This window comes from Streptomyces sp. NPDC086835 (assembly GCF_044745705.1).
Taxonomy (GTDB): domain Bacteria; phylum Actinomycetota; class Actinomycetes; order Streptomycetales; family Streptomycetaceae; genus Streptomyces.
Genome location: NZ_JBIVAU010000010.1, coordinates 173,535 through 354,226, shown reverse-complemented (window position 1 = coordinate 354,226; position 180,692 = coordinate 173,535). Strand labels below are relative to the sequence as shown.

The 180,692-nt window shown below is 69.4% G+C and carries 163 protein-coding genes, 3 tRNA genes and 3 pseudogenes (1 of these 169 only partly in view); 81 read left to right on the top strand and 88 right to left on the bottom strand.

Annotation, left to right across the window (positions count from 1 at the left end; translation table 11 throughout):
• Positions 1-96: 96 nt before the first annotated feature.
• The 4 genes from ACIPJI_RS29520 to ACIPJI_RS29505 form a co-directional block, all read right to left on the bottom strand.
• Complete coding sequence (locus tag ACIPJI_RS29520; protein ID WP_159689553.1) at positions 97-279, bottom strand: hypothetical protein; 183 nt, start codon at positions 277-279, stop codon at positions 97-99.
• A 12-nt stretch (positions 280-291) separates the two neighbouring features.
• Positions 292-867 (bottom strand): PadR family transcriptional regulator, encoded by a 576-nt coding sequence (locus ACIPJI_RS29515; protein WP_356623364.1) that lies wholly within the window; start codon positions 865-867, stop codon positions 292-294.
• Between the two features lie 113 nt (positions 868-980).
• The gene (locus tag ACIPJI_RS29510; protein WP_402249808.1) at positions 981-1,865 is read right to left on the bottom strand and encodes a septum formation family protein; all 885 of its coding nucleotides are present in this window, start codon (positions 1,863-1,865) and stop codon (positions 981-983) included.
• 178 nt (positions 1,866-2,043) lie between these two features.
• A complete protein-coding gene (locus ACIPJI_RS29505; protein ID WP_402249806.1) occupies positions 2,044-4,092 on the bottom strand; it encodes an FAD-dependent oxidoreductase in 2,049 nt (682 codons plus the stop codon).
• Between the two features lie 411 nt (positions 4,093-4,503).
• On the opposite strand from ACIPJI_RS29505, the gene ACIPJI_RS29500 reads away from it, so the two are divergent.
• The 5 genes from ACIPJI_RS29500 (at position 4,504) to ACIPJI_RS29480 (ending at position 8,124) form a co-directional block, all read left to right on the top strand.
• The gene (locus ACIPJI_RS29500) at positions 4,504-4,722 is read left to right on the top strand and encodes a hypothetical protein (protein WP_402249805.1); all 219 of its coding nucleotides are present in this window, start codon (positions 4,504-4,506) and stop codon (positions 4,720-4,722) included.
• Between the two features lie 268 nt (positions 4,723-4,990).
• Positions 4,991-5,782, top strand: coding sequence for a DUF4239 domain-containing protein (locus ACIPJI_RS29495; protein ID WP_307707449.1), 792 nt, complete (start codon positions 4,991-4,993; stop codon positions 5,780-5,782).
• A 125-nt stretch (positions 5,783-5,907) separates the two neighbouring features.
• A complete protein-coding gene (locus ACIPJI_RS29490) occupies positions 5,908-6,996 on the top strand; it encodes an LLM class flavin-dependent oxidoreductase (RefSeq protein WP_402249803.1) in 1,089 nt (362 codons plus the stop codon).
• Positions 6,993-7,604 carry an FMN reductase gene (locus ACIPJI_RS29485; protein WP_356623370.1) on the top strand — a complete coding sequence of 204 codons (612 nt, stop codon included), beginning with the start codon at positions 6,993-6,995 and terminating at the stop codon, positions 7,602-7,604. Before ACIPJI_RS29490 ends, ACIPJI_RS29485 begins: the two co-directional genes overlap by 4 nt.
• 67 nt (positions 7,605-7,671) lie before the next feature.
• Positions 7,672-8,124, top strand: coding sequence for a universal stress protein (locus tag ACIPJI_RS29480; protein ID WP_356623371.1), 453 nt, complete (start codon positions 7,672-7,674; stop codon positions 8,122-8,124).
• 70 nt (positions 8,125-8,194) lie between these two features.
• Here ACIPJI_RS29480 and ACIPJI_RS29475 read toward each other — a convergent pair whose 3' ends face one another.
• From ACIPJI_RS29475 to ACIPJI_RS29465, 3 genes are all read right to left on the bottom strand, one after another.
• Positions 8,195-9,052, bottom strand: coding sequence for an ABC transporter permease (locus ACIPJI_RS29475; protein WP_307707445.1), 858 nt, complete (start codon positions 9,050-9,052; stop codon positions 8,195-8,197).
• The gene (locus ACIPJI_RS29470; protein ID WP_356623372.1) at positions 9,049-10,017 is read right to left on the bottom strand and encodes an ATP-binding cassette domain-containing protein; all 969 of its coding nucleotides are present in this window, start codon (positions 10,015-10,017) and stop codon (positions 9,049-9,051) included. Before ACIPJI_RS29470 ends, ACIPJI_RS29475 begins: the two co-directional genes overlap by 4 nt.
• Before the next feature lie 231 nt (positions 10,018-10,248).
• A complete protein-coding gene (locus ACIPJI_RS29465; RefSeq protein WP_356623373.1) occupies positions 10,249-10,653 on the bottom strand; it encodes a hypothetical protein in 405 nt (134 codons plus the stop codon).
• A 191-nt stretch (positions 10,654-10,844) separates the two neighbouring features.
• Here ACIPJI_RS29465 and ACIPJI_RS29460 point away from each other — a divergent pair, with 191 nt between their 5' ends.
• From ACIPJI_RS29460 to ACIPJI_RS29450, 3 genes are all read left to right on the top strand, one after another.
• Positions 10,845-11,870: an endonuclease/exonuclease/phosphatase family protein gene (locus ACIPJI_RS29460; protein WP_402249801.1), complete on the top strand. Its 1,026-nt coding sequence runs from the start codon at positions 10,845-10,847 to the stop codon at positions 11,868-11,870.
• A 162-nt stretch (positions 11,871-12,032) separates the two neighbouring features.
• Positions 12,033-12,302: a DUF2630 family protein gene (locus ACIPJI_RS29455; protein WP_307710433.1), complete on the top strand. Its 270-nt coding sequence runs from the start codon at positions 12,033-12,035 to the stop codon at positions 12,300-12,302.
• A 79-nt stretch (positions 12,303-12,381) separates the two neighbouring features.
• Positions 12,382-14,343: an FUSC family protein gene (locus ACIPJI_RS29450; RefSeq protein WP_402249800.1), complete on the top strand. Its 1,962-nt coding sequence runs from the start codon at positions 12,382-12,384 to the stop codon at positions 14,341-14,343.
• A gap of 48 nt (positions 14,344-14,391) precedes the next feature.
• On the opposite strand, the gene ACIPJI_RS29445 is transcribed toward ACIPJI_RS29450, so the two are convergent.
• Complete coding sequence (locus tag ACIPJI_RS29445) at positions 14,392-14,796, bottom strand: RNA-binding S4 domain-containing protein (RefSeq protein WP_307707441.1); 405 nt, start codon at positions 14,794-14,796, stop codon at positions 14,392-14,394.
• A 231-nt stretch (positions 14,797-15,027) separates the two neighbouring features.
• On the opposite strand from ACIPJI_RS29445, the gene ACIPJI_RS29440 reads away from it, so the two are divergent.
• Both ACIPJI_RS29440 and ACIPJI_RS29435 read left to right on the top strand, forming a co-directional pair.
• Complete coding sequence (locus ACIPJI_RS29440; RefSeq protein ID WP_402249799.1) at positions 15,028-16,500, top strand: APC family permease; 1,473 nt, start codon at positions 15,028-15,030, stop codon at positions 16,498-16,500.
• 60 nt (positions 16,501-16,560) lie between these two features.
• Complete coding sequence (locus ACIPJI_RS29435; protein WP_402249798.1) at positions 16,561-17,517, top strand: hypothetical protein; 957 nt, start codon at positions 16,561-16,563, stop codon at positions 17,515-17,517.
• Positions 17,518-17,530: 13 nt separating this feature from the next.
• On the opposite strand, the gene ACIPJI_RS29430 is transcribed toward ACIPJI_RS29435, so the two are convergent.
• Positions 17,531-19,579, bottom strand: coding sequence for a PhoX family protein (locus tag ACIPJI_RS29430; protein ID WP_402249797.1), 2,049 nt, complete (start codon positions 19,577-19,579; stop codon positions 17,531-17,533).
• 273 nt (positions 19,580-19,852) lie between these two features.
• Between ACIPJI_RS29430 and ACIPJI_RS29425 the strand changes: the two genes are divergently transcribed.
• Both ACIPJI_RS29425 and metG read left to right on the top strand, forming a co-directional pair.
• Positions 19,853-21,469: a VWA domain-containing protein gene (locus ACIPJI_RS29425; protein ID WP_402249795.1), complete on the top strand. Its 1,617-nt coding sequence runs from the start codon at positions 19,853-19,855 to the stop codon at positions 21,467-21,469.
• Positions 21,470-21,620: 151 nt separating this feature from the next.
• Positions 21,621-23,237, top strand: a complete 1,617-nt coding sequence (gene metG / locus ACIPJI_RS29420) for a methionine--tRNA ligase (protein ID WP_356623380.1) — start codon at positions 21,621-21,623, stop codon at positions 23,235-23,237.
• 178 nt (positions 23,238-23,415) lie between these two features.
• On the opposite strand, the gene aspS is transcribed toward metG, so the two are convergent.
• Positions 23,416-25,188, bottom strand: a complete 1,773-nt coding sequence (gene aspS, locus ACIPJI_RS29415) for an aspartate--tRNA ligase (RefSeq protein WP_402249793.1) — start codon at positions 25,186-25,188, stop codon at positions 23,416-23,418.
• 139 nt (positions 25,189-25,327) lie between these two features.
• Between aspS and ACIPJI_RS29410 the strand changes: the two genes are divergently transcribed.
• Complete coding sequence (locus ACIPJI_RS29410) at positions 25,328-27,454, top strand: SpoIIE family protein phosphatase (protein WP_402249791.1); 2,127 nt, start codon at positions 25,328-25,330, stop codon at positions 27,452-27,454.
• Here the strand turns inward: ACIPJI_RS29410 and ACIPJI_RS29405 are convergent.
• The 3 genes from ACIPJI_RS29405 to ACIPJI_RS29395 form a co-directional block, all read right to left on the bottom strand.
• On the bottom strand, positions 27,382-28,449 hold the full coding sequence (locus tag ACIPJI_RS29405) for an AI-2E family transporter (protein WP_402249826.1): 1,068 nt from the start codon (positions 28,447-28,449) through the stop codon (positions 27,382-27,384). The genes ACIPJI_RS29410 and ACIPJI_RS29405 overlap by 73 nt on opposite strands.
• A 161-nt stretch (positions 28,450-28,610) precedes the next feature.
• Complete coding sequence (locus ACIPJI_RS29400) at positions 28,611-29,567, bottom strand: pirin family protein (RefSeq protein ID WP_402249789.1); 957 nt, start codon at positions 29,565-29,567, stop codon at positions 28,611-28,613.
• A gap of 155 nt (positions 29,568-29,722) precedes the next feature.
• Complete coding sequence (locus ACIPJI_RS29395) at positions 29,723-30,175, bottom strand: SseB family protein (RefSeq protein ID WP_005314710.1); 453 nt, start codon at positions 30,173-30,175, stop codon at positions 29,723-29,725.
• A 132-nt stretch (positions 30,176-30,307) separates the two neighbouring features.
• Between ACIPJI_RS29395 and ACIPJI_RS29390 the strand changes: the two genes are divergently transcribed.
• On the top strand, positions 30,308-32,134 hold the full coding sequence (locus ACIPJI_RS29390; protein WP_356623383.1) for an acyl-CoA dehydrogenase: 1,827 nt from the start codon (positions 30,308-30,310) through the stop codon (positions 32,132-32,134).
• 189 nt (positions 32,135-32,323) lie between these two features.
• Positions 32,324-33,619, top strand: a complete 1,296-nt coding sequence (locus ACIPJI_RS29385; protein WP_356623384.1) for a M18 family aminopeptidase — start codon at positions 32,324-32,326, stop codon at positions 33,617-33,619.
• Positions 33,620-33,808: 189 nt separating this feature from the next.
• On the opposite strand, the gene ACIPJI_RS29380 is transcribed toward ACIPJI_RS29385, so the two are convergent.
• Positions 33,809-35,620, bottom strand: coding sequence for an NHL domain-containing thioredoxin family protein (locus ACIPJI_RS29380; RefSeq protein WP_307707430.1), 1,812 nt, complete (start codon positions 35,618-35,620; stop codon positions 33,809-33,811).
• A gap of 132 nt (positions 35,621-35,752) precedes the next feature.
• Between ACIPJI_RS29380 and ACIPJI_RS29375 the strand changes: the two genes are divergently transcribed.
• Together ACIPJI_RS29375 and ACIPJI_RS29370 are read left to right on the top strand one after the other, a co-directional pair.
• Positions 35,753-36,409 carry a hypothetical protein gene (locus ACIPJI_RS29375; protein WP_402249786.1) on the top strand — a complete coding sequence of 219 codons (657 nt, stop codon included), beginning with the start codon at positions 35,753-35,755 and terminating at the stop codon, positions 36,407-36,409.
• 128 nt (positions 36,410-36,537) lie between these two features.
• Positions 36,538-37,029 carry an LURP-one-related family protein gene (locus ACIPJI_RS29370; RefSeq protein WP_356623388.1) on the top strand — a complete coding sequence of 164 codons (492 nt, stop codon included), beginning with the start codon at positions 36,538-36,540 and terminating at the stop codon, positions 37,027-37,029.
• A gap of 43 nt (positions 37,030-37,072) precedes the next feature.
• Here the strand turns inward: ACIPJI_RS29370 and ACIPJI_RS29365 are convergent, their stop codons facing one another.
• On the bottom strand, positions 37,073-37,879 hold the full coding sequence (locus ACIPJI_RS29365; RefSeq protein WP_356623389.1) for a carbon-nitrogen family hydrolase: 807 nt from the start codon (positions 37,877-37,879) through the stop codon (positions 37,073-37,075).
• A 167-nt stretch (positions 37,880-38,046) separates the two neighbouring features.
• On the opposite strand from ACIPJI_RS29365, the gene ACIPJI_RS29360 reads away from it, so the two are divergent.
• The gene (locus tag ACIPJI_RS29360; protein ID WP_356623391.1) at positions 38,047-38,871 is read left to right on the top strand and encodes a maleylpyruvate isomerase family mycothiol-dependent enzyme; all 825 of its coding nucleotides are present in this window, start codon (positions 38,047-38,049) and stop codon (positions 38,869-38,871) included.
• A gap of 76 nt (positions 38,872-38,947) precedes the next feature.
• Here ACIPJI_RS29360 and ACIPJI_RS29355 read toward each other — a convergent pair whose 3' ends face one another.
• The 5 genes from ACIPJI_RS29355 to pdhA (ACIPJI_RS29335) form a co-directional block, all read right to left on the bottom strand.
• Positions 38,948-40,255 carry a nitrate/nitrite transporter gene (locus ACIPJI_RS29355; RefSeq protein WP_402249783.1) on the bottom strand — a complete coding sequence of 436 codons (1,308 nt, stop codon included), beginning with the start codon at positions 40,253-40,255 and terminating at the stop codon, positions 38,948-38,950.
• Positions 40,252-40,905, bottom strand: coding sequence for a GntR family transcriptional regulator (locus ACIPJI_RS29350; protein WP_402249781.1), 654 nt, complete (start codon positions 40,903-40,905; stop codon positions 40,252-40,254). Before ACIPJI_RS29350 ends, ACIPJI_RS29355 begins: the two co-directional genes overlap by 4 nt.
• Before the next feature lie 160 nt (positions 40,906-41,065).
• A complete protein-coding gene (locus tag ACIPJI_RS29345; RefSeq protein WP_402249780.1) occupies positions 41,066-42,496 on the bottom strand; it encodes a dihydrolipoamide acetyltransferase family protein in 1,431 nt (476 codons plus the stop codon).
• 14 nt (positions 42,497-42,510) lie between these two features.
• Positions 42,511-43,491: an alpha-ketoacid dehydrogenase subunit beta gene (locus ACIPJI_RS29340; protein WP_307707422.1), complete on the bottom strand. Its 981-nt coding sequence runs from the start codon at positions 43,489-43,491 to the stop codon at positions 42,511-42,513.
• 2 nt (positions 43,492-43,493) lie between these two features.
• A complete protein-coding gene (gene pdhA, locus ACIPJI_RS29335) occupies positions 43,494-44,645 on the bottom strand; it encodes a pyruvate dehydrogenase (acetyl-transferring) E1 component subunit alpha (RefSeq protein ID WP_037774160.1) in 1,152 nt (383 codons plus the stop codon).
• 327 nt (positions 44,646-44,972) lie between these two features.
• Between pdhA (ACIPJI_RS29335) and ACIPJI_RS29330 the strand changes: the two genes are divergently transcribed.
• The 3 genes and pseudogenes from ACIPJI_RS29330 (at position 44,973) to ACIPJI_RS29320 (ending at position 47,199) form a co-directional block, all read left to right on the top strand.
• Positions 44,973-45,638 (top strand): response regulator transcription factor, encoded by a 666-nt coding sequence (locus tag ACIPJI_RS29330; RefSeq protein ID WP_356623396.1) that lies wholly within the window; start codon positions 44,973-44,975, stop codon positions 45,636-45,638.
• 122 nt (positions 45,639-45,760) lie between these two features.
• Positions 45,761-45,985, top strand: a pseudogene (locus ACIPJI_RS29325) (pyridoxamine 5'-phosphate oxidase family protein); the annotation flags it as partial.
• Between the two features lie 206 nt (positions 45,986-46,191).
• A complete protein-coding gene (locus ACIPJI_RS29320; protein WP_402249778.1) occupies positions 46,192-47,199 on the top strand; it encodes a phosphotransferase in 1,008 nt (335 codons plus the stop codon).
• Positions 47,200-47,239: 40 nt separating this feature from the next.
• Here the strand turns inward: ACIPJI_RS29320 and ACIPJI_RS29315 are convergent, their stop codons facing one another.
• Positions 47,240-48,778, bottom strand: a complete 1,539-nt coding sequence (locus tag ACIPJI_RS29315; RefSeq protein WP_402249776.1) for a protein kinase — start codon at positions 48,776-48,778, stop codon at positions 47,240-47,242.
• Positions 48,779-49,148: 370 nt separating this feature from the next.
• Here ACIPJI_RS29315 and ACIPJI_RS29310 point away from each other — a divergent pair, with 370 nt between their 5' ends.
• From ACIPJI_RS29310 to ACIPJI_RS29285, 6 genes are all read left to right on the top strand, one after another.
• Positions 49,149-50,753 carry a protein kinase gene (locus tag ACIPJI_RS29310; protein WP_402249774.1) on the top strand — a complete coding sequence of 535 codons (1,605 nt, stop codon included), beginning with the start codon at positions 49,149-49,151 and terminating at the stop codon, positions 50,751-50,753.
• 388 nt (positions 50,754-51,141) lie between these two features.
• The gene (locus tag ACIPJI_RS29305; RefSeq protein ID WP_356623401.1) at positions 51,142-51,516 is read left to right on the top strand and encodes a hypothetical protein; all 375 of its coding nucleotides are present in this window, start codon (positions 51,142-51,144) and stop codon (positions 51,514-51,516) included.
• Positions 51,517-51,599: 83 nt separating this feature from the next.
• Entirely contained in the window at positions 51,600-52,247 is a 648-nt protein-coding gene (locus ACIPJI_RS29300) for a PadR family transcriptional regulator (protein WP_356623403.1), read from the top strand.
• Positions 52,248-52,597: 350 nt separating this feature from the next.
• A complete protein-coding gene (locus ACIPJI_RS29295; protein WP_402249772.1) occupies positions 52,598-53,359 on the top strand; it encodes an ABC transporter ATP-binding protein in 762 nt (253 codons plus the stop codon).
• Positions 53,356-56,220, top strand: coding sequence for an FtsX-like permease family protein (locus ACIPJI_RS29290; RefSeq protein WP_402249770.1), 2,865 nt, complete (start codon positions 53,356-53,358; stop codon positions 56,218-56,220). The genes ACIPJI_RS29295 and ACIPJI_RS29290 overlap by 4 nt, the downstream gene beginning before the upstream one ends.
• 145 nt (positions 56,221-56,365) lie before the next feature.
• The gene (locus ACIPJI_RS29285) at positions 56,366-56,908 is read left to right on the top strand and encodes a bacterial proteasome activator family protein (protein WP_005314769.1); all 543 of its coding nucleotides are present in this window, start codon (positions 56,366-56,368) and stop codon (positions 56,906-56,908) included.
• Positions 56,909-57,027: 119 nt separating this feature from the next.
• Here the strand turns inward: ACIPJI_RS29285 and ACIPJI_RS29280 are convergent, their stop codons facing one another.
• The 7 genes from ACIPJI_RS29280 to pdhA (ACIPJI_RS29250) all read right to left on the bottom strand — a co-directional run bounded on the left by ACIPJI_RS29280 (position 57,028) and on the right by pdhA (ACIPJI_RS29250) (position 65,116).
• Complete coding sequence (locus ACIPJI_RS29280; protein WP_356623407.1) at positions 57,028-58,017, bottom strand: NAD(P)H-quinone oxidoreductase; 990 nt, start codon at positions 58,015-58,017, stop codon at positions 57,028-57,030.
• 10 nt (positions 58,018-58,027) lie between these two features.
• A complete protein-coding gene (locus ACIPJI_RS29275; RefSeq protein ID WP_356623468.1) occupies positions 58,028-59,083 on the bottom strand; it encodes a potassium channel family protein in 1,056 nt (351 codons plus the stop codon).
• A gap of 20 nt (positions 59,084-59,103) precedes the next feature.
• On the bottom strand, positions 59,104-60,531 hold the full coding sequence (locus ACIPJI_RS29270; RefSeq protein ID WP_402249768.1) for a molybdopterin molybdotransferase MoeA: 1,428 nt from the start codon (positions 60,529-60,531) through the stop codon (positions 59,104-59,106).
• A complete protein-coding gene (locus ACIPJI_RS29265) occupies positions 60,528-61,427 on the bottom strand; it encodes an NTP transferase domain-containing protein (protein ID WP_356623409.1) in 900 nt (299 codons plus the stop codon). The genes ACIPJI_RS29270 and ACIPJI_RS29265 overlap by 4 nt, the downstream gene beginning before the upstream one ends.
• A gap of 88 nt (positions 61,428-61,515) precedes the next feature.
• On the bottom strand, positions 61,516-62,973 hold the full coding sequence (locus ACIPJI_RS29260; protein ID WP_402249767.1) for a dihydrolipoamide acetyltransferase family protein: 1,458 nt from the start codon (positions 62,971-62,973) through the stop codon (positions 61,516-61,518).
• On the bottom strand, positions 62,973-63,977 hold the full coding sequence (locus tag ACIPJI_RS29255; protein WP_005314791.1) for an alpha-ketoacid dehydrogenase subunit beta: 1,005 nt from the start codon (positions 63,975-63,977) through the stop codon (positions 62,973-62,975). Before ACIPJI_RS29255 ends, ACIPJI_RS29260 begins: the two co-directional genes overlap by 1 nt.
• Entirely contained in the window at positions 63,974-65,116 is a 1,143-nt protein-coding gene (pdhA, locus tag ACIPJI_RS29250; RefSeq protein WP_307710429.1) for a pyruvate dehydrogenase (acetyl-transferring) E1 component subunit alpha, read from the bottom strand. Before pdhA (ACIPJI_RS29250) ends, ACIPJI_RS29255 begins: the two co-directional genes overlap by 4 nt.
• Positions 65,117-65,345: 229 nt before the next feature.
• Here pdhA (ACIPJI_RS29250) and ACIPJI_RS29245 point away from each other — a divergent pair, with 229 nt between their 5' ends.
• A complete protein-coding gene (locus ACIPJI_RS29245; protein ID WP_307710428.1) occupies positions 65,346-65,888 on the top strand; it encodes an Lrp/AsnC family transcriptional regulator in 543 nt (180 codons plus the stop codon).
• A 51-nt stretch (positions 65,889-65,939) separates the two neighbouring features.
• Here ACIPJI_RS29245 and ACIPJI_RS29240 read toward each other — a convergent pair whose 3' ends face one another.
• The gene (locus ACIPJI_RS29240) at positions 65,940-66,533 is read right to left on the bottom strand and encodes a TetR/AcrR family transcriptional regulator (RefSeq protein ID WP_307707410.1); all 594 of its coding nucleotides are present in this window, start codon (positions 66,531-66,533) and stop codon (positions 65,940-65,942) included.
• Complete coding sequence (locus ACIPJI_RS29235) at positions 66,530-68,068, bottom strand: 3-hydroxyacyl-CoA dehydrogenase (RefSeq protein WP_402249765.1); 1,539 nt, start codon at positions 68,066-68,068, stop codon at positions 66,530-66,532. The genes ACIPJI_RS29240 and ACIPJI_RS29235 overlap by 4 nt, the downstream gene beginning before the upstream one ends.
• A 122-nt stretch (positions 68,069-68,190) precedes the next feature.
• Between ACIPJI_RS29235 and paaN the strand changes: the two genes are divergently transcribed.
• Complete coding sequence (gene paaN / locus ACIPJI_RS29230; RefSeq protein ID WP_356623415.1) at positions 68,191-69,867, top strand: phenylacetic acid degradation protein PaaN; 1,677 nt, start codon at positions 68,191-68,193, stop codon at positions 69,865-69,867.
• A 134-nt stretch (positions 69,868-70,001) separates the two neighbouring features.
• Here paaN and ACIPJI_RS29225 read toward each other — a convergent pair whose 3' ends face one another.
• Genes ACIPJI_RS29225 through ACIPJI_RS29215 form a run of 3 tightly spaced genes read right to left on the bottom strand, consistent with a single transcriptional unit; the run spans position 70,002 to position 72,501 of the window.
• Positions 70,002-70,661 (bottom strand): TrmH family RNA methyltransferase, encoded by a 660-nt coding sequence (locus tag ACIPJI_RS29225; protein WP_356623417.1) that lies wholly within the window; start codon positions 70,659-70,661, stop codon positions 70,002-70,004.
• Positions 70,658-71,836, bottom strand: a complete 1,179-nt coding sequence (locus tag ACIPJI_RS29220; RefSeq protein WP_402249763.1) for an HTTM domain-containing protein — start codon at positions 71,834-71,836, stop codon at positions 70,658-70,660. Before ACIPJI_RS29220 ends, ACIPJI_RS29225 begins: the two co-directional genes overlap by 4 nt.
• On the bottom strand, positions 71,833-72,501 hold the full coding sequence (locus ACIPJI_RS29215) for a DUF5819 family protein (RefSeq protein WP_373465310.1): 669 nt from the start codon (positions 72,499-72,501) through the stop codon (positions 71,833-71,835). Before ACIPJI_RS29215 ends, ACIPJI_RS29220 begins: the two co-directional genes overlap by 4 nt.
• A 390-nt stretch (positions 72,502-72,891) precedes the next feature.
• On the opposite strand from ACIPJI_RS29215, the gene paaA reads away from it, so the two are divergent.
• The 6 genes from paaA to ACIPJI_RS29185 all read left to right on the top strand — a co-directional run bounded on the left by paaA (position 72,892) and on the right by ACIPJI_RS29185 (position 77,810).
• The gene (gene paaA, locus ACIPJI_RS29210; protein ID WP_307707404.1) at positions 72,892-73,860 is read left to right on the top strand and encodes a 1,2-phenylacetyl-CoA epoxidase subunit PaaA; all 969 of its coding nucleotides are present in this window, start codon (positions 72,892-72,894) and stop codon (positions 73,858-73,860) included.
• Positions 73,857-74,147: a 1,2-phenylacetyl-CoA epoxidase subunit PaaB gene (paaB, locus tag ACIPJI_RS29205; protein WP_159689704.1), complete on the top strand. Its 291-nt coding sequence runs from the start codon at positions 73,857-73,859 to the stop codon at positions 74,145-74,147. The genes paaA and paaB overlap by 4 nt, the downstream gene beginning before the upstream one ends.
• Before the next feature lie 32 nt (positions 74,148-74,179).
• A complete protein-coding gene (gene paaC, locus ACIPJI_RS29200) occupies positions 74,180-74,920 on the top strand; it encodes a 1,2-phenylacetyl-CoA epoxidase subunit PaaC (protein WP_402249823.1) in 741 nt (246 codons plus the stop codon).
• Positions 74,914-75,432 carry a 1,2-phenylacetyl-CoA epoxidase subunit PaaD gene (gene paaD / locus ACIPJI_RS29195; RefSeq protein WP_402249760.1) on the top strand — a complete coding sequence of 173 codons (519 nt, stop codon included), beginning with the start codon at positions 74,914-74,916 and terminating at the stop codon, positions 75,430-75,432. The genes paaC and paaD overlap by 7 nt, the downstream gene beginning before the upstream one ends.
• Positions 75,433-76,488, top strand: coding sequence for a 2Fe-2S iron-sulfur cluster-binding protein (locus ACIPJI_RS29190; RefSeq protein ID WP_402249758.1), 1,056 nt, complete (start codon positions 75,433-75,435; stop codon positions 76,486-76,488).
• Positions 76,489-76,667: 179 nt separating this feature from the next.
• Positions 76,668-77,810, top strand: coding sequence for an acyl-CoA dehydrogenase family protein (locus ACIPJI_RS29185; RefSeq protein ID WP_356623424.1), 1,143 nt, complete (start codon positions 76,668-76,670; stop codon positions 77,808-77,810).
• A 44-nt stretch (positions 77,811-77,854) separates the two neighbouring features.
• Here ACIPJI_RS29185 and ACIPJI_RS29180 read toward each other — a convergent pair whose 3' ends face one another.
• From ACIPJI_RS29180 to ACIPJI_RS29165, 4 genes are all read right to left on the bottom strand, one after another.
• Positions 77,855-78,199 (bottom strand): rhodanese-like domain-containing protein, encoded by a 345-nt coding sequence (locus ACIPJI_RS29180; RefSeq protein ID WP_307707400.1) that lies wholly within the window; start codon positions 78,197-78,199, stop codon positions 77,855-77,857.
• 106 nt (positions 78,200-78,305) lie between these two features.
• The gene (locus ACIPJI_RS29175; RefSeq protein ID WP_402249756.1) at positions 78,306-79,163 is read right to left on the bottom strand and encodes a hypothetical protein; all 858 of its coding nucleotides are present in this window, start codon (positions 79,161-79,163) and stop codon (positions 78,306-78,308) included.
• Positions 79,164-79,196: 33 nt separating this feature from the next.
• The gene (locus tag ACIPJI_RS29170) at positions 79,197-80,699 is read right to left on the bottom strand and encodes a DUF2252 domain-containing protein (protein ID WP_402249755.1); all 1,503 of its coding nucleotides are present in this window, start codon (positions 80,697-80,699) and stop codon (positions 79,197-79,199) included.
• Positions 80,700-80,987: 288 nt separating this feature from the next.
• Positions 80,988-81,071, bottom strand: a tRNA-Leu gene (locus ACIPJI_RS29165).
• A gap of 337 nt (positions 81,072-81,408) precedes the next feature.
• Here ACIPJI_RS29165 and ACIPJI_RS29160 point away from each other — a divergent pair.
• From ACIPJI_RS29160 to pknB, 6 genes are all read left to right on the top strand, one after another.
• Positions 81,409-82,245, top strand: a complete 837-nt coding sequence (locus ACIPJI_RS29160) for an FhaA domain-containing protein (protein WP_402249753.1) — start codon at positions 81,409-81,411, stop codon at positions 82,243-82,245.
• A gap of 10 nt (positions 82,246-82,255) precedes the next feature.
• Complete coding sequence (locus tag ACIPJI_RS29155) at positions 82,256-82,768, top strand: FHA domain-containing protein (protein ID WP_005314841.1); 513 nt, start codon at positions 82,256-82,258, stop codon at positions 82,766-82,768.
• A 141-nt stretch (positions 82,769-82,909) separates the two neighbouring features.
• Positions 82,910-84,403, top strand: a complete 1,494-nt coding sequence (locus tag ACIPJI_RS29150) for a Stp1/IreP family PP2C-type Ser/Thr phosphatase (RefSeq protein ID WP_356623431.1) — start codon at positions 82,910-82,912, stop codon at positions 84,401-84,403.
• Between the two features lie 25 nt (positions 84,404-84,428).
• Positions 84,429-85,856, top strand: a complete 1,428-nt coding sequence (locus ACIPJI_RS29145) for an FtsW/RodA/SpoVE family cell cycle protein (RefSeq protein WP_159689727.1) — start codon at positions 84,429-84,431, stop codon at positions 85,854-85,856.
• Positions 85,853-87,313, top strand: coding sequence for a peptidoglycan D,D-transpeptidase FtsI family protein (locus ACIPJI_RS29140; RefSeq protein ID WP_402249750.1), 1,461 nt, complete (start codon positions 85,853-85,855; stop codon positions 87,311-87,313). Before ACIPJI_RS29145 ends, ACIPJI_RS29140 begins: the two co-directional genes overlap by 4 nt.
• Positions 87,314-87,482: 169 nt before the next feature.
• Entirely contained in the window at positions 87,483-89,507 is a 2,025-nt protein-coding gene (gene pknB, locus ACIPJI_RS29135; protein ID WP_402249748.1) for a Stk1 family PASTA domain-containing Ser/Thr kinase, read from the top strand.
• 81 nt (positions 89,508-89,588) lie between these two features.
• On the opposite strand, the gene ACIPJI_RS29130 is transcribed toward pknB, so the two are convergent.
• Genes ACIPJI_RS29130 through ACIPJI_RS29105 form a run of 6 tightly spaced genes read right to left on the bottom strand, consistent with a single transcriptional unit; the run spans position 89,589 to position 93,935 of the window.
• Positions 89,589-90,266: a class E sortase gene (locus tag ACIPJI_RS29130; protein ID WP_402249746.1), complete on the bottom strand. Its 678-nt coding sequence runs from the start codon at positions 90,264-90,266 to the stop codon at positions 89,589-89,591.
• A gap of 27 nt (positions 90,267-90,293) precedes the next feature.
• Positions 90,294-91,574: a class E sortase gene (locus ACIPJI_RS29125; protein WP_402249745.1), complete on the bottom strand. Its 1,281-nt coding sequence runs from the start codon at positions 91,572-91,574 to the stop codon at positions 90,294-90,296.
• Positions 91,571-92,209 carry an aminodeoxychorismate/anthranilate synthase component II gene (locus ACIPJI_RS29120; RefSeq protein WP_402249744.1) on the bottom strand — a complete coding sequence of 213 codons (639 nt, stop codon included), beginning with the start codon at positions 92,207-92,209 and terminating at the stop codon, positions 91,571-91,573. The genes ACIPJI_RS29125 and ACIPJI_RS29120 overlap by 4 nt, the downstream gene beginning before the upstream one ends.
• Complete coding sequence (locus tag ACIPJI_RS29115; RefSeq protein ID WP_307707391.1) at positions 92,206-92,379, bottom strand: hypothetical protein; 174 nt, start codon at positions 92,377-92,379, stop codon at positions 92,206-92,208. The genes ACIPJI_RS29120 and ACIPJI_RS29115 overlap by 4 nt, the downstream gene beginning before the upstream one ends.
• A gap of 56 nt (positions 92,380-92,435) precedes the next feature.
• Entirely contained in the window at positions 92,436-93,134 is a 699-nt protein-coding gene (locus ACIPJI_RS29110) for a class E sortase (RefSeq protein ID WP_402249742.1), read from the bottom strand.
• A gap of 33 nt (positions 93,135-93,167) precedes the next feature.
• On the bottom strand, positions 93,168-93,935 hold the full coding sequence (locus ACIPJI_RS29105) for a DUF881 domain-containing protein (RefSeq protein ID WP_356623441.1): 768 nt from the start codon (positions 93,933-93,935) through the stop codon (positions 93,168-93,170).
• Between the two features lie 140 nt (positions 93,936-94,075).
• On the opposite strand from ACIPJI_RS29105, the gene crgA reads away from it, so the two are divergent.
• On the top strand, positions 94,076-94,333 hold the full coding sequence (crgA, locus tag ACIPJI_RS29100; RefSeq protein ID WP_159689758.1) for a cell division protein CrgA: 258 nt from the start codon (positions 94,076-94,078) through the stop codon (positions 94,331-94,333).
• Between the two features lie 272 nt (positions 94,334-94,605).
• Here crgA and ACIPJI_RS29095 read toward each other — a convergent pair whose 3' ends face one another.
• Together ACIPJI_RS29095 and ACIPJI_RS29090 are read right to left on the bottom strand one after the other, a co-directional pair.
• A complete protein-coding gene (locus ACIPJI_RS29095; protein WP_402249740.1) occupies positions 94,606-95,505 on the bottom strand; it encodes a rhomboid family intramembrane serine protease in 900 nt (299 codons plus the stop codon).
• 101 nt (positions 95,506-95,606) lie between these two features.
• Positions 95,607-96,134, bottom strand: coding sequence for a peptidylprolyl isomerase (locus ACIPJI_RS29090; protein WP_307707387.1), 528 nt, complete (start codon positions 96,132-96,134; stop codon positions 95,607-95,609).
• Positions 96,135-96,409: 275 nt separating this feature from the next.
• Between ACIPJI_RS29090 and ACIPJI_RS29085 the strand changes: the two genes are divergently transcribed.
• Positions 96,410-97,087: a DUF5324 family protein gene (locus ACIPJI_RS29085; protein ID WP_356623444.1), complete on the top strand. Its 678-nt coding sequence runs from the start codon at positions 96,410-96,412 to the stop codon at positions 97,085-97,087.
• Positions 97,088-97,591: 504 nt separating this feature from the next.
• On the opposite strand, the pseudogene ACIPJI_RS29080 reads toward ACIPJI_RS29085, so the two are convergent.
• Positions 97,592-97,898: pseudogene (locus ACIPJI_RS29080) on the bottom strand (DUF6344 domain-containing protein); the annotation flags it as partial.
• A gap of 731 nt (positions 97,899-98,629) precedes the next feature.
• Between ACIPJI_RS29080 and ACIPJI_RS29075 the strand changes: the two are divergent.
• The 5 genes from ACIPJI_RS29075 to ACIPJI_RS29055 are packed head-to-tail and all read left to right on the top strand — an operon-like array spanning position 98,630 to position 102,852.
• Entirely contained in the window at positions 98,630-99,445 is an 816-nt protein-coding gene (locus tag ACIPJI_RS29075; protein WP_402249821.1) for an ABC transporter ATP-binding protein, read from the top strand.
• Entirely contained in the window at positions 99,442-100,290 is an 849-nt protein-coding gene (locus tag ACIPJI_RS29070) for an ABC transporter permease (protein WP_229835284.1), read from the top strand. Before ACIPJI_RS29075 ends, ACIPJI_RS29070 begins: the two co-directional genes overlap by 4 nt.
• Positions 100,291-100,302: 12 nt before the next feature.
• On the top strand, positions 100,303-101,283 hold the full coding sequence (locus ACIPJI_RS29065) for an LLM class flavin-dependent oxidoreductase (RefSeq protein ID WP_189473181.1): 981 nt from the start codon (positions 100,303-100,305) through the stop codon (positions 101,281-101,283).
• The gene (locus ACIPJI_RS29060) at positions 101,276-101,908 is read left to right on the top strand and encodes a flavoprotein (protein ID WP_402249737.1); all 633 of its coding nucleotides are present in this window, start codon (positions 101,276-101,278) and stop codon (positions 101,906-101,908) included. The genes ACIPJI_RS29065 and ACIPJI_RS29060 overlap by 8 nt, the downstream gene beginning before the upstream one ends.
• Positions 101,905-102,852 (top strand): hypothetical protein, encoded by a 948-nt coding sequence (locus ACIPJI_RS29055; protein ID WP_402249736.1) that lies wholly within the window; start codon positions 101,905-101,907, stop codon positions 102,850-102,852. The genes ACIPJI_RS29060 and ACIPJI_RS29055 overlap by 4 nt, the downstream gene beginning before the upstream one ends.
• A gap of 129 nt (positions 102,853-102,981) precedes the next feature.
• Here the strand turns inward: ACIPJI_RS29055 and ACIPJI_RS29050 are convergent, their stop codons facing one another.
• The 3 genes from ACIPJI_RS29050 to ACIPJI_RS29040 form a co-directional block, all read right to left on the bottom strand.
• Positions 102,982-103,365, bottom strand: a complete 384-nt coding sequence (locus ACIPJI_RS29050) for a helix-turn-helix domain-containing protein (protein WP_229835282.1) — start codon at positions 103,363-103,365, stop codon at positions 102,982-102,984.
• Between the two features lie 491 nt (positions 103,366-103,856).
• A complete protein-coding gene (locus ACIPJI_RS29045) occupies positions 103,857-105,134 on the bottom strand; it encodes a M16 family metallopeptidase (protein ID WP_402249734.1) in 1,278 nt (425 codons plus the stop codon).
• A gap of 138 nt (positions 105,135-105,272) precedes the next feature.
• Positions 105,273-106,586 (bottom strand): M16 family metallopeptidase, encoded by a 1,314-nt coding sequence (locus ACIPJI_RS29040; protein ID WP_402249733.1) that lies wholly within the window; start codon positions 106,584-106,586, stop codon positions 105,273-105,275.
• A 193-nt stretch (positions 106,587-106,779) separates the two neighbouring features.
• Here ACIPJI_RS29040 and lxmK point away from each other — a divergent pair, with 193 nt between their 5' ends.
• The 5 genes from lxmK to ACIPJI_RS29015 all read left to right on the top strand — a co-directional run bounded on the left by lxmK (position 106,780) and on the right by ACIPJI_RS29015 (position 110,018).
• Complete coding sequence (lxmK, locus tag ACIPJI_RS29035; RefSeq protein WP_356623453.1) at positions 106,780-107,913, top strand: class V lanthionine synthetase subunit LxmK; 1,134 nt, start codon at positions 106,780-106,782, stop codon at positions 107,911-107,913.
• The gene (locus ACIPJI_RS29030) at positions 107,910-108,890 is read left to right on the top strand and encodes a T3SS effector HopA1 family protein (protein WP_356623455.1); all 981 of its coding nucleotides are present in this window, start codon (positions 107,910-107,912) and stop codon (positions 108,888-108,890) included. The genes lxmK and ACIPJI_RS29030 overlap by 4 nt, the downstream gene beginning before the upstream one ends.
• A gap of 18 nt (positions 108,891-108,908) precedes the next feature.
• On the top strand, positions 108,909-109,244 hold the full coding sequence (locus tag ACIPJI_RS29025) for a transposase (protein WP_402249731.1): 336 nt from the start codon (positions 108,909-108,911) through the stop codon (positions 109,242-109,244).
• A 280-nt stretch (positions 109,245-109,524) separates the two neighbouring features.
• Complete coding sequence (locus ACIPJI_RS29020) at positions 109,525-109,716, top strand: LxmA leader domain family RiPP (protein ID WP_189473172.1); 192 nt, start codon at positions 109,525-109,527, stop codon at positions 109,714-109,716.
• 101 nt (positions 109,717-109,817) lie between these two features.
• A complete protein-coding gene (locus ACIPJI_RS29015) occupies positions 109,818-110,018 on the top strand; it encodes an LxmA leader domain family RiPP (RefSeq protein WP_189473171.1) in 201 nt (66 codons plus the stop codon).
• Positions 110,019-110,092: 74 nt separating this feature from the next.
• Here ACIPJI_RS29015 and ACIPJI_RS29010 read toward each other — a convergent pair whose 3' ends face one another.
• The 3 genes from ACIPJI_RS29010 to ACIPJI_RS29000 form a co-directional block, all read right to left on the bottom strand.
• Complete coding sequence (locus ACIPJI_RS29010; protein WP_356623469.1) at positions 110,093-110,389, bottom strand: transcriptional regulator; 297 nt, start codon at positions 110,387-110,389, stop codon at positions 110,093-110,095.
• Positions 110,390-110,442: 53 nt separating this feature from the next.
• Positions 110,443-110,907, bottom strand: coding sequence for a hypothetical protein (locus ACIPJI_RS29005; RefSeq protein WP_356623459.1), 465 nt, complete (start codon positions 110,905-110,907; stop codon positions 110,443-110,445).
• Positions 110,908-111,071: 164 nt separating this feature from the next.
• Positions 111,072-111,392 carry a hypothetical protein gene (locus tag ACIPJI_RS29000; protein WP_356623460.1) on the bottom strand — a complete coding sequence of 107 codons (321 nt, stop codon included), beginning with the start codon at positions 111,390-111,392 and terminating at the stop codon, positions 111,072-111,074.
• Positions 111,393-111,691: 299 nt separating this feature from the next.
• Between ACIPJI_RS29000 and ACIPJI_RS28995 the strand changes: the two genes are divergently transcribed.
• Positions 111,692-113,464 (top strand): ABC transporter ATP-binding protein, encoded by a 1,773-nt coding sequence (locus ACIPJI_RS28995; RefSeq protein ID WP_402249819.1) that lies wholly within the window; start codon positions 111,692-111,694, stop codon positions 113,462-113,464.
• A 146-nt stretch (positions 113,465-113,610) separates the two neighbouring features.
• On the opposite strand, the gene ACIPJI_RS28990 is transcribed toward ACIPJI_RS28995, so the two are convergent.
• Positions 113,611-113,683 (bottom strand) — tRNA-Ala (locus ACIPJI_RS28990).
• A 188-nt stretch (positions 113,684-113,871) separates the two neighbouring features.
• On the opposite strand from ACIPJI_RS28990, the gene ACIPJI_RS28985 reads away from it, so the two are divergent.
• Both ACIPJI_RS28985 and ACIPJI_RS28980 read left to right on the top strand, forming a co-directional pair.
• The gene (locus tag ACIPJI_RS28985; RefSeq protein WP_307707377.1) at positions 113,872-114,420 is read left to right on the top strand and encodes a DNA-binding protein; all 549 of its coding nucleotides are present in this window, start codon (positions 113,872-113,874) and stop codon (positions 114,418-114,420) included.
• Between the two features lie 49 nt (positions 114,421-114,469).
• Positions 114,470-115,795 carry a serine/threonine-protein kinase gene (locus ACIPJI_RS28980; RefSeq protein ID WP_402249728.1) on the top strand — a complete coding sequence of 442 codons (1,326 nt, stop codon included), beginning with the start codon at positions 114,470-114,472 and terminating at the stop codon, positions 115,793-115,795.
• 38 nt (positions 115,796-115,833) lie between these two features.
• Here ACIPJI_RS28980 and ACIPJI_RS28975 read toward each other — a convergent pair whose 3' ends face one another.
• From ACIPJI_RS28975 to ACIPJI_RS28965, 3 genes and pseudogenes are all read right to left on the bottom strand, one after another.
• Positions 115,834-117,243: a hypothetical protein gene (locus ACIPJI_RS28975; protein WP_402249726.1), complete on the bottom strand. Its 1,410-nt coding sequence runs from the start codon at positions 117,241-117,243 to the stop codon at positions 115,834-115,836.
• Between the two features lie 442 nt (positions 117,244-117,685).
• Complete coding sequence (locus tag ACIPJI_RS28970) at positions 117,686-117,820, bottom strand: DLW-39 family protein (RefSeq protein WP_003958712.1); 135 nt, start codon at positions 117,818-117,820, stop codon at positions 117,686-117,688.
• Positions 117,821-119,008: 1,188 nt separating this feature from the next.
• A pseudogene (locus tag ACIPJI_RS28965) lies at positions 119,009-119,515 on the bottom strand (GntR family transcriptional regulator); the annotation flags it as partial.
• A gap of 159 nt (positions 119,516-119,674) precedes the next feature.
• Here ACIPJI_RS28965 and ACIPJI_RS28960 point away from each other — a divergent pair.
• Positions 119,675-119,854, top strand: coding sequence for a helix-turn-helix domain-containing protein (locus ACIPJI_RS28960; protein WP_402249724.1), 180 nt, complete (start codon positions 119,675-119,677; stop codon positions 119,852-119,854).
• A gap of 74 nt (positions 119,855-119,928) precedes the next feature.
• Positions 119,929-121,011, top strand: coding sequence for a tyrosine-type recombinase/integrase (locus ACIPJI_RS28955; RefSeq protein ID WP_402249722.1), 1,083 nt, complete (start codon positions 119,929-119,931; stop codon positions 121,009-121,011).
• 55 nt (positions 121,012-121,066) lie between these two features.
• Here the strand turns inward: ACIPJI_RS28955 and ACIPJI_RS28950 are convergent.
• From ACIPJI_RS28950 to dnaA, 9 genes are all read right to left on the bottom strand, one after another.
• Positions 121,067-121,143, bottom strand: a tRNA-Ile gene (locus ACIPJI_RS28950).
• Positions 121,144-121,225: 82 nt separating this feature from the next.
• Positions 121,226-121,807 (bottom strand): DUF3566 domain-containing protein, encoded by a 582-nt coding sequence (locus tag ACIPJI_RS28945; protein WP_307710423.1) that lies wholly within the window; start codon positions 121,805-121,807, stop codon positions 121,226-121,228.
• An 87-nt stretch (positions 121,808-121,894) separates the two neighbouring features.
• Positions 121,895-124,519 carry a DNA gyrase subunit A gene (gene gyrA, locus ACIPJI_RS28940; RefSeq protein ID WP_356622355.1) on the bottom strand — a complete coding sequence of 875 codons (2,625 nt, stop codon included), beginning with the start codon at positions 124,517-124,519 and terminating at the stop codon, positions 121,895-121,897.
• Positions 124,520-124,560: 41 nt separating this feature from the next.
• On the bottom strand, positions 124,561-126,630 hold the full coding sequence (gyrB, locus tag ACIPJI_RS28935) for a DNA topoisomerase (ATP-hydrolyzing) subunit B (protein WP_307707373.1): 2,070 nt from the start codon (positions 126,628-126,630) through the stop codon (positions 124,561-124,563).
• A gap of 310 nt (positions 126,631-126,940) precedes the next feature.
• Positions 126,941-127,501, bottom strand: coding sequence for a DciA family protein (locus ACIPJI_RS28930; protein WP_356622354.1), 561 nt, complete (start codon positions 127,499-127,501; stop codon positions 126,941-126,943).
• Positions 127,498-128,625: a DNA replication/repair protein RecF gene (gene recF / locus ACIPJI_RS28925; RefSeq protein ID WP_356622353.1), complete on the bottom strand. Its 1,128-nt coding sequence runs from the start codon at positions 128,623-128,625 to the stop codon at positions 127,498-127,500. The genes ACIPJI_RS28930 and recF overlap by 4 nt, the downstream gene beginning before the upstream one ends.
• Before the next feature lie 57 nt (positions 128,626-128,682).
• Positions 128,683-129,561: a phosphogluconate dehydrogenase (NAD(+)-dependent, decarboxylating) gene (gnd, locus tag ACIPJI_RS28920; protein ID WP_159689825.1), complete on the bottom strand. Its 879-nt coding sequence runs from the start codon at positions 129,559-129,561 to the stop codon at positions 128,683-128,685.
• A 101-nt stretch (positions 129,562-129,662) separates the two neighbouring features.
• Positions 129,663-130,793 carry a DNA polymerase III subunit beta gene (gene dnaN, locus ACIPJI_RS28915; protein WP_005314958.1) on the bottom strand — a complete coding sequence of 377 codons (1,131 nt, stop codon included), beginning with the start codon at positions 130,791-130,793 and terminating at the stop codon, positions 129,663-129,665.
• 814 nt (positions 130,794-131,607) lie between these two features.
• A complete protein-coding gene (dnaA, locus tag ACIPJI_RS28910; protein WP_402249719.1) occupies positions 131,608-133,350 on the bottom strand; it encodes a chromosomal replication initiator protein DnaA in 1,743 nt (580 codons plus the stop codon).
• 360 nt (positions 133,351-133,710) lie between these two features.
• Here dnaA and rpmH point away from each other — a divergent pair, with 360 nt between their 5' ends.
• The 9 genes from rpmH (at position 133,711) to ACIPJI_RS28865 (ending at position 140,595) form a co-directional block, all read left to right on the top strand.
• Positions 133,711-133,848 carry a 50S ribosomal protein L34 gene (gene rpmH / locus ACIPJI_RS28905; protein ID WP_014047156.1) on the top strand — a complete coding sequence of 46 codons (138 nt, stop codon included), beginning with the start codon at positions 133,711-133,713 and terminating at the stop codon, positions 133,846-133,848.
• Between the two features lie 18 nt (positions 133,849-133,866).
• Positions 133,867-134,238, top strand: a complete 372-nt coding sequence (rnpA, locus tag ACIPJI_RS28900) for a ribonuclease P protein component (RefSeq protein ID WP_005314963.1) — start codon at positions 133,867-133,869, stop codon at positions 134,236-134,238.
• Entirely contained in the window at positions 134,235-134,597 is a 363-nt protein-coding gene (yidD, locus tag ACIPJI_RS28895; protein ID WP_307707368.1) for a membrane protein insertion efficiency factor YidD, read from the top strand. Before rnpA ends, yidD begins: the two co-directional genes overlap by 4 nt.
• Positions 134,598-134,600: 3 nt before the next feature.
• Entirely contained in the window at positions 134,601-135,899 is a 1,299-nt protein-coding gene (gene yidC, locus ACIPJI_RS28890) for a membrane protein insertase YidC (protein ID WP_402249716.1), read from the top strand.
• 12 nt (positions 135,900-135,911) lie between these two features.
• Positions 135,912-136,427 (top strand): protein jag, encoded by a 516-nt coding sequence (locus ACIPJI_RS28885; RefSeq protein ID WP_402249714.1) that lies wholly within the window; start codon positions 135,912-135,914, stop codon positions 136,425-136,427.
• Positions 136,428-136,540: 113 nt separating this feature from the next.
• Positions 136,541-137,257, top strand: coding sequence for a 16S rRNA (guanine(527)-N(7))-methyltransferase RsmG (rsmG, locus tag ACIPJI_RS28880; RefSeq protein ID WP_307707366.1), 717 nt, complete (start codon positions 136,541-136,543; stop codon positions 137,255-137,257).
• 233 nt (positions 137,258-137,490) lie between these two features.
• Positions 137,491-138,564, top strand: coding sequence for a ParA family protein (locus ACIPJI_RS28875; protein WP_307710422.1), 1,074 nt, complete (start codon positions 137,491-137,493; stop codon positions 138,562-138,564).
• Positions 138,561-139,658, top strand: a complete 1,098-nt coding sequence (locus ACIPJI_RS28870) for a ParB/RepB/Spo0J family partition protein (protein ID WP_307707365.1) — start codon at positions 138,561-138,563, stop codon at positions 139,656-139,658. Before ACIPJI_RS28875 ends, ACIPJI_RS28870 begins: the two co-directional genes overlap by 4 nt.
• Before the next feature lie 319 nt (positions 139,659-139,977).
• Positions 139,978-140,595, top strand: a complete 618-nt coding sequence (locus ACIPJI_RS28865; RefSeq protein WP_402249712.1) for a GNAT family N-acetyltransferase — start codon at positions 139,978-139,980, stop codon at positions 140,593-140,595.
• A 77-nt stretch (positions 140,596-140,672) separates the two neighbouring features.
• On the opposite strand, the gene trxA is transcribed toward ACIPJI_RS28865, so the two are convergent.
• The 7 genes from trxA to ACIPJI_RS28830 all read right to left on the bottom strand — a co-directional run bounded on the left by trxA (position 140,673) and on the right by ACIPJI_RS28830 (position 150,211).
• Complete coding sequence (trxA, locus tag ACIPJI_RS28860; protein WP_037774197.1) at positions 140,673-141,005, bottom strand: thioredoxin; 333 nt, start codon at positions 141,003-141,005, stop codon at positions 140,673-140,675.
• A 52-nt stretch (positions 141,006-141,057) separates the two neighbouring features.
• Complete coding sequence (trxB, locus tag ACIPJI_RS28855; protein ID WP_307707363.1) at positions 141,058-142,032, bottom strand: thioredoxin-disulfide reductase; 975 nt, start codon at positions 142,030-142,032, stop codon at positions 141,058-141,060.
• A gap of 124 nt (positions 142,033-142,156) precedes the next feature.
• Positions 142,157-142,546: a hypothetical protein gene (locus ACIPJI_RS28850; RefSeq protein WP_402249709.1), complete on the bottom strand. Its 390-nt coding sequence runs from the start codon at positions 142,544-142,546 to the stop codon at positions 142,157-142,159.
• A gap of 512 nt (positions 142,547-143,058) precedes the next feature.
• Complete coding sequence (gene sigM, locus ACIPJI_RS28845) at positions 143,059-143,763, bottom strand: RNA polymerase sigma factor SigM (protein WP_356622350.1); 705 nt, start codon at positions 143,761-143,763, stop codon at positions 143,059-143,061.
• Between the two features lie 27 nt (positions 143,764-143,790).
• Positions 143,791-145,545, bottom strand: coding sequence for a protein kinase family protein (locus ACIPJI_RS28840; protein ID WP_356622349.1), 1,755 nt, complete (start codon positions 145,543-145,545; stop codon positions 143,791-143,793).
• A gap of 148 nt (positions 145,546-145,693) precedes the next feature.
• Positions 145,694-147,838: a murein biosynthesis integral membrane protein MurJ gene (murJ, locus tag ACIPJI_RS28835; protein ID WP_402249706.1), complete on the bottom strand. Its 2,145-nt coding sequence runs from the start codon at positions 147,836-147,838 to the stop codon at positions 145,694-145,696.
• Positions 147,839-147,883: 45 nt separating this feature from the next.
• Positions 147,884-150,211 carry a DUF6049 family protein gene (locus ACIPJI_RS28830; RefSeq protein ID WP_402249705.1) on the bottom strand — a complete coding sequence of 776 codons (2,328 nt, stop codon included), beginning with the start codon at positions 150,209-150,211 and terminating at the stop codon, positions 147,884-147,886.
• A 178-nt stretch (positions 150,212-150,389) separates the two neighbouring features.
• Between ACIPJI_RS28830 and ACIPJI_RS28825 the strand changes: the two genes are divergently transcribed.
• Complete coding sequence (locus ACIPJI_RS28825) at positions 150,390-151,856, top strand: CCA tRNA nucleotidyltransferase (protein WP_402249703.1); 1,467 nt, start codon at positions 150,390-150,392, stop codon at positions 151,854-151,856.
• 93 nt (positions 151,857-151,949) lie between these two features.
• Here ACIPJI_RS28825 and ACIPJI_RS28820 read toward each other — a convergent pair whose 3' ends face one another.
• From ACIPJI_RS28820 to ACIPJI_RS28805, 4 genes are all read right to left on the bottom strand, one after another.
• On the bottom strand, positions 151,950-152,456 hold the full coding sequence (locus ACIPJI_RS28820; RefSeq protein WP_307707356.1) for a hypothetical protein: 507 nt from the start codon (positions 152,454-152,456) through the stop codon (positions 151,950-151,952).
• A gap of 56 nt (positions 152,457-152,512) precedes the next feature.
• Entirely contained in the window at positions 152,513-153,772 is a 1,260-nt protein-coding gene (locus ACIPJI_RS28815) for an MFS transporter (protein WP_356622345.1), read from the bottom strand.
• Between the two features lie 76 nt (positions 153,773-153,848).
• Positions 153,849-154,931, bottom strand: coding sequence for an inositol-3-phosphate synthase (locus ACIPJI_RS28810; protein ID WP_307707354.1), 1,083 nt, complete (start codon positions 154,929-154,931; stop codon positions 153,849-153,851).
• A gap of 60 nt (positions 154,932-154,991) precedes the next feature.
• Positions 154,992-155,705, bottom strand: coding sequence for a helix-turn-helix transcriptional regulator (locus tag ACIPJI_RS28805; RefSeq protein WP_356622344.1), 714 nt, complete (start codon positions 155,703-155,705; stop codon positions 154,992-154,994).
• Positions 155,706-156,064: 359 nt separating this feature from the next.
• On the opposite strand from ACIPJI_RS28805, the gene ACIPJI_RS28800 reads away from it, so the two are divergent.
• Both ACIPJI_RS28800 and ACIPJI_RS28795 read left to right on the top strand, forming a co-directional pair.
• Entirely contained in the window at positions 156,065-158,737 is a 2,673-nt protein-coding gene (locus ACIPJI_RS28800) for a transglycosylase domain-containing protein (RefSeq protein WP_356622343.1), read from the top strand.
• Positions 158,738-158,857: 120 nt separating this feature from the next.
• Positions 158,858-160,399 (top strand): glycosyltransferase family 87 protein, encoded by a 1,542-nt coding sequence (locus ACIPJI_RS28795; RefSeq protein ID WP_402249700.1) that lies wholly within the window; start codon positions 158,858-158,860, stop codon positions 160,397-160,399.
• Between the two features lie 64 nt (positions 160,400-160,463).
• Here the strand turns inward: ACIPJI_RS28795 and ACIPJI_RS28790 are convergent, their stop codons facing one another.
• The 3 genes from ACIPJI_RS28790 to ACIPJI_RS28780 form a co-directional block, all read right to left on the bottom strand.
• Positions 160,464-161,495 (bottom strand): alanine racemase, encoded by a 1,032-nt coding sequence (locus ACIPJI_RS28790; protein WP_307707350.1) that lies wholly within the window; start codon positions 161,493-161,495, stop codon positions 160,464-160,466.
• Between the two features lie 76 nt (positions 161,496-161,571).
• The gene (locus ACIPJI_RS28785; protein WP_005315017.1) at positions 161,572-162,690 is read right to left on the bottom strand and encodes a peptidoglycan bridge formation glycyltransferase FemA/FemB family protein; all 1,119 of its coding nucleotides are present in this window, start codon (positions 162,688-162,690) and stop codon (positions 161,572-161,574) included.
• Positions 162,691-162,850: 160 nt separating this feature from the next.
• A complete protein-coding gene (locus ACIPJI_RS28780; protein ID WP_307707349.1) occupies positions 162,851-163,165 on the bottom strand; it encodes a hypothetical protein in 315 nt (104 codons plus the stop codon).
• A 271-nt stretch (positions 163,166-163,436) separates the two neighbouring features.
• Here ACIPJI_RS28780 and rpsF point away from each other — a divergent pair, with 271 nt between their 5' ends.
• The 4 genes from rpsF to rplI all read left to right on the top strand — a co-directional run bounded on the left by rpsF (position 163,437) and on the right by rplI (position 165,145).
• On the top strand, positions 163,437-163,727 hold the full coding sequence (gene rpsF, locus ACIPJI_RS28775; protein WP_004950685.1) for a 30S ribosomal protein S6: 291 nt from the start codon (positions 163,437-163,439) through the stop codon (positions 163,725-163,727).
• Positions 163,728-163,801: 74 nt separating this feature from the next.
• The gene (locus ACIPJI_RS28770; RefSeq protein WP_307707348.1) at positions 163,802-164,401 is read left to right on the top strand and encodes a single-stranded DNA-binding protein; all 600 of its coding nucleotides are present in this window, start codon (positions 163,802-163,804) and stop codon (positions 164,399-164,401) included.
• A gap of 42 nt (positions 164,402-164,443) precedes the next feature.
• The gene (gene rpsR / locus ACIPJI_RS28765) at positions 164,444-164,680 is read left to right on the top strand and encodes a 30S ribosomal protein S18 (protein ID WP_005315025.1); all 237 of its coding nucleotides are present in this window, start codon (positions 164,444-164,446) and stop codon (positions 164,678-164,680) included.
• An 18-nt stretch (positions 164,681-164,698) separates the two neighbouring features.
• Complete coding sequence (rplI, locus tag ACIPJI_RS28760) at positions 164,699-165,145, top strand: 50S ribosomal protein L9 (protein WP_005315027.1); 447 nt, start codon at positions 164,699-164,701, stop codon at positions 165,143-165,145.
• 113 nt (positions 165,146-165,258) lie between these two features.
• Here the strand turns inward: rplI and ACIPJI_RS28755 are convergent, their stop codons facing one another.
• Complete coding sequence (locus tag ACIPJI_RS28755; protein ID WP_402249696.1) at positions 165,259-166,596, bottom strand: MATE family efflux transporter; 1,338 nt, start codon at positions 166,594-166,596, stop codon at positions 165,259-165,261.
• 438 nt (positions 166,597-167,034) lie between these two features.
• On the opposite strand from ACIPJI_RS28755, the gene dnaB reads away from it, so the two are divergent.
• The gene (gene dnaB, locus ACIPJI_RS28750) at positions 167,035-168,513 is read left to right on the top strand and encodes a replicative DNA helicase (RefSeq protein WP_005315032.1); all 1,479 of its coding nucleotides are present in this window, start codon (positions 167,035-167,037) and stop codon (positions 168,511-168,513) included.
• Positions 168,514-168,576: 63 nt separating this feature from the next.
• On the top strand, positions 168,577-169,050 hold the full coding sequence (locus ACIPJI_RS28745; RefSeq protein WP_402249695.1) for a hypothetical protein: 474 nt from the start codon (positions 168,577-168,579) through the stop codon (positions 169,048-169,050).
• Here the strand turns inward: ACIPJI_RS28745 and ACIPJI_RS28740 are convergent.
• Positions 168,980-169,813 (bottom strand): EamA family transporter, encoded by an 834-nt coding sequence (locus tag ACIPJI_RS28740; protein ID WP_402249816.1) that lies wholly within the window; start codon positions 169,811-169,813, stop codon positions 168,980-168,982. The genes ACIPJI_RS28745 and ACIPJI_RS28740 overlap by 71 nt on opposite strands.
• A 143-nt stretch (positions 169,814-169,956) precedes the next feature.
• Here ACIPJI_RS28740 and ACIPJI_RS28735 point away from each other — a divergent pair, with 143 nt between their 5' ends.
• Positions 169,957-170,826: a LysR family transcriptional regulator gene (locus ACIPJI_RS28735; protein ID WP_356622337.1), complete on the top strand. Its 870-nt coding sequence runs from the start codon at positions 169,957-169,959 to the stop codon at positions 170,824-170,826.
• Between the two features lie 111 nt (positions 170,827-170,937).
• Here the strand turns inward: ACIPJI_RS28735 and ACIPJI_RS28730 are convergent, their stop codons facing one another.
• The gene (locus ACIPJI_RS28730; RefSeq protein ID WP_307707345.1) at positions 170,938-171,354 is read right to left on the bottom strand and encodes a VOC family protein; all 417 of its coding nucleotides are present in this window, start codon (positions 171,352-171,354) and stop codon (positions 170,938-170,940) included.
• A 9-nt stretch (positions 171,355-171,363) separates the two neighbouring features.
• Positions 171,364-171,738 carry a helix-turn-helix transcriptional regulator gene (locus ACIPJI_RS28725; RefSeq protein ID WP_199782752.1) on the bottom strand — a complete coding sequence of 125 codons (375 nt, stop codon included), beginning with the start codon at positions 171,736-171,738 and terminating at the stop codon, positions 171,364-171,366.
• Positions 171,739-171,952: 214 nt separating this feature from the next.
• Between ACIPJI_RS28725 and ACIPJI_RS28720 the strand changes: the two genes are divergently transcribed.
• The 3 genes from ACIPJI_RS28720 to ACIPJI_RS28710 all read left to right on the top strand — a co-directional run bounded on the left by ACIPJI_RS28720 (position 171,953) and on the right by ACIPJI_RS28710 (position 176,485).
• Positions 171,953-172,363, top strand: coding sequence for a VOC family protein (locus ACIPJI_RS28720; RefSeq protein ID WP_356622336.1), 411 nt, complete (start codon positions 171,953-171,955; stop codon positions 172,361-172,363).
• Between the two features lie 214 nt (positions 172,364-172,577).
• Positions 172,578-174,968, top strand: a complete 2,391-nt coding sequence (locus ACIPJI_RS28715; protein ID WP_402249692.1) for an ATP-binding cassette domain-containing protein — start codon at positions 172,578-172,580, stop codon at positions 174,966-174,968.
• Between the two features lie 134 nt (positions 174,969-175,102).
• The gene (locus ACIPJI_RS28710) at positions 175,103-176,485 is read left to right on the top strand and encodes a serine hydrolase domain-containing protein (RefSeq protein WP_402249690.1); all 1,383 of its coding nucleotides are present in this window, start codon (positions 175,103-175,105) and stop codon (positions 176,483-176,485) included.
• A gap of 109 nt (positions 176,486-176,594) precedes the next feature.
• Here the strand turns inward: ACIPJI_RS28710 and ACIPJI_RS28705 are convergent, their stop codons facing one another.
• The 3 genes from ACIPJI_RS28705 to ACIPJI_RS28695 form a co-directional block, all read right to left on the bottom strand.
• Positions 176,595-177,062 carry a MarR family winged helix-turn-helix transcriptional regulator gene (locus ACIPJI_RS28705; protein WP_307707341.1) on the bottom strand — a complete coding sequence of 156 codons (468 nt, stop codon included), beginning with the start codon at positions 177,060-177,062 and terminating at the stop codon, positions 176,595-176,597.
• Positions 177,063-177,178: 116 nt separating this feature from the next.
• On the bottom strand, positions 177,179-178,033 hold the full coding sequence (locus ACIPJI_RS28700) for a GNAT family N-acetyltransferase (protein ID WP_307707340.1): 855 nt from the start codon (positions 178,031-178,033) through the stop codon (positions 177,179-177,181).
• 4 nt (positions 178,034-178,037) lie between these two features.
• Positions 178,038-178,583, bottom strand: coding sequence for a DUF2269 domain-containing protein (locus tag ACIPJI_RS28695; protein ID WP_402249688.1), 546 nt, complete (start codon positions 178,581-178,583; stop codon positions 178,038-178,040).
• Positions 178,584-178,660: 77 nt separating this feature from the next.
• On the opposite strand from ACIPJI_RS28695, the gene ACIPJI_RS28690 reads away from it, so the two are divergent.
• The gene (locus ACIPJI_RS28690; protein ID WP_307707338.1) at positions 178,661-179,302 is read left to right on the top strand and encodes an HAD family phosphatase; all 642 of its coding nucleotides are present in this window, start codon (positions 178,661-178,663) and stop codon (positions 179,300-179,302) included.
• A 14-nt stretch (positions 179,303-179,316) separates the two neighbouring features.
• On the opposite strand, the gene ACIPJI_RS28685 is transcribed toward ACIPJI_RS28690, so the two are convergent.
• Both ACIPJI_RS28685 and ACIPJI_RS28680 read right to left on the bottom strand, forming a co-directional pair.
• On the bottom strand, positions 179,317-179,796 hold the full coding sequence (locus ACIPJI_RS28685) for an NUDIX domain-containing protein (RefSeq protein WP_307707337.1): 480 nt from the start codon (positions 179,794-179,796) through the stop codon (positions 179,317-179,319).
• 61 nt (positions 179,797-179,857) lie between these two features.
• Positions 179,858-180,692, bottom strand: partial view of a LysR family transcriptional regulator gene (locus tag ACIPJI_RS28680; RefSeq protein WP_307707336.1) — the 3' portion only. The gene runs 56 nt beyond the window's last position; only the last 835 of its 891 coding nucleotides appear in the window; the start codon falls outside the window, past its right edge — the gene reads right to left on this strand; the stop codon is at positions 179,858-179,860.

The window sequence follows — 180,692 nt, the reverse complement described above, 5'->3', positions numbered from 1 at the left end:
TCCACACCTACAACCATCACCGCTGCCACACCGCACTCGCAGGCCAGCCGCCCATCAGCCGCGTGAACAACGCTTCAGATCAATACACCTAGGGCGTCACGTCAGCGTGATGAACAGACCCAGCGTCAGTACGGCGATCCCGCATCCGTACAGCGCCGTCGTCACGGAGCGGGCCTCCGCGGACGGGTCGGCGCCGTCGGCGCGGGCGAGGCCGACAGCGGATTTGAGCAACAGGGCGAGAGCAGCCACGCAGAAGGCGGCCATCAAGGTGTCCGTCACGCGGCGACGATCTCACGGCCCGTCAAGTGCCGCATGTCGGGAGGGTCCGTCCTCGGGATCCCTGAGCTCGGCCAGGGTGTCCGTCAGCCACTTCGTCCAGAACGTCTCGAGTTCGATGCCGCCCCGCAGCACCACATGGCGCAGCCGGTCCTGCCTGGTCACCCGGCGCTCGGGCGGGAAGTCACGCTGCTCGAACGCCAGGTAGTCGTCCAACTGGGCCCGGTGCAGCTCCAGGTGGCGTACGAGCTCCGCCTCCATGTCCGCACCGCCCACCACCGCCGCCGCGCGCAGCCGCAGCAGCAGTGGGTCGCGGATCTGCCGGGGGTCCTCGGGGCGGGTCACCCAGGCCGTCAGTTCCTCCAGGCCGGCGGGCAGGACCTCGTACTCCTTCTTCTGCCCGCGGGCCGGCTGCTCGGACGGCAGCTCCCGGATGTGGCCGGCCTGCTCGAGCTTGCCCAGCTCCCGGTAGATCTGCTGGTGGGTCGCCGACCAGAAGTAGCCGATCGACCGGTCGAACCGGCGGGTCAGCTCCAGGCCGGAAGAGGGCTTCTCCAGCAGGGCGGTGAGGATGGCGTGCGGCAGGGACATGGCCGCATCGTAGGACTCGCCTCACCGCGGGCCGTCACGCGCCCGGCCCACGCGGGACCGGGCGGCGGGACCGGCGCCCCGGCGGACGCGGGCCCCGCTCGCTCCGGCGGGCGTCAGCCCGCCCAGACCTCGGCGTCGTCGGCCGGGACGGTGGTGGCCAGGCCGAGTTCCTTGCGCGCGGCGACCGTCCCGTTCGGGTCGAGGCCGGTGAAGGCCGGGTCGTAGGCGACGTAGAACGCGTCGGCGTCGGCGGCGTTCGCGGCCTTCTTCCAGTGTCCGGCGATCTTCTCCAGCTGCGCGCGCAGCTTGCCGGTCTCCACGCCCTTGATGTCCTTCATGCCCGCGATGTGCGTGTCGAGGGCGGCGGCGACGGCCTTGGCCTGGGCCTTGTAGCCGTCGAGGTCCTCCTCGACGTTCTCCGCCTCGGGCTGGGTCGTCCACAGCGCCTCGTAGACGGCGTTGGCGCCCTTGAGGTACGCGGTCTGCTCCGGCTTCGACGCCTCGGGACCCGCCTTCAGCGAGCCGGTGAGCTTGCCCGTCTCCTGGGTGTAGCTGCAGCTCACGGCGCGGTCACCGGTCGCCCAGCTCTCGCTGGTCGGCGTGTAGTAGAAGATCTCGACGCCCTTGGGCAGCGCCCAGGTGTCCGGCGAGAACTTCTGCGCCTCTGCCGGGCACCGCTCGTCCGCGATCGCCCAGATCGCGTCGTTGCCGGGGAAGGTCTTGCCTTCGTCGAGCGTGAACTCGCCGACGACCTCGGCCTGGTGCGGCTCGGCGCAGGGCACGACCTCGATGGCGACCGCTTCGCCCTCGGTGGCCTTGCCGTTCGGGTTGTAGCAGTCCCCCGGGTTGAGGGAGAACACGGACCGCTGCCGGGCCACCTTCTTCGCGCCGTCCTTGGCGTTGTCGACGACTTCCGAGCACCCCACCGCGCCGACCGCGAGCAGAGCGACGACGGCGGATATACCGCGCAGGGAACGGGACAGGGAGCGGACTGCCATGACGCGTACATCCTCTTACGAAAGTCTTATGAATGTCGTGCGCATGGTATGCCACCCCTGTGACCGGACCGTGGGCGCGGGCCAGGTGGCCAGGAGGGTCGCGAGCGGGTCGCCTCCCGGCCGGACACCGAGGTCAGGGCGGCGCGTCGAGTCCGCCGCCCCGACCGGGGTCGCGCGGTCAGAGCGTGGCCGCCAGCCGGGTGCCCTGGTCGATGGCGCGCTTCGCGTCCAACTCGGCGGCCACGTCCGCCCCGCCGATGAGGTGCACGGTCCGGCCGGCCGCGGCGAGCTCGTCGTACAGACCGCGCTGCGGCTCCTGGCCGGTGCAGAGCACGACCGTGTCGACGGGCAGCACGGACGCGGTGCCGTCGACGGTCAGGTGCAGGCCCTCGTCGTCGATCCGCTCGTAGGTGGCGCCCGCCGTCATCGTCACGCCGCGGTGCTTGAGTTCCGTGCGGTGGATCCAGCCCGTCGTCTTCCCGAGGCCGGCGCCGACCTTGCTGGTCTTGCGCTGGAGGAGGTGCACGGCCCGCGGCGGGGCCGGGCGCACGGGCTTCGTCAGCCCGCCGCGGGCCGCGTAACCGGTGTCGACGCCCCACTGGCGGAAGTACGTCTCCGGGTCCTGGCTCGCGCCCTCGCCGCCGTCGGTGAGGAACTCCGCGACGTCGAAGCCGATCCCGCCGGCGCCGATGACGGCGACGCGCTCGCCGACCGGGGCTCCGTCGCGCAGCACGTCGAGGTAGCTGACGACGCTCGGGTGGTCGATGCCGTCGATCTCAGGGGTGCGGGGCGTGACGCCGGTGGCGACGACGACCTCGTCGAAGTCGGCGGCCGGAAGGTCGTCGGCGCCGACGCGGGTGCCGAGACGCAGGCGGACGCCGCGCTCCGCGAGCTGGGTGCGGAAGTAGCGGAGGGTCTCGTCGAACTCCTCCTTGCCCGGGACGCGCTTGGCGATGTTCAGCTGGCCGCCGATCTCGTCCGCGGCGTCGAAGAGGGTCACCTCGTGGCCGCGCTCGGCGGCGGAGACGGCGCAGGCGAGACCGGCGGGGCCGGCGCCGACCACGGCGACGCGCTTCTTCAGCCGGGTGGGCGCGAGGACCAGTTCGGTCTCGTGGCAGGCACGCGGATTCACCAGGCAGGAGGTGATCTTCAGGTTGAAGGTGTGGTCCAGGCAGGCCTGGTTGCAGCCGATGCAGGTGTTGATCGCGTCCGCGCGGCCGGCCCGCGCCTTGGCCACGAACTCGGGGTCCGCGAGGAACGGGCGGGCGAGGGACACCATGTCGGCGCGCCCGTCGGCGAGCAGCTCCTCCGCGACCTCGGGCGTGTTGATCCGGTTGCTCGTCACCAGCGGCACCGAGACGGCGCCCATCAGCTTCTTGGTCACCCAGCTGTACGCGCCGCGCGGCACGGACGTCGCGATGGTGGGGATACGGGCCTCGTGCCAGCCGATGCCGGTGTTGATGATCGTGGCGCCCGCCGCCTCGATCTCCTTGGCGAGCGTCACGACCTCTTCGAGCGAGGAGCCGCCGGGCACCAGGTCGAGCATGGAGAGCCGGTAGATCAGGATGAAGTCGGTGCCGACCGCCTCGCGCGTGCGGCGGACGATCTCCAGGGGAAGCCGGATGCGGTTCTCGTAGCTGCCGCCCCAGCGGTCGGTGCGGTGGTTGGTGGCGCTCGCGATGAACTCGTTGATGAAGTAGCCCTCGGAGCCCATGATCTCGACGCCGTCGTAGCCCGCCGACTTGGCGAGGGTGGCCGTCCTGACGAAGTCCTCGATGGTCTCCTCGACCTCGGCGTCGGTCAGGGCGTGCGGCACGAACGGGCTGATGGGCGCCTGGATCGCGCTCGGCGCGACCAGGTCCTGGTGGTAGGCGTACCGGCCGAAGTGGAGGATCTGCATGGCGATCCGGCCGCCCTCGGCGTGCACGGCGTCGGTGACCAGGCGGTGCTGCGCGGCCTCTTCGTCGGTGGTCATCCTGGCGCCGCCCTCGTACGGGCGGCCGCGGTCGTTGGGCGATATGCCCCCGGTGACGATGAGGCCGACACCGCCGCGGGCGCGCTCCGCGTAGAAGGCGGCCATGCGCTCGAAGCCGCGCTCCGCCTCCTCGAGGCCGACGTGCATGGAGCCCATCAGGACCCGGTTGGGCAGGGTGGTGAACCCGAGGTCGAGCGGGCTCAGCAGATGCGGGTACGGCGTCGGGCCGGCCGTGGTGGTGCTCGTGCTCATCGGTCCTCCTCGCGCGGGGTGTCGACTGAAGTTCTAGCCGCCCCGAGGGGCCTTTTGCAACAAAGTGCAAAATGATCCGCACCACAGCGCGCCCAAGCGGTCGAATGAACTCACTAATCATCCAAACGGGTGATTTTGCTCATACGACACCTTCCTGGACCTCTACCGTGGCGTCGTGGCGGGATGGCAGCACGTGAGCGCACTGGGGGTCGCGGCGATTCTCGGAACACACGGGGTGGGGATCGTTGCCGCCACGTCCGGGAATGCCGGTGGATCCGGGCATGCCGACTTATCGGTGGCCGCATCCGATCATGAAGCCGCGCCGGAGCACAGCACGGAGCCGAACCTGTCGGTGTCGGTGGCGGTACCAGGGCTGATCGGCGTCGGGCTGTCGGTGACCATCGGCCTGGAATGCCCGCCCGAGCCCACGCCGACACCACCCCCGCCGCCCACTCCGCCGGCGCCACCGTCGCCCGGACCCCCCGGGACGACCGCGCCTTCGCCACCGCCGACCCCTGCGCCTACGCCCTCGCCGCCCCCGTCGCCCGCGCCGCTGCCGTCGCCGTCCACCGAACCTCCGGCCCCGCCCGTGGTGAGGACCGAGACACCCCCGGCCCCGGCGCCGCCTGAACCGGCGGCCCCCGTCCCGCCCGCCGCTGCTCCCGCACCGCCGGCCCGCGGGGAGGCCGTCGCCATCCGCACGTACCGCCCCGCGACCGGGGGAGTCGAGCCCGCCGACGGTACGCCCCTCACGATCCTGATGCTGGTCACCACCACTCCGGCCGTGCTCGCCGCGGCCCTGCTGCGCCCCCGCTCGCAGTCCGCCGCCAACCGGCGCGGCCGGGCCTGATCCGCACCCCCGCACCTCCCAGACCTCACCTCACCACCGGAGACCCCCATGTCCGAATGGCTGGTCCTGGCCATCGTGATGGCCGCCGCCTGCGCCGTCGTCCTCGTCGTCACCCTCCTCAGCCAGCGCACCCGTGGCGCCGCGGCGGAGACGGGCATCGAGGAGCGGGAGGCCCCGGAGACACCCGATGTGCTCGAGTACATGGTGATGATGGTCGGCGTCGTGTACGCGATCGTGCTCGGTCTCGCCATCGCCGGCGTCTGGGAGGCGCGCGGGGCGGCGCAGGACGCCGTCCGCACGGAGGCGCAGGCGCTGCACGAGGTCACCCAGCGCGCCCAGGTCTATCCGGCCGACTTCCGCGACCGGCTCCGGGCGGACATCGATGTCTACGTCTCGGAGGTCGTCGAGACCGAGTGGCCCCGGATGATCGACCACAAGGAGCTGTCGCCGCGCGGGACGGAGCTGCTGGCGGCCGTGCGCACCGACGTGGCGGAGCGCGAGCCGAAGAACGAGCTGGAGGCCCAGGCCTATCAGCCGATGCTCGACCAGGTGGCGGCCGCGGAGGACGCACGCAACGCCCGCGCGTCGGGTGCCGAGGAGACGCTGCCGGGCATCGTATGGTTCGGCCTGATCAGCGGGGCCGCCGTCACGATCGGACTGATCTTCACGATGCAGATCGGGCGTTCGTTCCGGGAGCTGCTGCTCGCCGGTCTCTTCAGCGCACTGATCGCGTTCCTCCTTTTCCTCGTGTGGGACTTCGACGCACCCTTCGGCCGGTCGGGCTCCGAGTCGGCGGACGCCTTCCGCCAGCTCTTCCCGGGAGCAGCCGGTCCGAGCTGAGGCCCGCGGGCGGCGGCGGGACGGGCGACGTGGGCCGGCGGGGGGGCCGGAATAGGCGCCGGGGTGTCGCGGTTGAGCGGTACAGTTAGTTCAACGTTCAACCAAGCCCGAGAGGTGGACACGTCATGCAGTTCGGCATCTTCACGGTCGGCGACGTCACGCCGGACCCGACCACCGGCCGTACGCCGAGCGAGCACGAGCGGATCAAGGCGACGGTCGCCATCGCCCGCAAGGCGGAGGAGGTCGGTCTCGACGTCTTCGCGACCGGCGAGCACCACAACCCGCCGTTCGTCCCCTCGTCACCGACCACCCTGCTCGGGCACGTCGCCGCCCTCACCGAGCGGATCACGCTCTCCACCTCGACCACGCTGATCACCACCAACGACCCGGTGAAGATCGCCGAGGACTACGCGTACCTCCAGCACATCGCGGACGGCCGCGTCGACCTGATGATGGGCCGCGGCAACACCGGCCCGGTCTATCCGTGGTTCGGCAAGGACATCCGCCAGGGCATCGCCCTGGCCGTGGAGAACTACGCGCTTCTCCACAGGCTGTGGAGGGAGGACGTCGTCGACTGGGAGGGCAAGTTCCGTACGCCTCTCCAGGGCTTCACCGCGACCCCGCGACCGCTCGACGGTGTCCCGCCGTTCGTGTGGCACGGCTCGATCCGCTCCCCCGAGATCGCCGAGCAGGCCGCGTACTACGGCGACGGCTTCTTCCACAACAACATCTTCTGGCCCATGTCCCACACCAAGAAGATGGTCGCTCTGTACCGGCAGCGGTTCGCGCACCACGGCCACGGCGCGCCCGAGCAGGCCATCGTCGGGCTGGGCGGCCAGGTCTTCATGCGCAAGAACTCGCAGGACGCGGTGCGCGAGTTCCGTCCGTACTTCGACAACGCGCCCGTCTACGGCCACGGCCCCTCCCTGGAGGACTTCACCGAGCAGACACCGCTGACCGTCGGCTCCCCGCAGCAGGTCATCGAGCGCACGCTCGGCTTCCGCGACGCGGTCGGCGACTACCAGCGCCAGCTGTTCCTGATGGACCACGCGGGACTGCCGCTCAAGACCGTCCTCGAGCAGCTCGACATCCTCGGCGAGGAGGTCGTGCCGGTGCTGCGTGAGGAGTTCGCCAAGCTGCGGCCGGCCGGAGTCCCGGAGACCGCCCCGTTGCACCCCGCCGCCCTCGGCCGGACCACGAAGGAGACGTCATGACGCAGACAGCAGGGCCCATGAACCTCGTCGTCGTATCGGCCGGGCTGGGGGTCCCCTCCTCCAGCCGGCTGCTGGCCGACCGGATCACCGAGTCCGTGCGCCGGGAGCTCGCGGGCGGGCGCGAGGTGCGGGTGACGGTCGTCGAGTTGCGCGACCTCGCCGTGCCCATCGCCAACAACCTGGTGACCGGCTTCCCGGCGGAGCCGCTCGCCGACGCGATCGACACGGTGACCGGCGCCGACGGGCTGATAGCCGTGACGCCCGTGTTCACCGCCTCGTACAGCGGACTGTTCAAGTCGTTCTTCGACCTGATCGAGCCCGACGCGCTCACCGGGAAGCCGGTCCTGATCGCGGCGACCGGCGGGACCGCACGGCACTCACTGGTCCTGGAGCACGCGCTGCGGCCGCTGTTCGCCTACCTGCGGGCGCTCGTCGTGCCGACCGCCGTGTACGCGGCCTCCGAGGACTGGGGCGGTTCGGGCGATCCGATGACCGACACCCTGCCCGACCGCATCGCCCGCGCGGGCCGCGAGCTCGCCACTCTGATGGCCTCGCGAACCACCGCCGAACCGGACCACGCCACGGCAACGGCCGACCTGTTTGCGTAGATTTACGTAGGCTTGCATCGGCTACGGCCGGAGGGCCACGGGCCAGGCGGCTACGGAGGTGGCGGACATGACGGACACGACCGGCACGGCGGGCAGGATCGTCGTGGGCGTCGACGGCTCTGAGCCGTCGATCAGGGCCCTGCGCTGGGCCGTACGGCAGGCGGGGTTGACCGGGGACTCCCTGGAAGCCGTCATCAGCTGGGAGTACCCGGCCGCCGGCTGGGCCTCGATGGTCGCCGCCATCCCGACCGACTTCGACCCGGAAGGGCTGGCGGCCAAGATCCTCGACGACACGTTGGAGCAGACGCTCGGCGCCGAGGCCGCAGCCGCCATCACCCGTACCGTCCTGGTCGGCAACGCGGCGCAGGCTCTGATGGACAGGGCCGCCGGCGCCTCGCTGGTGGTCGTCGGCGACCGGGGCTACAGCGGCTTCAAGGCGACGCTGCTCGGCTCCGTCGGCCTGCACCTCTCCCAGCACGCGCCCTGCCCGGTCGTCGTCGTACGCGGCGAGAGCGACTGAGCGCGCCTTCTGACGGCGACGCCCCCGGCCTCTTCACGGGCCGGGGGCGTCGCCGTTGCGGCAGGCCGGGTCACTTGCGGTTGTAGAGGCGCATCGTGACCGTGCCGAAGACGACCACGAGCACGGCCGACCAGCCGAGCGACCAGGCGATGTCCGCCGCCGGCCAGTTGCCCGCCATCAGCTCACGCACCGCGGTGGAGACATGGGTGACAGGGCTGTTGTTGACGAAGGCCTGGAGCCAGCCGGGCATCGTCCGCGGGTCGACGAACACGTTGCTCAGGAACGTCATCGGGAAGATGACCATCATGCTGACGCCCATCACCGACTTCTCGGTGCGCAGGAGCAGACCGAACATCGTCCAGATCCACGAGAACGCGAACGAGAAGACCATCAGCACCGCGATACCGAGGACGATGCCCACCGGCCCGCCGTCGGGGCGGTATCCGATCATCATGCCGACGGCCAGCATCACGACCGAGGCGATCAGATAGCGCACCACGTCGCCGAGCAGATAGCCGACCATCGGCGCGGGCCGCCAGATCGGCAGCGTACGGAACCGGTCGAAGACGCCCTTGGAGATGTCGTTGTTGACGGCGACACCCGTGTACATCGTGATCATCACGACGCTCATGGTCAGGATGCCGGGCAGCAGGAACTGGATGTACGCGTCGACGGAGCCGGCGATCGCACCTCCGAAGAGGTACGTGTACATCAGCACCATCATGATCGGGAACGCCGTCACGTCGAAGAGCTGCTCCGGCACATGCTTGATCTTGAGCATGGCGCGCCAGCCGAACGTCAGCGACGCCGACCACGCACTGGGCCTCGGGGGCCGCTCCGCGGCCACCAGCAGCGAGGCGAGGTCCTCCGCCTTCGGTGCTTCGAATTCCAGCTCGCCGGGGTCCTTGGTGGTGGTCGCGGTACTCATGCGGCCTCCCCCTTCTTGTCGGTCAGGGCGAGGAAGACCTCGTCCAGGCTGGGCTGTCCCAGCGCGAAGTTGTCCACGGTGATGCCCGAGCGGGCGAGCTCGGCCAGCGCGTGCGCCGCCTGCTCCGCCGCGCCGCGTTCGGTGCCCTGGCCGTTGACCCGGGCGGTGAGGGCGACCGGGTCGGTGTCGAGCAGCACCTCCGCGCCCAGCGCCTCGGCCAGCACCCGCTCGGCCGCCGGCCGCTGATCGGCGTCGCGGAGCCGCAGGTGCACGGCCCCCGACCCGACGGAGGCCTTCAGCTCGCCCTTCGTGCCCTCGGCGATGACCTTGCCGTGGTCGATCACGGCGATGCGTGAGGCGAGGTGGTCGGCCTCGTCGAGGTACTGCGTCGTCAGCAGCACCGTCGTCCCCTGGGAGACGACGGCCCGCACGATGTCCCAGACCTGGTTGCGGCTGCGCGGGTCGAGGCCGGTGGTGGGCTCGTCGAGGAAGAGCAGGTCGGGGGTGTTGAGGATGGACGCGGCGATGTCGATACGGCGCCGCATGCCTCCCGAGTAGTTCTTCACCTGCTTGCCGGCTGCCTCGCGAAGGCCGAACGCCTCCAGCAGCTGGGCGGCCCGGTCCCGGGCGGCCGGCTTGGCGTGGCCGAGCAGCCGTGCGAGCAGCACCAGGTTCTCCGTGCCCGTCAGGTCCTCGTCGACGGAGGCGTACTGCCCGGTGAGGCTCACCCGGCTGCGGACCGCGTCGGCGTCCTTCTGCACGTCCTTGCCGAAGACGCGGGCCTCACCGCCGTCCGGACGCAGCAGGGTGGCGAGCATCCGGACCGTGGTCGTCTTGCCGGCGCCGTTCGGTCCGAGAACTCCGTAGACGGTGCCGGCCGGCACCCGCAGGTCGACGCCGTCCACGGCGCGGTTGTCGCCGAAGACCTTCACCAGTCCGGTGGTCTCGATTGCCAGATCAGTCATCGTCAGTCCTTCGGTCCCTTCGTGCCCGTGCAGTAGAGACGCCGTCGGGTGCGGGAAGTCATCGGTCGGGCGCGAAATCATCGCCCGGGCCCGGCGGTGCCTCGCACAGCGGCGCCCCACCCGGACCGGCCGGCCCCGGCGGGACGCTCGCGGCCCCGGGCGGCATCGCGTCGGCGGGCCGCCGTTGGCGGCCCGCCGATCGAGGTTTCCTTGCCCGGGACCCGGCCTGTCTCACTCCCGCGTGTAATAGAAGTAGAAGGCCATGGCGGCCACACCCGCCCCGACCGCCACGCCGATCCCGGCGGCCCGCAGGACGCTCCCTCCGGCAAGGCTGATCAGGAAGCCGACCGTCGCCGCGGTCAGGGCCCCGTAGGCCAGGGCGCGTAGTTCGCGCGGCAGGGCGTGCTGGATGCGCATCAGCGCGAAGAACAGCGCGGCCAGTACGACCGCGGTGATCACTCCGAGGATCCACTGGCCCCCGGTCGCCACGCCGTCGTTCTGGGCCCGCTTGATGAACGCTGCCCAGATGCCGAAGACGACGCCCAAGGCGATAGGCAGCGCCCAGGCGGCGGGACTGTGGTGCTGTCGTTCTGAAGACCGGCGCCGGCGGTGCGGCATCGCTGCGTGTGCGGCCATGGCGGAACGCTCCTTCCCTCTTCCCCCGCGCCTCTTCAGGGCACACCCGCGGGCAGCCGCAGGCAAGTCCTGGGAGGAACGGACCAGGACCGGCCCCGTGTCGCGGGGTCGTCCGCAACGAACCCGCGGAAACGGGCGTCTCATGTCCCGGGGACCACACACGTCCCGTACGCAGAGGCTCGGAGGCCGATTTGGACAGGGCGACCTGGCAGGGCACGGAGGAGGACGGGGCCACGCCCCCGTACGGCACGGGCGGGTCCGGCGCACGGCGCACCGCGGGATGGCTCGCCGCGCTGCTGCTCCTCGTCCCCACCGCCGTCGCCGCCTGCCGTGCAGCGGACACGGACGGTGTCACGCCCGTCCCGCAACTGCTCGCGTTCCTGCCGTGGCTGCTGCTGCCCGCCGGCGCCGCCCTGCTCCTCGCCCTGCCGTCGCGCAGCCGCTTCCTCGCGGGCTGGGCGGTCGCGGTGCTCGCGGTCACGGGGTGGTTCGTCAGGCCCTACGACACCGGGCTGACCGAGAAGCCACCCGGTCCCGTCGTCGCCCGCCTCGACGTGCTGACCTCGAACGTCGAGTTCGGGCAGGCCACCGGGGCGCTGGTGGCAACGCTCCGCCGCGAGCAGCCGGACATCGTGTTCGTCCAGGAATGCGACCACGCGTGCGCCGACACCCTGGAGACGGACGTGCCGCGTGCCGACTACCCGTACCGCCATGTCGTGGCGGACTTCTCCGCTGCCGGTTCCGCGATCCTCAGCAGGCATCCGCTGCGCCCCGCCGCCGGTGTCGACAGCACCCTCGCCATGCCGGGGGCCGTCGTCGACGTCGCCGGGCGTGAGGTCGGCCTCCAGCTCGCGCACCCTCTGCCGCCGGTCCCTGACGCAGTGGACGACTGGCGCCGGGAACTGGGGCTGCTGCGCGACCACGCGGCCCGCACGAAAGGCTCGCCGACCGTCGTGGCGGGCGACTTCAACGCCGGACACGACCACGCCGCCTTCCGCCGCATCCTCCGGGCGGGCGGGCTGAGCGACAGCGCCACCCTCGCCGGCGCCGCCCGCACCCCCTCCTGGCCGGCCGCGCTGCGCCGCCCGCTGGGCACACAGATCGACCATGTGCTGGTCAGCGACGACTTCTCGGTGCGCCGGGCCCGCTTCCTGGACCTCCCGGACACCGACCACCGCTCGCTCCTCGTGGAACTGGAACTGCACGATGTGCGCTGACGGCCGGTGCGAGCGAAAGTGGGTACGTGGTGCGGGACGGCGGGCCACCGGTCAGGAGGCACGCGGATGCGCGCCTCGCGCCGTGACCGTGTGACCGGCTCACCGCCGAGGACGGCGCACCGGGCACAGAACACCTGCACGACGGACCACGGAGCGGACGCCATGGACCACGAGCAGAAGAACGAGCAGGTCGACGAGCAGATCATCGACGACATCGGGAACCTCGTCGCCGAGGAGCGGGCGCTGCGCGACCGTTCCACCGACCAGCGCGGCCTCGGCCCCGACGACCAGGCCCGGTTGCGTCAGCTGGAGATCCGGCTCGACCAGTGCTGGGACCTGCTGCGCCGGCGCCGCGCGAAGGCCGAGTTCGGGGAGGACCCCGGCACGGTGCGGGAACGGCCCGCCGAAGAGGTGGAGAACTACCGCAGCTGAGCACGGCCGACCCCCGCCCGCGGTGGGCGGGTCGCGGTGAGGCTTGCGCCGGGCGGCCCGTTCGGGGTCTCTTGAAGCCATGGGACCACGCGAGGACGGCAACGGCGGCCGCACGGGGCGTCTGACGCCGCCGGACTGGCTGACGCACGGTCTGCGGCCCGCGTCCGTGCCCGTCCCCAAGGCCGCCATCGGCCGTGCCGCCGTAGCCCTCGCCGCGCCACTGGCCGTCGGTCTGGCGACGGGGCACCCCGAATACGGCGCGCTGGTGTCGATGGGCGCCCTGGCCGGTGTCATCGGCGACACCGCCGACGCCTACCGGATGCGTCTGCTGAACATCGCCGTCCCGCAGTTCTTCGGAGCGGTCGGCGTGACCCTCGGCATCCTCGTCCACGGGGAGGGATGGGTCGCGGTCGGTGCGCTCACGCTCGTCGCGCTCGTCTCCGGCATGATCTCCTCCATCGGCGCGGTGGCCTCCGTGTCCGGGCTGCTGCTCCTGCTCAACGCCGTGGTGGGGGCCGGGCTGCCGATGCCGGGACCCTGGTGGAAGGCCCCGCTGCTGCTCACGCTCGGCGGGCTGTTCGTCCTCGTACTGACGCTGCTGGCCTGGCCGGTGCGTGCCCGGGTCCCGGAGCAGGCGGCGGTCGCCGCGACCTACCGCAGCGTCGCCGCGCTGCTGGCCGCCGCGGGCACCACCGACTACGACGTCCGCCGTCAGGACGTCACCCAGTCACTCAACACCTCCTACGACCTCGTCCTGGCCCGGCGTGCCCGCGACCACGGCCGGCGGGGCGGGCTGGTCCGGCTGCTCGCCCAGCTCAACGTGGTCGTCCCGCTCGTCGAGGCGGCGGCCGCCGCGCACCTTTACGGGCGGGCCTCCCGGCGGCCCGAGATCGCTGCGGCGGTCCGCGAGTTGGCCGACTCGGTGGAGCAGGGGCGCACCACCGCGCCCGAGTTGGTGCTGCCCGACCCCGAAGGCCCGGCCGACCGTGCCGTGAACAGCGCCCTGCGCCACGCGTCGGCAGTCGTCCACCGGACCGACCCGGACCCGGCGGGTGTGGACGACCGGCTGGGCCGGCCCGCGGCGCTCGGCGTCAGGGCCCGGCAGGCGGCCCGCAACGTACTGCTGTCGGAGCCCTCGTGGCGTTACGGGCTGCGGCTCGCGCTCTGCATCGGGCTGGCGCAGACACTGGTGTCGCTGGTCCCGGTCACCCGCTCCTACTGGGTGGCCCTCACCGTCACGTTCGTCCTCAAACCGGACTTCGGCTCGGTGTTCTCCCGCGCCGTGCTGCGCGCGCTCGGCACGGCCGCCGGTCTCCTCGTGGCGGCCGCCGTGCTGGCCGCGGTGGAGCGCGGCTGGTGGGATGTGCCCGTGATGATGGTCCTCGCGGCGCTGATCCCGGCGTTCTCCGTCAAGGGCTACGCCTTCCAGACCGCGGCGATCACCCCGGTGATCCTCATGCTGTCGGACATCCTCAACCACGAGGGCTTCCACCTGGTGCTGCCGCGTCTGGTGGACAGCCTCATCGGGTGCGCCGTCGTGCTGGTGGCCGGCTATCTGATGTGGCCGGAGAGCTGGCACACCCGGATCGGGGACCGGCTCGCGCAGTGCGTGGAGGACACGGCGCACTACGTGGCGTCCGCGTTCGGCGGCACGGGCCATGTCGAGCGGGCGCACGCCCGGCGGCGGATCTACCGCGACCTGTCCTCCGTGCGTTCCGAGTTCCAGCGGGCCCTGACCGAGCCGCCGCCGACCGGCGCGCGGGCCGCCGCGTGGTGGCCGCTGGTCGTCGCCGCCGAGCGGATCGTGGACGCGACGACAGCGGCACGGGTCCGCGTCGACCACGGCGCCGATGCGCCCGGCGCCGCCGAGGTCACCGACATCGAGCGGCAGCTCCGCGAGCTGGCGGACGGGCTGCGCTCGAGCGAGGTGCTGGTCGAGGTGCGGGCGGATCTACCGGGCGACGAGGAGGGTGTGCTGGCGCCGCTGCGCCAGGAGGTGCGGGCGGCGCGGGCGATCGCGTCACCCGCGCCGAGGTCGTGAGGCCCGCTCCGCCGCGGGTGCTCCCCGTCGTGCTCGGCGCCGGACCGGTCAGCCCTTGTGCCGGGCGCCGTGCAGCCGCTCCAGCTCGCGCCGGTCGCGCTTGGTCGGACGGCCGGCCCCGCGGTCACGTACCGCCGCCGGGGCGGCGAACTCCTTGGGCGGGGGCGGCGGGCTGTTGTCCACGTACGCCTCCGCCGCGACCGGCGGGCCCACCCGCTTCCGCAGGATCTTCGAGACGACCACGAGACGCTCGCGCCCGGCGTGGAACAGCCGCACCTGGTCCCCGACGCGCAGCGCCTGAGCGGGCTTGACGCGCTCGCCGTTGACACGTACATGGCCTGCGCGGCAGGCGGCGGACGCCTGCGAGCGGGTCTTGGTGAGCCGTACGGACCAGATCCACACGTCGACGCGTACGGTCCCCTCGCCTGACGTGGACGCTCCCTCTGCAGCCATGTCCTGACTCTACGACCCGCGGCCGCTCCGGGGCACGGACCCGTGCGGACGGGAGCGGCCCCCGCACCCTCGGCCCGTGGGGACGGGAGCGGACCCCGCCCCCTCACCCGTGTGCACACATCCGACTACGATGCGCACGATCCCCCGGGACGGAGCCTTCTCTCCGTACGGGCGACCCCTTTCTGATGCGCCGGCACATTCCGCGCGGCACAAGGGCATTCGGAGACTTCTATGCGCAGCAGCTCCGGCAGAGGGCTCCGGCCCAATGTCCTCGGGACGTTCGACACCGTCGTCATGGCCGTGGCCGGCAGCGCCCCCGCCTATTCGATCGCGGCGACCACGGCGGTGCTCGTCGCCACGGTCGGACTCGCCGGGCCCGCGGCGCTGCTGTACTGCGCGATCCCCATGCTCGGCATCGTCCTCGCCTTCGGCAGGCTCGGCCGTATCGACGTCAACGCGGGCGCCGGTTACTCCTGGGTCGGGCGGACCCTCCACCCCTTCCTGGGATTCCTCTCCGGATGGGCGCTGGTCGTCTCGACGACGATCTTCATGGTGGCGGGTTCGCTGCCCGCGGGCGCGATGACCCTGGCGCTCTTCGCCCCGGATCTCGCCGACGACCGGTTCCTCGCCACGGCCGTGGGGGCGGCGTGGTTCCTCGCGATGCTGCTCGTCGTGCTGGGCGGGGCACGGCTGACAGTGCGTGCCCAGCTGCTCCTGACCGGCACCGAGCTGGCGATCCTGCTTTTCTTCGTCGGGGCCGCCGTGCTGCACGAGGGCGCCGCGACCGCCTTCGACTGGTCCTGGTTCGGCTTCTCGCACTTCGACGGGCCGGCCGGCTTCGCCTCCGGGGCGCTGATCGCCACCTTCTACTACTGGGGCTGGGACGTCACCGGCAACCTCAGCGAGGAGACCCGGAACAGCCGCCGCACCGCCGGGCTCGCCGCGCTCGTCGGGGTGGGGATCGTCTTCCTGCTGTTCGAGGCGTTCACGATCGCCGTCAACGTCGTCCTGACGTCCGGCGAGATCCAGGCGGCCGGAGCGAACGTGCCGGCCGTGTTCGGGGCCGCCATCTGGCCCGGTGTCGGCGGAAAGCTGCTGGTCCTGGCGGTGCTGCTGTCGACCGTCGCCACGCTGGAGACGACACTGATCCAGGTCACCCGCTCGCTGTTCGCGATGGGCCGCGACCGGACGATGCCCGCGGCGCTGGGTCTGGTCCACCACCGCTGGAACACACCCTGGGCGGCCGTGACGGTCGTCGGCGTGGTCGCCCTCGCCATGTTCGTGGCCTCCACGGCACTCGGCTCCGTCGCCGACGTGGTCGCGGCGGCGGTCGCCGCGATAGGCCTCCAGATCACCTTCTACTACGGGCTCGCCGGGATCGCCGCCGTCGTCGCGTACCGCCGAATGCTGCTGGTGTCCGTGCGCGAGTTCGTGCTCGGCGGCGTCTGGCCGCTGCTGGGCGCGCTGTTCATGCTGTGGATCTTCTTCGAGTCGCTCGGTGAGCTGAGCGGCGCGTCGATCGCGATCGGTCTCGGCGGTCTCGCCTCCGGACTCGTTCCGATGGTCCTCTACTGGCGGCGGGGCAGCGCGTACTACCGGCCGGCCCGGCTGGACGCGGCCCGTGCCGTCGCCGGGGACGGCACGGGCGACCGCGGCCCCCATGGCGGTGACTACGCCGACAAGGCGCTGGCCACGGACTTCTGAACGCCACCGGGACCGCTGAAGGCCCGGCGCACGAACGCACCGCCGAGGGGAGTGACGCAGATGGCCGTCCGCCGCCGCTTCGTACCCGACTTCGATCCCGCCTTCGGGGACCGTCCCCTGGCCGACGCTCTGCACGACATCGTCATCGGCCGCTGGCAGGGTGTTCGTGACCTGCTGCACGCCACCGGCGACGACTGGCCGCTGCGCACCCACCGGATCCGGCTGCTCGCCCACGCGGCCGCCGGGTCCTCCGCGGCCGAGATATGGCGGGCCGCGGAACCGGACCGCCCTGACACCGCGGTCCTGAGCGCCGCCACGGAGGTCGTGCGCGCGTTCCAGCGGGTGATCGCCACGGGCCGCGGCGGAGCCGACCGCGCACGGCTCGACGCCGCGGTACGGGCCTGCCTCACCGCCGCCGACGCCCACCCGGCCGACCCCATGCCGTGGGTGTCGCTGCTGACGGTGGCCCGGCTGTACGAGGACGGGGTCCCCCGCCGTGAACTGCGCGGCTGGTGGGACGAACTGCGCCGGCGCGACCCGTACAACGTCGAGGGCCATGTGCAGCTGCTGCGCTACCACTCGGCCCGCTGGCACGGCACGCACGGCAGGATGTACGACTTCGCCCGCGACGCGGCCGGCGCGTCACCTCCGGGCTCCTCGCTGCCGGTGCTGGTGCAGATCGCCCGCGCGGAGGAGTACCGGTACGTCGCCGACGCCGCGCAGGGCCGGGTGGTGCGCGGATTCGACCAGCACTGGAAGCACGAGCTGGCGATCAGGGAGATCCGCCGCACCTGGGAGCGGTGGGTCCTGTGGCGGACGGACGGACCCGTCGCGCCCCAGGAGATCGGGGAGCTCAACTACCTCACTCACGCCGCGTGCCTCGCGGGACTGCGGCAGGAGGCGGGCGGACTGTTCACGCTGCTCGGCACCAGGGCGGCGTATCTCCCCTGGGCGTATACGGGAGACGCCGCCGAACAGTTCACGAGGTGGCGCGCACAGGTGGGCGCCACCTCGTGAATCCGCTGCCTGGTCAGGCGCCGATGTTCCCGCCGTCCTTGCGGTAGACGGCGACGACCGAAGGGCGGACCAGCTTGCCCGGTCCGTCGGGCCAGGCGCTCGCGGGCTTCTCGACGGACGCGCCGTCGACCTCGCCCGGGTGCTGCACCGCCACCAGGACACGGCGGTCCTGGATGATCGGCCCGCAGGTCTCCGCGCCGATCGGCACGGTCAGGAACTGCTTCAGTTCACCACGGCGCTCTCCCTGCGTCGCCACGCCGAACAGGCCGTCGTGGGTGCCGAGCGCGTTGCCGTCCGTGGAGAGCCACAGGTTCCCGTGCGGGTCGAACGCCACGTTGTCCGGGCAGGAGATGGGGCTGACCCTGTCCTTCGGGAAACCGGCGAAGTAGGTCGCCGGGTCGTTCGGGTCGCCGGCGACCAGGAAGAGACGCCAGGCGAAGCCGTCCGACGCCGGGTCGTCCCAGTGCTCGGCGAGCTCGAGGACCTGGCCGTGCTTGTTGCCGTTGCGCGGGTTGGCCTCGTCCGCGCCCGCCTTGCCGGCGGCGCCGCGGTCCTTGTTGTTGGTGAGCGCCACGTACACCCGGCCGGAGCGGGGGCTCGGCTCGACGTCCTCGGGGCGGTCCATCTTCGTCGCGCCGACCTTGTCACCGGCGAGACGGGTGAAGACGTACACCTCCTCGGCGGTCATGCCGGGCACGTGCGACACGTTGCCCGTCGCGAGCGGGATCCACACGCCGGAACCGTCGAACTCGCCGTCGTTCGGGAGCTTGCCGGTGCCGTCGATCTCGGCGGCGGGGCTGTCGCCGGTCAGCTTGGCGACGTACAGGGTGCCCTCGTCGAGGAGCGTGCGGTTGTGCTCGCGCGCGGCGCGGCTGTCGCCCTTCTTCATCCGCTTCGAGGAGACGAACTTGTAGAAGTAGTCGAAGCGCTCGTCGTCGCCCATGTAGACGACGGGCCGGCCGTCGGCGGTGAGCCGGGGCTGCGCGGCCTCGTGCTTGAACCGGCCCAGCGCGGTGCGCTTGGCGGGCGTGAAGTCCGGGTCGAACGGGTCGAGCTCGACGACCCAGCCGTGGCGGTGGACCTCGTTGGGCTCCTGCTTGACGTCGAAGCGCTTGTCGAAACGCTCCCACTTGCGCTCCGTGGCGCCGGAGCCGATGCCGTAGCGCTTGTCCGTCGCGCTCGAGCCGTTAGCGAAGTACTGGTTGAAGTTCTCCTCGCCGTGGAGGGTGGTCCCCCACGGGGTGGTGCCGCCGGCGCAGTTGTTGAGCGTGCCGAGCACCTTGGTGCCCGACGGGTCGGCGGAGGTGCGCAGCAGCGCGCCGCCGGCGGCCGGGCCGGTGACCTCGAACTCGCTCGTGGCGGTGAGACGGCGGTTGAGCGGGTGGCGGTTCACCGGGGTGAGCTTGCCGGAGCGGTGCTCCTCCTGGACCACGACGACGGACAGACCGTGCGCGGCCCAGGCGATCTCGACCTGCTCGCGGGTCGGGTTCTCGGGGTCGTACCCCTTGAACATCAGGACCTCGTCCGTGTACTCGTGGTTCGCCACGAGGACCTGGCGGCCACGCTCGCCCGGGAGCGGGAGCAGGCTGAGGAAGTCGTTGTTGTAGCCGAACTGGCCGGCCTGCGCCTTCGCCGACTGCCGGTCCGGGTCGAAGGCGGGGGCACCGCGGAGGATCGGCTCTCCCCAGCGGATGACCACACTCTGCGCGTACCCCTCGGGGACGGTGACCTTGTCGTCCTTGTTGGGGGCGACGGGCGAGAAGCGCAGGCCCCGGGCGCCGTCCACCCTGCCGGCACTCGGCTTGCGGCCGGAGGCTTCAGCGGGAGTGGCTGCCTGGACGACGGCCGAGCCGCCGGCCGCGGCGGCGACGGTCACGACCGCGGCGGCGCGCATCATCGAACGGCGCGACAGGGCGCTCGCTATGACATCACCGACGTACTCGTTGTCGCTGGTGTTCGGGACCTCGTGGAAGCAGGCGTCGCCGCAGCGGTAACGGCAGGTGAGGGCGGAACGTCCACCCGCGTGCGGAGTGGTGGTCAACAGCGGCAGCAGTTTGCGCACTTCGTCCTCCTTCGGCGCACCTGCGCCGACATGGTGTCGGAATGATTCCGGCCATGACGTTAGAGGCGCACATCTGCACGGCGGCGGACGCGAGGTGAACGAGGGATGAATGGGGCACGGCCGGGGCCCGGTTGCGGTGTGTGGAACGGTCGGGTGGGTGCCCTCCCCGGAGCCGCGCCGGGCGGCCGCTAACCTTACGTGTCCGCCCTGGCCTTGTTGCCCCGGGCAGGAGCGGACAGTCACCGCACCCAACTCATGTGAAAGGCCTCGCCCATGGGTATTCGGAGCATGCTGCGCAAGGTGTTCGGACGCGACCGTGATGAGCGTAACGAGTCGGCGGCACCCTCCGTTCCGGCCCAGAGCGAGCGCACGGAACCGGCCAAGGACACGTCCACCGCGACGGTCCCCTCGCAGCCCCCCACCGACCGGGCGGCAGACCTGGTCTCCGCCGCGTTCGACAACCCGGCCCCGCGCCACCGCCCCACGTCGGTCCCGGCCCAGGGCACATCGCCGGAGCCGAGCGTCTCCACCGACGCTGCCGAGCCGAAGCCGGCCGCGGCGGAGAAGGCTGCTGAGGTCGAGATCGCCGAGGACACGGCAGTGGTGGCTGAGGCCACTGAGGTCGAGCCCGTCGAAGACAAGGCCACCGAGGTCGAGGCCCCGGTGACCGAGCCCACGCCTGAGAAGACCGCCGCCGACGAGGCTGCCGTTGTCGAGGCCGCCGAGGACAAGGCCGCTGAGGTCGAGACCGCCGAAGACACGGCCCCGGTGACCGAGCCCGCGGCTGAGAAGGCCGCCGCGGACGAGGCTGCCGTTGCCGAGGCCGCCGAGGACAAGGCCGCTGAGGTCGACTCCCCGGCGGCGGACAAGGCCGCCGCTGAGGACGAGGTCGCCGAGGCCGAAGCCTCCGAGGTCGTCGCGCCCGAGGAGCCCGTCGCCGCCGAGACTGTCGCCGCTGACCCGGCCGCGGCCGAGCCCGAGGCCGCCGCGAAGGAGCCTGAGGCCGCCGAGTCCGAGGCGCCCGAGGTCACCACGTCCGACGAGCCCGCGCCCGCCGAGCCCACCGCTACCGACGAGCCCACCGTCACGGAGCCCACCGAGCCCGTCGCCGCCGCGGACGCCGTCGTGGCCGACGCCGAGGAGCCCCAGCCCGAGGCCGACGCGGTCACCGAGGTCGCAGAGGCCGACGAGACCGCGGCCGACGAGCCCACCGTCACCGACGGGCCCGCCGGGCGCGCCGCGATCGGGCTCGCGCGGGTCAAGGCGCGGGCGCCGAAGCTGGTGGACGCGTACAAGGCCGCCGGCGCCGCCCTCAAGAAGGCGGAGCTCACCGGGGCGCGTGCCCACGTGTACCTCGTGCTCGACCGGTCCGGATCCATGCGCCCGTTCTTCAAGGACGGCAGCGCCCAGCGCCTCGGGGAGCAGGCTCTCGCGCTCTCGGCGCACCTCGACGCCGACGCGACCGTCGACGTCGTGTTCTTCTCGACCGAGATCGACGGCACCGGCGAGCTCACCCTCGACTCCCACGAGGGCCGCGTGGACGAGCTGCACGCCGGGCTCGGCCGTATGGGCCGTACGAACTACCACCTCGCCGTCGAGGAGGTCCTCGCCCTGCACGCGAAGAAGAAGACCGACGCCCCCGCGTTCGTGATCTTCCAGACCGACGGCGCCCCCGAGTCGAAGACCGCTGCCACCGCCGCGCTCGCGGCGACCGCCGGCAAGCCGGTCTTCTGGCAGTTCGTGGCGTTCGGCGAGCACGACGCCAAGGCCTTCGACTACCTGCGCAAACTCCAGGTGGACAACGCCGCCTTCTTCCACGCCGGCCCGGCGCCCCTCGAGCTCCCGCACGCGGAGCTGTTCAAGGGGATCCTCGAGGTCTGGCGGCCGTGAGCACGACCCGGCGGTGACCCCCGGTGACCCCCGGTGACGTCCGGGCGGGCGCTCAGAGCGTCCGCCCGGACGTCACGGAGGGCGCCGGACGTCACCCGTGCCCCCGGCACGCGTGTGAGTCGATCTTCTCGGGCCCGATAGGATTTCGACCATGGCGGCCACTGGATCCGAGAAGCATGGGGGCGAAGGCGTGAAGGCTTTCTACGTTTCGACCCCTATTTACTACGTCAACGACGCTCCTCACCTGGGCCACGCCTATACGACCGTCGCAGGCGACGTGCTCACACGCTGGCACCGTCAGCGTGGCGAGAAGGTGTGGTACCTCACCGGCACGGACGAGCACGGTCAGAAGATCATGCGCACCGCGGAGGCGAACGGCGTCACGCCCCAGGAGTGGTGCGACAAGCTCGTCGAGGAGGCCTGGAAGCCCCTCTGGGAGCACCTGAATATCAGAAACGACGACTTCATCCGCACCACGGAGAAGCGGCACACGGACCGTGTGCAGGAGTTCGTGCAGGACCTGTACGACAAGGGCGAGATCTACAAGGGCGGGTACGAAGGCCCGTACTGCGTGGGCTGTGAGGAGTACAAGCTCCCCGGCGACCTCATCGAGGCCGAGGACGGCACCAAGCTGTGCCCGATCCACAAGAAGCCGGTGGAGATCCTCAAGGAGGAGAACTACTTCTTCAAGCTCAGCGAGTACGGCCCGAAGCTGCTCGACTTCTACGCGGCGAACCCGGACTTCATCCAGCCCGAGTCGGCCCGCAACGAGGTCGTGAACTTCGTCAAGCAGGGCCTTCAGGACCTGTCCATCTCGCGCTCGACGTTCGACTGGGGCGTCCCGGTCCCGTGGGACGAGAAGCACGTCATCTACGTGTGGATCGACGCGCTCCTCAACTACGCCACCGCTGTCGGCTACGGCTCGAACCAGGCGAAGTTCGACGAGACCTTCCCGGCCGACGTCCACCTGGTGGGCAAGGACATCCTGCGCTTCCACGCGATCATCTGGCCCGCGATGCTGATGGCGCAGGGCCTGCCGTTGCCCGGCAAGGTCGCGGCCAACGGCTGGCTGATGGTCGGCGGCGAGAAGATGTCGAAGTCCAACCTGACCGGCATCAAGCCGCAGGACCTGACGTCGCACTTCGGTGTGGACGCGTACCGCTGGTACTTCCTGCGCGCCATCGCATTCGGCCAGGACGGTTCGTTCTCCTGGGAGGACTTCACCGCCCGGTACACCTCCGAGCTCGCCAACGACTACGGCAACCTCGCCTCCCGCGTGGCGGCGATGGTCGGCAAGTACTTCGACGGTGCGCTGCCCGCGGCCACGGCCTCGGGTGAGGCGGAGAAGGCCGTCCAGGACGGCCTGGCGAAGGCGGTCGCGGAGGCCGACCGGAAGATCGGCGAGGAGCTGGACTTCCAGAGCGGCATCCTGAGCGTCTTCGAGTTCGTGAAGCAGGTCAACGGCTACATCACGGAGCAGGAGCCGTGGAAGGTCGCGAAGGACGACTCCCCGGAGGGCCGGGCGCGCCTCGCGACCATCCTGTACACGGCGGCGGAGTCCCTGCGCGCGGTCGCGGTCCTGCTCAACCCGGTCATGCCGGAGACGTCCCAGCAACTGTGGGACTCCCTGGGCGCCGAGGACCCGCTGGGCGCTCTCGCGGACCAGAAGGTCCAGGAGGCCGGTGAGTGGGGCAAGCTGCCCGCCGGAGCGACGGTGACGAAGGGCGCGGTCCTGTTCCCCCGCCTGGAGGAGCCGAAGAAGGCGTAGCACCACGCCGAAGAACGACCGGTCCCGCGTCCGCAGAGGTCGCGGGACCCGCGAGGGCCCGGACCACGTCGTGGTCCGGGCCCTCGCGTTTCGCGCACCTTCCTGCCGCCCCGGCACGAAGAAGGGCCCCGGAACCTTGAGGTTCCGGGGCCCTTCTTGGTGCGGCGCTCGTGCCGTACTACTCGCCGGACTTGGCGACCGGCTTGCGCAGCTGGATGTTCAGCTCGCGCAGACGGGCCTCGTCCAGCTCGGTCGGCGCGCCCATCAGCAGGTCCTGCGCGTTGCCGTTGAGCGGGAACGCGATCGTCTCGCGGATGTTCGGCTCGTCGGCCAGCAGCATCACGATGCGGTCGATGCCGGGGGCGATGCCACCGTGCGGCGGGGCGCCGTACTCGAAGGCGCGGAGCATGCCTGCGAACTCGTGCTCGACGGTCTCACGGGAGTAGCCCGCGATCTCGAACGCCTTGAACATGATCTCGGGCTCGTGGTTCCGGATCGCACCGGAGGACAGCTCGACGCCGTTGCAGACGATGTCGTACTGCCAGCCCAGGATGTCCAGCGGGTCCTGGGTCTCCAGGGCCTCGAGACCGCCCTGCGGCATGGAGAACGGGTTGTGCGAGAAGTCGATCTTGCCGGTCTCCTCGTCCTTCTCGTACATCGGGAAGTCGACGATCCAGCAGAACCGGAAGACGCCCTCCTCGAAGTGGCCGGCGCGCTTGGCCGCCTCGACGCGGACGGCGCCCATGATCTTGGAGACCTCGTCGAAGTCACCGGCGCCGAAGAAGACGGCGTGGCCGGGGGCCAGACCCAGACGCTCGGTGAGGACCTTGACGTTCTCCTCGGTGAGGAACTTGGCGATGGGGCCGGTCAGGGCTCCGTCGTTGCCGACGCGGACCCAGGCGAGGCCCTTGGCACCCTGCTCGACGGCGTAGTCGCCGAGGCCGTCGAAGAACTTACGGGGCTGATCGGCGGTGTCCGGCACGGCCAGGGCGCGGACGTGCTTGCCGGCGAAGGCCTTGAACTCCGAGCCGGCGAAGACGTCGGAGATGTCGACGAGCTCCAGCTTGGCGCGCAGGTCCGGCTTGTCGGAGCCGTACTTCAGCATCGCCTCGCGGAACGGGATCCGCGGGAAGGGGGAGGTGACGTGGCGGCCGCCGCCGAACTCCTCGAAGATCTCCGTCATCAGCTTCTCGATCGGCTGGAAGACGTCCTCCTGCTCGACGAAGCTCATCTCGACGTCGAGCTGGTAGAACTCGCCCGGCGAGCGGTCGGCGCGGGCGTCCTCGTCGCGGAAGCACGGCGCGATCTGGAAGTAGCGGTCGAAGCCGGAGATCATCAGCAACTGCTTGAACTGCTGCGGGGCCTGCGGCAGCGCGTAGAACTTCCCGGGGTTCAGCCGGGACGGGACGACGAAGTCGCGCGCGCCCTCGGGGGAGGTCGCGGCGAGGATCGGGGTCGCCATCTCGTTGAAGCCGAGGGCGGTCATCTTGTGCCGGATGGCGGAGATGACGGCGGTGCGCAGCATGATGTTGCGGTGCATGCGCTCGCGGCGCAGGTCGAGGAAGCGGTACTCGAGGCGGCGCTCCTCGTTCACGCCGTCGTCGGCGTTGATGGTGAACGGGATCTGCTTGGCGGCGCCCAGGACCTCTACCTCGGTGGCCTCGACCTCGATCTCACCGGTGGGCAGCTCGGGGTTGACGTTCTCGGCGCCGCGGGAGACGACCTTGCCGTCGACGCGGACGACGGTCTCCTTCGTCAGCTTGTCGAGAACCTCGGCGGCCTTGGTGCCGGGCCGGGCGACGAGCTGCGTGATGCCGTAGTGGTCACGCAGATCGATGAAGAGGATGCCGCCCAGGTCGCGCCGATTGTGCAGCCAGCCGCTCAGCCGGACGTCGGCTCCGACGTCAGAGGCGCGGAGCTCGCCGCAGGTGTGGGACCTGTACCGATGCATCGTCGTTCATCCAGTCTTAGCGATTCGGGGTGGGCACAACCGTTGCAAGGTTACCGCCCGGCATCTCCCCCGCCCATTGACATAGACGCGACAGCCTCCCGGCACGTCACAACTGTGATGATCGGAATAAAGTGAACCAATGGGTACGGAGGATGTTCTCGCCGCGATCGCGACCGGCGTCTGGCGATGGGACACCACGACCGGCACGGTCACCCTCGACGCCGAGGCGGCCCGGCTGATCGAGCTCGCCGCCGGGGCCGGCGACGTCCCCGCATCCGCCGTACGCGCCCGTTTCCACCCCGTCGACTGGGGCGAGATCAACGGCGTCATCTCCGTGGCCGTCACCGAGGGCACCCTCGCCGAGGCCAGACTCAGGGTCGTGGACGGGACCGGACGGGTGCTGCGCACCGTCCGCAGCCGCACCAAGGCGCGTGCGGAGGGCGAGGGCTACCTGCTGATCGGCACCCTCCAGGAGGTGGCGGAGCCCCATCCGGGCACGACGGCCGCCAAGACACCGGTCACCGGTGACTGGCGCCGTCACCGTGAGGCGTTCCTGCTGGACGCGGGCCGCGCCCTCGCGGAGGCCCGGTCCACGGCCGAGGTGCTGCGGGTCGCCTCCTCCCTGTCCATGCCCGGCTTCTCACCGGACGGCCTGGCGGTCTTCGGCGTGGCCGGCGACCATCTGACGATCACCGGCCACCACGGGCACAGCGCGGAGGACGAGCAGCCGTTCACGGACCTGCCGCTCGACACCGACTACCCGGCCGCCGAAGTGGTGCGGACAGGGCGGGCCGTCTATCTGCCGACCCCGGGCGACTACCGCCGTCGTTACCCCGTCACCTGGCCCCTCGCCCAGCGTTTCGGCCGCCGGTCCTGGGCGTTCCTGCCCCTGATCGTCGCCGGCCGGACCATGGGTGCCTGGATGGCGGCCTTCCGCCATCCGGTCGCCTTCACGCCCGACGAGCGCTCCGTCCTCACCACGGTCGCCCGGATGCTCGCCCAGGCGCTGGCACGCGCCGAGGTCGCCGAGACCGAGCGTGAGCTCTCGCTCGGACTGCAGCGCTCGATGATGCCCCAGCTCGGCCCGGAGATCCCGGGCATGGCGGTGGCCGCACGGTACGTGCCGACCGGCGGCGGACTTCAGGTCGGCGGCGACTGGTACGACGTGATCCCGCTCCCCTCCGGGCGCACCGCCCTGGTCATCGGGGACGTCCAAGGACACGACGTACGGGCCGCCGGGCTGATGGGTCAGCTGCGGATCGCCCTGCGCGCGTACGCCTCCGAGGGCCACCGGCCGGACGCGGTCCTCTCGCGCGCCTCCCGCTTCCTGCACGGCATCACCGACACCTACGCGGAGGGCGACTGTTCGAGCCCCCGCTTCGCGACCTGCCTCTATCTGGAGGTCGACCCGGCCACCGGCCTGGTCGAGATCGCCCGCGCCGGGCATCCGGAGCCGGCCGTGCGGACCTCTGACGGCACGGTGCTGCTGCGTCCCACGGAGGGCGGGCTGCCGCTGGGCATCGACCCGGACACCGACTACCCGACGACCCGGTTCGTCCTGGAGCCGGGCGAGACGCTGATGATCTGCACGGACGGCCTCCTCGAGACCGGCGGGCACGACCTCGACACCGGCTGGGCCAGGGTGCGCGGCGTCCTGGAGGAGCACTCCGGCACGTCGCTGGAGGACCTCGCCGACAACCTGGTGCAGGCCGTGCACGGGCCGTCGTCCCACTACACGACCGGTCCGCTCGCCGACCGGCGCGAGGACGACATCGCGCTCGTGCTGCTGTGCCGGGAGGGACAGCCGTCCCGCCGCGCCCCGCGCCGTACCGCGATGGCCGTCGCCCAGGCGCAGCCGGAGCGGATCGCGGCCGCCCGGCGCCATCTGCGCGAACTGCTCCACGACTGGGAGGACACGGAACAGGTCGACTCCGCGGTCCTCATGGTCTCCGAGATGGTCACGAATGTGCTCGTCCACACGGACGGCGACGCGCTCATCGTCGCCGAAGTGGCCCACCGCACGCCGGAACGGCGGCTGCGCGTGGAGGTCACCGACGCCAGCGACGAACTGCCCCACCGCCGCCGGCCGGGCGAGATGGCCTCCTCGGGGCGCGGGCTGCTGCTGATGGAGATGCTGGCGGACGACTGGGGCGTGGACCCGAGGGGCGAGGGCAAGTCGATCTGGTTCGAGCTCTACGAGCCGGGCGCGCCGGCCGCACCCGGCGACGGACCGGGCCCGCCGGGCTCCGCGCCCGTGGCGCCGTAACGCGCCCGGAGTTCGTGGACGGCGGCGAACAAGGCGGCGGTCACGGGCACGGCGAGCAGCATCCCGAGGATGCCCGCGAGGCTCGCCCCCGCCGTGATCGCCAACAGTACGACCGCGGGATGCATGTGGACCGTACGGCTCTGGATCATCGGCTGGAGCACATGTCCCTCCAGCACCTGCACGGCCAGCACCACCCCGAGCGCCCACAGCGCGATGACGAACCCCCGGTCGGCGAGAGCGACCAGGACGGCGACCGCGCCGGAGATGAACGCCCCGAGATAGGGGATGTAGGCGCCCACGAAGACGAGTGCCCCGAGTCCCACCGCACCGGGCACCCGCAGGATCAGCAGCCCGACCGTGATGCACACGGCGTCGATCAGCGCGATGAACGTCGTCCCGCGCATGAAGCCCTCGACGCCGCGGAAGGCCCGGCGCCCGATCGCCTCGACGAGCTCGCCGGCGTCGCCCGGCGCGACGGAGCGCAGCGCTCCGACGGTCCGTTCGGAGTCCCGCAGGAAGAAGAAGATCAGCAGCAGCGCCAGGACGGCGATCGCGATCATCTCGCTGACCACGCTCAGCCCGGAGATCACACCGGATGCCGCCGTTCCGCCGAACTTGCCGAGCAGTTCCCTGGCATTCGAGGCCACGTCGTCGAGCGAGGTCCCGGCGGCTCCGAAATGCCGTGCGAGGTCGGAGGCGGCCTGCCGCAGCGAGGCGATGATCTGGTCGCCGGTCTCGATCAGCGCGCTGACGACGATGTAGACCGCGCCGCCGACCACGGCCACCACGGCGACACAGGTGAGTCCCGCGGCCAGCGACTGCTGCACCTTCAGCCGGACCAGCCGCCGGTACAACGGCCCCAGCAGCGCGGTCCCGAGCAGGGCGAGGAGCACGGGCGTCACGACCGTCTGGAACCTGACGACGAGCCAGATCCCGACGGCCGCGACCCCGATGACGAGCAGCGCGACGAGGCACCAGGCGGCGAGGCGCCTCATGGGCTCGGGCAGCAGCGACTTCGACTGGGGCACAGCCCCACCCGACCACGGCCGCCCGCACCCGTCCCGCCCGCCCGGTCCGCACGGGTGACGCCCCGTCAAACGGACAGCGGGGACGTGCCCTCCCGGGCCGGCGGCCCGGGAGGGCGACGGGGAAGCGACTACATGCCGTGGACCGCCGGAACGGTGCCGAGACGGCCCCGCTGGAAGTCCTCGAAGGCCTGCCGCAGCTCCTCCTGGGTGTTCATCACGAAGGGGCCGTAGTGCGCCATCGGCTCCCTGATCGGCTGCCCGCCGAGCAGCACGATCTCAAGGTCGGGCGTGTTGGAGTCCTGCGACTCGTCCGCACGGACGGTCAGCGATCCGCCGTCACCGAAGACGGCCGTCTGCCCCTTGCGCACCGGCCGCAGCTCCTGTCCGACCGCGCCGCGGCCCGCGAGGACGTACGCGAGGCCGTTGAAGTCCTCGCGCCACGGCAGGGTGATCTCCGCTCCCGGCGCCAGAGTCGCGTGGACCATGGTGATGGGGGTGTGCGTGATGCCCGGGCCCTCATGACCGCCGAGTTCGCCGGCGATCACCCGGAGCAGGGCACCGCCGTCGGGGGAGGTCAGCAGGCGCACATGGCCGCCGCGGATGTCCTGGTAGCGCGGGTCCATCATCTTGTCGCGCGCGGGCAGGTTCACCCACAGCTGGAGGCCGTGGAACAAGCCTCCCGACACCACCAGCTCCTCCGGCGGTGCCTCGATGTGGAGCAGGCCGCTTCCGGCCGTCATCCACTGCGTGTCGCCGTTCTGGATGGTTCCGCCGCCACCGTTGCTGTCCTGGTGGACGAAGGTTCCGTCGAGCAGGTACGTGACCGTCTCGAAGCCGCGGTGCGGGTGCCAGGGCGTGCCCTTCGGCTCGCCGGGCGCGTACTCCACCTCGCCCATCTGGTCCATCATGATGAACGGGTCGAGGTACTGGTAGTTGATCCCGGCGAACGCGCGCCGCACCGGGAATCCCTCCCCCTCGAAGCCGCTCGGGGCCGTGGTCACGGTGAGCACGGGCCTCGGCAGCGCCTCGGCGGGCGCGGCGACGCGCGGCAGGGTGATCGGGTTCTCGACAGTCACTGCAGGCATGGCGGGACCTCCTTGTGCGACGACTTTAGTTGAACGATGAACTTCTTGCCACCACAAACGGAGAACGCCCGGGAGGAATTCCTCCCGGGCGTCGGAAACGAGGGGGCGCGACCACGGCGGCTGCGGGCCGCCGGCGGTGCGCGGAGCGGCGACGGCTACCCGTACATCCGCCGCATCGCGAAGTCGACCATCTGCTCGACGGCCTTCGCGTCGAAGACCATCCGGTGGTCGCCCTCCATGTCCAGCACGAAGCCGTAGCCCGTCGGCAGCAGGTCGATCACCTCGGCCCCCGTGATCACGAAGTACTTCGACTCCTTGCCGGCGTACCGGCGCAGCTCCTTGAGCGAGGTGAACATCGGGATCACCGGCTGCTGCGTGTTGTGCAGGGCCAAGAACCCCGGGTTGTCGCCGCGCGGGCAGTAGACCTTCGACGTCGCGAAGATCTGCTGGAAGTCCTCGGCCGCCATCGACCCCGTCGTGAAGGCCCGCACCGCGTCGGCCAGTGACGGCGGCGACGGCTCGGGGTACAGCGGCTGCTCCCCGTAGGAGGGCTGCTGAGGCACGTACTGCTGCTGCTGAGCGCCCGGGGTCTGGTCGTAGCCGTACATGCCCGCAAGAGTAACGAGTCACAGTTGCCCCGATAGGGGTTGCATCTTATTACCGACGGGTAGCATTATCGTAGCTACTTGCTGGTACGTGGATGAGAAATCCAGACTTCCGATCCTTACGGAGCCGTCGCCATGGGGCACTACAAGTCGAATCTCCGCGACATCGAGTTCAACCTCTTCGAGGTCCTCGGGCGCGACAAGCTGTACGGCACCGGCCCGTTCGCGGAGATGGACGTCGACACCGCCAAGTCGATCCTCGCGGAGATCGCCCGCCTCGCGGAGAACGAGCTCGCCGAGTCCTTCGCGGACGCCGACCGCAACCCGCCGGTGTTCGACCCCGCGACCAACACCGCCCCGGTCCCCGAGAGCTTCAAGAAGAGCTACAAGGCCTTCATGGACTCCGAGTACTGGCGTCTGGGCCTGCCCGAGGAGATCGGCGGCACCACCTCGCCCCGCTCCCTGATCTGGTCCTACGCGGAGCTGCTGCTCGGCTCGAACCCGGCCGTCTGGATGTACTCCTCCGGCCCCGCCTTCGCCGGCGTCCTCTTCGAGGAGGGCAACGAGGCGCAGAAGAAGATCGCCGAGATAGCCGTGGAGAAGCGCTGGGGCTCCACCATGGTCCTCACCGAGCCGGACGCCGGCTCGGACGTCGGCGCCGGCCGTACCAAGGCCGTCCAGCAGGACGACGGCTCCTGGCACATCGAGGGCGTGAAGCGCTTCATCACCTCCGGTGAGCACGACATGGAGGAGAACATCCTCCACTACGTGCTGGCGCGCCCCGAGGGCCACGGCCCCGGCACCAAGGGCCTGTCCCTCTTCCTCGTGCCCAAGTACCACTTCGACTGGGAGACCGGCGAGCTGGGCGAGCGCAACGGCGTCTACGCGACGAACGTCGAGCACAAGATGGGCCTCAAGGCCTCCAACACCTGCGAGATGACCTTCGGCGACCAGCACCCCGCCAAGGGCTGGCTGATCGGCGACAAGCACGACGGCATCCGCCAGATGTTCATGATCATCGAGTTCGCCCGGATGATGGTCGGCACGAAGGCCATCGCCACCCTGTCCACCGGCTACCTCAACGCGCTGGAGTACGCCAAGGAGCGCGTCCAGGGTCCGGACCTCAAGAACTTCGCCGACAAGACCGCCCCCAAGGTCACCATCACGCACCACCCCGACGTGCGCCGCTCCCTGATGACGCAGAAGGCGTACGCCGAGGGCATGCGCGCCCTCGTGCTGTACACCGCCTCCATCCAGGACGAGATCGCCGTCAAGGAGACCGCGGGCGAGGACACCAAGTCGCTCGTCGCGCTGAACGACCTGCTCCTGCCGATCGTCAAGGGCTACGGCTCGGAGAAGTCCTACGAGCAGCTGGCCCAGTCGCTGCAGACCTTCGGCGGCTCCGGTTACCTCCAGGAGTACCCGGTCGAGCAGTACATCCGCGACGCCAAGATCGACACCCTCTACGAGGGCACCACCGCCATCCAGGGCCAGGACTACTTCTTCCGGAAGATCGTCCGCGACCAGGGCCAGGCGCTGAACGCCCTCTCCGAGGAGATCAAGAAGTTCCTCGCGGTCGGCACCGGCGGCGAGGAGCTGGCCGCCGCCCGCGACGCGCTGGCCAAGGCCGCCGTGGACCTCGAGGCGATCGTCGGCACCATGACGAACGACCTCATCGCCACCGGCGAGGACGTCAAGAACATCTACAAGGTGGGCCTCAACACCACCCGCCTGCTGATGGCCTCCGGTGACGTGGTCGTCGCCTACCTGCTGCTGCGCGGCGCGGCCGTCGCCGCCGAGAAGCTCGAGACCGCCTCCGCCAAGGACGTGCCGTTCTACCAGGGCAAGATCGCGGCGGCGAAGTTCTTCGCGGCCAACGTCCTCCCGGGCGTCTCCGTCGAGCGCGCGCTCGCCGAGAACGTCGACGGTTCGCTGATGGACCTCGACGAGGCCGCCTTCTAGGCTCCGGTCAGACCGTCACAGGGCCGCCGTCCGACTCCTCGGACGGCGGCCCTGCCGCGTCCCCTCGATACGCCGGCCCGTGCCCCGCCGGACCGTCACGGCAACCGTTTCCAGCCGTCGCCGGCACCCTGTGGACCAGGTATGACAGATGGACGACCGGGCAACTTACCCCCTCGTTAAGGTGAACCCATGAGCAGCGAACCTGCCCGCTTCGATCGCGGCCACACCGACGACCTCATGTCCTTCCTCACGGCAGCACCCACGCCGTACCACGCGGTCGCCGCGGCTGCCGAAAGGCTCGAGAAGGCCGGTTTCCGGCAGGTCCTCGAGACGGACGCCTGGGACGGGACGACCGGCGGCAAGTACGTACTGCGCGGCGGGGCCCTCATCGCCTGGTACGTGCCGGAAGGCGCCTCGGCCCACACCCCGTTCCGCATCGTCGGCGCGCACACCGACTCGCCGAACCTGCGGGTCAAGCCCCTGCCCGACACCGGTGCGTACGGCTGGCGGCAGATCGCCGTCGAGATCTACGGCGGCACCCTCCTCAACACCTGGCTCGACCGCGACCTCGGGCTCGCCGGCCGGCTCACGCTGCGCGACGGGTCCCACCGGCTGGTCGACATCGACCGGCCGCTGCTGCGTGTACCGCAGCTCGCGGTCCACCTCGACCGCTCCGTCAACACCGACGGCCTCAAGCTCGACCGGCAGCGCCACATGCAGCCGATCTGGGGGCTCGGCGACGTCGAGGAGGGCGATCTGATCCGCTTCCTCGAGGCGGAGTCCGGCATCCCCCAGGGCGAGGTCACCGGATGGGACCTGATGGCCCACTCCGTCGAACCGCCCGCCTATCTCGGACGCGACCGCGAACTGCTCGCCGGCCCGCGGATGGACAACCTCGTCTCCGTGCACGCCGGAACGGCCGCGCTGGCCGCGGTCGCGGCCTCCGCCGAGCTGCCCTTCATCCCCGTCCTCGCCGCATTCGACCACGAGGAGAACGGCTCGCAGTCGGACACCGGTGCCGACGGCCCGCTGCTCGGGTCGGTGCTGGAGCGTTCGGTGTTCGCGCGCGGCGGTAGCTTCGAGGACCGGGCCCGCGCCTTCGCGGGAACGGTCTGCCTGTCGTCCGACACCGGCCACGCCGTCCACCCCAACTACGGCGAGCGGCACGACCCGACGCACCACCCGCGCGCCAACGGCGGCCCCATCCTCAAGGTCAACGTCAACCAGCGGTACGCCACCGACGGCCAGGGCAGGGCCTACTTCGCCGCGGCCTGCGAGAAGGCCGGCGTACCGTGGCAGACGTTCGTGTCGAACAACGCGATGCCGTGCGGCACCACCATCGGTCCCATCACTGCGGCCCGCCACGGTATCCACACCGTCGACATCGGCATCGCCATCCTGTCGATGCACAGCGCCCGTGAACTGTGCGGCGCGGACGACCCGTACCTGCTCGCGAACGCGCTCGCCGCCTTCCTGGAGGGCTGACGACAGCGGCCGGCCGCGGCCGCGCCCAGGGGTCGTGGCCGGCTGCGGCGAACAAGGACACCTGATGCGGGGCCTCGAAGAGGCGGCCAAGGCGCGCTGACCGCCCCCGCGTCCCCCCTTCCTGCTGAGCCTGTTCCTGCCTGTTCCTGTCGGGCCGCTCGCTGGGCCCGGTTGCTGCCGGGCCCGGTCCTACTGGGCCCGGTCCATCCCCGCCAGCACGAGCGGCAGCCGGGTCGCGCCCTCGGCCGTGACCCGCACCGGAACGCCCCAGTCCTGCTGGTGGACGTGGCAGGCCGGGTACTCGTTCGCCGGGTCGTCGTCGCACGAGGCCGCCATCGCGGAGACGTGCAGCACGCCCTCCCCGACGGCCGGGTCGATGTCCAGCTCACGGCTGAGGTCCGTCCCCGCGCCCTCGCCCGCGCGCAGCAACCCGGGTGGGGTCGAGGAGACGAGCAGCCGCGTCGAAGGCCCGTACCGGGTGTCCAGCTTCTGGCCGGCCGGGGCCTCGAAGACCACGTCCAGCCGGAGCGTTCCCGGCGCGACATCGGTCGCCGCACGCTGCGTGCGGTGCGCGACCGATTCCACCCGTACCGCCTCGTCGGGCAGGCGCAGCCGGGTCAACCGGTGCCTGGCCGACTCCACGACCACGATGTCCTCGCCGACCAGCACCGCTCCGCTCGGCTCACGCAGATCCGTCGCGAGAGTGGTCACCTCACCGGTCGCGGGATCGAAGCGGCGCAGCGCGTGGTTGTAGGTGTCGCTGACGGCGACCGACCCGTCGGGCAGCGCGGTGACCCCCAGCGGGTGCTGGAGCAGCGCCTGTCCGGCGTCGCCGTCGCGGTGCCCGAAGTCGAAGAGTCCGGTGCCGACGGCGGTGTGCACCTGAAGGTCGCGGTCGATCCAGCGGACCGCGGACGTCTCCGAGTCGGCGATCCACAGCCGGTCCTCGGTGGCCGCGAGCCCGGAGGGCTGTGCGAACCATGCCTCGGCGGCGGGCCCGTCGACCAGGCCCTCGTTGGTGGTGCCTGCCGCGACCTGGACCGTGCCCTGCTCGGGGTCGTACGTCCACAGCTGGTGCACCCCGGCCATGGCGATCCACAGCCGGCCCTCCCACCAGGCCACGTCCCACGGGGAGGAGAGGGCCACCTCGAGCGCCGGTCCGGAGGTCGGTGAGCCCTGCCACCACTGCTTCCCGGTCCCGGCGAGCAGCTCGATCGCGCCGGTCGCCGGGTCGTAGGCACGGATGGCGTGGTTGACGGTGTCGGCGACGGCGACGCGCCCGTCCGGCAGCAGGGCGAGACCCTGCGGCTCGTTGAACTCGCCGTCGCCGATGCGGCGCACGACGCTCTCGCCGTCCGCCTCCATCTCGACCAGCTGGTGCCGGGTGGAGTCGGAGACCAGCAGGTTCCCGTTCGGCAGCAGCAGGGCCTTGCCGGGGAAGCGCAGGTCGGTGGCGACGGGTTCCGGAGCGACATAGGGGCCGTCGCCCCGGCGCAGCGTGCCCTTCGCCGCGTGCTCCGCCTCGAGCTCCTCGACCAGCTTCTCGATGGCGTGCGCGTGCCCCTCGCCGGCGTGCTGCGCGACGACGTACCCCTCGGGGTCGATGACGACGAGCGTCGGCCACGCGCGCACCGCGTACTGCTTCCAGGTGGCGAGCTCAGGGTCGTCGAGGACGGGGTGGTGCACCTGATAGCGCTCGACGGCGTCCACGACGGCCTGGTGCTCGGCCTCGTGCACGAACTTCGGCGAGTGGACCCCGATGATCACCACGGTGTCGCGGTGCTTCTCCTCGAGCTCGCGCAGCTCGTCGAGGACGTGCAGGCAGTTGATGCAGCAGAACGTCCAGAAATCGAGGATCACGATGCGTCCTCGCAGGTCGGCGAGAGTAAGGTCCTTCTCTCCGGTATTGAGCCAGCCACCCTTGCCGATCAGCTCGGGGGCACGGACACGGGCACGGCGGGGCGCGGACGCGGGGGTGGGCGCCGGGGCGGCATCGTTCATGCTTCAAGCTTGCCATCCGGGTACGAACGCCCGATCACACGCGTACCGGCAACGCCTACGACAGGGGAGCGACGGTTGGCCGCGGACGGGAGCGAGACGACTGCTGGTGGGACGCCTGCGGTACAGGGGTTCATGGCGCTGCCGGAGCGTACGGAGGACCGGCGGGAGCCGTTCACCAGGTGTCTGGCGGACGTCGTCCGGATCCTCGGGCTCGATGTCGCTCCTGAGCCGGAGCCCGGTGATCGACGGACCTGGGAGCGCGGCGCACGGGCGGCGCTGCGTGAGGCCTGCCGCCGAGGCGTCGACCTTCCCGAAGCGTCGTTCGACGCGCTGGTCAAGGCGGCCGTCCACGATCCCGATCCGAGCTTCAACCGTCAGTTCGTCGAGCCCGCTCTGAACGCGTTCGGGCACAGGCGCGTCCGGTCCGCGCTGCTCGCGTACCTGCGGACGGGCACGGACCCGGAGCGGGCGGGTGCCGCGCGGGCCTGGTACTGGTCGGCTCTGCCCCTGCGGCTGCCCCTCGTGCGGGCGGAGAACCCGGACGCCGCCGTCCAGGCGGAGCGGGACGACGGCTCGGCCGTCATGGCCGAGTGGCACGAGGCCGCACTGCGCGAGTTCGTGAGCAACGAGCACCTGGACGTCCGGCGCTGCATCCTCCCCGGACTGGTGCTCCGGAAGTCGGCCTACCCGCCGGAGCTGCACGACCTGGTGGACGCCGCGGTGGCGACAGCGCGGTCCCATCCGGACGACTACATCCGCCACCGCGTGGAACATCAGGTCGGTGACTGACGCCCCGCCACGGCGCCCCTGGTCGCGGCCGTGGACCGTGACCGGTCCGGCCCGCGCAGGGCACCCGAACGCGTGCACGTACAGGCGTACCGCCGTCCCGCCGCCCCCCGCGGGGTACTCATTCCGCCATGAAATATCTGGTGCGGGACAGGATCTTCGCGATCGGCGACGACTACTGGATCGATGACGAGCACGGGCGGCACGCCTTCCTGGTCGACGGGAAGGCCATGAGGCTGCGGGACACCCTGGAGATCAAGGACCCGGACGGGCGGGTGCTGATCACTCTGCGCCGGCGGATGTTCGGCATCCGGGACGCGATGACGATCGAACGGGACGGCGGGACGCTGGCCACCGTGCGCAGGAAGCGGATGTCCCTGCTGCGCAACCACTACCGGGTGACGCTGGCCGAGGGCACCGAACTGGACGTCAGCGGGCGGATCGTGGACCGGGAGTTCGCGGTCGAGTACGAGGGCGAGCTGCTGGCCCACATCTCGCGGCGGTGGCTGACGCTGCGTGACACGTACGGGGTGGACGTCGTGCGGGAGGACGCGGACCCGGCGCTGCTGATCGCGGTGTCGGTGTGTGTGATCCGGATGGCGGAGAAGGAGCGGGAGGACTGAGGGAGGGTCCGCCTCCGGGCGGGCCCTCCCTCGACGCGTGCGGTCAGAGCCTCGGGGCGACCGGGGCCGGCAGGCCCAGGCGGCGGTCCTTGAGGGCGGGGAAGTCGTCCCGGGTCGTGGTGACCTTCGCGGGGTCGAGGTCCACGGTGACGACCTCTTCGCCGGGGCCCGCCTCCGCGAGGACCTCGCCCCAGGGGTCGACGACGATGCTGTGGCCGGCCTGCTCGACGCCGGCATGGGTGCCCGCCGTGCCGCAGGCGAGGACGTAGGCCTGGTTCTCCACCGCGCGTGCGCGGGCGAGCAGGGTCCAGTGCTCGCGGCGGCGGGCGGGCCAGCCGGCGGGGATCACCAACGCCTGGGCACCGGCGTCGACGAGTCCGCGGAACAGTTCGGGGAAGCGGAGGTCGTAACAGGTGGCGAGACCGATGGTGAGGGCGCCCGGGAGCGGGACGGTCACCAGGTCCTCGCCCGCGCCCATCATCACGGCCTCGCCCTTGTCGAAGCCGAAGCGGTGGATCTTGCGGTAGACGGCGGCGAGTTCACCGGTGGGGGAGATGACGAGCGCGGTGTTGTAGAGGGTGCCGTCATCGGCCTTCTCCACGACGGAACCGGCGTGCAGCCAGACGCCCGCGTCCTTCGCGGCCTCGGCCATGGCTTCGAAGGTCGGTCCGGTGGGCTGCTCCGCCTCCTGCTCGAACTGCTGGTAGGCGAAGGCGCCCACGGGCCACAGCTCGGGGAGGATCACCAGTTCGGAGCCCGCCTGTTCCCGCACCAGGGAGGCCGCACGCCGCCTACGGGAATCGACCGTTTCGTCCGGGTCTACTGCGATCTGAAGGAGAGAGGCGCGCACACTACCACCGTCCTGGCATTCGAGCCGTCAACACGGGCCTACGATCGTCACACGAAAGCACTGCCGGGGTGCCTTCGGGCAGCGTACTGTGCTCATCCGGGGGCCACCCCCGGACCCCCACAGCGCTGCCAGTCCAATTTGTCCGCGTACGACCGCCGAGGGGTCCCGTGACCGTCCATCCCAGCCTCCAGAACTACGCAGATGCCTGGACCCACTCCATCGAAGCGATAGCCGAGCTGGTCGGGCCGCTCGTCGAAGGTGAGTGGAACCGCGCCACTCCGTGCCCGGGCTGGTCGGTGCGGGACATCGTCTCGCATGTCATCGGCATGGAGTGCGAGATGCTCGGCGACCCGCGGCCCATCCACTCCCTCCCACGCGATCTCTACCATGTGCAGAGCGAGTTCGCCCGCTACATGGAGATGCAGGTCGATGTGCGCCGCCACCACACGGCGCCGGAGATGACCGCGGAACTCGAGTACACGATGATTCGGCGGGCGCGTCAGCTGCGCAACGAGAACCGCAGCCCCGACGCCCTGATCCGAGCGCCGCTGGGGGCCGAGCAGACGGTCGAAGTGGCCTACCGGATGCGGGCGTTCGACACCTGGGTGCACGAGCAGGACCTGCGGACCGCGTTGAACAAGCCGGGCAACCTCGACTCCCCCGGCGCGTACGTCGCCCGGGACGTGCTCCTCCAGGGACTGCCCAAGGTGGTCGCCAAGGAGGCGGGCGCGCCCGCGAATTCGGCCGTCGTCTTCGATGTGCACGGCCCGCTGGAGTTCCTGCGCACGGTGCGGGTCGACTCCGACGGACGCGGCTCGATCGACGGCTCGCCCTCGCTCGGCCCGCTGGTGACCCTCGCCCTGGACTGGGAGACCTACTACCGGCTGGCCTGCGGACGCGTCCGGGCCGCCGCGGTGCACGACCGGATCAAGGTCGACGGCGACACGGAGCTGGCGGCGGCGATCCTGCGCGAGTTCGCGGTCACGCCGTAGACGAGCCGCGGGGCCCTGGGAGGGGCCCCGGGGCCCGTGGGCGCCGCCGAGGACCGGGCGGCCGTCGGCCGGGCGCTCAGGCCGGGACGTGCACCGCCTCCACCCGGCTCGCCACCAGCCGTTCCCGTTCGCGTCGTGCCGTGCGGGCGCGCAGCCGCAGGATCTGGGTGATTCCGAGCGCCTCCAGCACGAAGACCGACGAGAAGGCGATGCGGTAGTCGTCGCCGGTGGCGTCCAGCAGGACGCCCACCGCCAGCAACGTGGTCATCGAGGCGACGAACCCGCCCATGTTGACGATCCCGGACGCGGTGCCCTGACGTTCCGGCGGGTTGGCCGGACGCGCGAAGTCGAACCCGATCATCGAGGCGGGACCGCAGGCGCCGAGCACCGAGCACAGTGTGATCAGCAGCCACATGGGCGCTTGGTCACCCGGGTAGCCAAGGGTGGCCGCCCATAGGACGGCGGTGGCACCGACCGTGCCGAGCGCCAGTGGCAACCGTGCTCCGTGGTGGCGGGCAATGACCTGGCCGTACACCAGGCCCACCAGCATGTTGGAGAGCACCACCAGCGTCAGCAGACTGCCGGCGGTCTCGCGGGACAGGCCCTGCGCCTCCACCAGGAACGGCATCCCCCACAGGAGCAGGAACACCATGGCGGGGAACTGGGTCGTGAAGTGGACCCACATGCCGAGCCGGGTTCCGGGCTCACGCCAGGACGTGGCTATCTGCTTCCGCACGAAGGCGGGTCCCGCGTGCCGGGCCGGCGGGGGCTCGTGGCCTTCCGGGTGGTCGGAGAGGAAGAGCGAGAGCAGGATCAGGACGACCACCCCGCACGCGGCACTGCCGACGAAGGTGGCGGTCCAGCCCACACCGTGCAGCATGCGGGCGATGACGAGCGTCGAGACGAGGTTGCCGGCCATCCCGAAGAGGGCGGCGACCTGCCCGATGAGCGGTCCGCGACGGGCGGGGAACCAGCGCGATCCGAGACGCAGCACGCTGATGAAGGTCATCGCGTCGCCGCAGCCGAGCAGTGCGCGGGAGGCGAGCGCCGTCTCGTACGAGGGCGAGAGCGCGAAGCCCAGCTGGCCGACGGTGAACAGCACCACGCCGATGGTGAGCACCTTCTTGGTGCCCAGCCGGTCGACCATCAGGCCGACCGGTATCTGCATGCCCGCATAGACGAGCAGTTGGAGGATCGAGAAGGTGGACAGGGCGGAGGCGCCCACGTCGAAGCGGTCGGCGGCGTCGAGGCCGGCGACGCCCAGGCTCGTACGGAAGATGACGGCGACGAAGTAGACGGCGACGCCGATACCCCAGACGGCGGCGGCGCGCCGGCCGCCGGGGGGATCGCCGGGCAGGGAGAGGGCGGGGGCGGAGCCGCTCACCGTGTCTCACCCCGGACCAGGTCCTCGACCCGGCCGAGGTGCCCGCGCACGCAGGCGGCGGCGCCCTCGGCGTCTCCCGCCTTGATCCTGTCGAGGATCTCGGCGTGCTCGTCGTGGTTGCGGGTGATGCGGTCGGGCAGCGCCTGCATCATCGCGACGCCCATGCGCAGCTGACGGTCGCGGAGCTGGTCGTACAACCTGGAGAGGATGTCGTTGCCCGCGTGCTTGACGATCTCGGCGTGGAAGCACCGGTCGCTGACGGCGAAGGCGGCGAGGTCTCCGGCGTCGGCGTGGCGGCGCTGTTCGGCCAGCAGTTCCTCCAGGCGGGTGACGAGCACGGCGGGCGCGGGCACGGCCCGGCGCACCGCGAACTCCTCGACCAGCAGGCGGGTCTCGACCACATCCCTGATCTCCTGGGCGGAGACGGCGAGGACGAGCGCGCCCTTCTTCGGATAGAGCTTGATCAGCCCTTCGACCTCGAGCTTGAGCAGGGCCTCCCGTACCGGTGTGCGGGAGACGCCTACGGCCTCGGCGAGTTCGCCTTCGGTGAGCAGGGTGCCGCCCTCGTAGCGCCGGTCGAGGACGGCCTGCTTGACGTGGGTGTAGACACGGTCGGCGGCAGGGGGTCGTTTCACGGGCGCGGAAGGCATGCGCACAGCATAGATACAACAGAGGTGCATCAGGCAGTCATGTCCGCATAACGGAAGCCCATTTCCGGCATACCCGTATGAAACGCATGACCTTCAACGGGAAACGCCCGACCGGGACTGCCCGGTCGGGCGTTTCACGTAAAACGGGACTTCAAGACCATCAGGCCCAGGTGATCAGCCTCTTCGGCTGCTCCAGGATCGCCGCCACATCGGCGAGAACCTTGGAGCCGAGCTCGCCGTCGACCAGGCGGTGGTCGAAGGAGAGCGCCAGTGTGGTGACCTGACGGGGCTTCACCTTGCCCTTGTGGACCCACGGCTGGAGCTTGATCGCACCCACCGCCAGGATCGCGGACTCACCGGGGTTGAGGATCGGCGTACCGGTGTCGACACCGAAGACACCGACGTTGGTGATGGTCACCGTGCCGCCCTGCATGGCCGCCGGAGTGGTCTTGCCCTCGCGGGCCGTGGCCACCAGCTCGCCCAGCGCCGACGCCAGCTGCGGCAGGGTCTTGTCGTGCGCGTCCTTGATGTTCGGCACGATCAGGCCCCGCGGCGTGGCCGCGGCGATGCCCAGGTTGACGTAGTACTTCTGCACGATCTCCTGGTTCGCCTCGTCCCACGAGGCGTTGATCTCCGGGTTCCGCTTGATCGCGACCAGCAGGGCCTTGGCGATCAACAGCAGCGGGTTGACCCGCAGACCGGCCATGTCCTTGTCGGTCTTGAGCTCCTCGACCAGCTTCATCGTGCGCGTCACATCGATCGTGACGAACTCCGTGACATGCGGTGCGGTGAAGGCGCTGCCGACCATCGCGGAGGCGGTCGCCTTGCGCACGCCCTTGATCGGCACCCGGGTCTCACGCGCGCCCGCCTCCACGGCGGTGGCGGAGAGCGGCTCCTGCGCGGTGACCGGCTCGGCGGCCGGCGCGGGGACCGGTGCCGCGGCGGCGGCCGGTGCGGCGGCCGCGTGGACGTCCTCGCGGGTGATGACGCCGTCGGGGCCGGTCGGTGTGACCGTCGCCAGGTCGATGCCCAGGTCCTTGGCGAGCTTGCGCACCGGGGGCTTGGCGAGCGGACGCGGCGCCGTCGGCACGCCGTGGCCGTTCATCTCCGCCTGGACGGCCGCGGCCGCCTGGCTCTGCTCGGGCGCACCCACCTGCTTACGCGGCCTGCGCTTGGTCGAGGACTCGGCGACGCCGTAGCCGACGAGAACCGGCTGACGGCCCTGCGGCTTGGCCTCCTCCGCCTCCGCGGCGGCCTCGGCGACGGGCGACGCCTCGGTCTGGGCGGGCGGCACCGCGGCGGCCTCCGCCGGAGCCGCCTCACCGCTCCCGGGCGCCACATCGACCGTGATGATCGAGGTGCCGACGTCGACGGTGGTGCCCTCGCCGAAGCGCAGCTCGTGCACCACGCCGTCGTACGGGATCGGCAGCTCGACGGCCGCCTTCGCCGTCTCGACCTCGCACACGACCTGGCCGTCGGTGACGGTGTCTCCCGGCTGGACGTACCACTTGAGGATCTCGGCCTCGGTGAGTCCCTCGCCCACGTCGGGCATCTTGAACTCGCGGAAGCGAAGGGAAGTGTCTTGAGTCATGGTCACGGCACTCCTCAGTACGCGAGCGAGCGGTCGACGGCGTCCAGCACACGGTCCAGACCCGGAAGGTACTCCTCCTCGAGCCGCGCCGGAGGATACGGGGCGTGGAAGCCGCCGACCCTCAGCACAGGGGCCTCGAGGTGGTAGAAGCACCGCTCGGTGATGCGGGCCGCGATCTCGGCGCCGGAGCCGTAGAAGACGGGAGCCTCGTGGACCACGACCAGCCGGCGGGTCTTCTCGACGGACGTCTGGATGGTGTCGAAGTCGATCGGGGACATCGAGCGCAGGTCGATGACCTCCACCGACTTGCCCTCCTCGGCGGCGGCCGCGGCCGCCTCGAGGCAGACCTTCACCATCGGGCCGTAGGCGGCCAGCGTGATGTCGGACCCGGACTGTGCGACACGCGCCGCGTGCAGTCGGCCGGGGATGGCCTCGGTGTCCACCTCGCTCTTGTCCCAGTAGCGGCGCTTCGGCTCGAAGAAGATCACCGGGTCGTCGCTCTGGATCGCCTGCTGGAGCATCCAGTAGGCGTCGGAGGAGTTCGACGGGGAGACCACCTTGAGGCCGGCCACGTGCGCGAAGAGCGCCTCCGGGGACTCGGAGTGGTGCTCGACCGCGCCGATGCCGCCGCCGTAGGGGATGCGGATGACGACCGGAAGTTTGATCTTGCCGAGCGCGCGGGCGTGCATCTTCGCGAGCTGGGTGACGATCTGGTCGTACGCCGGGAAGACGAAGCCGTCGAACTGGATCTCGACCACGGGGCGGTAGCCGCGCAGGGCCAGACCGATGGCCGTGCCGACGATGCCCGACTCGGCGAGCGGGGTGTCGATGACCCGGTCCTCGCCGAAGTCCTTCTGAAGGCCGTCGGTGATGCGGAAGACGCCGCCGAGCTTGCCGACGTCCTCACCCATGATCAGGACCTTGGGGTCGGTCTCGAGGGCCTTGCGGAGCGACTCGTTGAGCGCCTTCGCGAGAGGAAGCTTCTGTACAGCCATGACTAGTTGCCCTCCTCGGCGAACGACGCCTGGTACGCGGCGAACTGGGCGCGCTCCTCGTCGACGAGCGAGTGCCCGTCGGCGTAGACGTGGTCGAACATCGCCATGTCCTCGGGGTCGGGCATGGCCCGGACCGCCTCACGGACGCGCTTGGCGAGCACGTCGCTCTCCTCGTCGAGGGAGGTGAAGAACGCCTCGTCGGCGTGGCCCTCGGCCTCGAGGTACGTACGCAGGCGCAGGATCGGGTCCTTGGCCTCCCAGGCCGCACGCTCGTCGTCGTGACGGTACTTGGTGGGGTCGTCCGAGGTGGTGTGCGCACCCATCCGGTACGTGAAGGCCTCGACGAGCGTCGGGCCCTCGCCGCGGCGGGCCCGCTCCAGGGCGGAGCGGGTCACGGCCAGGCAGGCGAGGACGTCGTTGCCGTCGACGCGGACGCCGGGGAAGCCGAAGCCCTGCGCGCGCTGGTACAGCGGCACGCGGGTCTGGCGCTCGGTGGGCTCGGAGATCGCCCACTGGTTGTTCTGGCAGAAGAACACGACCGGGGCGTTGTAGACCGCGGAGAACGTGAACGACTCGGCCACGTCGCCCTGGCTGGAAGCACCGTCGCCGAAGTACGCGATCACGGCCGAGTCGGCGCCGTCCTTGGCGACGCCCATGGCGTAGCCGGTGGCGTGCAGCGTCTGCGAGCCGATGACGATCGTGTAGAGGTGGAAGTTGTTGGTGGTCGGGTCCCAGCCACCGTGGTTCACCCCGCGGAACATGCCCAGCAGGTTGGTCGGGTCGACACCGCGGCACCAGGCGACGCCGTGCTCGCGGTAGGTCGGGAAGACGTAGTCGTCGTCGCGCAGGGCGCGTCCCGAGCCGATCTGCGCGGCTTCCTGACCCAGCAGCGAGGCCCACAGGCCCAGCTCGCCCTGGCGCTGCAGGGCGGTGGCCTCGGAGTCGAAGCGGCGGGTCAGGACCATGTCCCGGTACAGCCCGCGCAGCTCGTCGGCGCTCAGATCGATGTCGTACTCGGGATGCTGGACGCGCTCGCCCTCGGGCGTCAGCAGCTGTACGAGCTGGGGCTCGGAACTCTGCGGCTTCTTGGTGGCGCTGGCGCGCTTGCTGGCGCGTCGCGGTTTACGCGCGGCAGCAGTGCTCTCCACGGTCACGTGCGTGCTCCTCCGTCGGTCCGGCCCCCGGGGTCCGCCGGAAAGCCAGTGCGGCTCGCCCACGTCCGTGCCCGCGCACGGGGTGTGTGCGACGCGGCCGGAAGTCAGGCGTGACAGGTGCCCCGGCGAACGTCCTGTCACAGGCACGTTACCCAGTGGGCAGCATTACTGCGAAACCCCATTTGACCTGCGATTTTGCTTGGATTTCCAAGTAAATCGAGAAATAGGGGAACAACCACTGGTCACAGCCCTGCAGGCCGCCGGAACACGGGCACGTTATCCCGGCCACCCCGGACACGGGAAGAGTCAATACGTGAGACTGCCCCCGTGCACGAAACAGGAAAAATCACTGTATTTCTCCTCGACGACCATGAAGTGGTCCGGCGCGGCGTTCATGAGCTGCTCTCCGCGGAGGCCGACATCGAGGTGGTCGGCGAGGCCGGAACCGCAGAAGACGCCCTGGTCAGGATCCCTGCGACCGCTCCCGATGTCGCCGTCCTGGACGTGCGGCTGCCGGACGGGAGCGGCGTGGAGGTGTGCCGCGAGGTCCGTTCGCGTAACGAGAACATCAAGTGCCTGATGCTCACCTCGTTCGCGGACGACGAGGCCCTTTTCGACGCGATCATGGCGGGTGCCTCGGGATACGCGCTGAAGGCGATCCGTGGCAGCGAGCTGCTGGCCGCGGTGCGGGACGTCGCCGCGGGCAGATCGCTGCTCGACCCCGTGGCGACCGCCCGGGTCCTCGAGCGGCTGCACGAGGGGAACGGGCCTGCCGGCGACGAGCGGCTCGCGAATTTCACGGACCAGGAGCGCAGGATCCTGGACCTGATCGGGGAAGGGCTCACCAACCGGGCCATCGGCGAGCGGCTCCATCTCGCAGAGAAGACCATCAAGGTCTACGTCTCCAGCCTGCTCTCCAAACTGGGCATGGAGCGGCGCGCGCAGGCCGCCGCGTACGTGGCGAGGAGCCAGGCGGAGCGTCAGCACCACTGACACCGCCGCCGTCACTCGTTCGGAGCAACGCGTCCACACGCGGTCTTGGGACTTGAGGTCCCGTGACGTTCGGGGCAGGCGGCTCTACCGCGCGGAGCCGTCGGTCACGGACAGCGGACGGCATGCCCTCGGAGGAACTCCGCGCCATCGAGCTGCTCGGCCGTGTCCGGTACGGCCTCCTGGCCACCGGCGTCCGGTCCATGCCCGTCCTGGTCCCCGCACGCCACGTCGTGGCGGACGGCCGGGTGCTGCTGTGCCTACAGGCCACCGGCGCGCATCTGCGGGCAGGATGCGGCAGCGTGGTCGCCCACGGCGCTGACGACCTCGGCTCCGGTTCGGCGGCTCTCTGGTCCGTGCACTTCACCGGCACCGCCCAGACGGTCAGGCCGACGGACGAGGAGCCGGCGCGCTTCGGGCCGCGGCCGCACCGCATCGACGGCGAGGACTTCCGGGGGCATATCTGTGCGTCGAACCCCACTTCGCCACCGTGCACACCATGGGTGACTCCGAAGGGCATTCGGCGCGACACACGGAGTGATCTAACATCTGGCGGGTGCCGCGCTCATCTGATACCGCTCCGCCCCTCTCCGTGCTTCTGCGCCGTTACGAGAACGCGGGCGAGCCCCTCTCCTGCAAACCCGTCACCCAGGGGCTCCTCAACCGTGGCTACCGCCTGGCGACCACCCGCGGGGCGTACTTCCTCAAGCACCACCTCGACGGCGACCACGAGGCCATCGCGCGGCAGCATCGCGCCACCCAGCGGCTCCATGCCCTCGACGTTCCCGTCGCGCCGCCTCTGGAGGACCAGGGCGGTGACACGGTCGCCGTGATCGACGGTCACTGCTACGCCCTGCACCCCTGGGTCGAAGGCCGCCACCGAAACGGCGCCCAGCTCAGCACCGCCCAGTCACGGCGGCTCGGATCGCTCCTCGGCCTGGTCCACACCCGCCTGGCGCAGGTCATGGACGACGGCACCGCCCGCCACACGGAGCACGGCAGCGCCGACCCCGAAGAGACGTTCACCCTCATCGACGAGCTGCTGGAGCTGGCCAGGTCGGCCCGGCCGCGCGACTCGTTCGACACCCTCGCGGAACACCGCCTCCTGCAGCGGCGCACGCTGCTGGAGCGCCATGCCGGCCGCAGGCCGCCGCCGGGGGGTGCGGGCGGCTGGGTGCACGGTGACTTCCACCCGCTGAACCTGCTCTACCGGGGGGCCGAGCCGGCCGCGATCGTCGACTGGGACCGGCTCGGGGTCCAGCCGCGGGCGGAGGAGGCGGTGCGGGCAGCGGCGATCTTCTTCGTCCTCCCGGCCGGCCGGCTGGAGCTCACGAAGGTGCGGGCGTACGCACAGGCGTACCGGCGTGCCGCGGGAGCCGACCCGGCCGAACTGCGGGCCGCCGTCCACCGGGTGTGGTGGGAGCGGCTCAACGACTTCTGGATACTGCGCTGGCGCTACCAGCTGCACGACCGAAGGGCCGACCCGCAGTTCCCCGCGGTGTCGGCCCTGGCGGTGTGGTGGACGAAGGAGTACGACGCGGTGTGCGACGCCTTCGCCGGGTGAGGGGTCCGCGGGTGCCGCAGGTACGGGCGGACCCGCCCGGTCACTCGCCGCCGTCGTTGCCCTCCACGGTGCCGCCCCCGCCTTCGGTGGCACCGCCCGTCTCGGTCGGGGGCGGGTCGTCCGTCGGCTCGGTCGGCGTCGGCGTGGGCTCCGTCGGCTTGCCCGTCGGCTCGGTCGGCTTGCCCGTCGGGGACGGCGTCCAGGACGGCGTCGGCTGGGTGCTCGGCGTGAACGACGGCACGTCCGAAGGGGTCCAGGACGGCTGCTGGTTGCCGCCCGTGGAGGTGTCGGGCTCGTCCGTCGGCTCGGTCTCCTCCTCGGTCGGCGTCGGCGACTCTTTTGGAGTCGTCGGCGTCTCGGAGACCGTCTTGCCGTCGCCGGGGTTCGTGCCGCCCTTGTCGTTCGCCCTGTCGAGCGCGAAGGCGATGCCCACGACCACCGCGACCACGGCAAGAGCGGCGAGCAGCCACACCTTGCCCCGGCCGCCGCGCCGGCCGGCGCCGTAACCGCTGTCGTAGGCCCCGTCGTTCGGGTTCATCGGGGGAAGGATCGGGCCCTGCGAGGTCTCGCCGTGGACGGGGTGCGCCGCGGTCGCGCCGGTCATGCCCCTCGCCGGGGTGCCGCCGTCGTAGAGCTGGACCGGGCCGGTGTTCCAGGTGCCGTTGTGGCTGCCCTGCTGCTGCAGCATCTGCAGCCCGTACTGCACCAGTCCGCGCATCTCCTCCGCGCTCTGGAACCGGTCGTCCGGGTCCTTGGCGAGGGAGCGCATGACCAGCCCGTCGAGCTCGGGCGGCACCACGTCCGACACCTCGGACGGCGGCACGGGAATGTCCTGCACGTGCTGGTAGACGACCGAGAGCGGCGTCTCACCGGTGAACGGGGGCCGCAGCGCGAGCAGTTCGTACAGCAGGCAGCCCGTCGCGTACAGGTCGGAACGGTGGTCGACGGCCTTGCCCAGCGCCTGCTCCGGGGAGAGGTACTGGGGGGTGCCCATGACCATGCCGGTCTGGGTCATCGTCGACTGGGCGCCGTGCAGTGCGCGCGCGATGCCGAAGTCCATCACCTTGACGGCACCGGAGTTGGTGATGATGACGTTGGCGGGCTTGATGTCGCGGTGCACGATGCCGTGCTGGTGCGAATAGGCGAGGGCCTCGAGGACACCGGAGACGATGATCAGGGCCTGCTCGGGCGGCGGCGCCTCAGCGTTGACGAGCAGATCGCGGATGGTGCGCCCCTCGACGAGCTCCATCACGATGTAGGGGACGGTCTGGCTGCCCACCACGTCCTCGCCGGAGTCGTAGACGGCCACCACCGCATGGTGATTGAGGCCGGCGACCGACTGCGCCTCACGGGTGAAGCGGGCCTTGGAGACCGGATCCTCTGCCAGGTCCGGGCGCAGCAGTTTGACGGCGACCGTACGGCCGAGCCGTACGTCCTCCGCCGCGAACACCTCGGCCATGCCGCCGCGGCCGAGACGGTGCGTCAGGCGGTAGCGGCCGTCGCCGACCAGTCCGCCGACACCCCAGGCTTCCGCAGAATCCGGCACTCCGCTGCCGTCTGCTCCGGGTTCGGGTGCCATCAGTCCTCGCCGTCGTATCTGTCCGCGTGCGTTCTCTGCCTGCGGGGTGTCATTTCTCGGGATGCTGTGCCACGTCACGCTACAGCCTTGGCGCGGCAGGCCGGTTTTCGAGAGAGACCGGCCATCAAACCCGCTGGGCGCGGAGCCGTGCAAATTCCATGCTGTTCCTGTAACGCTTCCGAGACGCTTGTTGTGCGTACGGTCACGGAACGGGCACCTGGCTTGACGTGTCGGACCCCTGCGGCAGACTTGCCCCGTAATACGGGATCACGGTCCAGGTTTCTCGGTCCTCGAGACAAGGATCGGCAAGCAATTGCGAACCATCGCGGACCGGGCCGTCGGGCCACCGCGCCGAGGGGGATGCACAGTCATGAGCCAGGACGGCGCGCAGGGCCGCTATGCGGGTGGTTCCGTGGCGGGCGGCCGGTATCAGCTTCGCGATCTGCTCGGCGAAGGCGGCATGGCCTCCGTCTACCTGGCCTACGACTCCGCGCTCGACCGCCAGGTGGCCATCAAGACGCTCCACACGGAACTCGGGCGCGAGCAGTCGTTCCGCGAGCGGTTCCGGCGTGAGGCGCAGGCCGTCGCCAAGCTGTCCCACACCAACATCGTGTCCGTCTTCGACACCGGCGAGGACGAGCTCGACGGCTCGCTGATGCCGTACATCGTCATGGAGTACGTGGAGGGGCAGCCGCTGGGATCCGTCCTGGCCGCCGACATCCAGCAGTACGGTGCGATGCCCGCCGACAAGGCGCTCAAGGTCACCGCCGACGTGCTCGCGGCCCTGGAGACCAGCCACGAGATGGGCCTGGTCCACCGCGACATCAAGCCCGGCAACGTGATGATGACCAAGCGCGGCATCGTCAAGGTGATGGACTTCGGCATCGCCCGCGCCATGCAGTCGGGCGTCACATCGATGACGCAGACGGGCATGGTCGTCGGCACCCCGCAGTACCTCTCCCCCGAGCAGGCCCTCGGACGCGGTGTGGACGCCCGCTCCGACCTGTACTCGGTGGGGATCATGCTCTTCCAGCTGCTGACCGGCCGCTTGCCGTTCGACGCGGACTCGCCGCTGGCGATCGCGTACGCGCACGTCCAGGAAGAGCCGGTCGCGCCGTCCACCGTCAACCGTTCCGTCACCCCCGCGATGGACGCGCTCGTCGCCCGCGCCCTGAAGAAGAACCCGAACGAGCGTTTTCCGAGCGCCGCGGCCATGCGCGACGAGTGCGCCCGTGTCGCGAGCGCCGGACAGACCGGCGCACCCGTGATCATCAGCGGTGCGCCGGCGAGCAGCGGCGCGGGAGTCGGTTCCGCCGTCTTCCCGCCTCTGGACCAGTCCGCCGCGCCCCCGCAGAGCGGCGTCCAGACGCCCTACCAGCCCGGCCCTTACGGCCCGCCCACCCCGGCCCCGACGCCGCACTACGGCTACCCGACGCCCGCCCCGGCGTACCAGACACCGGCCCCGGCGGTCTCGACCCCGCCGCCGTACACGATCTCGCCGCAGCCCGCCACGACCGGTGGCAGCGGTGGCGGTGGCAGGCGGAACATGCCGGTGATCGTGGGCGCCATCGCGGTGGCGCTGCTCGCCGTCGGCGGTCTCGTCACGGCCCTCGCCCTGAACAACGACGACGATCCGGGCAAGGAGGCCGGCGGCGACCCGTCGTCGAGCACGTCGCAGCAGGCGGGCTACAAGGGGCCGGAGCGCCAGCGCAAGATCGACAAGACCAAGTGCTCGGACGCGCAGGAGGGCTACGACGACCCGTCCAAGGTCCAGGCACCGGACTTCGTCTACAAGGACATCCTGTCGGTCAAGGAGTGCGCCCAGACCCAGGGCTGGAAGATCAACGTCAAGGAAGTCCCCAACGCGCAGTGGGGCGAGGGCGTCGTGGTGACGCAGTTCCCGGGCGCCGACGTCGAGGTGTCCGAGGACGACGCGACGTTCGACCTCGAGGTCTCCACCGGCTATCCGGAGTAGCCCCTCCTGAGCTCCTTCGGGGGCACCGTACGAAGCAAACGGCCCGGTACGCGCCCTGTGTACCGGGCCGTCTCCGTACCCGTGCCCCGGACGAGCCGGTGCCCGAGATGCCGGAGACAGAGCGTCATGTGACTCTGACTCCGATATGTCGGTGACGACGACTCGGCACGGGAGGGGTCATCCGGTGACTCCAGCGCTGCGCACTCGATGCGCGATCACCGTCGCTTCACTTCTCCTGCTGACCACTCCGGTCGCCCACGCCGGGGAGCAGAAGCCGGTTCGGGAGACGTCCGCCGAACCTTCTGTCTCCACATCGCTCGCTGGGCGGCAGGCGGGGGAAGGACGCCAGCGCCCCGGCCGTCGGACGACGCCGTCGCCGAGCGCGAGCGTGAGCCCTTCCGTCGCTCCTTCGGGCAGCCCCGCCGCGGCGGTATCGCCGTCGAGGACCGGCGCCCCTGCGAAGTCCTCGGCGCCGGCTTCGCCGCCCCGGCCGCACGAGGACGGGCCGTTCCGTCCGGGACGGCACCCGGAGGACGCCCCCCTGGAGGAGGACTGGGCACCCGAGACGGAGGCGCCCGCCGACGCCTGGAACGCGCCGACCCCCGGACCCCACCGGAGCGAGCCCGCCGCCGCCCGCCACCAGGCACCCCAGGCCGCGCCGGTGCCCGTCGCCCACCAGATCTCACCGCTCTCGCTGGGCATCGGCATGGCCCTGATGGGCCTCGGTATCGGCTTCCTGGGCATGCGGCTGCGCCGCCGCTGACTCCGGGTCCCTCTCAAGGGGGACCCCGTGAGTCCCTCCAGCGATGGTTGCCGCCGTGGGCATACTCGGTATACATACTGAGTATGTCCATCAGGCACGGGCTCCTCGCCCTCCTCGAACACGGCCCCCGCTACGGCTCCCAGCTCCGCTCGGAGTTCGAGTCGCGCACGGGCGCCACCTGGCCGCTCAACGTCGGCCAGGTCTACACCACCCTCAACCGTCTGGAGCGCGACGGCATGGTCGCCCAGAACGGCGAGGACGAGGCCGGGCACGCGCTGTACGTCATCACGGACGCCGGCCGCTCGGAGCTCAGGAGCTGGTTCGAGACGCCGGTGGACCGCAGCAGCCCGCCCCGCGACGAACTGGCCATCAAGCTCGCCATGGCGGTCGGCGCACCGGGGGTGGACATCCGTGCCGTCATCCAGTCCCAGCGCCACCACACGGTGAACGCCATGCAGGACTACACCCGTCTCAAGGCCCAGGCGCTCGCCGCGATCGAGAGCGGGGGGTCGCGGGAACGGGACGACGTGGCATGGCTGCTGGTGCTGGAGCAACTGATCTTCCAGACGGAGGCCGAGGCGCGCTGGCTCGACCACTGCGAGGTGCGGCTGATCAGGCTCTCGGCGGCGGACGGGCGGGGAACGGGACCGGCCGCGGCCCCACCCGCCGCCGCGCCGTCGGCGCAGACGCACCCGACCACGGCGGGCGCACGTCCGGCGCGGCCTGATTAGGACCGCTCCCGGGCAGGCCGGCTCGACGAGCCGGAAGCATCCGCCACACAGTCACCGGCCCCGGTCCGCCGCACGTACCGCACGTCGAACGGGCCGGCACCGCTCGTCCGTTCAGGCCACCGCCCTTCGACGGCCACCAGGCCCGGGTACGGGCGTCGGCCGGGCCGGACGCCCGCCGGGCCGGACACCCGATCCGGCCGGCCGCCACAGGCCGCAGGGCGAACACCCGCTCCGCACCGGCCGCCCGGCCGCAGCGCGGCCCACAGAACCGAATCGGCCCACCCGGCCGACCACTCACCTCTCCGTACACCCGCTCGTGTGTACGCGCCCGACCAAGGGGGACTCCACCTATGTCCGAACAGCTGTCACAGCAGCGTCAGCCTGCACAACAACCGGTGCTGCAACTTCAGCAGTTGACGCGTGTGCACGGCAGCGGCGCCACCGAGGTGCATGCCCTGCGCGGGATCAACCTCGATGTCTTCCCCGGTGAACTCGTCGCCGTCATGGGCCCGTCGGGCTCCGGCAAGTCGACGCTGCTGACCATCGCGGGTGGCCTCGACGCCCCGACCTCCGGGCGCGTGATCGTCGAGAACACCGACATCACGACCGCCGACCGCAAGACGCTCGCCGCCCTGCGCCGGCGCAGCATCGGCTACGTCTTCCAGGACTACAACCTCATCCCGGCGCTCACCGCCGCCGAGAACGTCGCCCTGCCGCGCGAGCTGGACGGTGTCTCCGCCCGGAAGGCGCGTGGTGAAGCCGTCGCCGCTCTTGAGGAGATGGACCTCGGACACCTGGCCGACCGTTTCCCCGACGAGATGTCGGGCGGCCAGCAGCAGCGGGTGGCCATCGCGCGAGCCCTCGTCGGTGACCGCCGCCTCGTGCTCGCCGACGAACCGACCGGCGCCCTGGACTCGGAGACCGGCGAGTCCGTGCTCGCCCTGCTGCGCTCCCGATGCGACGCAGGCGCCGCCGGCATCCTGGTCACCCACGAGCCGCGCTTCGCCGCCTGGGCCGACCGCGTGGTGTTCCTGCGCGACGGCGCGGTCGTCGACCAGACCGTGCGCAGCCAGGCGGACTCCCTGCTCTCCGGCCAGGCGGCCGAGCTGTGATCACCTGGTACCACTCCTGGCGCGCCGCGATCCGGATCGCGCGCCGCGACGCCTGGCGCTCGAAGGGCCGCAGCTTCCTGGTCCTGGCCATGATCGCCCTGCCCATCCTCGGTGTGAGCGCCGCGGACCTGACCGTCCGCAGTGCGGAACTCTCCACCGAGCAGAGTCTCGAACGCACGCTCGGCGCCGCCGACGGAAGGATCTCCGACCCGGGTCTGGGCGGCGTACCGATCATGCAGTCCCCGGACGCCAACAGCTACAACCCGATCGGCGACTTCGACGGCAAGCCGTGGCCCGAGGGGAAGGCGGACATCACCAAGGCCCTGCCCGCAGGCGCGAAGACGCTGAAGGACACGGTCGGTTCCGCCAAGCTCCGCACGACACACGGTCTGCTGCACACGGAGATCCGTGAGCTGAACGCCTCCGACCCGATGGCCGAGGGCATTCTGGCCGTGGTCGACGGCCGGCTCCCGCAGAAGCCCGACGAGGTGGCCGCGACCACGCACTTCCTCGAGAGCAGCGGCCTCAAGGTGGGCTCCACGCTCACCGCTCGGGGATTCGACCGCGCGTACCGAATCGTCGGCTCGTACGAACTCCCCAACGCTCTGGACACGGACCAGGTCAACGCCCTGCCGGGTGCCATGCTCGCGCCGCTCGACAAGGCGCTGGAAACGGCGGGACTGTCCGGCACGTCGCCCTCCACGACGCTGCTGGCAACCGTTCCCGGTGGTTTCACGTGGAACATCGTCAAGGACATCAACACCAAGGGTGTGACGGTCGAATCCCGGGCGGTGGCGCTGAACCCGCCGGCCGACTCCGAGGTGCCGCTCTTCCAGGAGGAGGGCTGGGGGAACTTCGAAGAGAGCACGGCCGCCAAGGCGGCGGCGCTCGCCGCTGTCGGTACCGTCGTCGGCCTCGCCATGCTGGAGATCTGTCTGCTGGCCGGCCCTGCCTTCGCCGTGGGCGCCCGGCGCTCCCGCCGCCAGCTCGGTCTGGTGGGTGCCAACGGCGGCGACCGCCGGCACATCCGGGCCATCGTTCTCGGTGGCGGTCTGGTGATCGGCGTCGCAGCGGCTGTCGTGGGCACGGTCCTCGGACTCGCCCTCACCTACCTGCTGCAGCCGCTGCTGGAGGGCTACCTGGGCAAGCGCTTCGGTCACTTCGACGTCCGGCCGCTCGAGCTGCTGGGCATCGCGCTGCTCGCCGTGCTGACCGGTCTGCTGGCCGCCGTCGTTCCCGCCGTCACCGCGTCACGGCAGACCGTCCTGGCCTCGCTCACCGGCCGCCGCGGCGTCCGCCGCAGCAGCCGTGTCCTGCCGGTCATCGGCCTGATCGCGGTGGCCCTCGGTGCCTCGATCGCGCTCTACGGGTCGACGATGACGGACCAGTTCGCGATAGTCGCCGGCGGCAGTGCCCTGGCCGAGCTGGGCGTGGTCGCGCTGACTCCCGCCCTGGTGGGCCTGTTCGGCCGGATCGGCCGGATCCTGCCGCTGTCCCCCCGGCTCGCCCTGCGCGACGCCGTACGCAACCGGGGACGCACGGCTCCCGCGGTCGCCGCGGTGCTGGCCGCCGTCGCGGGCACGGTCGCCGTCGCCACCTACGCCGCGAGCGCTGATGCCGAGGGCGCTGCCCAGTACCAGGCACAGCTGCCCCATGGCGCCGTCTCCATGACGATCGACGAGGGCGGCGGGCGTGACGTTCCGGGCGTGCGCAGCACCGTGCAGAAGCTGCTGCCCGTGGACGTGCGGGCGGACGTCGACCGGATCTCCGTGGGCAGGGCCGGCTGCGGGATGTACGACAACGCGAAGGGCTGCGGACGGTACGAGGTCGTCGTACCCAAGGCCAACGAGTGCCCGCTGTGGGCCGTGGACCCGGCGCATCCGGACCAGGACCCGTCGGCGAAGTTCAGCAAGGCGGAACGCCGCAAGCTGGCCGAGGACTGGCGTTGCAAGGCAGACGACGGCGGCGGAGCGTACGCCGACGGTGGGATCACCGTCGCGGACGCCAAGCTGCTCAAGGTGCTCGGCATCGAGGATCCGGCCGCCGAGAAGGCCCTGGCAGCCGGGCAGATCGTGGCCTTCGACAAGCGCAACGTCGACAGCAAGGGCCAGATCGGCATCCGGTTGATCACCGACACCGAAGCCGCCGACAGGGCCGCCGAGAAGGGCCTGCAGCCCCCGGGCGTGATCAAGACCTTCACCGCCCATATCGCCGACGCGAAATCGAACTCGTACGGCCTCTCCGCGCTGCTCTCGCCCGCCGCGGCCAAGTCGGCGGGGCTCACCACAGTGCCGCTCGGCGCGTACTTCTCGACGGACAAGATGCCGAGCACCGAGCAGCGGCAGCGGCTCGACGGCGAGCTGGACAAGACGGGCGCCGAGGTCAGCCTCCACATCGAGGAGGGCTACACCAGCGACAACAGCATCATCCTGCTGGCGCTGACCGTGTTCGCCGGTCTGATCACCATCGGCGCGGCGGGTATCGCCACCGGACTGGCCCAGGCGGACGCAGAGGCCGACCTGAAGACCCTCGCCGCCGTCGGAGCCCCGCCGAGGGTCCGCAGGACGCTCAGCGGCTTCCAGTGCGGGGTGGTGGCCGCGATGGGCGTGGTCCTCGGCTCGGCTGCCGGCGTACTGCCGGCGATCGGGCTGAGGCTCACCGAGGAGCGCCAGCAGCGGGCCTGGTACGAGCAGGCTCTGGACGAGGGCTGGGGCGTCATGGACCAGGCGCCGTACGTCCCGATCGTCGTGCCCTGGGAGACGCTGGCCGCTCTGCTGGTCGCCGTTCCGGTGGGCGCCGCCCTCCTGGCGGCCCTGGTCACCCGCTCCCGGGGCGCGCTCGCCCGGCGCGAGGCCGCCTGATCACGCCCCGACGGCATCCGGCGCCGACCGGCTGAACCCGTCCCGGCGGGTCGATGTCCAGCAGTTTTGTGCCCCCGTAGGAGGGTGGATCACTCTCCTACGGGGGCACACATCTGGGTACGCGCATGTACGAGAGAATGGCGGCATGGAGATGCCGAGGAATGAACGGTCGCAGGAGAGCCCACACGTCCTCGTCGTGGGACAGGACGGGATGGCCCTCAGCCAGGGTGACGGTGACAACGAGTCGCGCGAGGTCCCGGTGACGGAAATGGTCGAACAGCCGGCGAAGGTCATGCGCATCGGCAGCATGATCAAGCAGCTGCTCGAGGAAGTACGGGCAGCTCCTCTGGACGAGGCGAGCCGGGTCCGGCTCAAGGAGATCCACGCCGGTTCGGTCAAGGAGCTGGAGGACGGGCTCGCGCCGGAGCTCGTGGAGGAACTGGAGCGCCTTTCCCTCCCGTTCACGGACGACGCGATTCCGTCCGAAGCGGAACTGCGGATCGCGCAGGCCCAGTTGGTGGGCTGGCTCGAAGGCCTCTTCCACGGGATCCAGACTGCGCTCTTCGCCCAGCAGATGGCCGCACGGGCCCAGTTGGAGCAGATGCGGCGCGCACTGCCGCCCGGTGCGTCCCACGAGGAGGACGAGGGCGGTCAGCACGGCGCGATCCGCTCCGGCCCGTACCTCTAGCTCGGCCCTCCGGCCCGTACGTCCGGTCCGGTCTCTGGTCCGGCACGAGGGCCCGGCCACCTTTCGGTGGCCGGGCCCTCGTCGTGTGTCGGGCTGGCTCCCGCTGACCGGGAGGTGGTTCAGGGCTGACGTGGCGCGATCAGCAGGACCTTGCCCACGTGCTCCCCGGACTCCAGCGCGCGGTGGCCTTCCGCCGCGTCCGCGAGCGGGACCTTGCGGTCCACGACCGCGTGCACACGTCCTCCCCCGATCAGGGGCCAGACGTGTTCGCGCACGGCGGCCACGATCGCCGCCTTCTCACCCAGCGGCCTGCCTCGCAGCGATGTGGCTGTGACAGCGGCGCGCTTACGCAGCAGGGCGCCGAGGTTCAACTCGCCCTTGACGCCGCCCTGGAGACCGATGACGGCGAGCCGGCCGTTGACCGCCAGCGCCTTCACGTTCCGGTCCAGGTACTTCGCGCCGACGATGTCGAGGATGACGTCGGCGCCCGCTCCGCCGGTGGCCTTCCCGATCTCCTCGACGAAGTCCTGCTCGCGGTAGTCGATCAGGATGTCCGCACCCAGCTCGGCGCAGCGCGCCAGCTTCTCGGGACTGCCCGCGGTGACGGCGACCCGCGCGCCCACGGCCTTGGCCAGTTGCACGGCCATGGTGCCGATCCCGCTCGCGCCACCATGGACGAGAAGCGTCTCGCCGGGACGCAGGTGGGCGATCATGAACACGTTCGACCACACCGTCGCCGTCACCTCCGGCAGCGCGGCGGCCGTGATCAGGTCCATGCCGTCCGGGACGGGCAGCAACTGCCCTGCGGGCACGGCCACCTTCTCCGCGTAGCCGCCGCCTGCCAGCAGCGCGCACACCTCGTCGCCGACGGCCCAGCCGGAGACACCGGGTCCCACGGCCGAGATCCGGCCCGAACACTCGAGGCCGGGGTACGGGGAAGAGCCCGGCGGGGGGTCGTAGAACCCCTGACGCTGCAGCAGATCGGCGCGGTTCACCGCGCTCGCTGCGACATCGACGAGGACTTCCCCCTCGCCGGGCACGGGATCGGGGACTTCCGCCCAGACCAGGGCTTCGGGACCGCCGGGCTCGGGAATCGTGATCGCATACATGGCGGCGAGGCTACTCGGACGAGTTGAGAGCGGAACCGTTCTGTGCCCGCACGATGGTGATGAGCCGGTCGGTGAGTTGCAGCGGGCTCGCGGCCGGGTCGTCGTAACCCAGCAGCCGGTGGCCGCGCAGTACGGACACCACCAGGTCCTCCGTCTCGCGGACGCTGCGGCCCACTTCGGCCTTTATCACCGGCCGCTCGATCAGATCCAGACCGCTGCCCTGCTGGATCAGATCCTCCATCACCGTTCCCGCGCTGGGACTCAGGACGGACAGGCCGAGCAGTCGGCCGGCCGCGCCGGAGCTGGTGATCACTGCGTCCGCCCCGGACTGGCGCAGCAGCGGGGCGTTCTCCTCCTCGCGGACCGCGGCGACGATCTTCGCGCCACGGTTGAGCTGACGAGCGGTGAGGGTGACCAGGACCGCGGTGTCGTCCCGCTGGGGTGCGACCACGATCTGCCGCGCCTTCTGCAACTCGGCACGGATCAGGACGTCGCTGCGGGTCGCGTCGCCGACCACGCCGACGAATCCCTCCGCGTTGGCGGCTTCGATCACCTTGGCGCTCGGGTCGACGATGACGATCTGGTCCTTCCTCAGCCCTGTGGCACAGAGCGTCTGCATCGCCGATCGTCCCTTCGTGCCGAAGCCGACGATGACCGTGTGCTCACGCAAGTTGGACCTCCAGCGGTTCAGCCGCCACTCCTCCCGGGTGCGTTCCGTGAGGACCTCGAGAGTGGTGCCGACCAGGATGATGAGAAAGAGAACGCGGAGCGGCGTGATCAGCAGCACGTTGGTGAGCCGTGCCCCGTCGCTGTACGGAACGATGTCCCCGTAGCCAGTGGTGGAGAGGGTGACCGTGGCGTAGTAGACGGCGTCGAGCAACGAGACCGTCTCGTCCGAATTGTCATGGTAACCGGCTCGGTCCGACCAGACGATGAACACCGTGATGGCGAGCACCATCAGTGCCATCAGCAGCCGCTTGCTCACCTGGCGCAGCGGGCGCTCGACGATTCGCCGGGGCAGTTTCACACGGCCGCTGACGAGGTGCTCGTCCGCGTGCCGGGCCATGGCGTCTTGGCCGGGAAGTTTCACGTGAAACACCTTCCCGCGTCCGAGGGGGTCCACGGCGCCAAGGTGGTCCAGGGCAGGTCGAGTACCTCCAGCTCGTCACCGGCTCTCGCGCCTCCTGGCGGGATGACGGCGAGCCCGTCCGCGGCCGCGGTGCCTCGCAGCATCGCCGGGCCGTTGTAGTGCAGGGGGACCAGCTGGTCGTCCCGGTGCACGACGGGAACGAGCCGGGTGTCGTGGGGGTGGCCGTGCACGTCGTCCTTCACGGGGGCGCTGTACGGCGCGGGAGCGGACCTGCCCGCGAGACCGCGCAGAAGCGGCTCCGCCAGCGTCAGGAGACCGGAGACGGCGGCCAGAGGGTTGCCAGGCAGGCCCACCAGGTACTTCCCCGGAGCAAGCCGCGCCAGCAGCATCGGATGACCGGGCCGTACCGCGACCTGGTCGACCAGCAGCTCCGCCCCCGCCTTCCGCAGGACGGGATGGACATGGTCGACGGGACCGGCCGCCGTACCGCCAGTGGTGACCACCACGTCCGCCTCTGAGGTGGTGACCGCCCTGTGGAGGGCCTCCGCATCGTCGCCGAGACGGCGTGTGGCCAGTACCTCAGCGCCCAGGGCACGCAGCCACGGGCCGATCATCGGCCCGAGGGCGTCGCGGATCAGGCCGTCGTGGGGCAGCGAGGAGGTGAGCAGTTCGTCGCCGAGTACGAGGATCTCCACGCGGGGACGGGCGAACGTGACCAGCTCGTCGTATCCGGCGGCGGCTGCCAGCCCGAGCACCGGCGGAGTCGCCACGGCCAGGGCCGGCAGCAGCCGGTCACCCGTCCGGCACTCCTGGCCGCGGGGCCGGATGTCCTGTCCGGGGATCACCTCACGATCGGCATGGAGCTGGTGCGCGGCAGTGTCGACCCGGGCGTGTTCACTGCGGATGACGGCTGTGGTCTCCGGTGGAATGCGGGCGCCGGTGGCGATCCGTACCGCCGTGCCGTCGGTCAGCGGCCCGCTGTGGCTGTGGCCGGCGAGGATCGAGCCGTCCCCCTGGAGCGTCCAGGGCCCCGGGCCCGCGACCGCCCAGCCGTCCATGGCGGAGGTGTCGAAGGAGGGAAGGTCGCACAGTGCCGTCAGCGGCTCGGCGAGCACCTGCCCCAGGGCCTCGTCCAGCGGCACACGGCGGGTACGGGGGACGGCGGCGTGGCCGGCCTGTGCGGCCCGGGCCCGTGCCGCGGGCCATGCGGCGGCGCGACGGCGGTGCGAGCCGGGGCCGCTGCCGGCGGAAGGGGCCAGGTCGGCGGCCGGGCCGGTTTCGTCACCCGGCCTCGGACCGACCAGGGCCAGCGCTTCGTCGACACCGTCCAGGTCGCCCGTGTCGAGCGGGGCCGCGTCGGCGGAGGGCGCCTGCGGCTGGTCGTTGCCGGCCGCTGCCGCGGCCTGGCTATCGTGACCGGTCATCGGGCTGCGTCACCACCACTCGCGCCCGCTGCCGGGTCGTCCGGCCGAGCGCTCTGCTCCGCCTCCGCGGCCCAGCGTGCAGCCAGCGCGGCCGCCTTGCGGGCGGCCTCCGCGACAGCCTCGGGTCCACCCTCTGCCTTGGCCGCCGCGTAGCCCACCAGGAAGGTGGTCAGGGGTGCGGCGGGCCGCGCGACACCGTGGGCGGCGTCGCGGGCGAGGTCGAGAAGGACATGGGTGTCGACGTCCAGCTCGATGCCGAGCTCGTCCTTGACTGCGTTGATCCATTCGTCCAGCACGTTCACATGCTCCCTGATGCGGGCCCGGGCTGTTGAGATGTCCTCCCAGGTGTCGCAGTCGAAGGAGGCGAGAGGGTCGGTCTCGATCCGGGCCAGGTCCAGTTCCCGGGTCAGTAGACGCAGCGGCAGCCCGGAAAGGCTCCCGTATTCGGCCGCGAGGAGAGCAAGTTCACGTCGGAGGGGCTCGGAGCGGTAGGCGGCCACCAGGGGTTGGTCACGCCCGTCGGCGTCGGTCAGAACGACTCCCTCGCCGTCCTGCGCGTCGAGCGAGTCGACCAGTCGGCGCACCGTCCCCTCACGGAGGAACGGAAGATCGGCCGAGAGCACGAGGAGGGACTCGGCCTCGGTGTGCCGTACGCCGGCGTCGAGCGCGGCCACCGGGCCGCCTCCGGGGGGCTCCTCGCGCGCCCACACGACGGGGCGCGCGGTGGGCCTGCGCCCGCCGACGACCACGGTGCGGCCGGCGTCGCGGCAGGCCGCCAGAACGCGGTCGAGCAGGGCCCGCCCGCCCACGCTCAGCGCCGGCTTGTCCGCCCCGCCCAGCCGCTTGGCGGCACCTCCGGCGAGCACGATGGCGTCGTACGCGGTAGTCGCGGTCATTCCTGAAGTATGGTCCGCGATCCTGCGGGCGGGGAGGCCCGGTTCGATCTCTCTTCGGCCGCGGGCCCTCCGCGGCTCTGCCTGCTCCTCAGAGAGTGCGGAGCAGCACCGAGGGGTGCTCCACACAGTCGGCGACGTAGCGCAGGAATCCTCCCGCGGTACCGCCGTCGCAGACCCGGTGGTCGAATGTGAGCGAGAGCTGGACGACCTGCCGGACGGCCAGTTCGCCCTGGTGCACCCACGGCTTCGGCACGATCCTGCCGACGCCGAGCATCGCGGCCTCGGGGTGGTTGATGATCGGCGTGGATCCGTCCACACCGAACACTCCGTAGTTGTTCAGCGTGAAGGTGCCGCCGGTCAGGTCCGCCGGGGTGAGCGCGCCTTGGCGAGCTGCCTCGGTGAGCCTGGCGAACTCGGCCGTCAGCGACTCTGCCGAACGCTTGTGGGCGTCCTTCACGACGGGAACGACCAGTCCGCGGTCGGTCTGCGCCGCGAAACCGAGATGCACCCCGGGCAGCCGCACGATCTCCCGGGCGTCCATGTCCACCGTGGAGTTGAGCTCGGGGTGGCGCTCCAGGGCGGCCGTGCAGATACGGGCCAGCAGCGCCAGCAGCGAGATCTTCGGTCCGCCCGCGGCATTCATCGCCGCTCGTGCGGCCATCAGTTCTGTCGCGTCGGCGTCGACCCAGCAGGTGGCGTCCGGGATCTCCCGCCGGCTGCGGGACAGCTTGTCGGCCACCGCGCCGCGTACTCCGCGCAGCGGGACGCGCTCGCCCTGCGCCTTGCCGGCCACTGCCGCGACGGCGGGCGTCGTGGGGACCGTCTCGGGAGCACGCAGGGCACGCTCGACGTCGGCCCGCAGGATCAGGCCGTCGGGACCCGAGCCGATGAGCGCCCGCAGATCCACGTCGTGCTCGCGTGCGAGCTTGCGGACCAGGGGAGAGATGACGGCCACGGGGCCGTCCTGCGCCACAGCAGTGGCGCCATGGGCCTGGCCCGGTGCGGTGGCGGACCTCCCGCCGGCCACGGAGGCCGTGGCGGACGGCCCGGCCTGCGCCGGAGCCGGCGTGTCTCCCGTGGTCCTGCCGGGCCGACCGGGCCCGTGCGCCTGCTCCCCGACGGAGGCCGCGGGAACCGCGGGCCGGATACGGCGTCGCCGCGCCGCGGGCGCGCCGGTCCCGTACCCGACCAGGACGTTGCCGGACGACTCCGCGGTGTCTTGCGACGACGGGGAAGCTTCCGGACGCGCGGGCGCCGCGCCGCCACCGGCGGCGGAGGCGTCCGTGCCGGTGGTCTCCGTCGCTCCTACCGCCACAGTGATCAGCGGTGCGCCGACGGGCAGCTCCGTGCCCTCCTCACCGAAGCGAGCGGTCACCACGCCGCCGTACGGGCAGGGCACTTCCACCATGGCCTTGGCCGTCTCGACCTCGACGACAGGCTGGTCGATCGCCACTACGTCGCCGACCGACACCAGCCAGCGGACGATCTCCGCCTCGGTGAGCCCTTCCCCGAGATCGGGAAGCTTGAATTCGAGCACCTGAGCCATCAGCTCGCCGCCTCCCACTGCAGCCGCGCCACCGCGTCCAGCACGCGGTCCACTCCCGGCAGATGATGCCGCTCCAGCATCGGCGGCGGGTACGGGATGTCGAAACCGGCGACCCGCAGCACCGGCGCCTCCAGGTGATGGAAGCAGCGTTCGGTCACCCGGGCTGCGATCTCTCCACCGGGTCCGCCGAAGCCGGTCGACTCATGGACGACGACCGCCCGGCCGGTGCGCCGCACCGACGCGCAGACCGTCTCGTCGTCGAACGGCACCAGGGAACGCAGGTCGACGACCTCCAGGTCCCAGCCCTCCGCCGCCGCGGCCTGCGCCGCCTCCATGCACACCGGCACGGAGGGGCCGTACGTGATGAGCGTGGCGCTGCGTCCGGAGCGGCGCACCACGGCACGCCCGATCGGCTCCACGGCGGCCGGCGCCTCCGGCGACCACTCCGCCTTGGACCAGTACAGCCGCTTGGGCTCGAGGAAGACGACGGGGTCGTCGGAGGCGATGGAGGCACGGAGCAGTCCGTACGCGTCCTCGACCGTGGCCGGGGTGACGACGTGCAGGCCCGGGGTCGCCATGTAGTACGCCTCGGAGGAGTCGCTGTGGTGCTCGACGCCGCCGATCCCGCCGCCGTACGGCACCCGCACGGTGATCGGCATCGGCATGCCGCCCTTCGTGCGGTTGCGCATACGGGCGACATGGCTGATGAGCTGCTCGAACGCCGGATACGCGAAGGCGTCGAACTGCATCTCTACGACCGGCCGCAGTCCGTACATCGCCATGCCGACGGCGGTGCCGAGAATGCCCGCCTCGGCCAGCGGAGTGTCCGTGCAGCGGTCCTCGCCGAACTCCTTCGCGAGCCCGTCCGTGACCCGGAAGACGCCGCCGAGCGTGCCGACGTCCTCCCCCATGACATGGACGGTCGGGTCCTCGGCCATCGCGTCGCGCATCGCGCGCTGCAGGGCCTGGGCCATGGTTGCGGGCTTCACCGCGGCCGTGGTCATCGTGCCTCTTCCTCAGCGTCCAGCTCGGCCCGGAGCAGCGCGGCCTGCTCACGCAGCTGCGTGGTCTGCCGGGCGTAGACGTGCTCGAAAAGATCCATCGGGTTCAGCACCGGGTCGGCGTTCATCCGCTCCCGGAGATCGGCCGCCATCGTCTCCGCCGCCTCGGCGGCGGCCTGCCGGGTCCCGTCGTCGAGCAGTCCCCGCTCGGTCAGCTCCCGCTCCAGGAGCTGGATCGGGTCGTGCGCGCGCCAGGTCTCGACCTCGCTGTCCGCGCGGTAGCGAGTGGCGTCGTCCGCGTTGGTGTGGGCGTCCATGCGATAGGTGACTGCCTCGATCAGGGTGGGTCCGCCGCCGCGACGGGCGCGGGCAACGGCCTGGCCGAGCACCTCGTGCACCGCGACCGCGTCGTTGCCGTCGACGAGCCGGCCCGGCATGCCGTAACCGACGGCCTTGTGGGCCAGGGAGGGCGCAGCGGTCTGCTTGGCCAGCGGGACGGAGATCGCGAAGCCGTTGTTCTGCACGAGGAAGACCACCGGCGCGTTCCACACGGCGGCGAAGTTCAGCGCCTCGTGGAAGTCGCCCTCACTGGTGCCGCCGTCACCGATCATGGCCAGCGCCACGACGTCGTCGCCCTTGAGCCGGGCGGCGTGCGCGAGTCCCACCGCGTGGGGGAGCTGCGTGGCCAGCGGCGTACACAGCGGCGCGACACGGTGCTCGTGCGGGTCGTATCCGGTGTGCCAGTCGCCGCGCAGCAGTGTCAGGGCCTGGACCGGGTCCAGGCCGCGGGCCACGGCCGCGAGGGTGTCGCGGTAGCTCGGGAAGAGCCAGTCGCGCTCCTCGAGCGCGAGCGCGGCGCCGACCTCGCAGGCCTCCTGCCCGGTGCTCGAGGGGTAGACGGCGAGCCGGCCCTGCTTGGTGAGCGCGGTGGCCTGCGCGTTGTACCTGCGGCCACGCACCAGCTCCGCGTAGAGCCGGAGCATCAGCTCGGGGTCGGCGGAGGCAGCGGCTTCCGTGCCGAGCACGCGGTACGGCTCGGGGTCGGGGAGCAGCGGCGCAGGGTCGGTGCGGGGCTGCCACGCCGGGGGCGGTGTGGGCCGGTAGGCGGCGGCAGCGGAACCGGGCAGCTCCTGGACCGTCATGCTGCTCTTTCTCAACGCGAGCACCTCCTCGTGGGAGCGACGACGAAAGCGATGAAGAAAACGGGGCGGCGGCGCACGGGTGTGTGGCCCGCCTCACCTACCGATTGTTCGGTCGTGGACGCATTTTGGCTACAGGCGCGGGCAGCCTGTGGACAAACGGTTCTCCACAGCATGAGATGGAGACAGGTCGTCCATGCTAGGAAGGCGGGGGGACATGGCAACTGAACAAATGGCCGACGGCGGGGACCGCACAGGGCAGATCCCTCCGCCGCGCCCGCTGGACGCCATCGACCGCGACATCCTGCGCATGCTCCAGACGGACGGCCGCGCCTCCATACGCTCCGTCGCCGACCGGGTACATGTGTCCCGGGCCAACGCGTACGCCCGGATCAACCGGCTGATCGACGACGGCGTGATCCGCGGTTTCAGCGCGCGGGTGAACCACGAGCGGGCGGGCCAGGGGGCCTCGGCCTACATCACCCTCAAGATCGTGCAGAACTCGTGGCGGACGGTCAGGGAACAACTGCAGGCGCTCCCCGGCGCCGCCCACATCGCGCTCGTCAGCGGGGACTTCGACGTCCTTCTGCTGGTGCACACGCCCGACAACCGCACCTTGCGTGAGCTGGTCCTGACCAGGCTCCAGTCCATCCCGGAGGTGCTGTCGACCCGGACGCTGCTGGTGTTCGAGGAGACGGACCTCGATCCCGGCCCCGGCACCGGCCCGGCTCCCGGCTCCGGGGCGGCGGCGGGCCAGGACGCCGATCCGCTCTGACGACCCGCCCGGGAACTGCCGATGCCGCTCTCCCTCGGGCGGCCGGACGGATCAGGAGTCCGTGCGCAGCCCGTCGAAGGCGAGCTGCACGACCGTCTCCGCCACCTGGTCCGCGTCGTAGCCCCCGCCCGGGTGCGGGCGGTACCACTCGACCAGGGAGTTCACCATGCCGAAGAGCAGCCGCGTCGCCAGCCGGATGTCCACGTCGGCACGCAGGTCGCCGTCCGCGGCGGCCGCCTTCAGCAGGTCCGCGACGCGCTGGTCGAACTCACGGCGCCGCTCGAGCGCCCAGCGTTCGGTCTTCGTGTTCCCTCTGACGCGCAGCAGCAGCGTCACGTAGGGCAGTTCGGCCACCAGCACCTCGACGGTGCGCCGGGTGACGTACTCCACCCGCTCGATGGCGCGGCCCCGCCGGGCGCCGTTCTCGTCGAGGATCGCGAACAAGGAGTCCAGCGCCCGGCTGACGGCCCGGCGCAGCAACTCCTCCTTGCCCGCGACGTGGTGGTAGATCGACGATTTGGAGATACCGGCCGCCTTCGACAGGTGCTCCATGGAAGTACCGTCGTAGCCACGCTCGTTGAAGATCCGCACCGCGACGGTCAGCAGCGTTTCCGGCGTGTACGCGTCGCGCCTGGCTGTGGTCATCGGCCGCCCGCCTCGTCACTGTCGGCGCAGGCGCGGCGAGCGGTCGCCAGGGACGGTGCGTACCGGCCGGTGGGGTAGCGCTCGTGAAGGGCGTCGAGCAGCGCACGCACCCGCTGGAAGCCGAGCTTCTCGCCCCACTCCAGCGGTCCCGCCGGGTAGTTCACGCCGAGTTTCATCGCGGTGTCGATATCCGGGCCGGAAGCGACCCCGCGGTCGACCGCGTCGGCAGCGAAGTCCGCCAGCATCGCCACCGTACGTGCGACGATCATGCCCGGTACGTCCCCGATCAGCGAGACGTCCTTGCCGAGGGCCTGGAAGAGGCCGACGGCCTCCTCCACCGCGCCAGGCATGTTCCTGAGCGTGCTCTCGGACGTGGAAAGGGCGATACGCGTCGCCTTCTCGTAGTCCAGGGCGAGGTCGAAGTAGACGATCCCGTCGTCGAACTCGAACGACGTCTCCCCGTCCACCAGGCCGAGCTCCGCGCCGCCGGGGAGGGATATGCAGCCGTCGCCCTCCCCGCGGTGGACGGTGATTCCGGCCCGCTCGATCAGTTCCACCAACGGCTCCGCGGGTCCGAGATCGCCTTGCACGACCACGCTCGTGGGAGCCGCGGCGGGCGGCTGGGTCTGCGGCCGGGGGCGCTCGGCGCCCTGTGCGTACGAGAACCAGCCGTGCCCGGACTTGCGGCCGTGGCGGCCCGACTCGACGAGCCGGCGCTGCGCCAGCGACGGCGTGAACTTCGGGCTCTGGAAGAAGGAGTCCCAGACGGAACGGGTGACCGCTTCATTGACGTCCTGGCCGATCAGATCGGTCAGCTCGAACGCCCCCATCCTGAAACCGCCGCACTCGCGCAGCACCGCGTCGATGGTGGCGGGGTCGGCGCCACGCTCCTCGTGGACGGCGAACGCCTCCGCGTAGAAGGGGCGTGCGATGCGGTTGACGATGAAGCCGGGGGTGTCGGCGCAGCGCACGGGGGTCTTGCCCCAGGCGGCGACGGTGGCCAGGGCCCGTTCGGCCGCCGCCTCGTCCGTCGCGTGGCCGCTGACGACCTCGACGAGGGGGAGGAGGGGCGCCGGATTGAAGAAGTGCAGGCCGACGAAGCGGCCCGGGCTGCGCAGCGCGCCGGCGACCGCCGTGACGGAGAGGGAGGAGGTGTTGGTGGCGAGAAGGCAGTCGTCGGCGACGGTCTTCTCCAGCGCCGTGAACAGCTCCTGCTTGACCGTGAGCTGTTCCAGGACGGCCTCGACGACGAGTGCCGCGTCGGCGAGCTCCGAGATGTCCGTGGCGGGGAGCAGCCGGCCACGTGCGGCGTCGCGCTCCGCGGGCGTCATCCGCCCCTTCTCGACGAGCCGGTCCAGGCGCCCGCCGATCGTCTCCGCGGCCTCCTGGGCCCGGCCGGGAACGGCGTCGTGGAGACGTACGGGATGGCCTGCGACCAGGGCCACCTGCGCGATTCCCTGGCCCATGGTTCCGGTGCCGACGACGGCGACGGTGCGGCTCTTACCGATCGCGGTCGTGGAGTCGATGGCGGTCATGGAGGCGATCCTCCCCGATGAGTTGTCCACAGGTTCGACAGGCCCCCTTGTACCGACCGATCGTTCGGTTACTCTAACTCTGTCATCACTCCCCTGCCCAGCTCGACGAGGAGTTGGTCCGCATGCAGCTGACCGAGACCCACCGGCCCACGCTCGACCAGGCCCTCGAGGCGATCCGTACGCGGGCGTACTGGTCTCCGCACCCCGAGCACCCCAAGGCATACGGCGAGAGCGCCCCCGCCGACGGCCTGGCCGCCTTCGAGGCACTTCGGGGCTCCCGTTTCGACCTGGACCAGCCGGGCACCGACGGCTGGACCGGCGGCGAGGTCTCTCCGTACGGACCGGAGCTGGGGATCGAGTATCCGCACCCGGACCTGGACGTACTGCTGCCCGCGATGCGCGCCGGGATGGCGGGCTGGCGTGAGGCCGGCCCCGAGACGCGCGCCCTTGTCTGCCTGGAGATCCTCTCCAGGATCAGCGCCCGCACCCATGAGTTCGCGCACGCTGTGATGCACACCAGCGGGCAGGCCTTCATGATGGCGTTCCAGGCCGGCGGCCCGCACGCCCAGGACCGCGGCCTGGAGGCCGTGGCGTACGCGTACGCGGAGCAGACCCGCACCCCCGCCGCCGCGGACTGGTCCAAGCCCCAGGGCAAGCGCGATCCGCTGCAGCTGCGGAAGACGTTCACGACCGCCGGACGCGGCATCGCGCTGGTGATCGGCTGCAACACCTTCCCGACGTGGAACGGCTACCCAGGCCTGTTCGCCTCTCTGGCCACGGGCAACCCGGTCCTGGTGAAGCCGCACCCCCGTGCCGTGCTCCCGCTGGCCCTCACCGTGAAGGTGGCCCGCGAGGTGCTCGCCGAGGCCGGCTTCGACCCGAACCTGGTCTGCCTCGCCGTCGAGCGTCCGGACGAGGGCATCGCGAAGATCCTGGCGACGCGCCCCGAAGTCAAGATCATCGACTACACGGGGTCCACCGCCTTCGGCGACTGGCTGGAGGCCAACGCCCGTCAGGCGCAGGTCTACACGGAGAAGGCCGGCGTCAACACGATCGTCATCGACTCCACCGACGACTACAAGGGAATGCTGTCCAACCTGGCCTTCTCGCTGTCCCTGTACAGCGGCCAGATGTGCACCACCCCGCAGAACGTGCTGATCCCCAGGGACGGCATCACCACAGAGTCGGGCCCGAAGAGCTACGACGAGGTGTCCGCGGACCTGGCGGCCGCCGTGGGCGGTCTGCTCGGCGACGACGCCCGGGCGAACGCGCTGCTGGGCGCCCTGGTCAACCCCGATGTGAAGGCGCGGCTCGAGGCGGCGGCCGACCTGGGCGACGTGGCGCTCGAGTCGCGGGAGGTGCCCAACCCCGACTTCCCGGGCGCGACGGTACGGACCCCCGTGATCGTGAAGCTCGACGGCGCCCGTAAGTACTGGGAGTCGGCGGACACCGAGCCCGCGTACCTCTCCGAGTGCTTCGGCCCGGTCTCCTTCGTGGTGGCCGTGGACTCCACGGCCGACGCCCTGGATCTCCTGCGCCGCACGGTCCGCGAGAAGGGTGCGATGACGGTCGGGGCGTACACCACGTCCGCGGAGACGGAGCGCGCGATCGAGGACGTCTGTTTCGAGGAGTCGGCGCAGCTCTCGTTGAACCTGACCGGCGGGGTGTACGTCAACCAGACCGCCGCGTTCTCCGACTTCCACGGCTCCGGCGGCAACCCCGCCGCGAACGCGGCCCTGTGCGACGCCGCGTTCGTCGCCAACCGCTTCCGTGTGGTGGAGGTCCGCCGCCAGGCCTGACGCGCACGGGACTGCGGGGGCCTGCACCCCGCAGTCCCTCAGGGGCGGGCCGTACTGCGCCGCCGAGGCCCCGGCGGACGGGAAGGTCGCCCTCCCCAGGGCTGTCTCTCCTGGATTCTCAGGGGGAGCCCCGGTCATTCCTGCGGAGCCGGCACATCGGCGTACCGCTGCACCCAGGCATGCATCGCGATGGCCGCCGCCGCACCCGCGTTGATGGACCGCGTCGAACCGAACTGCGCGATCGAGCAGACCATGGACGCGTGCTTGCGGGCCTCCTCCGTGAGCCCCGGGCCCTCCTGGCCGAAGAGAAGCACGCACCGGCGCGGCAGCTCCGTCCTCTCGATGGGCACGGCTCCAGGCAGATTGTCGATCCCGATGATCGGCAGGTCCTCGGCGGCCGCCCACTCGGTCAGCGAGGCGGTGTCCGGATGGTGCCGCACATGCTGGTACCGGTCGGTGACCATCGCGCCGCGCCTGTTCCAGCGCCGACGTCCGACGATGTGGATCTCCTTGGCCAGGAACGCGTTGGCGGTGCGCACCACCGAGCCGATGTTGAAGTCGTGGCCCCAGTTCTCCACGGCCACATGGAACCCGTGCCTGCGGGTGTCCAGGTCGGCGACGATCGCCTCGCGGGTCCAGTAGCGGTACCGGTCCACGACGTTGCGGCGGTCACCCGCGGCCAGCAGCTCGGGGTCGTAGCGCTCGCCCTGCGGCCAGGGCAGCGGATGGGGGCCGACGCCGACCTCGGGGGCGTAGCCCTCGTCGTACTGCAGCGGTTCTTCGGTGGTGCTCACCCGACGAGCGTACGGGGCTGTTCCTCGCTCCTGCGCCGGAGCTGGGACGGAATGGCGCTGCCGGCCAGCAGCCGGTCCCTTCTGCGCACCACCAGGGCGCCCAGTCCGACGAGGAAGCCGGTCGGCAGGAACACGGCGTCCGCCGCGATCATCGCCAGCGAGAAGAACGGCAGCCCCAGCAGTACGGCGATGCCGGCGTGCTCGAGCATCATGATCACCAACAGCACGTTCTTGACGCGCCGGTTGAACAGGGTGAAGGGGAAGGCCACCTGCACGATGACCGTGCCGTAGGTGAGCAGCATGACCACCACCCCGCCGGAGGCGAGGAGCCCGGAGAGCGCCGGCCACGGAGCGAAGTAGTCAAGGTTGAGCGGGTAGTACAGGGCGGTGCCGTCCTGCCAGCGTGAGCCCTGGATCTTGTACCAGCCGGCGGTCGCGTAGATCACGCAGACCTCGGCCATGATCACGGCGAGGGCGGCGTTGTGGACGAGGTTCGCCAGGACGTCCAGCAAGGTGCGGGGTTCGCTGTCGGGCGCGTAGCGGTTCACGGCCCACCACAGGCCCTGTGCCGTCCACACGCCCCAGAGCAGGACCGTGATCCATTCGTCCCCACCGGCTCTGCCCACGAGCGTGCCCACGAAAAGGAGGGCGCCGAGCACGGACCACAGCACAGGACCCGTCCGGTCCCTCGCGGAAGGGAGTGCCGCCCGCCGCGCGTCCAGGGACCAGACCTGCGCGCAGCGTGTCATCACCAGGTAGACGGCCATGAGGTGGACGACGTTGTCGCCGCCGTCGCCCACGAAGATCGACCGGTTCTGCAGGGACAGCACACCGATCATGAACAGCACGGACACGGTGCGTGTGCGCCAGCCGACCACCATCAGCAGGCTGGACAGCACTCCGACGCCGTAGACGAATTCGAACCACAAGGTGCTGTCGGACCACAGGAGCGCGCTGAACGCGTTGTTGTCCGCGATCAGCTCCTTGCCCATTTCCCAGCTCCACGGACCGTCGGGTCCATAGAGCTCGTGCCGGTTGGGGAACTCGGACAGCAGGAACAGCAGCCAGGTCGCACCGAACCCGATCCGGACGACGGCGCTCTGATACGGGCCGAGGGCCGTGGCGGTGACGCGCTGGACGGCACGGGCGAGCTTGCGCTCCTGGGCCGGCTTCACCGCGCCGCCTCCGTCCGGCCGGTGGCGCGGTCCTTGCTGTCGACGCCCCCGGGCAGATCCGCCGCGGTGACCGTCCACCACGGGAGCTCTCGGTGGACGGGCCGGGTGTCGATCTTCTCGTCGCTCCACCGAGGGGCCTCGATCGATCTCGTCGAGGCGCGGAGCTGGATGCGCTCGACGGGACCGCCGAGGTCGTGCCGCTCGAGACGCAGCATGACGATGCGGCGGATGTAGCTCTCCGAGAGCCGGCCGCGCAGGCCGTTGGGACTGTCACCGGTGTCGTGGGAGCCCACGTAGAAGTCCCAGGCCCGGCGGAGCTGGTTCTGGTGGAGGTGGCTGGGAAGAGGGTTGCCGCGGATCTCCGCCCCGTCCTCCGCTGACAGGTCGATCCAGTCGCTGGTACGGCGGCTCCCGTCGCCGGCCGTGTACTGGGCGCGCACCTGAACGGCGATGTTCTGCTGGAGCGGGTTGGGGGCGAAGAGTTTCCAGTTCTGCTCGAACTCGGGATAGACCCAGTCGTCCACCACCTCGCCGTGCTGCTTCGTCACGGTGTTGGACGGGGCAACGTGGAGGAAGACCATCGCCAGGTGGGTGCATGCGACCGCCGCGATCAGCGCGAGCGAGACCGCTGCCGCCACCTGGTACGGGAGGGAAAGACCGGCCATTCCTCCGCCGGAGGCAGCCGGCTCGGAGGGAGCCGGGACGGCGCCGGAGGAGTCGGCAGGGCCGTGCGGACCGGGAGGTTCCACGGGGCCTGCGGGAGCGGGAACACGCCCGTGGCCTGCGGCGATGTCAGGAGGATGCTGGAGCCGGGATATCGGCCAGCTCTCGCGGGGGCCGTCCGGACGGCCGCCTTCCGGCTGCCGGTCGGGGGGAAGCGGAAGCGGTCCGGCGCCCGGAAATCCGGCGCCCTTGCCTTCCTCGTCCTCGTAGGAGTCCATCCCCGCCCCGATCCCCGTCGGTCACCTCGGTTATCCACAGGGTTGACACCCTACGGGCCGCCGACCGACCATTGAAGCCGATGAACCGAACGATCGGTCGGTAGGGGAGTCCGGATGACGGCAGTGACAGCGGATGCGTACGAGGCGGCGTTCGACGCTGCCGTGGCCGCCGACGAGCGGATCGAGCCTCGTGACTGGATGCCGGAGGCGTACCGCGCGACGCTGGTCCGCCAGATGGCTCAGCACGCGCACTCGGAAATCATCGGCATGCAGCCCGAGGCGAACTGGATCACGCGTGCGCCGTCGCTGCGCCGCAAGGCGATCCTGATGGCCAAGGTTCAGGACGAGGCCGGCCACGGCCTCTATCTGTACAGCGCCGCCGAGACGCTGGGCACCAGCCGCGACGAGCTGCTCGACAAGCTCCACACCGGCCGTCAGAAGTACTCCTCGATCTTCAACTACCCGACGCTGACCTGGGCCGACGTCGGCGCGATCGGGTGGCTCGTGGACGGGGCGGCGATCACCAACCAGGTGCCGCTCTGCCGCTGCTCCTACGGGCCCTACGCCCGTGCCATGGTGCGGATCTGCAAGGAGGAGTCGTTCCACCAGCGTCAGGGTTACGAGCTGCTGCTCACCCTGTCCCGCGGGACGCCCGAGCAGCACGCGATGGCGCAGGACGCGGTGGACCGCTGGTGGTGGCCGTCCCTGATGATGTTCGGCCCGCCGGACGACGCCTCGGCACACTCGGCACAGTCGATGGCCTGGAAGATCAAGCGGCACTCGAACGACGAACTGCGCCAGCGCTTCGTGGACATCTGCGTCCCCCAGGCCGAGTCACTGGGTCTCACCCTGCCCGACCCGGATCTGCGGTGGAACGAGGAGCGCGGACACCACGACTTCGGCGCCATCGACTGGGCGGAGTTCCAGGCCGTCCTCAAGGGCAACGGCCCCTGCAACGAACAGCGGATCAACCAGCGCCGGCGCGCTCACGAAGAGGGAGCCTGGGTCAGGGACGCCGCCGCCGCTTACGCGGAGAAGCACCAGGCAGCACAGCACACCGAGTCCGTGGAGGCGACGGCATGAGCAGCTCGACCGAATGGCCGCTGTGGGAGGTCTTCGTGCGCTCGCGCCGCGGACTGTCCCACACCCACGCAGGAAGCCTGCACGCGCCCGACGCGGAAATGGCCCTGCGCAACGCCCGTGATCTCTACACCCGGCGAAGCGAGGGCGTCTCGATCTGGGTGGTGCCCTCCACCTCGATCACCGCCTCCTCACCGGACGAGAAGGACCCCTTCTTCGAACCGTCCGCCGACAAGCCCTACCGGCACCCCACCTTCTACGAGATCCCGGAAGGGGTGAAGCACCTGTGAGCGCGACTCCCACGGCGAAGCCCGTCCCGGCGGTGACCTCGGGCGCGGAGCCCACCACCTCAGGGGTGCCCGCCGCCGCGGCGCTGGCGCTCGGCGACGACGCCCTGGTGCTCTCCCACCGGCTGGGGGAGTGGGCCGGACACGCACCGGTCCTCGAGGAGGAGGTCGCCCTCGCCAACATCGCCCTCGACCTGTTGGGGCAGGCGCGCGTGCTGCTCTCCTTCGTGGGCGACGAGGACGAGCTGGCGTTCCTGCGCGAGGAGCGCTCCTTCCGCAATCTCCAGCTGGTCGAGCAGCCGAACGGCGACTTCGCGCACACCATCGCCCGCCAGTTCTACTTCTCCGTCCACCAGCACCTGCTCTACGAGCAGCTGGCGGCCACCGACGGCCCGTTCGCCGGGCTCGCCGCCAAGGCGGTCAAGGAGGTCGCCTACCACCAGGACCACGCCGAGCAGTGGGTCGCGCGGCTCGGCGACGGTACGGCTGAGAGCCATGAGCGGATGCAGCGCGCCTGCGATGCGCTCTGGCGGTTCACGGGCGAGATGTTCGAGCCGGTGGAAGGCCTCGAGGTGGATCTCATGGCCCTCGAAGCGCGCTGGCTCGAGCGCGTCACTGCCGTTCTCGAGCGCGCCACGCTCACCGTTCCCTCCGGAGCTCGCACGGGCGCCTGGTCGGCCGGAGCAGGGCGCCAGGGCCTCCACACCGAGTCGTTCGGGCGGATGCTCGCCGAGATGCAGCACCTGCATCGCAGCCACCCGGGGGCGTCATGGTGACGGGAACAGCCGGGAAGACCGGCGTCGACACGGCGCTGGAGGCGGAGCTGCGCAGGCTGGCGGGTTCGGTCCCCGACCCGGAACTGCCGGTACTCACCCTCGAGGAGCTCGGTGTCGTCCGCGGTGTGCGCCTGCTCGGCCCCACCAGTGTCGAGGTCGATCTGACACCGACGTACACGGGGTGTCCGGCCATCGAGGCGATGACGTCGGACATAGAGCAGGTTCTCCGCGAGCACGGCATGGTGGAGGTCTCGGTCGTCAAGGTCCTCTCCCCGGCCTGGTCGACCGACGACATCAGCGCCGAAGGCCGCCGGAAGCTCGATGAGTTCGGCATAGCGCCGCCCCGTCCCCACGCGGCGGACGGACCCGTGCCGCTCACGCTCTCGGTGCGCTGCCCGCACTGCGGCTCCACCGACACGGAACTGCTGAGCAGGTTCTCCTCCACGGCCTGCAAGGCCCTGCGCAGGTGCGTCACCTGTCGCGAACCTTTCGACCACTTCAAGGAGTTGTAGATGTTCCATCCGCTCCGGGTCGGCGCGGTCGAACGGCTCACGGACGACTCGGTGGCTGTCACCTTCGACGTGGCGCCCGAACTGCGCGAGACCTTCCGGCACACCCCCGGCCAGCACATCGCGCTGCGCCGGCTCGTGGACGGTGCGGAGATCCGCCGCACGTACTCGATCTGTTCCCCGGCCGCTCCGGCCGGCGGTGCCCCCGTGCTCCGTGTCGGGATCCGGCTGGTCGACGGCGGCGAGTTCTCGACGTATGCCCTCAAGGAACTGTCCGTCGGTGACGTCGTCGACGTCATGCCGCCGGCAGGCCGGTTCCTGTTCCCGCCCCGGCCGGGCCACTTCGCGGCCGTGGTGGGCGGCAGCGGCATCACTCCGGTGCTGTCGATGGCCGCCACACTGCTGGCGACGGAGCCCGAGGCCCGCTTCTGCCTCATCCGCAGCGACCGCACCGCGGCGTCCACGATGTTCCTCGAAGAGGTGGCGGACCTGAAAGACCGCTTCCCGGACCGCTTCCAACTGGTCACCGTGCTCTCCCGCGAGGAGCAGCAGGCGGGTCTGCCGTCGGGCAGGCTCGACCAGCAGCGGCTGACCGGTCTCCTCCCCGCGCTGCTTCCGGTCGCGGAGGTGGACGGGTGGTTCCTCTGCGGACCCTTCGGACTGGTCACCGCCGCTGAACGTGCGCTGCGCGGGCTCGGAGTGGACCGCAGCCGTATCCATCAGGAGATCTTCCACGTCGACGACGGCTCCGCGCCGACTCGCGCCGCGATGGCCGCGCCTGCCCACGCCTCCCTCACCGCGACGCTCGACGGCCGGTCGGGGAGCTGGCCGGTACAGGAAGGGGAGTCCCTCCTGGAGACGGTGCTCCGCAGCAGGGCGGACGCCCCGTACGCCTGCAAGGGAGGCGTGTGCGGTACCTGCCGGGCGTTCCTGGTGTCGGGCGAGGTCCGTATGGACCGCAACTTCGCGCTGGAGCCGGAGGAGACAGAAGCGGGCTATGTCCTGGCCTGCCAGTCCCATCCCGCCACGGCGAAGGTGGAGTTGGACTTCGACCGCTGACGAGCCCGTACAGCTGACACCGGGGGCGAACAGCCGACACAGCGGAAGGACGTGCCCCCGGCCGGCCCGGGAGACCATCGACAGGGTCCTCCCGGGCTCCGCGCCCATTCCCTTCCTGCCCGGCCTGACCTATCTTGACGATCCGTCAGATACCGGCGGGTCGTTGGAAGGAGCGGGCAGTGGACTTCACCTTCACCGAGGAACATCTGGCAGCCGCGGAGGCGGCGAAGGCCGTGTTCTCGGCAGTGGCGCCCGACGCGGTACCGAGCCCCGCGATGACCGCCGGTGCGGTCGCCGAGGACTTCGACCGTGGGCTGTGGGCCCGGCTTGCCGATTCCGGCCTGCTGGGGCTGATGCTGTCGCCGGAGCACGACGGCGCCGGTCTCGACCCCATCGCGCTGTGCCTGGTGCTGCGCGAGTCCGCCAAGGTACTGGCACGCGTGCCGCTGCTGGAGACGAGCGCCGTCGCCATGGCCGTGGAGCGCTACGGCGGTGCCGAGCTCCGCGAAGAGGTCCTCCCCCGCGTCGGGAGCGGCGGCCTCGTGCTCACGGCCGGAGCCAGCGGCCGCACAGGCCACGATGCCGCCGAGCTCGCCGTCACCGCACACCGGGAGGCCGGGTCGACGGGCGGCTGGATCCTCGACGGGGCGCAGACCGCGGTGCCCTGGGCACAGTGCGCGGATCTTGTCGCCGTCCCCGCCCACACGAGCGGCGGCAGGACGGTCCTCGCCCTGGTCCCCCGGATCCACGACGGCCTCACCCTGGCCGAGCAGATCTCCACCAACGGCGAACGCCTGGCGGAGGTCCGCCTCGACGGTGTGCGGATCGACGACGACCGTCTGATCGACGACGAGCAGGCCTGGGAGTTTCTTCGCGGCCTTCTCGCCACGGGCACCTGCGCCCTGGCGCTCGGCCTCGGGGAGCAGGTGCTGGCCATGACCGGCGAATACACCGGCAGGCGTGAGCAGTTCGGCTTCCCGGTGGCCACTTTCCAGGCCGTGGCCGTGCAGGCAGCCGACCGGTACATCGACCTGCGCGCCATGGAGGCCACCCTCTGGCAGGCCGCCTGGCGGATCGGCACCGGCTCCGGCGGAGCGCTGCCGCCCGCGGGCGACATCGCGGTGGCCAAGATCTGGGCGTCGGAAGGGGTGAGGCGCGTGGTGCAGACCGCTCAGCATCTGCACGGCGGGTTCGGCGCCGACGTCGACTGTCCGCTCCACCGCTATCACGCCTGGGCGAAGCAGCTCGAGCTCTCACTCGGTCCCGCCGCCGCCCACGAGGAGGCTCTGGGCGACCTTCTCGCCGCCCATCCGCTCGACTAGACACCCGGCGGCGAACGACCACGTGTCCGCCCGGCCGCGGGCGGTCAGAGCACGAAGGCGGGGCTGCCGTCCTCGGTGACCATGGGGCGTCCCGCCCCGTCCCAGGCGAGCATGCCCCCGTCGACGTTCACCGCGTCGAGGCCCTGCTGCACCAGATACTGCGTGACCTGCGCGGAGCGACCGCCGACCCGGCACATCACAAAGGCGCGCCGCCCGTCGGCCAGCGCCTCCGTCACCTGCCCGAACCGGGCCACGAAGTCGCTCATCGGCACGTGCAGCGCGCCTTCGACATGCCCGGCAGCCCACTCGTCGGCCTCCCGGACGTCCAGCACCAAGGCGTCGTCCGGTACCGCCGCGGCTTCCACGGAGGGCAACGGGGCGAAGTTCATGGGTGATGCCTTCTCTCTTACGTGTGGGGGCTCTCTTACGTGTGGGGCCCGCCCCCGTCCGCAGCTGTCCGGTGCGGGATCCCGACTGCCGAGGGCTCCGGAAAACCTACTGCACGAGCGCGGCCAGCTCGGCCTCACGCTCGGCCACCTGCGCCAGCAACTGCTCGGCGATCTCCTCCAGCAACCGGTCCGGATCGTCGGGCGCCATCCGCAGCATCGCGCCGATCGCGCTCTCCTCCAGCTCCCGGGCGACCACGGTCAGCAGTTCCTTGCGCTGCGCCAGCCACTCGAGCCGGGCATAGAGCTCCTCGCGCTCACTGGGCCGCGGGGCGGCCGGCGCGGGCCCTGCGGCCCATTCCTCCGCCAGCTCCCTCAGCTTCGCCGCGTCACCAAGACCGTAGGCGGCGTTCACGCGCGTGATGAACTCGTCGCGCCGCGCCCGCTCCGTCTCGTCCTGCGCCAGGTCCGGGTGCGCCTTGCGGGCCAGCTCACGGTAGAGCTTGCGTGCCTCTTCGCTCGGCCGGACCCGCTTCGGCGCCTGCACGGGCTGATCGGTGAGCATCGCCGCGGCCTCGGGGGAGAGGCCCTCGGAGTCCATCCAGTCGTGGAACAGCTCGTCGACGCCGGGCATCGGAAGCACCAGGGCCCGTGCCTCCTGTGCCTTCCGTAGATCCTCCGGATCACCGCTGCGCGCCGCCCGGGCTTCCGCGATCTGCGCGTCGAGCTCGTCCAGCCGCGCGTACATCGGTCCGAGCTTCTGATGGTGCAGCCGGGAGAAGTTCTCCACTTCCACCCGGAACGTCTCCACCGCGATCTCGAACTCGATCAGCGCGTGCTCTGCCGCCCCCACTGCCTTCGCCAGCCGCGCCTCGGGCCGGTCCTGCTCTGCAGTCTGTGCGACATGCTGCACAGACTGGTCGTCGTCCTTGTGGGTCGTCGGTCCCCCGGCGGCATCCTGAGTCACCGCTCCAGCCTACGGGCGTGGCCGCCCCCGTTGTCACACACCCAGCTCAGCGGCTGTCCGACCACTCTTGATGGCGGTCAGCAGGTCCGCGTGGTCCGCTTCCGTACGGTCCGCGTACGTCACCGCGAACCCGGCGACCGCCTCGTCGAGCTCCTCGTTCTTGCCGCAGTACCCGGCGAGCAGCCGGGGATCCGCGCTGTGGGCGTGCGCACGGGCGAGCAGCGCCCCCGTCATCCGGCCGTAGTCGTCGAGCTGATCGGGGGTGAGAGCCGCGGGGTCGACACTGCCCTTGCGGTTCCTGAACTGCCGCACCTGGAAGGGGCGCCCCTCCACCGTCGTCCAGCCCAGCAGGCTGTCGCTGACCACCTGCATCCGCTTCTGCCCCTGCACCACCCGGCGCCCCTCATGCTCCGGGTCCGGCGCCGGGAAGCCGACGGACGACAGGTGAGGCAGGAGGGCCGAGGCACGGGCCTCCTTCACCTGCAGCACCAGCGGATCGCCGCGGTGATCGAGGAGGAGCACCACATAGGAGCGCGTCCCCACGCTTCCGGTCCCCACCACGCGGAAGGCCACGTCGTGTATCGCGTAGCGGGCGAGCAGTGGACGACGGTCCTCCGCGACGGTGGTCAGATACTCCCCGAGCGAGGCCGCGACCGCTGCCGCTTCCTCGTCCGACACGCGGCGCAGGACCGGCGGAGCGTCCACGAATCGACGCCCACCGGCATCGTCGCCCTCCCCTATGACCTCGGTCGACCTGGCCGCGAAGCGAGCACTCGTGTTGTTGCGGGCCTTTGCCGCTACCCGCTCCAGCGTGCCCAGGAGATCCCGCGCGTCCGTGTGCGAGACGAGTTCCTCGTCGGCGATGGCGTTCCACGCGTCCAGGGCCGGCAGCTTGGCCAGCAGTCGCATGGTTCGGCGATAGGCGCCCACGGCGTCGAAGGCCGCCGCGCGGCAGGAGTCCTCGCTGCCGCCCGCCACCCGGCCGGCCAGCACCAGGGACACCGCGAGCCGCTTGAGGTCCCACTCCCACGGGCCGACGACGGTCTCGTCGAAGTCGTTGAGGTCCATCACGAGCCGGCCGCGGGCGTCTCCGTAGAGACCGAAGTTCGCGGCGTGCGCGTCACCACAGAGCTGTGCACCGATGCCGGTGACGGGCGTGCCCACCAGATCGTGAGCCATGAGACCGGCCGCGCCCCGCAGGAACGCGAACGGGGAGGCCGCCATTCGCCCCACGCGTATCGGAGTGAGCTCCGGCACACGTCCGCGGCTCGACTCCTCCACCGCCTGCACGGCGTCGGGGCGCCCGGCCGGGGGCTCGAGCTGGTCGTGCGAAGACCGTGACACCTTCTTACGCAGCGCCTTGCCGGCGTCCTTCGGAGATGTCACGCCACCCGACGCCTTACGGGGCGCGAAGCCGGGCACCACAGGGATACGCGCACGCGGCGCCCCGCCAAAACCGCCGGAGGCTGCACCGCCTTGGCTCTCCCCGCCGGACTCCGTCCGCTGCTCCGACACCGTCGCCATGGTTTCGCTCATGCCCGCGGCCTCCCCCGGCGACGTGCGCCATCAACATCAAGTGCCCTGACGGTACCGCCGTGTCCGACGGCCGTCTGCCCCTGTGGAAAACCGGGTACGAGCCGAGCGGTCAGGGCGGAACCGATCCGGATCGGTTGCCGGCCGGCGGGCGTTCCACGTGAAACGTCAGCGGTGGGCCCGGCGTACCGGCGTACGTGCCGAGGCAGGAGGTGCCGAGGCAGGAGGTGCCGAGGCATGAGAAAAGGGCCCCCACCAGGACTTTCGTCCGGTGGAGACCCTTCTCCGCTGTGCGCGAGGGGGGAGTTGAACCCCCACGCCCTTTCGGGCACTGGAACCTGAATCCAGCGCGTCTGCCTATTCCGCCACCCGCGCATTGGGTGTTGTCCTCGAGTGCCTCACCTGTTCGGTGCGACCCCCTGGCGACATGCAGAAGATTAGCACGCTGCACAGGGTGGATTCACATCCGTTTGTTTGGGTGGCCCGGCGAACGAACAGGGAACGAAGCGAGCAGTCGGGGGAACGAACGGCGGCGCCCCCCACTCCTCCTGTATGCACCCCGGGTGCGGGACACTGTCAGGAGGCCGCCTCTACGATCCGTGTGAGAGGTGACACTCATCGACGGGGCAGACAAGGGGAACCAGCCGATTTCCCGACGCGTGGATACGATCAGTGAGCAGTACCAGGACGACAGCAGCGGAGGAGGTGCCCCATGGGAGTCCTGAAGCGTTTCGAGCAGCGTCTCGAAGGTCTGGTCAACGGCACCTTCGCCAAGGTGTTCAAGTCCGAGGTCCAGCCTGTCGAGATCGCGGGCGCCCTCCAGCGGGAGTGCGACAACAACGCGACGATCTGGAACCGCGAGCGGACCGTCGTCCCCAACGATTTCATCGTCGAGCTCAGCGCGCCCGACTTCGAGCGCCTGAGCCCGTACTCGGGCCAGCTCGGCGACGAGCTCTCCGGCCTGGTCCGTGACTACGCCAAGCAGCAGCGCTACACCTTCATGGGCCCGATCAAGGTCCACCTGGAGAAGGCGGACGACCTCGACACGGGTCTGTACCGGGTACGCAGCCGCACTCTGGCGTCGAGTACGTCACAGGCCCCCGGCGGAGGTCCCCAGGCAGTGGCCGGCCCCGGCGGCGGCTACGGTTACCCACCGGCCGGTGTTCCTCCGATGCCGGCCGCACCACCTCCCGGCATGGCAGCGGGTCCGCGTCCCGGCCCCGCTGCGGGCCAGCGCGCAGCCGGCCCGGGCGCCATGCCGAACACACAAGTACGACGCTGGATCGAGATCAATGGCACACGCCATCAGATCTCCCGCCCGACGCTGGTGCTGGGTCGCAGCACCGACGCCGATGTGCGGATCGACGACCCCGGCGTATCGCGCCGGCACTGTGAGATCCGGACCGGAACGCCCTCGACGATCCAGGATCTCGGGTCCACCAACGGCATCGTGGTGGACGGGCAGCACACCACCCGCGCTACGCTCCGCGACGGCTCGCGGATCGTCGTGGGCAGCACCACCATCGTTTACCGGCAAGCCGAAGGGTGAAGCGGGGGCAATGTCAGAGCTGACCCTGACGGTCATGCGGCTAGGTTTCCTGGCCGTTCTGTGGCTGTTCGTCATCGTGGCCGTCCAGGTCATTCGCAGCGATCTGTTCGGTACGCGGGTGACGCAGCGCGGTTCGCGCCGCGGCGCCGACGCGCGTCCGCAGCAGCCGCGCCAGAACGCCGCGCCGCCGCAGCAGCGCCAACAGGCCGGCGGCCGCCAGCGGCGAGGGGCGCCGACGAAGCTGGTCGTGTCCGAAGGCACACTCACAGGCACCACCGTCGCCCTCCAGGGCCAGACCATCACCCTGGGCCGGGCGCACGACTCCACGATCGTGCTGGACGACGACTACGCGTCCAGCAGGCATGCCAGGATCTACCCGGACCGTGACGGCCAGTGGATCGTCGAGGATCTCGGGTCCACCAACGGCACATATCTCGACCGGACCCGACTCACCACCCCGACACCGATTCCGCTGGGCGCGCCGATCCGCATCGGCAAGACCGTCATCGAGCTGCGGAAGTAGTACGACAATGAGCGAGCGGAGCGAGCGAGCCGCAGCGGTCCCCACCGGCGACCGGCACGGGCTCCCGACCGGAGGGTGGGCAGTGTGGCTCGAGACCGGCTGGCGCGACAGTCGACCGGCGAGCCGACGGGTGAGGTGCGCATGAGTCTCTCTCTGCGTTTCGCCGCCGGATCGCACAAAGGCATGATCCGCGAGGGCAACGAGGACTCCGGTTACGCCGGCCCCCGTCTGCTGGCCATCGCCGACGGCATGGGTGGCCAGGCGGCCGGCGAGGTCGCCTCCTCCGAGGTCATCTCCACGCTCGTCACCCTCGACGACGACGTGCCCGGCTCCGACATCCTCACCTCGCTCGGCACCGCCGTTCAGCGTGCCAACGACCAGCTCCGGATGATGGTCGAGGAGGACCCGCAGCTCGAGGGCATGGGCACCACGCTCACCGCCCTGCTGTGGACCGGCCAGCGGCTCGGCCTCGTCCATGTCGGCGACTCCCGCGCGTACCTGCTGCGCGACGGGGTGCTGACGCAGATCACACAGGACCACACCTGGGTGCAGCGGCTCGTGGACGAGGGCCGGATCACCGAAGAGGAAGCCACCACCCACCCGCAGCGCTCTTTGCTGATGCGGGCGCTCGGCAGCGGCGACCACGTGGAGCCCGACCTCTCCATCCGCGAGGTCCGCGCCGGTGACCGCTATCTGATCTGCTCCGACGGCCTGTCCGGCGTGGTCTCCCACCAGACCATGGAGGAGACGCTCGCCAGCTACCAGGGCCCGCAGGAGACGGTGCAGGACCTGATCCAGCTCGCCCTGCGCGGCGGCGGTCCCGACAACATCACCTGCATCGTCGCCGACGTCCTCGACACCGACTCGGGCGACACCCTGGCCGGGCAGCTCAGCGACACCCCCGTCGTCGTCGGCGCGGTCGCCGAGAACCAGCACCAGCTGAACGACGGCGGCGCCATGCAGACGCCGGCCGGCCGCGCCGCCGGTCTGGGACGCCCCTCGGCTCCGGAGGCCCCGGGCGGGAGCTTCGGCCCGCCCGGATCCGGCGACGGCGGCTACGGCGGCATGCCCCCCGAGGGCAGCTTCGGCGCCTACACGGACGACGACTTCGTCAAGCGCGGCGGCCGCAAGTGGCTGAAGCGCTCGCTGTACACCGTTCTCGCCCTGGCGGTCGTCGGCGGCGGTCTGTACGGCGGCTACCGCTGGACCCAGACCCAGTACTACGTGGGCACCAAGGGTGAGCACGTGGCCCTGTACCGCGGCATCAGCCAGGATCTCGCCTGGCTGTCGCTCTCGGAGGTCGAGAAGGACCACCCCGAGATCGAACTCAAGTACCTACCGCCCTACCAGCGCAAGCAGGTCGAAGCGACGATCACCGAGGACAGCCTCGTCACGGCCCGCGCGAAGATCGACGAGCTCGCCAAGCAGGCAGGCGCCTGCAAGAAGAACGAGGAGCGCCGCGAGGCGGCCGATCGCGCGAGCACCCCGCCTCCGGGCGAGGGCGAGGCCGGCGGCACCGCCGGCACGCCCACCACCCAGGGCGCAAAGACCAAGCCGACCGCAGCCTCTCCCTCCCCGGGTCCCACCCTCTCGGAGGAGGAGCAGAAGCTGGCCTCGAACTGCGGCAAGCAGTAATCGTCCGTAGGGGGCCTTCTCCACCATGAGCGTTGTCACCAACACGACCACGATCGGCGCGATCGACGCACCGAGCCGGCGGAACACCGAGCTGATGCTGCTCGGTTTCGCCGTCGCCATCCCGGTGTTCGCCTACATCAACGTCGGCCTCGCCCTCGACGGCGAGCTGCCGGCGGGCGTCCTCGGCTACGGCCTCGGTCTCGGCCTGCTCGCGGGCGTGGCCCACCTCGTGGTGCGCCGGTTCGCCAGGTACGCCGATCCGCTGATGCTGCCGCTGGCGACACTGCTGAACGGTCTCGGCCTGGTGCTCATCTGGCGGCTGGACCAGTCTCCCCGGCTGCTCGCGCGCAGCGACTTCGCACCGCAGGCCACCAACCAGCTGATGTACTCGGCGCTCGGCATCGCGCTGTTCGTCGGTGTGCTGCTGGTCATGAAGGACCACCGGGTCCTCCAGCGCTTCACGTACATCTCGATGGCGGTCTCCATCGTCCTGCTGCTGCTGCCGCTCGTCCCGGGGCTCGGCGCGGACGTCTTCGGTGCCAAGATCTGGATCCGTGTGGGCGGCTTCTCCATCCAGCCCGGTGAGTTCGCGAAGATCGTGATCGCGGTGTTCTTCTCCGGCTACCTGATGGTGAAGCGCGACGCGCTCGCCCTCGCCAGCCGCCGGTTCATGGGGCTCTACCTGCCGCGCGGTCGTGACCTGGGACCGATCCTCACGATCTGGGCGATGAGCCTGCTCATCCTGGTCTTCGAGAACGACCTCGGCACCTCGCTGCTGTTCTTCGGCATGTTCGTGATCATGCTGTACGTCGCCACCGAGCGGACCAGCTGGATCGTCATGGGTCTGCTGATGTCCGCGGGCGGAGCCGTCGTCGTCTCCTCGTTCGCCAGCCATGTCCAGTCCCGTGTGGCAGCGTGGCTCGACCCGTTCGGATGCCTGGAGACGGCTCCCGAAGGCTCGAACATGCTGAACGCCTGTGACCAGATGACCCAGGTGCTGATGTCGTTCGGCGCCGGCGGAACGCTGGGTACCGGCTGGGGCCAGGGCAACTCCGACCTGATCGCCTTCGCCGCCAACTCCGACTTCATCTTCGCCACCGTCGGTGAAGAGCTCGGCCTGGCGGGCGTGATGGCGTTCCTGCTGCTGTACGGACTCATCATCGAGCGCGGTGTCCGCACCGCCCTCGCCGCGCGCGACCCGTTCGGAAAGCTCTTCGCGATCGGCCTCTCCGGCGCGTTCGCGCTCCAGGTCTTCGTGGTCGCGGGCGGCGTGATGGGCCTCATCCCGCTGACCGGTATGACGATGCCGTTCCTCGCGGCCGGTGGTTCGTCCGTCATCGCCAACTGGGCGCTGATCGGAATCCTGATCCGTATCAGCGACACCGCGCGCCGCCCCGCGCCTTCCCCCGCACCGTCCCCTGACGCCGAGATGACCCAGGTGGTCCGACCGTGAACAAGCCTCTGCGCCGGATCGCGATCTTCTGCGGAATCCTGGTCCTCGCCCTGATGATCCGGGACAACTGGCTCCAGTACGTCCGGGCCGACGAGCTCAACGCGAACAAGTACAACAAGCGCGTCGAGATCGAGCGTTACGCGCACGAACGCGGCAACATCATCGTCGACGGCAAGTCGATCACCGGCTCCGTCGAGACGGACGACAACTACTACAAGTACAAGCGGACCTACACCAACGGGCCCATGTGGGCTCCCGTGACCGGTTACGCCTCACAGGTCTTCGGCGCCAACCAGCTCGAGAAGCTCGAGGACGGCATCCTCAGCGGCAATTCGGACCAGCTCTTCTTCGACCGCACGATGGCGATGTTCACCGGCGACAAGAAGAAGGGCGGCAACGCCGTCACCACCCTCAGCGGCAAGGCCCAGGAAGCGGCCTACAAGGGACTCGGCGACAAGAAGGGCGCCGTCGCGGCGATCGACCCGAAGACCGGCAAGATCCTCGCCCTCGCCTCCACCCCTTCGTACGACCCCTCCTCTTTCGCCGGCCGTCTGGAGAAGGACGGGAAGGCGTGGACCGCGCTGACCAACGACCCTGACAAGCCGATGCTCAACCGCGCGCTGCGCGAGACGTACCCGCCGGGCTCCACGTTCAAGGTGCTCACCGCCGCCGCCGCACTCGAATACGGTGCGGTCGAGGACATCGACGCGCCCACGGTCACCCCCGAGCCGTACATCCTCCCCGGCACCCGCACGCCGATGGTCAACCACGCCAGTGGCTGCGAGAACGCCACCCTGAACAAGGCCATGGAGGTCTCCTGCAACTCCGTCTTCGCCAAGCTGGGCGACGACGTGAGCCGCGACAAGATGGTCGAGATGGCGGAGAAGTTCGGCTTCAACAACACGGAGATCGACACCCCGATCCGTGCCGCCGCCTCCGTCTACGACAAGAAGATGAGCCGCGACGGCAACGCGCAGTCCTCCATCGGTCAGTTCAACACCGCCGCCACCCCGCTCCAGATGGCGATGGTCACCGCGGCGATCGCGAACGACGGCAGGCTGATGAAGCCGTACATGGTCGACAAGCTGGTCTCCCCCGACCTGGACGTCATCCAGCAGAACGACCCCGAGGAGATGAGCCGGCCGATCTCCGCGGAGAACGCCCAGCTGCTCCAGCGGATGATGGAGAACGTCGTCGAGAACGGCACCGGTGGCAACGCGGCCATCAACGGCGTGAAGGTCGGCGGAAAGACCGGTACGGCGCAGCACGGTGAGAACAACAGCAAGAACCCGTACGCCTGGTTCATCTCGTACGCCAAGACCGACAACGGCTCGCCGGTCGCCGTCGCGGTCGTCGTCGAGGACAGCAACGCCCGCCGTGACGACATCTCGGGTGGCGGCCTCGCCGCCCCGATCGCCAAGGCCGTGATGCAGGCGGTGCTGGGCGAGGGGCAGTGACGAGGATCACTCCCGGCCTCCATACCTGCACATTGCGATACCGGTCGGGTATCAGCTGCCGATTGCGGGCGGATCAAGTACGGCGTGCCCGGTAGCCTTTGCGCGAAACAGCACACCGGAGGACCACACACGGGTGCGGTCGGGACTGACGGAGAGGGCTGGAACAGTTATGGAAGAGCCGCGTCGCCTCGGCGGCCGGTATGAACTGGGCTCGGTGCTCGGCCGTGGTGGCATGGCCGAGGTCTACCTCGCCCACGACACCCGGCTCGGCCGCACTGTCGCCGTGAAGACGCTGCGGGCCGACCTCGCCCGCGACCCGTCCTTCCAGGCCCGGTTCCGCCGTGAGGCCCAGTCTGCCGCCTCGCTCAACCACCCCGCGATCGTCGCTGTCTACGACACCGGCGAGGACATGGTGTACGACGGCGCCCCCGGCGGGGCCGGGGTCTCGATCCCGTACATCGTCATGGAGTACGTCGACGGCTCCACGCTGCGTGAGCTGCTTCACTCCGGCCGCAAGCTGCTGCCCGAGCGCACGCTCGAGATGACCGTGGGCATTCTCCAGGCGCTGGAGTACTCGCACCGCGCCGGGATCGTCCACCGCGACATCAAGCCGGCGAACGTCATGCTGACGCGCACCGGTCAGGTCAAGGTCATGGACTTCGGCATCGCCCGGGCCATGGGCGACTCCGGTATGACCATGACGCAGACGGCCGCCGTCATCGGCACCGCCCAGTACCTCTCCCCGGAGCAGGCCAAGGGCGAGCAGGTCGACGCCCGCTCGGACCTCTACTCCACGGGCTGTCTGCTCTACGAGCTCCTCACCGTGCGTCCCCCCTTCGTGGGCGACTCCCCGGTGGCGGTGGCCTACCAGCACGTGCGGGAAGAGCCGCAGCCGCCGAGCAACTTCGACCCCGAGATCACGCCCGAGATGGACGCGATCGTGTTGAAGGCGCTCGTCAAGGACCCGGACTACCGCTACCAGTCCGCGGACGAGATGCGCGCGGACATCGAGGCGTGCCTCGACGGCCAGCCGGTCGCGGCCACGGCCGCGATGGGTGCGGTCGGCTACGGCGGCGGTTACGGGGACGACCAGCAGACCGCGGCGCTGCGCCAGGCCGACCCGGCCGGCCAGACGTCGATGCTGCCGCCCATGAACCCGGACGACGGCGGCTTCGGCGCCTACGACGACCGTCCGGACCGCCGGCGCCAGAAGAAGTCCAACACCTCGACGATCCTGCTGGTGCTCGCGGGCATCCTGGTGCTGGTCGGCGCGGTGCTGATCGGCAAGTCCATCTTCGGCAACACCGACGGCACCGGCGAGGTGGACGTGCCGCGGCTGGTCGGTCTTTCGATGACGGAGGCCGAGGCAGCGGCCAAGAACTCCAACGTCAAGGTCACCCAGGCCAGCACCGCACGCTGCGAACAGCCCAAGGGCAGCATCTGCTCCCAGACCCCGGAGCCCCCGGCCAAGATGAACGAGGGCGAGACGATCGAGGTCGTGGTCTCGGAGGGCGCGCCCAAGGTCAAGGTCCCGGACGTCGTCGACAAGGACGTCAAGGACGCGACGGAGATCCTCGAAGGCGAGAAGTTCAAGGTCGAGACCAAGGAAGTCGAGTCCGCGGAGGAGGACCCCGGCACGGTCCTCGAGCAGACCCCCGAAGGCCGCTCCATGGCCGAGACCGGCGCGACGGTGACGCTGACCGTCGCCAAGCAGGCCAAGCGGGACCTGCCCAACGTCGTCGACCAGCAGTTCGAACCGGCGAAGAACCAGCTCGAGCTGCTCGGGTTCGAGGTCGTCAGGGTCGACGTCGACTCGGACAAGCCGGCGAACCAGGTCGTCTCGCAGGACCCGCAGCCCGGCAAGGTCGCCAAGGGCAGCAAGGTCACGCTCCAGGTCTCCAAGGGCCCGGCGCAGACCCAGGTGCCGGTCCCTGAGTTCCGGACGAGGACCGTCGCCGAGGCGAAGCAGATCCTCGCCCAGGCCGGATTCACCAACGTCCAGATCGCGCCGGGCAACCCGGGGGACGACAACGCGATCGTCACCGGCTCCAACCCGCCCCCCGGCACTCCCGCCGACCCGGCCACCACCACGATCGTCCTCGCGACGATCGGCGGCGGCGGCAACAACGGCGGCGGCGGTAACGGCGGCAACGACGGCGGCGGCTTCTTCGGCGGAATCGGCGGCGACGACTGACGCCCGCCTCGGCGAACGGCAAGCAGTGAGCCCCGGCACCTTCACGGTGCCGGGGCTCACCCGTGTCCGGGGATGGGGAAGCTAACGCAGCTCCGCCGGCGGGGTGCGCTTCGCGTCGACCTTCTCGGTGCGCTCCAGCTCGCCCCACACGATGTACCGGTAGTCCGAGGTGTAGATCGGCGTGCACGTCGTCAGCGTGATGTACCGGCCCGGCTTCGTCTTCCCGGACTCCTCCGGGACCGGCTGCAGCACCTCCACGTTGTACTTCGACGTCTTCGGCAGCGTCTTGTAGACCTTGTAGACGTACCAGGTGTCCTTGGTCTCGAAGACCACCGGATCACCGTTCTTGATCTTGTGGATGTTGTGGAACTTGGCTCCGTGCCCGTCCCTGTGCGCGGCCAGCGTGAAGTTGCCCTTGTCGTCCCAGGGGAGGGCCGACCTGATCGGCTCGGTGTAGTAGCCGGCGATGCCGTTGTTGAGCTCCTTGGTGTTCGTGCCCTTCTTCACCAGGACCTCGTCGTCGCCCATCGCGGGTACGTGGAGGAAGCCGATGCCGTCCTTGGTGTCCAGCGCGCCGGGGCCGCTGTTCGCCCAGTCGTCGCGGATCCGGTCGCCCTGCCTGGACGACTCACGGTCGGCCAGAACGTTGGTCCACCACAGCGAGTAGACGACGAAGAGCCCCAGCACCACACCCGCGGTGATCAGCAGCTCTCCGAAGACACTGATGGCGCCGGCGATCCGGCCTCGTGCACGTGCCACTGCACCTGTTCCCTGTCTTGAGGTGTCTCAGCCGACGAGCGCGTCGGGTTTGCCCTTGCTGCGCGGCCGTTCCTCGACCATCTTGCCCCACACGATCATTCGATATGTACTCGTGAATTCGGGGGTGCAGGTCGTCAATGTGATGTAACGGCCGGGCTCCTTGAACCCGGACTGCTCCGGCACAGGACTGATCACGCTCACGTTCGACGGTGAAGTCTGCGGAAGGATGTTCGCCATCTCGTACGTGTAGTACGTGTCCTGCGTCTCGACGACGATCGGATCACCACGCTCGAGGCGGTTGATGTACCGGAACGGTTCGCCGTGGGTGTTGCGGTGGCCCGCGACCGCGAAGTTGCCCTGCTTGTCCTCGGGCATCGCCGTCTTCAGCTTTCCCTCGCCGTAGTGGCCGACCATGCCCCGGTCGAGCACGCTCTGCTTGTCGATGCCCTCCGCGATCGGCACGACGACGTCCAGCTTGGGGATGTACATGATGGCGAAACCCTGGCCGGGCTCGAACGCGTCGGGCTTGCGGCCCTTCGCCCAGTCGTCCTGGATCTTGTTCGCCGCCTTGTCGGCCTGCTGTCCGGCGAGCACGTTCGTCCACCACAGCTGGTAGGTGACGAACAGCAGCATCAACACGCCGAAGGTGATGAACAGTTCACCGATGGCACGGCTGGCGATGACCGCCGGGCTGTCCTTCGCCGCACGCGCCGCACGCCGGGCCTCGACACGGGAGAGCGGCTTCCCCGGCTCCCCGGCCGCCGGTGTCGCGGCCGGGGCGGCGGAGGCGCGTCTGCGGCCGCGGCTCTTGGCGGCGCGGCGCCGCTCGGCCCGCCCCGGACCCGGTGGCGTCTGGGCCGCACGGCGGGTGTCGGACGTGCGCAGGGCCACCGTCTCGTCGTCGGGCACAAGGATCGGGTCCGAGACGGGAGTTCGCCGCTGTTCCTGCCCCGGCGCGGGCGCCTGTGCGGGCAAGGAGGCCGTGACAGGGTCCGCCGCCGCCCCGGCCGCGTACCAGTCGTGCCGGGGCTCCTCCGTGGCGTTCAGGGGCTGTTGGAGCGCCGGCCACTCCTGCGGCTCCTGCTGCGGCCCGGCGGGCGCCGTCATGTCGGTGGCGCCGAAGTCCGGTGCCGCGCTGTCCTCCGTCGGCGGGATGTTCGTCGCCCGGAACCACGGCGAGCCCTGCCGGTCAGGAGGGACGGGGTCCGTCAACGGGTCGTACGCGGGCTCGCTCTGCCCCTCGGGGCCGTACCCGTACCGGCCCTCGTACTCGTATTCGTGCTCGTGCCCGGGGCGCACGGCGCTCACGCCAGAGCCTTGCCCACCACCGGTGCGAGTCCCGCCGAACGCCCGACCGCCCCGGCGTCGCCGCACTGCTCCAGCCAGTTGGCGAGCATCCGATGGCCGTGCTCGGTGAGAACCGACTCGGGGTGGAACTGCACGCCCTCGACCGGCAGTTCACGGTGGCGCAGCCCCATGATGATGCCGTCCGCCGTACGGGCCGTCACTTCCAGCTCGGCCGGGAACCGCGCCGGCTCCGCCGCCAGCGAGTGGTAGCGGGTCGCGATGAACGGCGACGGCAGGCCCGCGAAGACGCCCGCGCCGTCGTGGGTGACCGGCGAGGTCTTGCCGTGCAGCAGCTCAGGGGCCCGGTCCACCACCCCGCCGTACGCGACGGCCATCGACTGCATGCCCAGGCACACGCCGAACACGGGCACGCCGGTGGCCGCGCAGTGCCGCACCATGTCGATGCACACGCCGGCCTCTTCCGGAGCGCCGGGACCGGGTGACAGCAGTACCCCGTCGAAGCCGTCCTGCGCATGCTCGAGGGCGACCTCGTCGTTGCGCACGACCTCGCACTCCGCGCCGAGCTGGTACAGGTACTGGACGAGGTTGAAGACGAAGCTGTCGTAATTGTCGACGACGAGAATGCGCGCGCTCACCGGGCTTCTCCCTCTCCGTCGACCGTCACGTCGCCGAACGGGAGCAACGGTTCGGCCCACGGGAAGACGTACTGGAACAGCACGTAGACGACCGCCAGGACGAGCACGAGCGAGAGAGCCGCCCGCACCCACGCGTTGCCCGGCAGATGCCGCCAGATCCAGCCGTACATGCCGTCCCTTTCCGTTCGGTACGGCACCAGACTAAAGGGCCGCAGAGGCCTGTGGGTCAGCTGCGCAAAGCCGGCGGTTTGCCGTCGGTCACAGGGTGGGTCGCATCGAGGTGCGCCCAGACGACGAGACGGTGGCTGCTGCCCCACTCGGGCTCGCAGGTGGTGAGCGTCAGATAGCGCCCTGGCTCGTCGAAAGGGGCCGCCTCCCGCCTCAACGGGCGGGGCACCGGTTCGATCACGCCGATGTCGCCGGGGACGGTCCGGTGGGGCCTGGTGGTGATGCGATAGGTGAACCAGGTCGTACCGTCGGTGAGCACCACTTCGTCACCGGGACGCAGCTCCGGAAAATCCTTGAACGGGTCTCCGTACGTACGGCGATGGCCCGCGACCGCGAAGTTGCCCGTGGCTCCGAGCGTGCCCGTGGAGGCGTAGTGCCCCAGCCCCTTCTTGAGCACCCCGGGCTCCGTGCCCTGGAGGACGGGCCGGTCCCAGTTCTTGCCGAACCGGGGGATGTACATGACCGCGAAGGGCTCACCCGGCTCGTACGCCGCGGTCGTGGGCCGGGGTGCGGGGGCGCTGCCGGGCTCCGGCGCCTTCGCCGCCCAGTCGGCCCGCAGCCTGCCGATCTCGCCGGCCGTGGCCCTGTCGGCCTCGATCCCGGTCCAGAACAGCAGATGGACGACGAACAGCACGATCAAGGCGCCGATGGTGATGCACAGCTCACTGAAGGTCCGCACGAGCGCACGCACCGACATCGTCACCGGCTCCCCCAAGCGCCACAGGCAGGCTTACCCGACGGGCTTCGCGTAGTGCAGATCCACTGTGCCGGAGTAGCCGGGGAGAGTCACCGTCTCGTTCTCGTCGACCTTCCAGCCGAGGCCGTAGGCCTCCACGTACAGCTGGTAGTTCTGGATCGCGGGAGAGTCGGCGAGTGCCTTCTTGAGCGCGTCCTGGTCACCGACAGCGGTGACCTTGTAGGGCGGTGAGTAGACCCGGCCTTGGAGGATCAGCGTGTTGCCCACACAGCGCACGGCGCTGGTGGAGATCAGCCGCTGGTCCATGACGCGGATGCCCTTGGCGCCGCCCTGCCACAGGGCGTTGACGACGGCCTGAAGGTCCTGCTGGTGGATGACCAGGTCGTTGGCCTGCGGCTCGGGGTAGCCGGGCGCGGCCCGGGCGTTGGGCGGGGCGTCGTCGAGGGTGACGGTCAGGGCACTGCCTTTGAGGGGCTCGGTGCCCGCGGACTTCTCCAGCGCCGCCAGCTTCGCGTCCTCGGCCTCTGTGGAGCCGTCGTCGCGCTGTGCGAGGGCGTCCACGTCGCCGCGCACGGCCGAGGTGGACTCCTCGAGGTCGCCGTTCTTCTCGCTGCGCTGCTTGATCAGGTCGGAGAGCCGCAGCAAGGAGTCGTCCGTGCGCAGGTCCGTACCCTTGGCGGTGTTGAAGCTGGTCACGAAGATCAGCCCCGCGAGGGCGAAAACGGCAGCCGTCAGCAGCCGGACCGGTCGCCACTTCGAGCGGCGAACGGGGCCTTGCGGGGAGTCGGCAGAATTGCTCAACGTACCCTTATCTCCTTCGGCACCGCGGAAGCACTACGCTAACGGACGCCCGGGGGCGGCAGTGGCCCCCCTGGCTCCGGCCCCGGCGCCAGCCACAGTTCCCTGCGCGGTAACGCAGCGCATCGACAGGAGAGTCCCTCGTGCCGAAGTCACGTATCCGCAAGAAGGCCGACTTCACGCCGCCTCCGGCCGCGAAGCAGGCGGCGACCATCAAGCTCACCAACCGCAGCTGGGTCGCGCCGGTGATGCTCGCCCTGTTCCTGATCGGACTCGCTTGGATCGTCCTGTTCTACGTGACCGAGGGCGACCTGCCGATCAAGAGCTTCGGCAACTGGAACATCGTCGCCGGCTTCGGCTTCATCGCAGCGGGGTTCGGCGTCTCGACCCAGTGGAAGTAGCTGCTCCGCAGCAGGGCACACGGGCCGGGTCCCCAGTTGTCCACACCGTTTTCCACAGGCCGGGGAAAAGGTCAGAAGATCTGTGGATAACTCTCGGCCCGTTGACGCCGATGTGACTGCGGCGGCCAGGCCGATGAAGCGATCAGCCCCTTGCCCCTCCTGGAAAAACCCAGGTCAGGGACAAGGGGCACGCTTGTTCCACACACGATGCACAAGATCCGGCACACGCTGTGGACAACTCTGGGGAAAGCTCCACTCCCGTTGCTGTCAGGTCATGTGATGGCGGCGGTCCTGGCCACGACAGCGACGACGCTGAGGAGCACGACCGCCGCGCAGACGGCGAACTGCATGGCGTTGCGGCGCTTTCCCTGCGGTGCGTGCACCAGGCCGTACGCGATCACGACTCCCGCGATCAGGCCGCCGATGTGCGCCTGCCAGGCGATGCCCGCCCAGAAGAACGTGATGACCAGGTTGATCGCGATGAGCACCATGATCGGACGCAGGTCCTGCCGCAGCCTGCGCATCAGCACCACCGTGGCGCCGAGCAGGCCGTAGATCGCGCCGGAGGCGCCCAGCGACCCCTGCGCCGGCAGCTCGAGCAGATACGTGAAGGCGCTGCCGGCCAGGCCCGAGATCAGATAGAGCGCGAGGTAGCGCACCCGCCCGAGCGCCTCTTCCAGCGGACCGCCCAGCCACCACAGCAGCAGCATGTTGAAGAAGATGTGCCACGCTTCCTCATGGAGGAACATCGCCGTGGCCAGGCGGTACCACTCGCCGTCCACGACGCCCACGACCTCCGCGAGGCGCGGATCGTACGCGTAGCCGATCATCGTGAACCGGTTGACGAACTGGTCCTCGAGCCCGAGCGCCAGTCCGAACATGGCGATGTTGAGAGCCAGGATGATCTTGGTCATCAGCCGTGGGTCTGCCGCGATGGCACCACCGGCGATGGTCCGCGGCCGGGTCGCGTTCGGGTGGTGTCCCGTACCGGAACCGGTGCGGACGCACTCCGGGCAGTGGAACCCGACAGACGCGTCGACCATGCAGTCCGTGCAGATCGGCCGCTCGCAGCGGGTGCACGTGATGCCCGTCTCGCGGCCGGGGTGGCGGTAGCAGTGGCGGAGGCCGTGGGCGTTCCCCGGCTCCTGCGGACCGCCTGGCGCCTGGTCCATGGGATCACCTCACCAATCTGGGCTCACGACGTCGCCCCGCCCATCCTTACGGATGAACGGGGCGCAAAGGTTCCCCTGGGGAAAACCGCCTGCGGCGGGCGTCAGCGCGTCTCGACGACGACGGACTCGATCACGACGTCGTTGAGGGGCCGGTCGGTGCGCGGGTTCGTCTGGGTGCCGACGATCGCGTCGACGACCTTCTTGCCGGCGTCGGTGCTGACCTCACCGAAAATCGTGTGCTTGCGCGTCAGCCACGCGGTCGGGGCCACGGTGATGAAGAACTGGGAACCGTTGGTCCCCGGGCCGGCGTTGGCCATGGCCAGCAGGTACGGCTTGTCGAAGGCCAGGTCCGGGTGGAACTCGTCCTCGAACTCGTAGCCCGGGCCGCCCGTGCCGTTGCCCAGCGGGTCGCCGCCCTGGATCATGAAGCCGCTGATCACGCGGTGGAAGACCGTGCCGTCGTAGAGCCTGTCCGTGGACTTCTTGCCGGTCGCCGGGTTGATCCACTCCCTCTTGCCCTGCGCGAGCTCGACGAAGTTCTTGACCGTCTTGGGCGCGTGGTTCGGCAGAAGCCGGATCTCGATGTCGCCTTGGTTGGTCTTCAGGGTGGCGTAAAGCTGCTCGGCCACGATCTGCCTTCCGTAAGTCTTCTCGGACGTCGCCCGATCCTTGCACGGAAGAGCCGCTCACGGAGAAAGGCCGCCGGGTCGTCGCCCGAGCGGCACGCTTTGGGTGGATCCGTGGCATCGTCGTCCACAAGCTCCTGGCATGACCCGGATGCCCGCCCCGCATGCCGGGGCGGCGTTCAACGGGCATGATTTTCAATCGGGTGGAAAGGCGGGACTGTACCCCAACTGGGGACAACCCCGGTCACCCTCAGAACGCCACCGAGGAGGAGGATCCCGTGACCCGCATGGACAGCGTGCGCGCCGCGACCGGTACGGCGAAGGACAGCGTGCTGCACGCCGCGGACGTGGTGGCGCCTTACGCCGGCACGGCCAAGGACCAGGCCGCGCATTACGCGCACGAGGCCCGCGTACGGCTCGCGCCGAAGGTTTCGCAGGCCGCTACCGCGGCCCGTGTTCAGTACGGCACTCGTGTCGCACCACGCGTACCGCCGAAAGTCGATGTGGCCGCGCGCCGCGCCGCGGTACAGGCCAGGAGGGCCGCCCGTCAGGCGGCCGACTACACCGTCCCGCGTGTCGAGCACGCGATGGCCGTGGCTCAGCCCGTTCGTGAGGAGGCTACGGCCCGTTCGGCTGCCGCTCTGGCCGCGCTACGCGGTCAGGTGACGGCCAAGGAGATTCAGAAGCTTGTGAGGAAGCACGAGCGGCGGTCGAAGGCCGGTCGTCTCGCCAAGGGCCTCGCGGTCATCGGCGTACTGGCCGGCGGAGCTTTCGCCGCATGGAAGTGGTGGGACAAGCAGGCCAATCCCGACTGGCTGGTGGAACCGCCCGCTGCGACGGAGGTCTCCGACCGTGCCCCTCTGACATCGGTCGACGGCAGCACCCAGGCCGGGCTGGACCCTGACGTCCAGGTGAAGCAGGACGAGGCCGAGGCGGGCGACGAGGACCGCCGCTGACGGCTAGTCCGTCTTGCGTCAGGCGCCGGGAGTGGAGAACGCTCCCGGCGCCTCATGCTGCGAGGAGGGCGGGGCCGTCGCCCTGGTCACCGCGCGACGCCGCGAAATCGGCCGTGAGGACGACTGCGGAGTCTTCGACGGCGTCCGCCGGGGAGCCGGCGGGGACGGCGGAGAGGGCGCGGTGGGAAACGGGGGCTGACGCGGCAGGTGCCGCGAACGCACCGGTCGGAGCGGCGACGGAGGAGTCGTCGGAGGCGTCGGCCGGGGACTGGGCGGCCGGGATGGCGCCTGAAGGAGCGGTCCGGCTGTCGGCCTGAGCGTCGGCGCCTGTGGAAGTGCTCATCGCCGGGCTGTCACCGAAGCGGGCGGCGGACCCTGCCGCGGCAGCGGGGGCGGAGGCTACAGGGGACACGGCGGGGACAGGGGCGGCTGCCGAGGGGATACCGGGTGAAGCGGCGGGGCCGAACGCGCCTGCGTAGGGTGCGACCGGATTCGCGCCACTCGTGTCGAGCCCTGACAGATGCCGCACAGCGGGAGACGACCCGTGCGCCTCGGCGCTGATGCGCTGCTTCATCGTGGGCGGCAGCGACCGGTCGCGCACCCTCGGCGCCGGCCATGTGACCTGGCGCCTTGTCTGAGCCGGAACCGTCGCGCGCAGCGCCTTCGGACGGGCCGCGTCGGCCGGCTCCTCCGGGGACTGCGCGGCCGGCTGTGCCGTGGCGGCGGCGGTGGTGAGCCCCACCGAGGCAAGCAGAGCAAAGAACGCGGTGATGAACGCGTTCCACAGATTCCTGACCTTGAAGGTGGCCATGACCCCTCGCTTTCGGGTTGAGCGCTTTACATACCTTCCTCATGATGTGTACGCATTTCGAGAAGTGGGGGAGCGACGCCGCCACTGCGCAGTTCTTCTGATGAACACCACCCGGATGGTCCAGCCCGCCGGGCCGGAGCCCCGACTTGCGAGCCCGCCGCAACCCGTACAGGGCTTTCGCCGTTCTCCCCGCAGAACGGCGAAAGTGCAGTTCAGCGCAGGGAAACGGTGTCCGCCGGACCGCTTTCGCGAGCGCGGGCCCGGCCGGATCACCGACTCGACGGGACCCCGAAGCCCCTCCTTGGAGCACCGCTGGAGGGCAGTGGCAGCGTCGGCGACCGATTCGACAGACGCACCGCCCGCCGCTAATGGCTGCGAGAGGCCGCAGCCACGGGCCGTGATCCGGTACTACATCGTGCCCGGCGGCGGCCGGCTCGTCGGTCGGCCGGTGCCGGCCGGCGTCGACCCGATCCCCTGCGCGTCACCAAGAAAGCAACCGACTCTGTTAGTTGGGCGCCCAGCTGACCGAAGACGTGTTTGACCAGGTCAGCAGCCATGAATCGCGTGGCGGCGAACGCATCCGGGACCTGGGCCAACCTCTTCCGCGAGCGTGTGTGGAGATCATCTGCTCATTAGGGTCCAGCGATATGGTCATTCCCGCAGCAGCGCCGCCGGTAGCGGCGCCGTCCTCCGACCCAGGCCCTCCCGCGATCAGCATCCGCAATCTGCGGATGCGGTACGGGTCACGCGACGTGCTCCACGGCGTGGACCTCGATGTGCGACGCGGCGAGGTGCTCGCGCTGCTGGGCCCGAACGGAGCGGGCAAGAGCACCACCATCGAGATCCTCGAAGGATTCCGCCGTCGCTCCAGCGGCGACGTCAGCGTGCTGGGGGCCGACCCCGAGGACGCCGGAGACGCGTGGCGGGCCCGGGTGGGCATCGTCATGCAGTCCTGGCGCGACCACGCCCGGTGGCGGGTCCAGGAGTTGGTCGAACACTTTTCACGGTATTACCCCGACCCCCGCGACCCGCAGGAACTGCTGGACGCCGTCGGGCTGAGTGAGCAGGCCGGGCAGGAGTGCCAGCAGCTGTCGGGTGGTCAGCGGAGGCGCCTGGATGTCGCGTTGGGCATCATCGGTGGGCCCGAGTTGCTCTTCCTCGACGAACCGACCACCGGATTCGACCCGGAGGCGCGGCGCGACTTCCACACGCTGGTCGAACGTCTCAGCACGGTGGAAGGCATGACCGTCCTGCTCACCACCCACGATCTCGCCGAGGCGGAACGACTGGCAGACCGGATCGCGGTGCTGGTCGGGGGCCGTCTCATCGCCTTGGGGTCCCCTGGCCAACTGGCGGCCGAGATCCAGGCCGATGCGGAGGTCCGCTGGTCGGAGGCCGATGAGCGGCGCCATCAGCGCACCAAAGACCCTTCCCGTCTGGTGTGGGACCTCCACACCCGGCTCGGTGGGCCAATCCCCGACCTGGAGGTGCGCCGGCCCACGCTGGAGGACACCTATCTGGGCATGCTCCGCCAGGAGGAAGCGTGATCAGCCGACAGGCCCTCGTCGTGGGGCTGCACCGGGGAAGAATCGAACTGCGGCAGACCATGCGTACCCCGCGCGAGTATCTCGGGCACCTGGGCAATCCGGCCATGTTCCTCTTCGCCGCGTCCTTGCAGACGGGAAACATTTCGGGCAGCTCGGTGGCATCCTCCCGGATGGTGATCGCCGGGGGCGTCGCGTCGCTGCTCCTCCTGGTCGCGATGGTCTGGCTGCCGCAGCAGTTGGCCACGGAGCGCGAGGACGGAACGCTGCTGCGTCTGCGGGGCACGCCAGGCGGGATGTTCGCCTACCTCGTGGCCAAGACCCTGATGGTCATCACGATCGCCGTTCTCAGCACCGTGCTCCTCCTTGTCGGCGGCGCGGTCCTCACCGATTCCGGGTTCCCCCGGAGTCCGGGCCAGTGGTGCACCCTGCTCTGGGTCATCACCTTGGGCCTCGTCGCCCTCGCCCTGACCGGCGCTGCGATCGGCGCCGTTCTGCCCAATCCGCGCCAGGCGCTGGCCTGGGTCATGATCCCCATGTTCGGGCTGCTCTTCGTCTCGGGAATCTTCTTCCCGGTCACGAGCATGCCCCAGTGGCTGCAGATCATCGGCCAGGTCTTCCCGCTCAAATGGATCGCACAGGGCATTCGTTCGGCGCTGCTCCCCGACAGTGCGCTCGTCGCCGAGACCGCACAGAGCTGGCAGCACTGGGAGACCTTCGGTGTTCTCGGCGCCTGGACCCTGCTCGGTCTCCTGCTCGCTCCGCGGCTCCTGCTCAACTCCTCACGCCGGGAATCCGGGAGCCGGCTGATGGCTCGTCGTGAAGTCGTCGGCCAACGCTCCTACTGAGGGATGGACCCCATGGCCTCCAAGCACAAGACCAGCATCATGTACCCGATCCAGCCCACGACCACGGGGCAGATCCTTCCTGTCGCCCGGCTGCTGCAACGCCGGGGCTCGGGAAGGCTGTGGCTCGGGCAGTCCCTGCGCCTGGACACGCACCAGCTCTTCGCGACTCTGGCGGGCATGGGCCTACGCATCCCCATGGGCAGCGGAGTGACCCTCGCGCCCCTGCGGCATCCTTACGACGCCGCCGTACAGGCGCGCTCCGTCGCCGCACTCACCGGAGCCCCGTACGTGGCCGGTATCGGCCCGGCCGCACCGGAGTTCCAGGAGTCCCTGCTGCCGGCCCGCTACGCCAAGCCGCTCACCGCGATGCGCGAGTACATGACCTCCATGCGGGAACTGCTCGACGGAAAGGTGGCGCGCCATGAGAGCGAGTACCACTCCATCGACGCGCAGCTCATCCCCTTGGACGCCCCGCCGGTCGAACTCGGCCTCGGCGTGCTGCGCCCGAGGATGGCCCGGATGGCGGGCGCGGTCGCCGACGTGGCCGTCACCTGGATGACGCCCGCCGACTATGTCGCCGACACGCTCGCGCCCGCGCTGGCCGAGGGCGCGGCGGACGCGGGCCGCAAGGCACCGCGTGTGGCGACCGTGGTCCATGTCGCGGTCGCCCGGCCCGGCCGTGACATCCGCCTGGCGGCCCGCCGGGGTGCGGGCGCGCATCTCAGCGCCGCCCACTACACCGACATGCTGCGCCGGGCGGGAGTGCAGGCGTACGCCGATGATCCCGACGCCGGGGCGGACGCCCTGGTGGAGGCGGGGGTGTTCGTGTCCGGTACACCCGACGAGATCGCGGCTGAACTCCACCGCTACCGGCTCAACGGCGTGGATGAGGTCGTGCTGAATCCGGCCGGTGTGATCCATACGGAAGGGCTGGGCGCCACCATGACCGACCTTCAGGAAATCCTCGCGGCCGAGGACCGGCTCCATGGCTGAGGCGACAAAGATGGCCGCAGGGCCGGCCCCGGCCTTCGGCGCCCGCAGAGTGCTCTTCGTGGGAACCGGCGCCATCGGGGTGATGTTCATGCCGATGTGGGTCAACTGGCTGCGGACTGCGTATCCCGATGTCGAGTTGCGGACGATGGTCACCCGGTCCGCCGAACGTTTCGTCACGCGTACAGCGTTGACGGCATTCGCCGGCGACGAGGTGCTGCGGGACGCGTGGCCGGAGGCGCCCGAAGTCGGCGCACGTCACGTCGAACTCGCGCAGTGGCCGGACGCGATCGTGGTTCACCCGGCGACGTTCCACTTCGTCAGCCGCCTGGCGCTCGGTGTCGCGGACACACCCCTCATGCTCGCCCTGCAGTGCACCCGGGCGCCCATCGCCGTCGCCCCCGCGCTGCCGCCCGGCGGAGTGGAATCGTTCGCCTACCAGCAGCACGTAGCGGCGCTGGAACGGCGTCCCAATGTGGCCGTGGTGCCCCCGCAACCGGGCTTCAGCGTGACGACCGGGCAGATGGACGCCTCCGTCGCCACACCGCTGCCCGAGGTGATACCCACCCTCGAACACCTCAGGGCGCGGCTCGTGGCCGGCGCCGCCGAGCGTGGGGCCCGGGCATGACGGGCATCACCGCGCCTCCTGTGGAGGAATTCGCCACGGGCTTCCTCCGGACGGCCGTCCACGAGGGCGATCACGGCTATGTGTGGATCCGCCGCCCGGGCGCCGACCGCCCGTCACCCCTGACTCCTCCCGGTCAGCCGGTCCGCGACGCGATCCGCGCTCTGCGACTCCCGGACCTGCGCCTGGCGCTCCCGGAAGTGGTCGCGGACGCCCTGCACTACCGGGTGCCGGGGCCCGTCGCGGTGGCGAAGCTCTGTGTCGGCAGCGATCCCCGCCTCACGCCCCAGCTCGTCACCTCGGCCCTGTCCGGTACGGGAGCGGCCCTGCGCCTGCTCCACTCCGCGGTTCCCGGTTCCCGGGCCACGTCCGGGCCGGCGGGTCCGGCCCGGCTGGCTGCCTGGATGCTCCGAGGCAGGGGACCACGGGCCGCGACGGCCTTCCACACCGTGGTCCGCCGACAACTCGGCTCCGGCCGGTGGAGCCAGGTGCAGGACTGGTGCGCGTCACTGGCCACCGATCTCACCGACGGCGTCTTCCTGCACGGGGCCCCGAGTCTGGGATCGGTCATCGCGGGGAGCCGGCCGGGAGAGGGCTGCCTGCTCATCGGTGAGGATGTCGCCCGCGGCCCGGCGGACTTCGACCTCGGCTGGCTGCTGGGAGAGTTCGCGGAGTGGCGGATGACCCTCCTGCGCCGGACACCAGGCCTGGTCATGGACCCGCGCGACTACCACGCCGCTCTCACCGGGCTGTGCCGGGCGTACGGTGCGCCGGACGACCCGGCGACGGTGGGGCGCGCCGCGGTGCTGCGGATCTTCACTCACGCGCACGACTTCGCCGCGTACATGGGGTGGCATCCCGAACTGACCGAGTACGCCTCGGCGATCGCCGAACTGATCGACGAGGACGGCGCCCAGACCCTGCCTGGACCGCTGTCGATTCTCTGATGACCTGGAAATGTCGGTGCCCCCCGGCGGCGACTGCCGCCGGGGGGCACCGCGGTTCATCCGCGGATCAGTTCATCCGTGGCCCAGCGCGGCCTCAGCCCCGCTGGGCCGGCTGCGAGGGAACGTGCTTCATCTTCCAGCGCGTGTAGGTCCGCCGAGGGATTCCCAAGATCTCGCAGAACCTCGAGACATTGATCCTGGCGTCCTGTCTGATTGCCTCGAGGTCTGAAAAGGGACCGTGCGGTACTCGCCCGACTTCCTCCGCACTCTTAGTTGCACATACGCCTCGCCCAGCGCTGTTTTCAGTTCCGTGATTTCGGAAAGGAGATCACGCTCGCGCTGGGCATTGCGTGAATTCCCTCCCTCGAGGCCGGTACGTCCGCCGTCGAGGAACTGCCGCTTCCAGTTCCCCACGGACTGTTCGGATACACCGGCTCGACGCGCGGCTTCTGCGATTGTCTGATCGCCCGACAACACCCCGAGGACGATCTTCAGTTTTTCAGCAGCTGGCATTACCGGAGGGCGTGACATCGCCTCTCGTCTCCATTCATAACCCGCGAGAGCTTGCTGCCGGCAAGCCTCCCCGCGGTGGATCCGACGGAGTGCCCAGGTGGACGGGAGGTCAGCCCGTTCACCTACGCGCCCCGCGCGACCTGCAGTGACTGTGAGTCCAGGTCCAGACCGGACGGCCTGAAGACCCGCTCAAACGGTCCTGGGGCCGTTCACGAACATGGGCGGGCGCTGGAACGCCCATGACGGATGACGTCCGTATGGAACGGCGGCAGTGTGTGAATATTGAACATCTCTGATGGCTTCACTGTTTCCCCGTTGGAAAGACTTGGTCAGATCTCTCAAGTGAACACATTTGGTCGCGCACGGAATGCCCGCCAACACCAAGATCATATAACTGGCGCATTCCGCGGGGCAACAAAATTGCGCCTTACTTGAGATTTCCCAATACGAACTTTCCGGACGCTTCCACTCCGACGCGGCGTGCCGGAGGATCAGCCGGCGGCGGACGCGGAGACATCGACTCCGCCCACGGCGTGCAGCCCGTCGGCCAGCTCGGCCGCATCGCCGACGACGACCCCACTGAACGCATCAGGATCAAAGAACTCCCTTACGTTGTCGGCCACTTGAGCACGAGTGACGCTCCGCAGCAGCTCCGGAAACGTGGTGACCCGATCCGGTTCGTGCCCCAGGCTCACGGCCGTCACGACACTGGTGGCGAACCCCGCCTGGGACGACAGGGCGAGCATCGCCATACCGATGGTGTACTCGCGGGCCGCGCCGATCTCCGCCTCCGAAGGCGGATCGTCGACCAGGCGCTCCAGCTCTGCACGGATTTCTCCGTAGGCCTGGGCCGTGGCCTCCGTGGCGGTGTCCGCCTCGATACTCACAACCAATTTGTCCAGATGATCCTGGAAGCCGACATCGGCACGATAAGCCAGTCCCTTGCGCTCACGGAGATTTTTGACCAGCCGTGAGGAGAAGTAGCCGCCGAATACCAGACTGGCAAGGCTCAGGGCCGGAAAACGGTCGTCGGTCCGCGCCACCACAGGGCGGACGAGCCTGATCTGCGACTGAACCGCGTCGGCCCGGGGCACGAGCGCGACACGCCCACCGCGCACCGGCGGGAGCGCCGTCGGTGCCGTCACCGTCCCGATGCCGCCCCAGTTCCGGGTCGCGGTGGCCACCCGGTCGACAGCCCGCCCCGGATCCAGGTCTCCCACCAGCACGAGGACGGTTCCCCGGGGACGCACCAGGGCCTTGTGCAGCTCCCGTACGGACGCGCCGGTGACCGCTTCCACGGGCGCCGGGAAGGGAACCTCCTGAAGTCCGGGGACCTCTCCGTAGCAGTGCGCGAACAGAGCCTCCTGCGCGATCACCTGCGGCTGCGCCCGGATCATGGAGATCTGCCGCACCATCCGGTGCCGTATCTGGCGGATCTCCTCCTCTTCCGGGGACCCGTGCGTGAGCGCGTCGGCCAGGACGTCCACCAGCGTGTCCAGCGCGTGCCCGGGCGCGGACCCGGAGATGTGCAGCCACCGGGACGACCGATCAGCGGCCAGGGTGACGCCGTGACGGGACATCGCGGCCTCCATGCCCTCCCGTGAAGGACGCCCTTCACGGAACAGGGTGGCGGCCAGGACTTCGGCCGTGGCCGCGTGCTCGAACGTGGCGCCGGCGAAGGGCACCGACATCCGCATCTCGACCATCGGGATGGACGGCCGCCGGGCGGCGATCACCCGCAGCCCGTTGGGCAGAACGACGTCGGTCATCGGTGGCAAGGCCTGGCGTCTGCGGACATCGAGGGCCGGCAGCGCCCGGGGCCCGGCGGCGGTGCGGCCGATCTCCTCAGCGCTGCGACGGACAGGTTCTCCCAGGGGAGCGCGGACCAAAGGCGTGTCGATCATGGATCAGCTTCCTGACAGGCTCGGGCGAGGTACCGGTGACGGAGCGGGACGAAGACTGAGCACGGCACGGGAGTACGGCCGCAGCGACTTGGCGGCCAGGGCGATGTCTTCCGCTGTCACGGCGGCGAGGCGGCCGGGCAGCTCGTCCACGAGCTCGGCTTTGCCGAAGAGCACCTCCTGCGCCCCGAGGGCACGCGTCCGCGCCAGCAGCATGTCGTGCTTGCGGTGCATGCCCACGCTGCTCAAAGCCGTGGCCCGCACCAGCTCCTCCTCAAGAGGGCCCCGTGCCGCCAAGTCCTCGAGCTCGCTGTCCAGCACGTCCAGCAGCCGGTCGGTCGAGGTCTCCTGCGGATGCGTCGCGACGCACAGGAACGTCTCGGGATCCCGGGCGTCCAGAGCGCCGAACAGGCCGCAGCCGGTGCTCACATCGGTGACCAGCGGGGAGGCACCGTGGATCAACCGCCGCTTGAGCCTGGACGACTCGCCCGAACCGGTGAGAACCACGCAGAGCACCATGTGCGCCAGATAGGCATCAAGGTCGGCGAGGGGGTCCGGCATGCGGTAGCCGATCGCGGTGGCCGGCATCGGCGCGTGGGGGTCGAGGTGCTCCTTCCTGAGCTCCTGATCCGGCGCCGGTTCGCTCAGGTCCACCGCCGGGGGAAGGTGTCGCGCCGGAACATCCTGGAAGTGCCGGAGAACCAGATCGACCGCTCGACCGGGGTCGATGTCGCCCGCGATCGTCAATACCGCGTTTCCCGGCGCGTAGTGGGCATCGAAGAACGCGGCACACTCGTCCACCGTTGCACGCCCGAGGTCGGTGAAATCACCGTACCCGTTGTGCGCATTGGGATAGGTCTGGAACAACAGGCCCGGCAGAACGGTCCACGGGAAGCCGCCATAGGGCTTGTTCAGCACATTGAGCCGGATCTCCTCCTTGACCACGTTCACCTGTGTCCGCAGGTTTTCCGCCGTCAGCTTCGGCGCGCGCATCCGATCGGCTTCCAGGAACAGAACTCGCTCCAGCGCAGCTGACGGAACGACTTGATAGAAGTCCGTGTAGTCCTGATGTGTCGATCCGTTGGCGGTTCCGCCGGCTGCCTGCACATGGCCGAAATGTTCCATCCGGTCCACGCTCTCGCTGCCCTGAAACATCAAATGCTCGAAGAGGTGAGCGAATCCGGTCCGCTGCTGGGGTTCGGATCGAAAGCCGACGTCGTAGTGAACACTGACGCCGACGGCCGGAACACCTGATATCGGATAGAGAACTACCCGCAGACCATTGGGCAGCGTGAAGCGTTGCAGGATCGGAGTGGGCATACCGGGTACCTTATGGGACCCGGACGCCCGCCAGAAGACCACACAAAACCCGTTACTTTGGCCCCGCAGAGCCGCGCCGTACCGGTACTGACACCCACCGCCCCCGAAGCGCCAGTCCCTCCCCAACACAACAACGGGGAATAGTGAGCCATTCGTTGTCGGGCTGCCGGGGCAATCCATACGCTCCGTGATCGTGATTACAGATCAAGTATCGAAGCCGCCGTTGACCCAGGCCCGCTTCGACCCGGTCCAGTTGGAAAAGGCACCCGAAGTCGAGCAGTTCCTCGGCCGGCTGGGTCTGGGCAGTTTCGACGCGGACACCGTCGTCGCCCACATCGGTCGCAACGACAACTGGGCCGGTACGACGAGCACCGGCGCCAAGGTCTTCGTCAAGCGCGTCGGCGGCGAACCCAACGACGTACTGCGGCGGTTCCACCGCATCATGGCCTTCGAGAAGATCGCGTCACGCTTCAGCGGAACAGAACTCCAGGGCCCCGAACTGCTCGGATCCGACGAGGAGCACCGCCTGGTCGCCTTCACCCGGATCGAGGATGCGCGTTCGGGGTCGGAACTGTCCGCCGATGACGCGTTCGACGACGACCTGTGCTGCCGGGCCGGCCGCATCCTGGGAATCCTGCACACGCTGCCGCTCGAGCCCGGAACGCTGGACAGCACGCCCCACCAGACACCGTCGATGGACGATTTCGACGCCCTGTCGCTGCCGGTCTTCATCCACTCGGCCTTCGCCGAAGTCGAGTCCTGGGCCCTCCTCCAGCCGGACCGGGAGTTGATCGCCTCCCTGCACGAGCTGCGTCGCCGCGAAGCGGCCGCGCCCCTGGTGCCCGCACACTGCGACATCCGCCTCGACCAGTACCTTGTCGCGGGTGACGACCTCTACCTGACCGACTGGGAGGAATTCCGCTTCGGCGACGCCGCCCGCGACGTCGGCGGATTCGTCGGCGAATGGCTGTACCGGGCGATCCAGGGCATCCCCAAGTCCATCAGTGAGGATCCCGGACACAGCTTCGGCCGCGACGCGTCACACGAGGACATCCTCGCCCACGGGGCCCGCGAGATCGACCGTCTTCGCCCGCGGATCAAAGCGTTCTGGGACGGCTACCGCGAGGCGCGGCCCACAGCCGAGGACGGCTTCACCACCCGGGTCGCGGCTTTCGCCGGATGGCACATGATCGACCGCATGCTCGCCGGCGCCAAGTTCGGAACCCGGCTGACAGCCGGTGACCGCGCGGCCGCGGGCATCGGACGCACCGTACTGCTGGCACCGCAGAACTTCACCTCCGTACTCGGTCTGGAAGGCACCTCATGACGACCGCCGTTGGGCTCATTGCTCCCGAGATCTCCGAGGCACTGGAAGAGATCGAGGTCGCCGAAGGGGGCCTGACCGCCGTCGTCGGGCACGAAGAACTGGACGCCAAGACCCCCGGCGACCTCGCCAAGAAACTCGGCGGCCTCTTCTACCAGAATCTGCACGCCGGGATGAAGGACCAAGGCGACAGCACCCGGCAACGGAGCCTTCGCGACGACGACTTCGACCAGCGGCTCTTCGCCGCGATGCCCCATCGGACCACGCGGGTCCAGGCGACCGTGCTCAGCGACGTCCCTGAGGCGGACAGCGTGATCGTCCGGCTTGACGGCCTGCGGGTACGCATACCCCGCGACCGCATCGGTGACCGCCTGCCGGGCCCGGACTCCGATCTCGTCACCCTCCTGATCCCGGCGCCGCGCCCCGCCCTTTCGACCGGCTTCTTCCTGACCGACGCCTCCCGGGGACGTGTCACGGGATCCCAGATGCTGCGCCTCTACATCCACCTGACCGACGCGGAGTCGGCCCCGGACGTCTGGGGGACAGTGCTGTCGCGGATGGAGGAGCTGGAGCTCCGCTACCGGGCCAAGGTCACCTCGTCCCTGAAACACTTCCCACGCCGCGACGCCCTGGTGGTCTATCTCGGCCCGGATGCCTGGCATGCGGCGGGCGACATCGCCGCGTCCGTCCAAGGCCTGTCCGGTCTGGGCACCACCACCTCCCCCTTCGTCCGCCGGTTGGCCGACGGTGTCGGTACCGCCTGGGAGCCGGACGACCCACGACCGGGCAAGGGGGCGCTGAGCTTCGGCGAGCACCGTTGCCAGGTACTCGCCGAGGCCCTGGTGGGACACGCGGTGCGGGCCGACGGCGTATCGCGCGAGGCCGTCGTCGCCGAGGCGTTCCTCAACGCCGGGACGGACCCGCTGATGCCGGCCAGGAACCTGGACTCTCCGGTGCTGCCGGGAATCGGCCTGGCATGACCATCGGTCCGTGAACGGATGGAAGAGAGCACGTACGACCCGTCCCGGGCACTCTCCGTCGACGACAGGATGAACATCGTCCTGAGCGTCATCTCGGGCCGGGAATCGGTTGCCGAGGCAGCCGGACGGCACATGAACATCTCGGAGCGGTCCGTCGAGGACTGGCGTGAAGCGTTCATCGAAGGCGGCCTGCGCGGACTTCAGGGAGCCGGCGCACACCGTCCGCCCCCGCGTGAGATCCGGCTCGTGGCCGAGGTGACGGAGCTCAAGTCCGCCCTGGGAGAGATCTGTCTCGAACTGCATGTGTGGCAGGCGATACGAAAATACTGGCGCCGGATCCCTGATACGGGCTGACCGACCTCCGAGCACCACTGGCAAGCAGCCCCCACCTTTCTCGGTGGGGGCTGCTCTGCTTTTTCACCCCGACCGTCTCTGCATATACCGGGTTCACAGCTTTGGCGTATCCGATCAGTGAGCCAATTCCTGTGGTCTGAGGGAAGAGATTGCAGGTCGCGAGGGTGGTCGCCCCCAATCGCCGATAACTTTTGCGTAGCGCTCAGGGCGATACCTGCGATCGAATAGAGACAGAGCAGGAAAGACCCCCGCTCTGAAGATCACTCGACGAAGGATCAGCATGAACACCGCAGAGCAGCTTCTCGCCGGCTACACCGCCTACACCAACGCCGAGGACTTCGGCGCGAGCGCGGACAACCAGTCCCCGGCCGCGACGCCCACCATCACCACCGTTTCTTCCCCCGAGTGCATCTACTTCTCTCTCGGCGCCTCTGCGGGCAGCATCGCCAGCACCAAGGCCTGGGGCTGCTGATCAGCAACCGCTGATCGATCGGTGGACGTCCGCCTGAAAAAGGCGGAAACAGGGGCAGGAAAGATCCGCCCTTTCACATAGCATTCAGCAAAGGATTCTCGATGAACACCGCAGAGCAGCTCCTCACCGGCTACACCGCCTACACCAACGCCGAGGAGTTCGGCGCCGGCGTCTCGGCCGATGCCCCGGCCATCACCCCGACGGTCCTCAGCTTCATCGGTGGCTCCAGCGGCGGCTGCGGCGCGGCTGTCAGCGCCATCAGCGGTGCCGGCGTCTCCGCCACGGCGAACTGGGGCTGCTGAACCAGTTGCGTCCGTAGGTCGCAAACCACCGCTGGGCGCCTGCACCCCGGGCACCCAGCGGTGTTTTCTGTTCCCTAGCTCTTCTCCTGCTGTCCTTCGCCCGGGGCCGGTCCGTCGGCCCCTGCCCTGCGGGATGCTTCCGCGAGGGTCTCGAGCGCGGCAAGGTGCGCCGAGAGCGCCTTCCTGCCGTTCAAGGTGAGTGCCACCCAGGTCCGTGGCCGCTTACCGATGTAACCCTTCCGCACCGTCACGTAGCCGGCCTTTTCCAGCGCCGCGACCGTCTTGCTCATCACAGAGTCCGTGACCCCGCAGTAATCCCGTACCGCGCCGAACTCGGCCTCTGCGCAGCCGGAGAGAAACGCGGCCACCATGAGCCGCGTGGGATGGTGGATCTCCTTGTCCAGGCCGGGAAGGTCCGCTCGGTTCACGACGACTCCAGAGCGCGTGCGCGCCGGCGGCCGGCCCCCACCCAGGACGCCGCGCCGGCGGCCACACCGAATCCGATGAACCAGCCGGCCGTGCCGTAGGGAATCGCCGCCAGGAGGCCCACGACGAACGGAACGGCGGGCGAGCCCCAGGACCGCCATGAGGCCCCCCGCTGCCGGTCGAACCAAGGAGCGACACCGGAGCTGCGCATCGTGATCCAGGTCACCGCGAGGAAACCGGCCAGGCAGAGCGTGGCGGCCGCGAGGAACCAGTCCTGCCACTGCGACCACATGCGGGCCGCACCGAACCCGCTGAGTCCTGCGGCGAGCAACAGACCGTGCGTGGCGGGGTACCAGCCAGGCACCGGTCGGGGACGCCGGGCCGCGGTCTCGGCGGCACGCGCACTCCGCAGTGCAGCTGCGGCGGACTCGGCGCTCGGCTGCATCGCTCCTGAGGTGTTCATTGATTCTCCGGCTTCCCGTGACGACGAGGGGCTTGCTGATTCCAGACTGGCATGGACTTTCCAAACTGGCAAGTACTTTCCATGAGCCGTCCGGGACGCATGAGAGCCCCTCGGGGACGGGTTCCGTCCCCGAGGGGCTCTCAGATGTGACTACCGGCAGGCGCTCACATGCCCTGAGCCAGCTTCGCTTCCCGTGCCAACTCGGTCGCCGCCGTCAGGCTCAGGCCCGGGAGTTCCTGCCGCAGGGCCCGTATGGCGGCCACCTCGTGATCGACGGGGTCGATGCCTTCACGCTCAAGAATCCCCCGGGCCCAGCGCAGCCGCGGTTCACCGGTCCGCCCCGCCAGGTCGTCCAGGATCCGCGCGGCACGCCGCAGTCCGGGGACCTCGTCACTCGGGGCGTCGGACAGCGCCTGGCGCACCGCGTCACGGGCGTCACCGAGGTCGCTGAGCGCAATCAGGTGCACTTCCTTTTTGTTGAACATACCCGGTCCTTCTCTCTCGCCGGCCTGCTGGAACAACCATCCTGAAAAATGCCGGATGGATGACGTCCCGGTCACGCTACAGGCAGCTTCCGGCGCCGATCACTCCAGCCGAAACAATCCGCCGCCGACGCCAACTTTGAGACGCCCGGGCCTGAGCCAATTGTTGTAGGCGAGGCCGCCTTTCCGCAGATCGGCGCCGGATGCCCAAGAATTGTTGTTACTTTTTCTCGCGCGCGTGTGATGGACTCGCGAAGAAATCCGTGAATCCCAGAAATTCGCACACAAGGTGGAGTACACGAATGCCAGTCGCCCGTAACAAATCCGCCCCGGGCTTGCGGTTGCGGGCTGTCCTCGCCGGCGGAGACCGCCTGCAACTTGGGATCGCAGCCCTGTTGGCACTGATTTCGACGGCCGCGACGTTGGCTGTGCCACTGATGGTCAGGGACCTGGTGGAAGCCCTTTCAGACAGCGGTGGACTGTTGTGGCCGGTTGTTCTGATGACCGCGCTCGCGGTCGTCGGCGCGCTCTCCGCGACCGTGTCCGGCTATCTGCTCGCCCGCACAGGCGAAAAGATGATTCTGAGACTGCGTTCACGGGTCATGGAACACACCATGCGGCTTCCGCTCCGCGAAGTCCGCACACAGGGACCGGGCAACCTCGTCGCGCGGGTCACCTCCGACGCGATGATGCTGCGATCCGTGATCGATGTCGGGGCGATACAGCTTCCGCTGTCGACCATCACCGTCGTGGCCACCTTGGTCGTCATGAGTCTGCTCGACTGGGTGCTCGTCCTGATCACCATAGGATCCTTCGCGCTGGCCGGCGCTGTCATCGGCCTGGTGATCATCCGCGTACGACGCAGCATCGTCGCCCAGCAAACAGCCCTTGGCGAACTGGCTCAACGCTTCACCGCCACACTCGCCGCGCTGCCGACCATCAAGGCCTACCGCGCCGAGGACCGCGCGACCGGCTCCCTGACCCAGGACGCGTCCGACCTGACGGAATCGACGCTGTTCAGCGCCCGGCTGCAATCACTCATCGGCCCCGTGATGGGACTCGGGCAGCAGATCGCCCTGGTCAGCATCATCCTCGGTGGCGGCGCCCGGATGGCCTCCGGCGACCTGTCCATGCCGGACTTCACGGCGTTCCTTCTCTACCTGCTCCAACTCGTCGCTCCGGTTGCGGTCGTGGCGTCCAGCATCAGCCAGCTGCAGGCGGGGCTCGCCGCACGCACACGCTTCGACGAACTGCTGTCACTTCCCCAGGAGGCCGAGGACACGGCCACCACCTGCCCGCTCCCGGACAAGGGCGCGCCCGGCGTCGAATTCCGCGACGTCGCCTTCGCCTACGACGACGAGCCCGTCCTGGGAAACCTGACCTTCTCCGCACCCCGCCGCGGGCTCACCGCGCTCGTCGGACACTCAGGAGCGGGCAAATCCACGGTTCTGGCGCTGATCGAACGATTCGTGCACCCCGACGCGGGCACGATCCGGGTCCTCGGGCACGACGTACACGACTGGCCGCTGTACGACCTCAGGCGGCGGGTCGCCTATGTCGACCAGAGTTTCACCCTGCTCGAGGGGACCGTGCGCGACAACCTTCTGCTGGGCAGCGACGCCGATCCCGGTGACGACGCACTCCTCGACGTGCTCCACTCCGTGGCGCTGCGCGACGAGGTGCTGCGACTCCCCGATGGGCTCGACACCGTCCTCGGCCGCGCCACCGACCTTTCGGGCGGGCAACGCCAGCGCCTTGCCCTGGCCCGCGTGCTGCTCACGGACGCTGACGTGGTCCTGCTGGACGAACCCACGTCACAGCTCGACAGCATCAACGAGCAGCGCCTGCGCGACCTGGTCACGCGGCTCGCCCTGGACCGCTCAGTGGTCGTCGTGGCGCACCGTCTGTCCACAGTCCAGCATGCCGATCATGTACTGGTCATGGAGTCCGGCCACGCCCTGGATGCCGGTACACACCAGGAGCTGCTTCTCCGCTGCCCGGAGTACCAGGCACTCGTCCGCAATCAGCAGTGGTCGGCGGACGAGCGCGATCTCCCGCAGGACGTGCCCGCCTAGAGGGTCTCCCCAAGGGAGACCGGGAGCGCGCAAACCTCTTGAGGACCGACGGCTCCCCGTACCGCGTGGACATGGACACGCCCACCGATGGCACGAAAATTGCCCCCTGCCCCGCGTCTCCGCGGGGCAGGGGGCAATTTTCAGTGTGGAGCCTAGGGGAGTCGAACCCCTGACATCTGCCATGCAAAGACAGCGCTCTACCAACTGAGCTAAGGCCCCGGAACGACGGAAGGGCCGTGGACAACCGTGCCCCGGCAACCGTCGTGCACAAGAGTACCGGGTCACCCCCGTGATCCTGCAAAAATATCGGGGTTCGGCCGGGACTCCCCGTCACCGACCACGCTCCGTAAGATGCAGCACAAGGTTCGCAGCAGCGAAGCCGCTTGGGGAAGCGATGGGGAGACGCAATGGACGCAGCGCAGCAGGAGACAACCGCAAGAGCCAGGGAACTGCAGCGCAGCTGGTACGGGGAGCCCCTCGGCGCTCTCTTCCGTCGTCTGATCGATGACCTGGGGCTCAACCAGGCGCGACTCGCCGGCGTCCTCGGGCTCTCGGCTCCGATGCTCTCCCAGCTGATGAGCGGCCAGCGGGCGAAGATCGGAAACCCGGCGGTGGTCCAACGTGTCCAGGCGCTGCAGGAATTGGCAGGACAGGTGGCCGACGGCAGTGTGAGTGCCGTGGAGGCGACCGCGCGGATGGACGAGATCAAGAAGTCGCAGGGCGGCTCGGTCCTCACCAGCACCAACTCGTCGACCAGCGGCTCGGGGGCGCCGACGGTCCGTCGCGTGGTGCGTGAGATCCAGTCCTTGCTGCGCTCCGTCGCAGCGGCGGGGGACATCATCGATGCGGCGGACTCGCTCGCCCCCACCCACCCGGAGCTGGCAGAGTTCCTCCGGGTGTACGGCGCCGGGCGCACTGCCGACGCGGTCTCGCACTTCGAGTCGCACCAGAGCTGAACGAGGCGGGCAGTCGCCTCCATGAGGAACGGGGAGCTGGCGCAGCACAATGGGTGAGGTCTTCGCTGGTCGGTACGAACTGATCGATCCGATCGGGCGCGGTGGTGTCGGCGCCGTCTGGCGCGCCTGGGACCACCGTCGTCGCCGCTACGTGGCGGCGAAGGTTCTCCAACAGAGCGATGCGCACACGCTGCTCCGCTTCGTGCGGGAGCAGGCGATGCGCATCGACCATCCCCATGTGCTCGCTCCGGCCAGCTGGGCCGCGGACGACGACAAGGTGCTGTTCACCATGGATTTGGTCAGCGGCGGTTCGCTGGCCCACGTCATCGGTGACTACGGCCCGCTGCCGCCGCGGTTCGTCTGCACCCTGCTCGACCAGCTGCTGTCCGGTCTTGCCGCGGTCCACGCGGAGGGTGTCGTGCACCGTGACATCAAGCCGGCCAACATCCTGATGGAGGCGACCGGAAAGGGACGGCCCCATCTTCGGGTCTCCGACTTCGGGATCTCGATGCGCAAGGGCGAGCCCCGGCTGACCGAGACCAACTATGTGGTGGGCACGCCGGGTTACTTCGCGCCGGAGCAGATGCTCGGCGCGGAGCCCGACTTCACGGCCGACCTGTTCGCGGTGGGGCTGGTCGGCCTCTATCTGTTGCAGGGCCGCAAACCCGACTCCCAGGCCCTGGTCGAGCACTACGCCGCACATGGCACACCGAGCGCTCCCCACGGCATTCCGGAGCCGCTCTGGCAGGTGCTGGCGGGCTTGCTCCAGCCCGATCCGCAGGCGCGGTTCCGTACCGCCACAGGCGCGCGCAAGGCCCTCACCGCTGCCGTTGACCTGCTTCCCGAACCGCCGCCGGGCGAGGAGCCCGTCGAGATCTTCGACCAACTCGGTCCGCTGCCCGCCGGTTTCGGCCCGGACGGGCCGCAGACGCCGCAGCAGGCAGCCGACCGGAGCACGGCCGTGCAGCCGCCTTCTCCCCCTTCGGAGACGGGCAGCTTCCATCTGGCGCCGCCACCACAGCAGCCGTCCCCGCTGCCGCACTCCGGCGGGCCGCACACGCCCCCGGCCTCTCCCGCCGGGGCCCGGCCCGCACCCGTCCCGCCCGCGGTCCCTGCTCCCACCGGTGCGGCTCCGGGCACCCCCGCCCATGTGCAGGCCGCCGATGCTGTCATCGCGCATGCCGCCTCCCCCCATCAGCCGCCGGCGACGTCGTACGGCGGGCCCTCTACCCGTACCTACACCGCTCACGGTCCGCAGGTTCCACCGGCAGGCACCGGAAAGCGACCGGGACCGCCCCCGAAGGTCGCGGTCCCGGTACTGCTCGTCGCTGTGCTGTGCTTCGCGGTGGGGATCTGGGCGCTGACCCAGGTCTGAGGCCGCGCCACGGCCCGGCCCGGTCCCCGGCCGGAAAGCTACTGCCCCGGCGGGGGCCCGTACTGCCCGTACCCGTAGCCCTGGGCGGGTCCGTGCCCCACTCCCTGAACGGGCCCCTGCGGGCCGCTCTGGCCCGGTACGGAGAAAGCGGCGGATGCCGCGTCCTCGGGCGTCCGGCGCCGTGCCAGCAGCGTCCAGACGCCGAGTCCGAGCACCAGCACGGTCCCCGCTCCGATCCCCGCGGCCGCGACAAGCATCATCGTGTCGCTCTTGGCCGCTTCCTGCGCGCTCGCACCGCTCTCCGCGGCCGCCTGGTCTTCTTCCGTGACGCGGAAGTCACCGGCCGGCCCGGCGTACGGGGGTGCCGCATCCGCGTCCCCCTCGACGTTCACGCGCAGCGTCAGCGGGACGGCGTTGCCGCCGTACGCCTCCTCGATCTCCGGGCTGAGCGTGACCGAGAGGTAGTACCAGCCGGCGAACCGCATGGCGCTGGTGGCGCTGTCGGAGTCGTAGCGGTTCTCGTACGCCACGGGAGGCAGCGGGTCCAGCGAGACCGACTTCTGCTTGCCGTCGTAGTACATGCCCGACTCGTCGTCGACGAAGCCCCTCGCCGGGTTGTGCAGGGCGAGCACCAGGGCGTTGCTGACGCTCTTCGTCGCGTCGCCGCTCGGGCTGTTGGCCAGGTCGGCGCCGGCGAAGATCTGCTGGCCCCAGTCGACCGGCACCCGGTAGAAGAGCGTCTCGCCAGGCTTGATGCTGTCCTGCCACTCGCCCTGCTTGAGGCTGGTGGAGTCGTGGAAGCTCGTGCCCCCGTGGCGCTTCTGCGGGCCGCCGGCCGGTGCCGCGGGCGAGGCTGAGGGCCAGACCTCGGGAGCCGCGGTGGGGCCGGCGGACTTCAGCGCCGGTTCGGAGACGAAGCGGAGTTCCACGTCCCACGGTTCGGATGTGGACGCGGCGTCCGAGTCCCGCTCCAGCAGCACGTAGTACGCCCCTGCCTCCTGGCAGCTGCTGCTGTCCTTCTCGATCCTGCGGCTCGCGTAGTCGGCCACCGGCCGGGCGTAGGCGGCCGACCCGAACCGTGCCTCGCCGTCGCTGCACTCGGTGCCCGAGCTGTCCTCGATGGACACCTCGAGCTGGTCCGCGTAGGTGACCTTGGTGCCCAGCCGGGGAACCGCGACCGCCGACACATAGGCGTTGGACCGGGCGTCCAGGTTGAGGCGGTAGTAGCGCTTCTCACCCGGCTTGATCGAGTCCTTGTACGTCGAACCGGCTGCCAGCTCCGGGCCGTTGATGTTGACGGGGGTGCCCTTCACCGGCTTGGCCTCGGCGTCGAAGACGTAGGGGCTCGGCCGGCCCGCCGCCCACGACTGCCCCGGCAGCGCCGCCACCGCGCACAACGCCGCCGCCCCGGCCAGCGCCACCCGGGCCCTGCCGCGCTGCCTCTTCACGCGCTTCTCCTCGTGGTCGATGAGTCCGCCGATAGCCGGACGGGTCTGTGGCCGCCGTGCTCCTCGCCGCACCAGGAACGACACCCCGGGCGGGGCCTGGACGCACAGCGCCCGGCACCACGCGACCGTGGCCGGACCATCCTGCCCCGGACTCCGCTCCGCTGTCTGCGCGCGCGGGCGAATCGTCCCCCGTTGTCCGCCACCCCGACCACCGGCGCCCCCGTCCGGCCCCGATCGACGGGGCGGGCGGCGCGTCCGTGCGGCCGGGAGCGACTCACGATTCGCTACTGCAATCAATTGATTCACGGAAGCGAAATCCGCAGGATCCCGTCACGGTCGATGACGGCCAGTGACTCCCCCGGACAGCGGCACCGGCAGGCCGGGCAGCACAGAGCCCCGGCCGCTACGGCGACCGGGGCTCATGTCCAAGAAACGCTGCGTCTCACACACCCGAACCTGCGGGCACGGAGTCGGTCGCCTCCGTCCACAGATCCTGCTCGGCGCGATCCGCCTGGATCTGGCGGTACACGAGGAGCCCGCCGATGGCGGCCAGTGCGACCAGGAGAAGCTTCTTCACCGCGCGACCTCGTCTTTCCTTGACGTATGAGGACTTCTGGCGCCCGACTATACACACCGACCGATACCGATCGGTGACCTACGCCCGGCGGCACCCGCAGCACACCAACTCGCGCCGTACACAAAGCGATAGGCCCGGCGGAGAATCTCCGGCCGGGCCTGTCGTCACTGTGGGGCTAACAGGATTTGAACCTGTGGCCTCATCCTTATCAGGTCAGTCCTAGACCCCTGCTACGCCAGGTGATCAGAGTGTTCCGGCTGGTTGAGTGGTTCCCGACGTACGACCGTAACCACCCTCATACGCCTCTGTTGGTGTCAGTCATTGATGTCGGATCGCTAGAGCTGGTCGCGCCACCATGGGGTGTCCGGGGAGTAGGCGCAAACGGTCTTGGCTCTGTGAAGGACGGTCTCATCAAGAGCCCACACGAGCTTGCGCAGCTCCCGGGCGGACTTCTTCGGCAGCGCGTGCAGCACCTCTTCAAGGTGATCGCGGTAGAACGCTGGATCACATCCGCAATCCGGGATGCCGCATCGTGTCGACGTATATGGGTCGGCGAGGTACTTCAGCGGGCCATGCGCCAAAGCTGACCAGCGGCGAAAGGCACGGGCTGTGGAGCCTGGCCAGAACCGCGTGCACTCAAGCCTGCGGATGTCGACCTGACACGCTCCCGACAGATGGTCGATGACCGGATAGCCGGGGTCCCGACTGCTGGTCCGTACGGGAAGGTCGTCCCGTAGCGGTGACGGGCGCCTACGCGGCATTGCACTTTCGGTTGGTGTTCATGACGGCAACCTACCCTCATGGGCCCGGACGATCTAGAGCCCGCACCCTGCATGAGGTCGGTGTAGCGGCTTTGGGCGGGAGCTGGCATGGGGGGAGAGATCATGGCCCCTTACGCTGACCCGCGAATCGGGCTGGCTCCTCGCCTGCCCGCAATTGCCCGATCGGGGCCATGATCTTGGCAGCTCGCCCCATGGTGGCTGCCTAAAGCCGTGGAGCCGACCCCCAGCCACAGCGGGCCTCCTCCACCATCAACCCTTCGCCGTTTCGGCGTGCGGCCGGCGGTCGGGTGGCCGTGGGGCGAAGACAGGAGCGGAGGCCCGGCCGACGGGCCGCGCGCTGCCGCGCTGTGCGCGGCAGAAGCGCCTTGATCGAGGTAGAGAAACCTGTAACAGGCCAGCTGCGCCCTCAGGCGTCGAAGGCGTACTCCAGCACGTACGAGGCCGAGTCCAAGACCATCTCGTTGACCTCGACCGGGTGGCCGCCGTCGGCGAACGCAGTACGGCAGATCAAGAACACCGGCGCGCCCATGGCTAGTGACAGCTGGCTGGCCTCTTCCTGAGACGGCATCCGCGATCGGATCTCCTCCCGGAAGTGGACCGGCTTGTGCCCAAGCTCGCCAAGGCGCGCATAGATGCCGCCCGGCCCCGTATCGCGCTGGGTGATCGCTGATCCGGCCACTAGCTCGGCTGGGAGATACGACGTGGCGATCAAGACCGGCTTGCCCTCCAGCACGAAGCGTCGGCTGCGGACACAGACGCGTGCGCCCTCCTCAAGGTCGAGCACTCGTGCCACACGCTCGGGAGCTTCCTCGTCGGAGACCTCGACCTGGTCGACGACGAGATCCCGATCACCCAAGTCTGCCGACCAGATCGAGCGGTCTTCGCCCCAGTTCTCGCGGGCCAGCCGCTGAATCCGCGCAAGGGCTCCACGCTCGTGCTCGCCCACTGGACCTACGCCGGGCAGGCCACACCCCCGGCGAATCCTGGCTCGCCCAATCCATCGCCAACGCCATCAAGCAAGACCGACAACTCGCGCGAGAGCTGCGCACCGAACTGGAGGGGCACGGCTGGGATGACTGAGGAACTGCTGACTGTCCCGGATGTGATGGCACGCCTCAAGGTCGGCCGCACGGCGGTCTGCGACTTGATCCGCACGCGCCGCCTTCCCTCGCTCACCATCGGCCGCAGCCGCCGCATCCCTGCGGACGCCCTGCGTGCGTTCCTCGCGTCTCGTCTGGAGGAGGCTGCCTGATGGCCGAGCGACGCCCCAATGGTGGGTGAACGATCACCAAGCGCAAGGACGGCCGCTATCAGGGTGCTGCCTACGTGACCAACACGGAGGGGCATCGAGTGCGGAAGTTCGTCTACGGCTCGACGTACGACGAAGCGGCCGAGAAGCTGGGCAAGCTCCAGGACCAGGAGCGCAACGGCGTCCCGGTCCCCTCCCGTAGCTGGACGGTCGGGGAATGGCTGGCCTACTGGCTCGAGCACATCGTGAAGCCCACCCGCGAGTACAACACCTACGCGAAGTACGAGTCCAAGGTTCGGCTGTACCTGGTGCCGCACCTCGGGAAGAAGTCCATTGTCCGGCTCACGCCTGCTCAGGTCCGTACGATCATGACGACGCTGGAGCATCGCGAGCGGGTGCCGGCCGCCACGCGCTTCGAGGTTCTGCGGGTGCTGCGCAACGCGCTCAACCGGGCCCGGCTGGAAGAACTGCTGACGCGCAACGTCGCCGAGCTGGTGGACATGCCGAAGGTGACCAAGGGGGAGGGCAAGCCGTGGTCGGCACGCGAGGCGATCGAGTTCCTGCGTGCCGTGCGGGCTCACCGGCTCTACGCGGCCTGCGTCCTCGTCCTGGTGCTCGGCCTGCGGCGGAGTGAAGTCCTCGGCCTGCGCTGGCAGGACATCGACTTCGAACGCCAGCAGTTCACCCCGGTCAAGCAGGTCCAGCGCGATGACAGCGGCCTGGTACTGAAAGACCTCAAGACCGAGTCGTCTCAGGCCGTGCTGCCGCTGCCGAAGTTCTGTGCGGATGCTCTGGAGGAACGGCGGCACCTGCAAGCGCTGGAGCGGAAGATCGCCGGTGATGCCTGGCAGCAGGCTCCGAACGAGGACCTGATCTTCTCGGAGCGCCACGGCGGGATGATCGAGCCGCGTGGCTTCTCTCGCACCTTCGACGCGCTGATCAAGCGGGCCGGTCTGCGCCGGATTACAGTCCGCCTGGCCCGGCACACCTGCGGGACGCTGCTCGCCTTCCTCAAGGTGCACCCCAAGGTGGCTCAGGCGATCCTGCGGCACAGCCAGATCAGCATGACCATGGATGTCTACACACACGTTGTGGACGACGATCGCCGGGAAGCTGCGGCCATGCTTGCCGACCTTCTGGAAGATCCGCTCCTCGGCTGATGTCAGCCGGAGATGTCAAAGGCCCCCAACCGGAATCGGCTGGGGGCCTTTGCACTGGTGGGGCTAACAGGATTTGAACCTGTGGCCTCATCCTTATCAGGGATGCGCTCTAACCAACTGAGCTATAGCCCCTCCGCGCTGCGCGCTGACCTCTGAAGATTAGCGCACACGCGGTGCAGCGCCAAAATCGGAATCCGAAGACCCCTCCGCGGCGCTACTCGTCCTCGGCGAGCGTGAGCTCGACACCGCCCACAAAACCGGCGGAGAGGTTGTAGATGAAGGCTCCGAGCGTCGCCAGCGCTGTGGCGAGCACCACATCGATCACCGCGATCACCGAGGTGAAGATGAGCACCCGCGGCAGCGACAGGAACGACTGGAGGTCGAAGCCGTTGCTCTCGTTCGAGCCGGTCGCCTCGCTGATCGTGCCGCCGACGGTCGAGAAGACGCCCATCGCGTCCATGACCATCCACAGCACCGCGGCCGCGACCACGGTGCACACGCCGAGGGCGATGGAGAGCAGGAAGCTGACCTTCATCACCGACCACGGGTCGGCCTTCGCCACCCGCAGCCGCGCCTTGCGCGTGCGCGGCGTCGTACGGGCCCCTGTGCGCGGCCTGCGCACCGCGGCGCCCGAACCTGCGCCAGAGCCCTGAGCCGGCCGCTGCTGACCGCCCTGGGTCCCGCCGGGCGACGGATACGCCTGCGGCGGGTGGTACGGCTGGCCGGCCTGCTGCGGGGCAGGCTGCTCGCCGCCAAACATCTGGTACGGGGGCTGCTGCCCCCGGGTGTCCGTCACTGTGGCCCCCTGGGAGTCCGCGGCAGGGCCACGGGCACCGTTCGCTCCGGATGCTGCCGGTCCGGCGCCCGTGGCTCCACTCACGCTTTACTCCTCGTGCTCCCCGGCCGAGGACTGTGTGCCCTCGGCTGCCGCCTCGGCCGTCGCCTCGACGGCGGCCTCCTCGGTCCCTTCGGCCTCGACGGCCGCCTCGACCTCTTCGGCCTCACGACCGGCCTCGGCGTTGCGAGCGATGCCGACGACGGCATCGCGCTTGCCCAGGTTGATCAGTTGGACGCCCATGGTGTCACGGCCCGTCTCCCTGACTTCATTGACTCGCGTACGAATTACCCCGCCGCCGAGCGTGATGGCCAGGATCTCGTCGGACTCCTCGACCACCAACGCGCCCACGAGAGACCCACGGTCCTCCACGATCTTGGCGGCCTTGATACCGAGGCCGCCGCGACCCTGGACGCGGTACTCGTCGACAGCGGTCCGCTTCGCGTACCCGCCATCGGTGGCTGTGAACACGAACGTACCGGGCCGGACGACATTCATCGAGAGCAGTTCGTCGCCCTCTCGGAAACTCATGCCCTTGACGCCGGAGGTCGCGCGGCCCATCGGGCGCAGCGCCTCGTCGGTCGCGGTGAACCGGATCGACTGCGCCTTCTTACTGATGAGCAGCAGATCGTCCTCCGCCGACACCAGCTCCGCGCCGATCAGTTCGTCGTCGTCGCCGCTCTCCGTCTCCCGGAGGTTGATCGCGATGACACCGCCGGAACGGGGCGAGTCGTAGTCCTTCAGGGACGTCTTCTTCACCAGACCGGCCTTGGTGGCGAGCACCAGGTACGGCGCGGCGTCGTAGTCGCGGATCGCGAGGATCTCGGCGATCTGCTCGTCCGGCTGGAAGGCCAGCAGGTTGGCGACGTGCTGGCCGCGCGCGTCACGGCCGGCGTCCGGCAGTTCGTACGCCTTGGCCCGGTACACCCGGCCCTTGTTGGTGAAGAACAGCAGCCAGTGGTGGGTGGTGGAGACGAAGAAGTGGTCGACGATGTCGTCTTCCTTGAGCTTCGTCCCGCGCACGCCCTTGCCGCCGCGCTTCTGGGAGCGGTAGTCGTCGGTCTTGGTGCGCTTCACATAGCCGCCACGCGTGATCGTGACGACGATGTCCTCCTCGGCGATCAGGTCCTCGATGGACATGTCACCGTCGAAGGGCACCAGCTTGGAGCGCCGGTCGTCGCCGAACTTCTCGACGAGCGCGGCGAGTTCGTCGCTGACGATGCCGCGCTGCTTCTCCGGCGAGGCGAGGATCGCGTTGTACTCGTTGATCTTCGCCTGCAGTTCGTCATGCTCCTGCACGATCTTCTGGCGCTCCAGGGCGGCCAGTCGGCGCAGCTGCATCTCGAGGATGGCGTTGGCCTGGATCTCGTCGATCTCGAGCAGGCCCATCAGGCCCTCTCGTGCGACGTCGACCGTGTCGCTGCGCCGGATCAGCGCGATGACCTCGTCGATCGCGTCCAGTGCCTTGAGCAGACCGCGCAGGATATGCGCGCGCTCCTCCGCCTTACGCAGCCGGAACTTGGTACGCCGGACGATGACCTCGATCTGGTGCGTCACCCAGTGGCGGATGAACGCGTCCAGCGACAGGGTGCGCGGCACGCCGTCGACGAGCGCCAGCATGTTGGCGCCGAAGTTCGTCTGCAGGTCGGTGTGCTTGTACAGGTTGTTCAGCACGACCTTGGCGACGGCGTCGCGCTTCAGCACGATCACCAGGCGCTGGCCGGTGCGCGAGGACGTCTCGTCACGGACGTCGGCGATGCCGCCGATCTTGCCGTCCTTCACCAGGTCGGCGATCTTCTGCGCGAGGTTGTCCGGGTTGACCTGGTAGGGCAGCTCGGTGACCACCAGGCACTGGCGGTTCTGGATCTCCTCGACCTCGACGACCGCGCGCATGGTGATCGAGCCACGGCCCGTGCGGTACGCCTCCTCGATGCCCTTGCGGCCCACGACGAGCGCGCCGGACGGGAAGTCCGGGCCCTTGATCCGCTCGATGAGCGCGTCGAGCAGTTCCTCGTGCGAGGCGTCCGGGTGCTCCAGCGCCCACTGCGCGCCCGACGCGACCTCGCGCAGGTTGTGCGGCGGGATGTTGGTGGCCATACCGACGGCGATACCGGCGCTGCCGTTGACCAGCAGGTTCGGGAAGCGCGCCGGCAGGACCGTCGGCTCCTGGTTCCGGCCGTCGTAGTTGTCCTGGAAGTCGACGGTCTCCTCGTCGATGTCCCGGAGCATCTCCATGGACTGCGGCATGAGCTTGCACTCGGTGTACCGCATGGCGGCAGCCGGGTCGTTGCCGGGAGAGCCGAAGTTTCCGTTGGAGTCCACCAGCGGCATCCGCATCGACCACGGCTGGGCCAGGCGGACCAGGGCGTCGTAGATCGAGGAGTCGCCGTGCGGGTGGTAGGTGCCCATGACGTCGCCGACGACGCGGGCGCACTTGTAGAAGCCCTTCTCGGGCCGGTAGCCACCGTCGTACATCGCGTACAGCACACGGCGGTGGACGGGCTTGAGTCCGTCCCGCACGTCCGGCAGCGCACGCGAGACGATGACGGACATCGCGTAGTCGAGATACGAGCGCTGCATCTCGGTCTCGAGCCCCACGGGCTCCACGCGCATGCCCACGCCCGGAACGATGGGCTCCTCTTCGGGCGTCACTGTCGTGTTCTCGTCGGCCATTGCTGGTCTTCAGTCCTTTCGTACGGTCAGCTGAGACCGACTCAGATGTCGAGGAAGCGAACGTCCTTGGCGTTGCGCTGGATGAACGAGCGCCGCGCCTCCACGTCCTCACCCATGAGCACCGAGAACAGGTCGTCGGCCTGGGCCGCGTCGTCCAGCGTGACCTGGCCGAGCACTCGGTGGTCCTGGTCCATGGTGGTGATGCGCAGTTCCTCGGCGTTCATCTCGCCGAGACCCTTGAAGCGCTGGATGGAGTCTTCCTTGATCCGCTTGCCGCTCCGCTTGCCCAGTTCGACCAGGGCGTCGCGCTCGCGGTCGGAGTAGGCGTACTCGAAGTCGTCCCGGCCCCACTTGATCTTGTACAGCGGCGGGCGTGAGAGGAAGACGTGACCCGCCTCGACGAGCGGCCGCATGAAGCGGAACAGGAACGTCAGCAGCAGGGTGTTGATGTGCTGGCCGTCGACGTCGGCGTCCGCCATCAGAATGATCTTGTGATAGCGGAGCTTCTCGATGTCGAAGTCCTCGTGGACACCGGTGCCGAAGGCCGAGATCAGCGCCTGCACCTCGGTGTTCTGGAGGATCTTGTCGATCCGCGCCTTCTCGACGTTCAGGATCTTGCCGCGGATGGGCAGGATGGCCTGGTACATCGGGTTACGGCCGGACTTGGCCGAGCCGCCGGCCGAGTCACCCTCGACGATGAAGATCTCGCACTTCGTCGGGTCGTTGGACTGGCAGTCGCTGAGCTTGCCCGGCAGCGACGCCGACTCCAGCAGACCCTTGCGGCGCGTCAGGTCCCGCGCCTTACGGGCCGCGACGCGGGCCGTCTGCGCCTGGATGCCCTTGCGGATGATGTCCGCGGCCTCGTTCGGATTGCGGTCGAACCAGTCGGTCAGGGTCTCGTGGACGACCTTCTGCACGAAGGTCTTGGCCTCCGTGTTGCCCAGCTTCGTCTTCGTCTGGCCCTCGAACTGCGGCTCGCCCAGCTTCACCGAGATGATCGCGGTGAGACCCTCGCGGATGTCCTCACCGGAGAGGTTGTCGTCCTTCTCGCGCAGCAGCTTCTTCTCGCGCGCGTAACGGTTCACCAGGCCCGTGAGCGCGGAGCGGAAGCCCTCTTCGTGGGTGCCGCCCTCGTGCGTGTGGATCGTGTTCGCGAAGGAGTAGACCCCCTCCGTGTACTGCGAGTTCCACTGCATCGCGATCTCGACGGAGAGCATCCGCTCCTTGTCCTCGGCCTCGATGTCGATGACCGTGGGGTGGATGAGCTCCCCCTTGCGGGAGTTCAGGTACTTCACGAAGTCGACGATGCCGCCCTCGTAGTGGTACTTGACCGTACGGGCCGGCTGCTCGAGGTCCTCCGGCTCCTGGCCCGTCTCCGCGCCCGCGGTGGCCTTGGCCGACTCACGCTCGTCGGTCAGCGTCAGGGTCAGGCCCTTGTTGAGGAAGGCCATCTCCTGGAAACGGCGCGAGAGCGTCTCGAAGGAGTACTCCGTCGTCTCGAAGATGTCGCCGTCCGCCCAGAACGTGACGGTCGTACCGCTCTCGTCGGTCTCCTCGTTCCGCGCCAGAGGCGCGGTGGGCACGCCGAGCTTGTAGTCCTGCGTCCACCGGTATCCGTCTCGCTTGACCTCGACCGCGACCCTGGACGACAGCGCGTTGACGACGGAGACGCCGACGCCGTGCAGACCGCCGGAGACCGCGTAGCCGCCGCCGCCGAACTTGCCGCCCGCGTGCAGCACGGTCAGCACGACCTCGACGGCGGGCTTGTTCTCCGAGGGGACGATGTCCACCGGGATACCGCGGCCGTTGTCGACGACGCGCACGCCGCCGTCGGCGAGGATCGTGACGTCGATGGTGTCCGCGTGGCCGGCCATGGCCTCGTCCACCGAGTTGTCGACGACTTCCTGCACAAGGTGGTGGAGTCCCCGCTCACCGGTCGAGCCGATGTACATGCCGGGGCGCTTGCGGACCGCGTCCAGACCCTCGAGGACGGTGATCGCGCTGGCGTCGTACGAGGCTGTGACCTCGCCGTTCCCACCGGCAGGGGTGGACGGAGTGTTCTCGTTGGGGTTGCCGGAATCGGCCACGAAGCGCCCTTTCTGGCACAGCACGAGCCGTCCACCGGCATGCGGGGAGCGGCTGCGTCGTTCGGCATCTAATCGACGTGTCCCGCGACAGAAGCGGGACTGTCCACCAGTCTACCGGTAACGCTGACACTAATGGCGGTTTGCCGGTAGCTGAGTCCGCCTGTGGCGCCCTGAACCATCGCCGTCCGACTCCCCATATCCGGGAAGGGGCTCCAAGAGGCTCACACCGGCTTTGAGCGCTTCGGGCTGTCAACCTCCCGCTACCGTGAGGGACACCTCATCCGTGCCACCGGGTTCCTTGTGCCGCAAGGGCATCGCCGGAGACTGCCGGACATCAGCCGTAGGTGTCCCCGGGGCCCGTGCTGCCCGGCGCCCGCAAGGGTCCGAACCGGCGCGCGGGCCCTCCGGGACCGAGCACCTTGATCGCGCGGACGGTCCCGTGCCCGAGGTCCTCGTTGAGCCGGGCCACCAGGCGCGGAGCCAGCAGTCGCAGCTGGGTGGCCCACGCCGTCGAGTCGCACTGCACGGTCAGCAGGCGCTCGTCCGGAGCCTCGTCGTACCGCAGCGGGACACAGTGGTTGGCCAGGTCGTCGCCCACGATCTGCGGCCAGCGGCCCATCACCCCGCCCACCGCGGCCGGCGTCTCCCAGCCCCGCTCGGTGATCAGCCGGTTGATCGCCGCGCCCAGCGGCAGTGGATCGCGCCCGTCGGCGCGGGCTCCGGAACGCAGCCCGCCGCCCCGCCTGGCCTGCTTCTTCTGCTGCGCCGCCGCGCCACGGGCCTTGGCCTGCTCCTTCGCGGCGCGCAACGCCACGCGTGCCAGGTCCACACCGGAGGACTCTCCGGCGCCCGACGGCCCCGCCTCTGCCGGCCTTTCGCCGCCCTCGCCGGTCATACGCGCTGCACCGTCCCGCCGGAGACCTCGTAGCGGGCGCCCGCCAGCACTGCCGGGACGTCGTCGTCCACGGCCGCGGTCACCAGCACCTGCTCGCCGGGGGCAACCAGCTCGGCCAGCCGCTCCCGGCGCCGGGCGTCGAGCTCCGCGAAGACGTCGTCGAGAACCAGCACGGGTTCGTTGCCCTCGGCCCGCAGCAGGTCGTAAGACGCCAGCCGCAGCGCCAGCGCGTACGACCAGGACTCACCGTGGCTCGCGTATCCCTTGGCGGGCAGCTGCCCCAGTTTCAGGACCAGTTCGTCACGGTGGGGACCGACCAGGGTCACGCCCCGCTCGATCTCCTGCTTACGCACCTCGGCCAGCGCCGCCGTCAGTTGCTCGAACAGTGCTTCGCGGCCGTTCGCCTCGTCCATGGGGCCCGCCGAGGACCGGTACTCGAGCGCGACGGGACCGCCTCCTGGTGCGAGCGCCTCGTACGCCTTGTCCGCGAGCGGCTGCAGGGCGGCGATCAGGTCGAGCCGCTGGGCGGTCACCTCGGCGCCCGCGCGAGCCAGGTGCTGGTCCCAGACGTCGAGGGTGGACAGGTCCATGCCACGACCGCCGTGCCGCCGCGCCATGGCCGCCGACTTCAGCAGGGTGTTGCGCTGCTTCAGCACACGCTCGTAGTCGGAGCGCACAGCCGCCATGCGCGGCGAGCGTGCCGTGACCAGCTCGTCGAGGAAACGCCTGCGCTCACCGGGATCGCCCTTGACCAGCGACAGATCCTCCGGGGCGAAGAGCACCGTCCGTACTATCCCCAGCACGTCACGAGGCCTGACCTGCGACGACCTGTTGATCCGGGCACGGTTCGCCCGGCCGGGATTGAGTTCGAGCTCGACGAGCTGCGAGCGCTCCCCCTGGGTCACGGCGGCACGGATCACGGCCCGGTCGGCCCCCATCCGTACCAGCGGCGCGTCCGAGGAGACACGGTGGCTGGCGAGCGTGGCGAGATAGCCGACGGCCTCGACGAGATTCGTCTTGCCCTGCCCGTTCGCCCCCACGAAAGCGGTGACGCCCGGATCGAGAGGGACCTCGACCCGGGCGTACGAGCGGAAGTCGGCCAGCGACAGATGCGTGACGTGCATGGTGTGCGCCGACCTTCCCCCGGCATGGCTGCGCACCACTGGTGCACAGCCTGTGGACTACTTCTTGCTCTCCACCGCGTGGCCGCCGAACTGGTTGCGCAGCGCGGCGATCATCTTCATCTGCGGGGAGTCGTCCTGACGGGACGCGAAACGGGCGAACAACGAGGCGGTGATCGCAGGCAGCGGGACGGCGTTGTCGATGGCGGCTTCCACCGTCCACCGGCCCTCGCCGGAGTCCTGTGCATAACCGCGCAGCTGCTCGAGGTGCTCGTCCTCGTCCAGCGCATTGACCGCGAGGTCGAGCAGCCAGGAACGGATGACCGTGCCCTCCTGCCAGGAACGGAAGACCTCGCGCACATCGGTGACCGAGTCGACCTTCTCCAGGAGCTCCCAGCCCTCGGCGTAGGCCTGCATCATCGCGTACTCGATGCCGTTGTGGACCATCTTCGCGAAGTGGCCCGCGCCGACCCGGCCCGCGTGGACCGAGCCGAACTCGCCCTCGGGCTTGAGGGCGTCGAAGATCGGCTGCACCTTCGCGACGTTCTCGGCGTCACCGCCGTACATCAGCGCATAGCCGTTCTCCAGGCCCCACACTCCGCCGGAGACACCGCAGTCGACGAAGCCGATGCCCTTCAGACCCAGCTCGACGGCGTGCTTCTCGTCGTCGGTCCAGCGGGAGTTGCCGCCGTCGACGACCACGTCGCCCGGGGAGAGCAGCTCGGCCAGCTCGTCGATCGTGGACTGCGTGGCGGCGCCGGCCGGGACCATGACCCAGACGACCCGCGGGCCCTTGAGCTTGCCCACAAGCTCCTCGAGGCTGTGGACATCAGCGACGTCAGGGTTGCGGTCGTACCCGATGACGGTGTGGCCGGCGCGGCGAATGCGCTCACGCATGTTGCCGCCCATCTTGCCGAGACCGACGAGACCGAGCTCCATCAGATGATTCCTCAATCGTTGTGTGCAGTACCTACCCGTGTCCGAGCCTACGCCCGGCCACGGGTGCACACCTGTGGGGTCAAGCGCTCAGAAGCCGCTGATCAGCCGCTCAGCCGCACGGGCATGATCAGGTACTTGTAGGCCTCGTCCGCCTCGGCGTCCACGGCCGGCCGACCGCTCAGCAGCGCCGGCTTGGTGGAGGTGGTGAACGAGAGCTGGGCGACGGGCGAGTCGATCGCGCTCAGGCCGTCCAGCAGGAAGGTCGGGTTGAAGGCGATCGAGATGTCGTCGCCCTCGAGCTGCGCGTCGACCCGCTCCACAGCCTGTGCGTCGTCGCTGGAGCCTGCCTCCAGGATCAGCACACCCTGCTCGAAGCTGAGTCGCACCGGGGTGTTGCGCTCGGCGACAAGGGCCACGCGCTTGACGGCCTCGACGAACGGCGCGGTCTCGATGACGGCCACCGAGTTGAACTCGGTCGGGAAGAGCGTCCGGTACTTCGGCAGGTCGCCCTCGAGCAGTCGCGTCGTGGTCCGGCGCCCCGCTCCTTCGAAACCGATCAGACCCTCACCGGCACCGGAGCCCGACAGCGCCAGGGTGACGGTGTCACCGCTGGTGAGCGCCTTGGCGGTGTCCAGCAGCGTCTTGGCGGGCACCAGGGCGACGGCGGAGGCGTCCGGGTTCTCGGGCTTCCACAGGAACTCGCGAACGGCGAAGCGGTAGCGGTCGGTGGACGCCAGCGTGACGGTGTCGCCCTCGATCTCGATGCGCACACCGGTCAGGACGGGAAGCGTGTCGTCGCGGCCGGCGGCGATGGCGACCTGGGCGGCGGCCGAGGCGAAGACCTCGCCGGGCACGGTGCCGGTCGCGGTCGGCATCTGCGGCAGTGCCGGGTACTCCTCCACAGGCAGGGTGTGGAGTGTGAATCGGGAGGAGCCGCAGACCACGGTCGCTCGTACACCGTCTGTGGAAATCTCCACCGGACGGTTGGGGAGGGCGCGGCAGATGTCGGCGAGGAGGCGGCCGGAGACCAGCACGGTGCCGTCCTCGTCCACCTCGGCCTCCACCGACACACGGGCCGAGACCTCGTAGTCGAAGCTGGAGAAGCTGACGGCGCCGTCCTCCGCCTTCAGGAGAAGGCCCGCAAGAACGGGCGCCGGCGGCCGGGCCGGGAGGCTACGGGCCACCCACGCCACCGCCTCCGCGAGTACATCGCGTTCCACCCGGATCTTCACCGGAACCGCCTCCTGCTGTTGCTGGCTCGCCCTGCTGGCCTTCTCGTCGGCTTGATGCCGGGGACCAGTCTGACGCACGACGCCGACAGTCGGTGCGGGTCGGGGTCAAGTCGTGGCAAGAGCAGCCCGGCGGTCCGGGCTCGAGTTGTGCACAGGGCCTTCTTCGAAGCGAATTCCCCGGTAACTCTAGGTGGGAGTAGTAGTAGGGGCTGTGGAAACGGTGGATAACGTCGTTTGCCCAGGTCAAGCACGCTTTTTTGTCCACCGCGCCTGTGGGTGGCGACCGTGGACAACCCGGTGCTTCTGTGGACACGCGAAAGTTCTGCACACCCGATGCACAGGCCCAGGGGACTTCTCCCCAGTCCCGTCCCCAGCTTTACCCCGGTTCCCCACAGCCCAACCGACCTCGTTGGTGTGACGGCTTTCACTCGACGCGGTGAGCGGGTGTGTTTCGTTGCCGAACAGTGGACAGGGGTGTGGAGAAGCTGTGGGCAACGGGCCGCTGCCTGTGGGGCGGCAGTGGACAACGACGATCACAGCCTGTGGAAGCTTTCCGTGTCCACAGTCTGTGGAACCGGGTTTGCCACAAATCCCCAAGGGGCTGACCTGGGGCGACGGCCCGGTGGTCGGTGTACCTGTGGACCGGTCGTGGACAACTTCCCGGTCCCCAGGCTGTGGACGGAAGAATCCCCGCACAACTGTGGAGAACGGCTCGATGCCGGCTCGAAATCGAACAGAGTGGCGCGGGCGAAACGGCTGAGGGCGCTCCGGGAACCGTCCCGGAGCGCCCTCAGGAGCCGTCGTGGCCGGCCTGTCAGCCGTTCTTGATGCGGTTGGTGAGCTCGGTGACCTGGTTGTAGATGGACCGCCGCTCCGCCATGAGGGCACGGATCTTCCGGTCCGCGTGCATCACCGTCGTATGGTCCCGGCCGCCGAACTGTGCGCCGATCTTCGGCAGCGACAGATCCGTGAGCTCCCTGCACAGGTACATGGCGATCTGCCTCGCCGTCACGAGCACCCGGCTGCGAGAGGAGCCGCAGAGGTCCTCGACCGTGAGCCCGAAGTAGTCCGCGGTGGCAGCCATGATGGCGCTCGCGGTGATCTCGGGAGCCGCGTCCTCGCCGCCGGGAATCAGATCCTTCAGCACGATCTCGGTGAGCCCCAGGTCCACCGGCTGCCGGTTGAGGGACGCGAACGCCGTGACCCGGATCAGCGCGCCCTCGAGCTCACGGATGTTGCGTGAGATGCGGGAGGCGATGAACTCCAGTACCTCCGGCGGGGCGTTGAGCTGCTCCTGGACGGCTTTCTTCCGGAGGATCGCGATGCGCGTCTCGAGCTCCGGCGGCTGCACGTCCGTGGTCAGACCCCACTCGAACCGGTTGCGCAGCCGGTCCTCCAGCGTCATCAGCTGCTTGGGCGGCCGGTCGGAGGACAGCACGATCTGCTTGTTGGCGTTGTGGAGCGTGTTGAAGGTGTGGAAGAACTCCTCCTGCGTCGACTCCTTGCTCGCGAGGAACTGGATGTCGTCGACGAGAAGGATGTCCACGTCCCGGTAGCGCTTGCGGAAAGTGTCGCCCTTGCCGTCCCGGATCGAGTTGATGAACTCGTTGGTGAACTCCTCCGAACTCACGTACCGGACGCGGGTCCCCGGGTAGAGGCTGCGCGCGTAGTGCCCGATCGCGTGCAGGAGGTGCGTCTTGCCCAGTCCCGACTCCCCGTAGATGAAGAGGGGGTTGTACGCCTTGGCCGGAGCCTCGGCGACAGCGACGGCCGCGGCGTGTGCGAACCGGTTGGAGGCGCCGATGACGAACGTGTCGAACAGGTACTTGGGGTTGAGGCGGGCGTGCGGCTCCCCGGGGCCCGGCGCCGGTGCCGGCTGTGCGCCCAGCGGCCCGGGAGCCCCCGAGGGGCCGCGGTGCGGAGCCTGCGGCTCCTGCATCGAGTGCCGTTCCGGACGTGAGTCGTACTGCCGGCGCTCGGGCGGCTGCGGAGACCGGTAGTCGTGCTGAGGCTGCCGCTGCGGCGGGGAGGCGTAGGGGTCGCGGTCCTGGAAGCCGCCGAGCCGCGGCTGCTGCCACGACAGGTCCTCCTGGGTACGCGGCCAGGAGCCCGGCTCAGGGCGCTGCTGGTACTCGGGGTAGGCGGGCCTGGCCGTCGGCAGCCCGTCGTCGGAGGAGCGGTGACCGTACGTGTCGTACGGATCTCCGGGCCGGGGCTCGTCGTGCTGCGGTCCCTGGTACCGGGGCTGCTGCTGAGGAGGCCCCTGGGGGCCCGGGGCCTCGCCGACGGAATCGTCGACGGTGATCGCGATCCGGATGGGACGGCCGCACTCGCGGCTCAGCGTCTCGCTGATGAGGGGAGCGAGCCGGCCTTCGAGGACGCGCTTGCCCCATTCATTGGGGACGGCGAGCAGTGCGGTGTCGGCGACCAGGGCGAGCGGCTGGCAGCGCTCGATCCACTGTTTGTCCTTCGGCTCGACGCCTTGCTGGCCCTCATCGAGGAGCTGCTCCAGCACTCGTGGCCACACTGCGGCAAGATCGGCAGGTACGTCAGCCACAAGGCACGCTCTCTCGCAGGTCCCACGAATGTGTGGTTCTCGGGACGGGATGGGAAGACAGGCAGGAAAAGAATCCAAGTTCAGCCACGGTAGTCAGGGCGACCCGCGTGGTTCAAGTTGTTGTCCACAGCCTGTGCACAGTGGACCACGCCATAGGGACGGTTTGACCGGATGGCGCAGCCGCGCGTACCGTGACCAGGTCGAGTTGTCGATGGCTGCTGCCGCCTGCCTCCGATGGGCAAAGATCACGATCTGTGATTGTGAAGCGGTGCACACGGGCGTAAACGCGAGCTTCTCGTGGGCGCACGGTGACAGCCAGGCGATGTCCCGCCGTCTACGAATCATTTCTGGAGCCCCCGAGTGAGCAAGCGCACCTTCCAGCCGAACAACCGTCGTCGCGCGAAGACCCACGGTTTCCGCCTGCGCATGCGTACCCGTGCCGGCCGCGCCATCCTGGCGAACCGCCGTGGCAAGGGTCGCGCCAACCTGTCCGCCTGATCGCGTACAGGTCATGACGTGCTGCCTACCGAGAATCGGCTGAGGCGGCGCGAGGACTTCGCGACTGCGGTACGGCGGGGACGCAGGGCAGGCCGCCCACTTCTCGTCGTCCACCTTCGCAGCGGCACAACGGACCCGCACGCGCCTGGGGAGAGCGCCTCCCCGACGTGTGCGGGTTTCGTCGTGAGCAAGGCTGTGGGCGGTGCTGTGGTCCGCAACAAGGTCAAGCGGAGACTGCGCCATCTCATACGCGATCGGCTCTCCGAGCTGCCCCCCGGTAGCCTGGTGGTCGTACGGGCGCTGCCCGGCGCGGGTGACGCCGAACATGCACAGCTGGCCCGAGACCTGGACGCCGCTCTTCAGCGGCTGCTGGGAGGGGGCGCGCGATGAAGTACCCGCTGCTGGCTCTGATCAAGATCTATCAGTGGACGATCAGCCCGCTGCTGGGGCCCGTCTGCAGGTACTACCCGTCGTGTTCCCACTACGGATACACGGCCATCGACCGGCACGGCGCGGTCAAGGGCACAGTGCTGACCGCCTGGCGCATCCTGCGGTGCAACCCGTGGTCGCCGGGCGGGGTGGACCACGTGCCTCAGCGCAAGCGCCCGCGGTGGCACGAAATGCTGCGTGATGCGTTGCGCGGCGACAGCAAGGGCGGGGACGCCGCCGCTGATCTGCCTGCCCCGGGATCGGCCTCCGCATCCCAGGGCCCGGCCGCAGAGACCTCGCCCAATGCTCAAGGAGCCTGATTAGTGGACACGATTGCCAGTCTGTTCAGTTTTATCACCACGCCTGTCTCGTGGATCATCGTCCAGTTCCACAGTCTCTACGGGGCGATCTTCGGCCCTGACACGGGATGGGCCTGGGGACTGTCCATCGTGTCGCTGGTGATCCTGATCCGGATCTGTCTGATCCCGCTCTTCGTGAAGCAGATCAAGTCGACCCGGAACATGCAGGCGCTCCAGCCGAAGATGAAGGCGATCCAGGAGCGCTACAAGAACGACCGACAGCGTCAGTCCGAAGAGATGATGAAGCTGTACAAGGAGACGGGCACCAACCCGCTCTCCTCGTGCCTTCCCATCCTGGCCCAGTCGCCGTTCTTCTTCGCGCTGTACCACGTGCTCAGCAAGATCGCCTCGGGTGACGAGATCGGGGTGCTCAACAAGGACCTCGTGAACAGCGCGCGTGAGGCCCACATCTTCGGTGCTCCCATCGCCGCGAAGTTCATGGACGACCCGGCCAAGGTGGAGGCGCTCAACGCCTCGCTGACCGACGTCCGCATCGTCACCGCCATCATGATCATCCTGATGTCGGCGTCGCAGTTCTACACCCAGCGTCAGCTGATGCAGAAGAACGTCGACCTCACGGTCAAGACGCCGTACATGCAGCAGCAGAAGATGCTGATGTACATCTTCCCGCTGATCTTCGCCGTCATGGGCATCAACTTCCCCGTCGGTGTCCTCGTCTACTGGCTGACCACCAACGTGTGGACCATGGGCCAGCAGATGTACGTGATCAACCAGAACCCCACCCCGGGCAGCAAGGCCCAGGACCACTACCTGCAGCGGCTGCTCAAGAGCGTCACCGCACACGGCGAGGTCCGCTCGCGCCGCAAGCGCAGTGTCATCCAGGCGATCGTGGCCAAGGGGACGGACCGCAACGACAACGAGCGCCGGTTCATCTCCGGTCTCGCCAAGGCCGGCCTGGCCGCGCAGGCGGACGGCACGCTGGCCAAGAGCGACACCGCAGTGGCCGAGGCCGAGGGTGGAGCCGCCCAGAGGCGCCAGCAGCCCAAGCGCCAGAGCAAGTCGAAGCGCCAGACCACCACGGCCCAGCCGGGTGCCGCCAAGGGTTCCGACGCCGCAGGCGCCTCTGCCAAGACATCCCTGGAAAAGGACAAGCCGGCGGAGGGCCGCTCCAGGGCCGGTTCCTCCCAGGGCGACGCCAAGCAGGGCGCCGCCGGTGGCAAGGCCACCGGCTCCGCACGCCAGCCCAAGTCCGGACAGCGCAAGGGCTCGCAGCGGCCCAAGCACCCGTCGTCCAAGAAGTAAGAAGGAGCATCCGTGACGGAAGGCACCATCTCCGCCGCCGCCGCCGAGGGCGGCGACACCCTGACCCGCCTCGAGCAGGAAGGGGAGATCGCGGCCGATTACCTCGAGGGCCTGCTCGACATCGCAGACCTCGACGGTGACATCGACATGGATGTCGAGGCCGACCGCGCCGCGGTTTCGATCATCAGCGACACCGCCAGCCGGGACCTGCAGAAGCTCGTCGGCAAGGACGGTGAGGTTCTTGAGGCGCTTCAGGAGCTGACGCGTCTGGCCGTGCATCGGGAGACGGGCGACCGTAGCCGGCTGATGCTCGACATCGCCGGCTTCCGGGCGAACAAGCGCACCGAGCTGGCCGAGCTGGGTGCGAAGGCCGCCGCCGAGGTGAAGAGCACCGGTGAGCCGGTGAAGCTCGACCCGATGACGCCCTTCGAGCGCAAGGTCGTCCATGACGCCGTCGCGGCGGCGGGGCTGCGCAGCGAGTCCGAGGGCGAGGAGCCTCAGCGCTTCGTCGTCGTGCTCCCTGCCTGACCGCTTTGTTCCGTCGGCCCCGTCTGTTCGCAGGCGGGGCCGATCTTTGTCAGCCTTGTTAGTCAGCCACCACAGTCCACATTGCGGCAGTGCGGTACGGAAGGACGGTCCCCGTGACGGAGGCAGCACAGCTTCCCCAGGCGCCCGACGCGGCACGGAAGGTGTTCGGAGAGTACTTTCCAGAAGCCGTGCGGTACGCGGAGCTGCTCGCGGACGCCGGGGTCAAGCGCGGTCTGATCGGGCCGCGCGAAGTGCCGCGGCTTTGGGAGCGGCATCTGTTGAACTGCGCCGTGCTCTCGGAAGTGGTGCCGGAGGGTGTCACGGTGTGTGATGTCGGCTCCGGCGCGGGACTTCCAGGGATCCCGCTGGCGCTGGTGCGGCCGGACCTGAAGATCACCCTTCTGGAACCGTTGCTCCGCAGGACGAACTTCCTGCAGGAAGTGGTGGAGCTGCTCGGTCTGGACCACGTGACCGTGGTGCGTGGACGGGCCGAGGAGGTCCTCGGGAAGGTTCCTCCGGTGCACGTGGTCACGGCGCGGGCAGTCGCCCCGCTGGACCGGCTCGCCGGCTGGGGCGTCCCTCTGCTGCGTCCCTACGGCGAGATGCTTGCCCTCAAGGGTGACACCGCCGAGGAGGAGATCCAGGGCGCTCGTGCTGCACTCAGCAAGCTTGGTGTCGTGGAGACCTCGGTCCTTCATGTCGGTGAAGGCCTCGTCGATCCGCTGTCCACAGTCGTACGGGTCGAGGTTGGGGAGAGCCCCGGTGGTGTGAGGTTCGCCGCAAAGCGGGCGAAGGCCGCTCGCACGAGTCGTACGCGCCGTCGTCGCTGAGCCATACACGTTGCCATACGTCCTGATTTCGGAGTGTCGTCCTGATGTAGTCATGCGGCTTGGGCATCGTGTTTCACGTGAAACGTCGCTCACTGCTGCAGGGAATCATCAGCCGCGGCCGTGCGGCCGCCCCGATCAAGGGTCGCAGGCCCCTCTTGAGGGCTACAGAGTTGTCCACAGAGGTGGATTCCTCCACAGATCCACGGGGCTCGCTGGTTCGCGACCCCGAAAGCATGGCAGGCTCTGCTCATTGCGAGCCTGATGTCGAGGAGAGTGAATCCTTGCGGTCCGACGCCAACATCGCGGGACCGATGACCGATCCGGTCCCCGGTCCCCGTACCGAGTCCGCGGGGGACGATGTTTCACGTGAAACACCGCCCCCCATGGATGACACCCCCATCGGCCGAGCTGCTCAGCTGGCTGTGGAGGCGCTGGGGCGTGCCGGTGAGGGTCTGCCCCGACCTGAGCAGACACGCATCATGGTCGTTGCCAACCAGAAGGGCGGAGTGGGCAAGACCACCACCACGGTCAATCTCGCCGCTTCACTCGCCTTGCACGGCGCGCGCGTTCTGGTGATCGACCTGGATCCGCAGGGAAACGCTTCCACGGCTCTGGGGATCGATCACCATGCGGAAGTTCCCTCGATCTATGACGTCCTGGTGGAGAGCAGGCCTCTCGCCGAAGTGGTCCAGCCGGTCCCGGACGTCGAAGGACTCTTCTGCGCCCCTGCCACCATCGATCTCGCCGGTGCGGAGATCGAGCTGGTGTCGCTGGTGGCGCGGGAGAGCAGACTGCAGCGGGCGATCCAGTCCTATGAGCAGCCGCTGGACTACATCCTCATCGACTGTCCGCCCTCGCTGGGGCTGCTCACGGTCAACGCGCTGGTCGCCGGCGCGGAGGTGCTGATCCCCATCCAGTGCGAGTACTACGCGCTGGAGGGGCTCGGGCAGTTGTTGCGGAACGTGGACCTGGTACGCGGCCATCTCAACCCGGCCCTGCATGTCTCGACCATTCTGCTCACGATGTACGACGGCAGGACACGGCTTGCCTCGCAGGTCGCGGACGAGGTGCGCAGCCACTTCGGCGAAGAGGTGCTGCGCACGAGCATCCCGCGCTCGGTCCGCATTTCGGAGGCCCCGAGCTATGGGCAGACGGTGCTGACCTACGATCCGGGATCCAGCGGTTCCCTGTCGTATCTCGAAGCCGCACGCGAGATCGCGCTGCGTGGGGTCGGCTTGCAGTACGACCCGCACCATGCCCAGGTGGGCCAGAACAGCCAGCAGAACATGTCGGAGGGGATCCAGTGAGCGAGCGACGTAGAGGATTGGGGCGTGGGCTCGGTGCGCTGATTCCTGCCGCTCCGCAGGAGAAGCAGCCGAGTGCGTCGGGACCGGAGTCATCTCCGGGATCGTCCCCTGTGCTGACCGCGGAAAGGGGGGTGGCGGCGGCCAAGGTCGCCACGCTGCCCGCAGCGGTGACACCCCAGGCGGCAGCTCCCGCACAGGAAGGGGAGACCGCCGACACGTCGGCGAGCGCTCCGGCTGGTGCGCACTTCGCCGAGGTACCGCTCGGCGCGATCACGCCCAACCCCCGTCAGCCGCGCGAAGTCTTCGATGAGGACGCGCTGGCGGAGCTGGTCACGTCGATCAAGGAAGTGGGGCTCCTTCAGCCGGTTGTCGTGCGGCAGTTGGGCCCGGACCGCTATGAGCTCATCATGGGTGAGCGTCGCTGGCGGGCCTGCAGGGAGGCCGGCCTCGAGCGGATCCCGGCGATCGTCCGGGACACCGATGACGAGAAGCTGTTGCTGGATGCTCTTCTGGAGAACCTGCACCGGGCCCAGTTGAACCCGCTGGAAGAGGCGGCCGCCTACGACCAGCTGTTGAAGGACTTCAACTGCACCCACGATCAGCTGGCGGACCGGATCGGGCGTTCTCGCCCGCAGGTGTCCAACACGCTTCGTCTGCTGCGGCTTTCCCCGCCCGTACAGCGCCGGGTCGCGGCAGGAGTGCTCTCCGCCGGGCACGCCCGAGCTCTGCTCTCCGTGGACGACTCGGAGGAGCAGGACCGGCTGGCGCATCGGATCGTCGCCGAGGGTCTGTCGGTCAGGGCCGTCGAAGAGATCGTGACGCTGCTGAACTCGAACCCCAAGACCGCGCCCAAGCCGAAGGGCCCCCGGGCGGGCACGCGGCTGTCCCCGGCGCTCACGGATCTTGCCTCTCGGCTCTCCGACCGCTTCGAGACGCGAGTGAAGGTCGACCTCGGTCAGAAGAAGGGGAAGATCGTTGTCGAGTTCGCCTCGATGGACGACCTTGAGCGAATCCTGGGCACGCTGGCTCCCGGTGAAGGACGCGTGCTGGAGAAGGGACTCGGCGAGGGCTCTGCCGAGGACGACGAGGCCTGAGTCTCCTTTGCTCGGCGTTGTCGAAGCTGGCTGAAGGGGCGGGTGGTGTTCCGGTGCACGGAACACGACCCGCCCCTTCGGCTTGGTGCGGTATCCGTGCCGGGGTCGGGTGGATACGATGCGTTCTGGTATGACGCATCCTCCTTGAGCCACTTCGGAAAGAGGGCAAGGCCATGCGATCGGTGAGCTGCGGCCGACTGGTGACGGCAGGCCTGGGGCTCGGGGCGGTGAGCGGCTTTGTCAGCAGCTTCCTCCTCGAGCGGAGCAGGCTGGCAGATGCTCGCAGCGCGGCACACGAGGGAAGTGAGGAACAGCCTTCATGGGGCGTCGGCTCGTACCGCTCACGCTGGACAACCTTTCGGACCTTCCCAAGCGTTGCCGTGCGTGCGTCTTCTGGGAACTTGACCCGGTCAGCGGTGAAGCCGCGGTAAAGGCCGGAACTCCTGAGCTCGAGAAGGAGGCCTGGATCTCGGCCGTACTCCTCGAGTGGGGGTCCTGTGGTCGCGTGGTCTACGTGGACGAGGTGCCGGTGGGCTTCGTCGTCTACGCCCCGCCTGCGTACGTACCGCGCTCCACTGCCTTCCCCACGAGTCCCGTGGCGGCCGACGCGGTACAGCTGATGACCGCGTGGGTCATGCCCGGCTATCAGGGGCAGGGCCTTGGGCGGGTCATTGTTCAGACGGTTGCCAAGGACCTGCTGCGCCGGGGGTTCCGTGCGATCGAGGCATTCGGCAACGCACGGTGGAACGAACCGGCCTGTGTCCTGCCGGTCGACCATCTCCTGGCGGTCGGCTTCAAGACGGTCCGGCCGCACCCCACATATCCGCGCCTGCGGTTGGAGCTGCGCACGACTCTCTCCTGGAAGGAAGATGTGGAGCTGGCCCTGGACCGCCTGCTGGGAGCCGTGCAGAAGGAGCCGGCGCTGCGGCCTCTCTGACTGCGAACACGAGAATGGGCCCATCCCCCAGGAGGGATGGGCCCATTCATGTTTCACGTGAAACAGCGGAGGCGCTTCTACTCTCCGATGAAGCTCTCGAGGTCGCGGACGATCGCGGCCTTCGGCTTGGCGCCGACGATGGTCTTGGCGACCTCGCCGTTCTGGTAGACGTTCAGTGTCGGGATCGACATGACGCCGTACTTGGCTGCGGTGGCCGGGTTCTCGTCGATGTTGAGCTTCACGACCTGGATCTTGTCACCGTGCTCGGCCGCGATGGCTTCGAGGGACGGCGCGATCTGGCGGCACGGACCGCACCAGGCGGCCCAGAAGTCGACGAGCACGGGCTTGTCGCTCTTGAGGACCTCCTCCTCGAAGGAGTCATCAGTCACGTTCTTCAGGGCGCCGGCCACGGCGGCCTCCTTACTTCTCTGCGGGGTGTGGGGTGGGGTGGTCCAGGGTGGGTCAGACCACAGGGGTCTTCTCCGGCTCGGCCGCCTTCTCGCTGTCCGAAAGAGCAGCGAGGAAGCGCTCGGCGTCCAAGGCGGCGGCGCAGCCGGTCCCGGCGGCGGTGATGGCCTGACGGTAGGTGTGGTCGACCACGTCACCGGCGGCGAACACTCCGGTGATGTTGGTGCGGGTCGACGGGGCGTCGACCTTCAGGTAGCCCTCGCCGTCCAGTTCGAGCTGTCCCTTGAACAACTCGGTCCGGGGGTCGTGACCCACCGCGATGAACAGACCCGTCACCGCGAGCGGGGACTTCTCGCCTGTCTTGGTGTTGTTCAGGGTCAGACCCGAGAGCTTCTGGTCACCGTGGATCTCGGCGACCTCGCTGTCCCAGGCGAAAGAGATCTTCGGGTCGGCGAACGCCCGCTCCTGCATGGCCTTGGAGGCCCGCAGGGTGTCGCGTCGGTGGATGATCGTGACGGACTTGGCGAAGCGGGAGAGGAAGGTGGCTTCCTCCATCGCCGTGTCGCCACCGCCGACGACAGCGATGTCCTGGTCCTTGAAGAAGAAGCCGTCACAGGTCGCGCACCAGGAGACACCACGGCCGGAGAGCACGTCCTCGTTGGGGAGGCCGAGCTTGCGGTGCTGGGAGCCGGTGGTGACGATCACTGCCTTGGCGCGGTGAACGGTGCCGGCCGTGTCGGTGACGGTCTTGATGTCGCCGGTGAGGTCGACGGAGACGATGTCGTCGGGCACGAGCTCGGCCCCGAAGCGCTCGGCCTGGGCGCGCATGTTGTCCATGAGGTCGGGCCCCATGATGCCGTCGCGGAAGCCCGGGAAGTTCTCCACCTCGGTCGTGTTCATCAGCGCACCGCCGGCGGTGACAGCTCCCTCGAACACCAGGGGCTGAAGCGATGCCCGCGCGGTGTAGAGCGCCGCTGTATAGCCCGCGGGCCCGGAGCCGATGATGATCACGTTACGGACGTCGCTCACGGGTGTGTTCCTCGTCTCTGCAGACTGCCTACTGCCTACGGGGCGGGTTCATGGACTCTCACCCCACCCAACGGATCCTACGGGGCGTGCATTCCCGTGAGACCGGAGCGGCACAGACGATGTCTCAAGGGCGGGGATAAGACTCCGTAAGGAGCAACTCTCCGGGCGAGTTCACCGCGCCGTCCACGCACGCCGCATCGACGACGTAGGCCTGGACCTGAGTGCTGTCCTTGCCGTGTGTCATCAGGACGAGGTAGGCGTTGACGCCTTCATATGTGCCCCGCTCAGCGGCGATGGGGCCGTCCGTCCGGCCGGTTCCCTGCTGAATGCAGGCAGGCACCGTGGCGTCCGGAGAGTCCTTGGGCGACATCGTGGCGGGACCGCTCTGGAGGGAGGGTGCCTTCTCGATCCTGGGCTCGGCCTCCTGTGTCGGTCCGGCCGCCAGCAGCGACTGGACGCGACTTCCGAGGGGGCTTCCGGAGAACTCCGCGCTGTCCCGCGCCGCGGAGCTCACACTCGTCTCCTTCTTGGCAGCCGAGGCGTCGTTGGCGGAATTCGTCTGGGCCGACTGGAGGAACATCACCCCGACGCCTACTGCGGCGGCCCCGAAGACGGCGCCCAGGACGGCACCGCGTCGACGACGTGCCCGGCTGTTTCGCCCCGGCCCGGTCGCCGCGCGGGGGTGGCCTGCCGGCCGCACAGATGTCGACGCGGTCTCCGCTGCCGGCGAGCTGGGCACTGTTTCACGTGAAACATGGTCTCGATCTTCAGGTGCCGTGGCTTCGAGGAGAGCCTCTGCGGCCAGAGCCGCATCGATTCGGCCCACGATGTCGGCAGGCATGCGGGGAGGCCCCGGCAGGGTGCCCAGCAGGCCGCGGATCTCTTCAAGAGACGTCTGCACGTCTGCGCACAGTGGACAGTCGTCGAGGTGACGGCGCACCTCGGCCGTGCGTGCGGGCGGGAGAAGGCCTTCGGTGAGGTCGGAGATTTCCGAGACGTGCGGGTGCCCAGTCGTGTCGGTCGATGTCACGCGCGCCCACCTCCGCCCTTCACTGCCGCAGGGTCACTCGGCCCTGTCTCTCTTGGTCCCGACGCCGGTGGGACGGATGTCCCCGGCGTCCGGTTCCTTCCCATGGTGAGGTCGGTGTTATCCCCGGCCTGACCACGCAGATGCGTGAGCATGGGCAGGAGGCGTGCGCGGCCCCGGGCACAGCGGCTCTTCACCGTTCCCGTAGGGACATCCAGAAGGCGCGCGGCTTCGGCGACGGGGTACCCCTGCATGTCCACGAGCACCAGCGCCGCGCGCTGGTCCACCGGGAGTTTCGCCAGGGCGGCCAGGAGCTCCCGGTGGAGATCGTGCCGCTCGGCGGGAGCCTCTGCCGACTCGTGCGGCTCCAGGAGCTGCTCCAGACGCTCCGTGTCGTCCACGGGCGAGGTCTTGCGTGAGGCGGCCTTCCGTGCGCGGTCCAGGCAGGCATTGACCGTGATGCGGTGCAGCCACGTCGTGACGGCCGCCTGGCCGCGGAAGGTGTGCGCCGCGCGGAAGGCCGATACGAGAGCGTCCTGAACCGCGTCGGCGGCCTCCTCACGGTCCCCCAAGGTGCGCAGCGCCACGGCCCACAGCCTGTCACGATGGCGACGCACGAGCTCGCCGAAGGCGTCCGGGTCCCCGTCGACGTGGCGTGCCAGCAGATCCTGGTCGCTTACGTCTCCGAGTGTCGCGTCGTCCAACGGTGAGCCCCCTCCCATGCCTCCGTGTCAGCCGGTGAAGGCGACGTCCGTGATGCCCTGCTTGTAGCCCGGATCGCTGTACTCGTCCTGTGGCGAGTACGGCATCGCCGTCATCCAGAGCAGCACGTACCGGCTCTTCACCGGCGCCTTGGCGGTCACCTTCAGAGTGGAGTCGCTGGTACGTCCGGTTGCGATCTGCTTCATGGAGCCGACCGGACCGGACGGATTCAGCGAATCAACGGCGTAGACGCTGATGGTGGTGTGGTCTCCGCCGTAGCGCAACGCTATGGACGCGCCGGCGACGTCTTTGTCGGAACCGAGGTCGTAGACGATGCCGACGCCCTGCTTCACGGACGGCACCAGATCCGGTCCGTCGAAGTAGCTCCGGCTCCGCCAATAGGTGGTGCTGTCCGAGTCATGAGTGGCCCCGACGTTGTTCGCGTTCTGCGGCGCCCCGTCCGGTGCGTACTCCTGGGCGTCCTGGATGGCGAGAGGCACGGGTGCGGCGGGCTTGTCCCCGTCCTGGTTCGTGATCTCGGTCTCCGAGGTCTTGGGCTCCTCCGAGCCGTTGCGGTTGTCCAGCAACTTGTCGGCGACCTGCCAGCTACCGAGTCCGAGAGCGGCAATGAGGAGTGCCGATACGGCCCACTTGAGGGCCTTGCCCGTGCGGGTCTGCAGGGGCGGCGGCGGGGTCGGCGTCGGCTGGGTGGCACCGGCTCCCGGCATGGCCGCGGGGCGGGCGTAGTTGCCCTGCTGATAGGTGGTGCGCTGGTACTCGGGCGGCGCCGTGAAGGCCGGCTCCGGCGGGCGGATGCGCGGCATCGCGGCGACGGCCTTGGCCAGTTCGTCAGGTGTCGTGCAGGGCGGCTCCTGGCGGGACGCGGTGGCGCCGTCGTTGACCAGGGCCCGCATGGCCAGCTCGGACAGACCGCGGTGGACACCGGCCCGGACCTGGTCGGGAGCGACCAGGCCGACTCCCTTGGGGAGGCCGGTGAGGCCGTACGCGTCGTTCTCGTACGGCCAGCGCTGCGTCAGCGCCGCGTACAGGAGGGCACCGATGGCCTCTGTGTCGGTGCGCTGGGGGCCGTCGACGGAGATGCCGCGCAGGGCGGCGTTCACCGCCAGTCCGCGGATCCGGTACTGCCCTGTCGAGGTACGCAGCACAGCACCGGGAGTGAGCCTCAGGTGGGCGAGTCCCTCCCGGTGGGCGGCAGCCATCGCCTGGGAGACCTGGTCGACGAGCTGGTACGCGTCGTGCGGCTCGAACGGGCCGGCGGCCAGGAGAGCGGTCAGCTCGACGGCATCGGGCAGCCATTCGTGCACGACGTAGACGAGGTCGTTCTCCTCGACCGCGTCGAGGACCTGGACGAACCGGGGGTCGCCGAGGAGGGCCGAGGACCGGGCGGCTGCCAGAACCGAGCGTGCTCGGGGGTGGTCGGCCGGCAGGATGTGCACGCCGACGGCACGCCGGAGTTTCTCGTCGACGGCGCGCCAACTGCTGAAACCGTCCAGACGGGTGACGCACTCTTCGAGCCGATAGCGTCTGGCAAGCTTGTGGCCGCTGTGAAGTTCGGGAGTCGAGTAGGACGGTTCGCCGCCCTGCCGTTCGCCGTCCCTGTCGAGCGCGGCCTTTTCCGCCGCGCCTTGAGAGCCCGCTGCCGGAGACTCTGCCGCCTGAGTGTCTGCCGCCCCGTCGGTCGTGGCCTTGCCCGCCTTCGCGGTCAGCGGTTCGTCCCCGCCGTTGTCGGCCACGTCGACGGCAGCCGTGCTACGTTCCGCCACCGTCGTTCCTGCCTCCCCATCCGTTGCGCCATGTCCAACAGCCATGCCAATTGTGCCCACAGTCCGACGCTATGCACGACACACGGGGTCCGACGATGGTTGTGCGGAACCGGCCCGCAGTCGGTCGTCGGCGTGTTTGTGACGGCGTCTAGCGGCCGAGTCGGCCACGGACCATGCCGACCATGGCGTTGAGTTCCTCGATCCGCATCCGCTTCGCAGCCACGAAGAAGACGCCCAGCAGCGCCACGCCGCCCACCACGAGCGCGACCACGGACCCCCCCGCGCCGCTGCCGAGTCCCATCAGAATGCCGTAGGCCACGGCGCCACCTGCCACCGCCGCGGGGACGGACGCCATGGACAGCCGGGCATAGGTGCGCATGACGTGGGCGCCGTCCAGATCGCCGCCGAGACGGTTCTTGAGCCTCCGCCAGGCGACGCCGACACCGACGGCGTAGGCGAGGCCGTAGGAGGCGGCCATGCCGACGACGGCCCACTGGGCGGGCAGCAGCACGTAACAGAGGGCGGACGCACCGGCGTTGACGACGGCGACGATGACCGTGTTGTAGAAGGGCGTCCGGGTGTCCTCGTAGGCGTAGAAGCCACGCAGCACCACGTACTGCACGGAGTACGGGATGAGGCCGAGTCCGAAGGCCATGAGGATGAAGCCCATGCCCCGGGCCGCCTCGGTACCCGTGGAGGCGAAGAGCAGCGTCGACATGGGCAGGCCGAGCGCGAGGAACGCGAACGACACCGGAACGATGGCGACGGCCGAGTTGCGAAGGCCCTGGGAGATGTCGTCGCGGACGGCACCGGGATCGTTGTCGTGGGCTGCGCGGGAGATGCGCGGCAGCAGGGCAGCCATGACGGAGACGGTGATGATGGCCTGCGGCATGCCCCAGATCAGCTGGGCGTTGGTGTAGGCGATGAAGCCCGCGCCCTGCTTTCCGGACGCCTCACCCGCGGCCGTGGCGAGCTGGGTGACGACCAGAACGCCCGCCTGGTTCGCGAGGACGAAGAGAACGGTCCACTTGGCCAGCCTCACGGTCTTGCCGAGCCCGTGACCCTTCCAGTCGAACCGGGGACGGAAGCGGAAGCCTGTCTCCCGCAGGTACGGGATCATCGCCAGCGCTTGGACGACAAGACCGAGCAGCGTCCCGATGCCCAGCAGCCGGACCCCCTCCGCGGGAATCGTCTGCACACCCATCTGGGATTCGGCGGAGGTGCCGTACACCCAGATGAACAGCCCGAAGGTGGTGATCATGACGATGTTGTTCAGGACCGGGGTCCACATCATCGCGCCGAACCTGCCGCGGGCGTTGAGGATCTGCCCCATGACCACATGGACGCCCATGAAGAAGATCGTGGGCAGGCAGTAGCGGGCGAACGTGACCGCGACGCTGTTGGACGCCTGATCGCTCGCGATCGTGTCCGACATCAGCCGGATCAGCAGGGGTGCCGCGAAGACCGCGACCGCGACGATCGCGCCGAGCGCCACCATCACCAGCGTGAGCAGTCGGTTGGCGTAGGCCTCGCCGCCGTCGTCGTCGTTCTTCATCGCACGGACCAGCTGCGGAACGAAGACGGAGTTGAGCCCGCCGCCGACCGTGAGGATGTAGATCATCGTCGGCAGCGTGTATGCGACGGTGAACGTGTCGCCGAGGAGCGCGGCGCCGAGGGCGGCGGTGATCACGAGACTGCGTACGAAGCCCGTGAGGCGGGAGACCAGGGTTCCGGCCGCCATCACCGCACTCGACTTCAGCAGACCCGTGGCCCGGCCCGCGGGCTTCTTGGGGGCAGGCGGCGCCGGCATCGGTTCGGGAGCGGGCGGCGGTACCGAGGACTGCTGGTCCTTGAAGAGATGAGCGAACGCGTCAGGCTCCGGCTTCTCCTCGCCGGCCCGCGTGACCAGGTCGTCGACCCCGGTGAACTGTGTGGTCCGCGCGTCGTCGCCGTACGGGAGGTGGCGGGAAGGGCCGTCGGGCTCCGGCGGCGGAGTCTGTGCCCAGATGCGGGGGTCCGGGGCGTACTGGGGCGTCGCGGGCTGCTGGTAGAGCGGCTGCGGCTCCTGGTAGGTGCCCGGGGGCGGCGGGGGGTGCGCGGACCGGTCGTAGAGCGCCTCGTTCACCGGGTCCTGGGCGGAGAGGTCCTGAGCCTGGAAAGGATCCGGGGCGTAGGCGTCCTGGACATAGGGGTCCTGCGCATACGGGTCCGACGAGGGCTGCTGTGGCAGGAAGGAGCCTGCCGGGTCACCGCCCGCGCCCTGACCGCGGTCACCGTCGTACGGCGCGTTCATGACTACCCCACCTCATCGTCCCCGGCCGACCGGCCACGACATCGCTCAACGGTCCACTTTCTCACCAGCGCCGGACGGGTTGCCGCTTTCCGGTCCGGTGTCAGGGGCGAGGTCACTCGGCTGCCCTGGATCCGAGCCGCTGCTGCCACCCTCGGTGTCCGACGTGTCCGACGGCCCGGGCTCACCGGCATCGGCGGTCTCAGCGGCGGCAGCGCGCTTGCGCTGGGTGTACATCCTGACGCCTGCGAGGACGAGTAGGAGAACACCGCCGGCGAGGACGAGCATGACGGTCGGAGTGATCTCGGAGACCCTCACCGTGAACGACATCTCAGGGCCGTACGGCGTGCCGTCCTTCGTGAAGAGCTGCGCGGTCATCTGGACCTGACCGTTGGCATTGGCGGCCGCCGGGAACTTCACCGACTGGCTGTGGCCTCCCTCGACCTTGATCGGCTGTTCCGCCATGCCCTTGTCCCCATCGAGGTGGAGACGGTTCGGGTTGTTGGACTTCAGCCGCAGCACAAGGTCGTCGATGCCCTGGACCAGCTGGTTCTGCACCGTGACCGGGATGGTCGCACTGCGACCGGACAGGGTCACATCCGACTTCTCGATCAGCCGGACCTCTTCGGTGAGGCTCCGCAGATAGGACTGGACCTCGTCGCGGTAGCGCTGAGCCGCTTCAGGCTTGCCCCGCCACGCCGTCGACAGCTCACGGTCGATGGCCCTGCCGAAGGGGGCTTCCACCCGGTCGGCGAAGGTGAGGATGACCTTGAACTTGTCCAGTGTGCTCTGCGTCGCGCTGATGTCCTCGAAGGCCTGGACAGGCAGCTCCTGCCGGCGCAGCCGGGCGGGGTACTGGGAAGCACTGGGCACCTTGGTGTTCGCCTCGGCGTCCGGTTCGGCGGACGCCGCCGCCACCAGGTCCAGCGGCTGTGTCCAGCGCTTGGGCTCGAGGGCACGCAGGGCGCGGGCCATGGACTGGGCCTGGGCCACCGTGGGCACGCGCTGCGGGGCGACGACGATGCTCCGCTGCTTCTCGGGGTCCTGGAGGGTGAGGGCCAGCGACTGTGCCAGGAATTTCTGTACTGCGAGCGTGGAGTCGCCGGCGTCCGTCATGTCGCCCTGGAAGGCGGTCGACAGGCGGGTGTCGGCGACCACGGCCGTGGTGCCGCCACCGATGGGACGGGCCGCGGTGGGGGTGTACGGCAGGTTGTCCTGGAGGCTGTCGCTCCGTGCGATCACCTTGTGGGCGCCGGCCGAGGTGGCCACGTCCACGATCGACGAGTCGATCGCGCCGTCCACCGGCCAGGCGAAATCGACGGAGGGCTTCACATGGAGAATCGTCTCCACTGTGATCTCCGCCACTTGCGTGGCCGGCTGTAGATGGCTGAGTGAACCGGAGACCGACTTGCCCCTGTGCGCCAGCGAGGCGAGATCCGGGTCCGCGAAGGGCAGGGCAACCACCTTCTTGCCCTGTACCGCGGCCTCGACAGAGCTCAGCCATCGCTTGGCGACGGCCTGGTTCCTGCCGGCGACCGTGGAGTCCCCGCTCTTGACCTCGTAGCTCCTTGTCATGGCGTCGACGGTGGCCAGAAGGTCGGGGTCGATGACCCAGGTGACCGGCAGCTCCTTGCCGAGTGACACCAACTGGTCGAGCCGTCCGCCGGGAGCAAGCTCGGCCGCCAGCGCCTCGTCCTCGAAGACGGGGGTCTGTTGTTCGTCCGAGCCGGTTTCCGATGTGAGGTGGGTCGAGGAGATCAGCGGCCAGAGATAGGTGAGCCGTGTCTTCTTCTCCGCGGCCTCCGGCTGCCAGGGAAGGAAGGTGCGCTCGATGCCGAGGACGCGCTCGAAGGACTGGCTCGAGGTCTGCCCCGTCAGGGACACCCCGAGCTCGTAGACGCCGCCGTTGTCGTCGAGATCGAGTTCGTCGGCGGGCACCGAGAGCTTGAAGTCGTAACTGATGCCCGAGGCGAGCTTCGGAAGCTCGACGCTGTACTTGTCGTCGACCGTCGGGCCGTCCACACCGTAGGTGTAGCCGGTCCTCTCAGCGGCCCGGTCGATGGCTGTTCTGCCGGCCAGCTTGGGGCCCACCCGGAGATCGACGTGTGCGCCGGTGATCGTCCGCCGGCTCTCGTTGACCACGGTCCCCGAGACCGTGATCGTGTCGTCCTGCCCGGGCGCTTCCGGCGTCACCGTGTCCAGCGACACATCCACGGTCCGGGATCCGGTGGGTTCCGCGGCCTGTGCCGCGGGTGCGGCCGGGACGCACAACAGTCCCGTCAGGAGTGGCACGCCGGTGATCAGGGAGGCTGTGCGACGCAGCCACCGGCGCGCAGGAGAACTACGCATCCCCTGGAAGTCTGCCGCCTCGGCCACGCGCTCGCCCGTCCCTCGTCGTCTGCTGTCCTTGGTGGTTCTCTGCTCTTGCGTCCACGCATGGTAACGAGGCCCGCTGTGTTCAAGTGCCGCGGAGTGCCCCACAAGATCGGACGGACCGGCGGGGCGCCGGAAACAGGGACGACCCGGTCGGCCCGGGCACGTACCCTTTTCTGTTGTGCCGAACGCCAATGAAGACAACCCCACTGCCCTGAGCCAGGTGCAACACCGCGCGGTGAGCGAACTGCTGCGGGTGTCACCCGTCGCCGACGACCTGGCGCGCCGTTTCCAGGATGCCGGATTCAGTCTTGCCCTGGTCGGAGGGTCGGTCCGTGATGCGTTGCTCGGTCGGCTCGGCAATGACCTCGACTTTACGACGGACGCCCGTCCCGAGGATGTGCTGAAGATCGTCCGCCCGTGGGCGGATTCGGTGTGGGACGTCGGTATCGCCTTCGGCACGGTCGGTGCTCAGAAGGCCGGACGTGTCGGTGACGCGGTTCAGCCTTTCCAGATCGAGGTGACGACGTACCGCTCGGAGGCATACGACCGGACGTCACGTAAGCCGGAGGTGTCCTACGGCGACTCGATCGAGGAGGACCTTGTCCGGCGTGACTTCACGGTCAACGCGATGGCCGTGGCGCTGCCGGCCAAGGAGTTCATCGATCCCCATGGTGGTCTCAAGGACCTTGCCGCGAAGGTCCTGCGCACGCCCGGGACTCCCGAGGAGTCCTTTTCCGATGATCCGCTGCGGATGATGAGGGCCGCCCGGTTCGCCGCGCAGCTCGACTTCGAGGTGGCGCCAGATGTCGTCGCCGCCATGACGGCCATGGCGGAGCGCATCGAGATCGTCTCCGCCGAACGGGTGCGTGACGAGTTCAACAAGCTGCTCCTGTCCGGACACCCCCGCAAGGGGCTGTCGCTCCTCGTCGACACCGGCCTCGCCGCCCATGTGCTGCCCGAGCTGCCGGCGCTCCGTCTGGAGAGTGACGAGCACCATCGGCACAAGGACGTCTACGAGCACTCGCTGACCGTGCTGGACCAGGCCATCGCCCTCGAGGAGGACGGGCCCGATCTGGTGCTCCGGCTCGCCGCACTGCTGCACGACATCGGTAAGCCCAGGACTCGCCGCTTCGAGCAGGACGGTCGGGTCTCCTTCCATCACCACGAGGTGGTGGGCGCGAAGATGACCAAGAAGCGCATGACGGCGCTGAAGTACTCGAACGAGATGGTCAAGGACGTCTCACGACTCGTGGAACTGCACCTGCGTTTCCACGGCTATGGAACCGGCGAGTGGACCGACTCCGCTGTGCGGCGGTATGTGCGCGACGCCGGCCCGCTTCTGGACCGCCTCCACAAGCTGACCCGCTCCGACTGCACCACGCGGAACAAGCGGAAGGCGGCAGCCCTCTCACGCGCCTACGACGGTCTTGAGGACCGCATTGCCCAGCTCCAGGAGCAGGAGGAGCTGGATGCCATCAGGCCTGACCTGAACGGCAATGAGATTCAGGAAATCCTGGGTATCGGCCCTGGCCCTGTGATCGGCAAGGCGTACGCGTTCCTTCTCGAGCTGCGACTGGAGAACGGGCCGATGGAGCGTGACGCCGCGGTGTCGGCGCTCAAGGAGTGGTGGACCAAGCAGGCCTGAGCGTGAAACGGCGCGATGTTTCACGTGAAACATCGCGCCGTCGACACGAGTCGAGTGGGCTTGTTTCACGTGAAACAAGCTCCCCAGGAGCGGCTACTTCTTGATCTCGTTCAGGCAGAGCACAAACGACTTGCCGGAGCTGCGCCGACCGCTGGTCTGCTCGTAGTAGCCGATGTCGGCCTTACCTTCGCAGACCTTCTGGTCCGTCGTGTCGCTGTGCACCGAGACCACCTTGTAGGCCGCCTCGGTGCCGCCGCAGTCGACGACCTGCAGATCCGGGTTGATGTCGCTCCCGCTGTTCTTGAGGCAGTCGCCGGCCTTCGCTGTGTCGGCATCGTCTCGGCCCATGAACCAGAACACGGCGAAAGCGATGACTGCCAGAACGCCGACGACTATCTGGAACTTCTTCTTGAGGCTGAGGCCACCGCGCGAGGGTGCAGGGGGCGGCGTCGGTGCTGTGCCCCACTGCTGTGGCTGAGGCTGTCCATAACCAGGCTGGGGCTGCTGGGTGTGCGGCTGCTGCGGGTAGCCGTAGCCCGGCTGCGGCTGCTGCGGCGGCTGCCCGTAGGGATTCTGTCCCTGCTGCGGCGGATAGGTCATGCGGGGTTCCCCCTGGGAAAGTGCTCTCGGTGTTTGACGCGGGCACGCTATAGCACTCAAGCGGCACGGCCCCAACGCACCAGGCCTGCGGCTGCCGTTGCGTAGATCCCCGCCACCATCAGGACCAGCGGAACCGACCGGCCGTCAGGGGGAAGCATCAGCGCGGCGACGCCCGCCGCGCCGACGAAGGCGACGTTGAACAGCACGTCGTAGAGGGAGAAGACCCGACCGCGAAACGCGTCGTCCACGGAGGTCTGCACCACCGTGTCCGTCGCGATCTTCGCCCCCTGGGTCACGAGCCCGAGCAGGAAGGCCGCGACAAGCATCGGGCCAGGCTGGAACGGCAGTGCCAGAGAAGGTACGAGGACTGCGGCAGCCGCCGCGCAGGCGACCATCCATCCGTACCGGCCGAGCTTCCCGATCCCCCACGGGGTCAGCACGGCCGCCGCGAAGAAACCGGCGCCCGAGGCGGCCAGGGCCAGGCCCAACAGTGCCAGTCCGTCCGACTCGTCGGTGGACCAGGAATAGCGGCACAGCATGAGCACCATCACCGTCAGCGCTCCGTAGCAGAAGCGCAGCAGCGTCATCGCGGCGAGCGCATGGGTCGCCGCGGGCCGCTGGTTCAGGTATCGCAGCCCTTCGAGCAGTCCCCGCGCCGTCGAGGCGATCGCGGCCCCCAGACGGGGCTGAACCACGTCAGGGTCCGGTCCGAGCAGTTCCCTGCCCATCCGCAGGGAAGCCAGGGCCGAGCCGAGGTAGAGCGCCGCTCCGAACAGGACCACCGCAGCGTCCGAGTCGGAGGCGACCAGTCGCACAAGGAAGGCGAGACCGCCGCCGGCCGTCGCAGCAAGCGTCCCCGCCGTGGGCGAGAGGGAGTTGGCCATGACGAGGTGCTCGGAATCCACGACGCGGGGCAGCGCTGCGGAGAGCCCGGCCAGAACGAAACGATTGACGGCCGTGACCGACAACGCGGAGGCGTAGAAGAGCCAGTCGGGGACGGAAACGAGGATCAACAGGGCAGTGCAGCAGGCGAGGAGTGCACGAAGCAGGTTCCCGTAGAGGAACACCTGGCGGCGTTGCCACCGGTCGAGCAGTACCCCGGCGAACGGACCTACCAGGGAGTAGGGGAGGAGCAGGACGGCCATGGCGGACGCGATCGCGGCCGGAGACGTCTGCTGTTCCGGGGAGAAGACCACGTATGTGGCGAGAGCGACCTGATAGACGCCGTCGGCCGCCTGTGAGAGCAGGCGCACGGTCAGCAGCCGGCGGAAGTCGGCGAGGCGCAGGAGTACGCGCAGATCACGTACGACGGGCATGCGAGCAAGGGTCACACACGCGGAGGGTCCCCGGGCGTACGACCCGGGGACCCTCCGCGACGGCAGGTGGAAACGCTTAGCGCTCGACCTCGCCCTGGATGAACTTCTCGACGTTCTCGCGGGCCTCGTCGTCGAAGTACTGCACCGGCGGGGACTTCATGAAGTACGAGGACGCGGAGAGGATGGGGCCGCCGATGCCCCGGTCCTTGGCGATCTTCGCGGCGCGCACGGCGTCGATGATGACACCGGCCGAGTTCGGGGAGTCCCAGACCTCGAGCTTGTACTCGAGGTTCAGCGGGACGTCACCGAAGGCACGGCCCTCGAGGCGCACGTAGGCCCACTTGCGGTCGTCCAGCCAGGCCACGTAGTCCGACGGCCCGATGTGGACGTTCTTCTCGCCCATGTCGCGGTCGGGGATCTGCGAGGTGACGGCCTGCGTCTTCGAGATCTTCTTTGACTCCAGGCGCTCACGCTCGAGCATGTTCTTGAAGTCCATGTTGCCGCCGACGTTCAGCTGCATCGTGCGGTCCAGGATGACGCCGCGGTCCTCGAAGAGCTTGGCCATCACGCGGTGCGTGATGGTGGCGCCGACCTGCGACTTGATGTCGTCGCCGACGATCGGGACACCGGCCGCGGTGAACTTGTCCGCCCACTCCTTGGTGCCGGCGATGAAGACCGGGAGAGCGTTGACGAACGCGACCTTGGCGTCGATGGCGCACTGCGCGTAGTACTTCGCAGCGTCCTCGGAGCCGACGGGCAGGTAGCAGACCAGGACGTCGACCTGCTTGTCCTTGAGGGTCTGGACGATGTCGACCGGCGCCTCGGCGGACTCCTCGATGGTCTCGCGGTAGTACTTGCCGAGACCGTCGAGCGTGTGGCCACGCTGAACGGTGACGCCGGTGTTCGGCACGTCGCAGATCTTGATGGTGTTGTTCTCGCTGGCGCCGATGGCGTCCGAGAGGTCGAGGCCGACCTTCTTGGCGTCCACGTCGAACGCGGCCACGAACTCGACGTCACGGACGTGGTAGTCGCCGAACTGGACGTGCATCAGACCCGGCACCTTGCCGGCCGGGTCGGCGTCCTTGTAGTACTCGACGCCCTGCACCAGCGAGGCGGCGCAGTTGCCCACGCCGACGATGGCTACGCGAACCGAACCCATTGGCGGTTGCTCCCTGTGTGTTCTCGATGTTCCGGATGAAACCCTGCGGTGCGCGGGGCTTCACTTGGCGGGGTCGTCGGACGGATCCGGCGGGGTGGAGTCATCGGGAGGCGTCCCTCCGGAAGACTCGGCACCCCTGTGCCGGGGCAGGCCGCCCGTCGCTCCAGATGTGTTGTCCTGCTGCGCGGTGCTCTCGGGCGAGGATCTCTGATCCCGCCCTGTCCGCTCGCTCTCGATGAGCTCGTTCAGCCAGCGCACTTCACGCTCCACGGACTCCATGCCGTGCCGCTGCAGCTCGAGGGTGTAGTCGTCGAGACGCTCGCGAGTGCGGGCCAAGGAGGCACGCATCTTCTCCAGACGCTCTTCCAGCCGGCTGCGGCGGCCTTCCAGCACCCGCATCCGCACTTCGCGCTCCGTCTGCCCGAAGAAGGCGAAACGGGCCGCGAAGTGCTCGTCCTCCCAGGTGTCCGGGCCGGTGTGGGAGAGCAGCTCCTCGAAGTGCTCCTTACCTTCCGCCGTCAACCGGTAGACGATCTTGGCGCGCCGGCCGGCGAGCGAGGCTGCGAGGGCGTCCTCGGGAGCGTTTCCCGGTTCCTCGATCAACCAGCCGTTGGCGACCAGCGTCTTGAGGCAGGGGTAGAGGGTCCCGTAACTGAAGGCCCGGAAGATCCCCAGTGACGTGTTGAGCCGCTTGCGCAGCTCGTAACCGTGCATCGGGGCTTCGCGGAGCAGACCGAGGACGGCGAACTCGAGGATGCCGGAGCGCCTGCTCACAGTCGCCTCCCTCGCCCGTCCCGGTCGTGTATGCCGTGCTGATGTATCGACTCGATACATCAGCACGATAGAACGGCTCGAGTGTCCCGACAAGAGCGGCCATGGTGAGCGGCGTCACATCGTCAATTCCTAGGGAGAGAGTTGCCTGAAATGGGGTGAACTTCAGACCTAGGGGGGTTTTGGCCGTGCGTAGTCTGTGCGGATGCAGACCACCGGGAACCATGTGACGTCTCCATGCGTCATCGCCGTGGATGCACAGCGGATGAGCCCTTGCCAGAGCTCGTCCGTATCCATTTCGGGGGGACCGGAACTCAACTGCCGCTTCCAGGCGTCTCGCCTGCCCGAGGAGTAGTCGTTCGATGAGCGAGCACCGTCGCAAACCGCCGCAGCCACAGGGTGGCGGGCGCGCCGCGGCCAGACGCGCCGCCCAGCAGTCTTCAGGCCGCCGGGGCGTCCCACCCCGGGGCGCCACGTCGGCCTCACCTGCCGCTTCACATGGTGAGGAACGGCCCTACAGCAGTCGCGCCGAGGCGCGCCGCGCCGCACAGCGCGGCGGCGGCCGTCGTGGCGGAGGCGGCGGTGACGGCGGATACGACGGTGCCGGCCGCCGTGGTGGACGGCCGGGTAAGAAGAGGCTGATCGACTACCCGCGCCACAACAAGTACGGGTGGCGGCGCTGGGTGCCCTCCTGGAAGCTCGTGACCGGGCTGTTCCTCGGGTTCCTCGCCAGTCTGATGACGGCGGGCACCATCGCCTACGCCATGGTGGGCGTGCCCGAGCAGGCATTGATCGCCGGGGCGCAGAACAACGTCTACTACTGGGACGACGGCACCCAGATGGTGGCCACCGGTGGTGAGGTCAACCGGCAGATCATCCCCATCTCGAAGATCCCCATCGAGATGCAGAACGCCGTCATCTCCGCGGAGAACAAGACCTTCCGCGAGGACTCGGGCATCGACCCGATGGGCATCGGCCGGGCCGTGTTCAACATGGCGCGGGGCGAGCAGACCCAGGGTGGTTCGACGATCACCCAGCAGTATGTGAAGAACGCGCGGCTGGACAACCAGGACCAGACCCTCAGCCGTAAGTTCCAAGAGCTTTTCATCTCCATGAAGATCGACTCGGAGATGAAGAAGGAAGACATCATGGAGGGGTACCTCAACACCTCCTACTACGGTCGAGGCGCCTACGGCATCCAGGCCGCAGCCCGCACGTACTTCAACAAGGACGCCGACAAGCTCAACGTGAGCCAGTGCGCGTTCCTGGCGTCGCTCCTCAAGGGCGCGACCTACTACGACCCGGCCGGCGCCACGGCGATCGACCCGTCGGCGACGGAGGAAGCCAACACCAAGCGGATGAAGATCCGCTGGAGCTGGATCCTCGACGAGATGGTCAAGGACAAGTACCTCGACGCGGCGGAGCGCCAGAAGTACACGGAGCTTCCGACGTCGGAGTCGCCCCGTAAGAACGCTCAGCTCGGCGGCCAGATCGGTTATCTGGTCGACCTGGCCAAGGCCAACTTCCTGAACAACTACGACAAGGAAGTCGACCTGTCCAAGGGCGGCTACGAGATCTACACGACCTTCAACAAGAAGCGCGTCGCGGCCCTCGAGAAGTCGGTCCAGAAGGTCCGCGAGGAGAACATCGACCCGAAGAAGCGCCCGAAGACGGACACGCACGTCCAGTTCGGCGGCGCCTCGGTCGAGCCCGGGACGGGCAAGATCGTCGCGATCTACGGCGGTGAGGACGCCACCAAGCACTTCACCAACAACGCCGATGCCACCGGTGCCCAGGTCGGATCGACGTTCAAGCCCTTCGTCCTCGCCGCCGCCATGCGCGACGGCGTACGTAACCCCGAACTCGGGGTCGAGCAGGGACCCGACGACCGCCGGATCGTCGACCCCGACAAGAGCCGGTACAGCGGCAAGAACGGGCTGAAGGTCAGGGACTACGACGGTTCCATCTGGCGCAACGAGGAAGGGAAGGAGTGGAATCAGACCAACGACGGTCAGAAGAGCTACGGCAACATCAGCCTGCGCGAGGCGATGATCCGCTCCGCCAACTCCCCCTTCGTCCAGCTCGGCATGGACATCGGCATCCCGCAGGTCAGGGACGCCGCCATCGACGCCGGTCTGCTGGAGTCCAGCCTGAGCAAGTCGAACGTCCCCTCCTTCTCGCTCGGCATCTCCGAGCCCAGCGCCATCCGTATGGCAGGCGCCTACGGGACCTTCGCCGCCGAGGGTGAGCAGCGTGACCCGTATTCGGTGACGAAGGTCAAGCACGAGGGCCTGACCGTCTACGAGCACGAGGACAAGGCCGAGCAGGCCTTCGACAAGGACATCGCCAACAACGTGACCGATGTCCTCAGGGACGTCGTCGAGGATCCTGAGGGCACCGGCAACAACGCCCAGGTCGCGGGACGGCAGGTCGCCGGCAAGACCGGTACGACGGACGGCAACAAGTCGGCCTGGTTCGTCGGCTACACGCCCCAGCTGTCGACGGCCATCGACATGTACCGCCTGGACGACAACGAGAAGAACAAGAAGCGCGAGTTTCTTGAGATGTACGACACCGGTGGTCAGAAGAAGATCCACGGTTCGTCGTTCCCGTCCGAGATCTTCCAGGACTACATGACGGAAGCGCTCAAGGGCACCAAGGTCCTCAAGTTCCCGAAGCCGGAGCCGATCGACGGTGAGGCGGTCTGGGGCGGTGGCGCCAAGAGCCCGTCCCCGACGCCGAGCCCCAGCCCGTCCGAGTCTCCGTCCCCGTCCACGTCCCCCTCCCCGTCCCCGTCCCCGTCCACCAGCCCCGGGCCCTCGCAGTCCTGCAACCCGTGGGAGGACTGGACCTGCGGCGTCGACGGTGGAGGCGGCAACGGCGGTGCCGACCAGGGCGGGGTCAACGGCGGCGTGACGTCGAGCCCGTCGACATCACCCGGTACCGATGGCGGCGCCGACAGCGGCGGTGGCAACGGGAACGGCGGCGGCAACGGCGGCGGCGGCCTCTTCGGAGGCACCGACGGCGAAGGCTGACGGTCACCCCGCACCGGCCATGACGAGGCCGCCGCACCGGGAAAGGATCGGCATTCGTGCCGAGCCCCTGGGGCGGCGGCCCTCGTCGTATCCCCCTCCCCGTACGGCAGGATGTGCACCATGCCCAGCGCAGAAGAGACGAGCGTGTACGAGGAACGGCCTGACGTACGCCCCGAGGCTCCCGACGTACGCCCCACACGGCGTGACCGGATCGCCGCGGCAGGCAGTGAGCTGATCGGCGGCCCGGCCGGGCGCTGGGCGTCACGCACCGGGGGCGGTCCGCTCACACCGGTGCGTGTGGTGGCGCTGGTCGCCATCGGCATGTTCGCGCTGGGCATGGTGCAGAAGCTGCCCTGCTACAACTGGGCGTGGTTCAGGGGCACCAGCTCGCAGTACACCCATGCCTGCTACTCGGACATCCCGCATCTGTTCGTGGGCCGCGGCTTCTCCGAAGGTCTGATCCCGTACTTCGACCGGCTGCCCGGCGACATGGAGTACCTCGAGTACCCCGTACTGACGGGCCTCTTCATGCAGGTCGCCTCCTGGATCAGCCGCATCGGCGGCGGCTCCGGCCTGGCACAGCAGCAGATGTACTGGATGATCAACGCGGGGCTGCTGATGATCTGCGCCGCGGTCATCGCCGTCTGTGTCGCCCGCACGCACCGCCGGCGCCCCTGGGACGCGCTGCTCGTCGCTCTCGCCCCTGCCTTCGCGCTGACGGCCACCATCAACTGGGACCTGCTCGCGGTGGCTCTCACCGCCGCGGCGATGCTGATGTGGTCACGCGGCCGGGTTCTCGCGTTCGGTGTCCTGATCGGACTCGCGACCGCCGCCAAGCTCTATCCGGTGCTGCTGCTCGGGCCTCTGCTCGTCCTGTGCTGGCGGGCGGGCAAGTGGCGGGAATTCCTCACGGCGACATTCGGCGCGGCGGCAGCCTGGCTCGTGGTCAATCTGCCCGTGATGCTGTTCGCGCCGGAGGGCTGGAAGAAGTTCTACACGTTCAGCCAGGAACGCCAGGTCGACTTCGGATCGTTCTGGCTGATCATCACGCAGCGCACCGGCGAGTCCATCGACGTCGAGAACGTCAACACCTACGCCACCCTGCTGATGATCCTGGCCTGCGCCGGCATCGGCCTGCTCACGCTGAGGGGACCGCGCCGCCCCCGCTTCGCCCAGGTCGCCTTCCTGGTCGTGGCCGCGTTCATCCTCACCAACAAGGTCTACTCGCCGCAGTACGTGCTGTGGCTGATCCCGCTCGCCGCCCTCGCCCGTCCCCGCTGGCGTGACTTCCTCATCTGGCAGGCGTGCGAGGTCATGTACTACCTGGGCATCTGGATGTACCTCGCCTACACGACCAGCCCCAAGCACCAAGGGCTGCCGCAAGAGGGCTACCAGCTGGCCATCGCGCTGCATCTGCTCGGGACGCTGTACCTGTGCGCCGTGATCGTGCGCGACATCCTCATGCCGGAACGCGACGGGGTTCGTCAGGACGGCTCCGACGATCCGGGCGGGGGTGTGCTCGACGGCGCTCCGGACGCGTTCGTGCTGGGGCCCGCGGCCCATCCGCCGCGGCACGCCGCTCACGCCGAGGAAGGTCCGCGCGTGGAGTGGGGCGTTCAGGCCCGGAGCGGGACGGACACCGGCCCGCATCCTTCCGTCTGAAGCCCTCCGCGGGCTCGGCAGGGCGCGTCCGTCCCCCGGGCAGGCCAGGGGGGACGAGGGCCTGCTAGCGGTCCACCAGCCGGTCGAACTGGGTCGTCGTGTGCCTGAGGTGCGCCACCAGCTCGTCACCGACCTTCGGCTCCTGCGCGTCGGCGGGCACGAACAGGATCGAGACCTGCATGTGGGGCGGCTCGGCGAACCAGCGCTGCTTGCCCGCCCACACGAACGGCGACAGATTGCGGTTGACCGTCGCCAGACCCGCCCGTGCTACGCCCTTCGCACGCGGCATCACACCGTGCAGCGCCTTGGGCGCCTCCAGGCCGACACCGTGCGACGTGCCTCCCGCCACCACGACGAGCCAGCCGTCAGAGGCGGCCTTCTGCTGGCGGTAGCCGAAACGATCCCCCCGGGCCACACGGGTGACGTCGAGCACGGCGCCGCGGTACTCGGTGGCCTCGTGGTCGCCCAGCCACAGCCGCGTGCCGATCCGCGCGCGGAAGCGGGTCTGCGGGAACTGCTGCTGCAGCCGGGCCTGCTCCGGGGCGCGCAGATGACTCACGAACATCGTGTGCAGCGGCAGCCTCGCCGCGCGCAGCCGGTCCATCCAGCCGATGACTTCCTCGACCGCGTCGGATCCGTCGGTCCGGTCCAGCGGCAGGTGCAGGGCGAAGCCCTCCAGCCGTACGTCCTCGATGGCGGCGTGCAGCTGGCCGAGGTCCTGCTCCGAGATGCCGTGGCGCTTCATCGAGCTCATGCACTCGATGACGACGCGGGCTCCCACCAGCGCGTGCACGCCGTCGACCGAGGAGACGGAGCGGACCACCCTGTCGGGCAGCGGCACCGGTTCCTCACCGCGCCGGAAAGGCGTGAGCACCAGGAGATCGCCGCTGAACCAGTCCTTGATCCGTGCGGCCTCGTACGTCGTGCCCACGGCGAGCATGTCGGCGCCGAAGCGTGACGCCTCTTCCGAGAGCCGCTCGTGGCCGAAGCCGTAGCCGTTGCCCTTGCAGACCGGGACGAGACCGGGGAACTGGTCGATCACCGACTTCTGGTGCGCCCGCCAGCGAGCGGTGTCGACGTAGAGGGAGAGCGCCATGGCCGGCCCGGAACCTTTCTGGTGGCTGCGGTGTATCAGAGATATGTACGAGACTACGGAGTCGGCCGCGGCGTCGTCAGCGACGCGACATGTAGATGTCCAGCGCCTTGTGGAGGAGCTTGTTCAGCGGGAAGTCCCACTCACCGACGTACTCGACGGCCTCGCCGCCGGTCCCGACCTTGAACTGGATCAGGCCGAAGAGGTGGTCCGTCTCGTCGAGCGAGTCGCTGATGCCCCGCAGGTCGTAGACCGTCGCGCCCATGGCGTAGGCGTCGCGGAGCATCCGCCACTGCATCGCGTTCGAGGGCCGGACCTCGCGCCCGATGTTGTCCGATGCGCCGTACGAGTACCAGACATGGCCACCGACGACCAGCATCGTCGCCGCGGACAGGTTGACGCCGTTGTGCCGCGCGAAGTACAGGCGCATGCGGTTCGGGTCCTCGTTGTTCAGCACCGTCCACATGCGCTGGAAGTACGAGAGGGGGCGCGGCCGGAAGCGGTCCCGCTCAGCAGTGATCTCGTACAGCCGCTGCCACTCGGCCAGGTCCTCGTAGCGGCCCTGCACGACCTCCACACCGGCCTTCTCGGCCTTCTTGATGTTGCGCCGCCACAGCTGGTTGAAGCCCTTGAGGACGTCGTCCAGCGAGCGGTTGGCCAGCGGCACCTGATACACGTAGCGGGGCTGGACGTCGCCGAAACCGGCGCCGCCGTCCTCGCCCTGCTGCCAGCCCATCTTCCGCAGCCTGTCCGCCACTTCGAACGCCCGCGGTTCGATGTGCGTCGCTTCCACGTCGCGCAGCCGCTTCACGTCCGGGTCCTGGATACCGGCCTTGATCGCCGGCGCGTCCCAGCGGCGGATCACGACGGGCGGCCCCATCTTCACCGAGAACGCGCCCTGGTTCTTCAGGTGCGCCAGCATCGGCTGGAGCCAGTCGTCCAGGTTGGGGGCGTACCAGTTGATCACCGGGCCCTCGGGGAGGTACGCCAGGTAACGCTTGATCTTGGGGAGCTGGCGGTAGAGCACCAGGCCCGCGCCGACGAGCTCGCCGTTCTTGTCGAACCAGCCGAGGTTCTCGGAGCGCCATTCCGTCTTCACGTCCGCCCACGCCGGGACCTGGCAGTGACTCGCCGAGGGCAGGGTCTGGATGTATGCCAGATGCTGCTCACGACTGATGGTCCTCAGGGTCAGGCTCATGCGGGGCGCTCCTCGGCAGGTGTGTCCCCATGGGTCAGGGGCTCCGGCTCTCGCGCCGAAGCCTACTGGTCCGTGGCTGGGGCCCGAATGGCTGTGTGTGGGAGCGGGCCGCCGATCGGCCCGCTCCCTTCCCCGCCCCTGGGTTCGACGCCCCCCGGCATCAGCCGAGGACGCCACCGAAGAGCCCGCCGTGGGACATCCCTAGGAAGAACCCCACCGCGGACGCGCCCAGCCCGATGATCAGCAGGAACCGCTCACGGGTCGTCACGGAGATGAACTGCCCGTACGCGCCTGTCGCGATTCCGATGAGCCCTGCCCACGAACTGAGCAGATGCAGGTTGTGGAACATCGCCGTGATGAACGCGAGAGCGCCCAGTACCAGCGTCACCGCCATCAGGGTGTCCTGAAGGGGATGCGGCTTGCCGTCCGTGGCCAACAGCGAGACAGAGGAGTGACGTCGCATTGCCTGTGCCATGAGGCACCTCCTGGCTTTGCCGGAAGGCGGCGCATCGTAGCGCCGCGTCCACCCGATGTGTACAGATTGCGGCCATGGGCCACCGGATTTCAACCGGAAGCCGGAGTGCGGGTACTGTGTACGGTCTGCACCGGTGTCTGCCCAGGCCACGACGCGATCACCACTCGACGAGGGGGGATTGTCAGTGGCGGCCGATACCGTTGCTCACGCATCACGACCCTCCTGCCACGGAACGACCGTGGCCGCTGAGTCCAAAGGAGGTGGGTTCCACATGCGTCACTACGAGGTGATGGTCATCCTCGACCCCGATCTCGAGGAGCGCGCTGTCTCCCCGCTGATCGAGAACTTCCTCTCCGTCGTCCGTGAGGGCAACGGAAAGGTTGAGAAGGTCGACACCTGGGGCCGTCGTCGTCTCGCTTACGAGATCAAGAAGAAGCCCGAGGGCATCTACTCGGTCATCGACCTGCAGGCCGAGCCTGCGGTCGTCAAGGAGCTCGACCGCCAGATGAACCTGAACGAGTCGGTCCTCCGGACCAAGGTCCTCCGTCCCGAGACCCACTGAGCACCTAGCTCAGAGGTCATCGGGTTTCGAGTAGCAGCAAGCAGCCAGCAGCAATCCCGCCGAGAGGTTCACCCATGGCAGGCGAGACCGTCATCACGGTCGTCGGCAATCTCGTCGACGACCCCGAGCTGCGCTTCACCCCGTCCGGTGCGGCGGTCGCGAAGTTCCGCGTCGCGTCCACTCCCCGCACCTTCGACCGCCAGACCAATGAGTGGAAGGACGGCGAGAGCCTCTTCCTCACCTGCTCGGTCTGGCGTCAGGCGGCGGAGAACGTCGCCGAGTCGCTCCAGCGCGGCATGCGTGTCGTCGTGCAGGGCCGGCTCAAGCAGCGGTCCTACGAGGACCGCGAGGGCGTCAAGCGCACGGTCTACGAACTGGACGTCGAGGAAGTCGGCCCCAGCCTCAAGAACGCCACGGCCAAGGTCACCAAGACCACTGGTCGCGGCGGCCAGGGCGGCTACGGCGGCGGTGCCGGCGGTCAGCAGGGCGGCGGCAGCTGGGGCGGCGGCCCCGGCGGTGGTCAGCAGCAGGGCGGCGGCGGTGCTCCCGCCGACGACCCCTGGGCCACCAGCGCGCCGTCCGGCGGCGGTCAGCAGGGCGGGGGCAGCTGGGGCGGAAGCTCCGGCGGCTCCGGGGGCTCTGGCGGCGGCTACTCGGACGAGCCGCCCTTCTAGGGCAGCTCGTACCCCACTTCTTGATCACACAGGAGATACACCATGGCGAAGCCGCCTGTGCGCAAGCCTAAGAAGAAGGTCTGCGCTTTCTGCAAGGACAAGACCGCGTACGTGGACTACAAGGACACGAACATGCTGCGGAAGTTCATTTCCGACCGTGGCAAGATCCGTGCCCGCCGCGTGACCGGCAACTGCACGCAGCACCAGCGTGACGTCGCCACGGCCGTCAAGAACAGCCGTGAGATGGCGCTGCTGCCCTACACGTCCACCGCGCGATAAGGGAAGGGTGACCGAAACATGAAGATCATCCTCACCCACGAGGTGTCTGGCCTCGGTGCCGCCGGCGACGTCGTCGACGTCAAGGACGGATACGCTCGCAACTACCTGGTCCCGCGTGGTTTCGCGATCCGCTGGACCAAGGGTGGCGAGAAGGACGTGGCGCAGATCCGCCGCGCCCGCAAGATCCACGAGATCGCGACCATCGAGCAGGCCAACTCCATCAAGGGTCAGCTCGAGGCCGTCAAGGTGCGCCTTGCCGTTCGCTCCGGCGACGCCGGCCGCCTCTTCGGCTCCGTCACCCCGGCTGACATCGCCTCGGCGATCAAGGCCGCCGGTGGCCCGGAGGTCGACAAGCGTCGTGTCGAGCTCGGTTCGCCGATCAAGACCCTGGGCTCGCACCAGGTGTCTGTGCGTCTGCACCCCGAGGTTGCCGCGCAGCTCGGTGTCGAGGTCGTCGCCGCCTAAGCGCTGACGCTCGACAGAGCAGTAGGAAGGGCCGTACCCGTCGGGTGCGGCCCTTCCGCCGTCTGTGCGGTGGTGGGGTTTCATGGTGGCCGCCGTTTCACGTGAAACGGTGATCAGCGGGCAGCTCCCGTCACGATCCACCGTCCGGAGCGGGCCCGCCACCACAGCGTCATCAGCCGGACGGTCATCATCAAGGTCATCGCCCACCACAGAGTGGTCAGTCCACCTCCGAGGGATGGGACCAGCAAGGCGACCGGGGCGAACACGGCCAGGGTGAGCAGCATGGCCGCTGCCAGATAGGGGCCGTCACCGGCGCCCATCAGGACGCCGTCCAGCACGAACACCACACCAGCGATCGGCTGGGACACGGCGACGACCAACAGCGCGGGGAGCAACGTGTCACGGACAGCCTGATCACTCGTGAACAGAGGGATGAAAAGGGGCCGGGCGGCCACGATCAGGATCCCGAGCACGACGCCCGAGACCACTCCCCACTGCACCATCCTCCGGCAGGCCTGTTTGGCGCCTTCCGCGTCACCGGCTCCCAGATAGCGGCCGATGATGGCCTGTCCGGCGATGGCGATGGCGTCCAGCGCGAAGGCCATCAGGCTCCAGAGGGACAGCACGATCTGGTGAGCGGCGATGTGCGTGTCGCCCAGTCTGGCCGCCACAGCGGTGGCGATCATGAGGACCGCTCGCAGGGAGAGCGTACGCACGAGCAGCGGTACTCCCGCCTGGGCGCTCGCCCGGATCCCTGCCACGTCCGGTCGGAGTGAGGAACCGTGCTGACGGGCTCCTCGGACGACGACGACCAGGTATGCGACCGCCATCCCGCACTGTGCGATCACGGTGCCCCAGGCCGAGCCGGCGATACCGAAGCCGGCTCCATAGACCAGTGCGGCATTGAGTCCCGCGTTGGCGGCGAAGCCGCCGACCGCGACATAGAGGGGGGTGCGGGTGTCCTGAAGACCCCGGAGCACTCCGGTGGCCGCGAGCACGATGAGCATGGCGGGGATGCCGAGACTGGAGATGCGCAGATACGTGATCGCATGAGGTGCGGCGGTATCGGAAGCTCCGAAGGCCTCCACCAGCCATGGGGCCGCGGGGAGAGTGACGGCGATGACGGCGACCCCGAGGACCAGCGCCAGCCAGATGCCGTCCATCCCCTGCCGGATGGCTGACTGGAGGTCACCCGCTCCGACCCGGCGGGCAACGGCGGCCGTGGTCGCATAGGCCAGAAAGACGAAGACGCTCACCGCCGTCATCAACAGGGCGGCCGCGACGCCGAGGCCCGCCAGTTGCGGGGTACCGAGATGGCCGATGATGGCGCTGTCGACGATGACGAACAGCGGCTCGGCGACAAGGGCGCCGAAGGCGGGAACGGCGAGCGCGATGATCTCCCGGTCGTGCCGCCGCAGACGTTCCTTCGCCCCTGCCGGTACCTGTGTCATGGGCGCCAATCTAATCTTCCACAGGTAAGCGATGCAAGCGGTCAGCAGTCCTTACCTTGGAGGGTGTCACCCCTTGGTTCGTGCGCCGTTTGTTCTGATCTTGATCTGGCGGGGAAAGTTTTTCTCCCCCACAGGCGGTGGATGCGAAAGCCCCAGGTGAGGTGGGGTGTGAGGGGCAGGAAGTGAACTTTTCCACAGTGCTGTCCCCCGGTCCGTGCACAGGTTGCGGAGGGTTCTCCACAGCATCTGATCCTTCGTCCACAGTGCCTGTGGATAACCAGATTGGCTGACGCTGCCTCCGGGCCTACCGTGGACCGTCGCCCGACGTGCGGAAGTCCCGCTTCGAACGGAGTCCGGCGACTCGATCTGTCAGTGCCGTGGCATAGAAAAGACTGCCACGGCGTAGGTCCGTGGAGCGGACGGGAGGAGGTGGCCCGGGTGAGCATTTCCGAGCCCTTGGACGACCCGTGGGCGGCCGACAGTCCGGGGGACCGTCTCCCCGCCTCCCGTCAGCGGCGCCACGAAGGGCGCGGCCGTGAGGACCAGCACGACCGAGGCAGGGAGAGCGGCGGCTGGGACGGGGGCTCCCCCGGATTCGAGCGAGTCCCGCCGCAGGACCTCGACGCCGAGCAGTCGGTTCTCGGCGGCATGCTGCTGTCCAAGGACGCGATCGCCGACGTCGTCGAGATCATCAAGGGCCACGACTTCTATCGGCCGGCCCACGAGACGGTCTACCAGGCCATCCTCGACCTGTACGCCAAGGGCGAGCCGGCCGACCCCATCACCGTGGCGGCCGAGCTGGTCAAGCGGGGGGAGATCACCCGGGTCGGCGGCGCCCCGTACCTCCACACGCTGGTCCAGTCGGTTCCGACCGCGGCCAACGCCTCGTACTACGCGGAGATCGTCCACGAACGGGCCGTGCTGCGCAGGCTGGTGGAAGCCGGCACCAAGATCACGCAGATGGGTTATGCCGCCGACGGCGACGTCGACGAGATCGTGAACTCCGCCCAGGCCGAGATCTATGCCGTCACCGAGCAGCGCACGAGCGAGGACTACCTACCGCTCGGCGACATCATGGAGGGCGCCCTCGACGAGATCGAGGCGATCGGTTCCCGCAGCGGCGAGATGACCGGCGTGCCGACGGGCTTCACCGACTTCGACTCCCTGACCAACGGCCTGCACCCCGGCCAGATGATCGTGATCGCCGCGCGTCCCGCGATGGGTAAGTCGACTCTGGCGCTCGACTTCGCGCGGGCCGCTTCGATCAAGAACAACCTGCCCAGCGTGATCTTCTCGCTCGAAATGGGGCGCAACGAGATCGCGATGCGACTGCTGTCCGCGGAAGCCAGGGTGGCTCTGCACCACATGCGGTCGGGAACGATGACGGACGAGGACTGGACGCGGCTGGCGCGGCGGATGCCGGACGTGTCGCAGGCGCCTCTGTACATCGACGACTCACCGAACCTCTCGATGATGGAGATCCGCGCGAAGTGCCGCCGGCTGAAGCAGCGGAACGACCTCAAGCTCGTCGTCATCGACTATCTGCAGCTGATGCAGTCGGGTGGCTCGAAGCGGGCGGAGAGCCGCCAGCAGGAAGTCTCCGACATGTCCCGTAACCTCAAGCTGCTCGCGAAGGAGCTCGAGGTGCCCGTGATCGCGCTCTCCCAGCTGAACCGTGGCCCCGAGCAGCGCACGGACAAGAAGCCGATGGTGTCCGACCTCCGTGAATCCGGATCGATCGAGCAGGACGCGGACATGGTCATCCTTCTGCACCGTGAGGATGCCTACGAGAAGGAGTCCCCACGCGCAGGCGAGGCGGACCTGATCGTGGCCAAGCACCGTAACGGCCCCACTGCGACGATCACCGTCGCCTTCCAGGGCCACTACTCGCGGTTCGTGGACATGGCGCAGACCTGATCGCTTGACGATCGCTGCCGCTTGAGCGCCAGGGTTCAGCGTTCGTCTGCTTCGATCCCCCAGGTGCCCGGGTTCGAGGACGCGTACGAGTGCCACGTCTTCAACGAGCACGAGGTGCTCCCGCACCTGTTCTTCTGGGACGTCGTGCAGGACACCGTGCGCTCGTACCTGGGGGAAGGGGACCCGGACGGCCCCGATCGGCGTCGGGTCCTCGCCTTCCTGGAGGAGGAGACGCGGCGTTGCGCGCCCGGGGCGATCGAGGTCATCGTGACGTCATTCCTCTACGACCTTCCCTACAAGGGCGAGCCCGGGTACGGGATCGAGGCGCATCTCGGGCCGGCCATGAAAGAGCGGTACCTGCAGCTCCGGCCCTGGTACGGGGCCGAGGCCGCCGGCGCCATAAGGAAGCCGAAGGTCCTAGCAGCGGCGCCGGCGAGTGCCTGGGGGCCGGAGGCGCTGGAACGGTTCACTTCGAAGTGTCGGTCTTCGCCCCGGAGCGGCAGGCGGCGGTGCCCACGGCGACGGCGTTGGCGGTGACGATCACGCCGATGGCCAGCCAGGACGCCGGGTCGAGACGCTGGTCGAGTACGAGCATGCCGATCAAGGCGGCGAGCACCGGGTTGACGCTCATGAAGATCCCGAAGGAGTGGGCCGGTACACGGCGCAGCGCGAGCAGGTCGGCGAGGAACGGCACCGCGGAGGACAGCACTCCGGCTGCCAGGGCGCACAACAGGGCGTCGGCGGTGGGCCGGTGGAGCCAGAGGGCGGCGGTGCCGACGGGCAGGTAGAGCAGGCCGGAGACGGCTGCGGCGGCGGCCGATCCCTGGAGCCCGGGCAGGCGCTCGCCCACGGTGCGGTTGAGCAGGATGTAGCAGCCCCAGCAGACGGCTGCGAGCAGGGCCAGACCGATGCCGAGGTAGTCGGTGCTGGGCCGTGGTCGGGCGAGGACCACCACGGCCGCGGCGGCGGCGAGAGCGCAGGCCAGGTCGACACGGCGGCGGGAGCTCGCCAGCGCAACGGTGAGCGGGCCCAGGAACTCCAGGGTGACAGCGAGGCCGAGCCCGATCCGGTCGATCGCCGTGTACAGCGTCAGGTTCATGGTCGCGAAGACTGCGGCCAGCGCCAGCACCGGGCGCCACTGCGCGGCGGTGAAGGAGTGCAGCTTGGGCCGGCCGGCGCTCAGCAGCACAACGGCGGCCACCCACTGCCGCACCGCCACCACTCCCACCGGCCCGAGGACCGGGAAGGCGAGCGCGGCGACCGATGCTCCGACCTGGTTGGCCAGGCCGCTGCCCACCATCAGCGCTGTTCCGGCCCAACGGGGCGACGCGTGCGCCGCGGCGGTCGTCGTCTCTGCCCGAGCTGCGATTGCCATGGCACGACCGTCCGTCACGTCGACGCATACGCAAAATGCATCCGAAGCCCCAGCTATACGCTGGACGCATGGATGGTCGTACGGAGCTGGAGCTGCGGCACCTGCGCTGCCTGGTTGCGATCGTCGACACCGGCAGCTTCACCGATGCCGCGATCGAACTGGGCCTCTCCCAGGCGGCGGTCTCGCGCACACTGCTCGCACTGGAGCGGATTCTCGGCGTACGACTGCTGCACCGCACCAGCCGCACCGTGACCCCCACCACCGCCGGCGTGCAGGTCCTCGCCCGCGCCCGCCATCTGCTGGCCGAGGCCGAGGAACTGGTCCACCAGGCCACGACCGGCCACACCCGGCTGCACATCGGCCACGCCTGGTCCGCGATGGGCCGCCACACCGCCGAGTTCCAGCGCCGCTGGCACGACCGCTACCCCGATGTCGAACTCCACCTGATCCGCCACAACACCCCCACCGCCGGTCTGGCCGAGGGCCTGTGCGACCTGGCCGTCCTGCGTACCCCCGTCGACACCCGGCGCTATGCGCACGCCCGCGTGGGGCACGAACGCCGGTGTCTCGCCCTCGCCTCCGACGATCCATGGACCAGGCGCCGCAGCATCCGGCTGGAAGAGGTTCGTGAGCGCACCCTGGTGGTGGACCGCCGCACCGGCACCACGTCCTTGGATCTGTGGCCCGAAGGCGCCCGCCCCGCCGTGGAGTACACCCACGACATCGACGACTGGCTCGCCGCGATCGCCACCGGCCGCTGCGTGGGCGTGACACCGCAGGCCACGGCCACTCAGTACCGCCGCGACGGCATCACTTACCGCCCGCTGCGCGACGCCGACCCCGTTCCCGTCCACCTCATCTGGCGACGGCACGACCCGCACCCCGCCACTCACGCCGCCGTCGCCCTGCTCGCCGACCTCTACAGGGAAGACGTCTGACGCCCGAGTGCCCGGGCGGCGAGCACGCACTTGGCCGACCGGGGGAGGTGGGGGCGTCTCAGCTCCCCCGCCGTCCGGAACTGCGGACCCTCAACGGGCCGGCCAGGGGGCTCACTTCCCGAGGGGCTGGGTGAAGCGCAACAGGTTGCCGGCAGGGTCGCGGAACCCGCAGTCGCGGACGCCGTAGGGCTGGTCCATCGGCTCCTGCAACACCTCGCCGCCCGCGGCGCTGATGCGCTCGAAGGTGGCGTCGCAGTCGTCCGTCGCGAAGATGACGCCGCGCAGCAGGCCCTTGGCCATCAACTCCGCCATGGCCTGCTTGTCGGCCGGCGAGGCGTTCGGGTCGGCGACGGGCGGTTCCAGGACGATGTTCACGTCCGGCTGCGAGGGCGCGCCGACGGTCACCCAGCGCATCCCCTCGAACCCCACGTCGTTGCGTACCTCAAGGCCGAGCACGTCGCGGTAGAAGGCGATCGCCTTGTCGTGGTCGTCGACGGCGATGAAGCATTGGGAAAGCCGGATGTCCATGCCGTCACGCTACGGCCGGGCGGCGGGGTTCGCTTCTCCGTTCCTGATCGGCCGGGTGTGGATCTTGGCCATGCATGCCGGGATGGCGGCGCCCTGGTCGTGGTTCCGTGCCCGGTAGGCGCTCGGGCTCTCGCCGACCAGCTCGGTGAAGCGCGAGCTGAACGTCCCCAGCGACGAACAGCCGACCGCGAAACAGACCTCGGTCACCGTGAGGTCGCCGCGGCGCAGCAGCGCCTTGGCGCGCTCGATGCGACGGGTCATCAGGTAGCTGTACGGCGTCTCGCCGTAGGCGGCGCGGAAGCTGCGGGAGAAGTGCCCCGGCGACATCAGGGCGTCACGTGCCAGTGCCGGGACGTCGAGAGGCTCGGCGTAGTCGCGGTCCATCCGGTCGCGGGCCCGCCGCAGGCGTACGAGGTCGTCGAGATCCTGCCGTCTCACCTGAGCATTTTCCCACAGCACCGCGGCCGGCGATGGGGGAACAGGGACGATGCGCGGAGCCGGAGACGACGCCGGCGAAACAGGTGGCGGCGAGAGCGGCGACCCGATCGATCAGGAATCGAGAAGCGCGGGCCATGGCGCCGTAACTAGCGTGATCGCCATGGACATCAGCATTCACTGGACCTTCCTCCCGCACAACGACCCGGACGCCTCCCTGGCCTTCTACCGCGACACCCTCGGCTTCGAGGTCCGCAACGACGTCGGATACGGCGACATGCGCTGGATCACGGTCGGCCCCGCCGACCGGCCCGGGACGTCCATCGTCCTGGAGCCGCCGGCCGCCGACCCCGGCACCACCGACGACGAACGCCGCACCATCGCCGAGATGATGGCCAAGGGCAGCTACGCCCGCATCACCCTGGCCGCCGCCGACCTCGACGGCACCTTCGCGCGGCTGCGGGCCGGCGGTGCCGAGGTCGTCCAGGAGCCGACCGAGCAGCCGTACGGCATCCGCGACTGCGCGTTCCGCGACCCCGCCGGCAACCTGATCCGTATCAACGAGCTCCGCTGAGCCGTCCGGCGATCGCAGTCATGACCTGCATGGACGGGGCCGTGCAGGAGGCTGCGCACGACGCCGGTGTCCCCCGGATGCCCGCGCCGCCGAGGATCCTCACCTCGGCCGCGTCGGCGTAGGAGAACCAGACATACTGCTCGAAGCTGACCAGGTCGAGCAGGCGACGCCGACGGAGACCGCGAAGGCGGCCCGCCCAACAGATGGAGACACGATGAGCAAGGCCACGAGGACGGACACGCGATCGCCTGCGCTGCACGTTGCCGACAGCCACGATCTGATCCGGGTGCACGGCGCGCGGGAGAACAACCTCAAGGACGTCAGCATCGAGATCCCGAAGCGCCGGCTGACGGTGTTCACCGGTGTCTCCGGCTCGGGCAAGAGCTCGCTCGTCTTCGACACGATCGCCGCGGAATCGCAGCGGATGATCAATGAGACCTACAGTGCCTTCGTCCAGGGCTTCATGCCGACGCTGGCCCGCCCCGAGGTCGACGTACTCGACGGGCTGACGACCGTGATCACTGTCGACCAGCAGCGGCTGGGTGCCGACCCCCGCTCCACGGTCGGCACCGCCACCGACGCCAACGCGATGCTGCGCATCCTCTTCAGCCGGCTCGGGCGACCACACATCGGCCCGCCCAGCGCGTACGCCTTCAACGTCCCCTCGGTCCGGGCGAGCGGTGCGATCACCGTCGAGCGCGGTGCCAAAAAGGCGGTGAAGGCGACCTTCTCCCGCACCGGCGGCATGTGCCAGCGCTGCGAAGGCCGGGGCTCGGTCTCCGACATCGACCTCACCCAGCTCTACGACGACTCCAAGTCGATCGCCGAGGGCGCGTTCACCATTCCCGGCTGGAAGTCGGACAGCTTCTGGACCGTGCGGCTGTACGCCGAGTCGGGCTTCCTCGACCCGGACAAGCCGATCCGCAAGTTCACCAAGAAGGAGATGCAGGACTTCCTCTACCGGGAGCCGACCAAGGTGAAGGTCGAAGGAGTGAACCTCACCTACGAAGGGCTGATTCCCAAGATCCAGAAGTCGTTCCTGTCCAAGGACAAGGAGGCGATGCAGCCGCACATCCGGGCGTTCGTGGAGCGGGCGGTCACCTTCACCACCTGCCCCGAGTGCGACGGGACCCGGCTCAGCGAGGGGGCCCGGTCGTCGAAGATCAAGGGGATCAGCATCGCCGACGCCTGCGTGATGCAGATCAGCGACCTGGCCGAATGGGTCCGCGGCCTCGACGAGCCGTCGGTGGCACCGCTGCTGACGACGCTGGGGGGAACCCTCGACTCGTTCGTGGAGATCGGGCTGGGGTACCTCTCGCTGGACCGGCCGTCGGGCACGCTGTCGGGCGGCGAGGCGCAGCGCGTCAAGATGATCCGCCACCTCGGTTCCTCGCTCACCGACGTCACGTATGTCTTCGACGAGCCGACCATCGGCCTGCACCCCCATGACATCCAGCGGATGAACGACCTGCTGCTGCGGCTGCGGGACAAGGGCAACACGGTGCTCGTCGTTGAGCACAAGCCGGAGACGATCGCGATCGCCGACCATGTGGTCGACCTCGGTCCCGGCGCCGGTACGGCGGGCGGCACCGTCTGCTTCGAGGGCACCGTCGAGGCGCTGCGGGCCGGCGACACCATCACGGGCCGCCATCTCGACGACCGGGCGGCTCTGAAGGAGACGGTGCGGAAGCCCACCGGCACACTGGAGATCCGCGGCGCGACGGCGAACAATCTGCGTGACGTCGACGTCGACATCCCCCTGGGCGTGCTTGCCGTCGTCACGGGCGTCGCCGGTTCCGGCAAGAGCTCGCTCCTGCACGGGTCGATCCCGGCCGGCGAGGATGTGGTGTCGGTCGATCAGGGCGCGATCCGCGGCTCGCGGCGGAGCAACCCGGCGACGTACACCGGACTGCTCGACCCGATCCGCAAGGCATTCGCGAAGGCCAATGGCGTGAAGCCGGCGCTGTTCAGCGCCAACTCCGAGGGCGCCTGCCCGAACTGCAACGGCGCCGGCGTCACCTACATCGACCTGGCGATGATGGCCGGCGTCTCCACACCCTGCGAGGAGTGCGAGGGCAAGCGGTTCCAGGCGTCGGTGCTGGAGTACCACCTCGGCGGCCGCGACATCAGCGAGGTGCTGGCGATGTCGGTGACCGAGGCAGAGGACTTCTTCGGCGCCGGCGAGGCGCACACGCCGGCCGCGCACAAGATCCTCGAGCGGCTCGCCGACGTCGGCCTCGGCTACCTGACCCTGGGGCAGCCGCTCACCACGCTGTCCGGCGGCGAGCGGCAGCGGCTCAAGCTGGCCACACACATGGCTGAGAAGGGCGGCGTCTACGTCCTCGACGAGCCGACCACCGGCCTCCACCTTGCCGACGTCGAGCAGCTGCTCGGTCTGCTCGACCGGCTCGTCGACTCCGGCAAGTCGGTCATCGTCATCGAGCACCACCAGGCCGTGATGGCGCACGCCGACTGGATCATCGATCTCGGTCCCGGCGCCGGTCATGACGGCGGCCGGATCGTCTTCGAGGGCACACCCGCCGACCTCGTCGCCGCGCGCTCCACTCTCACCGGGGAGCACCTCGCGGCCTACGTGGGAAGCTGACCGCGGCTTCGCCGACACGGTGGGCCGAGGTCGCTCGACGCACAGCTCGACGACCTCGTCCTCGTGTCGCCGCCGAGTCCCCGTGTCGCCATAATGCGGTCGACGCAGGTGGACGGCACCGATAGACCTGATCCATGACTTCATCCATGGAAGAACTGCTGCCCGGTACCCGACGTGCCCTGCTGCACCGCATCGCCGTAGCCCAGAGCGAAGGGCGCGCTCCGTCGCTCGCCGCCGCGGTGCAACGTGACGGGCACCTGGTGTGGACGGGGTCCCGTACGTGCGTCGACGGTCACGCTCCGGACGCGGACACCCAGTACCGCATCGGATCCATCACCAAGACGTTCACCGCGGTCCTCGTGATGCGGCTGCGGGACGAAGGGCTGCTCGGTCTCGACGACCCGCTGGAGAAGCATCTGCCCGGCACGGGGGTAGGCGAGGTGACCGTCGCCCAACTGCTGGGGCACAGTGCCGGCCTGAGCGCCGAGACGCCGCCGCCGTGGTGGGAGCGGACGCCGGGTTCCATGCGTCCCCAGCTCTCCGACGTGCTCGGTGAGGAGACGGCGATGCACCCCGCCGGCCGGCGGCACCACTACTCCAACCCTGGGTACACCTTGCTCGGGTCGATGGTCGAAGCGGTCCGAGGGGTGTCATGGGAGGAGGCTCTGAAACGGGAGATCCTTGAGCCTCTGGGACTGGAGCGGACGAGTGCACAGCCGCAGGCTCCACACGCCGGCGGCTGGGCCGTTCACCCGTGGGCGGACGTGATGCTTCCCGAGCCTGTCGAGGACCTCGGGCTCATGGCCCCTGCCGGGCAGCTCTGGTCCACCCCTGCCGACCTGTGCCGGTTCGCCGCATTTCTTGCCGCCGGTGACGAACGGGTGCTCGCTGCTGAGTCCGTGCGGGAGATGCGGGTGCCGTCCGTGCCGCTGGAGGCGGGGGAGTGGAACGGCACCTATGGTCTCGGGCTCCAGATCCTGCGGCACGAGGGGCGGACTCTCGTGGGCCATTCCGGTTCGTTGCCCGGGTTCCTCGCGGGGCTGTGGGTGAGTGTGGACGACGGCGTCGCTGCGGTGGCGCTGGCCAATGCCACCTCGGGGCCGCCGGCGGCGACGGTCGCCGCAGACCTCGTGTGCATCGTCGCCGACGCCGAGCCGAAGCTTCCTGAGCCGTGGCGACCGCTGCCCGAGGTCGACCACGAGTTGCTGGGGCTGACCGGCCCCTGGTACTGGGGGACCTCTGCCTATGTCCTGCGTCTCGTCGCCGATCGGGGCGTGGAGCTGGAGCCGCTCCGCGGAGGGGGCCGCCGCTCGCGCTTTCTGGCCCGCGCCGACGGGACGTGGATCGGTCTCGACGGCTACTACGCAGGAGAGTCGCTGCGGGTGGTGCGCCGAGGCGACGGTTCGGCGAGCCATCTGGATCTGGGCTCGTTCGTCTTCACGCGGGAGCCTTACGAGCCTGGCGACGCTGTTCCCGGGGGTATGGATCCCGAGGGCTGGCGGGGATTCCGCTTCTGAACCGCGTGTGATGTTTCACGTGAAACGGGACATGGCCGGTTTCACGTGAAACATCGGCCGGCCGTACGGCGTGCCGCCACCAGTGGTCGCCCGGGCGGCGGCCCCAGATCTATGCCGCGGCAGTGGGCGCCTTGAGCTCCTCGACGGCTCGGACCAGCGGGGCGAGCTCCGGATCCTGAGCTGCCTCGTCGAGTGCCTCGCGAAGTGCCGCATCGTTGGTGGGCCGGGCTTCCGCCAGCAGTTGCAGGCCCGCTTCGCTGACGTCGGTGTAGATGCCCCGACGGTCGGTGGGGCAGAGGTAGCGGGCCAGAAGTCCGCGGTCCTCGAGTCGGGTGACCAGCCGGGTGGTGGCGCTCTGGCTGAGAACGACGGCGTCGGCGACCTGCTTCATCTGGAGATGGCCGCCTTCGCCGCTGTGCTGGCGACTGAGAACGTCGAGGAGGGAGTACTCGCGCACGCTGAGATTGTGCTTCGCCTCGAGGGCCCGCCCGATGTGGGCTTCGATCCGGCCGTGGAGCAGCGAGAGAGCGCACCACCCCTGCGCGAGGGCGGTAAGGGCGGGGTCGGTCGCTGTCATCTGTCTCCTCCTCTGTGTCGGAGTGGCTTAGCACCAGGGTAGGCCATAACTGCAATAGACCGCGTATGCAATTTACGGGCGCGTGCAATTATGTGCCCTGGTGCTCCGGTGTCCGACTAGCCTGCCGCGACCGTCAGCGGCGCGAAACGGCGCGTCCAGTCGCCAGGGAGGTCCGCTGTGCCGAGGGTCATCACGGCGTTGAAGGCGATCGGCTCCAGGCCCCGCTCCTTCACCCAGTCAAGAAGCTCCTTGTGGCGCACGTCGATGTCGGTGCGCAGCGGCCGGTCTGTCCCGTCGGCCAGAGAGGAGATCAGCGCCTTCGCGGTCTCCGTGTCCCGGGCGATCAGAGGGCCGATGACATGGGTGTCCATGTTCGGCCAGGCCGCCGCGTAGCCCGTCAGCGCACCGTCCTCTTCCGCGACGCGGAACTGGTCGGCGAACGAGGGAAGCCGCGTGATCATGTGGGTGCGGTCGAGGCCGAAGACCTCGGTGTCCAGGCGGACCACCGCGGCCAGGTCCTCGGCGGTCGCAGGGCGGGTCGACACCTGCGGTCGTGGAGCCGAAGCGGTGAAGCGGCCCCGGACCATCTCGGCGCGGCCGGTCGTGGTGAAACCCAGTTCTTCGTAGAGGGGCTGTCCGTAGGGCGTGGCATGGAGGGTGAGCGGGGTGCTGCCCATGTCCTGAAGCACGTGCTTCATCAGACGGCGCCCGATGCCCTGTCGGGAGTACCGCTCAGCCACCAGCACCATGCCGATGGCGGCGAGGCCCGTGCCGTAGTGCGTGACGACGCAGGAGGTCACCAGGCCCTTGCCGTCGGGATCATCGATCCCGTATCCCGTACCTGCGGTGAGGAGCAGACCCCACTTGTGCTCCTCACGGGGCCACCCGCGGTCCTCGGAGAGGTCGGCGCACGCCGCCAAGTCGTCCTTGGTGAGGCGCCTGATGGGAAGTTCGGACAGCGGTGTCTGCATGAGGTCAGGCTGTCTGACGCGTTGATCGTTCGTCCACCACTTTTCGTGAACTGGTCGAGACGCGCAGCCGACGGCCGCGGCGAGTGAGCCCCCACGGCTTGAGGACCGAGACGACGGTCATGAACACATAGGCAGTCAGAGAGACTGCCGGCCCCATCAGAAGGTCACGGGGTTCGGCGACCACTCCGCCCGAGGCCACGGTGTCGGCGGCCCTGTCGACCCCAGGGCGGAGCACCAGGACGGACGCGGTGGTGGTCGCGAGGGTGAGCCAGAACTTGATGAACACCCATCGATGGCGCGCCAGCCCCCACTGCGTGCCCAGTGACAGTGCGAGGCCACTGGCCAGAGTGAGCAGTGCCAGGGGCAGCACCAGCCAGTCGGTGAAGACCTCCATCGACCGGTACGACGCTTCGGCCATGGAAGCTGATTCTGAGGTGTACGCCGCGAGCGCGAGGGCCAGCAGACCGAGAGTGAGACCGAGCCAGCCGGCCGACGCGGCGACGTGGACGACGAGTGTGGTCCGGCGAACGGGACGCTTGAGTGGTTTCACGTGAAACACGGTGCCTGTCGCCATGGCTCTGCTGCGTCTGACAGCGGGAGTAATCACGGCTACTAACCTCGGCGTACATGAGCAGACGGCCAAGGCTTCACATCTTCGATCTGGACGGCACGCTGATCCGCGGCTCGGCGGCGCCGGTCGAGATTTCACGCCAGCTCGGGTTGCTGGAGGAGATCGGCGAGGTGGAGCGGGACCTGATCGCAGGCCGGATCGGTCCTCCGGAGTACGCGGTGCGTGTGCACGCCTTGTGGACGGACCTCACCGAGGCCCATGTGGTGGCCGCCTTCGAATCCGCTCCCTGGCTCACGGGCATCCGGGAGGTGTGGAGCGAGATCCGGTCGCGTGGTGACTACTGCGCCGTGATCTCCCTGTCGCCGTCGTTCTTCGTGGAACGGCTGCTGGACTGGGGCGCCCACGCGGCCCACGGATCACGTTTCCCCGACGTTCCCTTCACCCAGCCTGTGGATCCGGCAGGCATCCTCAGCGCGGCCGCGAAGGTGGAGATCGCCGGCCGGCTCTGCACAGGCTTCGGACTGGGGCTGGACGACTGCGTCGCCTACGGGGATTCCATGTCGGATGCCGCGATCTTCGCGGCGGTGCCCACGGCGGTGGCCGTGAACGCCGACCACCATGTCGCCGGCCTGGCCAGCCACACATATGTGGGAAGTGATCTCCGCGAGGCGTATGAACTGGTGTGGTCCGCCGGATAGTTCGATCCGGCGGATCAACCGAGGTCCGGTGCGTGCATGGCCCTGACGCCTTCGATGTTGCCGTCCAGATAGTGCCGCAGCGACAGCGGCACGAGATGGACGGCGGCGATTCCGACGCGGCTGAACGGCACGCGCACGATCTCGTACCCTCCGCAGGGTTCATCGACCTCAGGGCCGTGCCGCAAGGAGGGGTCCATAGACTCCAGGCGGCAGACGAAGAAGTGCTGCACCTTCACCCCCGTCACGCCGCCGTCGGCGATGTGCTCGACGGTGTCGACGAAGCACGGGACGACATCGGTGATCTTGGCGCCGAGCTCCTCGTCGACCTCCCGGTGGAGGGCGTCGACGACGGTGGCGTCCTCGGGCTCGACCCCGCCGCCGGGCGTGAGCCAGTAGGGATCCATGCCGGGCTTGGTCCGTTTGATCAGGATGAGGTCGTCGCCGTCGAGCAGGATGGCACGTGCGGTGCGCTTGACCACTGGTCGTTCGGTCATGGCAAGAGAGTGGCCCATGTCTTCGCTCTTGAAACTCCTGTGGGCGTTCTGTGCCGTGTCCTCACCAATCGGCCGCGGCCCGCAGCAGGTCTTCGTGCGCCCGGGCGATGTGGGGATGGGCGAGGGTGCCGGTGCGTATGACCAGGAAGTACGTGCGCAGCGGAGGCACGGGTGGTTCGAGGAGCGCGACGACGCGGCCGCGTTCGAGGGCTTCCTCGCACAGGTAGCGCGGCAGTACAGCGAGCCCGGCTCCCGATGCGGTCGCTTCCAGGACGGCCCTCAGATCGGGCGCGATGACGGTGCCCGCTGCGGCCGGCCGTGAGTCGAAGACGGAGTGCCAGTACCGCGAGACGAACGGCAAGGACTCATGGACCTCGACCACAGGGAGCTGTTCGAGGACGACATGGCCCTTGCGTAACACCGAGGGCCCCAGGTGGACCGCCCAGCGGGGAGCCGCGACGAGGACGTGCTCCTCGTCGCACAGTGGCGTGGCGGTGAGGAGCCGGCCACGGGGCCGGGCGGTGGCGATGGCGAGGTCGTGGTGGCCTGCGGCGAGCCCTTCGAGGGCCTCCTCCGCGTTCCTGAAGGAGGCGCGCAGGGTGAATCCCTGGCCGATCAGGGGCGTGAGCGCGGGAAGTGCGCGCGCGGAGGTGAACTCGGGCGGGCCGGCGAGATGAAGCGTGCGGATGGCGGTCTCGGTGTCGAGACCCACTTCGGCTATCTCGAGCAGGGCGTCCAGGTGCGGTGCCGCGCGGTGTGCGAGTTCGTCCCCGATGGTGGTCGGGGTGACGCCGCGCGCCTGCCTGAGGAAGAGCGGCCTGCCGAGCTGTCGCTCCAGTGTGCGGATCTGACCGGTGACCGCGGGCTGGGAGAGTCCGAGCAGTGCGGCGGCGCGT

Excerpts from the sequence above, each read along its gene's own strand:
- ACIPJI_RS29075 (WP_402249821.1), top strand. The coding sequence starts at position 98,630 with ATGCGGTACGGGTCACGCGACGTGCTCCACGGCGTGGACCTCGATGTG.
- ACIPJI_RS29010 (WP_356623469.1), bottom strand. The coding sequence starts at position 110,389 with ATGGTGGCCGCGTTTCTCTCCGGCTGCGCAGAGGCCGAGTTCGGCGCG.
- ACIPJI_RS29215 (WP_373465310.1), bottom strand. The coding sequence starts at position 72,501 with ATGGCCGGTCTTTCCCTCCCGTACCAGGTGGCGGCAGCGGTCTCGCTC.
- ACIPJI_RS28820 (WP_307707356.1), bottom strand. The coding sequence starts at position 152,456 with ATGACCTATCCGCCGCAGCAGGGACAGAATCCCTACGGGCAGCCGCCG.
- ACIPJI_RS29300 (WP_356623403.1), top strand. The coding sequence starts at position 51,600 with ATGTCCATCAGGCACGGGCTCCTCGCCCTCCTCGAACACGGCCCCCGC.
- paaD (WP_402249760.1), top strand. The coding sequence starts at position 74,914 with ATGGTGACGGGAACAGCCGGGAAGACCGGCGTCGACACGGCGCTGGAG.
- ACIPJI_RS29255 (WP_005314791.1), bottom strand. The coding sequence starts at position 63,977 with ATGACCACGGCCGCGGTGAAGCCCGCAACCATGGCCCAGGCCCTGCAG.
- ACIPJI_RS29060 (WP_402249737.1), top strand. The coding sequence starts at position 101,276 with ATGGCTGAGGCGACAAAGATGGCCGCAGGGCCGGCCCCGGCCTTCGGC.
- ACIPJI_RS29345 (WP_402249780.1), bottom strand. The coding sequence starts at position 42,496 with ATGACTCAAGACACTTCCCTTCGCTTCCGCGAGTTCAAGATGCCCGAC.
- ACIPJI_RS29115 (WP_307707391.1), bottom strand. The coding sequence starts at position 92,379 with ATGTACGGCTGGATCTGGCGGCATCTGCCGGGCAACGCGTGGGTGCGG.
- ACIPJI_RS28815 (WP_356622345.1), bottom strand. The coding sequence starts at position 153,772 with ATGCCCGTCGTACGTGATCTGCGCGTACTCCTGCGCCTCGCCGACTTC.
- recF (WP_356622353.1), bottom strand. The coding sequence starts at position 128,625 with ATGCACGTCACGCATCTGTCGCTGGCCGACTTCCGCTCGTACGCCCGG.
- metG (WP_356623380.1), top strand. The coding sequence starts at position 21,621 with ATGGCGGCCACTGGATCCGAGAAGCATGGGGGCGAAGGCGTGAAGGCT.
- ACIPJI_RS29425 (WP_402249795.1), top strand. The coding sequence starts at position 19,853 with ATGGGTATTCGGAGCATGCTGCGCAAGGTGTTCGGACGCGACCGTGAT.
- murJ (WP_402249706.1), bottom strand. The coding sequence starts at position 147,838 with ATGAACGCGCCGTACGACGGTGACCGCGGTCAGGGCGCGGGCGGTGAC.
- ACIPJI_RS28730 (WP_307707345.1), bottom strand. The coding sequence starts at position 171,354 with ATGGACATCCGGCTTTCCCAATGCTTCATCGCCGTCGACGACCACGAC.
- ACIPJI_RS28770 (WP_307707348.1), top strand. The coding sequence starts at position 163,802 with ATGGCAGGCGAGACCGTCATCACGGTCGTCGGCAATCTCGTCGACGAC.
- ACIPJI_RS29505 (WP_402249806.1), bottom strand. The coding sequence starts at position 4,092 with ATGAGCACGAGCACCACCACGGCCGGCCCGACGCCGTACCCGCATCTG.
- ACIPJI_RS29020 (WP_189473172.1), top strand. The coding sequence starts at position 109,525 with ATGAACACCGCAGAGCAGCTTCTCGCCGGCTACACCGCCTACACCAAC.
- ACIPJI_RS28785 (WP_005315017.1), bottom strand. The coding sequence starts at position 162,690 with ATGAGCCTGACCCTGAGGACCATCAGTCGTGAGCAGCATCTGGCATAC.
- ACIPJI_RS29095 (WP_402249740.1), bottom strand. The coding sequence starts at position 95,505 with ATGGACCAGGCGCCAGGCGGTCCGCAGGAGCCGGGGAACGCCCACGGC.
- ACIPJI_RS29280 (WP_356623407.1), bottom strand. The coding sequence starts at position 58,017 with ATGTATGCGATCACGATTCCCGAGCCCGGCGGTCCCGAAGCCCTGGTC.
- ACIPJI_RS29270 (WP_402249768.1), bottom strand. The coding sequence starts at position 60,531 with ATGACCGGTCACGATAGCCAGGCCGCGGCAGCGGCCGGCAACGACCAG.
- ACIPJI_RS28795 (WP_402249700.1), top strand. The coding sequence starts at position 158,858 with ATGCCCAGCGCAGAAGAGACGAGCGTGTACGAGGAACGGCCTGACGTA.
- ACIPJI_RS29375 (WP_402249786.1), top strand. The coding sequence starts at position 35,753 with ATGGCGCTGCCGGAGCGTACGGAGGACCGGCGGGAGCCGTTCACCAGG.
- ACIPJI_RS29515 (WP_356623364.1), bottom strand. The coding sequence starts at position 867 with ATGTCCCTGCCGCACGCCATCCTCACCGCCCTGCTGGAGAAGCCCTCT.
- ACIPJI_RS28735 (WP_356622337.1), top strand. The coding sequence starts at position 169,957 with ATGGATGGTCGTACGGAGCTGGAGCTGCGGCACCTGCGCTGCCTGGTT.
- ACIPJI_RS29005 (WP_356623459.1), bottom strand. The coding sequence starts at position 110,907 with ATGAACACCTCAGGAGCGATGCAGCCGAGCGCCGAGTCCGCCGCAGCT.
- ACIPJI_RS29145 (WP_159689727.1), top strand. The coding sequence starts at position 84,429 with ATGAGCGTTGTCACCAACACGACCACGATCGGCGCGATCGACGCACCG.
- ACIPJI_RS28810 (WP_307707354.1), bottom strand. The coding sequence starts at position 154,931 with ATGGGTTCGGTTCGCGTAGCCATCGTCGGCGTGGGCAACTGCGCCGCC.
- ACIPJI_RS29380 (WP_307707430.1), bottom strand. The coding sequence starts at position 35,620 with ATGAACGATGCCGCCCCGGCGCCCACCCCCGCGTCCGCGCCCCGCCGT.
- ACIPJI_RS28690 (WP_307707338.1), top strand. The coding sequence starts at position 178,661 with ATGAGCAGACGGCCAAGGCTTCACATCTTCGATCTGGACGGCACGCTG.
- ACIPJI_RS28710 (WP_402249690.1), top strand. The coding sequence starts at position 175,103 with ATGACTTCATCCATGGAAGAACTGCTGCCCGGTACCCGACGTGCCCTG.
- ACIPJI_RS28960 (WP_402249724.1), top strand. The coding sequence starts at position 119,675 with ATGACTGAGGAACTGCTGACTGTCCCGGATGTGATGGCACGCCTCAAG.
- ACIPJI_RS29150 (WP_356623431.1), top strand. The coding sequence starts at position 82,910 with ATGAGTCTCTCTCTGCGTTTCGCCGCCGGATCGCACAAAGGCATGATC.
- ACIPJI_RS29015 (WP_189473171.1), top strand. The coding sequence starts at position 109,818 with ATGAACACCGCAGAGCAGCTCCTCACCGGCTACACCGCCTACACCAAC.
- rpsR (WP_005315025.1), top strand. The coding sequence starts at position 164,444 with ATGGCGAAGCCGCCTGTGCGCAAGCCTAAGAAGAAGGTCTGCGCTTTC.
- ACIPJI_RS29395 (WP_005314710.1), bottom strand. The coding sequence starts at position 30,175 with ATGTACGGCTACGACCAGACCCCGGGCGCTCAGCAGCAGCAGTACGTG.
- rplI (WP_005315027.1), top strand. The coding sequence starts at position 164,699 with ATGAAGATCATCCTCACCCACGAGGTGTCTGGCCTCGGTGCCGCCGGC.
- ACIPJI_RS29055 (WP_402249736.1), top strand. The coding sequence starts at position 101,905 with ATGACGGGCATCACCGCGCCTCCTGTGGAGGAATTCGCCACGGGCTTC.
- ACIPJI_RS29485 (WP_356623370.1), top strand. The coding sequence starts at position 6,993 with ATGACGCAGACAGCAGGGCCCATGAACCTCGTCGTCGTATCGGCCGGG.
- ACIPJI_RS29025 (WP_402249731.1), top strand. The coding sequence starts at position 108,909 with ATGGAAGAGAGCACGTACGACCCGTCCCGGGCACTCTCCGTCGACGAC.
- ACIPJI_RS29000 (WP_356623460.1), bottom strand. The coding sequence starts at position 111,392 with ATGTTCAACAAAAAGGAAGTGCACCTGATTGCGCTCAGCGACCTCGGT.
- ACIPJI_RS29465 (WP_356623373.1), bottom strand. The coding sequence starts at position 10,653 with ATGGCCGCACACGCAGCGATGCCGCACCGCCGGCGCCGGTCTTCAGAA.
- gyrA (WP_356622355.1), bottom strand. The coding sequence starts at position 124,519 with ATGGCCGACGAGAACACGACAGTGACGCCCGAAGAGGAGCCCATCGTT.
- ACIPJI_RS29410 (WP_402249791.1), top strand. The coding sequence starts at position 25,328 with ATGGGTACGGAGGATGTTCTCGCCGCGATCGCGACCGGCGTCTGGCGA.
- ACIPJI_RS29310 (WP_402249774.1), top strand. The coding sequence starts at position 49,149 with ATGAGCCAGGACGGCGCGCAGGGCCGCTATGCGGGTGGTTCCGTGGCG.
- ACIPJI_RS28995 (WP_402249819.1), top strand. The coding sequence starts at position 111,692 with ATGCCAGTCGCCCGTAACAAATCCGCCCCGGGCTTGCGGTTGCGGGCT.
- ACIPJI_RS29480 (WP_356623371.1), top strand. The coding sequence starts at position 7,672 with ATGACGGACACGACCGGCACGGCGGGCAGGATCGTCGTGGGCGTCGAC.
- ACIPJI_RS29160 (WP_402249753.1), top strand. The coding sequence starts at position 81,409 with ATGGGAGTCCTGAAGCGTTTCGAGCAGCGTCTCGAAGGTCTGGTCAAC.
- ACIPJI_RS29155 (WP_005314841.1), top strand. The coding sequence starts at position 82,256 with ATGTCAGAGCTGACCCTGACGGTCATGCGGCTAGGTTTCCTGGCCGTT.
- ACIPJI_RS29170 (WP_402249755.1), bottom strand. The coding sequence starts at position 80,699 with ATGAGCGAAACCATGGCGACGGTGTCGGAGCAGCGGACGGAGTCCGGC.
- paaA (WP_307707404.1), top strand. The coding sequence starts at position 72,892 with ATGACGGCAGTGACAGCGGATGCGTACGAGGCGGCGTTCGACGCTGCC.
- ACIPJI_RS28715 (WP_402249692.1), top strand. The coding sequence starts at position 172,578 with ATGAGCAAGGCCACGAGGACGGACACGCGATCGCCTGCGCTGCACGTT.
- ACIPJI_RS29245 (WP_307710428.1), top strand. The coding sequence starts at position 65,346 with ATGGCCGACGGCGGGGACCGCACAGGGCAGATCCCTCCGCCGCGCCCG.
- ACIPJI_RS29445 (WP_307707441.1), bottom strand. The coding sequence starts at position 14,796 with ATGGCTGCAGAGGGAGCGTCCACGTCAGGCGAGGGGACCGTACGCGTC.
- ACIPJI_RS29240 (WP_307707410.1), bottom strand. The coding sequence starts at position 66,533 with ATGACCACAGCCAGGCGCGACGCGTACACGCCGGAAACGCTGCTGACC.
- ACIPJI_RS29405 (WP_402249826.1), bottom strand. The coding sequence starts at position 28,449 with ATGAGGCGCCTCGCCGCCTGGTGCCTCGTCGCGCTGCTCGTCATCGGG.
- ACIPJI_RS29500 (WP_402249805.1), top strand. The coding sequence starts at position 4,504 with ATGCCCGCCCGAGCCCACGCCGACACCACCCCCGCCGCCCACTCCGCC.
- ACIPJI_RS28720 (WP_356622336.1), top strand. The coding sequence starts at position 171,953 with ATGGACATCAGCATTCACTGGACCTTCCTCCCGCACAACGACCCGGAC.
- ACIPJI_RS29470 (WP_356623372.1), bottom strand. The coding sequence starts at position 10,017 with ATGACTGATCTGGCAATCGAGACCACCGGACTGGTGAAGGTCTTCGGC.
- ACIPJI_RS28780 (WP_307707349.1), bottom strand. The coding sequence starts at position 163,165 with ATGGCACAGGCAATGCGACGTCACTCCTCTGTCTCGCTGTTGGCCACG.
- ACIPJI_RS28685 (WP_307707337.1), bottom strand. The coding sequence starts at position 179,796 with ATGACCGAACGACCAGTGGTCAAGCGCACCGCACGTGCCATCCTGCTC.
- ACIPJI_RS29450 (WP_402249800.1), top strand. The coding sequence starts at position 12,382 with ATGGGACCACGCGAGGACGGCAACGGCGGCCGCACGGGGCGTCTGACG.
- ACIPJI_RS29510 (WP_402249808.1), bottom strand. The coding sequence starts at position 1,865 with ATGGCAGTCCGCTCCCTGTCCCGTTCCCTGCGCGGTATATCCGCCGTC.
- gnd (WP_159689825.1), bottom strand. The coding sequence starts at position 129,561 with ATGGAGCTCGGTCTCGTCGGTCTCGGCAAGATGGGCGGCAACATGCGT.
- ACIPJI_RS28875 (WP_307710422.1), top strand. The coding sequence starts at position 137,491 with ATGGCAGGCTCTGCTCATTGCGAGCCTGATGTCGAGGAGAGTGAATCC.
- ACIPJI_RS29265 (WP_356623409.1), bottom strand. The coding sequence starts at position 61,427 with ATGACCGCGACTACCGCGTACGACGCCATCGTGCTCGCCGGAGGTGCC.
- ACIPJI_RS29040 (WP_402249733.1), bottom strand. The coding sequence starts at position 106,586 with ATGCCCACTCCGATCCTGCAACGCTTCACGCTGCCCAATGGTCTGCGG.
- ACIPJI_RS29370 (WP_356623388.1), top strand. The coding sequence starts at position 36,538 with ATGAAATATCTGGTGCGGGACAGGATCTTCGCGATCGGCGACGACTAC.
- ACIPJI_RS29440 (WP_402249799.1), top strand. The coding sequence starts at position 15,028 with ATGCGCAGCAGCTCCGGCAGAGGGCTCCGGCCCAATGTCCTCGGGACG.
- ACIPJI_RS29190 (WP_402249758.1), top strand. The coding sequence starts at position 75,433 with ATGTTCCATCCGCTCCGGGTCGGCGCGGTCGAACGGCTCACGGACGAC.
- ACIPJI_RS28740 (WP_402249816.1), bottom strand. The coding sequence starts at position 169,813 with ATGGTGGGCAGCGGCCTGGCCAACCAGGTCGGAGCATCGGTCGCCGCG.
- ACIPJI_RS29385 (WP_356623384.1), top strand. The coding sequence starts at position 32,324 with ATGAGCAGCGAACCTGCCCGCTTCGATCGCGGCCACACCGACGACCTC.
- ACIPJI_RS29435 (WP_402249798.1), top strand. The coding sequence starts at position 16,561 with ATGGCCGTCCGCCGCCGCTTCGTACCCGACTTCGATCCCGCCTTCGGG.
- pdhA (WP_307710429.1), bottom strand. The coding sequence starts at position 65,116 with ATGACGGTCCAGGAGCTGCCCGGTTCCGCTGCCGCCGCCTACCGGCCC.
- ACIPJI_RS29285 (WP_005314769.1), top strand. The coding sequence starts at position 56,366 with ATGGAGATGCCGAGGAATGAACGGTCGCAGGAGAGCCCACACGTCCTC.
- aspS (WP_402249793.1), bottom strand. The coding sequence starts at position 25,188 with ATGCATCGGTACAGGTCCCACACCTGCGGCGAGCTCCGCGCCTCTGAC.
- paaN (WP_356623415.1), top strand. The coding sequence starts at position 68,191 with ATGCAGCTGACCGAGACCCACCGGCCCACGCTCGACCAGGCCCTCGAG.
- ACIPJI_RS28700 (WP_307707340.1), bottom strand. The coding sequence starts at position 178,033 with ATGCAGACACCGCTGTCCGAACTTCCCATCAGGCGCCTCACCAAGGAC.
- ACIPJI_RS29350 (WP_402249781.1), bottom strand. The coding sequence starts at position 40,905 with ATGCCTTCCGCGCCCGTGAAACGACCCCCTGCCGCCGACCGTGTCTAC.
- ACIPJI_RS29475 (WP_307707445.1), bottom strand. The coding sequence starts at position 9,052 with ATGAGTACCGCGACCACCACCAAGGACCCCGGCGAGCTGGAATTCGAA.
- ACIPJI_RS29455 (WP_307710433.1), top strand. The coding sequence starts at position 12,033 with ATGGACCACGAGCAGAAGAACGAGCAGGTCGACGAGCAGATCATCGAC.
- ACIPJI_RS28985 (WP_307707377.1), top strand. The coding sequence starts at position 113,872 with ATGGACGCAGCGCAGCAGGAGACAACCGCAAGAGCCAGGGAACTGCAG.
- yidD (WP_307707368.1), top strand. The coding sequence starts at position 134,235 with ATGAAGTACCCGCTGCTGGCTCTGATCAAGATCTATCAGTGGACGATC.
- ACIPJI_RS29235 (WP_402249765.1), bottom strand. The coding sequence starts at position 68,068 with ATGACCGCCATCGACTCCACGACCGCGATCGGTAAGAGCCGCACCGTC.
- rpsF (WP_004950685.1), top strand. The coding sequence starts at position 163,437 with ATGCGTCACTACGAGGTGATGGTCATCCTCGACCCCGATCTCGAGGAG.
- ACIPJI_RS28930 (WP_356622354.1), bottom strand. The coding sequence starts at position 127,501 with ATGACCGGCGAGGGCGGCGAAAGGCCGGCAGAGGCGGGGCCGTCGGGC.
- ACIPJI_RS28800 (WP_356622343.1), top strand. The coding sequence starts at position 156,065 with ATGAGCGAGCACCGTCGCAAACCGCCGCAGCCACAGGGTGGCGGGCGC.
- ACIPJI_RS29180 (WP_307707400.1), bottom strand. The coding sequence starts at position 78,199 with ATGAACTTCGCCCCGTTGCCCTCCGTGGAAGCCGCGGCGGTACCGGAC.
- ACIPJI_RS29275 (WP_356623468.1), bottom strand. The coding sequence starts at position 59,083 with ATGGCCCGGCACGCGGACGAGCACCTCGTCAGCGGCCGTGTGAAACTG.
- ACIPJI_RS29030 (WP_356623455.1), top strand. The coding sequence starts at position 107,910 with ATGACGACCGCCGTTGGGCTCATTGCTCCCGAGATCTCCGAGGCACTG.
- ACIPJI_RS29400 (WP_402249789.1), bottom strand. The coding sequence starts at position 29,567 with ATGCCTGCAGTGACTGTCGAGAACCCGATCACCCTGCCGCGCGTCGCC.
- ACIPJI_RS29315 (WP_402249776.1), bottom strand. The coding sequence starts at position 48,778 with ATGGCACCCGAACCCGGAGCAGACGGCAGCGGAGTGCCGGATTCTGCG.
- ACIPJI_RS29260 (WP_402249767.1), bottom strand. The coding sequence starts at position 62,973 with ATGGCTCAGGTGCTCGAATTCAAGCTTCCCGATCTCGGGGAAGGGCTC.
- ACIPJI_RS29065 (WP_189473181.1), top strand. The coding sequence starts at position 100,303 with ATGGCCTCCAAGCACAAGACCAGCATCATGTACCCGATCCAGCCCACG.
- ACIPJI_RS29340 (WP_307707422.1), bottom strand. The coding sequence starts at position 43,491 with ATGGCTGTACAGAAGCTTCCTCTCGCGAAGGCGCTCAACGAGTCGCTC.
- paaB (WP_159689704.1), top strand. The coding sequence starts at position 73,857 with ATGAGCAGCTCGACCGAATGGCCGCTGTGGGAGGTCTTCGTGCGCTCG.
- ACIPJI_RS29495 (WP_307707449.1), top strand. The coding sequence starts at position 4,991 with ATGTCCGAATGGCTGGTCCTGGCCATCGTGATGGCCGCCGCCTGCGCC.
- ACIPJI_RS29045 (WP_402249734.1), bottom strand. The coding sequence starts at position 105,134 with ATGACCGACGTCGTTCTGCCCAACGGGCTGCGGGTGATCGCCGCCCGG.
- ACIPJI_RS28980 (WP_402249728.1), top strand. The coding sequence starts at position 114,470 with ATGGGTGAGGTCTTCGCTGGTCGGTACGAACTGATCGATCCGATCGGG.
- pknB (WP_402249748.1), top strand. The coding sequence starts at position 87,483 with ATGGAAGAGCCGCGTCGCCTCGGCGGCCGGTATGAACTGGGCTCGGTG.
- ACIPJI_RS28790 (WP_307707350.1), bottom strand. The coding sequence starts at position 161,495 with ATGGCGCTCTCCCTCTACGTCGACACCGCTCGCTGGCGGGCGCACCAG.
- ACIPJI_RS29110 (WP_402249742.1), bottom strand. The coding sequence starts at position 93,134 with ATGTCGGTGCGTGCGCTCGTGCGGACCTTCAGTGAGCTGTGCATCACC.
- ACIPJI_RS29295 (WP_402249772.1), top strand. The coding sequence starts at position 52,598 with ATGTCCGAACAGCTGTCACAGCAGCGTCAGCCTGCACAACAACCGGTG.
- ACIPJI_RS28865 (WP_402249712.1), top strand. The coding sequence starts at position 139,978 with ATGGGGCGTCGGCTCGTACCGCTCACGCTGGACAACCTTTCGGACCTT.
- ACIPJI_RS29490 (WP_402249803.1), top strand. The coding sequence starts at position 5,908 with ATGCAGTTCGGCATCTTCACGGTCGGCGACGTCACGCCGGACCCGACC.
- ACIPJI_RS28705 (WP_307707341.1), bottom strand. The coding sequence starts at position 177,062 with ATGACAGCGACCGACCCCGCCCTTACCGCCCTCGCGCAGGGGTGGTGC.
- ACIPJI_RS28725 (WP_199782752.1), bottom strand. The coding sequence starts at position 171,738 with ATGGACCGCGACTACGCCGAGCCTCTCGACGTCCCGGCACTGGCACGT.
- ACIPJI_RS29050 (WP_229835282.1), bottom strand. The coding sequence starts at position 103,365 with ATGCCAGCTGCTGAAAAACTGAAGATCGTCCTCGGGGTGTTGTCGGGC.
- ACIPJI_RS28755 (WP_402249696.1), bottom strand. The coding sequence starts at position 166,596 with ATGACACAGGTACCGGCAGGGGCGAAGGAACGTCTGCGGCGGCACGAC.
- ACIPJI_RS29390 (WP_356623383.1), top strand. The coding sequence starts at position 30,308 with ATGGGGCACTACAAGTCGAATCTCCGCGACATCGAGTTCAACCTCTTC.